190 protein-coding genes, 4 pseudogenes and 4 riboswitches are annotated in these 202,650 nt (G+C 46.4%); of the genes and pseudogenes, 64 read left to right on the top strand and 130 right to left on the bottom strand.

Annotated features, from left to right (window positions below; all coding sequences use genetic code 11):
* Positions 1 to 43: 43 nt before the first annotated feature.
* The 3 genes from nfsA to D5S11_RS11690 all read right to left on the bottom strand — a co-directional run bounded on the left by nfsA (position 44) and on the right by D5S11_RS11690 (position 2,743).
* The gene (gene nfsA / locus D5S11_RS11700; RefSeq protein ID WP_007407708.1) at positions 44 to 793 is read right to left on the bottom strand and encodes an oxygen-insensitive NADPH nitroreductase; all 750 of its coding nucleotides are present in this window, start codon (positions 791 to 793) and stop codon (positions 44 to 46) included.
* A 102-nt stretch (positions 794 to 895) separates the two neighbouring features.
* The gene (locus tag D5S11_RS11695; protein ID WP_007614568.1) at positions 896 to 2,083 is read right to left on the bottom strand and encodes an FtsW/RodA/SpoVE family cell cycle protein; all 1,188 of its coding nucleotides are present in this window, start codon (positions 2,081 to 2,083) and stop codon (positions 896 to 898) included.
* Positions 2,084 to 2,284: 201 nt separating this feature from the next.
* Positions 2,285 to 2,743 (bottom strand): GNAT family N-acetyltransferase, encoded by a 459-nt coding sequence (locus D5S11_RS11690; RefSeq protein WP_108725251.1) that lies wholly within the window; start codon positions 2,741 to 2,743, stop codon positions 2,285 to 2,287.
* A 292-nt stretch (positions 2,744 to 3,035) separates the two neighbouring features.
* Here D5S11_RS11690 and ywcE point away from each other — a divergent pair, with 292 nt between their 5' ends.
* Positions 3,036 to 3,296, top strand: coding sequence for a spore morphogenesis/germination protein YwcE (ywcE, locus tag D5S11_RS11685; RefSeq protein WP_003150937.1), 261 nt, complete (start codon positions 3,036 to 3,038; stop codon positions 3,294 to 3,296).
* A 43-nt stretch (positions 3,297 to 3,339) separates the two neighbouring features.
* On the opposite strand, the gene qoxD is transcribed toward ywcE, so the two are convergent.
* The 4 genes from qoxD to qoxA are packed head-to-tail and all read right to left on the bottom strand — an operon-like array spanning position 3,340 to position 7,281.
* Positions 3,340 to 3,708, bottom strand: coding sequence for a cytochrome aa3 quinol oxidase subunit IV (gene qoxD, locus D5S11_RS11680; RefSeq protein WP_007407711.1), 369 nt, complete (start codon positions 3,706 to 3,708; stop codon positions 3,340 to 3,342).
* Between the two features lies 1 nt (position 3,709).
* Positions 3,710 to 4,324 carry a cytochrome aa3 quinol oxidase subunit III gene (gene qoxC, locus D5S11_RS11675; RefSeq protein WP_003150930.1) on the bottom strand — a complete coding sequence of 205 codons (615 nt, stop codon included), beginning with the start codon at positions 4,322 to 4,324 and terminating at the stop codon, positions 3,710 to 3,712.
* Positions 4,325 to 4,338: 14 nt separating this feature from the next.
* On the bottom strand, positions 4,339 to 6,288 hold the full coding sequence (gene qoxB / locus D5S11_RS11670) for a cytochrome aa3 quinol oxidase subunit I (protein WP_012118743.1): 1,950 nt from the start codon (positions 6,286 to 6,288) through the stop codon (positions 4,339 to 4,341).
* Positions 6,289 to 6,315: 27 nt separating this feature from the next.
* Entirely contained in the window at positions 6,316 to 7,281 is a 966-nt protein-coding gene (qoxA, locus tag D5S11_RS11665) for a cytochrome aa3 quinol oxidase subunit II (protein WP_012118744.1), read from the bottom strand.
* A 502-nt stretch (positions 7,282 to 7,783) separates the two neighbouring features.
* Between qoxA and D5S11_RS11660 the strand changes: the two genes are divergently transcribed.
* A complete protein-coding gene (locus D5S11_RS11660; RefSeq protein ID WP_003150926.1) occupies positions 7,784 to 8,029 on the top strand; it encodes a GlsB/YeaQ/YmgE family stress response membrane protein in 246 nt (81 codons plus the stop codon).
* 17 nt (positions 8,030 to 8,046) lie between these two features.
* Here D5S11_RS11660 and galT read toward each other — a convergent pair whose 3' ends face one another.
* From galT to D5S11_RS11640, 4 genes are all read right to left on the bottom strand, one after another.
* The gene (galT, locus tag D5S11_RS11655) at positions 8,047 to 9,588 is read right to left on the bottom strand and encodes a UDP-glucose--hexose-1-phosphate uridylyltransferase (protein ID WP_094032586.1); all 1,542 of its coding nucleotides are present in this window, start codon (positions 9,586 to 9,588) and stop codon (positions 8,047 to 8,049) included.
* On the bottom strand, positions 9,578 to 10,762 hold the full coding sequence (locus D5S11_RS11650) for a galactokinase (protein ID WP_043020984.1): 1,185 nt from the start codon (positions 10,760 to 10,762) through the stop codon (positions 9,578 to 9,580). The genes galT and D5S11_RS11650 overlap by 11 nt, the downstream gene beginning before the upstream one ends.
* Positions 10,763 to 10,813: 51 nt before the next feature.
* Positions 10,814 to 11,200 carry a GtrA family protein gene (locus tag D5S11_RS11645; protein WP_032863219.1) on the bottom strand — a complete coding sequence of 129 codons (387 nt, stop codon included), beginning with the start codon at positions 11,198 to 11,200 and terminating at the stop codon, positions 10,814 to 10,816.
* A 79-nt stretch (positions 11,201 to 11,279) separates the two neighbouring features.
* Complete coding sequence (locus D5S11_RS11640) at positions 11,280 to 11,903, bottom strand: TetR/AcrR family transcriptional regulator (RefSeq protein WP_014419191.1); 624 nt, start codon at positions 11,901 to 11,903, stop codon at positions 11,280 to 11,282.
* Positions 11,904 to 12,238: 335 nt separating this feature from the next.
* On the opposite strand from D5S11_RS11640, the gene D5S11_RS11635 reads away from it, so the two are divergent.
* The 3 genes from D5S11_RS11635 (at position 12,239) to D5S11_RS11625 (ending at position 13,971) form a co-directional block, all read left to right on the top strand.
* Complete coding sequence (locus tag D5S11_RS11635; protein ID WP_003150917.1) at positions 12,239 to 12,400, top strand: anti-repressor SinI family protein; 162 nt, start codon at positions 12,239 to 12,241, stop codon at positions 12,398 to 12,400.
* A 216-nt stretch (positions 12,401 to 12,616) separates the two neighbouring features.
* Positions 12,617 to 13,297 carry a class I SAM-dependent methyltransferase gene (locus tag D5S11_RS11630; protein ID WP_025285465.1) on the top strand — a complete coding sequence of 227 codons (681 nt, stop codon included), beginning with the start codon at positions 12,617 to 12,619 and terminating at the stop codon, positions 13,295 to 13,297.
* Positions 13,297 to 13,971: a glycosyltransferase family protein gene (locus D5S11_RS11625; protein WP_032868296.1), complete on the top strand. Its 675-nt coding sequence runs from the start codon at positions 13,297 to 13,299 to the stop codon at positions 13,969 to 13,971. Before D5S11_RS11630 ends, D5S11_RS11625 begins: the two co-directional genes overlap by 1 nt.
* A gap of 20 nt (positions 13,972 to 13,991) precedes the next feature.
* On the opposite strand, the gene D5S11_RS11620 is transcribed toward D5S11_RS11625, so the two are convergent.
* The 6 genes and pseudogenes from D5S11_RS11620 to cidR all read right to left on the bottom strand — a co-directional run bounded on the left by D5S11_RS11620 (position 13,992) and on the right by cidR (position 18,751).
* The gene (locus D5S11_RS11620) at positions 13,992 to 14,594 is read right to left on the bottom strand and encodes a DsbA family oxidoreductase (RefSeq protein WP_032868295.1); all 603 of its coding nucleotides are present in this window, start codon (positions 14,592 to 14,594) and stop codon (positions 13,992 to 13,994) included.
* 86 nt (positions 14,595 to 14,680) lie between these two features.
* The gene (gene efeB, locus D5S11_RS11615; RefSeq protein WP_106080252.1) at positions 14,681 to 15,937 is read right to left on the bottom strand and encodes an iron uptake transporter deferrochelatase/peroxidase subunit; all 1,257 of its coding nucleotides are present in this window, start codon (positions 15,935 to 15,937) and stop codon (positions 14,681 to 14,683) included.
* A gap of 18 nt (positions 15,938 to 15,955) precedes the next feature.
* Positions 15,956 to 16,275 (bottom strand): annotated as a pseudogene (locus tag D5S11_RS11610) (Efem/EfeO family lipoprotein); the annotation flags it as partial.
* A gap of 75 nt (positions 16,276 to 16,350) precedes the next feature.
* Positions 16,351 to 17,025: a thiamine phosphate synthase gene (thiE, locus tag D5S11_RS11605; RefSeq protein ID WP_020958016.1), complete on the bottom strand. Its 675-nt coding sequence runs from the start codon at positions 17,023 to 17,025 to the stop codon at positions 16,351 to 16,353.
* Positions 17,022 to 17,840, bottom strand: a complete 819-nt coding sequence (gene thiM / locus D5S11_RS11600) for a hydroxyethylthiazole kinase (RefSeq protein WP_003150909.1) — start codon at positions 17,838 to 17,840, stop codon at positions 17,022 to 17,024. Before thiM ends, thiE begins: the two co-directional genes overlap by 4 nt.
* Before the next feature lie 2 nt (positions 17,841 to 17,842).
* Positions 17,843 to 18,751, bottom strand: coding sequence for a cidABC operon transcriptional activator CidR (gene cidR, locus D5S11_RS11595; protein ID WP_108725250.1), 909 nt, complete (start codon positions 18,749 to 18,751; stop codon positions 17,843 to 17,845).
* Between the two features lie 106 nt (positions 18,752 to 18,857).
* On the opposite strand from cidR, the gene D5S11_RS11590 reads away from it, so the two are divergent.
* From D5S11_RS11590 to D5S11_RS11570, 5 genes are all read left to right on the top strand, one after another.
* Positions 18,858 to 19,244 (top strand): CidA/LrgA family holin-like protein, encoded by a 387-nt coding sequence (locus D5S11_RS11590; RefSeq protein WP_007407725.1) that lies wholly within the window; start codon positions 18,858 to 18,860, stop codon positions 19,242 to 19,244.
* Positions 19,226 to 19,906 (top strand): CidB/LrgB family autolysis modulator, encoded by a 681-nt coding sequence (locus D5S11_RS11585; RefSeq protein WP_012118753.1) that lies wholly within the window; start codon positions 19,226 to 19,228, stop codon positions 19,904 to 19,906. Before D5S11_RS11590 ends, D5S11_RS11585 begins: the two co-directional genes overlap by 19 nt.
* Before the next feature lie 129 nt (positions 19,907 to 20,035).
* Positions 20,036 to 20,230 carry a YwbE family protein gene (locus tag D5S11_RS11580; protein WP_003150901.1) on the top strand — a complete coding sequence of 65 codons (195 nt, stop codon included), beginning with the start codon at positions 20,036 to 20,038 and terminating at the stop codon, positions 20,228 to 20,230.
* 155 nt (positions 20,231 to 20,385) lie between these two features.
* Entirely contained in the window at positions 20,386 to 21,147 is a 762-nt protein-coding gene (locus D5S11_RS11575) for a MerR family transcriptional regulator (protein WP_108725312.1), read from the top strand.
* Positions 21,134 to 22,036, top strand: a complete 903-nt coding sequence (locus D5S11_RS11570) for a DUF2268 domain-containing putative Zn-dependent protease (protein ID WP_108725249.1) — start codon at positions 21,134 to 21,136, stop codon at positions 22,034 to 22,036. The genes D5S11_RS11575 and D5S11_RS11570 overlap by 14 nt, the downstream gene beginning before the upstream one ends.
* An 82-nt stretch (positions 22,037 to 22,118) precedes the next feature.
* Here D5S11_RS11570 and D5S11_RS11565 read toward each other — a convergent pair whose 3' ends face one another.
* Entirely contained in the window at positions 22,119 to 23,306 is a 1,188-nt protein-coding gene (locus D5S11_RS11565) for a class I SAM-dependent rRNA methyltransferase (protein ID WP_108725248.1), read from the bottom strand.
* A 94-nt stretch (positions 23,307 to 23,400) separates the two neighbouring features.
* Here D5S11_RS11565 and D5S11_RS11560 point away from each other — a divergent pair, with 94 nt between their 5' ends.
* The gene (locus D5S11_RS11560) at positions 23,401 to 23,784 is read left to right on the top strand and encodes a glyoxalase GlxA (RefSeq protein WP_003150894.1); all 384 of its coding nucleotides are present in this window, start codon (positions 23,401 to 23,403) and stop codon (positions 23,782 to 23,784) included.
* A gap of 28 nt (positions 23,785 to 23,812) precedes the next feature.
* On the opposite strand, the gene celB (D5S11_RS11555) is transcribed toward D5S11_RS11560, so the two are convergent.
* Positions 23,813 to 25,147: a PTS cellobiose transporter subunit IIC gene (gene celB, locus D5S11_RS11555; protein WP_007407728.1), complete on the bottom strand. Its 1,335-nt coding sequence runs from the start codon at positions 25,145 to 25,147 to the stop codon at positions 23,813 to 23,815.
* Between the two features lie 161 nt (positions 25,148 to 25,308).
* Here celB (D5S11_RS11555) and D5S11_RS11550 point away from each other — a divergent pair, with 161 nt between their 5' ends.
* On the top strand, positions 25,309 to 27,054 hold the full coding sequence (locus D5S11_RS11550) for a S8 family peptidase (RefSeq protein ID WP_032869850.1): 1,746 nt from the start codon (positions 25,309 to 25,311) through the stop codon (positions 27,052 to 27,054).
* 54 nt (positions 27,055 to 27,108) lie between these two features.
* Here the strand turns inward: D5S11_RS11550 and D5S11_RS11545 are convergent, their stop codons facing one another.
* From D5S11_RS11545 to D5S11_RS11535, 3 genes are all read right to left on the bottom strand, one after another.
* On the bottom strand, positions 27,109 to 27,969 hold the full coding sequence (locus tag D5S11_RS11545; RefSeq protein ID WP_007407730.1) for a glycosyltransferase family 8 protein: 861 nt from the start codon (positions 27,967 to 27,969) through the stop codon (positions 27,109 to 27,111).
* A 259-nt stretch (positions 27,970 to 28,228) separates the two neighbouring features.
* Positions 28,229 to 28,861: a GTP pyrophosphokinase YwaC gene (ywaC, locus tag D5S11_RS11540; protein WP_007407732.1), complete on the bottom strand. Its 633-nt coding sequence runs from the start codon at positions 28,859 to 28,861 to the stop codon at positions 28,229 to 28,231.
* A 131-nt stretch (positions 28,862 to 28,992) separates the two neighbouring features.
* Entirely contained in the window at positions 28,993 to 29,928 is a 936-nt protein-coding gene (locus D5S11_RS11535; RefSeq protein WP_007407733.1) for a 1,4-dihydroxy-2-naphthoate polyprenyltransferase, read from the bottom strand.
* A 443-nt stretch (positions 29,929 to 30,371) separates the two neighbouring features.
* On the opposite strand from D5S11_RS11535, the gene D5S11_RS11520 reads away from it, so the two are divergent.
* From D5S11_RS11520 to D5S11_RS11495, 6 genes are all read left to right on the top strand, one after another.
* Positions 30,372 to 30,521, top strand: a complete 150-nt coding sequence (locus D5S11_RS11520) for a teichoic acid D-Ala incorporation-associated protein DltX (RefSeq protein WP_108725247.1) — start codon at positions 30,372 to 30,374, stop codon at positions 30,519 to 30,521.
* Between the two features lie 15 nt (positions 30,522 to 30,536).
* The gene (gene dltA, locus D5S11_RS11515) at positions 30,537 to 32,048 is read left to right on the top strand and encodes a D-alanine--poly(phosphoribitol) ligase subunit DltA (protein ID WP_032867834.1); all 1,512 of its coding nucleotides are present in this window, start codon (positions 30,537 to 30,539) and stop codon (positions 32,046 to 32,048) included.
* Positions 32,045 to 33,226: a D-alanyl-lipoteichoic acid biosynthesis protein DltB gene (dltB, locus tag D5S11_RS11510; protein ID WP_012118762.1), complete on the top strand. Its 1,182-nt coding sequence runs from the start codon at positions 32,045 to 32,047 to the stop codon at positions 33,224 to 33,226. Before dltA ends, dltB begins: the two co-directional genes overlap by 4 nt.
* A 16-nt stretch (positions 33,227 to 33,242) precedes the next feature.
* On the top strand, positions 33,243 to 33,479 hold the full coding sequence (gene dltC, locus D5S11_RS11505) for a D-alanine--poly(phosphoribitol) ligase subunit 2 (protein ID WP_003150875.1): 237 nt from the start codon (positions 33,243 to 33,245) through the stop codon (positions 33,477 to 33,479).
* Positions 33,480 to 34,658, top strand: a complete 1,179-nt coding sequence (gene dltD, locus D5S11_RS11500; protein WP_007407736.1) for a D-alanyl-lipoteichoic acid biosynthesis protein DltD — start codon at positions 33,480 to 33,482, stop codon at positions 34,656 to 34,658.
* A gap of 186 nt (positions 34,659 to 34,844) precedes the next feature.
* The gene (locus D5S11_RS11495; RefSeq protein WP_020958024.1) at positions 34,845 to 35,933 is read left to right on the top strand and encodes a branched-chain amino acid aminotransferase; all 1,089 of its coding nucleotides are present in this window, start codon (positions 34,845 to 34,847) and stop codon (positions 35,931 to 35,933) included.
* A gap of 40 nt (positions 35,934 to 35,973) precedes the next feature.
* Here D5S11_RS11495 and licH read toward each other — a convergent pair whose 3' ends face one another.
* The 7 genes from licH to D5S11_RS11465 form a co-directional block, all read right to left on the bottom strand.
* Entirely contained in the window at positions 35,974 to 37,302 is a 1,329-nt protein-coding gene (gene licH / locus D5S11_RS11490) for a 6-phospho-beta-glucosidase LicH (protein ID WP_014419213.1), read from the bottom strand.
* Positions 37,299 to 37,631 carry a PTS lichenan transporter subunit IIA gene (gene licA, locus D5S11_RS11485; protein ID WP_003150867.1) on the bottom strand — a complete coding sequence of 111 codons (333 nt, stop codon included), beginning with the start codon at positions 37,629 to 37,631 and terminating at the stop codon, positions 37,299 to 37,301. The genes licH and licA overlap by 4 nt, the downstream gene beginning before the upstream one ends.
* An 18-nt stretch (positions 37,632 to 37,649) precedes the next feature.
* Positions 37,650 to 39,008 (bottom strand): PTS cellobiose transporter subunit IIC, encoded by a 1,359-nt coding sequence (celB, locus tag D5S11_RS11480; RefSeq protein ID WP_015240833.1) that lies wholly within the window; start codon positions 39,006 to 39,008, stop codon positions 37,650 to 37,652.
* Between the two features lie 15 nt (positions 39,009 to 39,023).
* Positions 39,024 to 39,332 (bottom strand): PTS lichenan transporter subunit IIB, encoded by a 309-nt coding sequence (gene licB / locus D5S11_RS11475; RefSeq protein WP_003150863.1) that lies wholly within the window; start codon positions 39,330 to 39,332, stop codon positions 39,024 to 39,026.
* Positions 39,333 to 39,430: 98 nt separating this feature from the next.
* Complete coding sequence (licR, locus tag D5S11_RS11470) at positions 39,431 to 41,386, bottom strand: transcriptional regulator LicR (protein ID WP_032867838.1); 1,956 nt, start codon at positions 41,384 to 41,386, stop codon at positions 39,431 to 39,433.
* 146 nt (positions 41,387 to 41,532) lie between these two features.
* Entirely contained in the window at positions 41,533 to 41,667 is a 135-nt protein-coding gene (locus D5S11_RS20205; RefSeq protein WP_369719122.1) for a hypothetical protein, read from the bottom strand.
* A 51-nt stretch (positions 41,668 to 41,718) separates the two neighbouring features.
* Positions 41,719 to 42,309: a DNA-3-methyladenine glycosylase gene (locus tag D5S11_RS11465; RefSeq protein ID WP_043020988.1), complete on the bottom strand. Its 591-nt coding sequence runs from the start codon at positions 42,307 to 42,309 to the stop codon at positions 41,719 to 41,721.
* A gap of 242 nt (positions 42,310 to 42,551) precedes the next feature.
* Between D5S11_RS11465 and D5S11_RS11455 the strand changes: the two genes are divergently transcribed.
* The 13 genes and pseudogenes from D5S11_RS11455 to katX all read left to right on the top strand — a co-directional run bounded on the left by D5S11_RS11455 (position 42,552) and on the right by katX (position 55,443).
* Positions 42,552 to 43,550, top strand: a complete 999-nt coding sequence (locus tag D5S11_RS11455; RefSeq protein WP_042635747.1) for a FecCD family ABC transporter permease — start codon at positions 42,552 to 42,554, stop codon at positions 43,548 to 43,550.
* On the top strand, positions 43,551 to 44,564 hold the full coding sequence (locus tag D5S11_RS11450; protein ID WP_007407745.1) for a FecCD family ABC transporter permease: 1,014 nt from the start codon (positions 43,551 to 43,553) through the stop codon (positions 44,562 to 44,564).
* Between the two features lie 16 nt (positions 44,565 to 44,580).
* A complete protein-coding gene (locus D5S11_RS11445) occupies positions 44,581 to 45,477 on the top strand; it encodes an ABC transporter substrate-binding protein (RefSeq protein WP_007614657.1) in 897 nt (298 codons plus the stop codon).
* A gap of 102 nt (positions 45,478 to 45,579) precedes the next feature.
* Positions 45,580 to 45,930, top strand: a complete 351-nt coding sequence (locus tag D5S11_RS11440; RefSeq protein ID WP_108725246.1) for an ArsR/SmtB family transcription factor — start codon at positions 45,580 to 45,582, stop codon at positions 45,928 to 45,930.
* A gap of 13 nt (positions 45,931 to 45,943) precedes the next feature.
* Positions 45,944 to 47,242 (top strand): arsenical efflux pump membrane protein ArsB, encoded by a 1,299-nt coding sequence (locus tag D5S11_RS11435; protein ID WP_007407748.1) that lies wholly within the window; start codon positions 45,944 to 45,946, stop codon positions 47,240 to 47,242.
* Between the two features lie 152 nt (positions 47,243 to 47,394).
* A pseudogene (locus tag D5S11_RS11430) lies at positions 47,395 to 47,708 on the top strand (PTS sugar transporter subunit IIB).
* 14 nt (positions 47,709 to 47,722) lie between these two features.
* A complete protein-coding gene (locus D5S11_RS11425; RefSeq protein ID WP_007407750.1) occupies positions 47,723 to 48,040 on the top strand; it encodes a PTS lactose/cellobiose transporter subunit IIA in 318 nt (105 codons plus the stop codon).
* A gap of 18 nt (positions 48,041 to 48,058) precedes the next feature.
* Positions 48,059 to 49,378, top strand: coding sequence for a PTS cellobiose transporter subunit IIC (gene celB / locus D5S11_RS11420; protein ID WP_007407751.1), 1,320 nt, complete (start codon positions 48,059 to 48,061; stop codon positions 49,376 to 49,378).
* A 29-nt stretch (positions 49,379 to 49,407) separates the two neighbouring features.
* Entirely contained in the window at positions 49,408 to 50,808 is a 1,401-nt protein-coding gene (locus D5S11_RS11415; RefSeq protein WP_108725245.1) for a glycoside hydrolase family 1 protein, read from the top strand.
* A gap of 19 nt (positions 50,809 to 50,827) precedes the next feature.
* On the top strand, positions 50,828 to 51,709 hold the full coding sequence (locus tag D5S11_RS11410; RefSeq protein ID WP_108725244.1) for an ROK family protein: 882 nt from the start codon (positions 50,828 to 50,830) through the stop codon (positions 51,707 to 51,709).
* Positions 51,706 to 52,650 carry a mannose-6-phosphate isomerase, class I gene (gene manA / locus D5S11_RS11405; RefSeq protein WP_108725243.1) on the top strand — a complete coding sequence of 315 codons (945 nt, stop codon included), beginning with the start codon at positions 51,706 to 51,708 and terminating at the stop codon, positions 52,648 to 52,650. Before D5S11_RS11410 ends, manA begins: the two co-directional genes overlap by 4 nt.
* Positions 52,651 to 52,669: 19 nt before the next feature.
* Positions 52,670 to 53,752, top strand: coding sequence for a mannan endo-1,4-beta-mannosidase (locus D5S11_RS11400; protein WP_108725242.1), 1,083 nt, complete (start codon positions 52,670 to 52,672; stop codon positions 53,750 to 53,752).
* 77 nt (positions 53,753 to 53,829) lie between these two features.
* Positions 53,830 to 55,443 (top strand): catalase KatX, encoded by a 1,614-nt coding sequence (gene katX, locus D5S11_RS11395; RefSeq protein ID WP_020954366.1) that lies wholly within the window; start codon positions 53,830 to 53,832, stop codon positions 55,441 to 55,443.
* A gap of 39 nt (positions 55,444 to 55,482) precedes the next feature.
* Here katX and D5S11_RS11390 read toward each other — a convergent pair whose 3' ends face one another.
* Entirely contained in the window at positions 55,483 to 56,469 is a 987-nt protein-coding gene (locus D5S11_RS11390) for a penicillin V amidase (RefSeq protein WP_032869375.1), read from the bottom strand.
* 315 nt (positions 56,470 to 56,784) lie between these two features.
* On the opposite strand from D5S11_RS11390, the gene D5S11_RS11385 reads away from it, so the two are divergent.
* Positions 56,785 to 58,143, top strand: a complete 1,359-nt coding sequence (locus tag D5S11_RS11385; protein WP_015240847.1) for a purine-cytosine permease family protein — start codon at positions 56,785 to 56,787, stop codon at positions 58,141 to 58,143.
* 13 nt (positions 58,144 to 58,156) lie between these two features.
* Here the strand turns inward: D5S11_RS11385 and D5S11_RS11380 are convergent, their stop codons facing one another.
* From D5S11_RS11380 to D5S11_RS11360, 5 genes are all read right to left on the bottom strand, one after another.
* A complete protein-coding gene (locus D5S11_RS11380) occupies positions 58,157 to 58,987 on the bottom strand; it encodes an NAD(P)H-hydrate dehydratase (protein ID WP_032867853.1) in 831 nt (276 codons plus the stop codon).
* A 90-nt stretch (positions 58,988 to 59,077) separates the two neighbouring features.
* Positions 59,078 to 60,808: a thiol reductant ABC exporter subunit CydC gene (cydC, locus tag D5S11_RS11375; protein ID WP_108725241.1), complete on the bottom strand. Its 1,731-nt coding sequence runs from the start codon at positions 60,806 to 60,808 to the stop codon at positions 59,078 to 59,080.
* Positions 60,805 to 62,508, bottom strand: a complete 1,704-nt coding sequence (gene cydD / locus D5S11_RS11370) for a thiol reductant ABC exporter subunit CydD (RefSeq protein ID WP_020958037.1) — start codon at positions 62,506 to 62,508, stop codon at positions 60,805 to 60,807. Before cydD ends, cydC begins: the two co-directional genes overlap by 4 nt.
* Positions 62,508 to 63,524, bottom strand: coding sequence for a cytochrome d ubiquinol oxidase subunit II (gene cydB / locus D5S11_RS11365; RefSeq protein WP_095284521.1), 1,017 nt, complete (start codon positions 63,522 to 63,524; stop codon positions 62,508 to 62,510). Before cydB ends, cydD begins: the two co-directional genes overlap by 1 nt.
* Positions 63,508 to 64,914, bottom strand: coding sequence for a cytochrome ubiquinol oxidase subunit I (locus tag D5S11_RS11360; RefSeq protein WP_108725240.1), 1,407 nt, complete (start codon positions 64,912 to 64,914; stop codon positions 63,508 to 63,510). The genes cydB and D5S11_RS11360 overlap by 17 nt, the downstream gene beginning before the upstream one ends.
* Before the next feature lie 502 nt (positions 64,915 to 65,416).
* On the opposite strand from D5S11_RS11360, the gene cimH reads away from it, so the two are divergent.
* Positions 65,417 to 66,760, top strand: coding sequence for a citrate/malate transporter CimH (cimH, locus tag D5S11_RS11355; protein WP_061890893.1), 1,344 nt, complete (start codon positions 65,417 to 65,419; stop codon positions 66,758 to 66,760).
* Positions 66,761 to 66,794: 34 nt separating this feature from the next.
* Here the strand turns inward: cimH and D5S11_RS11350 are convergent, their stop codons facing one another.
* The 4 genes from D5S11_RS11350 to D5S11_RS11335 form a co-directional block, all read right to left on the bottom strand.
* Entirely contained in the window at positions 66,795 to 67,637 is an 843-nt protein-coding gene (locus tag D5S11_RS11350; RefSeq protein WP_012118785.1) for a polysaccharide deacetylase family protein, read from the bottom strand.
* A 99-nt stretch (positions 67,638 to 67,736) separates the two neighbouring features.
* Positions 67,737 to 68,837, bottom strand: coding sequence for an ABC transporter ATP-binding protein (locus D5S11_RS11345; protein ID WP_108725239.1), 1,101 nt, complete (start codon positions 68,835 to 68,837; stop codon positions 67,737 to 67,739).
* A gap of 116 nt (positions 68,838 to 68,953) precedes the next feature.
* Positions 68,954 to 69,847 carry a PucR family transcriptional regulator gene (locus D5S11_RS11340; RefSeq protein ID WP_108725238.1) on the bottom strand — a complete coding sequence of 298 codons (894 nt, stop codon included), beginning with the start codon at positions 69,845 to 69,847 and terminating at the stop codon, positions 68,954 to 68,956.
* A gap of 166 nt (positions 69,848 to 70,013) precedes the next feature.
* A complete protein-coding gene (locus tag D5S11_RS11335) occupies positions 70,014 to 70,850 on the bottom strand; it encodes a YitT family protein (protein WP_003150818.1) in 837 nt (278 codons plus the stop codon).
* Between the two features lie 65 nt (positions 70,851 to 70,915).
* Positions 70,916 to 71,017, bottom strand: a riboswitch (guanidine-I (ykkC/yxkD leader).
* A 346-nt stretch (positions 71,018 to 71,363) separates the two neighbouring features.
* Between D5S11_RS11335 and D5S11_RS11330 the strand changes: the two genes are divergently transcribed.
* Positions 71,364 to 71,903, top strand: coding sequence for a DUF4352 domain-containing protein (locus tag D5S11_RS11330; protein WP_119834765.1), 540 nt, complete (start codon positions 71,364 to 71,366; stop codon positions 71,901 to 71,903).
* Positions 71,904 to 71,949: 46 nt separating this feature from the next.
* Here D5S11_RS11330 and galE read toward each other — a convergent pair whose 3' ends face one another.
* Positions 71,950 to 72,966, bottom strand: a complete 1,017-nt coding sequence (gene galE / locus D5S11_RS11325; RefSeq protein WP_080130904.1) for a UDP-glucose 4-epimerase GalE — start codon at positions 72,964 to 72,966, stop codon at positions 71,950 to 71,952.
* Positions 72,967 to 73,176: 210 nt separating this feature from the next.
* Here galE and pepT point away from each other — a divergent pair, with 210 nt between their 5' ends.
* The 4 genes from pepT to D5S11_RS11310 all read left to right on the top strand — a co-directional run bounded on the left by pepT (position 73,177) and on the right by D5S11_RS11310 (position 77,119).
* On the top strand, positions 73,177 to 74,409 hold the full coding sequence (gene pepT / locus D5S11_RS11320; RefSeq protein ID WP_053285308.1) for a peptidase T: 1,233 nt from the start codon (positions 73,177 to 73,179) through the stop codon (positions 74,407 to 74,409).
* 576 nt (positions 74,410 to 74,985) lie between these two features.
* On the top strand, positions 74,986 to 75,153 hold the full coding sequence (locus D5S11_RS19895; protein WP_164833845.1) for a hypothetical protein: 168 nt from the start codon (positions 74,986 to 74,988) through the stop codon (positions 75,151 to 75,153).
* 103 nt (positions 75,154 to 75,256) lie between these two features.
* Entirely contained in the window at positions 75,257 to 75,733 is a 477-nt protein-coding gene (locus D5S11_RS11315; RefSeq protein ID WP_012118790.1) for an LURP-one-related/scramblase family protein, read from the top strand.
* 84 nt (positions 75,734 to 75,817) lie between these two features.
* A riboswitch (SAM riboswitch) is annotated at positions 75,818 to 75,904 on the top strand.
* A gap of 78 nt (positions 75,905 to 75,982) precedes the next feature.
* Positions 75,983 to 77,119: a 5-methyltetrahydropteroyltriglutamate--homocysteine S-methyltransferase gene (locus D5S11_RS11310; protein WP_029972954.1), complete on the top strand. Its 1,137-nt coding sequence runs from the start codon at positions 75,983 to 75,985 to the stop codon at positions 77,117 to 77,119.
* Between the two features lie 35 nt (positions 77,120 to 77,154).
* Here D5S11_RS11310 and D5S11_RS11305 read toward each other — a convergent pair whose 3' ends face one another.
* A complete protein-coding gene (locus D5S11_RS11305; protein ID WP_052941791.1) occupies positions 77,155 to 78,036 on the bottom strand; it encodes a methyltransferase domain-containing protein in 882 nt (293 codons plus the stop codon).
* Positions 78,037 to 78,397: 361 nt separating this feature from the next.
* Positions 78,398 to 78,498, top strand: a riboswitch (purine riboswitch).
* Between the two features lie 139 nt (positions 78,499 to 78,637).
* On the opposite strand from D5S11_RS11305, the gene D5S11_RS11300 reads away from it, so the two are divergent.
* The gene (locus tag D5S11_RS11300) at positions 78,638 to 79,831 is read left to right on the top strand and encodes a NupC/NupG family nucleoside CNT transporter (protein WP_007407776.1); all 1,194 of its coding nucleotides are present in this window, start codon (positions 78,638 to 78,640) and stop codon (positions 79,829 to 79,831) included.
* A gap of 47 nt (positions 79,832 to 79,878) precedes the next feature.
* On the opposite strand, the gene D5S11_RS11295 is transcribed toward D5S11_RS11300, so the two are convergent.
* The 3 genes from D5S11_RS11295 to D5S11_RS11285 form a co-directional block, all read right to left on the bottom strand.
* The gene (locus tag D5S11_RS11295; RefSeq protein ID WP_047936306.1) at positions 79,879 to 80,553 is read right to left on the bottom strand and encodes a DUF3298 and DUF4163 domain-containing protein; all 675 of its coding nucleotides are present in this window, start codon (positions 80,551 to 80,553) and stop codon (positions 79,879 to 79,881) included.
* 140 nt (positions 80,554 to 80,693) lie between these two features.
* A complete protein-coding gene (locus D5S11_RS11290; RefSeq protein WP_015418528.1) occupies positions 80,694 to 81,002 on the bottom strand; it encodes a hypothetical protein in 309 nt (102 codons plus the stop codon).
* Between the two features lie 247 nt (positions 81,003 to 81,249).
* Positions 81,250 to 83,301 (bottom strand): catalase, encoded by a 2,052-nt coding sequence (locus D5S11_RS11285; RefSeq protein ID WP_047936307.1) that lies wholly within the window; start codon positions 83,299 to 83,301, stop codon positions 81,250 to 81,252.
* A gap of 200 nt (positions 83,302 to 83,501) precedes the next feature.
* Between D5S11_RS11285 and citH the strand changes: the two genes are divergently transcribed.
* Positions 83,502 to 84,782, top strand: a complete 1,281-nt coding sequence (gene citH / locus D5S11_RS11280; RefSeq protein ID WP_108725237.1) for a citrate transporter CitH — start codon at positions 83,502 to 83,504, stop codon at positions 84,780 to 84,782.
* A gap of 41 nt (positions 84,783 to 84,823) precedes the next feature.
* On the opposite strand, the gene bglS is transcribed toward citH, so the two are convergent.
* On the bottom strand, positions 84,824 to 85,555 hold the full coding sequence (gene bglS / locus D5S11_RS11275) for a beta-glucanase (protein WP_047936309.1): 732 nt from the start codon (positions 85,553 to 85,555) through the stop codon (positions 84,824 to 84,826).
* A gap of 235 nt (positions 85,556 to 85,790) precedes the next feature.
* Positions 85,791 to 86,618, bottom strand: coding sequence for a BglG family transcription antiterminator LicT (gene licT / locus D5S11_RS11270; protein ID WP_047936310.1), 828 nt, complete (start codon positions 86,616 to 86,618; stop codon positions 85,791 to 85,793).
* A 171-nt stretch (positions 86,619 to 86,789) separates the two neighbouring features.
* Here licT and D5S11_RS11265 point away from each other — a divergent pair, with 171 nt between their 5' ends.
* Positions 86,790 to 88,040, top strand: coding sequence for an MFS transporter (locus tag D5S11_RS11265; protein WP_096335160.1), 1,251 nt, complete (start codon positions 86,790 to 86,792; stop codon positions 88,038 to 88,040).
* A 30-nt stretch (positions 88,041 to 88,070) separates the two neighbouring features.
* On the opposite strand, the gene D5S11_RS11260 is transcribed toward D5S11_RS11265, so the two are convergent.
* From D5S11_RS11260 to D5S11_RS11135, 26 genes and pseudogenes are all read right to left on the bottom strand, one after another.
* Complete coding sequence (locus D5S11_RS11260) at positions 88,071 to 89,510, bottom strand: DEAD/DEAH box helicase (protein WP_047936312.1); 1,440 nt, start codon at positions 89,508 to 89,510, stop codon at positions 88,071 to 88,073.
* Between the two features lie 54 nt (positions 89,511 to 89,564).
* Positions 89,565 to 89,939, bottom strand: a complete 375-nt coding sequence (locus D5S11_RS11255) for a hypothetical protein (protein WP_015240865.1) — start codon at positions 89,937 to 89,939, stop codon at positions 89,565 to 89,567.
* A complete protein-coding gene (locus tag D5S11_RS11250) occupies positions 89,920 to 90,255 on the bottom strand; it encodes a hypothetical protein (RefSeq protein WP_015240866.1) in 336 nt (111 codons plus the stop codon). The genes D5S11_RS11255 and D5S11_RS11250 overlap by 20 nt, the downstream gene beginning before the upstream one ends.
* Positions 90,242 to 90,607 (bottom strand): SMI1/KNR4 family protein, encoded by a 366-nt coding sequence (locus tag D5S11_RS11245; RefSeq protein ID WP_015240867.1) that lies wholly within the window; start codon positions 90,605 to 90,607, stop codon positions 90,242 to 90,244. Before D5S11_RS11245 ends, D5S11_RS11250 begins: the two co-directional genes overlap by 14 nt.
* Positions 90,608 to 90,657: 50 nt before the next feature.
* Entirely contained in the window at positions 90,658 to 91,119 is a 462-nt protein-coding gene (locus tag D5S11_RS11240; RefSeq protein ID WP_015240868.1) for a DUF2716 domain-containing protein, read from the bottom strand.
* A 63-nt stretch (positions 91,120 to 91,182) separates the two neighbouring features.
* A complete protein-coding gene (locus D5S11_RS11235; protein ID WP_227590173.1) occupies positions 91,183 to 91,950 on the bottom strand; it encodes a hypothetical protein in 768 nt (255 codons plus the stop codon).
* Positions 91,951 to 92,084: 134 nt separating this feature from the next.
* A pseudogene (locus D5S11_RS11230) lies at positions 92,085 to 92,326 on the bottom strand (DNA-binding protein).
* The gene (locus D5S11_RS11225) at positions 92,323 to 92,703 is read right to left on the bottom strand and encodes a YxiJ family protein (RefSeq protein WP_015240871.1); all 381 of its coding nucleotides are present in this window, start codon (positions 92,701 to 92,703) and stop codon (positions 92,323 to 92,325) included. The pseudogene D5S11_RS11230 and the gene D5S11_RS11225 overlap by 4 nt, the downstream one beginning before the upstream one ends.
* A 1-nt stretch (position 92,704) precedes the next feature.
* Positions 92,705 to 93,550: a hypothetical protein gene (locus D5S11_RS11220; RefSeq protein WP_015240872.1), complete on the bottom strand. Its 846-nt coding sequence runs from the start codon at positions 93,548 to 93,550 to the stop codon at positions 92,705 to 92,707.
* Position 93,551: 1 nt separating this feature from the next.
* Positions 93,552 to 94,157 carry a hypothetical protein gene (locus D5S11_RS11215; protein WP_047936313.1) on the bottom strand — a complete coding sequence of 202 codons (606 nt, stop codon included), beginning with the start codon at positions 94,155 to 94,157 and terminating at the stop codon, positions 93,552 to 93,554.
* On the bottom strand, positions 94,139 to 94,648 hold the full coding sequence (locus D5S11_RS11210; RefSeq protein WP_015240874.1) for a YxiF family protein: 510 nt from the start codon (positions 94,646 to 94,648) through the stop codon (positions 94,139 to 94,141). Before D5S11_RS11210 ends, D5S11_RS11215 begins: the two co-directional genes overlap by 19 nt.
* Positions 94,649 to 94,709: 61 nt before the next feature.
* Entirely contained in the window at positions 94,710 to 95,537 is an 828-nt protein-coding gene (locus D5S11_RS11205) for a hypothetical protein (RefSeq protein ID WP_047936314.1), read from the bottom strand.
* 42 nt (positions 95,538 to 95,579) lie between these two features.
* On the bottom strand, positions 95,580 to 96,059 hold the full coding sequence (locus D5S11_RS11200; RefSeq protein ID WP_015240876.1) for a hypothetical protein: 480 nt from the start codon (positions 96,057 to 96,059) through the stop codon (positions 95,580 to 95,582).
* Between the two features lie 67 nt (positions 96,060 to 96,126).
* Entirely contained in the window at positions 96,127 to 96,534 is a 408-nt protein-coding gene (locus tag D5S11_RS11195) for a YxiG family protein (RefSeq protein WP_025285511.1), read from the bottom strand.
* A gap of 3 nt (positions 96,535 to 96,537) precedes the next feature.
* The gene (locus D5S11_RS11190) at positions 96,538 to 96,948 is read right to left on the bottom strand and encodes a WapI family immunity protein (protein ID WP_032869335.1); all 411 of its coding nucleotides are present in this window, start codon (positions 96,946 to 96,948) and stop codon (positions 96,538 to 96,540) included.
* Between the two features lie 207 nt (positions 96,949 to 97,155).
* Entirely contained in the window at positions 97,156 to 97,602 is a 447-nt protein-coding gene (locus D5S11_RS11185) for a hypothetical protein (protein WP_032869333.1), read from the bottom strand.
* Between the two features lie 226 nt (positions 97,603 to 97,828).
* Positions 97,829 to 98,275 carry a hypothetical protein gene (locus D5S11_RS11180; RefSeq protein ID WP_047936315.1) on the bottom strand — a complete coding sequence of 149 codons (447 nt, stop codon included), beginning with the start codon at positions 98,273 to 98,275 and terminating at the stop codon, positions 97,829 to 97,831.
* A 98-nt stretch (positions 98,276 to 98,373) separates the two neighbouring features.
* Positions 98,374 to 99,132 carry an Imm26 family immunity protein gene (locus D5S11_RS11175; protein WP_108725236.1) on the bottom strand — a complete coding sequence of 253 codons (759 nt, stop codon included), beginning with the start codon at positions 99,130 to 99,132 and terminating at the stop codon, positions 98,374 to 98,376.
* 102 nt (positions 99,133 to 99,234) lie between these two features.
* Positions 99,235 to 99,909, bottom strand: a complete 675-nt coding sequence (locus D5S11_RS11170) for a DUF7003 family protein (protein WP_047476019.1) — start codon at positions 99,907 to 99,909, stop codon at positions 99,235 to 99,237.
* Positions 99,910 to 100,012: 103 nt separating this feature from the next.
* Entirely contained in the window at positions 100,013 to 100,708 is a 696-nt protein-coding gene (locus D5S11_RS11165) for a DUF7003 family protein (RefSeq protein WP_047936317.1), read from the bottom strand.
* Positions 100,709 to 100,710: 2 nt separating this feature from the next.
* The gene (locus D5S11_RS11160; protein WP_108725235.1) at positions 100,711 to 107,748 is read right to left on the bottom strand and encodes a DNRLRE domain-containing protein; all 7,038 of its coding nucleotides are present in this window, start codon (positions 107,746 to 107,748) and stop codon (positions 100,711 to 100,713) included.
* 161 nt (positions 107,749 to 107,909) lie between these two features.
* A complete protein-coding gene (locus tag D5S11_RS11155; RefSeq protein ID WP_032867891.1) occupies positions 107,910 to 108,974 on the bottom strand; it encodes a polysaccharide lyase family 1 protein in 1,065 nt (354 codons plus the stop codon).
* Positions 108,975 to 109,115: 141 nt separating this feature from the next.
* Complete coding sequence (locus D5S11_RS11150) at positions 109,116 to 110,027, bottom strand: DMT family transporter (protein WP_108725234.1); 912 nt, start codon at positions 110,025 to 110,027, stop codon at positions 109,116 to 109,118.
* A gap of 147 nt (positions 110,028 to 110,174) precedes the next feature.
* On the bottom strand, positions 110,175 to 110,621 hold the full coding sequence (locus D5S11_RS11145) for a universal stress protein (RefSeq protein ID WP_007407802.1): 447 nt from the start codon (positions 110,619 to 110,621) through the stop codon (positions 110,175 to 110,177).
* 81 nt (positions 110,622 to 110,702) lie between these two features.
* Entirely contained in the window at positions 110,703 to 112,100 is a 1,398-nt protein-coding gene (bglH, locus tag D5S11_RS11140; protein ID WP_020958057.1) for an aryl-phospho-beta-d-glucosidase, read from the bottom strand.
* A gap of 18 nt (positions 112,101 to 112,118) precedes the next feature.
* The gene (locus D5S11_RS11135) at positions 112,119 to 113,954 is read right to left on the bottom strand and encodes a beta-glucoside-specific PTS transporter subunit IIABC (RefSeq protein ID WP_108725233.1); all 1,836 of its coding nucleotides are present in this window, start codon (positions 113,952 to 113,954) and stop codon (positions 112,119 to 112,121) included.
* Positions 113,955 to 114,625: 671 nt separating this feature from the next.
* Here D5S11_RS11135 and D5S11_RS11125 point away from each other — a divergent pair.
* The gene (locus D5S11_RS11125) at positions 114,626 to 117,757 is read left to right on the top strand and encodes a DUF3427 domain-containing protein (protein WP_108725232.1); all 3,132 of its coding nucleotides are present in this window, start codon (positions 114,626 to 114,628) and stop codon (positions 117,755 to 117,757) included.
* Here D5S11_RS11125 and D5S11_RS11120 read toward each other — a convergent pair.
* Both D5S11_RS11120 and abnB read right to left on the bottom strand, forming a co-directional pair.
* Positions 117,746 to 118,135 (bottom strand): (deoxy)nucleoside triphosphate pyrophosphohydrolase, encoded by a 390-nt coding sequence (locus D5S11_RS11120; protein ID WP_032869321.1) that lies wholly within the window; start codon positions 118,133 to 118,135, stop codon positions 117,746 to 117,748. The two genes, D5S11_RS11125 and D5S11_RS11120, sit on opposite strands and share 12 nt — an antisense overlap.
* Positions 118,136 to 118,314: 179 nt before the next feature.
* Positions 118,315 to 119,721, bottom strand: a complete 1,407-nt coding sequence (gene abnB / locus D5S11_RS11115) for an arabinan endo-1,5-alpha-L-arabinosidase AbnB (RefSeq protein ID WP_108725231.1) — start codon at positions 119,719 to 119,721, stop codon at positions 118,315 to 118,317.
* A gap of 241 nt (positions 119,722 to 119,962) precedes the next feature.
* Between abnB and hutP the strand changes: the two genes are divergently transcribed.
* From hutP to D5S11_RS11085, 6 genes are all read left to right on the top strand, one after another.
* The gene (gene hutP, locus D5S11_RS11110) at positions 119,963 to 120,409 is read left to right on the top strand and encodes a histidine utilization transcription antiterminator HutP (RefSeq protein ID WP_007407810.1); all 447 of its coding nucleotides are present in this window, start codon (positions 119,963 to 119,965) and stop codon (positions 120,407 to 120,409) included.
* Positions 120,410 to 120,521: 112 nt separating this feature from the next.
* Positions 120,522 to 122,060 carry a histidine ammonia-lyase gene (gene hutH / locus D5S11_RS11105; protein WP_007407811.1) on the top strand — a complete coding sequence of 513 codons (1,539 nt, stop codon included), beginning with the start codon at positions 120,522 to 120,524 and terminating at the stop codon, positions 122,058 to 122,060.
* Positions 122,057 to 123,721 (top strand): urocanate hydratase, encoded by a 1,665-nt coding sequence (gene hutU / locus D5S11_RS11100; RefSeq protein WP_012118819.1) that lies wholly within the window; start codon positions 122,057 to 122,059, stop codon positions 123,719 to 123,721. Before hutH ends, hutU begins: the two co-directional genes overlap by 4 nt.
* 1 nt (position 123,722) lies before the next feature.
* A complete protein-coding gene (gene hutI / locus D5S11_RS11095; protein ID WP_108725230.1) occupies positions 123,723 to 124,988 on the top strand; it encodes an imidazolonepropionase in 1,266 nt (421 codons plus the stop codon).
* Positions 124,981 to 125,931: a formimidoylglutamase gene (hutG, locus tag D5S11_RS11090; RefSeq protein ID WP_017418560.1), complete on the top strand. Its 951-nt coding sequence runs from the start codon at positions 124,981 to 124,983 to the stop codon at positions 125,929 to 125,931. The genes hutI and hutG overlap by 8 nt, the downstream gene beginning before the upstream one ends.
* A gap of 70 nt (positions 125,932 to 126,001) precedes the next feature.
* A complete protein-coding gene (locus D5S11_RS11085) occupies positions 126,002 to 127,420 on the top strand; it encodes an amino acid permease (protein WP_007407815.1) in 1,419 nt (472 codons plus the stop codon).
* A gap of 39 nt (positions 127,421 to 127,459) precedes the next feature.
* Here the strand turns inward: D5S11_RS11085 and D5S11_RS11080 are convergent, their stop codons facing one another.
* The 7 genes from D5S11_RS11080 to D5S11_RS11050 form a co-directional block, all read right to left on the bottom strand.
* The gene (locus D5S11_RS11080) at positions 127,460 to 128,761 is read right to left on the bottom strand and encodes a pyrimidine-nucleoside phosphorylase (RefSeq protein WP_007614811.1); all 1,302 of its coding nucleotides are present in this window, start codon (positions 128,759 to 128,761) and stop codon (positions 127,460 to 127,462) included.
* Positions 128,762 to 128,788: 27 nt separating this feature from the next.
* Positions 128,789 to 129,970, bottom strand: a complete 1,182-nt coding sequence (locus D5S11_RS11075; protein ID WP_004393280.1) for a NupC/NupG family nucleoside CNT transporter — start codon at positions 129,968 to 129,970, stop codon at positions 128,789 to 128,791.
* A 92-nt stretch (positions 129,971 to 130,062) separates the two neighbouring features.
* Complete coding sequence (gene deoC, locus D5S11_RS11070) at positions 130,063 to 130,731, bottom strand: deoxyribose-phosphate aldolase (protein ID WP_007407817.1); 669 nt, start codon at positions 130,729 to 130,731, stop codon at positions 130,063 to 130,065.
* Positions 130,732 to 130,821: 90 nt separating this feature from the next.
* Complete coding sequence (locus D5S11_RS11065) at positions 130,822 to 131,763, bottom strand: DNA-binding transcriptional repressor DeoR (protein ID WP_007407818.1); 942 nt, start codon at positions 131,761 to 131,763, stop codon at positions 130,822 to 130,824.
* A gap of 70 nt (positions 131,764 to 131,833) precedes the next feature.
* Positions 131,834 to 132,646 (bottom strand): sugar-phosphatase, encoded by an 813-nt coding sequence (yidA, locus tag D5S11_RS11060; RefSeq protein WP_108725229.1) that lies wholly within the window; start codon positions 132,644 to 132,646, stop codon positions 131,834 to 131,836.
* Between the two features lie 68 nt (positions 132,647 to 132,714).
* Positions 132,715 to 133,239, bottom strand: coding sequence for a hypothetical protein (locus tag D5S11_RS11055; protein ID WP_025285527.1), 525 nt, complete (start codon positions 133,237 to 133,239; stop codon positions 132,715 to 132,717).
* The gene (locus D5S11_RS11050; RefSeq protein ID WP_025285528.1) at positions 133,229 to 133,648 is read right to left on the bottom strand and encodes a lipocalin family protein; all 420 of its coding nucleotides are present in this window, start codon (positions 133,646 to 133,648) and stop codon (positions 133,229 to 133,231) included. The genes D5S11_RS11055 and D5S11_RS11050 overlap by 11 nt, the downstream gene beginning before the upstream one ends.
* Positions 133,649 to 133,758: 110 nt before the next feature.
* On the opposite strand from D5S11_RS11050, the gene D5S11_RS11045 reads away from it, so the two are divergent.
* Together D5S11_RS11045 and D5S11_RS11040 are read left to right on the top strand one after the other, a co-directional pair.
* Positions 133,759 to 134,145 (top strand): hypothetical protein, encoded by a 387-nt coding sequence (locus D5S11_RS11045; RefSeq protein WP_007407822.1) that lies wholly within the window; start codon positions 133,759 to 133,761, stop codon positions 134,143 to 134,145.
* A 160-nt stretch (positions 134,146 to 134,305) separates the two neighbouring features.
* Positions 134,306 to 134,668 carry a hypothetical protein gene (locus D5S11_RS11040; protein WP_007407823.1) on the top strand — a complete coding sequence of 121 codons (363 nt, stop codon included), beginning with the start codon at positions 134,306 to 134,308 and terminating at the stop codon, positions 134,666 to 134,668.
* Between the two features lie 50 nt (positions 134,669 to 134,718).
* On the opposite strand, the gene D5S11_RS11035 is transcribed toward D5S11_RS11040, so the two are convergent.
* Positions 134,719 to 135,102, bottom strand: a complete 384-nt coding sequence (locus tag D5S11_RS11035; RefSeq protein ID WP_108725228.1) for a YrzE family protein — start codon at positions 135,100 to 135,102, stop codon at positions 134,719 to 134,721.
* A gap of 126 nt (positions 135,103 to 135,228) precedes the next feature.
* Between D5S11_RS11035 and D5S11_RS11030 the strand changes: the two genes are divergently transcribed.
* On the top strand, positions 135,229 to 136,191 hold the full coding sequence (locus D5S11_RS11030; RefSeq protein ID WP_007407825.1) for an iron-hydroxamate ABC transporter substrate-binding protein: 963 nt from the start codon (positions 135,229 to 135,231) through the stop codon (positions 136,189 to 136,191).
* A gap of 39 nt (positions 136,192 to 136,230) precedes the next feature.
* Here the strand turns inward: D5S11_RS11030 and D5S11_RS11025 are convergent, their stop codons facing one another.
* The 15 genes from D5S11_RS11025 to iolA form a co-directional block, all read right to left on the bottom strand.
* Positions 136,231 to 136,578, bottom strand: a complete 348-nt coding sequence (locus tag D5S11_RS11025) for a YxeA family protein (protein WP_004393256.1) — start codon at positions 136,576 to 136,578, stop codon at positions 136,231 to 136,233.
* 13 nt (positions 136,579 to 136,591) lie between these two features.
* Positions 136,592 to 138,460, bottom strand: a complete 1,869-nt coding sequence (gene yxdM, locus D5S11_RS11020; protein WP_108725227.1) for an ABC transporter permease YxdM — start codon at positions 138,458 to 138,460, stop codon at positions 136,592 to 136,594.
* The gene (gene yxdL, locus D5S11_RS11015; protein WP_007614823.1) at positions 138,435 to 139,208 is read right to left on the bottom strand and encodes an ABC transporter ATP-binding protein YxdL; all 774 of its coding nucleotides are present in this window, start codon (positions 139,206 to 139,208) and stop codon (positions 138,435 to 138,437) included. Before yxdL ends, yxdM begins: the two co-directional genes overlap by 26 nt.
* A gap of 143 nt (positions 139,209 to 139,351) precedes the next feature.
* Complete coding sequence (gene yxdK, locus D5S11_RS11010; protein WP_108725226.1) at positions 139,352 to 140,329, bottom strand: two-component system sensor histidine kinase YxdK; 978 nt, start codon at positions 140,327 to 140,329, stop codon at positions 139,352 to 139,354.
* Positions 140,326 to 141,015 carry a two-component system response regulator YxdJ gene (gene yxdJ / locus D5S11_RS11005; protein WP_004393241.1) on the bottom strand — a complete coding sequence of 230 codons (690 nt, stop codon included), beginning with the start codon at positions 141,013 to 141,015 and terminating at the stop codon, positions 140,326 to 140,328. The genes yxdK and yxdJ overlap by 4 nt, the downstream gene beginning before the upstream one ends.
* Positions 141,016 to 141,122: 107 nt before the next feature.
* A complete protein-coding gene (gene iolJ, locus D5S11_RS11000) occupies positions 141,123 to 141,995 on the bottom strand; it encodes a 6-phospho-5-dehydro-2-deoxy-D-gluconate aldolase (protein WP_039063847.1) in 873 nt (290 codons plus the stop codon).
* Between the two features lie 2 nt (positions 141,996 to 141,997).
* Positions 141,998 to 142,840 carry a 2-keto-myo-inositol isomerase gene (gene iolI, locus D5S11_RS10995; protein ID WP_007407832.1) on the bottom strand — a complete coding sequence of 281 codons (843 nt, stop codon included), beginning with the start codon at positions 142,838 to 142,840 and terminating at the stop codon, positions 141,998 to 142,000.
* 87 nt (positions 142,841 to 142,927) lie between these two features.
* Positions 142,928 to 143,797, bottom strand: coding sequence for a sugar phosphate isomerase/epimerase family protein (locus D5S11_RS10990; RefSeq protein WP_108725225.1), 870 nt, complete (start codon positions 143,795 to 143,797; stop codon positions 142,928 to 142,930).
* A gap of 19 nt (positions 143,798 to 143,816) precedes the next feature.
* Positions 143,817 to 144,851: a bifunctional inositol 2-dehydrogenase/D-chiro-inositol 1-dehydrogenase gene (gene iolG / locus D5S11_RS10985; RefSeq protein ID WP_108725224.1), complete on the bottom strand. Its 1,035-nt coding sequence runs from the start codon at positions 144,849 to 144,851 to the stop codon at positions 143,817 to 143,819.
* Positions 144,852 to 144,873: 22 nt separating this feature from the next.
* Positions 144,874 to 146,169, bottom strand: a complete 1,296-nt coding sequence (locus D5S11_RS10980; RefSeq protein ID WP_032867917.1) for an MFS transporter — start codon at positions 146,167 to 146,169, stop codon at positions 144,874 to 144,876.
* A gap of 12 nt (positions 146,170 to 146,181) precedes the next feature.
* Positions 146,182 to 147,078, bottom strand: coding sequence for a myo-inosose-2 dehydratase (gene iolE / locus D5S11_RS10975; RefSeq protein WP_108725223.1), 897 nt, complete (start codon positions 147,076 to 147,078; stop codon positions 146,182 to 146,184).
* 15 nt (positions 147,079 to 147,093) lie between these two features.
* Positions 147,094 to 149,007, bottom strand: a complete 1,914-nt coding sequence (iolD, locus tag D5S11_RS10970; protein ID WP_042635637.1) for a 3D-(3,5/4)-trihydroxycyclohexane-1,2-dione acylhydrolase (decyclizing) — start codon at positions 149,005 to 149,007, stop codon at positions 147,094 to 147,096.
* A gap of 24 nt (positions 149,008 to 149,031) precedes the next feature.
* The gene (gene iolC, locus D5S11_RS10965; protein ID WP_042635638.1) at positions 149,032 to 150,024 is read right to left on the bottom strand and encodes a 5-dehydro-2-deoxygluconokinase; all 993 of its coding nucleotides are present in this window, start codon (positions 150,022 to 150,024) and stop codon (positions 149,032 to 149,034) included.
* A gap of 23 nt (positions 150,025 to 150,047) precedes the next feature.
* Complete coding sequence (gene iolB / locus D5S11_RS10960; RefSeq protein WP_015240909.1) at positions 150,048 to 150,863, bottom strand: 5-deoxy-glucuronate isomerase; 816 nt, start codon at positions 150,861 to 150,863, stop codon at positions 150,048 to 150,050.
* Positions 150,864 to 150,936: 73 nt separating this feature from the next.
* Positions 150,937 to 152,400 carry a methylmalonate-semialdehyde dehydrogenase gene (gene iolA, locus D5S11_RS10955; RefSeq protein WP_032869303.1) on the bottom strand — a complete coding sequence of 488 codons (1,464 nt, stop codon included), beginning with the start codon at positions 152,398 to 152,400 and terminating at the stop codon, positions 150,937 to 150,939.
* Positions 152,401 to 152,844: 444 nt separating this feature from the next.
* Between iolA and D5S11_RS10950 the strand changes: the two genes are divergently transcribed.
* The 3 genes from D5S11_RS10950 to D5S11_RS10940 all read left to right on the top strand — a co-directional run bounded on the left by D5S11_RS10950 (position 152,845) and on the right by D5S11_RS10940 (position 156,121).
* A complete protein-coding gene (locus tag D5S11_RS10950) occupies positions 152,845 to 153,600 on the top strand; it encodes a DeoR/GlpR family DNA-binding transcription regulator (protein ID WP_004393223.1) in 756 nt (251 codons plus the stop codon).
* Between the two features lie 77 nt (positions 153,601 to 153,677).
* Positions 153,678 to 154,610 carry an aldo/keto reductase gene (locus D5S11_RS10945; RefSeq protein WP_015240911.1) on the top strand — a complete coding sequence of 311 codons (933 nt, stop codon included), beginning with the start codon at positions 153,678 to 153,680 and terminating at the stop codon, positions 154,608 to 154,610.
* 122 nt (positions 154,611 to 154,732) lie between these two features.
* Positions 154,733 to 156,121, top strand: a complete 1,389-nt coding sequence (locus tag D5S11_RS10940; protein ID WP_032869301.1) for a sugar porter family MFS transporter — start codon at positions 154,733 to 154,735, stop codon at positions 156,119 to 156,121.
* 42 nt (positions 156,122 to 156,163) lie between these two features.
* Here D5S11_RS10940 and htpG read toward each other — a convergent pair whose 3' ends face one another.
* Complete coding sequence (gene htpG / locus D5S11_RS10935; RefSeq protein WP_007407845.1) at positions 156,164 to 158,044, bottom strand: molecular chaperone HtpG; 1,881 nt, start codon at positions 158,042 to 158,044, stop codon at positions 156,164 to 156,166.
* A gap of 113 nt (positions 158,045 to 158,157) precedes the next feature.
* On the bottom strand, positions 158,158 to 158,454 hold the full coding sequence (locus D5S11_RS20200) for a hypothetical protein (protein WP_007407846.1): 297 nt from the start codon (positions 158,452 to 158,454) through the stop codon (positions 158,158 to 158,160).
* 128 nt (positions 158,455 to 158,582) lie between these two features.
* Here D5S11_RS20200 and D5S11_RS10925 point away from each other — a divergent pair, with 128 nt between their 5' ends.
* Positions 158,583 to 159,404 (top strand): SDR family oxidoreductase, encoded by an 822-nt coding sequence (locus D5S11_RS10925; RefSeq protein ID WP_007407847.1) that lies wholly within the window; start codon positions 158,583 to 158,585, stop codon positions 159,402 to 159,404.
* Positions 159,405 to 159,460: 56 nt separating this feature from the next.
* Here D5S11_RS10925 and D5S11_RS10920 read toward each other — a convergent pair whose 3' ends face one another.
* The 4 genes from D5S11_RS10920 to D5S11_RS10900 all read right to left on the bottom strand — a co-directional run bounded on the left by D5S11_RS10920 (position 159,461) and on the right by D5S11_RS10900 (position 163,766).
* Positions 159,461 to 160,060 (bottom strand): response regulator transcription factor, encoded by a 600-nt coding sequence (locus D5S11_RS10920; RefSeq protein WP_007407848.1) that lies wholly within the window; start codon positions 160,058 to 160,060, stop codon positions 159,461 to 159,463.
* Entirely contained in the window at positions 160,057 to 161,193 is a 1,137-nt protein-coding gene (locus tag D5S11_RS10915) for a sensor histidine kinase (protein ID WP_007407849.1), read from the bottom strand. Before D5S11_RS10915 ends, D5S11_RS10920 begins: the two co-directional genes overlap by 4 nt.
* Positions 161,194 to 161,311: 118 nt before the next feature.
* Entirely contained in the window at positions 161,312 to 162,361 is a 1,050-nt protein-coding gene (desA, locus tag D5S11_RS10910) for a Delta(5) desaturase DesA (RefSeq protein WP_012118854.1), read from the bottom strand.
* Between the two features lie 247 nt (positions 162,362 to 162,608).
* Positions 162,609 to 163,766: a TetR/AcrR family transcriptional regulator gene (locus D5S11_RS10900; RefSeq protein ID WP_038460482.1), complete on the bottom strand. Its 1,158-nt coding sequence runs from the start codon at positions 163,764 to 163,766 to the stop codon at positions 162,609 to 162,611.
* A gap of 141 nt (positions 163,767 to 163,907) precedes the next feature.
* Between D5S11_RS10900 and D5S11_RS10895 the strand changes: the two genes are divergently transcribed.
* Positions 163,908 to 165,245, top strand: coding sequence for an aldehyde dehydrogenase family protein (locus tag D5S11_RS10895; protein WP_108725222.1), 1,338 nt, complete (start codon positions 163,908 to 163,910; stop codon positions 165,243 to 165,245).
* Positions 165,246 to 165,282: 37 nt separating this feature from the next.
* Here D5S11_RS10895 and D5S11_RS10890 read toward each other — a convergent pair whose 3' ends face one another.
* Positions 165,283 to 166,503: an outer membrane protein assembly factor BamB family protein gene (locus tag D5S11_RS10890; RefSeq protein WP_089072494.1), complete on the bottom strand. Its 1,221-nt coding sequence runs from the start codon at positions 166,501 to 166,503 to the stop codon at positions 165,283 to 165,285.
* Positions 166,504 to 166,633: 130 nt separating this feature from the next.
* Positions 166,634 to 167,053 carry a DUF5391 family protein gene (locus tag D5S11_RS10885; RefSeq protein WP_038464489.1) on the bottom strand — a complete coding sequence of 140 codons (420 nt, stop codon included), beginning with the start codon at positions 167,051 to 167,053 and terminating at the stop codon, positions 166,634 to 166,636.
* Between the two features lie 142 nt (positions 167,054 to 167,195).
* Here D5S11_RS10885 and D5S11_RS10880 point away from each other — a divergent pair, with 142 nt between their 5' ends.
* The 3 genes from D5S11_RS10880 (at position 167,196) to D5S11_RS10870 (ending at position 169,277) form a co-directional block, all read left to right on the top strand.
* Complete coding sequence (locus D5S11_RS10880) at positions 167,196 to 167,507, top strand: ArsR/SmtB family transcription factor (protein ID WP_007407855.1); 312 nt, start codon at positions 167,196 to 167,198, stop codon at positions 167,505 to 167,507.
* A 78-nt stretch (positions 167,508 to 167,585) separates the two neighbouring features.
* A complete protein-coding gene (locus D5S11_RS10875; protein WP_108725221.1) occupies positions 167,586 to 168,752 on the top strand; it encodes an MFS transporter in 1,167 nt (388 codons plus the stop codon).
* A gap of 69 nt (positions 168,753 to 168,821) precedes the next feature.
* The gene (locus D5S11_RS10870) at positions 168,822 to 169,277 is read left to right on the top strand and encodes an RDD family protein (protein ID WP_014419310.1); all 456 of its coding nucleotides are present in this window, start codon (positions 168,822 to 168,824) and stop codon (positions 169,275 to 169,277) included.
* 36 nt (positions 169,278 to 169,313) lie between these two features.
* Here the strand turns inward: D5S11_RS10870 and D5S11_RS10865 are convergent, their stop codons facing one another.
* Complete coding sequence (locus tag D5S11_RS10865; RefSeq protein WP_108725220.1) at positions 169,314 to 170,000, bottom strand: VOC family protein; 687 nt, start codon at positions 169,998 to 170,000, stop codon at positions 169,314 to 169,316.
* A 298-nt stretch (positions 170,001 to 170,298) separates the two neighbouring features.
* Between D5S11_RS10865 and ahpC the strand changes: the two genes are divergently transcribed.
* Together ahpC and ahpF are read left to right on the top strand one after the other, a co-directional pair.
* Entirely contained in the window at positions 170,299 to 170,862 is a 564-nt protein-coding gene (ahpC, locus tag D5S11_RS10860; RefSeq protein WP_004393188.1) for an alkyl hydroperoxide reductase subunit C, read from the top strand.
* Positions 170,863 to 170,875: 13 nt separating this feature from the next.
* Complete coding sequence (ahpF, locus tag D5S11_RS10855; RefSeq protein ID WP_025650071.1) at positions 170,876 to 172,405, top strand: alkyl hydroperoxide reductase subunit F; 1,530 nt, start codon at positions 170,876 to 170,878, stop codon at positions 172,403 to 172,405.
* A gap of 44 nt (positions 172,406 to 172,449) precedes the next feature.
* Here the strand turns inward: ahpF and D5S11_RS10850 are convergent, their stop codons facing one another.
* Entirely contained in the window at positions 172,450 to 173,682 is a 1,233-nt protein-coding gene (locus tag D5S11_RS10850; RefSeq protein ID WP_108725219.1) for a Fic family protein, read from the bottom strand.
* A 139-nt stretch (positions 173,683 to 173,821) separates the two neighbouring features.
* A complete protein-coding gene (locus tag D5S11_RS10845) occupies positions 173,822 to 175,168 on the bottom strand; it encodes an amino acid permease (RefSeq protein ID WP_017418527.1) in 1,347 nt (448 codons plus the stop codon).
* Positions 175,169 to 175,313: 145 nt separating this feature from the next.
* Positions 175,314 to 175,394: riboswitch (glycine riboswitch) on the bottom strand.
* A gap of 298 nt (positions 175,395 to 175,692) precedes the next feature.
* Here D5S11_RS10845 and fbp point away from each other — a divergent pair.
* Positions 175,693 to 177,618, top strand: coding sequence for a fructose-1,6-bisphosphatase (fbp, locus tag D5S11_RS10840; RefSeq protein WP_108725218.1), 1,926 nt, complete (start codon positions 175,693 to 175,695; stop codon positions 177,616 to 177,618).
* 37 nt (positions 177,619 to 177,655) lie between these two features.
* Here the strand turns inward: fbp and D5S11_RS10835 are convergent, their stop codons facing one another.
* From D5S11_RS10835 to D5S11_RS10810, 6 genes are all read right to left on the bottom strand, one after another.
* Positions 177,656 to 178,114 (bottom strand): (2Fe-2S)-binding protein, encoded by a 459-nt coding sequence (locus tag D5S11_RS10835; RefSeq protein WP_015418586.1) that lies wholly within the window; start codon positions 178,112 to 178,114, stop codon positions 177,656 to 177,658.
* Complete coding sequence (locus D5S11_RS10830; RefSeq protein ID WP_108725217.1) at positions 178,107 to 178,949, bottom strand: FAD binding domain-containing protein; 843 nt, start codon at positions 178,947 to 178,949, stop codon at positions 178,107 to 178,109. The genes D5S11_RS10835 and D5S11_RS10830 overlap by 8 nt, the downstream gene beginning before the upstream one ends.
* On the bottom strand, positions 178,936 to 181,266 hold the full coding sequence (locus tag D5S11_RS10825) for a xanthine dehydrogenase family protein molybdopterin-binding subunit (RefSeq protein WP_007407865.1): 2,331 nt from the start codon (positions 181,264 to 181,266) through the stop codon (positions 178,936 to 178,938). The genes D5S11_RS10830 and D5S11_RS10825 overlap by 14 nt, the downstream gene beginning before the upstream one ends.
* Before the next feature lie 5 nt (positions 181,267 to 181,271).
* Entirely contained in the window at positions 181,272 to 181,892 is a 621-nt protein-coding gene (locus D5S11_RS10820; protein WP_108725216.1) for an NTP transferase domain-containing protein, read from the bottom strand.
* Positions 181,889 to 182,905: an XdhC family protein gene (locus D5S11_RS10815; RefSeq protein WP_108725215.1), complete on the bottom strand. Its 1,017-nt coding sequence runs from the start codon at positions 182,903 to 182,905 to the stop codon at positions 181,889 to 181,891. The genes D5S11_RS10820 and D5S11_RS10815 overlap by 4 nt, the downstream gene beginning before the upstream one ends.
* A 69-nt stretch (positions 182,906 to 182,974) precedes the next feature.
* Positions 182,975 to 183,991: an FUSC family protein gene (locus D5S11_RS10810; protein ID WP_128424621.1), complete on the bottom strand. Its 1,017-nt coding sequence runs from the start codon at positions 183,989 to 183,991 to the stop codon at positions 182,975 to 182,977.
* 215 nt (positions 183,992 to 184,206) lie between these two features.
* Between D5S11_RS10810 and D5S11_RS10805 the strand changes: the two are divergent.
* Positions 184,207 to 184,389: pseudogene (locus tag D5S11_RS10805) on the top strand (fructose-bisphosphatase class III); the annotation flags it as partial.
* 235 nt (positions 184,390 to 184,624) lie between these two features.
* Here the strand turns inward: D5S11_RS10805 and D5S11_RS10800 are convergent.
* From D5S11_RS10800 to D5S11_RS10765, 8 genes are all read right to left on the bottom strand, one after another.
* Positions 184,625 to 185,521: a restriction endonuclease gene (locus D5S11_RS10800; RefSeq protein ID WP_025285553.1), complete on the bottom strand. Its 897-nt coding sequence runs from the start codon at positions 185,519 to 185,521 to the stop codon at positions 184,625 to 184,627.
* Positions 185,522 to 185,588: 67 nt separating this feature from the next.
* Positions 185,589 to 187,544 carry an AAA family ATPase gene (locus D5S11_RS10795; RefSeq protein WP_038464515.1) on the bottom strand — a complete coding sequence of 652 codons (1,956 nt, stop codon included), beginning with the start codon at positions 187,542 to 187,544 and terminating at the stop codon, positions 185,589 to 185,591.
* Positions 187,545 to 187,922: 378 nt separating this feature from the next.
* Positions 187,923 to 191,030 (bottom strand): AAA domain-containing protein, encoded by a 3,108-nt coding sequence (locus tag D5S11_RS20195; RefSeq protein WP_038464518.1) that lies wholly within the window; start codon positions 191,028 to 191,030, stop codon positions 187,923 to 187,925.
* Between the two features lie 182 nt (positions 191,031 to 191,212).
* Positions 191,213 to 191,692 (bottom strand): 23S rRNA (pseudouridine(1915)-N(3))-methyltransferase RlmH, encoded by a 480-nt coding sequence (gene rlmH / locus D5S11_RS10785; RefSeq protein WP_013354196.1) that lies wholly within the window; start codon positions 191,690 to 191,692, stop codon positions 191,213 to 191,215.
* A gap of 80 nt (positions 191,693 to 191,772) precedes the next feature.
* Positions 191,773 to 191,943, bottom strand: coding sequence for a CxxH/CxxC protein (locus D5S11_RS10780; protein WP_004393147.1), 171 nt, complete (start codon positions 191,941 to 191,943; stop codon positions 191,773 to 191,775).
* A 153-nt stretch (positions 191,944 to 192,096) separates the two neighbouring features.
* A complete protein-coding gene (locus D5S11_RS19885) occupies positions 192,097 to 192,267 on the bottom strand; it encodes a hypothetical protein (RefSeq protein WP_007407875.1) in 171 nt (56 codons plus the stop codon).
* Between the two features lie 289 nt (positions 192,268 to 192,556).
* A complete protein-coding gene (locus D5S11_RS10770; protein ID WP_106080285.1) occupies positions 192,557 to 193,720 on the bottom strand; it encodes a hypothetical protein in 1,164 nt (387 codons plus the stop codon).
* A gap of 10 nt (positions 193,721 to 193,730) precedes the next feature.
* The gene (locus D5S11_RS10765) at positions 193,731 to 194,480 is read right to left on the bottom strand and encodes a YiiX/YebB-like N1pC/P60 family cysteine hydrolase (RefSeq protein ID WP_015240940.1); all 750 of its coding nucleotides are present in this window, start codon (positions 194,478 to 194,480) and stop codon (positions 193,731 to 193,733) included.
* A gap of 182 nt (positions 194,481 to 194,662) precedes the next feature.
* On the opposite strand from D5S11_RS10765, the gene D5S11_RS10760 reads away from it, so the two are divergent.
* Positions 194,663 to 195,643, top strand: coding sequence for an aldo/keto reductase (locus tag D5S11_RS10760; protein ID WP_015240941.1), 981 nt, complete (start codon positions 194,663 to 194,665; stop codon positions 195,641 to 195,643).
* 29 nt (positions 195,644 to 195,672) lie between these two features.
* On the opposite strand, the gene D5S11_RS10755 is transcribed toward D5S11_RS10760, so the two are convergent.
* The 8 genes from D5S11_RS10755 to D5S11_RS10725 all read right to left on the bottom strand — a co-directional run bounded on the left by D5S11_RS10755 (position 195,673) and on the right by D5S11_RS10725 (position 202,503).
* Positions 195,673 to 196,146, bottom strand: coding sequence for a GNAT family N-acetyltransferase (locus D5S11_RS10755; protein WP_108725214.1), 474 nt, complete (start codon positions 196,144 to 196,146; stop codon positions 195,673 to 195,675).
* Between the two features lie 47 nt (positions 196,147 to 196,193).
* Entirely contained in the window at positions 196,194 to 196,328 is a 135-nt protein-coding gene (locus D5S11_RS20355) for a hypothetical protein (RefSeq protein WP_007407881.1), read from the bottom strand.
* Positions 196,315 to 197,430 (bottom strand): response regulator aspartate phosphatase, encoded by a 1,116-nt coding sequence (locus D5S11_RS10750; protein ID WP_108725213.1) that lies wholly within the window; start codon positions 197,428 to 197,430, stop codon positions 196,315 to 196,317. The genes D5S11_RS20355 and D5S11_RS10750 overlap by 14 nt, the downstream gene beginning before the upstream one ends.
* A 130-nt stretch (positions 197,431 to 197,560) precedes the next feature.
* A complete protein-coding gene (gene rocF, locus D5S11_RS10745; protein WP_007407883.1) occupies positions 197,561 to 198,451 on the bottom strand; it encodes an arginase in 891 nt (296 codons plus the stop codon).
* A gap of 73 nt (positions 198,452 to 198,524) precedes the next feature.
* Positions 198,525 to 199,925, bottom strand: coding sequence for an amino acid permease (locus tag D5S11_RS10740; RefSeq protein WP_079891421.1), 1,401 nt, complete (start codon positions 199,923 to 199,925; stop codon positions 198,525 to 198,527).
* A 223-nt stretch (positions 199,926 to 200,148) separates the two neighbouring features.
* The gene (locus D5S11_RS10735; RefSeq protein WP_004393130.1) at positions 200,149 to 201,354 is read right to left on the bottom strand and encodes an ornithine--oxo-acid transaminase; all 1,206 of its coding nucleotides are present in this window, start codon (positions 201,352 to 201,354) and stop codon (positions 200,149 to 200,151) included.
* Positions 201,355 to 201,583: 229 nt separating this feature from the next.
* Complete coding sequence (locus D5S11_RS10730) at positions 201,584 to 202,219, bottom strand: SdpI family protein (RefSeq protein WP_032869257.1); 636 nt, start codon at positions 202,217 to 202,219, stop codon at positions 201,584 to 201,586.
* Entirely contained in the window at positions 202,216 to 202,503 is a 288-nt protein-coding gene (locus tag D5S11_RS10725; protein WP_015240946.1) for an autorepressor SdpR family transcription factor, read from the bottom strand. Before D5S11_RS10725 ends, D5S11_RS10730 begins: the two co-directional genes overlap by 4 nt.
* Positions 202,504 to 202,650: the final 147 nt, after the last annotated feature.

Below are 202,650 nucleotides of genomic sequence, written 5' to 3'. Positions count from 1 at the left end.
TGTCTCAAAAACGGGGGTCAGTCCCGTCAGGAGAGGTTTTTTCTTAATTCTTTTGAAAACCTTTATCTTTTACATATTGATTTAAATAGGTTCTCGGTTTTTGTTTCATGAACTGCAGGATTTGATCAGACCACGTTTCAACCCGCTTGCCGTTTGTCCGTTTATCATAATAAGCGGAAATGGTTTCATCATATTCCTTCATATAACTGCGGAAGTGTTCTTCATTCGTATCGTACGTGTTTTCATGATATACGGCTTGTTTCGGCAGGCGCGGCTTTTGACCGGACGGATGAGCGGGATGACCGACTACCAAGCCGAACAGCGGCAGCACATGGTCAGGCGTTCCAAGCACTTCCGTCACCTGATCAAGTTCATTTCGAATGCCTCCGATATAACAAATGCCAAGTCCCATTGATTCCGCGGCAACACTTACGTTTTGTGCGGCAAGTGCGGCATCAATGACGCTGACCATAAACATTTCCGTATTCTCAAGAAGCTCGGTAATGTTTTCGCCTTTTTCCTCAGCAAGTTTTTTATGGCGGTACAAATCAGCGCAAAACACAAACAAGTGCCCGTTATTTTCGACGTAAGGCTGGTTTCCGGCCAGTGCCGCCAGCTTCCGCTTTTTCTCCTTATCGGTTACGCCGATGATGGAGTAAGCCTGCACGTAACTGGACGTTGACGCCGCCTGGGCGCTTTTCACTAATGTATCTATCTCTTCTGCTGTCAGAAGCTCGTCAGTAAATGATCGGATCGACCGATGATTAAGTATGGTTTCAATGGTATTGTTCATATAAAAGCCTCCTTCTCTCTATATCATATCCGAAAGGGAATCATGTCAAAAGCGAAATGCTCTAAACAAAAAAAGACAGCCCGAAAAACGAGCCGTCTCACATTAAGAATTGAACAGGTAGCTTTTATATTTCGTCAGCTGCACACTTGCGTTATATACGATCCCGAAGCTGATTAATGTAGAAAGCACCGAGCTCCCCCCATAGCTGACAAACAGCAGCGGAATACCGGTAACCGGCATAATGCCGATATTCATCCCGATGTTCTGGAAGGTGTGAATCACGATAAGTGCAGTAAATCCTACGCAAAAAAACGCGCCAAATCGGTTAAACGCATGCAAGCGGTCAATCAGCACCACAAGTCTGTAAATTAAAAAGAAAAACATGACAACCGCAATGGCGCAGCCTAAAAATCCAAAACTTTCACCCAAAATCGCAAAGATAAAGTCGGTCTGTCCCTCAGGTACGTACACCTTCAGATTATGAACGCCGTTTCCGGTAATGCCGCCCGATCCGATCGCCATAACGGCCTGATCCACCTGCCAGCTTTTATCGCTCTCTGCCTGAGTCGTTGCCGCACTGGAGTCAGACATCCACGATGTAATCCGGTTAATTTGATAATCCGCAATGCCGATTGAATTCGCCACATGGGGAAATTCAATCACGAGAACTAAGAAAAGGCCAAGCACAAGCGCGGCCGAACCGCCGATAATGGTAATCAGCTTCCAGTTTACACCCGACATAAACACCATCACCATAACGATAAACAGACAGATCGCACCCGTTCCGGCATCCTGCAAAACGATCATCCCGATCGGAATAACCGTCCATGCCGCAATTTTCAAAAGCAGATTCACATCTTCCCTAAGTGACCTTTGATCCTTCGGGCCCGCCTTCGATATAATGGACGCGACCATCATCATAATTCCTATTTTCGTAAACTCAGAGGGCTGGAGGGTAAAGCTGCCGATTTTAAACCAGCTCTTCGCTCCGTTTTTAATCGGCGCGATGGATTCCGGCGCCACACGTAAAAGGAGCAGCGACAGCACGCCGGCAATTAACACGTACAGACTCAGTTTTTCAAGCTGCTCTAAATCAAAATACATGATACTGACCATGAGACCGGCTCCGATGACATAAAAGACGATCTGTCTCATCCAGGCATCACTTCCGTACTGCCCGAACTGTCCGGCCGCATAAATCGCCGCAACACTAATTATTAAAAACACACCAAATATAAAAATCAAATCCCCCTGATAATAGGGATTTTGCTGTTTCTTATATCGACTCATTCTATCCCGCCTTACATTTTCATCGGAAGTCACTATTGTTTATTATACATGAACACCGTTCAAGAAAACATGATGAGGTTGCTTCCTTTTTATTTTTTACGGTTTGGGGACTACACGACATATGACGTGTCAGAAAAGGAAATGTTTCGGTCATGATGAAACTTTTCCGATAAAAAACCCCTTCTCGTCAGAAAAGGGGTTTCAGCTTATGTTTAACGTCATAAACAAGCTGTTCGGGTCCTCTTTATAATGTGCAAACGGATCACAATATTGAAACCCGGCTTTTTCATACAGGCGTCTGGCGGGGAGAAAAGCCTCCATAGAACCGGTTTCCAAGCTGATCCGATGATAGCCCCGCCGCCTTGCTTCTTCAAGCATATGGCGGAGGATCCGGTTGGCAACGCCTTTTCTGACATGATGCGGAGAGGTTTTCATTGATTTGATCTCACCGTGCCGGCTGTTTAGCTCCTTTAAGGCACCGCAGCCGAGCAGGATGCCGTTTTCCCTCGCACTCCAAAACGTAACGTCAGGCTGACGCAGCCGGTCCGCATTGAGCGCATGTATACTTTCCGGAGGAGAATGCATGGTCATGCTCTTCAGATGATCCTGCAAAAGCGCAAAGACATCCGGCGCTGTGACATCTTCTTTCCTTACGTCCACTTCAAACCACCCTTGCTGTGCATATTTTCTTTGACCATAGCAAAGGTTCACAGCCTGCGCCATTCCATTGTCCGGAAATGTGACAGGGTATTTGGCCTTTCCGGTTTCTTGTACCTATCCAAAAATGAGGCAATAGTTGCAATACATTTCTCGAAAAAGCGGTATCAAAAATTGGAAAACATGGTATAATAATTGTAACAAAATGTTCAAAAAACGACCACAAAACAGACACATTTCATTCTCTGTATTTCATTTTGGAAACGCTCCCATAAAATGAAAGGAGACATGTAAGATGGACATGTTTTTTGCTTATTTACTGGTCGCGAGCGCAACACCCCTCTTTATCTGGCTGGATAACAAAAAAGTCGCTCTTTCGGCCATACCGCCAATTATTCTCATGTGGGTTTTCTTCTACTTTTACGCAACCAGCAGCCTATCCCCTCTCGGCCACACACTCATGATCATCCTGTTTGCCGTCAACGTCATCGTTGCCCATATCGCCGCCTTTATCATTTACGGCCTCCCGCGCCTGCGCCGGAGAAGAAGCCAATAAAGGCACCAAAAACCCTCTTCGCATAAACGAAGAGGGTTTCTTTTTATTCCTGATGTTCGGAATGATGCTTCGCACCGCCAGGAGGGTTTCCATCCATATGGTCACCGTGATGGTAGTGCGCCGCAAAGATCCAGATGGAACCAAGGATGATAACAATCGCTCCGAAAAATCCGAAGAGCGTGTTTCCGACTTGAATTCCGCCGTTTTCGCTTTCTGTCATGTGCATGAACATGAGAAGCTGAAGACCGGCTTGGATAAATGCGAATCCGAAAATGATCCAGAGTTTTGCTGATGGGCTTAATTCCGTATATACTGCAACCCAAAGGGCCAGCAGGGTCAGAATAATAGACAACGCAAAACCTACGATATGCTTCCACGGAAAGTGGCTGTGTTCAGCAGATTTGTTTGCCATATTATAGTCCCCCCAATCCGATGAGATAGACGCCTGTAAAGATGAAGATCCAAACAACGTCTAAGAAGTGCCAGTATAAACTTGAGATAAAGATTTTTGAAGACGTCTGCGGCGTTAATCCGCGTTTCTTCAATTGCAGTAAGATGCCGGCAATCCAGAAGATACCGATCGTTACGTGCGTTCCGTGCGTTCCCAGAAGGACGAAGAATCCAGACCAGAAAGCACTTGTACCGAGAGATGCTCCTTCATGTACATAGTGGATGAACTCGTTAAGCTCACATCCGACGAAGCCCGCGCCAAGAAGAAGCGTAATGATCGTCCAAATGACGACGCCTTTTAAACTTCCGCGACGCATTTCATGAACAGCGATCCCGCAGGTGAAACTGCTGATCAGAAGCAGGAATGTCATGATCATGACAAGCTTCACTTCAAATAATTCAGCCGGTAAGACTCCTCCTGCTGTTCTTCTTTGAAGAACGAAGAAGGTTGCAAATAGTGTTGAGAACAACACAATCTCTGCCCCTAAAAAGATCCAAAACCCGAGAATATTGAGTCTGCCGGTTTCAGATTGATATTCCATAGGCGCGTTAGAATTGCCGTGTTCTGCATGTTCCATAAATCACGCCTCCTTTATTCGGAAATCTTTCTTTCCGTCTCTTTTATTTCTTCAACAGGTATATAGTAGCCATTGTCATATTCAAATGAACGAAGCACCATGCAAAGCAGAATGCCGATCAAGCCGACAATGCCCATCCAGAACCATTCAAATACAAGTCCGAAGCCTGCAATACCGAACGCCACTGACATAATAAGCGGTCTTCCGGAGTTGTGCGGCATATGGATTTTCTTGAACTTGCTTTCCGGATGAATATCCGTTTTGTCTTCTTTCAATTGCAGGTACGCATCTTGAGATTTCACTTCAGGAAGCACCGCAAAGTTGTAATGCGGCGGAATCGCAGATGAAGTCGCCCACTCAAGCGTACGTCCCACGCCCCATGAATCTCCGCTGATCTCGCGAGTAGAGTAGCGGAAGCTGTAGTAGATGTTGTAGCAAAGGATTAAGAATCCGACACCCATCATGAAGGCTCCGACAGTTGAAATAAAGTTCAATGCAGTCCATCCGTCATTCGGTCCGTATGTGTAAATACGGCGAGGCATACCTTGCAGCCCCAAGAAGTATTGAGGGAAGAAACATACATTAAATCCGATCATAAAGATCCAGAAGAACCATTTTCCGATTCTTTCGTTCAGCTTGTGACCGAACATTTTCGGATACCAGAAAATAAATCCTGCGAAACATGCAAATACCGTACCCGCGATCAGCACATAGTGGAAGTGAGATACGAGGAAGTACGTATTATGGTATTGATAATCCGCTGCAGCCATCGCAAGCATAACCCCTGTTACCCCGCCGACAACGAAGTTCGGGATGAACGCGAGCGCCCACAGCATCGGTGTTGTAAAACTGATCCGGCCTTTATACATCGTAAAGAGCCAGTTAAAGATTTTAACCCCGGTCGGAACCGAAATCGCCATCGTTGTAATCGAGAAGAAAGAGTTAACAGACGCACTGTTCCCCATTGTGAAGAAGTGGTGAGTCCATACTAGGAAACTCAGGACGGAAATGGCGATAATTGAGCCGACCATCGCTTTGTAACCGAATAACTGCTTTCTTGCAAACGCTGAAATAATTTCAGAGAAAATACCGAATGCCGGTAAGATAACGATATATACTTCAGGGTGTCCCCAAATCCAGAACAAGTTAGCCCAAAGCATCGGCATACCGCCGGCTTCCAGCGTGAAAAAGTGAGCGCCGAACAAACGGTCAAATGATAACAGCGCCAATGCCACTGTCAAAACAGGGAAGGCGAATACGATAATAACCATTGTAATCAGCGTCGTCCATGTAAACATCGGCATACGCATCAGCGTCATGCCTTTCGTACGCATTTTCAGGATCGTCACCATAAAGTTGATACCCGTCATCAGCGTACCGATACCGGCAATCTGAAGACCGAGCAGGTAGAAGTTCTCACCAGGCCCGGGACTCATGTCGTTGCTTGCCAGCGGCATGTAACTCGTCCAGCCTGCGTTCGGAGAACCTCCGATAACGAAAGAAATATTGAAAAGCATCGCACCTACGAAGAACGTCCAGAAACTCAGGTTGTTCAAGTAAGGGAATGCTACGTCGCGCGCACCGATCTGCAAAGGTACGACAACGTTGATCAGACCGATTAAAAACGGCATCGCCATGAAGATAATCATGATCGTACCGTGAGTCGTAAAGATCTCATTATAGTGGTTTGAGTCTAAAAAACTGTTATTAGGAAGCGCTAACTGGGCGCGCATCATCAAGCCGTCGACCCCGCCGCGGAACAGCATGATAACAGCAGAGATAATGTACATGATTCCAAGTTTCTTATGGTCTACAGACGTCAGCCATTCAGACCAGAGCCATTTCCACTTTTTGAAGTATGTGAGTACAACGATGATAGCGATAGTGGAAAGCGCAATGGAAACTTGTGCGCCCAGAATTAATGGGTCACCTGTTACAAAAAATTCATCCCATCTCAATTTCATTCGGGCTTCCTCCTTTCTTGTTCAATTTCAATCTTGTTTATCGTCGGATACTTTAAATTCGTTTTTCTTTACATTTTCCCACGGATCTGTTTTAGAGTGCGGTGATACGGCTTTGTAGCCAAGGCGTTTGCGCGCCTCCATCGCATATTCGGCATCTTGGCCGTGGTCAACGTATTTTAAGTGTGTAGAAGAGAACGTTAATTTACCGACATTCTCCGGAAGCATCAGTTCGTCATACTTCTCTTTCGTCAGCTTTGGAGAATCGCTTTGGGCTTTTTTCACCCAGCTGTTAAAGTCTTTTTGCGTAACAGCTTTTACGTTGAATTTCTGGTCGGCAAAGTGTTCGCCGGTGAAGTTCGCGTTGCGGCCTTCATATGTTCCCACTTTGTCAGCCTGTAAGTATTGATCCATCAGCATTCCCGCCATCGCGTATTTTTGTCCCCCAAGCTGAGGAATCCATAGCGATGCCATTGAATCGGCTGAAGAAATTTTAAATAAAACCGGACGGTCTACAGGAATGTTCAGGTAGTTAACCGTCTCAATATCCTGCTCAGGGTAGCTGAATACCCATTTCCAGTCTACCGAAGTAGCATAAACAACAAGAGGCTCTTTATCCTTTGTCGCTTCAGGCGCTTTTTCTAACGAATATATCGTCTGTACGGTAGGCACAGAAAGTGCAATAACAATTAAAATTGGGATCACTGTCCAGACTACTTCTAAGAACGTGTTGCCGTGCATCTCGGGCTTGTAATTTCCGCTGTCTTTGCCTTTGCGGTCGCGGTATTTCACTAAAATGATTGTAAATAGTACGAAAACGACGCCGACAATGAACAGCATAAATCCGATTGACAAGAGAATCAGATCTTTCTGCTGGTCTGCTACAGGTCCTTTCGGATCTAAAACGGAAATGTCGCTGCATCCGCCCAGTACGAAAACAACAGCCAACATCGCTAATAAAAGTAACGGTTTAAATGCTCTGAACAAGAAGATCACCATCCTTCCTATTGATGTAGTGAATCTGAAATGTACTTTCTCAAAATCTTTTCTCTATCTACCTTGTTATGCTATCAAAATCTGCCCTTATTAGCTTTATTTTTTTCTAAAGTTCATCTTTTTTTCGACCTAATGTCACAAAATCGTCAAAAAATGCATGAACTTTTTCCACTTGCGCAAATCAAACATAAAAAGTTTTAGATCATTTAGCATATATAGAGAAAAAAGATAGTGAGAACGAATAATACCAAATAAAGGTTTACCATAATAAAAAACGCTGGTCAACAAAAAGTTTCATTTTGTTAAACATTCTACAAAAGAAATATTTTTTCCTTTGCTCACACCTTTTCACACGGTTTCCATTTTAACGCAATGCATTGTGAAAAAAAAGACCGGAACGCGCCTTGATATGTTCATTATAAAAAACACATTCATATGTTTAATATGGACAAAACGAAGGAAACATATAGGCATAAATAATAAAAAATAGGAAGTGATATTTATGGGTTTTATCGTATCTCTGATTGTCGCTATTATTATCGGCTGGATCGGAAGTTTATTTGTAAAAGGCAGTATGCCCGGGGGAATCATCGGGTCAATGATCGCCGGTCTGATCGGCGCATGGATCGGGCACGGACTGCTCGGCACATGGGGCCCTCACCTTGCCGGCTTTGCCATCATTCCGGCAATCATCGGAGCTGCGATCGTGGTGTTCTTATTCAGCCTGATCGCCAGAAGCAGAGGATAAAAAAAAAGCCTCGTCCCTTATGGGATGGGGCTTTTTTCCGGTAGAGCGCCCAAATGGCGGATAAACCGCCGGAAAGCCGCTCTGCCTTCTTCTGTTTGTTTAAAGACGCCGGCATGCTCCAGTATCCGCGCAAAGGCATGGCCGATTTCCTCTTTCAGAATCTGTTCCGCGTTTTCTTTCGTTACCTTCCGCTTATGCAGCACACTGAGCGCCCAATCTTTATGCGCTGCCGCAGAAGGGTCTGCCGTTAAGACCGCTTCCGGGTCCGGTGAGCACAGCGCTTCAGCCGTGTATTTCATTTCTTGTTCAAGGCGGCCCGGCAGAATCGCAAGCCCCATTACCTCAATCAGTCCGATATTTTCTTTTTTCAGGTGATGAACTTCCTGATGGGGATGAAAAATTCCCAGCGGATGCTCATCAGAGGTGCGGTTATTTCTGAGGACGAGATCTAATTCGAATAAACCGTTTCTCCGCCGGGCAATCGGCGTAATTGTATTGTGCGGTGTTTCTCCTGAATGGGCGAGGAGATCAGCCGCCTCATCGGAATAACCGCGCCACGCCCGCAGGATGGCATCCGCCGCGCCGGAAAGCTCAGACGCACTCTCGCTTTGCAGGCGGATGACCGACATCGGCCACTTCACAATTCCCAACACCGTTTTCGGATAGTCAGGCAGCCTGTACCGGCTTTCTGTCTCCGCCCGCGCCATCGGGAATTCATAATTGCCCCCCTGAAAATGGTCGTGGCTTAAAATACTGCCGCCGACAATCGGCAGATCAGCATTGGAACCGAGAAAATAATGAGGATACTGGCTGACGAACGACAGCAGCCGGTCAAACGTTTTTTTGCTGATCTTCATCGGTTCGTGCCGGTCTTTCAAAACGATGCAATGCTCCCGGTAATACACATACGGAGAAAATTGCAGAAACCACTGCTCATCGCCGAGAATTACCGGAATGACACGAAGGTTTTGACGCGCCGGGTGATCCGGTCTCCCCTCGTACCCGACATTTTCTTTACAAAGAACACATCTCGGATAATCGGATTGAGGCTGCTCTTTGGCAGCGGCAATTGCTTTCGGATCTTTTTCCGGTTTTGAAAGGTTGATCGTGATGTCCAGCTTTCCGTAAGCCGTCTCAGCCGTCCACCCGGCATTCCGCTTTATTCTGTCCGAACGGATATAATACACATCCTCTGAAAATCGGTAAAACGCCTTTGTCGCCTGCTCCGGTCCGTGCACCGCCTTTGTTTCTTCAAAACGACGGACAATCTCGGACGGCTGCGGGGCAAAGCAGCCCATGATCTTCGCGCTCAGCAGGTCGCGATAGGTGTCTGTATCGGCTGCAATCCGGCCCGTTTCTGCCGCCCATTCATAAATCGGGGCCAATATGTCCGGCAATGATGCCGCCGATACATTTTCTTTCTGTTCTGAAACCTCCGGATGGGTGATATGCAAAGCTTCATACAAACGGTTTCTCGTATATTCAATATCAAGAAATGAAATCAGCTCTTTTTGCAATCCGTACCGGATTAAACGTTCCACGTGCCGCTCAATTGCCATCGTCATCCCCCTTTAGTTCTCTCGCTCCGGCTCCGACATCCGCCGTGTAAAAGTCAGCTTTTCTCCCTGTCTTTTCCTCATAGCGGGCTCCTGCCGTTTCAATAAAATCCGAAACCGCATCATCCTTGACGATACTGACCGTACAGCCGCCGAAACCGGCTCCCGTCATCCTTGATCCGATCACCCCGCCGTGGCGCCAGGCCGCTTCAGCCAGTGTATCCAGCTCATGACTCGTCACCTCGTAGTCATCGCGTAAAGAGAGATGCGAATCCCTCATTAATTCACCGATATGATGAAGCTGATTGTTACTGAACATGTCGGCGGCCTCTATTGTGCGGTGATTTTCATAGACGGCGTGTTTCGCCCGGCGTCTGTTCACTTCATTCTGAATCAGCTCCGCATGAGCGTCAAAAGCGGAAGGGGTCAGCTCTCCCAGTGATTGAACGGAAAGATGCTTCTGAAGATCACATAGCGCTTCCCCGCACTCCTTGAGCCTCGTATTATAGCCTGAGTCTGCAAGCGTTCGTTTTTTATTGGTATTTGCAATAACGATCGACAGCCCCGACAGCCCGAGTTTTGTATATTCAAAGCTGAGCGTACCGCAATTCAGCAGAATCGCATGATGTTTCTTTCCCATTCCGATGGCGAATTGATCCATTATTCCGCAGCTGACGCCGATAAAGGAATGTTCCGCCGTCTGAGCGAGCTTCACCAAGTCGAGCATATCCGCCTCAAGCTCATGGCATTCCTTGAGAATGACCGCCGTAACAAGTTCAATCGAAGCCGAAGATGACAGCCCGGCGCCGTTCGGGATGTTTCCCCAGAACACAATATCGAGGCCGTGCGGAAGGGAAAAACCGCTGCCGAGACATTCCGCCATGACCCCTTTCGGATAGTTGGCCCACCCGTCCTCTTTTTGATAACGGATATTATCGAGACTGCATTCCTTTATGCCCGCATCTTTAAAATGATGAGAGTACATTCTGACGAGCCTGTCCCCTCTCTCCCGGACGGCTGCATATGTACCGATCGTCAGCGCGCAAGGAAAGACGTGGCCCCCGTTATAATCCGTATGCTCTCCGATGAGATTCACTCTGCCGGGCGCAAAGAAAATGCGCAGGTCCTCCGATTCCCCGAATACATCAGCAAACGCTTTCTTTATTGTGTGCTTCATACGCATCCCCTTTCACCATTACACTTTCCCCCGGGGCGCGGAAAGAAACCGTTATGACACGCCCTCTTCTTTCGCTTTTCTGAAGACAATCCACTTGCTGGCCGCATAGTTGACGACTACGATAATGACGTTATCGGCGATTTTCGCCAACGTTTCGTTCATATGAAATTGACTGACCAGAAGAATCATCATGGCGAGATCGATGGCGAGAGACAATACCCGCACGCTGAAAAAGGCCGTCAATTCTTTCATCAGACTCCGCATCCCCGCGGTCTTTTGCTGAAATACATACAGTTTATTCGTGACATATGCAAATAGAACGGACAGAATCCAAGCAGCGACGGTCGCCGCCTTGTAATCCATCTCAAATGCCGACGTCAGAAAGTAAAAACTGACGATATTCACGATGGTCGTGAATATCCCCATAATGATATACATCATAATTTCTCTGTAGCGCATGGCAGTTCCTCGCTTTCTGAAAGACTTTTCTAAACCTTTTGTCAAATCAAGAAGAACGTTACCCTGATTTTCTGCCGCTGACAAAAACATAGAGCGCGTCAAACATGCTGCGGAAAGTAACCGGCCTTCCCAGCACATTGGATTGCTTAATCATCCCGTCGATGAGCGCGCACATCATTTTAGCGGTATGCTCGGTATCTATATGGTCTTCTATTAAATTTCTCGATTTGAGCCAATTTATGTACATGGTGCTTTCTTCTATCCATAACTTATAAAGACGGATATAAGCTTCATATTCACTGACGACTTTGTAAGTAGGCATATGAACGGCAAAAGACACAACATTCCAGGCAGGCTTGCTGTTTACAAACCGCATCAACAGACTGGCCGCGCTTGCCGCAGCTTCACAAAGCGTCAACGGCCGCGCTGTTTGCTTTTCTAATTCATCGAGATAGCCGGTGATGATCCTTTTTTTAATCTGACGCCTGTCTAATAAATGCTTCAGAAAATCTTCCTTGCTTTCAAAATGAACGTAAAACGCGCCTTTGCTGAAACCCGCCGCTTTACTGATGTCATCGATTGAGACTGAATCGTAAGCTCTTTCAATCAGGAGATGAAGGCCTGCGTCAATAAAACTTTCAAATGTTTCTTCTCTCTTAATTTGAAATTTGTTTTTTTTCATTTTTTACCCCAGCTGTTTGATCATTCACTTTATCTTACACCGAATCATTCTTTTGCGGTATTTTTTATGCAAAAAGAATATGCTAGTCGACGCTTTGAGGGTAAATATTAATAGGTCATATGATTTATTTTTATTTGCATACTATCCAGTCAGTATTTATTTGTTTATTATTATACGTAAGAATTCTTGAAGGATTTTGGTTATTTCAGTCATTTTCTTAGGGAATAGGTAGGTGAATTCATCTTCAATTTGGGATTACCGGCCAACTATGTGTGATATTTGTTATACATTGGCTGCTGTAGCTGGGCAAATCAATTTTTCAATTGGAGGTTCTTATGAAAACTCATGTAATGAAAGATATAGATCAAGATTGGCAATTGTTAATTCAAGAGGCTAGAATCATGGGTTTGCACATTGACGATGTGAGGCGCTTCTTAAATACTGAAAAAGCGGTGAAGAAAAAAACACCAATGAAAAACACCATCCGCCAGCGGTAAGATTACAGGCGGATCCTTTTACTATATGACCTGCCACAGTCCGCCCGCACCCGAGTTTTCAAAGGAACAGCCGCAATAAGAGGGGAATCAGAGAACAAACCGTATACCGGACAACCATTCCCGTCCGCATTCCGCAATTGAACAGCCAAACATGGTGATATGAGATCCCCCCGCTGCATATCTTGTGTATATGCCCATTTATGAGGTGATACACAGATGGATACGAATCCCTATTATGATGAAAAACAACAGAACTACTACGAAGGCCTGAATCCTTATTTATTGAACAAAATAGACGAAAACTGGCGGACAGTGCTTGATGTCGGCTGCGGCACAGGCAATTTAGGAGCGGCGATCGAAGACCGCGGAATAACGGTTTACGGCATTGAAGCGTATCCCGAAGCCGCAAAAAAGGCGGAAAGCAAATTGAGCCACGTGCTTTGCGGCGACATTGAATCCGCCATTCTTCCGTACGAATCAGAACAATTCGACTGCATGCTGTTCGGAGACGTTCTTGAGCATCTTGTCGACCCGTGGTCCGTGCTGAAAAAGCTTCGTCCTTATGTAAAAAAAGACGGCACGGTGCTTGCATGCATACCGAATGTCGGCCACATCTCAGTGGTGCTGGAGCTTTTAGCCGGCAAATGGACTTACAGTGACGCCGGATTAATGGATCAGACCCACCTGCGTTTTTTTACCCGTGAAGAGACACTTTCATTATTTAAAGCTGCCGGCTATGAGGTGAAACGCATTGAGGCGATCCGCGTTGATCACCCCTCTTACCACAAAGCCATCGCAGCATTGCACGAAGTATGCGTACAGCTTGGCATAAGGCATGACTTTATGACAGAAGCATCGGCCTATCAATATGTGATTGAGGCCGAGAGGAGCATGTAATGGATTCACATTCATTTCTGTTTGTCGTCTGTGTGAATGACGAGTCGCTCTACTCCCGATGCAAAAGCCATATCATGCAGCTTACCGTCCCCCCTTCATACTCCGTTGATATCATGCCGATATACGATTCAGCAAGCATGGCCTCGTCCTACAACAAAGCGCTGAGACACCCCTCCAAATATAAAATTTATCTGCATCAGGATACCTTTATCATTCATCAGCATTTCCTACATGACATGCTTCATATCTTTCAAACTCATCAGGAGCTCGGCCTTCTCGGTGTCGCCGGCTGCAAAACCCTGCCGCCGAACGGCATTTGGTGGGAAAGCGGAGAGCGGATGGGAAAAGTGATTGAATACCGGGGGAATGCTTATCACCCGCTGGACTTTGAGCACGGCGATGAAGACGGCCTGTTTACGCCCGCTGACGCCATTGACGGCTTGTTAATGGCGGCTCAATATGACGTGGAGTGGCGGGAGGATTTGTTTCGCGGCTTTCATTTTTACGACACATCACAGTCGCTTGAATTTCAAAAACACGGCTATCAAGTCGGCGTCGCCTGCCAGAAAGACCCTTGGTGCCTTCATTTTTGCGGCGACTCATTTGACGCCGCGGCATATGAAGCGGACAGACAAACATTTGTCAAACACTATATGGCAAAGCCCTCTCGCTGATCGAGAGGGCTTTTTTCGGGTTAACGTTTATTCAGTTCCCGCTCAATGATTTGTTCAAAGGTTTCCTTTCCCGCCGCGCCAGGGATTCTCTCATCGCCGATGATAAACGTCGGCACTGCCGTAATGCCGGCTTCCTCATAAGCATGGCGGAGCGCTTCCCGCTGTACGTGTCTGTACGCTCTTGTCTCAAGCGCCTCTTTGAAGGTAGCGCCGTCAAGTCCGGCTTCTTCCGCAAGCTTTGTCAGCACGCCAACGTCACCGATATTTTGCTCTTCCTGAAAGAACGCCTGAAAAACGCGTGTATGGTATTCGCTTCCTTTCCCATGTTCCTTTGCGAAATGAAAGCCTTCAAATGCCAAATCCGTGTAAGGATGCGGTGACACGCGGGGGAACGTGATTTCAACGCCTAACGACTGCGCCATCGGCTCAATGGAGTTTTTCCACATCTGCCGCTTGGCGGGATCATTCACCGGATCAAGTTTCGGCGAGGGGCTCGGACGCAATTCAAACGGCATCCATTCCACCTGTACGTCCTTGTCCTTGATTGCTTCTTCAAACGCCGCTTTGCCGACAAAGCAAAACGGACATACATAATCAGAATATACTTTAATCTGCAGTGTCATTGTAAGTCTCCTTTCCTTTTTATTTTAAGTTGTAACATATGTAGTTACAAGTGTTTTTTTTAAAAACACCCTCCATATGGAAGGTGTCACGATTCCAGCAGCCTTTGGGCGATATATTCTCCTTTTTTACAGCCGCCGGGACAGGCGAATAAGGAAGAGCCGATCGTTTGTGTGTATTCATTCAGCGCATCCTTTGCCGCCAAAGCCTTCAGCATCGGGACAAATTGGCGGTCCGGGTCTTTTTGAAAGCAGATAAACAGCAGGCCTGCGTCAACATAGCCCGTCTGTGGATCAATTCCGTCCGTATAGGAAAATGCCCGGCGCAGAATCTGTCTGCCGGTTGATTTTGCCACGCTGACATGCGAGTCGGCGGGAATTTGATTCAGCTTCACGGGATCGGTTTCCTTTTTTTGTCCGAAAGGCGCGCCCGAGCTTTTCACCCGCCCGAACGTGTCCTCTTGTTCCTTCAAGGATGAACGGTCCCATATATCTAAAAACATCTTAATTTTCCTAAACGCCATGTACGTGCCGCCCGTCATCCAGTCAGGCTCTCCTGATTGAACCCAAACGATCGAATTCATCAGGTTTTCATCCTTTGTGCTTTGGTTGCCGGTGCCGTCTTTAAATCCGAAGAGGTTGCGCGGTGTTTCTCCGTTTTTCCCGCCGCTTAAGAAACCTTTATTGAGAAAGCGGACTTCGCACACCCCCGATGCCTGTTTCATCAGGTTGCGCACCGCGTGAAACGCCGTTTGTTCATTATCCGCGCAGACCTGTATGACGATATCACCGCCGCCTTGTTTCTTATCAAGCTTGTCGTTAGGCATCGGCGGAATATCGGCGAGGTGCTTCGGTTTTTTATCTTTCAGTCCGAAGCGGTCCTTCCCGTCTTTCTCGAAAAACCCGGGGCCGAAGCCGAAGGTAACGGTCAAATTCGCCGGTGCCAGATCCTGCGACTCCCCGGTATCCTGCGGAGGCATATATTTATTTTTCTGTTCGCCCGACGGGACGGCGCCTGAAGTCAGCAGCTGCGTCAGGCTTGTCCATTGTTTGAAAAGGGAGATGACATCGGCTTTGTCGCTTGACATGACATCAAGCGCCGCAAAATACACATACGTCTGATGCGCCGTTGTGATTCCCGCTTGGTGCTTTCCGTAAAAAGGAACGATTTGATCACGATCACGTTTTTCATCATTCTTCTTTGAAGCGGTGGCCGCCGGTTTGAAGAGCGGCGCGAGTCCTCCGAGGCCGCTCGCTCCGACAGCAACGGCGGCGCCCGCGACGGCGCCCCACTTCAGGACATCCCGTCTGTGGATCTGTTTTTCCTTGTTTTGTTCATCGCTCATGCTGCGTCTTAACTCCTTTTAAAGCACATCGGCAATCTTCGACATGGTTTCAGAAAGGGCCGTCAGCTTCGTGCTTATCTCTCTGATTTGATCTGTACTTAATGTATCACAAGACATATACGATTGATCGCACGTTTTGTATTTCGACATCAAACCTTCAAATTCGCTGAATTCCGCATCAAGTTTTTCCGTGACCTCGAAATGATCTCTCACTGCGCGCTTTTCACTGTTTCATAGAGGGCTTTTAAGCCTTCGGCGCCGGCAATGATTGGTTCAGGCATCACTTTGAGCGAAGCGATAGAGCCGTCAAACACTTCGGTCGATATTGCAAGCTGATTGCCCTGTTCTTGACATACGGCTTATATTCTCCAAGTCCGTCACTGCCTTTTTGCGCACACAGAAAAAGGGCCGTCCTATCGGGACAGCCCTGCTTTGGAGCGCTGAATTTCCTCTGAAAACTTCCGCGCCGCCGCTTTTGGATCTTCGGCTTGGCTGATGGCGCTGATCATGCTGACGCCGTCTGCACCCGCTTCAATGACGGGCGCCGCGTTGTCAGCCGTAATGCCGCCGATTCCTACAATCGGAATGGTGATGCCCTGACGCCGCACCTCTTCAATCAATGTAACGCCCTGCACGGCTTCAGCATCTTTTTTTGTTTCGGTCGGATAGACCGGGCCCATTCCGACGTAATCGGCTCCGGCTTCTTCCGCCCGCTTCACCTCGGAGACGTTATGTGCTGACACACCGAGTATCATATCGCCGATTGCCGCTCTCGTTTCTTCGGCGTCTGCGTCATCCTGCCCGATATGCACTCCGTCCGCCTCAAGGCGCAAGGCCAATTCGACATCATCATTAATGATGAAAGGAATCCCGGCCTGCCTGCAGACATCCTGTACCTGCTTCGCGAACAGGACACGTTCCTCCCCTGTTAAAGAACCGCTCCCCTTTTCCCGAAATTGAAAAAGCGTAGCGCCGCCCTCAATGGCTTTTTTCACCACGGAAACGGGGTCTGAGCTTGTATTGTTTGATCCCATAATAAAATAAACCGATAACATATCCTTCATCATTTCCCGAGAAATACGCGTCATTTTTCTGTCACCCTTTCAATTGCGGCAAGCTCGGCCGCTTCTTGTTCTGAGATGCTTGCCAGCTTGTTTAAAAGCTCAATCTGGAAGCTGCCCGGCCCCTTATGGGAGGTGTCCAGAGCGGCAAGCTGAGCGGCGCTTCCGTATACAGAAACGGCTGAAACGGCCGCTTGCAGAACGTCCTGCCCCGCTGCGCAGAAGGCTCCGATTACAGACGTCAGCAAGCATCCCGCCCCCGTCACCTTCGTCAGCAGTTTATCACCGTTATGTACGGCGTATGTGTCGGTGCCGTCGGAGATGACGTCGGTTTTTCCGGTAATCGCAATGACCGTCTTCAGCCCGCTTGCAGCCGTCTTAGCGAGCTGAACCACATCTCCTCCGGCTTCCCCCGCATCCACACCTTTTATCTTCCAATCAGGGGCGCCGGCAATATTGGCGATTTCCGCGGCATTTCCGCGAATGACGGACAAGCGGACCTCCTGTATGATCTTGCGGGCTGATGCCGTCCGAAACGGCGTGGCGCCGGCGCCTACCGGATCAAAAATGACCGGAACGCCGTTTTCATTGGCCGATTTTCCGGCTGCGATCATAGCTTCAACCGACGCCGAACTGAGGGTGCCTATATTCAGGACGAGCGCTCCTGCGATTTTCGCCATGTCGGCGGCCTCCTCAATTGCATAAGCCATAACGGGCGATGCGCCGAGCGCGAGCAGTCCGTTAGCGGTGAAGTTCGTGACGACATTATTGGTGATACTGTGAACGAGCGGGTTTTGATCCCGCACTTTACTCAAGTGTTGAGCTGCGGTTTGTGCGTCCATGCTTAATCATCCTTTTTTCTCTTTTTCGGATTCCATAAATACGATTTCGTATGCTCCAGCCAGGCTCTGGCGGCAAAGGACATATAGCGGTCTTTCCGCCAAATGATGGCTAAATGCCACGGAATGACCGGATGAACGAGCGGAATGGTTCTGACTTTGTCAGGATCAAGACCGCGGCAGATTCTTTCCGGCAGCAGGCCGATACCGAGGTTGGCCGATACCATTTCGCTGATAAAGTCCCACTGTGACGTTTCATAAATGACGTGAGGCCTGAATCCGGCTTTCACGCATTCCGTCATAATTCGATTATGAAGGACAAAATCCTCCCTGAAAAATATGAACGGCTCTTCTTTCAATTCGTGGAGACTGCATTCTTTCTCGTCAGCGAGCCGATGTGACGGATGGACGACGAGCATAAGGGTTTCCTTGACGATTGTGAACGTATGAAAAATCTCTTCATTCGCGGGAAGTACGACGACCCCGATATCAAGCGAGCCGTCCTCCACCCCTTGCTGCACTTTAATAGAGCCGTCCTCAACAAGCTGAAACGTCACATCGGGATATGTGACGCGGAAGTCACCGAGCACTCTCGGGAAAAAGCCGGACCCGATCATCGGCGGAAGACCGATGCGGACGTGCCCTTTCTTCACTTCCATAATATCGTTCAGCTCTGACGTCAGGTTTTGGAAGGACTTTGTGATTTCCTGCGCCTGCACATACATGCTCTGCCCGGCGTCAGTCAGTTCAACTTGCCGGCCATTGCGGTAAAACAGCTTAATGCCGAGCTCCGTCTCCATGTTTTTAATCATTTTTGAGATTGTCGGCTGTGAAACATACAGAGACTGTGAAGCCTTCGTAAAGCTTTTCAAACGGGCCACTTCCAAAAAATACGTTAAGTGCCGGATATCCATTACATTTCATCCTTTCTATAGACAAAAGGAATACACATTATTCTTTATATGTATTTTACCTATAGCAAAACCTTCTGTACAATATAAATATAAGGGAGGCATCATTATGAAAAAATTGCTGCTTACCGTTATTCAAATCGCTCTGCTGTTTATATTTGCGCGTCTGATCAATTGGGTCACGGCGGCTCTTCATATAAATATTCCCGGCAGTATAATCGGGATTGTGATTCTTTTCACATTATTGCATTTCAAGATTATCAAACTTGAATGGATTGAGCTTGGCGCAGCATGGCTCCTCGGTGAGCTGCTGCTGTTTTTCATCCCGTCTGCCGTCGGAGTGATTGAATACGGAGATATTATGTCTAAATTCGGCGTAAGCATTTTACTTGTCGTCGTCATCAGCACATTTGTCGTGATGGTTTCAACAGGTACGCTTACACAGCTGATAGCAAAAAGAAAGGAGAAAAAACAAACGTGTTCATCGGAATCATAAGTTTATTCTTAACTGTCTTAGTATATTTGGGCGCGAAAAAACTCTACATTCGTTTTCCGCGGGTGTATACGTCGCCGCTTCTGATTACGCCCGCTGTTTTGGTCGTACTGCTGCTTCTTGTCAATGTCCCGTATCAGACATACAATCTCGGCGGCGGACTGCTGACCGATATGCTTCAGCCGGCAACAGTGGCGTTCGCTATCCCGCTTTATAAATATTTCCCGATTTTAAAGAAATACGCCGTGGAAATTATTTTGAACGTAGCGGTCGGTTCATGTATCGCCATTCTGTCAACGGCCTTTATCGCGAAATGGTTCCATCTCGGCAGCAGCTTAGTCGACAGTCTCGTGCCGCGATCCGTGACGACGCCGATTGCCATGAACGTCTCAGAAATGATCGGCGGGATGCCGGCCGTTACAGCGGTTTTCGTCATTTTAACGGCTTTATTGGGAACGATCATCGGGCCGATGGTCATCCGCTATTTCCGCATTGATAACGAAATTGCCCGGGGCGTGCTGCTCGGAACTAGCGCGCACGGAGCGGGAACATCTAAAGCATTTGAGCTCAGCTCCGTATCAGGAACGATCTCAAGCGTGTCCATGATTCTCGCCGCAATTATGACGCTGTGCGCGGCCCCGATTTTGCTTTCGTTTATGTCATAAAAGACTGCTCCTTACAGAGCGGTCTTTTTTTATTTGCTATGAAGGATTGATTCGTCTGTCCTTCATAAAATGGGGAAAACACGATATGATAAGATATGAAGTGAAAAGACTGAAGAACGGATGTGTCATATGAACGGCCAGCAGCGAAGCAGCATCAGAAAAGGACTTGAAGTCGATATCGTCCTGAAAGCCGATCAGCGTTCAGGAAAGCTGACAAGAGGAATCGTGAAGGATATTTTGACGAACTCAAGCTTCCACCCGCGCGGCATTAAGGTCCGCCTTGAAGACGGACGAATCGGCCGGGTGCAGCACATTATTGAATAGAAAAAAGCCGGAGCTTCACGCCCGGCTTTTTTTCTTTAATTTCAGCAATGAAATCCTCATATGTTCTCCCTTTATATACAAAAAATCTTTAACTAACTATTGACTCTTACGTTGCGTAATACTTTAGAGTAGCCATTAAGGAGGCGGCAAACGTGATGGGTATGAAAGTAAAAGAAGTAGCTGAACTGATTGGAGTAAGCATACGTACTCTCCATCATTACGATCAAATTAGATTATTGACTCCTCAGGAAACGACAGATTCCGGTTATCGGCTTTATTCTGAAGAGAATCTTGAACAGCTGCAGCAGATACTATTTTTCAAGGAGCTCGATTTCTCCTTAAAAGAGATTAAAGAAATCATTAATAGTCCTTCATTTAACCGAAGGGAGGCATTAATTTTACAAAAGAAAATGTTGATTGAGAAACGGAATAGAGTTGATAAAATGATTGAAACCATCGATAAATCAATCAAACATATGATGGGAGAAATTTGCATGACGAACAAAGAGCGGTTTGAGGGAATGAACTTCAATCATAATCTTTATGAACAAGAAGCTCGCAAACGGTGGGGTGATCAACCTGTCGATACGGTAAATATTAGATTGAAAAACATGACTGATGGTGAGCAAAAAGATTTATCTGATAAGTGGACTGCAATGTTCAATAAATTTGCACTCCTTATTAACCAATCTCCCAAGTCCCCAGAAGTACAAACAGCTATCAAAGAGTGGTTTGATTTTCTCAATGAAAATTTTGGTGAATATTCTTTTGATGCCTTTTACGGATTAGGTCAACTCTATATTGAAGATAAACGCTTCACTAAGAACATCGATCAGTATGGTGAAGGGTTGGCGAAGCTCATGAGTGATGCCATTACAATTTATATAGATCATCAAAAAAAGGGTGGTACCCATTAAAATCATTATCGAGGATACAATTGGGCAATACGAAACGTTATTTTCAATGATTGAAAATAGAGAAGATTATTATCGGTATTCAATGATGAAACCTTTTGAAGATATGTGGAAAAAGATTAATGTTCCCTTAAAGGCAAAGCAACCTAACGGATATGATGTAATCATGGCTACAAATATGCTGGGCTATCTGAGCATATTTGATACGGACACCGGAAGAAAAGCATTAGAGAATCTAAAAGAAATTCAAGCTCTTCAAATTGCATATGGCACTTTAACTCATTGTGTAGAATTTATCAAACAAAACCGCTTAAAAATAAATGCTGATGAAATAAGGTTTGGGATGTATCTGGCCAATCAAAAAAAGCTTGAGTTACATAGAGGGTATTGTGGATTCGGAGGAATTCCGGGATTTATTCAAGTTTCAATATTCCCCAATTCATATAACATACCGAGACTGCCTGCTGTAATCGCACATGAATTTCATCATAATATTCGTTTTTCGTATTTCAATTGGGATTATGGGAACGTAACGGTTGGTGATTACTTAATTATAGAGGGGTTGGCAGAATCGTTTGCTAAAGAACTTTACGGAGAAGCTCTGTTAGGTCCCTGGGTTACTTCTTTTGAAAAAGAAGACTTAGAATACTCAAAAGAAATCATCAAAGACTCATTAAATATGAAAGGATTTGCTGAGGTCAGCAGTTACATGTTTGGCGACACCTTTGCAGCCGAACAAGGTTATCAGCCTGTCGGCTTATCACCGTTTGCAGGTTATGCGGTTGGCTACCAAGCGGTGCAATCCTTCATGAAAGCCAACAATGTGGGGATTAGTGAGGCCACTTTACTTAGCACAGATGAGATACTAAGTAATAGCGGGTTGTTTCTTTAAGATATGAAGATTATTTTATCCCGTATTAACGCGATGAAAGAGGGTTTTCTTTTCCCCTCTTTCCACGCTATAAATGGTCATTCTATTTTTTCCGCAAGAAAACAACCTTCAAATAGTTCCCTTCTTTAAACGCGGGAATCGTTTTGAAATCTTCCGGAAGCGTGTATTCTTCCAAAATGTCGTAACGCTCATTTGTTTCTTTAAAGGCGGTCTCTATAAAGCCTTTAAATTTCTTCATATTGAAGGCGCTGCTGTTTGTCGAAGCGACGATGATGCCGTTTTTTGCGGTGATGGCGATCGTTTCCTTCAGCAGATTTTTATAATCTTTCGCCGCGCTGAACGTCCGTTTTTTTGTGCGGGCGAAAGAAGGCGGATCAAGGATGATGAGGTCAAACTCCAGCCCTTTTTTTGCCGCATAGCCGAAGTATTTGAAAACATCCATGACTTTAATGTCATGCGCCTCATAATCAATTCCGTTGGCGCTGAACTGTTCAATCGTTTTTGCGAGACTGCGGTTGGCGACATCGACGCTGGTCGTTTTATCAGCTCCGCCAAGCGCCGCCGCAACGGAAAATGCCCCCGTATAAGAGAACGTATTCAGCACCCGTCTGCCGTTTGCATACTTGTCCCGAATCGCTTTGCGCACATGACGCTGGTCTAAGAAAATGCCCGTCATCGCCCCGTCGTTTAAATCCACCGCGTATCGGATGCCGTTTTCTTGAACAATGACCGGAAAATCTCCTCTTTCGCCTTTGACAAAATCGTCGTCTTCCACGTATTGTCCGGCAGTATCGAATCGTTTCTTTTCATAGATCGCTTTATAAGAAAGCTCCAGTCCGTCAATCGCCTCAATCATGCTGTCCTTATAAGCGTAAATGCCTTTACTGTACCATTGAATCAGCAGATAACCGTCATAAAAGTCAATCGTGACGCCGCCGATGCCGTCGCCCTCACCGTTGAAAAGCCGGAACGCCGTCGTGTCGGGCGCCTTAAACAGATGAGCTCTCGCTTCAGCCGCTTTTTTCAGCTTGTCCAGAAAGAAACGTCCGTCGATCCGTTCATCTCTCGCGCGGGACAGCACCCAGCCGACTCCTTTATTCTGCAAACCGTAATAGCCTTTTCCGATAAACTCACCCTTCTCGGATGTCACATCAAAAAGATCGCCCTCTGTTAGATGAGCCGAGCTTCCGGACAGAGCGTCTTTTTCAATCAGGGGGAATCCTTTTTTCAGCTTTCCGGCAAATGTATCTTTCACTGTAAGTAGCTTCATTGTGCATTCCTCTTTCGTTTTGCTTTCTCTTATCGTACCATAAAACATGATCAACACCGCATTGTCCCGAAAAATTCAAAACAGGGGGAAAACCATGACAGCCAAAAGAATCGACCATACAGGCATTATGGTCAAAGATATTGAAACATCCATCGCCTTTTATCAAGATGTTCTCGGTATGCAGTTAAAGGATCGTATCACTCATACGAACGGCATTATTGAACTTGCCTTTCTCGGCTTTCAAGAAGGGCCGGAGACAGAAATTGAACTGATCCAGGGCTACAGCAGCGAGCTTCCCGCAGAAGGAAAAGTCCATCATGTCGCTTTATTAACTGAAGATATCGCGGCGGAGTTCACGCATGCGAAGCGTCAGGGCGCCGTATTTATCGATGAAGAAATCACGACGCTTCCGAACGGGTACCGCTACTTTTACATTGAAGGACCTGACGGCGAATGGATCGAATTTTTCCAGCGTTAAAAAAAACGGGCGAAAGAGCCCGTTTTTTTTATGTTTCTTCAGTGACGTTTTGTTCCGCCGCCCGTTCCTCTCTCCATTTTTGAAGATCCCAAATTCGGAAAAACGGATAATAGATGATAAATGTAATCAGGAGATTGATCAGCTGCATGACCGAACCGGAGATTTTCCCGCCCGTCGCCAAATAACCGGAAATCAGCGGCGGCATCGTCCACGGCACGGCGATTCCCGCCGGTTTTGCCACCATCCCCGTGCTCATCCCGATGTACGTCGCCGTAATGGTCAAGAGCGGCGCAATGATAAAAGGCACGATTAACAGCGGATTCATGACGAGCGGCATCCCGAAAATAATCGGTTCGTTAATGTTAAAAATCGCGGGCCCGATTCCGAGACGGCCGAGCTGTTTCATCTGTTTGCTTCTGGAGCGCACAAGCATGGTCAGCACAAGGGCAAGCGTCGCTCCGCTTCCGCCGACATTAATCCATATTTGAAAGAACTGTGTCGTAAAAATGCTCGGCAGCGCTTCTCCCGCCTGAAAAGCCAAACGGTTGGCATCCATCGCCCCGTACCAGATCGGCGACATGACGCCGCCGATAATGGACGCGCCGTGTATGCCGCACGACCAAAGCAGCATTTGCACGAATTCGGCGATAAGACTTCCGCCGAGACTCCCGCCCAAAATAGACAGCGGGGTGCCCAGCAGATCGCCTACGACATTGTGGAGGCTTTTAAAAGGAGTTATTTCAATAAACAGACGGGCCAGCCATACAAGCGTAATAATAATGAAACCGGGGATGAGCGCAACGAACGATTTGCTGACCGCAGGCGGCACTCCGTCAGGCATTTTAATGACGATATTTCTTTGTATGATAAACCGGTACACTTCCGTAGACAGCATTGCAATGATCATCGCGACAAACAGACCTTTGCTTCCGAGCAGCGAAATCGGAATGCCGCCTCCCACCATAATCTCTGTTGCCGAGCCGTCAGGAATAAACGGAATCTGATACGGCGTCGCCAATAAAAAGGCGGCAAGGGCAATGGCTCCCGACGACAGGGCATCCACCTCATAGCTTTCCGCAAGCCGGTAGGCAATCCCAAAGGCGGCGACAAGCGCCATAATGTCAAAGGACGCATTCACGGGATACCCGAGCTTTTCAACCCAATTTTCACCGAAAAGACCAGCCATAAAATCGGCATAACCGGGAATCGGAAGACTCGTCAGAATCAGAAAAACCGATCCGATGATGATAAGCGGCATAGTCAAAATAATGCCGTCCCGCAAAGCTCTTAAGTGCCTTTGGCCGGCGACTTTTCCGGCGACAGGCATGATTTTTTCTTCCATGACCCGATTGAACGTACTCATTTATCAAAAACCCCCTTTTTGAGTTCATTGCGCAGATGTCTTAAAGCATTTTCTCCATCATATTTTGGAAACGCTTACATTTGCATACAGAAATTTTCCTTATCCCTCAGGAAAAAAAGAATTCCGCACTGCCGATATATAAAGAAAAAGGGGGAATTGCAATGTATCACACCCTGAAACCGATAATGGCCGCGGCCTTGTGCGCCGGCCTGTTCTCCGCCGCGGCGCCCGCGCACGCCGAGACGCACGACCGGGACGTTATCGTGGTGTACAAAAATCAAAACGGCAAGGAATCCGCCATAGACAGCGGAGCGGATGTGGAACAGACCTATCAGCATCTCCCGGCAGTCGCCGTGTCAGCCGATTCACAAACGGTGAAAGACCTGAAACAGGACCCTGACATCTTATATGTAGAAGACAATGTATCCTTTCAGGCAGCAGGCGGTTCTGATATCCGCCCGTTATCAGCGGCCCAAAGCAGCAGTTACGCGCTGCCGCAATGGGATATAGAACCGACTCAGGTCAAGCAGGCGTGGAAAGAAGGCTTGACGGGAAAAAAGGTGAAAGTGGCTGTCATTGACAGCGGCATTTACCCTCATGATGACCTTTCCATTGCCGGAGGCTATTCCGCAGTCAGCTATACTTCCTCATACAAAGATGACAACGGACACGGGACGCATGTCGCCGGAATCATTGCGGCCAAACATGACGGATACGGCATTGACGGCATCGCGCCGGATGTCCGGTTATATGCAGTTAAGGCATTAGACAGAAAGGGTGCAGGGGATCTTAAAAGCCTTCTTAAAGCGATCGACTGGTCGATCGCCAATAAAATGGACATCATCAATATGAGCCTCGGAACTAACGCAGACAGCAAAATTCTTCACGACGCCGTAGACAAAGCATACAAAAAAGGAATCGTGATCGTAGCCGCCGCAGGAAACGACGGCAACAAAAAACCCGTCAATTATCCGGGCGCCTACAGCAGCGTAACGGCAGTCTCAGCGTCAACTGAAAAAAACGGGCTCGCGGCTTTTTCCACGACCGGAAAACAAATTGAGTTTGCCGCACCCGGCACCAATATTACGAGCACGTATCTGAATCAAATGTACGCCACGGCTGACGGCACATCTCAAGCCGCGCCCCACGTCACCGGCATGTTCGCGCTGCTCAGGCAGAAATATCCCGAGGAAACAAATACACAGCTCCGGCAGCAGATGCAGCAAAACGTCAAAGATCTGGGCGCTCCCGGACGTGACAGCCGATTCGGGTACGGCCTGGTGCAATATCATGTAAAGCAAAAGAGCTATGCCGAACGGACCGTAATAAAAGCGGAAAAGACGAAAAAACAGGCAGATATCAATCAAGCAAAAACGGCCGTCAGCAAGCTGTCCAAGTCAAAGGGAAAAACCGCTCTCGAGTCCCGGATCAATAAAGTTCAGACGGCAAGAAATGTGACGGACGCAAGAGACAAAGTCCGGACTGCCGAAAAACAAAAGAAAAAAACCGCCGTCAATGCCGCACAAAGCGCCATTCGCAAATTACCGGCCGGTTCAGAGAAAAAAGGGCTGCAAAAGCGGCTGAACGCTGTCAACTCAAGCCTTTTGAAAACAGCTGAGGCCAGCGTCAAGCAGGCGGAAAAAAAGACCTCTGAGGCCAGCACCGCAAAAGCCCAAAAAGCAGTCAGCGAAATCCAGCCGGGAAAAGAAAAAACCGCTCTGGAAAAACGGCTTGACCGGATAAAAGATAAACTCAACCGGCAGCAGGCTAGAGACAAAGTAAAAACGGCTGAAAAAACAAAGACGAAAAAAGCAAAATCAGCGGCGCAAACGGCAGTCAGCCGATTGAAGCCGTCTGCCGAAAAGACCAGCCTGCAAAAACGCGTGCGTGCGATTCGGGTGAAATAGCAAAAAACGCTTATGAGCCGGATAACGGCTTCACAAGCGTTTCATCACACCTGCCTATTGGTTCATGGCCGGGCGGTCGATCGTGTTCCATTTCGTAAAGGACATATATCGGAAATAATGATCACGATACGGGTGCGAGGTGCCTGTATTCCAAGGCTTGTCGCTGCCGCAGAAATGGACGATGGCCGGTTCGGCACGTGTTTCTCTATAACGTATACGGTCGATCAGTTCAGGAGGCGTTTTCTCGTTCATGATAATATGCGTCTGCGCATTCCAGCGCGGATGCAGTTCATGCCATTGATCATATAAGATCGCGTTAAGCGCGTCCTGATCATGAAACACGAGAAAATCCTCCGAGCTGTTTTCGTTAATAAAATCAATCACCTTTTCGGAAATATTTTGTTTTCTCCAAGGTTCGAAATCTATAATCATAATACCGGAATTAAAATACTTGGCAGTGTCGCTGATATTCATTTTTTTCAGCCTTTCATGCTGTCCGGCGTCTTCTACCGCCGCAACTATTGCCGGGGAAATATCCAAGTCCCATAAAACCGAAATATCTTCCATCACAATTGCATCGCAATCAATGTAAATCATCCGCTTTACGGACTCATCCTTAATTAAATCAGGGATGGAAATGCGGTAATAAGCCGCTTTTGTAATGTGGCTGCTTTCGACTGCATGCTTGTATTGATCAGCGTCTACTTCTAAAAATTCAAGCGGCGTCCCGAATGACATCGCGGTCTGTTCAAGCTTGTCCTTGTTTTCGGCAGTAATTCCGCCGTCGATTACATATAATTTCGCATCCCTTGTTTTATCCATATTCATCAATAAAGAAGCGAACATCCCACCCAAATGACGAGCATAATGATCATCGGCACATGATACGATATGCATTGTTTCATTCTTTCCCACTGATATTCATCTCCCTTTTTGTTGTACAAATGTCTTTCCCTTTTTAAAAAAAGTAAACCTCGATCTTACACATTTTTTCTGCGGGAATGTGCTGTTTGCGATTTGATATCTTTTGCATTCTCTGTTCAAATTCAATCAGAATTTCAGCCTGAATCATCGTCAGAATAAATCGCGCGGGAAAGCGAAAACACGTAAACATAAAAACAACCAGCCGGACTGCACATAAAAGCGGTCCGGCTGGTTGTGATGGGTCAATCGTTTAATCGACTTCTTTCTTAATCCCAAGCATCTTTTCGTCTAAATAATGGGCGATGTCCGCCGCTTCCTTCAGCTCGTCGGTCAGATGCTTTGGGACTTCGTTATTTAATTTGTAATAAATTTTATGTTCAAGACTCGCCCAAAAATCCATGGCGATGGTGCGGATTTGAATTTCCGCCTTCACATATTCCACACGATTCGTCAAATAAACGGGAATTTCAATAATCAAATGCAGGCTGCGGTAGCCGTTCGGCTTCGGATGTTTGATATAATCCTTCACCTTTACGATCTTCAGGTCCTTATGCTGCTTCAAAACCTCAGCGACATTATAAATATCGGAAATAAAGGAACAGATAATCCTGACACCCGCAATATCATGAATATGCTCTTTCATTTCCTGCGTCGTCACATCGCAGCCTTTGCGCATCAGTTTATTGACGATACTCTCAAAACTTTTCACGCGTGATTTTGTATGCTCGATCGGGTTATGCCCGTGAATCAGATTATATTCCTGGCTGATGATAGAAAACTTCGTATCCAGCTCATCTAAAGCGAATTTATAAACTAATAATTCATTTTTCCAATCTTCCATGACCGTTTTCAAATCATCCATATGGGCTGTTGACAAGTCCATTTTTTTCATCTCCTTGCTTTGCTGTCCATATATGAGACGTGTCAGTCCGCGGTCAGGTTCTTTACAATATCGTGAAGATTATGTCATAAAAAAAAGCAAATGCCGGTTATGGCATTTGCCCTTTCATTTGATCAGCGGAAATAACTGATCAGGAGTCCGATGGAAAGCAGGAATCCGAAGAATGTATTGGTTTGCGCCGTTGATTTCATCGCAATAATCATGTTCATCGGCATTTCGTTTTTCACAAAGCCTTTCACGGCCTGAACGGGTTTCGGCACGCTCAGGAAGACCAGGAACAGCCACGGGCTTGTGTAACCCATGATGACAAGACCGATGATCCAGATGTAAGCGATGGCAAAAGATGCGGCCAGTATCATAACGGCCCCTCTATGCCCCATCAAAATGGCCAGGGTTTTACGTCCGCCCTTTTTATCTTCCTCAATATCACGGATATTGTTGGACAGATTAATGGCTCCGACCAAGATGGCGATCGGGATGGAAATCAAAATGCTTTGTTCATTAATTCTGCCTGTCTGAATGAAGAAAGAAATAAGGACAAATACAGAGCCCATGCAAATGCCGGAGAACAGTTCCCCGAACGGTGTATACGCAATCGGCAGCGGGCCGCCCGTATACAGATAGCCGATCAGCATGCCGGCAAGGCCGATAGCCGCAAGCCACCAGCTGCTGCTCATGCAGATATAAACACCGAGCACGAGGGCAATCGCATAAGAGCCGAGCGCCAGCTGCAGAATTGTTTTCGGCTTCATGCCGTGGCGGACGATCGCTCCGCCGATACCGACGGAATCCTCCGTATCTAAACCGCGTTTAAAATCGTAATATTCATTGAATAAGTTCGTGGCGATCTGGATCCAAAGGCAGGAAAACAGCATGGCCAAAAACAGCAGGAAATCAACCTTTACGTAAAACATCGCCAATACGGTGCCGAGAAGTACGGGCACAAACGATGCCGTCAATGTATGAGGGCGGGTTAGCTGCCACAAAATGCGGCCCATGCTTTCTTTCTCGGGCGTCTTTTGGCTGCCCCCCATATTGTTTTGATTCATTTTCCTCTTCCTTTCTATTAAAAGGCTTTCACAGTCAGCCGATAACAGTAGTGTTGAATTGGGGTTTTCACGTTTTCTGCTACCTTATCTATCATAATAATTTCTTCCTCATTTCACAAGATGCGGCGCTTTATCGGCTATCCTGCCGGAAACGGCTTTTCGCCCTTCTCCATTGGGGTTCGGCACAAGCCTGCTTAAGAAAAAGCCGCCAAAATTTTTTTACCTCGTTTATATTTACGATAAGTTAAAAATCCCGCCTGAACAGCGCCTTTTTAGTATGATCATTTGCCAATTTATACATGCGTGTTTTCCATCCTTTTGTTTCTCATTCATTTTTAAGGAAATTTTAAGCTTAGGATATTAGACATATTTTGAAACTTTTTGTTAATCTAATCGTCATATACTGGTGTAATTATTGAATACGCGGGGAAGGAATTTTGAATATGTTGCAAAAATTAAAACGTGCTTATGAAAATACATTGATCAAATGGACGTTTCATACGGGCTTTTATTTTCTGATATTAGTATTGCTCTTTTGGATGTATGGATTTCATACAGCGAATACCGGCACTTATATTTACAACGATTTCTAATCGGGGAGGATAACTATGAAACTACTTGATGCTATAAAAACATATGCAGACGCCAAGCCGCAGGCCGAAGCGTTTCGTTCCTTAGATCATTCCCTCACTTACGGGGAATTATGGGATTTGTCGGAGCGGGTTGCGTCCGGCATTCAAAAACATACAGCTGACGGTTCGAAAGCGCCTGTCCTGGTTTACGGACATATGGAGCCGAATATGATCGTTTCTTTCTTAGGAAGCGTCAAAGCGGGCCGCCCTTACATCCCTGTCGATGTTTCCATTCCGGCGGAGCGGATCGTCAAAATCATTGAAAGCTCAGGCGCAGAGCTGCTTATCAGCGTATCGGGCGATGCAGTCGATACGGGAAGCAATCTGATTAAAACCGTTACGCCCGAAGAGCTTGCAGCTGACGGAGATGCAGACCTCAGCCGTGAGAATTGGGTAAAAGAGCTGGACACGTTTTACATTATTTACACGTCCGGCAGCACGGGAAATCCGAAGGGCGTGCAGATATCGGCTGATAACCTGCAAAGCTTTACTGACTGGATCTGCAGGGATTTTCCTGTGGGCGGGGGTAAGACATTCTTAAACCAAGCTCCGTTTTCTTTTGATTTATCTGTCATGGACATTTTCCCGTCGCTTCAAACGGGAGGTACGCTGCATTGCGTAACGAAAGACAAAATCAATAAACCGAAAGTACTATTTGAAGAGCTGGAGAAATCCAAACTGAACGTCTGGACATCGACGCCGTCTTTCGTCCAAATGTGTCTGATGGACCCCGGCTTTACGCAGGAGCTCCTGCCTGAGGCAGAAGTATTTATGTTTTGCGGAGAAGCGCTTCCGGCTGCCGTGGCACAGGAGCTGTTAAACCGTTTTCCGAAGGCCCGCGTATTCAATACATACGGCCCGACTGAAACAACGGTTGCCGTCACCTCCGTTGAAATTACGCAGCAGATCATCGATGAAAATGAATCCCTGCCCGTCGGTTTTGCAAAACCCGATATGGATATCTTCATCATGGATGAAAACGGGAATAAGCTTCCGGACGGAGAAAAAGGGGAAATCATCATCGCGGGCCCGAGCGTAAGCAAAGGCTATCTCGGAGAACCTTCTCTGACGGAAAAAGCGTTTTTCCCGATCGACGGCCAGTGGGCATATCACACGGGTGATGCCGGTTATGTTCAGGATGGTCAGATTTTCTGCCAAGGACGCCTTGATTTCCAGATTAAGCTTCACGGCTACCGCATGGAGCTGGAGGAAATCGAAGTACATGTAAGGCAGTCTCAATATGTGCGCACGGCGGTTGTCATCCCGTATCAGCCTAACGGACCTGTCGAATATCTAATTGCCGCCATCGTGCCTGAAAAACATGATTTTGAAAAAGAATTCCAGCTGACAAGCGCCATTAAGAAAGAACTGGCCGCTTCGCTTCCGGCCTACATGATTCCGAGAAAATTCATTTATCAGGATCACATTCAAATGACTGCGAACGGAAAAATCGACCGTAAACGCATTGGCGAAGAGGTTCTTGTATGACGCCTTACAGCTCGTTTTTCTTCTTTATCTTACTTGGAATCCTTCTTTTGCCGACGATTATTTTAGGGCTGAACGGCAAGAGATTCCAAGGATACAACATGTTTATATCCATCATCGTATTGGCTTTGATTTTCGCGCATGATCTGCACGGCGTGATCGCACTATGTATCTTTACGCTGTGGCAGGTGCTTTTAATCAGGGGTTATCTCGCTTACAGACTGAAAGCCAACAGCGGCTTTGTCTTCAGTATGGCCGTGATCGCGTCCATTTTACCCCTGTTTTTATCTAAATTATGGCCGTTTTTCTTTCCGCCGGCGCCTCATCACCCGGTTCATAACCTGATCAGTTTCTTAGGAATTTCTTATTTGACATTTAAAGGCGTCCAGCTGATCATGGAAACGAGAGACGGACTGATTAAAGAAAAAATGCCGCTTCACCGCCTTTTGTACTTTATTATGTTTTTCCCGACCATTTCTTCCGGTCCGATCGACAGATACCGCAGATTTGCCAAGGACGAACAGAAAGTATGGACAAAGGGAGAATACGCTGATTTACTGTATACCGGCATTCATAAAATTTTTATCGGTTTCTTATACAAATTCATTATCGGATATGCGATTAACACGTATTTCATTATGAATCTGTCTCATATCACCCACAGCAAACTGTGGGGTAATGTGCTGTACATGTACGGATACAGCTTGTACCTGTTTTTTGATTTTGCGGGTTACACGATGTTTGCCGTCGGTGTAAGCTATATCATGGGTATCAAATCTCCGGAAAACTTTAATAAGCCGTTTATCAGCAAAAACATTAAAGACTTCTGGAACCGCTGGCACATGTCCTTATCCTTCTGGTTCAGAGACTACGTATTTATGCGCTTTGTTTTCTGGATGACAAAGAAAAAATGGATAAAGAACCGGATGGCCGTCTCGAACATCGGGTATTTCCTGCTGTTCATGCTGATGGGCGTCTGGCACGGACTCGCTCTGCAATATATTGTATACGGCCTGTACCACGCCGTATTAATGACCGGGTATAACTTTTTTGAGAAATGGAATAAGAAATACAAGTGGCTGCCCGCCAATCGTTTTACGGCCTTTTTAGCCATCGTCATCACATTCCATTTCGTATGTTTCGGATTTTATATTTTCTCAGGAAAACCATTTCATCACTAAAGGAGATTGAAAACACATGGAATTTAAACAGGAAGTATTAGACGTATTAGCTGAAGTTTGTCAGGAGGACGCTGTAAAAGAAAATCCTGATATTGAAATCTTTGAAGAAGGACTGCTTGATTCTTTCGGAACTGTAGAGCTGCTTGTCGCCATCGAAAACCGCTTCGGCATTACAGTGCCGATCACTGAATTTGACCGTGACGAGTGGAATACGCCAAACAACATTGTAAACAAACTGACTGAGTTGAAGTAAATGAAAAAGCGTTTCTTTGGACCAATTATTTTAGCGTTCGTCCTGTTTGTCGGAGCTATCGCAGTTCCGGCTTCATGGCTTACGCGCTTCATTCCTGAAAAACGTGTCGAAGAGTCGGCGGCAGCCTTAAATCCGAATATGTTCCAGGGGCTCTATCTTCAAAACAAAATGTTCGAAGACTCGAAGTATCTGCCGATTTTCGGTTCTTCCGAGCTTTCAAGACTGGATGAGTTTCACCCGTCCAACTATTTCCAAGTGAACAACCAAGGCTTTACGCCTTATCTAGTCGGAAAAGGCGGGGACCAATCCTTGATACACGCCGTGAACTTTGCGGCGCATTATCAGCAGCTGAAGGGCAAAAAACTGGTATTCATTGTTTCTCCGCAATGGTTTATCAAAAAAGGTTCTGATGAACAGCACTTTGCGCCGAATTTTTCATCACTTCAGGCATTGGATTTAGCATTTAATAACCAGATTGATCCCGCGGTCAAAAAGAACATGATGAAGCGCATGCTCCGTTTTAAAGTCGTTCAGCATGATGCCGTCCTTTCTGAATTGTACAAGGGAATGGTCAACGGACAATCATGGAAAGTGAAAGCGGTCATGCCGGCTGCCAAAGCTTATTATTCTCTGCTTGAGAAAAAAGATCTTTATTATTCAATGGGAGAAACCAAGGGCCCTGAACGGACGATCTCTGAAAACCTGAAAGGGAAATCGTGGTCAGAGTTAAAAACAGCCGCCGCTCAATTAGGAGAACGGAGCTCCAAGTCCAATCCTTTCTATATCGATGACGCTTCTTATAAAAAGATTAAGAAGAAAGTAAAGAGAGTGAAAGGAATCAACAAAGGAAGAACATACGCCAAATCAGTCGAATATCACGACTTTGAGGATATGCTGGACATTCTGAAAGATGCCGGCGCTGAACCGATGTTCGTGGTTATTCCGGTCAACGGAAAATGGTATGACTACACCGGCTTCCCGAAAAAAGGCCGGACTGATTACTACAAAAAAGTCACTAAGCAAATTAAAGCGAAGGGCTTTCAGGTTGCCGACTTATCCGGGCACGAATATGATCCGTACTTTATGAAAGACACCATCCATATCGCCTGGAAGGGCTGGGTGTACGTCGATAAAGCAATGGAGCAGTTTTACAAAACCGGCAAGGTGACGGTTCACTGAGCACGGTGATGACAGAATACGTAAAAACGAACACGCAGGGGGCATTCTCTCCCCTGCTTTTTATGTGATTTGATTTTTTCACAAATTTGAGGAAAACTATTGCGAATATTTGTTGAAGGTATACAATAGAATATAAATTATTTTCAAATAAGTTTGACAATAACACCAATAGGGAGACAGAACAATATGAAACAAGACATTCGTGTTGAATTGACTTCAGCCAAAAAACCGAAACCGGACCCCCATGACCTTGCGTTCGGCAGAATTTTCACCGACCATATGTTTGTTATGGATTACGACGCCGATCAAGGCTGGTATGATCCGAGAATTATCCCTTATCAGTCCATCTCAATGGATCCTGCGGCCATGGTTTATCATTACGGCCAAACCGTTTTTGAAGGGCTTAAAGCGTATGTAACGAAGGATCAGGAAGTGCTTCTGTTCAGACCGGAGAAAAATATGGAGCGCCTGAACCAGTCAAATGACCGCCTTTGCATCCCGCTCATTGATGAAGAGCTTGTTCTTGAAGGCCTGAAACAGCTCGTAGCCATCGACAAAGACTGGATTCCGAAAGCGGAAGGCACTTCCCTTTATATCCGTCCGTTTATCATTGCGACTGAGCCTTTCCTCGGTGTAGCGGCATCCCATACGTACAAGCTGTTTATCATTCTTTCCCCGGTCGGCTCTTATTACAAAGAAGGCATTAAACCGGTAAAAATCGCCGTGGAAAACGAATTCGTGCGCGCCGTCAAAGGCGGCACCGGAAACGCGAAAACCGCCGGCAACTATGCATCAAGCCTGAAGGCGCAGCAGGTTGCGGAAGAGAAGGGATTTTCCCAGGTTTTATGGCTTGACGGCATTGAGAAAAAATACATCGAAGAAGTCGGCAGCATGAACATCTTCTTCAAAATCAGCGGCGAAATCGTGACGCCGGAGCTGAACGGAAGCATTCTTGAAGGAATTACGAGAAATTCCGTCATCACCCTTCTCAAACATTGGGGACTGACTGTGTCTGAGCGGAAGATTTCGATCGATGAAATCATCCAGGCGCATCGTGACGGCCGATTGGAAGAAACATTCGGAACCGGTACGGCGGCGGTCATTTCTCCGGTCGGCGAACTGATCTGGAATGATGAAAGTCTTGTCATCGGCAGCGGTGAAACCGGAGAGATCTCGAAGAAATTGTATGATACCATTACAGGCATTCAAAAAGGCGCGGAAGCCGACGTGTTCGGCTGGACGACGGAAGTCGCCTCACTAAGCGAAACAAAATAAGCAAAAAACCCGGAAGCGAATCCGGGTTTTTTTACTGCTCTTATGCTTCAATCGACTTAAAGAAATGAGGCAGATGTTCTTTGTGGGCCTCAAGCATTTCATCCAGAATGGCCTTTGCCACGGAGTCTGACGGGACGAGAGGGTTGATCGTCATCGCAAGTAGCGCCGTTTGATAATCTCCCGTGACGGCTGCTTCAGCGGCGACACGCTCAAATGATTTGATTTGCTGGACGAGTCCGCGGACAGACACCGGCAGATCTCCGACGGCGATCGGTTTCGGACCGTCTTTCGTCATAACACAGTTCACTTCGACCGCTGAGTCATTCGGAATGCTGGCGATCGCGCCGTTGTTTATCGTATTGACGGGCTGGATATCATGTTTGTCGTTATAGATGGAGCTGATCAGGTTGCAGGCCGCGTCACTGTAGTACGCTCCGCCCCGTTTTTCAAGCTGCGGCGGTTTGATGGCGAGATTCGGATCTTTGTACAGTTCGAACAGTTCTTTCTCAACCTTCTGTACGACCTCGGCGCGTGTGCCCTCCGTCTGTGACGCTTCTATTTCATGCTCGAGCATTTCTTTCGTTTTGAAATAATAGCGGTGGTAGCCGCAAGGAATCAGATCGAGCGCCTTCAGGAATTCAGGCTCCCATTCCGCGCCTGAGATATTTTTCATCGTCATGGCGTTTTTCGGGTCTCCCATGGCTTCAATGACTTGATCTTTCACGCTGACGCCGTCTAAGAAAACATCTAATCCGAAGACCATGTGATTCAGCCCGGCAAATTGCACTTCGATCCGGCTGACATCCACGTCCAATGCTTTTGCGACGCCCATTTTAATGCCGATCGGCACATTGCAGAGGCCGACGACTTTTGTGAGATTCGAGTAGCGGAGCAAGGCCTCGGTAACCATGCCGGCAGGGTTTGTGAAATTCACGAGCCATGCATTCGGACAAAGCTCTTCGATGTCTTTCGCGATTTCCAGAATAACCGGGATGGTGCGCAGCCCTTTGAATAAACCGCCCGGACCGTTTGTCTCCTGGCCGATTACGCCGTATTTTAACGGAATCCGTTCATCTTTGGCGCGGGCCTCAAGAAGGCCGACGCGGAATTGAGTCGTTACGAAATCCGCATCCTTCAAGGCTTCTCTCCGGTCAAGCGTCAGGTGAATCTCTATCGGAACACCCGCTTTTTCGACCATGCGTTTTGCAAGCGTGCCGACGATATTGAGTTTTTTCTCGCCTTCGGGAATGTCGACGAGCCATAATTCTCTGACAGGCAGTTCCTCATAGCGTTTAATGATGCCTTCCACAAGCTCCGGTGTATAGCTTGAGCCTCCGCCGATCGTTACAATTTTAATTCCTTTTGTCATATTTTCGCTCCCCCTTGCAGACTCACTTTTTCGTAAATCTCAACTAACTCAGCGGCCAAGTCTTTCACGGTCATGGCATTCATTAAATGATCTTGCGCATGCACCATTAAAAGCGTCATGTCTGTTTTTTCTCCGCCGGCTTCATTTTGGATCAGTTCTGTCTGATAATGATGGGCTTCCGTCAGTTCCCTTGCGGCTTCCTGAAGCTTTTCTTCCGCCATGGCTCTGTCCCCCCGCTTTGCGGCGGCAATGGCTTCCATTGATGCGCTTCTGCCGTTGCCGCCATGCAGGATGATCTGAAAAATGGTCTGTTCCATTTTTTCATTCATGTGTTTCACTCCCTTTCTCTACAGCACGGCTTTTTCGTCTCCCTGTACGGCTGGCGCCTGCGATTGTTCAAGTTCGTTTTCTTCTTTCAGCTTTTGCGAATCCCACATTCTGAAGAACGGATAGTACACGATAAAGGCTGTGATGATGTTAATCGCCTGCATGACAGCCCCTGATATTTTTCCGCCCGTGGCAAGATAGCCGGAGAAAATCGGCGGCATCGTCCATGGGACGGCAATGCCGGCAGGTTTGGCGACGAGGCCAGTGCTCATGCCGATATAGGTAAGGACCAGTGTGACAAGCGGTGTGATAATGAACGGAATGAGAAGCATCGGGTTCATGACGATCGGCATTCCGAAAATAATCGGCTCATTAATATTAAAGACGGCCGGCCCGATGGCGAGTTTCCCAAGCTGCTTCATCTGCTTGCTTCGCGAACGGAGAAACATGGTGACCACGAGCGCCAGTGTCGCGCCGCTTCCGCCGATGTTGATCCAGATTTCAAAAAACTGCTGGGTGAAAATATTCGGAAGCGCATCGCCCGCCTGAAACGCAATCCGGTTGGCATCCATCGCTCCGAACCAGATCGGCGCCATGACGCCGCCGACTATGTTCGCCCCGTGTAATCCGCACGCCCACAAGAGCATTTGAACCGCTTCGGCTATCAGGCTTCCGCCGAGACTTCCCCCAAGAATCGAGAGCGGTGTACCCAGTACAACGCTTACAATGTTATGAAGGCTTTCAAACGGTGTCGCTTCGACAATTAAACGCGCGCCCCAGATCAGAAAGATGACGGCAAAGCCGGGAATTAAAGCGATAAACGATTTGCTGACCGCAGGAGGCACGCCGTCCGGCATTTTGAAGACGAAATTCCGCTGGATGATCAGGCGGTAAATTTCCGTCGACAGCATGGCGATGATCATCGCGACAAACAGCCCTTTGCTTCCCATGAGAGACAGCGGGATGCCGCCGCCGACCATGATTTCCTCTTTGGCGCCGGAAGGCAGAAACGGAACTTTGTACGGCGTTGCCAAGAGAAACGCCGCCAAAGATATCGCACCGGCCGATAATGCATCCACCCCGTATTTTTCGGCCAGGCGGTAGGCGATTCCGAAAGCGGCGACAAGACCCATGATTTCAAAGGTCGCATCAACCGGATATTGCAGTTTTTGAGACCAGGCGCTTCCGAACGTCTTTGCCATGAAATCCGCATATCCCGGAATCGGCAGGTTGCCGATGATCAGAAAAAATGAACCGATGATAATAAGCGGCATGGTGAGGATGATCCCGTCACGCAATGCTTGCAGATGCCGCTGGGAGGCAATTTTTCCGGCAATGGGCATGACTTTCTCTTCTAAAAACTGGTTCACCTTATTCACACGGCCCGCCCCTTTCTACGATGCGTTTCCGAGCTGTTCCGCTGATTTCAGAACCTCCGCTCCGTTGCATGTGCCGTAATGGACGGTATTGATGACTTCAACCGGCACTCCTTTTGATTCACCCAATTTTTTCAGCTGCGGAAGCAAATAACGGACTTGAGGCCCAAGCAGCAATACGTCCGCTTTATCAATATGCTGGTTGACTGAATCGCCTGACACCGCCCAGATTTTATATTCTTTTCCTTGTTCCTGCGCGCTTTTTTCCATCTTGGTGACGAGTAAGCTTGTTGACATCCCTGCTGCACAAACGAGTAATATATTCATGTAAAAGACCTCCTGAAAGTTTGATATTTTGTATGTCTCGATGTTAGTACCATCATATTATGAAATCGCTTTCATAACTACTCAGGCTTTTTCCGCTGTTAACGGAAAAAAGGTGTATCCCGGTCTTTCTCTGATCGTTTGTCTCTGAATACTCGTAAAACCTCCTGATAGGTTGTGCATTTTAAGAGACGGCTTACCGCGGCCGGATCATCTAACATGCCGCCGAGCCATTTGTACATATGCTGGAGGTCGGCTTTGCTTTCTTTCTCGACGCAGAGCAGGCAGACAAATTGGACACGCTTATCCGCCCAGTCAATCGGCTTCTTCAGCGTGCATACCGCCCAAAACGTCGTGTCTGTCTGCGGAACGAGCGGGTGCGGAATCGCCGTAAGATTGCCGAAACTCGTAGGAGAAATCGTTTCCCTTTCAAAAATAGAATCGGTCAGAGAATCAGAAGCGAGGCCGGCTTCTGCAACCTGCTGTCCGAGAAAACGGATGACGTCCTCCTTCGTCTCCAGATCCTGCTGCAAAAATACCAGCTCCGGTTTCAGAAAGTTCAATTGTTCCCGCTTTTCTTCCAGCATGGCGTCGATTTTTGTAAAATCCCCGCCGCCCAACAGCGTATGAACCTTTAATACGGGAACGGGCAGGTCTTTTTTGATCGGAACTGTGCTGACCACAAAATCAATCGACTCAAAGGAAAGCTGGTCAAGGCTGCAGTAATCAGCCGTTCCGACGATTTCAAGACGCTTTGCGAACCGGGAACGGAGCTTTTCTCTTAAAAGCTGTGCGCTGCCGGCGCCGGACGCACAGACAATCAAGCAGCGTTTAGGCGGCCGTTCCGTCTTTCTCCTTTCAATGGCGGCTCCGAAATGAAGCGCCAAATATCCGATCTCATTCTCATGAATATCAATGCCGGTTTGCTCCTTGATCACGATTCCCGCAATCACTCCCGCTTCAAATGCGAGCGGATAATTTTCCTTTATGGCGGAGAGCATCGGGTTTCTCAGGTTCATTCCGTACCGGTTTCGGTTAATCGCCGGCTTGATGTGGAGCGCAAGACCCGCTTTCAGCTCATTGTCGTCCGTGATTCCGAGCTTCAGCTCCCGCTCAATGGCTTCAATCATGGCCTCCGTCAAACGGCTGGTTTCCCCGTCTATCAGCCTTGTAAGCTCTTTTCCTTCCAGTTGTGACTGGGTCATGCGCTTTGTCCCGAGCAGGTGAATGGCGATATAGGCGGTTTCCTGTTCGGGAAAGGTGACCGAAAGCGCCGATTCAAGCTCTTTTACGATGGCTTCCGCTGACTGATATTCTGTTTCAAGCTTAATATCATGAAGATCTTCCGGAATGAGAGATACATAGTTTTCTGTCCGGATTCGTTTGCAGGCAATGGCGATATGGATGATGAGATTGTTCAGGCCGAAGAAAGAAAGCGGGATCTTATGGTTTCGAACCTGCTTCATAATGGCTGTGCGGATCACATGAATGTCGTCTTTCGGCAGAATACCGGCCTTTTCACTCAGGAGATCAGGCTCAGGCTCGCGGTCGTCCACTAAGTATTCCGCCATACAATAACGGAGGCGGAGCTCTTCGCCGCGCAGCTTAAAGCCGTAGTTCGGCCTTGTTTCCAAAATGATGTCATAGGGGCGGAGCCGTTTTTTGACTTCTTTTAAATCAGATTGAAGTGTGGATTTACTGATGAACAGTTCTTCCGCCAAGTCATCCAGCTTGAGGTAGCCGTCGGCCAGAAGCATTCTTTTCATAAGGTAATCTATCCGTTCATCGGGAAAAATCGGCACGGTGCTGTTCTGCTGGAAATTGTCCTGAAGCCAGTTTTTAAACGGCTGCTCATTCCGGATCAGCAGCTTATAGCCGCTCCCTCTGACAGATTGAATGGATGCGCCGTGTTTTTCTACAATGGTTTGCAGTTCCTTTATGTCATTGCGGACCGTCCGCGTCGTTACCTTTACATTTGCAGCGATGACTGAGCTTGTAACCGGTGTTTCAGCAGCTAAAAGCAAGCGCAGAAGTTCACGAAGCCGCCCATGAAGCATGAGAAAAACCTCCTATCAGATCAGATGCAGACGTGAAAAATGGGCAAAAAGAATGAGGAAGGGGTAAATGTATGTAAATTCTATAATGGGGAGGATTTCAAGTCAATGCGGCAATCCGATGCCAAGCCCGTAAAAAAACAGCCGGATCAGCCGGCTGTTCGGGATGCGGACATGCGGTTCCGCTTAGATGCCTTCCGTTCTTTTATGATTTTTCTGATGATCGGATAGATGACGGGCGCCCATTTGATAATCGTTTTGAAAAATTTTTTCAATGTCTGAATCCCCTTTCTTTTACCTTGTCTTTCCCCTGATATCAGCGTTTATAAACATGGTCAGCGTGAGACATACCGGTTCCCTGTCACCCAATAGCGCCACGGATAATCCCGGGCTTCTCCGCTGTTGTCAATCCCGATTCTCGGGCCTGTTGATATATGCTCAGGCGTAAAGCCCTCCGTAATATACAGCGGCGGTTCCGTGATCATGCCGCCGTAGTCGTTCATTGAAATGCCCATCGCCTTCGTCAGTTTTCCCGGGCCGTTTGTCCACTCTCTCGGGGGTCTGCCCGGTCTCCTGCTCTCCATCAGGAACTGTCCTTCATGAGGCTCCGCCGCCCTGATTAACACGGCCTGCGGAATGCCGATGTCCGCGGCGACGACGTTTATTAATGTATGAGTGTGCATGACGTATGTATAAATGCGGCCCGCCTCATGGAACATAATTTCCGTCCGTTTCGTGCGCCGGTTGCCGAAGCTGTGCGCCGCCCGGTCTTCCGCTCCCATATAAGCTTCCGTTTCCACGATAAAACCTGAAGCCGTTCCCTCATCCGTCTCTTTCACCAAAAGACAGCCGAGCAATAAAGGGGCAAGCTCCACTGACGGTCTCTGGTAAAATTCAATCGGCAAAGGCTTTCGTTCTCCCGCCATTTGCCTCCCTCCTTTCTGAATATAGCGATTTCCTCTTTCACGTTTTTCACTTCTTTTTTACAATATAAACATGAGAGAAAAAAAGGACATTATTGTTGAACGCTCTATTGCGTTTTGAAAATCGGCTCGGTATAATATGATGGTTCAAATGAAAATGATTCTCATGTTCAATAAATACCGGACAATGATCATAAAAGTAGGTGAATTGATTTTTGAGCGATTCTGTCAGGTCCGCAAACCGTCTGATCAGCATCTTAAAAAACGGGGTTTTCTTCCTGATCGCTGTGATCGGGCTGCTTGTATCTATTTTTTTCGCCGTCTCATTCGGTGCGAAAGACATTACTTTACATACGGTTTGGTCGGCTGTTGCTGATTACAATCCGAATATAACGGGCCAGCAGATCATTCATGAATTGCGTCTTCCGAGGGTGCTCGGGGCGGCCGTTACAGGAGCCGCTTTTGCCGCAGCCGGCGCCCTCATGCAGGGTGTCACGAGAAACCCGCTTGCCGATTCGGGTGTCTTAGGCGTAAACGCGGGCGCCATGTTTGTTGTTGCGCTCAGTTTTGCTTTTTTCCCTCATTTGTCATACGCCCTGCTGATGGTGATGTCATTTTTGGGAGCACTGGCAAGCACCGGCTTGATTTTCTTTATCAGTGCGGCGGGAAAAGGCAGCATGACACCTTTAAAAGTAACGCTTGCCGGGGCGGTCGTAGCCGCTCTTTTACATTCACTCAGTACCGGTGTGGCGATTTATTACGATTTAAGCCAGGATTTGGCCTTCTGGTACGCCGGCGGGGTGTCAGGGATCAAGTGGGCTCATTTACAAGTCCTTGTTCCCGTGATTGCGGTCTTCATCATTCTCGCGACATTCATGGGCCGGTCCGTCACCCTTCTCTCAATGGGAAATGACGTGGCGGCGAATTTAGGGGTGAACACGGCTCTGACGCGTGCCGCCGGATTAATGATCGCCGTCGTTCTTGCCGGTGTGTCTGTTTCCGCTGCCGGCGCGATCGGCTTCGTCGGGCTGGTCATTCCCCATATCGCGCGAAAGATCGTCGGCGTTACGTACAGGCTGATTATTCCGATGTCCGCGTTACTCGGCGCGATTCTATTGATTTTGGCTGACCTGGCCTCGCGCACGGTCAGTCCCCCGAGGGAATTGGCGATAGGCATTATGGTCGCACTTGTCGGTGTCCCTTTCTTTCTTTATATTGCCCGCAAGGAAGGGAGAGACTTATAAATGAAAGTGCAGAAAGAAACAAAAAAAGCGGCGGCGGCAGGACTCATTCTGCTGGTCATCGCCGTTTGCATTATTCTGATCGGGCTGCATACGGGCTCATTCCGGCTTTCTCCTCTCACGGTGGGAAAAACGCTGTTCGGATACGGCACGTTTCAAAGCACAACCGTTTTATTCGATTACCGGCTTCCCCGGATTCTGGTGACGATGCTGGCCGGCATCGGTTTAGGAGTGTCGGGCGCTATTTTGCAGGGTGTATCCCGAAATCCGCTTGCCGATCCGGGCATTCTCGGACTGCATGCCGGCGCTTCCTTCGGTTTGATGATGTATATCACGTTCTTTCATTCCCTGGAGGCGCAGGCATCGATGTTCATCCCGCTGTTTACGTTTGCGGGCGGAACACTCGCCGCCCTGCTGATCGTAGTGCTTACGTACGACAGGCTGAACGGTTTTTTAACGATCCGCATGCTGTTAGTCGGGATCGCCGTTTCCGCGGGCTTCAGCGCCGTTACATTGTTTATGTCGCTGCGACTGAATGAAGAAACTTATACATTCGCTTCCCGCTGGCTGGTGGGAAACGTCTGGGGCAGGGATTGGATTCACGTGTGGTCGCTATTGCCCTGGATCGGCATTCTCGCACCGCTTGCATGGCTTAACGCCCGCTCTTTGAATATTTTAATGCTCGGTGACCAGGCAGCCGCGGGGCTCGGCGCACACGTGCAGAGAAAAAGGATCATGCTGATCGCCATAGCGGTCGGCTTGTCCTGCGCGAGCGTCGCGATGGCCGGGGGAATCGGCTTTATCGGCTTTGCCGCCCCTCACTTGGCAAGACGGCTCGTCGGCACCATGCATCAGCATATTATCCCGATTGCGGGATTAATCGGACTTGTCATTCTTGTCGCGGCAGACACCATCGGCCGGTCATTGTTTCAGCCGAACGCCATTCCGGCCGGCGTGGTTGCGGCAGCCATCGGCGCGCCGTATTTTCTCTATCTCGTCATGAAAATCAAATCATAAAACAAGGAGTATTCCCATGAAAAAAATAATTGCGCTCATCAGTTTCATGTGTATTTTCTTATTGGCTGCCTGCCAATCCGATTCAACACAGCCGGAGTCAAAAAAGAAATCCGGCGATCATAAAATCGCTTCGATGTCCATTCACCTGACAAATGATCTGCTGGCTCTCGGCGTTACACCTGCCGGTTCCGTCGTGGGCGGAGAATTAAAAGATTTTCTCCCTCATGTGAAAAATCAGCTGAAAGACACGAAAAAACTCGGACCTGCCTCAGACCCGGATATGGAAGCTTTACTTGAGCTGAATCCAGACAACATTTATCTTGATAAAGAATTTGCGGGAAAAGATGTGTCAAAATACAAGAAAATCGGAAACACACACGTTTTCGACCTTGATAAAGGCACATGGCGCGATCATTTAAAAGACATCGGAAAAATCGTCAACCGTGAAAAAGAAGCGAAAACATTTATTCAAGATTACGAAGATGAAACAAAACAAGTCAGATCCATGATGAATAAGGAATTAGGGAAAAACGCCAAAGTCATGGCGATCCGCGTGAACGCAAAAGAGCTTCGCGTCTTCAGCACACGCCGTCCGATGGGACCGATTCTGTTTGACGATCTGAAGCTGAAACCGGCTGACGGCATTAAAGAAATGAACACCTCCCGCCCTTATGAAGTCATTTCTCAAGAAGTGCTGCCTGATTACAACGCAGATGCGATTTTCGTCGTCGTTAACAGAGACGACAAGTCACAGCAAGCCTATAAAGAATTGCAAAAAAGCGCTGTATGGAAAGGGCTGAAGGCCGTGAAAGCAAACCACGTCTATAAAATTGCCGATCAGCCTTGGCTTGATTATTCAGCACTGGGAAATAAATTAGCAATGGATGAAGCGAAAAAACTGTTCCAAAAATAAACACGAGCCGGTTTTGCAAAAAGTGCAAGGCCGGCTTTTTTATATTGTCATTTACTTATATAAACATCTGCTTATATAATAGTGTAAAAAAGGAGTGAGCGCATGGAACGGAGGCATCATGCTTTAAGTTCCGAAGGGATCAGCCAGTGCCTCAAACTTCTAAGCGACCCGACGAGGCTTTTGATGCTGAAGCTTCTGAAGGATAAGGAATATTGTGTCTGCGAGCTGACAGCTATTTTTCATATAAGTCAGCCCGGCATCAGCCAGCACTTGCGGAAATTAAAGAACGTCGGCCTTGTGCGGGAAAGACGCGAGGGTCAGTGGCGGTACTATGCCATTCATCCGTCCGGTCCGGAATACGCGCTGGTTTGCTCGATTCTGCAGCAGATAGATGAAAAGGACGAAGTTTTACAGACATTGCGGCAAAAAGAAGTCACTGTTACATGCCGGTAAGGGGGATATATTCTTGGGAGTTGCGGTTTTATCAGCGCTGATTTTTGTGCTGACACTTGTGTTTGTCATATGGCAGCCGAAACATGTATCAATCGGCTGGTCTGCCTGCGGCGGAGCGGTCCTCGCTTTGATCGCCGGAGCAGTCAGCCTGCACGATATCGCGGAAGTGACGGGAATCGTCTGGAATGCGACACTTGCCTTTATCGCCATTATTATCATTTCATTAATTCTTGACAGTATCGGTTTTTTTGAGTGGGCCGCGCTGCATATGGCCATGGCGGCCAAAGGCAGCGGGCTGCGGATGTTTCTCTATGTGTCGGTCTTAGGGGCTGTTGTCTCCGCCCTGTTTGCCAATGACGGAGCGGCGCTCATTTTGACCCCGATCGTACTGGCGATGGTGCGGGCTTTGAATTTACCTGAAAAGCTGGTTTTTCCTTTTATTATCGCCGGAGGATTCATCGCCGACACCACCTCGCTTCCGCTCGTTGTAAGCAATTTGGTCAATATTGTATCCGCCGATTACTTTCATATCGGATACATTGAATATGCATCACGCATGCTGGTGCCCAACCTTTTTTCTCTGGCGGCAAGCATTTTGGTGCTGTATCTCTATTTCAGAAAAAACATTCCGAAACGGTATGACACCGGTCTTGTGAAACATCCGGCATCCGCGATTAAGGATGAACGCCTTTTCCGGTTATCGTGGGCTGTGCTGGCCGTTTTATTGATCGGATATTTCGTCAGCGAACTGCTGTCGATACCCGTTTCCTTCGTTGCCGGCTCCATCGCGGTCATTTTTCTCATTCTGGCGCAGCGAAGCCCCGCCGTCCCTGCGAAACAAGTCATCAAGGACGCCCCGTGGGCCATCGTGTTTTTTTCTGTCGGCATGTATGTTGTCGTGTACGGCTTGCGGAATGCCGGACTGACGGATCTTCTTTCTCAGCTTATTCAGAAAGCGGCGGATCACGGATTGTTTGCGGGCACACTCGGAATGGGTTTTATCGCTGCGATCCTCTCCTCCGTTATGAATAACCTGCCGACGGTGATGATTGACGCCATAGCCATCAGCGGAACGGACACTCACGGGCTGATGAGAGAAGCATTGATTTACGCGAATGTTATCGGTTCTGACCTCGGGCCGAAGATCACGCCGATCGGGTCGCTGGCGACGTTGTTATGGCTCCACGTGCTGAGCCGGAAAAACGTGAAAATTTCCTGGGGAATGTATTTCAAGACAGGTCTGATATTAACCATTCCGACGTTATTCATCACCTTGATCGGACTTTATTTATGGCTGTTATGGCTCGCTTGAGATGAAAAACCTTTTAAGTTGAATCTTAAAAGGTTTTTTTGTGTCAAAAATCCGAAAAGTAAAACTTTATATTTTAAAAGTATAGACATTTAATTTCAAAAGATTATAATATTCATGAAAACGTTTTAACTTTATGAAAGAAGGGATTCCTCATGAAAAGAATTTTATTAGCCTGCAGCTCAGGCATGTTCACCAGCCTTCTTGTTACGAAAATGCAGAATTACGCCCGCTCCATCGGTGAGGAAGCCGAGATTTGGGCAGTCGGACAGGATAAAGCAAAAGAAGCGATGAAAGATGCAGACGTCGTACTGATCGGCCCGCAGATGAGTTTTTTAAAAGGTGAGCTTCAAAAAGAGGCGGACCCGCTTCACATCACCGTTGATGTGTGATTGACATGATGGCTTACGGCATGGGAGACGGCAAAAAAGCATACGAACAGGCCGTTGCCTTGATAGAGAACAAATAAAGGAGGCGATAAGCATGGAAACGTACACGGATGAACAGATCAGTTTTCAGCTGATTCTTCACAGCGGCAATGCCCGCAGCAATATTATTCAATCGATACGCGCTTATAAAGACGGCCGGACAGATGAGTCAGACACCTTTCTGACAAAGGCTGAAGAAGAACTGGGGAAAGCGCACGACATCCATTTTCAGATGATTCAAAAAGAAGCCGGCGGCGCCAAAACGGATGTCTCCCTGCTTTTTATGCATGCTGAAGACCACTTAATGTCAGCGCTCTCAATGAAAGAGCTCGTCAAAGAAATGCTCGACTTATTTCAATCAAAGAATTTATAAAAAGCCGGGGGTGAAGACGTGTTTGAGAAAATCAGCCAATTCCTTGTTCCGATCGCGGGCAAATTAAACAATAACCGCTACTTGCAAGTCTTACGGGATGCTTTTATGCTGGCGTTTCCGCTGACCATTTTCGGTTCGGTGTTCGTCGTGCTGACGAACCTGCCGTTTTTAAACAAAATCATGAGCAGCTCCGCCCTGTCTGTCTTTCAATCCGGATTTGGCGGCGCTTCGACGGCGACGATGGGGATTATGTCCATTTTTGTCGTCTTCGGGATCGGCTATTACCTTTCCAAAAGCTACGAAGTGGAGGCCGTATTCGGCGGAGCGATCGCATTGGTTTCTTTTCTGCTGCTCACCCCGTTCGTTTCAGAGCCGGAAACGGGCAAAGCGGTCGCAGGCGTCATTCCGGTTGACCGGCTTGGAGCAAAAGGGATGTTTCTCGGCATGATGACCGCATTTTTGTCAGGTGAAATCTACAGAAGAATCGTTCAGAGAAACTTAACGATTAAGATGCCTGCCGGTGTTCCTCCGGCTGTTGCTAAATCGTTCGCCGCATTGATTCCGGCTTTTATCACGCTTACCGTCTTCCTCTTGATCAATGCGGCTGTCACCCAGATCTTTCACACCAATCTGCATGATGTCATTTATCATACGGTTCAAGCCCCGCTTGTCGGACTTGGAAGCGGCATCATTCCTACATTAATCGCTGTTTTCTTTATTCAGATTTTATGGTTTTTCGGACTTCACGGACAAATCATTATCAATTCCGTGATGGACCCGATTTGGAATACATTACAGGTCGAAAATTTGGCAGCGTATACAGCGGGAAAAGAGATTCCCCATATTATTTCTAAGCCGTTTATGGAGATTTACACCGTCGGAATGGGCGGAACCGGAATGACATTGGCCATAGTGATCGCCATCTTGCTTTTTATGAAAAGCAAACAGATGAAACAGATATCCAAACTCGGTCTCGCGCCGGGCATTTTCAACGTCAATGAGCCGGTTATTTTCGGTTTGCCGATCGTGATGAACCCGATCATTATCATTCCGTGGGTGATCGCGCCGATGGTTGTCACCCTTGTCACCTACCTGGCCATGTCGGCGGGGATCGTGCCCCCTCCTACCGGCGTGACTGTGCCTTGGACCGTCCCCCTTTTCATTAACGGGATTATGGCGACCAATTCCGTCATGGGCGGCATTATGCAGCTGGTCAACCTCTGTATTGTGTTTGTCATCTGGTTCCCGTTTCTTAAAGCGCTGGACAAATTAAACATGGCAAAGGAAAAAGAAGCTGAGACCGAGCAGCATGCCCGGGATGACAGCATGAGTATGTAATCAAAATCGCAGTAAGGGAGAGAGATCAATTGACTGAATCAAATATTCAATATTGTTTTCCGGAAGGATTCTGGTGGGGGTCTTCCGCCTCCGCCACCCAAACAGAAGGCGCCGCTGACAGAGACGGAAAAAGCCAAAACATATGGGATTACTGGTATGAAAAAGAGCCGAGCCGTTTTTTTAACGGCGTCGGCCCCGGCGACACGTCACGTTTTTACGATCAATACAAGGAGGATATCCGGCTGATGAAAGAAATCGGCCATAACTCCTTCCGGCTGTCTATTTCCTGGTCAAGATTGATTCCGGACGGAACTGGCGAGGTCAATCAGAAAGCGGTCGCGTTTTATCAGGACGTCATCGATGAAATGCTTGCCCATCGCATTGAGCCGTTTGTCAATTTGTTTCACTTTGACATGCCGCTCGCCCTTCAGCGTAAGGGGGGCTGGGTCAGCCGGAACACCGTTGACGCGTTTGAACATTACGCCAAAACCTGCTTTTCGCTATTCGGTGACAAGGTGAAAAAATGGTTCACTCACAACGAGCCGATTGTGCCGATTGAAGGCGGCTACTTATACGACTTTCACTACCCGAATCACGTTAATTTTCAAGAAGCGGTGCAGGCCGGCTTCCATACCCTGCTGTCGAATGCAAGGGCTGTCAAAGCCTACAGAGAATTGAAACAGGATGGACAAATCGGAATCATTCTGAATCTGACGCCTTCTTATCCGAGAAGCTCACATCCTGAAGATATCAAAGCGTCCCGGATTGCCGACGCCTTTTTCAACCGTTCATTTTTAGATCCCGCCGTAAAGGGCGAATTTCCTGAGGAGCTTGTCGAGATTCTCAAGGCGGAAGGCTTTCTGCCGCATTATGAGAAAGAAGATCTCCGCCTCATTCAGGAGCATACGGTCGACCTGTTAGGCGTGAACTACTACCAGCCGAGGCGCGTCAAGGCAAAAGAACATGTTCCGAATCCGCATGCCCCTTTCCTGCCTGAGCGTTTCTTCGACCCGTATGTCATGCCCGGCCGGAAAATGAACCCTCACCGCGGGTGGGAAATTTATGAAAAAGGAATCTACGACATTCTCACCAATCTCAGAGAACATTACGGAAATATCGAGTGTTTTATTTCTGAGAACGGCATGGGGGTAGAAGGCGAGGAACGCTTCCGCGATGAAAACGGCATCATTCAGGATGATTACAGGATTGAATTTATCCAGGAACATCTCAAATGGGTGCATCGGGCCATCGGAGAAGGTTCAAATGTAAAAGGCTATCACCTGTGGACTTTCATGGACAACTGGTCTTGGACAAATGCTTATAAAAACCGCTACGGCTTTGTATCTGTCAATCTGGAAAACGGGGGCGAACGGACCGTCAAAAAAAGCGGCCGCTGGTTCAAATCCGTTTCCGATCAAAACGGATTTTAACAGATGAGGAGGGACGGCCATGCTTGGAGGTATTGAAGCCGGCGGCACGAAATTTGTCTGTGCCGCCGGACAAAGAGACGGCACCATTCTGGACAGAGTAGAGTTTCCGACGGGAGAACCGGATGACACACTCAGACAGGTGATCCGTTACTTTAAAGATTTCCCGATAGAAGCCATCGGCATCGGGTCGTTCGGACCGATTGATATCCGTCCTGACAGTCAAACATACGGGTGCATCACCGCGACGCCGAAGACAGCCTGGCGGAACTGCCCTATTCTTCAAACGATCAAAAGCGCTCTGGATATTCCCGCAGGCTTCACCACCGACGTTAATGCGGCGGCGCTTGGAGAAGCTTCTTTCGGCGCGGCCAAAAACGCGGACAGCTGCCTCTATTTGACGGTCGGCACAGGCATCGGCGCGGGCGCCATCATGAACGGCAGATTTGTTCAAGGGCTGTCTCATCCTGAAATGGGCCACATTTATGTCAGAAGACATCCGGACGACGGCTACAAAGGCAATTGCCCATACCATACAGATTGTCTGGAAGGCCTCGCGGCAGGCCCCGCCATTGAGAAACGCTGGGGGAAAAAAGCATTTTTGCTCACGGATCAGCAGGAAGTGTGGGAGCTTGAGGGCTATTATATTGCCGAAGCGCTTGTGCAGTATATTCTCATACTTTCGCCGGAAAAGATCATTCTCGGCGGGGGCGTCATGAAGCAGCGGCAGCTGTTCTCTTCTATCCGTCAGCACGTGAAAAAGCGGCTGAATCAATATATTGATCTGCCCGACATTGAACACTTCATCGTTCCCCCTCAATTAGGGATTCACTCCGGCGCGGCCGGTTCGCTCGTATTGGCGGAGCGCGCATTAAAGGCGGCAAACCGGGAAGCGGAAAAATGACGAAACTCTTATTTTTGGAACCGGTTTTTAAAGAAAGATTATGGGGCGGGACGAAGCTGCGCGATACATTCGGGTATGAGATTCCTTCTGAGCGGACGGGAGAGTGCTGGGCGATTTCAGCTCATCCGCACGGCACATCCATTGTGCGGAACGGGCCTTTTTCCGGAACATCATTACAGCGTCTCTGGAGTGAACACCCTGACCTGTTCGGACATCCGAAAGAAGAGGCTTTTCCCCTGCTCACAAAAATTCTTGACGCAAATATGGACTTATCCGTACAGGTTCATCCGGATGACGCATATGCACATCGGCATGAAAACGGAGAACTCGGAAAAACGGAATGCTGGTACGTGTTGGACTGCAAAAAAGACGCGGAGCTCATTTTAGGGCATCGCGCCCAAACGAGAGAAGGCTTCGTTCGGCTCATTGAACAAAACGAGTGGGATCACCTGCTCCGCCGCATCCCCATTAAGCCCGGCGATTTTTTCTATGTCCCGAGCGGCACACTGCACGCTTTATGTGAAGGTACGCTCGTTCTTGAAATCCAGCAAAGCTCTGATGCCACCTACCGGCTTTACGACTATGACCGGACGGATGGGAACGGGAATAAACGCGAGCTTCATCTTCAGAAAGCAATTGACGTAACAGACATTCCGCATACCGTTGAAAATGTAAAAAGCACTAAGCATCAGATCGGAGATGCTCTTATTACAACACTCGCAGAAACACCTTTCTTTTCAGTTTATCAATGGGATGTGAGCGGAAAAGCATCATTTCCCGCACCCGGCCGGTATTTACTCGCAAGCGTCATGAAAGGACGCGGAGAACTGGATGGATGCCCCATTCACAAAGGCGATCACTTTATCGTGCCGGCGGATTCCGGAGATTTTGTTATAGAAGGAGATTGTGAGGTTATCGTTTCACATCCTTCATCATCTTAAAAATCAGGAGGTCTTTTATATGCTCAAAAGGTTAGCAGTCTGCCTGTCTATCGTTTTATTACTCTTAGGAGCCGCCAGTCCGATATCAGCTCACACCGTTTATCCCGTCAACCCAAATGCCCAGCAGACGACAAAAGATATCATGAACTGGCTGGCGCACCTGCCCAACCGTTCAGAAAACAGGGTCATGTCCGGGGCGTTCGGCGGGTACAGCGATGTCACTTTTTCAATGACAGAGGAAAACCGCTTAAAAAACGCGACGGGACAGTCTCCCGCCATCTACGGCTGTGACTATGGGAGAGGATGGCTTGAAACAGCGGATATCACCGATTCTATCGATTACAGCTGCAACAGCAGCTTAATCTCATACTGGAAAAGCGGCGGCCTCCCTCAGGTCAGCCTGCATCTCGCAAATCCGGCTTTTCCATCCGGAAACTATAAAACGGCCATCTCAAACAGCCAGTACAAAAACATCCTGAACCCTTCAACTGTTGAAGGAAAACGGCTTGAGGCGCTGCTCAGCAAAATCGCCGACGGCCTTACTCAGCTGAAAAATCAAGGCGTCACCGTTCTGTTCAGGCCGCTGCATGAAATGAACGGCGAGTGGTTCTGGTGGGGGCTGACAGGCTACAACCAAAAAGACAATGAGAGAATCTCGCTGTACAAAGAGCTTTACAAGAAGATATACCGCTATATGACAGAGACAAGAGGGTTGGATAACCTTTTGTGGGTGTATTCGCCGGATGCCAACAGAGACTTTAAGACAGACTTTTACCCAGGCTCATCTTATGTGGATATTACCGGTCTGGACGCTTACTTCACTGATCCGTATGCGATATCAGGCTATGATGAAATGCTGTCTCTGAAAAAACCGTTTGCCTTTGCCGAAACCGGTCCGTCCGGTAATATCGGAAGCTTTGATTATGCTGCTTTTATCAATGCGATCAGGCAAAAGTATCCCGAGACAACGTACTTTTTGACATGGGATGAACAATTAAGTCCGGCGGCCAATCAAGGCGCGCAAAGCCTTTATCAAAACAGCTGGACGCTGAACAAGGGCGAAATATGGAACGGCGGGTCCTTGACGCCGATCACGGAATAACCGCTTCTTTTGAAAATCGGTTTTAAGAAACGGCTCTGCTGGGCATATTGTTACCGTTCAAAAAGGAGGGTTCAACAATGGAAAATAACAAAAACAGCGAAGAAACGCTTTCCAGTAAGACGACCGGTAAAGGCGAGTCAGAAGACACGCTGACAAACCGGCAGGGCCATCCGGTCACTGACAACCAGAATGTCAGGACAGTCGGCAATAGAGGACCGACGACATTGGAGAATTATGATTTTTTGGAGAAAATCAGCCACTTTGACCGCGAACGAATTCCCGAGCGCGTCGTTCACGCGCGCGGCGCCGGGGCACACGGATACTTTGAGGCGTACGGAAGTTTTGGAGACGAGGAGATTTCTACATACACAAGAGCGAAAGTGTTTCAAAAGAAAGGAATGAAAACTCCGGCGTTTGTGCGGTTTTCTACCGTCAACCACGGAAAGCATTCCCCGGAAACATTGCGTGATCCCCGGGGTTTTGCCGTTAAGCTTTATACCGAAGACGGCAACTGGGATCTTGTCGGCAACAACTTGAAAATCTTTTTTATCCGTGATCCGCTGAAGTTCCCGGATCTTGTGCACGCATTTCAGCCTGATCCCGTTACGAACATTCAGGACGGCGAGCGTATTTTCGACTTCATTTCCCAATCACCGGAAGCGACTCATATGATCACTTTCTTGTTTTCGCCGTGGGGCATCCCGGCCAACTACCGGCAGATGCAGGGCTCAGGCGTCCATGCCTACAAATGGGTCAATGAAGAAGGAAAAGCCGTGCTCGTTAAATATCACTTTGAACCGAAACAGGGCATCCGCAACCTGACACAGAAGGAAGCGGAAGAGATTCAGGGGAAAAACTTTAACCATGCGACACAGGATTTGTATGAAGCGATTGAAAAAGGCGATTACCCTGAATGGGAAGTGTATGCGCAAATCATGACTGATGACGAACACCCCGAGCTGGATTTTGATCCGCTTGATCCGACCAAGCTGTGGTATAAAGACGATTTCCCTTGGAAGCCGATCGGCAAATTGGTTCTGAACAAAAACCCGGAAAACTACCATGCCGAGGTGGAACAAGCCTCATTCGGAACGGGCGTGCTTGTGGACGGCCTTGATTTTTCGGATGACAAATTACTTCAGGGGCGGACATTCTCCTATTCAGATACCCAGCGGTACCGCGTCGGCGCAAACTATCTGCAGCTTCCGATCAACTCGCCGAAAAAGCATGTCGCCACCAACCAGGAAGGCGGGCAAATGCAGTATCGGGTCGATCGGGCAGAAGGACAAAACCCGCACGTCAACTATGAGCCGTCCATTATGGGAGGACTCAACGAAGCAAAGCAGGATGGGAAAGACCATACACCTCATGTCGAAGGCGATGTGAAGCGGGAAGCGATCGACCGGCCGAATAATTTCGGCCAGGCCGGAGAAACATACCGCCGATTTTCGGAATTTGAACGGAACGAATTGATCACAAACTTGGTCAATACGCTTTCTTCCTGCCGCAAAGACATTCAGGAACAAATGATTGAGAATTTCACAAAAGCAGATCCGGACTACGGAAAACGTGTGGCGGAAGGGCTGAAAAAAGCCGCCGAAAGCAACAGCGGCGGGCCGATCGGCACTACTGATACAGCACAAGCCGCAAAACAGGCTGAACAGGAAAGCCATCCGTCTGATCCGTATTAAATAAAAAAACAGGACAATCGCGTCCTGTTTTTTTTTGAGCTAATTCAGCTCCTGTATATTCTGCTCCGCCGCGGCCGCAAATACTTTCGGCTCCGGACAGTCAAGATCTTCATGGAATAAACTTACTTTGTGAATCTGCCGGTTGTCGTACAGATGAAAGTAGTAGTTCCCGGTGTCACAGCACATGACCGACGTATACTGCGTATAATCAATTTCATTCTCCTCTGTGATCACCGCGCCTTTTGGAATATTCACATTGGACAGCACGTGAAAAGCGGCCGTAACGCCATCCGTTTCATGAGCGGCAGGCTCTAAATGCTCTTTCAGATAAGCGGCTCTGATGAATCGGGATGGCGGCGTGTAATCACCGGGAAGCCCGATCGTTCCAGATCCTTGGCCGAAAGCGGTTAATGTCATTCCGCCCAATGTTTTGCTTTCTGACTGCTGCGGCCTGATTCCGATATAATGGCGCAGATTGGTCACATGCCAAGGAAATTCCGGACTGTTGGTCATCACTCCGGGTTTGTTGTCATATACTTTCATTCCCTCCGGTGTCGGCTCGATGACAATGCAGCCGCCCGTGCGGTCTGATAAAATCCAATGAAGAGGCAGCACCGTATCCAATAACATTAACTTCTTCTCTACAATCGTCAGCATTGAGAGCTTTTCCTTTATGTCTTCAAGAGATTCACAGTTTGATAAGGCCCAGGTGACAAACTCATGAGGAGCGATGTGACAGGTGCCCTCCCGTTCCGCTTTCTCGTATCCCGCAAAGCCCGGAAAATACAGCGTCGCACACGACAGCCCTTTTTCATTTACGCCGTCGGCAAACAGAACATTGCCGAGATTTCTCCCCATGCCGATAAATGCGTATTTCGTCTTATGCATCCTGCCGTCAGCTTCGCTTTTCCAGCTGTACTGACGAGGGTAAAGCACGACGTCCGTACCGAGCTGAAATGCAAAATCCATCGTTCGCGCCAATAGGTGATTACCGTCTGTCGTTTTCAATGTAAGACTTGTACACATATCATCAATCCCCTTTTCATTAATGAAATTTACACAAAGTAAACTATTCTTTCAGCTTAACGAATAATGGCTCCATTCGTCAAAAGATTGACACATTTCTCCTTAATACATATTAGTCCGTAAGCATATCCATGCCTTTTAAACCCTGGCAAATCGTTTTGGCGGCAGTGTTTGTTCCGTTTTTCAAAAAACCCTTTGACGGCTGTCAGCGAGGCTTTACAATGTTTTTCCTGCATGCTGGAATTTGTAAACGGCAGGTCAATCTGTTAAGCTATGTCTTTATGTTAAAGAAGAACATACGGAGGAGATTATCTATTGAAAGTAGAAAGGCGAACGATTGAACATATTCCGCATGACGAAAGACACGGAAAGGCTAAAGATTTATTCCCCGTCTGGTTCGGGGCGAATATGCATATTACGACGTTAGTCACAGGCACACTGCCCGTTACAATGGGACTCGATCTCTTTTGGAGTATCGCCGCCATTATTATCGGGACCTTTATCGGCGCAATCTTTATGGCGTCTCATTCCGCACAAGGACCTCAGCTCGGAATTCCGCAAATGATTCAAAGCCGCGCGCAATTCGGCGTGATCGGAGCGATTCTGCCCCTCTTTTTGGTCATGTTTATCTACCTGGGCTTCTTTGCGAGCAGTACGATTCTCGCAGCCGGTACACTGAGCAGCTTTGTACCGATTCCGGCTTCATGGTGTATTATCGGCTTAAGCGCCATCTGTTTTTTACTCACGATCTACGGTCATGATCTGATTCACAAAATGCAGAAAATCCTCTCTTGGACCTCCTTTGCCGTTTTTTTTGCTGCAACGATTCTTATTTTTCAACTGCCGATTCCTTCAGGAAGCTGGGTGCCCGGCTCATTAGATCTGCCTGTTTTTCTAGTGGCGGTCAGCGCGGTGGCCACATGGCAGCTGGCATACGCGCCATATGTCGCAGATTATTCCCGTTATCTGCCGGTCAAAACACCGGCATCGCATACTTTTTGGTACAGCTACGCAGGTACGTCAGTCAGTTCCATCTGGATGATGCTTCTCGGCGCCATTTTGACGACGGCGCTCCCGGAATTTACCGCTAATGCGGGAAATGAGATTGTCCGATTGTTCGGTCCGTTTTCCTTTATTATGCTGATCATCGTCCTGTTCGGGCAAATGGCGATCAACGTCTTTAATTTATACGGAGCCTTTATGTCAACGACGACTACCTTAGAGCCGTTTTTAAAACTGAAGGTGACGCCGAAAACGAGAGTGGTAATGATTCTTTGTGTGACGGCAGCAGGTACTGTATTAAGTCTCTTGGGCCAAAGCAATTTCATGGAACTGTTTTTAAATTTCATCTTTTTCATCAGTTATTTCTTAATTCCATGGACGGCGATCAACCTCGTGGATTACTATTTTATCCGCCGCGGAAAATACCACGTCAAATCGATGTTTGACGTCAACGGGCAATACGGCAGGGTCAATTGGATTACAGCGGCCGCCTTCGTTTTGTCGATTATATTAGAAATCCCGTTCATCAATACATCCTTTTACATCGGGCCGCTCGCTGAAATATTCGGCGGAGGCGACATTGCCTGGGTCATCGGCCTGGCCGTTCCGTCGCTGCTGTATTATGTCCTGATGAAATCAAGGGTAAAACAACAAGAGGCGCCTTCTCTATGAAGACGCCTTTTCTTTATTCATATTCCTTCCATACACGCGGCAGCAGTTCAGAAAGTTCGTGCGCCAATAAGGTATGGGCGGAGCGCTCTTTCGTCCATACCTCCGCACATTCACCGTGAAGGCGGACGGCGTTCAATACGGCATGCTTCGGGTCTTGATGACAGCACAGCATGCCGAGAATCATTCCCGTCAGCGTGTCGCCGGTCCCGCCTTTTGCAAGCGCGCCGTTTCCGGTTGTATTCCTGCGGCATTCCCCGTCGGGAAAAGCGATAATGGTTTCGTTTCCTTTCAAGACAATCGTGACGTGAAGCCGCTCCGCCCATTCTGCGGCATATCCCGCTCTGTTCTGCTGAATCTCTTGAATCGGAAGGCCTGTCATTCTGGAAAATTCGCCGGGATGAGGCGTCAAGATCACGGGGGCTTTCCTCTTTGGATAGGTTCTTTTCGTAATGGCGCCCGCGTCCAGTATGACGGGATAATCGGCAGAAAGCAGCTGATCAGCCGCCTGCTGCACTTCGTCTGTTTGAGGAAGGCCCGGCCCGATGGCAGCGGCCCGGATGGTTTCCCCGGGCTGGCCCGCCGCGGCTTTTTTCCAGCCGTCACGCCAGTACGTCGCTTCCGGCAGCACCGGGACGATAAGCGGGATGACGCCTGCCGATGTACCGATGACGAGCTTGCCGACACCGCTTCTCATCGCGCCCAATCCGGCCAGAAGGGCGGCTCCCGGCATGTCTTCGCTGCCGGCCAGCAATAACGCCGTCCCGAACGTCCCCTTATGGCTGTCTGCCTCCCGCTTCGGCAGCGTATCTTTCACATCCTGTTCCGTCCAATCCATTATATTCATCTCTGTACCTCCTCTTCTGTCTCCTATTTATATTCCAAACAAGAAGAGATTTTAAACCGCACAAAAAAACAGCCGCTCGTTTGCGGCTGTTTATGTTCTGACCGGAACATCAAGACGGTAAAGCTTCCGGTACCGTTCGTTTTCTGCAAGAAGCTCTTGATGGGTTCCTTCCATTTCTGCTTTTCCATTTTCTAAAAAGACGATTTTATCAGCTGTTTCCACACCCGCTAAATGGTGTGTAATCCAGAGGATCGTTTTCTCTTTAAAGACATCAAAAATCGTATCAAGCAATTCGCGTTCCGTGACCGCATCAAGGCCGACCGTCGGTTCATCAAGGATAATGACCGGCGTGTCTTGGAGCAGAATACGGGCAAGCGCGATCCGCTGCCGTTCCCCGCCTGAGAAACGAATCCCCGTCTCCTGCACGGACGTTTCATATCCGTCAGGCAGTGATTCAATATAATCATGCAGCTTCACTTGCCGAGCCGCACGCTTAACATCTTCATCACTCGCCTTGCCGTTTCCGAGCCGGATATTGTTCATAATGCTCGTGTTAAAGAGATGAGGTTTCTGATTCAAAACGGCCACCGCTGAGGAAATCTGCTCCTGCACGGCCGCAGTTTCCAGCCCGTTCAGCATCACTTTGCCCGAATCGGGAACTAAGGCGCCTTCAATTAAAGCGAGAGAGGTCGACTTACCGGAGCCGCTCCTGCCGAGCAGCGCCATTTTTTCACCTTGGCGGAGAGTGAAGGAAAAACGGTCAAGCACATGACAGTGCTGATCATAAGAAAACGTCACGTTATCAAATGTAAGTGTCACATCAGATACATCCAGTTTCTCATCTGTCTGCTTCACCTCACGACTTCTCAGCTCCGGAGCCGCCTGACTCATTCTATTGATGGAATCCTGATAAGAAGGCACTTCCGTCAGCGCATCCGAAAGGGGCAGAAACGCCTCCGTCAATGGAAATACGACAAGCACAAAGGCCGCGATCATCGTGTTGGCAATGCTGCCGTCCGCATACTGACCCGCCGTCCAGAACAGCATGATCAATATGAAGCCGCCGACAAGGCATTGCGCGGCGAGATCACGCCATCTCGTAAACCGCTGACGTTTGCTTTCAAGATCAAACCATGCCTTCTCTTTCTCTTCATAAGAGGAAATAAAGGCCGCCTGGCGTCCCGAGAACATCCAATCGCTCACGCCGAGCACGGCATCTGTAAGCCGGCTGTAGAGCGTATTCCGGCCGCTTTTCAGCCTCATGTTTTTCGCTCTCGTCACAAGAAGCGACACAACCGGAAACAATACAACCAATATAAACAGGTAAATCGCCGCAAAAGCGGCAAACGGCCAGGAAAAAAAGCCGAGTCTGATAACGGATGCCGCATACAGCAGCAAAGCGGAAACCGCAGGGAAAATCGTTTTTAAAAACGCATCCTGCAAATGCTCAATATCCTCAGCCAAAATGCCGAGCATGTCGCCCGTCCGAAAACGGGATGAAAGCATGAGCGAGGCCGGCTCCAGCATATTGTAAAGCCGCACCCTCATGTCGGACACGATTTTCAAAATGATATGGTGCCCCGTCAGACGCTCGGCGTACCGTGAGACTGAACGGGCAATCCCGAAGGTCCGCACGGCTACAATCGGAACGTAAACCAGCAGGATATTCTCAGGCCTAGCCGCCGACTTAGAGATCAAAAAACCGGAAGTGAACATGAGAAAGGCCGCCGAAAAAATCGTCACCGCGCCTAAAAAAATCACAAGAACAAACAAACGGGCATTTTGCTTCATATACGGCAGAATCCATTCTTCTTTTCTCATGTTCTTTCCCCCAGTTGCGCCTTTACAAGTTTGGCGTATACGCCTTGTTTCGCCATCAATTCGTCGTGGGTGCCGATTTCCGCCACCGCGCCGTCATCAAGCACGATAATTTCGTCCATCTCAAGCATCCAGTGAAGACGGTGAGTGGCCAGAAAAACAAGCTTATTTTCAAACAGGTCTTTCATCGTTTCTTTTATTTCATATTCTGTTTCAATATCAAGGTGAGCGGTCGGCTCATCCAACAGGAGAATCGGCCGGTTTCCTAAAAAGGCTCTGGCCAGCGCGACACGCTGAGCCTGCCCTCCGCTGAGCGCCCGTCCGCCCTCGCCGATCCGGCCGTCAAGACCGCCGGGCAGATCACGGATCAGTTCGGAAAGACCCGCCGATCTAGCGGCCTGCGCCGTGTCCTCACGCGAAGCATCAGGATGATAAAACCGGATATTATTCAAAAGCGTGTCATCAAAAATGTATGGGTGCTGCGGAATATAAAGCAGCTGCTTCTGCCAGCCGTCCGACTGCAGATGCGAGCGGGATTCACCGTTTACCTTGATCTCACCGGACGCAGGCTCTAAAAAGCCGCCCAGCACATCAATGAGTGTCGATTTTCCCGCACCGCTTTCCCCGATAATCCCGATTTTCTTCTTCCCTTTGAAGGACAGATGAAATTCAGACATCGATTCTCGGACGGACAAACGTGCAAGCTGTAATTCATCCCCGTCAGTCCACGTATCAAGTTCGAGCGGCTTTTCTTCTTTAAAACCGGGCTGCGCCAAAATCGCTTGAATGGTTTTCCCCGCCTCCTGCCCGTTTAACGTCGCGTGGTAATCATTTCCCACTTCGCGGACCGGGAGAAAATATTCAGGCGCGAGAATGAGCGCGGTCAATGCCGGCCCGAGCAGAATTTGTCCGTCTATCAGCCGCAAGCCGAGAAACACCGCCACTGTCGCCACCGACAGCATCGTAAAGAAATCCAGGGCGAATGATGATAAAAACGCGACCCGGAGCGTGCTCATCGTCGCCTTGCGGTATCTCTCACTGACATGAAAGATGTTTTCACTGTGTGATTTGCTTAATCCTAAAAACCGCAATGTCTCCAGTCCGCGGAGCGAATCCACGAAATGATTGGAAAGCGTCTGATAGGACTTCCATTGGCGATCGGCTTTTTTCTGTGCGACAAGTCCGAGCAGAATCATAAATACAATCAAAATCGGAAGCGCAAGAATCAGAATCAATGCCGATGTTTTATCCTGAAAAAACACGTAAATGACAACGGCCGCCGGCACAATCGCCATGCTGACCATTTTCGGCAGAAACAGCTCTAAATAACGGCGGAACTGGCTGATGCCTTCCATCGCCAGCGTCACCATCCGGCCTGTCCCCTCTTTTTTCGCAAAGCGGGGGCCGAGACGGAACAATTGCTCAAGAAATCTTTTTCTTACGTCTGCGCCGGTTTGCGCGGCATATTGGTACACGATTTTCTGCCGGACCGCTGTCACCGCATGCCGGACCAAAAACGCAAGCAGGAAAAAGCCGATAACCGGATAAAGAGAAGCAATCCGCTTCCCGTTAAATAATCCGGTTACCGCCTGGCTCAGCCATTCCGCCTGCAAGATGATGGCAGCCGTTTGTATAATCGTTAATCCCGTAATGATCGCAAGAATCCGCTTCATTCCTTTATAAAGAAACAGGTCTTTTCCCATTAATAAGTCATAGGCTCCTTATGGCTGACGCGTTTCCGGAAGACATAATAGCTCCAGATCTGACTGCCGATGACAAACGGCAGCAGAGTCAGTGCGGCAATTGTCATGACCTTAAGTGAATAATCACCGGAAGACGCATTAGCTACTGTTAAGTCATACGCGCTTTTCAGCGAGCTGACCATGACGCGCGGGAACAGAGAGATAAAAATCATCGCAACTGTCAAAGCAAGACCCGCGCCGGTCATACCGAATGCCCAGCCGTCTTTTTTCTTGCTCATGAACACAACAGCAAGAACGTTGCAGATGACAATCAGCACGAATACCGGAATCGTGATGTTTGCCCGGCGTGTAAACATATCCGTATCGTATGCAGACATCGCAAAGAAAGCAAGTACAACAAGAAAGATAACACCGATTACGCGTTTTGCCATTTTTCTCGCACGCTCTTGTAAATCACCGATCGTGCGCAGTGTGACAAACATTAAACCGTGCAGGAATGAAAGAAGGGTGACGGCTGCTCCGCCAAGAACGGAATACACGTTCACAATATCTGAAAAACCTGCGTGAATGTTCATATGGCCGTCAATCGGCATGCCGCGGAACAAGCTTGTGAAGATAAGGCCGAATACAAACGGCGGGATAAGGCTGCCGAAGAAAATCACCCAGTCCCATGTTTTGACCCATTTTAAATGATTCACTTTTCCGCGGAATTCAAACGCCACGCCGCGTCCCATTAAAGCAAGAAGGATGATGATAAACGGAATATAATATCCGCTCAGCATCGTCGCATACCAGTTCGGGAATGCCGCGAAGATCGCTCCCGTACCTGTCAGCAGCCATACCTCATTCGCATCCCAGAACGGGCCGATGGTGTTAATCAGCACTCTGCGTTCTAATTCATTATGGCCAAGAAATCGGGTCGAAATGCCGACACCGAAATCAAAACCTTCTAAAAAGAAAAATCCGACAAACAAAACTGAAACGAGTATAAACCAAAGATCATGAAGTGACCCCATGGTAGACCTCCTGACTGAACGGATCCGTTGATACAGGAACATCCTTGTGATCATCATGGTCCGCACCTTTTTTAATTTCACGAACGAATAGGAAGACAAGCAGCGCGCCTAAAATCAAGTACATGACGCCGAAGCCGATAATTGAAAACAGCAGAGATCCCGTCGTTACGTTAGGCGAAACGGATTGTGCGGTCGTCATTTGCCCCATGACCGTCCACGGCTGGCGGCCGATTTCAGTCATAATCCAACCGGCAGAGTTCGCAATGAACGGGAATGCGATCAGCGCGGTCATGCCCCGTAAATACCACTTGCTCGTATGAAGCTTTTTGCGGCGGTTCAGAATAAAGCCGGCAATCGCGGCAAAAATCATAAGCGCGCCCGCTCCCGCCATAATGCGGAAACTCCAGAACGTCGTTTTGACAGGCGGGATATAGTCGCCTTTTCCGTACGTTTTTTCATATTCTTTTTGAAGTGTTTTCATCCCTTTCACACTGCCGCTGAACTTCTGGTAAGCCAAGTAGCTGAGTGCGTAAGGAATTGAAATTTCTGATGTGTTTTTTTCTTTATTCGTATCAATGTTCGCAAAAGCCGTCCACGCGGCAGGATCACCGCTGTCATCCCAAAGCGCTTCACTGGCAGCCATTTTCATCGGCTGCGATTCCATTAAATGCTCAGCCTGCATATGTCCGCTGAACGCAACGCCGATACCGGCGATCAGACCGACAATCATCGAAAGCTTGAAAGATTTATGGAAGAAAGGCACTTCTTTTTTCTTCAATAATTTAAATGCGCTGACACCGGCGATAAAGAAAGCACCCGTCGCAAGCGCCCCGAAAATGACGTGAGGGAATTCAACCCAAAGCTGAGGGTTTGTCAAAAGCGCCCCGAAATCATTCATTTCCGCTCGGCCGTTTTTAATCGTAAAGCCGACCGGCTCCTGCATGAATGAGTTTGCCGTCAAAATCCAGAAAGATGACATAATCGTTCCGAAAGATACAAGCCAAATGCAAAGCAAATGCACTTTTTTAGATAAACGGTCCCAGCCGAAAATCCATAATCCGATAAAAATAGACTCCATAAAAAACGCCAAAAGCGCTTCAATCGCAAGCGGAGCCCCAAATACGTCTCCGACAAAACGGGAATAATCAGACCAGTTCAATCCGAACTGGAATTCCTGAAGAATCCCTGTGACGACGCCGACAGCGAAGTTAATTAAAAAGAGATGCCCCCAAAATTTAGCCATTTTGAGATAGGTCTCTTGTTTTTTGACAACATAAAGCGTCTCCATCAAAGCAACCATAAACACAAGCCCGATAGACAAAGGCACAAACAAGAAGTGAAACAATGTTGTAGATGCAAATTGAATGCGGGCTAATACCAACTCACTCATGATGTTTTTCCTCCAATCTGGTAAATTGCTCAACATTTCACAAACATAGCGAAATCATTGCTCGGTATTTCACAAAAAATGATATATTTGCTCAATGTTTCACAAATTCGTCAAAACTATTGAAATATCAGCCTGTACACCCTGGGGGACAGCGGCTGTCATAGAAATGATTCAATATCATTACTTTACAACGATTCAGCCTAAAAAAAAAGATCAATATACCTAAAATAAGGCTGAAATTGTGACCGATTATTGTCGGATTTGTAGAGATTTTATGTCAGCACCTAGGATATTTGTCCCTTTGATATCGTACCTCTTTTTTATTCGTGTGGCGAACAAAATGCTTTTCTCGGTGAAAAAGCCCGCCAAATCGCCATTTTGAGAAAGAAAATGTGAAGAAAGCATGCCCCCTAGTAAATTCATAATATATGAACAATTTAAATTTTTTAGTATACTTTAAATGGGGATATTTTTTCACTACATAACGACTGGGGGAACAAGCATGGGAGAACTTCAACCAAAATTGCAAACGGATTCAATCCAAAAACAGGAACGGACTGATAACTGGTTTGCCAGAGCAATGAATATAAGAATCGGCATTATTCCTCTTCCTATCTATATCCTGCTTTTCTTGCTTATTACGGTGTTTGTCATGAGCCGTGATGTTAAAAGCGACATTCTGACATCAATTGCCGTCATGAGTTTTTTCGGATTTACCTTCGGCCAGATCGGAAAATCCATTCCGATTGTGCGTTCCATCGGCGGCCCTGCGATTCTCGCAACCTTTATTCCATCCGCTGTCGTCTACTACCACCTGCTTCCGAAAGACATTATTACTTCAACAACAGAATTCACAGAAAGCTCCAACTTTCTCTATTTATTTATTGCCGGTATCGTCGTCGGCAGTATTCTTGGGATGAAAAGAGAGACGCTCGTCAAAGCTTTCGTCAAGATTTTTATTCCGCTGATCGCCGGCTCGATCGCGGCCGCCATCGTCGGCTTATGCGTCGGGACGCTTCTCGGGCTCGGCTTTCAGCACACACTGCTTTATATTGTCGTTCCGATTATGGCGGGGGGTGTCGGTGAAGGCGCGATTCCTTTATCCATCGGCTACTCCGATATTATGCCGATGTCCCAGGGAGACGCCTTTGCGCTTGTGCTGCCGTCCATCATGCTCGGCAGCCTGTGCGCCATTATGTTATCGGGTTTGCTGAATGTCATCGGGAAACGCAAACCGGAATGGACGGGCAACGGGAAGGTTGATAAGTCTGATCATTCCGCTCCCGCATTGGAACAGCCGGCCAATGATAAAACGTTTGATTTGTCCTTTTTCGCTTCGGGCGGTATTTTAGCGGTTTCCCTCTATTTAGTCGGCATGCTGGCGCATGATTTCTTTCAGCTTCCGGCTCCTGTCGTGATGCTCGTCCTTGCCGTTCTCATTAAGCTGTTCAGGCTGGCGCCGGCTTCGATTGAAAACGGAGCCTTCGGCGTCTCGCGCTTTTTCTCGACAGCCGTGACCTATCCGCTCTTATTTGCGATCGGCGTTTCAATGACACCGTGGGACAAGCTGATTGCGGCGTTTACGATCAGCAACATCATTACCATTTTATCTATCGTCGTCACGATGATGGCCGTCGGTTTTCTGATCGGAAAATGGCTGAATCTGTACCCGATTGAGACGGCGATTATTAATGCCTGCCATTCCGGCCAGGGCGGCACCGGCGACGTCGCGATCTTGAGCGCCGCTGAACGGCTTGAGCTTATGCCGTTCGCCCAAGTGTCGACCAGAATCGGCGGAGCGATTACCGTGAGTGTCACCCTTCTGCTGCTTCATCAATTCTATTAAACTGAAAAAAGCCTCCGCATATGCGGAGGCTCTGTTATTTCATCACATTTTGAATATAAGAGCCGAATGCCGCCCCGGACATGCCCGGCGATACACGGACGCGGTGAAGCCCGTAAAGCCCCTGATCTCTTGACGCCGCTCCCGGCTCCGTCGTAACCGCCATACGGTAGCCTGACGCGGCGGCGGCTTTTAATGTTTCCTTATTATATCGTCCGACAGGGTAGCTGATCATAGACGTCCGCTGCCCGAACATTTGATCAAATAAACGCTTAGAGTCCTTCATTTCACGTCGCTGCTGCTGCGGTGTGAGCCCGTTCAATTCGAGATGGTTCATCGTATGGCTCTGAATGGAAATGCCGTGGGCGGCCATCTCCTTCATCTGCTTCTCAGTCAGATGATTCTTATGCCCGATATAGTTTCCGATCATAAAGATTGTCGCTTTCATCTTGTATTTCTTTAAAATGGGATAGGCCGCTTTCACATTGTCGGTATAGCCGTCATCAAATGTGATCAGCACACATTTTTCACGCGGCTCCTTATCCTCCGTCAGCATCAGATAGGCCTCTTCAGGAGTCATCGTATAATAGCCGTGATCATGAAGCCACTTCATATGCTGCCGGAATTCTTCCTTCGGCACACGCAGGCTGTTTCCCTCAGAAATGCTGTGGTACATCAGAATCGGCAGTCTTGCCGTTCCTTTCGTTTGAACCCAGGCGGACGTATCCGGCTCTTTTTTGATTTGGCGCTTTACAGACTTTTTATCGTGGTGCGCTTCTGCCTTCGGAATGCTTTGTTCGGCGCTTGCCTCATGGCCCGAGCAGGCGGCAAGCGTAAACACGGCAGCCAAAAGGCACATGCACATGATCATGCGTTTCATCGTTTTCCTGCTTTCTGTCTTCTATTTACTTTTTATATCGGTTATGCGTCATAAATTGTTACATCAAAAAAGCCGGACATCCAGCTGTCCGGCTTTGCGTTATGAGCGGATTCTGATTTCTGTTTCACTGTCAAAAAAGTGAGCTTTATTCATGTCGAAAGCGACGGTCAATTCCTCACCGGCACGTATGTCATGGCGGGCGTCAATCCGGGCGATAAAATCCTGATCCCCGATCCGGGAATAAACCATAATTTCTGACCCGAGCAATTCCGCGACATTGATTTTAGCTGTGATGGATGACTTCTTATAGGATTCTACCACAATCAGCTCATCATGTATGTCTTCCGGGCGGATGCCGAAGATAACATCTTTGCCGGCATACCCTTTTTCCCGGAGCATTTTCATTTTCCCATCCGGCACGCTGAGAGCGGCTGAACCGATCTGAATGGCGCCGTCCGTCAGCTTTCCTTTGAAAAAGTTCATCGCTGGGGAGCCGATAAACCCGCCGACAAATACGTTTTCGGGATGTTCATACACGTCTTTCGGTGTGCCGATCTGCTGAATTTTTCCGTCCTTCATGACTACGATGCGTGTCGCCATCGTCAGTGCTTCTGTTTGGTCGTGCGTCACATAGATTGTGGTTGTTTGCAGCCTTTGGTGGAGCTTAATAATTTCTGCCCGCATCTGCACCCGAAGCTTTGCGTCCAGATTTGACAGCGGCTCATCCATTAAGAACACTTTGGCGTCCCTGACAATCGCCCGGCCTAATGCAACCCGCTGCCGCTGCCCGCCGGAGAGCGCCTTCGGTTTGCGGTGCAGATACTCTGTGAGCCCAAGCATTTTCGCCGCTTCTTCGACCCGTTTTTTTATCTCAGGTTTCGGCATCTTCCTCAGCTTCAGACCGAAAGCGATATTATCATAGACCGTCATGTGCGGATATAACGCATAGTTTTGAAACACCATGGCGATATCCCTGTCTTTAGGAGCGATATCATTCACTCTCGTGTCACCGATATAGAAATCGCCCTTCGTAATGTCTTCCAGCCCGGCAACCATCCGCAATGTTGTCGACTTGCCGCACCCCGACGGACCGACAAACACGATAAACTCTTTATCTTGAATATGAAGGTTAAAATCATCGACAGCCGCTTCTTTTTGATCGTAATACTTATAAATATGCTCCAGCCGAAGTTCCGCCATGTCATCTCCCCCTTTTTGTAAACGCTTTCTTTAATAGGATTGTAACAGCGTCAGACGGCGGCGGATATAGGCAATGTTCATAAAAAAAGTCCGCTGCCTTCGTGCACATTTCCCATTTAATGTGATTTTTCATACTGCAGACAAATGAAATAAGCCAGCAGGGCGCCCAGATATGTCTTAATATCAATACCCGAGCGTTCCGCAAATTTATCAATCCGATATTGAAGACTGTTACGGTGCAAATGCAGTCTTTTCGATGTGAGCGACATGTTCGAGTTATGTTCAATAAAAGTCTGAATCGTATGCTTCAGCTCCGGTTCTTTCTGAAACAGCAGCACCGCTTCTTCGTGAAGCAAGGCTGAGAGCTTTTCTCTGCTTTCTTCCATGAGCATAGCCGGAAATACCGTTTCCGCGGTCAGCGTGCTCAGCTGCGGGAGATGACGCCGGCCAATCTGACAATATTGCTGTTCTCTCCGATAATGAAGGCGCAGACGTTCTCCCGCGCCATAATACCTTCCGATGAAAAAACGGACACTGAAATAAAAATCGCCTTCGAGAATCTTCACAAAAGATGCGATGTCATCCGAATCTGGCGCTTCCAGCTTTTCTTCCTCCACAATCACGCCCTGATCCCTTCCCGTCCGGACAACTGTATATGAAACCGGCCAGAAATGGCGCAGCGCTTCCGTAAATGCCCCCCAGTCCCGTTCTCCCAATAAGTCATAATGGATAAAACGGACACGCGGCTCCTTGACATCAGGCACCGGGCCTTCTTCCAGCAGAAACCGCCGCCACCTCTTTGCTGCCGCCGTCTCCGGAAAAAAATCGCCTTTTTCTTCAGCGGGCGTCAAAAGTGATTCCAGAAGCAGTTTCTCCTTCGGGGTGATATCCTCCTTCGGAATGGCGACATAGATCCGCCTTTTCTCATCATAAAAGCAAAAGACATCCTCCGCCGTACAGCACGTATCAGACAACACAGCCCTCGGGTAAATTGCCAATAACGGGTTCATATGCGCTCCTCTCTATCGCTCTATCATATTGTCAGTATAAAACGTCCGGCCGATTGTATCCACTTCGTTTTAAGAAACAGCTTTCAGGCTATTTCCCGGGAAACGGATCATAACAGCTTCTGCCGGCATAAGAAAAAAACCCTCCGCGCCGGCAGAGGGATCCTTTTTATTTAGAGATATCGACGAAGCCTTCACCAAAGACGTCACGCACATCATGAACAATGACAAACGCTTTTGTATCACAGCTTTTAATAATTTTTTTGAGCATGGAAAGCTCTTGTTTCTGGATGACGATATATAAAATTTCCTTCGACTGCCCCGTGTAATTTCCTTTACCCGACAGCAGCGTAACCCCTCTGTCCATAAGCGTGTTGACCTGTTCGGCGATTTCGTGCTTATGCTCAGATATAATCGTCACCGCTTTTTTCGTATTCAGGCCTTCAATGATAAAGTCCATCACCTTCGTTCCGATGTACAGCATGACAATGGTAAACATCATTTTTTCTGCACCGATGATGAAATAAGAACTGAAGACGACAATCAGATCAAAGAACAAAAGCGCATAGCTGATATTCCAATCGAGATATTTGTTCGCAATCCTCGCCAAAATGGCAGAACCCGCAGTCGTGCCTCCGACTCGAATAATGATCCCGATTCCGACACCGGCAAACACACCCGCAAAAATAGTATTAATAATGAGTTCATGTGAAGGCGAGTGCCAATCATGCGTCAGATGCAGAAACAGTGAGTTGGCGACAACGGTAATGATCGTATAAAGCGTTGTTTTTCCGTCTAAAAATTTATATCCGATAATCAATAAGATCCCGTTCAAAATGATATTCGTCACCCCGGGCGACCATTCAAACACATAGTACAAAATCAGGGTGATTCCCGTTACCCCGCCCTCTCCAAGATCATTCGGAATGGCGAATAAATTAACGGCCAAAGCAAAGATAAAAGCCCCAATAATCAGCATCAGCACATCCAGCAATCTCTTTTTCATCCCAGACACTCCCTTTATATAAAATCAAAAAAGCCCGGGAGAGCACTCTTCATTAAAAGAGCAGAAACTCCCGGGCTTTTATCCCAACGTGTCACAGCAGGAACCTGCTGTGTGTTTTCTCTCGGTCCAGACCAATTCAGCATTGCGGAACCCTAGAAAACCACTGTTTTTTATGTTCAGTTTTTGTATATCTTTCAAGATTATACGGGAAATCACGAACATGTTCAACCACTCTTTTTTCAATAAACGTATAAAAAATTCGAACGATCTGCCGATACTAAAAAAGGTCCTTAAAATACATGACTAAAAAATCATTAAAATACTTTTTTTCTCAAAATATTATTGACTATAGGTTATTTTACAGGCATTATAGTATGTAGTTTTCAAGAAATAGTTTACATAGGAGGAAATATTATGGCAGGCAACCTGGTGTCTTGTAAGGCATGCGGCAAAGAAATCGCTAAAGGCGTTAAAAAATGCCCAAACTGCGGTAAAGATCAGAGAAACTTTTTTATGAGACATAAAATTATCACATTGCTTCTGGCAGTAGTGGTTATTATCATTCTCGTGAACATCGGCGGCGGAGGCGGATCTTCATCATCTAAAACCGCGTCTTCAAAAGCTGCGGAATCCAAGGAAAAACTGTATAACATCGGTGACACTGTTAAGACTGAGAAAACTGAAGTTACTGTTACGAAAGTCGAAAAAAGAGATTCAGTAGGCTCTCAATTTGTCGAGAAAAAAGCGTCTGACGGCGGCGTTATCGTAGCTGTTCAATACACAGTTAAAAATGTTTCAAACAAGCCGTTAAGCTCTTTCTCCATTCCAAGAGCGAAATTAGTAGATTCTAAAGGAACATCCTATGATTCAGATATTGATGCTTCTTCAAGCTATGCAACAGAAACAAAAGTAGACAACAGTAAAATTTTAAGTGACTTGAACCCGAACATTAAAGTTACTGACGTAAAAGCTTTTGAAGTTGATAAAAACGCATACTCTAAAGGCACTTGGAAATTAAAGTTCAGCAACGATGTTGAAGTGAAAATTAAATAATGACCGTAATAAAAGAGACCTTCACCATTTGAAGGTCTCTTTCTTTTTACACCTTTTGGTACCCGTTCACATTGGAGGACTGCCACTTCCAAGAGTCGGCGCACATTTCTTCAAGCCCGCGCTTTGCTTCCCAGCCTAATTCAGTCTTCGCTTTTGCCGGGTCTGCGAAGCATGCGGCGATGTCTCCCGGGCGCCGGGCGGCAAAACGGTACGGCACTTCTTTTCCCGATACTTTTTCAAACGCCTTGACCATCTCAAGAACGCTGTAGCCTCTTCCCGTGCCGAGATTATAGGCATCCGCGCCTGTTGTGTTCAGCACCTTTTCAAGCGCTCTGACGTGGCCCTCGGCAAGGTCAACGACATGGATGTAATCCCGCACGCCGGTGCCGTCCTTTGTCGGATAATCATTGCCGAACACCTGCAATTGCTCAAGCTTGCCGACAGCGACTTGTGCGACGTACGGCATTAAATTATTCGGGATGCCGTTCGGGTCTTCTCCGATCCGCCCGCTCGGGTGCGCGCCGAACGGATTAAAGTAGCGGAGCAGCGCAATGCTCCATTCAGAATCCGCTTTATGCAGATCGCGTAAAATCTGTTCCAGCATCAGCTTTGTCTGCCCGTAAGGATTGGTGGCGCTTAAAGGAAAATCCTCAGTGATCGGCGTTGTTTCCGGAACGCCGTAAACCGTCGCTGAAGAACTGAAGACGATTTTTTTCACACCGTGTGCCTGCATGGCTTCACATAAAATAAACGTCCCCGTCAGATTATTATGATAATAACGGAGCGGAACAGCTACAGACTCACCGACGGCTTTTAATCCCGCAAAATGAATGACGGCTTCAATCTCATTTTCAGCAAACACCCGGTGAACGGCGTCACGGTCAAGGAGATCCGCTTCATAAAATACAAGCCCTTTTCCGGTAATGTCTTTCACACGCTCCAATGCTTCCGGTGAACTATTTGACAGATTATCCAAAACCACGATGTCATAGCCGCCGTTTAACAGCTCGACACATGTGTGGCTTCCGATATAACCCGCTCCGCCTGTCACTAAAATCGCCATGAAGAAAGCCTCCCCTATTGAATGAATTGACCATATTATATCGGTTTTTTCTTCCTCAATCATCCATTTCCAAAAAGTTTAATCGTTTAGTCATCGTTTCTTCATAATTTGTTTTCATTCGCGTAATACACAGAGCCCTCGATTCAAACGGGTTGTGAAATAGAAATCCCTCCCCCGCGCATGGTAAGATAAGACAAAGGAGATGACGGTATGAAAAATGAAATCATTGAACGCTTTACCTCTTATGTAAAAGTCGATACACAGTCTGACGAAAACAATGAAAACTGCCCTTCAACCCCCGGCCAGCTGACATTGGCCAACATGCTGGCAGATGAATTAAAGTCGATCGGCATGACAGACATCACAGTCGATGACAATGGGTACGTCATGGCGACTCTGCCGGCAAATACGGATAAAGACGTGCCGACTGTCGGTTTTCTGGCTCACGTGGACACCGCGACCGATTTTACCGGGAAAAATGTGAATCCTCAGATTATTGAGAGCTACGACGGACATGATATCGTTCTGAATGACAAACTCAATGTCGTCCTGTCGCCTGAGCAATTCCCGGAGCTCTCCCGCTATAAAGGCCAGACGCTGATCACAACAGACGGCACGACGCTGCTCGGAGCCGACAACAAAGCGGGCATTGCCGAAATCATGACGGCAATGGCGTACTTGATCAAACATCCGGACATCAAACACGGAACGATCCGGGTCGCGTTTACGCCCGATGAAGAAATCGGCAGAGGCCCTCACAAATTCGATGTCGGCCGCTTCAACGCCGCATTCGCCTACACGATAGACGGAGGCCCCCTCGGCGAACTGCAATATGAAAGCTTTAACGCAGCCGCCGCAAAGCTTACTTGTTACGGAAAAAGCGTCCACCCGGGAACGGCGAAAAACAAAATGGTCAACGCTTCAAAAATCGCGATGGAATTTCATCACGCGCTGCCGAAAGAAGAAGCGCCGGAATATACGGAAGGGTATGAAGGCTTCTATCATTTACTTTCCATGAACGGAGACGTTTCTGAAGCCGCCCTGTCGTACATCATCAGAGACTTTGACAGAGACCGCTTTGCAGAACGAAAAGAATATATGCAGAAAACCGCCGATGCGCTGGCGGCCAAATACGGCAAGGAAAGCATCAAGCTTGAACTGCGTGATCAATATTACAACATGAGAGAAAAAATCGAACCGGTCAAAGAGATAGTCGATGTCGCCTATCAAGCCATGAAAAACCTCGATATCGAACCGATTATCGAACCGATCCGGGGCGGAACCGACGGATCACAGCTCTCTTACATGGGGCTGCCGACACCGAACATTTTTACGGGCGGCCAAAACTTCCACGGAAAATATGAATACATTTCCGTCGATCATATGGAAAAGGCGGTAAACGTCATTGTTGAAATCGCCAGGCTCTTTGAAGAGCGCGCTTAAAACCAAAGCCCCCTGCTTTGGTTTTTTTCTTTCACATGAAACCTTTCCTTCTTTCTTTCCGTATATAAGGTATGAATTGGAAAGAAGGAGTGAAGACTATGGCAAGAGGGACTGTAGCGAAAGAATTGAAAAAAACCTTAAAAGACCCGCGTATTCTGGAGACGAAATCAAACCCTTTTAAAAAACTGCGGAAAATGTTCAAACGATTTTTTTAAGATAACATCTCGTTTTCTTTAAAAAAATAAAGAAAGCGCTGTCATCCCGCAGTCATCTGTTAGAAGCAGTTATTTTGCATATGATAAGGTTTTTTAGGGTACTGAATAACACAAGGCAAACGAAAACACTGAAGTAGTTAATTAGACACTTACAAAAAATAGTGAAAAAGTTATATAAACGATCATCATTCATCAGCCGATACAATCTATAGAACCACAACAAGAGCAAAATCTCTTCAACCCATAGTCATTTTTACGGAAAATGACGTTATTTTTTAAAAAAGTGACAATTGTTTGAATACTTTTCGTTTGTTTTTTCGTACAATAATAATACCAAAACTTTTTTTGGGAGGTATGTAAAATGATGCTACTTATTTTTGCTGCTTTGACAGGGTATCTTGTTTTCTCTTTCAGTAAGGACAACCGCCGGAAAACGCCAAAGACAAGCCCGCTGGTGACAGCTGCCGACACGAATAACATCATTGATTTAAATGCGATCCGTCAAAAACGCCGGATGCCGATATCATAAAAACGACAGCTGCCGCAAAATCGGCAGCCTTTTTTTTATGCACCCGGCCGATATGAAACCAACCGCCTCCTTTTTTCGTACAACATAAGAAAGGAGTTTTTTTATGTACCATTTTTACATCAAAGAGCGAATGTTTACGTTTAAGAATCGTTTTCAAGTGTTTCTTGAAAGCGGAAAAGAAGTCTACAATGTTGAAGGAAAGCTGTTTTCATTCGGTGATGAACTGAAACTGACTGATTTGGACGGCCGCACGCTCGCCAGCGTCAACCAGAAACTGATGTCGCTCGTTCCCCGTTACGAGATTTCCGTCAGCGGCAAACCCGTCTGCCAAGTCATCAAGAAAGTCACGTTTTTCAAACCGAAATTTGAAATTTCCGGACTCGGCTGGGATCTTACCGGCGATGTGTGGGGCCGGAATTTTCAAGTGACAGACGGAAAATCAAACCGGATGACCGTCACCAAATCATGGATGAGCTGGGGCGATTCCTATCATTTGCAGATTGAAAAGGAAGAGGATATCGTTCTTTGTCTCGCGATCGCCATCGTGATAGATATGATTCTATTTGAGGGTGACAAATAAAAATATTTATCGAAATATATTGACAATATAAGATAATATACTAAGATTAAGAGTATTACAGTTTATTCTGAAAAATAGCATATTTCCTTATCAAGAGAGGTGGAGGGACTGGCCCTATGATACCCGGCAACCGCTGTTCAGCAGAATGGTGCTAAATCCTGAAGATAAGGTTGAGATTTGCGGACGCAAGCTCTTCCCTATCCGAGGGAAGAGTTTTTTTATATTTCATCAGGAAAGAAGGAATCGTTCATGTCACAGCAAAACACAGAACAACCATTGCATACGCTTCTAAGAAAAAACCCGCCGTTTCGCGCGGATCAGGTCGGAAGCCTGCTGCGGCCGGCGGCTGTGAAGCAAGCCCGCCTGCAAAGAGCGGCGGGTGAGATTTCGGCAGAACAGCTGCGCGAAATCGAAAACAGAGAAATCATCCGCAGCGTAGAAAAGCAGAAAGAAACCGGCCTCAATGTCGTGACTGACGGCGAATTCCGCCGTGCCTGGTGGCATTTTGATTTTCTCGAAAATTTAGACGGCGTCGAAGCGTTTACGCCTGAAAGCGGCATTCAGTTTCACAACGTACAGACGAAAGCGCGCGGCATTAAAGTAACGGGAGATATTGATTTTTCTCAGCATCCGATGCTCGAAGATTATAAATTCCTGCACAGCATTGCCGGCGATGCTGTTCCGAAAATGACCATCCCAAGTCCGAATATGCTGTTTTTCCGCGGAAAATTGGAAAAAGCGTCCTACCAGAATGATTACAAACAATTTCAGCACGATGTGTCAAAAGCGTATAAAAAAGCGATTCAAGCTTTCTATGACGCCGGGTGCCGCTACCTTCAGCTCGATGACACCGCATGGGCCGTTTTCTTATCAGAAGCGGGGCTTCGTCAGATTGAAGCTTTCGGCACGACGCCGGATGAGCTGCGCAAGCTGTTTGCCGCTTCCATTAATGACGCCATCAAGGATCGCCCTGACGATCTGAAGGTTACGATGCATATCTGCCGCGGCAACTTCCAATCCACATGGACGGCTGAAGGCGGCTATGATGCAGCGGCTGAAACGATTTTTGACGGGCTTGATCTTGACGGATTGTTTCTGGAATATGATGATTCCCGCTCCGGCGGCTTTGAACCGCTCCGTTATGTCAAACGCTCTGATCTTCAGCTTGTGCTTGGCTTGATTACGTCGAAACATGGCGAACTTGAAGACAAGGACGCGATTAAACGCCGCATTGAAGAGGCTTCACAATATGTCAGTCTGGATCAGCTTTGCCTCAGCCCGCAATGCGGATTCGCCTCCACTGAGGAAGGAAACCTGATCACAGAAGAACAGCAATGGGCGAAACTGCGCCATGTCGTCAACATTGCCGGTGAAGTCTGGAAATAAAAAAAAAGACACGCGATTAGCGTGTCTTTTCCGTTTTACAGCGGATCGGTTCCGATTAAAATATCGATATCTATCGTGACAGCAGCCTCTTTCCGGCTGATAAACCGCCGGATGCTGTCATCAGTACATTTCCATGTTAAGGGCGTCATTTTCACAAGCCGCTCGAGGTCAGGCTGCGCTAAAGTCTTTGTGTAACACAGCCGTTTGCGCTCAAAGGTTTGAAAGCCCGCTTGGAATCGTCCGGCCGCAGAATCGGCGGTGTCATTCCGCCGAGGGCTGTCTCCGAAGAAGAATTCCCTTACTTCCTTCAAATAATCACGCCGCGGCACCGCTTTAATGACTGTGCCGCCCTTTCGTAAAAGTCTGCTGCATTCCTTGTAATTCCAAGGCGATAAAACAGACATCACGACATCAAAACAGCTGTCGGCAAACGGCGCATCCGCCACATCAGCGACGGCAAAAACCATATGATTCCCGAAGGCCTTTGCGGCATGCAGCACACCTTCTTTCGAGAGATCAATGCCGATTCCCGTCACGGAAAAAGCAGGCTGAAGCCATTTGCATACGGCGGCTAAATGTGACCCTTCTCCGCATCCCGCATCCAATACCGCCGCTGATGTTTGCGGAGATTGAATATGGGTGATGATGGCGGCGATCTCCTTTTGAACCGGCCCAAAAAATTCCCGGCTGTCAAAAAGCTCGCGTCTCGCTTCGAACAGCTGCCTGTCATAGCGGGTTTTGACCGATTTATTGAGGAAATTCACATATCCTTGTTTTGATATATCAAATGTATGCCCCTGTCCGCAAATCAAGCTTTTGTATTGTGAGACCGCCATGGCCGACCGGCATAGCGGACACCTGAACACGGACTGGCATGATTGCAGTAATTCCGCGCGTTTTCTTTTTATAGACGTCAAAAAAACACCTCATTCATTCGTCATTCCGATGAAATGAAAAAGGCATAGACAAATAAACCTCGCCGAATTGGAAGGTTTAACCTATTCATCTATACCTCTCATTATCTGTAACGAATGAACTGGATGATCACGAAAATGACCCCTTTTCTGCCGTCTTTTGAAGGCTGTGCCCTCAGATCCATTTTATCAGCTGCATCCCGTCTTTACAATGAACCGGAACGGTTTTGGGGGTATTTTATACCTTTATTATCCAATTACTTATGCACATCCTTTATTTTCTTTATTTATAATATAAATTTATTATTTTGAAAATATCTAAAAAGGTTGATTTTCAAAAATTGAAACGATAAAATACTGCTATCTCATGTAATATCGTTATTCTTGTATATGATCAGTAATATGGTCTGATTGTTTCTACCTAGTGCCGTAAAAGACTAGACTACAAGAAAGTTTGCATAAATTTGAACGAGTGAAAAGCATATGATGCTGTCAGTCTATTCTTTTCTTTTGGCTCTTATTTATCACACTTTCTGGCTTTCAGGAATTTGTGACGAATAAGAGCTTTTTTTATTTCCATAATACCCTTATAGGAGTTGCTCACATGTACTTTTTATTGAACATTGTCGGTCTCATTGTTGTCATGGCTGTTGTTTTCTTATGCTCTCCCAACAAGAAGAAGATTAAATGGCGTCCGATTGTCATGCTCCTCGTCTTTGAGTTTCTGATTACTTGGTTTATGTTAGGGACAAAAGTCGGCGGCTTTGTCATCGGGAAGATCGGCGCGTTCTTTACATGGCTGATTTCCTGCGCCAGTCAAGGGATTGCGTTCGCTTTTCCGTCTGTCATGGCCAATCCGACGGTTGATTTTTTCTTCAGCGCATTGCTGCCGATTATCTTCGTCGTGACCTTCTTTGATATGCTGTCGTATTTCGGTATTCTGCCGTGGCTCATTGATAAAATCGGCTGGCTGATTTCTAAAATATCCCGTCTGCCGAAGCTGGAGAGCTTTTTCTCCATCCAGATGATGTTTTTAGGAAATACGGAAGCTTTAGCCGTCATCCGCCAGCAGCTTGCCGCCGTCAGCAACAATCGGCTTCTGACATTCGGGCTGATGAGCATGAGCAGCATCAGCGGCTCGATCATCGGATCATACTTGACGATGGTTCCGTCCACTTATGTGTTTACAGCCATCCCGCTGAATTGCTTAAACGCGCTTTTAATCGCCAATATGCTGAATCCCGTGGACGTTTCTAAAGAGGATGATATTATTTACGTGCCTTCAAAAGCGGAGAAAAAAGACTTCTTCTCCACGATTTCTAACAGTATGCTTGTCGGCATGAACATGGTCATTGTCATTTTAGCGATGGTGATCGGCTATGTGGCGTTAACGGCCGCGTTAAACGGCGTACTCGGGCTGTTCATGCACGGGTTGACCATTCAAAAGATTTTCTCATACATCTTCAGTCCGTTTGCCTTCCTCCTCGGATTAGGCGTACATGACGCGATGTATGTCGCACAGCTGATGGGCATCAAGCTCGCGACGAATGAATTTGTGGCAATGGCCGATCTGAAAGGGCAGCTGAATTCACTTCCGCCGCACACGATTGCCGTGGCTACGACATTCCTGACATCATTCGCAAACTTCAGCACCATCGGTATGATCTACGGATCTTATCAATCTCTGCTTGATGGTGAAAAATCAGCCATCATCGGAAAAAACGTCTGGAAGCTGCTTGTCAGCGGAATTGCCGTTTCCTTATTGAGCGCGGCGATTGTCGGATTGTTTGTCTGGTAAAAGAAAAAAAGCGATACCGCTCCGTTTTGGAGTGATATCGCTTTTTTTTATTGATAGACGGATGCAGGTACGAAAACGTCCCGGATTCCTGCCGCGTAAGGCCCGAGATCATATTGTCCGAACACAACGGCAATGCCGTTTTTCGTAAAGAAGAAAGGTCTTTCATTATTCAAAGTAATATCTTGTTTTTTGACGTCCCGGTCGAACAGATCGTCATGTTTTTTGATGTAGCCGTAAAGATAGTCTCTCGTTTTGTTAGCTTTCGTTTTTGTATTCAGCACATTATCGAGTGTGACCCGTTTTTTCGCGGCCAGGTCGTAATTAAAGGTCTGAACGGATGTCAGCCCGTGTGCGCCGCCTGTGTAACTGTAGTCTTCCGTCTCAATGCTGAGCTTGCCGTCTTGATTATACTTCACCTTAAAATCTGTTTGGTATTCCGCTTTGTAGCCTTGTTTTTCACCGTCTTTTTTGTTTTTCACATATTCTTTGTACGATTGTTCAATATAGCGCTTGAAGTCCTGATTGACTTTCTTTTCAAAAGATGCGTTTCCCGTATTTGTGACCTCGGGGTATGTCAGCTGCTTTACATGCTTATACGTATGGCTTTTGACAACAGGCTTTGCGGTTTGCGCGGCCTCGGCTGAAGGCGCGAAACCTCCGAACGGCGCGGCTGTCAGCACGGTTAAGAGCACGGCCGCCATCATTTTGAATGCCTTTTTCATCACAACTCCTCCTTTTCATTACCGTTCCCTTTTTGAAAACGGGTTACACTCTATAGACAGCGCAGATCAGTAAATTGTTTCTGGGCCTTCTTTCACATTTTCTCCATGAAAAAAAGAGACATGGAAAATCCACGCCTCTTTTACCGTGAAGGTCTTTGCGCAATGGCTTCATAAACGGCTTCCGCCAAATCGGAGTTGCCGAACATCTCCAAAACGCCGATAACGGTTTGATCAGGAATCGGTTCTGATTCCTCCTTCGGCACGACAAGCTCTTCAGCCGTTTTTCGCAGCTCTTCGTTTAAAGGCTGTCCGGGATAAGCCTTGCTGTAAATGGCCATCGGATCAAGGTCATGATTGACGCACCACTGGGCAAACACCAAAATCATCATGTTTTCGTCACGCCGGTAATATTCTTCGAGTTGTTTTTCGGTAAACGGCTTCACTATCATTCGCTCCTCCAGAAAATCTACCCCTAAGATACACAAACACAGAGCGGAAGTAAACCAAAGATCATTTCACCATCAGTCAGAACCCTTAAATAATGCAATGCCCTGACTCTCTAGAACTGTTGTCTGAATGTCCCGGACGGATTTGCACGGAAGCCATTTTCGTTTTCTCCCAATATTAATGCTTCGTTCAGATATTTCACTTTCACAAGAAAAAAGCGCCCCTCTCATAAAAGGCGCTTTTTCATTCTTATATGTTTCTGTCCCAATGCCGATGCTCAGCCACGGCCTTCAGAAATTGTTCATGGTTCCCGTCCGGAACAAGGCCGGGGCCGCTTTCGGTTCCGGCGGCGAGGGCGAGAAGTTCTTTTCCTTCACCGGAGGCGCCGATCGCTTTGTAATGGCTGAAAGCTTCGCTGACGAAGTCTCTGGCCGATTTTTGGGCTTTGAGGCTGTCTGTGCTTTGTTTTCCGCCCGGAATGAAAACAGCGTCGTACAGGACGGAATCCGCTGTCAGGAAAGTGGCTGACGCTTTCAGCTCCGTACCGTTTTCTCCCTTGACGGTTCCCAGCGCGGGGCTGATGATATCGGCTCTGACTCCCGCCTGTTTGCATGCGTCAAGCACTTGTTTGACTTTCTCATCAGAAAACCCGTGGTCGGTTAAAACCGCGACCTGCCTTGTCGCTGCCGTCTTCACCGTGTTTTCCTGGCTTAAGGCCGGGGAAGTGAACGTTTCATCAGATTCACGGTCCTTCGGCGGCGGGTTCACGCCGATTCCTTTCGCAACACGCTCGGCAAGCCCGGCGTCGACGTGACTGAAGACATCAACCACCTGCTGCTGCACGTCCTTGCTGTTCACTTTTCCGACTTCAAAACAGAACGCGGAGATGATATGTTCTTTCTCGGCGGGAGACATGCTGTTCCAGAACATCTTGGCCTGAGAAAAATAGTCATTGAAGCTCTCACTGCGCTGGCGGATTTTTCTGCCTTCTACTTTTTCCTCGTAATGAACGTATCCGCCTTCTTCTTCTGAGGCCGGCGACGGATCATTGTTCTGCAGGGAATTTTTATGATAGGCGACGGGGCCCTTATTAATCGTCATCCGGTGGTAGCCGTCGTATTGGTTGTTATGGAACGGGCAGACCGGCCGGTTGATCGGAATCTCGTGAAAATTCGGCCCGCCAAGACGGATGAGCTGTGTATCCGTATAAGAGAAAAGCCGGCCTTGAAGAAGCGGGTCATTGGTAAAATCGATGCCCGGCACGACATTGCCCGGGTGGAATGCGACTTGTTCAGTTTCCGCAAAGACATTGTCCTGATTGCGGTCAAGGGTCATTTTTCCGATCAGCTTGACGGGAACCAACTCCTCCGGCCACAGCTTCGTCGGATCAAGGATATCGAAATCAAATTTAAATTCATCTTCTTCGTCAATCATCTGAACACCGAGCTCATACTCGACTTTGCCGCCGTTTTCAATCGTTTCCCACAGGTCGCGGCGGTTGAAATCGGGATCTTTCCCGGCAATTTTCTGCGCTTCATCCCATACGAGGGAATGAACGCCGAGCACGGGTTTCCAGTGGAATTTTACAAAGCGCGCTTTTCCTTTCTCGTTGACGAAACGGAACGTATGCACGCCGAAGCCCTCCATCATCCGATAGCTCCGCGGGATGCCGCGGTCAGACATCGTCCACATGACCATGTGAGCCGACTCAGGGTTATTAGCGACAAAATCCCAGAACGTATCATGAGCCGTCGCAGCCTGCGGCATTTCATTGTGCGGTTCCGGTTTTATGGCGTGAACGAGATCCGGGAATTTGATCGCGTCCTGAATGAAGAACACCGGAATATTGTTTCCGACGAGGTCATAGTTCCCTTCTTCAGTATAAAACTTCGTCGCAAATCCCCTGGCGTCACGGACGGTGTCGGCTGACCCCTTGGAGCCCGCCACTGTTGAGAAACGGACGAAAACAGGCGTTTTGACGGACGGGTCCTGCAAAAATTTCGCCCGTGTATATTCCGTCATCGGTTCGTACACCTGAAAATGCCCATGAACGCCGTACCCGCGCGCATGAACGACCCGTTCCGGAATCCGCTCGTGGTCAAAGTGCGTCATTTTTTCACGAAAATGAAAATCCTCCATCAGCGTGGGGCCGCGGACGCCCGCTTTTAAAGAATGTTCATCCTCAGACACGCGAAGCCCCTGATTGGTCGTCATTTTTTTGCCGCTGTTATCAGACCGGTACTGCTCCAGCTGTTCGTCCTTTGAGTGTTCATTTACTCGTTTGTTTTGATCATCACTCATGTCAGTTCCCCCTTTTAAAACGAAACATTCTACAGCACATTTACCCGCGGCGTTCTTCATATAAACTGCTGATCGGCTCATTAGGATTTTAGGTCTGTATTTACATATGCGGTCATACACATTTTGAAATAAGCCATTTTCACAGAAATAAATTGTGAAAGCGCTTACCAATACAGCTATTGAACAGGGGAGGTCATATCGTGCTTGCCATACTCGGTTTTGTGATGATGATTGTCTTTATGTATCTTATTATGTCTAATCGGCTTTCCGCTCTTATTGCTTTGATTGTCGTTCCTGTTGTGTTTGCCCTGATCAGCGGATTTGGCAAAGATCTCGGCGAGATGATGATTCAAGGCGTTACAGACCTCGCTCCTACCGGGATCATGCTGTTATTCGCCATCCTGTATTTCGGCATTATGATTGACTCAGGTCTGTTTGATCCCCTCATTGCCAAAATTCTATCGCTTGTCAAAGGGGATCCGTTAAAAATCGCCGTCGGCACAGCGGTTCTGACGATGACCATTTCGCTGGACGGAGATGGGACAACAACGTATATGATTACGATTGCGGCAATGCTGCCCCTTTACAAACGGCTCGGCATGAACCGTTTGGTGCTGGCGGGGATCGCGATGCTCGGTTCGGGCGTCATGAATATTATTCCGTGGGGCGGGCCGACGGCGAGGGTTTTGGCTTCCTTGAAATTGGACACGTCGGAGGTCTTCACACCGCTGATTCCTGCTATGATTGCCGGCGTTCTCTGGGTGATCGCCGTTGCTTATCTCTTCGGAAAAAAAGAACGGAAGCGGCTCGGTGTCATTTCAATTGAACACGCGCCGTCTTCTGATCCGGAGGCGGCGCCGCTGAAGCGCCCCGCTCTCCAGTGGTTCAACCTGTTGCTGACTGTCGCTCTGATGGCCGCGCTGATCACCAGCCTGCTGCCAATCCCTGTTCTTTTTATGATCGCGTTCGCCATCGCCTTGATGATCAACTATCCAAATGTCAAAGAGCAGCAGAAACGGATTTCAGCGCATGCGGGTAATGCGTTAAACGTTGTCTCAATGGTGTTTGCGGCAGGCATATTCACAGGCATTCTCTCCGGCACAAAAATGGTGGATGCGATGGCGCATTCTCTCGTTTCCCTCATCCCTGATGCCATGGGCCCGCATCTGCCGTTGATCACTGCGATTGCCAGCATGCCTTTCACCTTTTTCATGTCAAATGACGCCTTTTACTTCGGTGTGCTTCCCATCATCGCCGAAGCCGCTTCCGCTTACGGAATAGACGCCGCTGAAATCGGAAGAGCCTCCTTGCTGGGCCAGCCGGTGCATCTGCTCAGCCCGCTTGTGCCATCCACCTATCTATTGGTCGGAATGGCGGGCGTCAGCTTTGGCGATCATCAAAAATTCACTATTAAATGGGCCGTGGGGACAACGATTGTGATGACGATTGCGGCGCTTTTGATTGGGATTATTTCGTTTTAATTAAAAAAGGATTTCCGCCAGCGGAAATCCTTTTCTGTACATTATTTTTTTGTATAGCGCACCCAGTCATAATGAGCGTATAGCGGATTTACACCATTGTAGGAACCGAGCCAGTCATCGACACCTATCCCATTCCACAAGTTCATCATGATCTTTCCCGGGTTTGTCGGGATTTGGCTTGTCGCAGTATGTTTTAATTGCCCATCGACATACCATTTAATAGAGTTTGGCTGCCAATCGAACGCATACGTATGATAGGCATTGGCCGCGTCAAATCCGAGATCCCCAACCTTCTCATGGTTTCCCGCGCCATTTGTATAATAGTTAAATTGAACCTTTGTCGTGTCTTTTCCTAAAAATTCGATATCAATCTCATCCCAAGGAGTGCCATCCGTTGGACCTGTATAAGTGAAGAACGATGAAACGATCCCTGTGTTTTTAGCCGGTTTCATTCTGACTTCATAAAGTCCGTAGCCATAGGTTTGAACGGAGCGGTTCTCCCCGCAGTCAAACTTGTTATAAGACGGGCTTGTCAGCGCCAAACGCATTTCACCTGATGACGTCATTGATACATTATTTGCACGCCACGTGCAGTTGAACATATCTCCATTGGAATAACCATTTGCTTTTTGCCATAATCCGGAGTTATAGCTGTTAAAAGGTTCAAAAAACGATCCGCCTGTTTGAGCTGATGCAGTAGAAGTGATCGCACACAAACTCAAAAACAATCCAGTGACAAGAAGCAGCAGCACTCGTTTCATACGATAAAACATGTCGGCATTCCCCTTTCTTTGAAAGCGATTTCTTTATTGATCATACATGATTCTGTTAAAAGGGGACATCGGTCAGAATAATGATAATAATGAATCTTAAAAAAACCTAAATTACCATCAGCACAAACAGAAATGATCAGTGCTCATTGTAATTTAGGTTTTGCCTGCTTATCAGTAACAATCCTAACAAGATCATACGTAAATGAAGAAAAAAATGCCAACGCTTTCATTATGCTTATTTGACTACCCTTTCTATGTGAATCGTTAAATACAGCAGCTCGTCACTGGTGAGCTTGTGTTCATACGTCCTCTCAATGCATGTTTGGATTTTCTTCGTGCATTCATACGCCCGATGGTACTTTTCTTTCACTGTCTCCAGCAAAAAATCGTCCTGGCTTTCCATATGTGTGCCGTTAAAAAGACGCTGCGCGAAAAACTTTAAGTGGGTGACAAACCGATAATAGTGAAGTGATTCCTCGTTGAAGTCAATCTTAAAATGGTATTTTACGATACTCAAAATCTCTTGCATGACTTTTGTAATGTTGATGATATTGGGCATCTCTTCATTCAGCTCGGCATTGACAATATGCAGCGCAATAAAGCCTGCTTCATCCTCCGGCAGAGACACGCCAGTCTTGTTTTTTACCATGGCCAACGCTTGTTTGCCGATTGCAAATTCGTCTTTGTACAGCCGTTTCGTTTCCCACAGTAAGGCGTTTTTGATATCCAGCCCTTTCTTATTGCGCTGGATCGCAAAGTTAATATGGTCGGTCAGCGACACATAGATGCTGTCATTGAGCTTTTTGCCGAGCTGTAATTTCGCATAGCTGATAATCTCTTCGGATACTTCCATACATTCGATCGGGATATCATACAAAAGGGTTTTGAACTTTTCGGATACATCTTTGTTATCGAGCGTGAACACTTTCTCAATGCGGGCTTCATCTACCGGGTCTCCCGTTTTCTTTTGAAAAGCAATGCCCCGGCCCATGATAACCAATTCCTGATTGTCTTCTTTGAGCACACTGACAACATTATTATTAATGACTTTCGCAATCTTCAATTCTGTCTCCCTCCCGCCTGACCATTTACCTGCTACACCTTGATTTTACATCCTTTTTGAACTAGGTCAATATCTCCAGGTCAATCAGAAAACGCCGTTCAGAAATCATTGTCCAACGATGAGGCAGCGGCGCATATAATGCAGAGAACCGGTTTTTGGGAAGGAGCGTGTGTGATGAAACGGTTTTCGAAAGAAGAAAGCAGCTGGATGCTGTATGATTGGGCCAATTCAGCTTATTCGGTCATTATTATGACGGCGGTATTCCCCTTGTTTTTTAAAGCCGCGGCGGCGGAAAACGGTGTCAGCGCGGCGGATTCTACCGCTTATTTGGGCTATACGATTGCCGCCGCGACTTTTATTTTGGCGATGCTCGGTCCCGTCTTAGGAACGATTGCCGACTACAAAGGATGCAAGAAACGGTTTTTTGCCTTCTTTCTTCTGATCGGTGTGGCGGGCACAGCCGCGCTGGCTTTGATTCCCGGCGAATCTTGGATGCTGTTATTAATTTGTTATACGATTTCCACGATCGGCTTTGCCGGGTCTAATGTGTTTTATGATGCGTTTCTCGTTGATGTGGCCGCAAAGGAGCGGATGAATATGGTGTCCGCCAGAGGGTTTGGGCTGGGCTATATCGGCAGTACGATCCCTTTTCTCCTCAGCATTGCCGTGATTCTTTCAGCACAAGCGGAGGTGATTCCGCTGTCCGCCCAGGCTGCCGGCCGCATTGCCTTTTTGATTACGGCGGCATGGTGGGGGCTGTTTTCGATCCCGCTCCTTCTCCGCGTCCGCCAGCGCTATTATATCGAGAGGGAGCCGCGGCTTGTAATCAGCAGTTTTAAACGGCTGGCCGGCACGCTGAGGCAGATCAGGAAGCACCGGGCGCTGTTTTTGTTTCTGCTCGCCTATTTCTTCTACATCGACGGGGTCGGCACCATCATTACGATGTCCACGTCATACGGGGCTGACCTCGGCATCAGCGCGGCAAATCTGCTGATTGTTTTATTTGTCACTCAGGTCGTCGCCGCGCCTTTTTCGATTTTGTATGGGCGGCTGGCCGAACGGTTTAAAGGAAAAACGATGCTTTATGCCGGAATCGGCGTGTATATGATTGTCTGCACGTATGCTTATTTTATGGATTCCGCTTTTGACTTCTGGATTTTGGCTATGCTTGTCGCCACTTCCCAAGGAGGTATTCAGGCGCTGAGCCGCTCTTACTTTGCAAAGCTTGTCCCCAAACAGAACGCCAATGAGTTTTTCGGATTTTATAATATCTTCGGCAAGTTCGCTTCGATTATCGGCCCGCTTTTGATTGCCGTCACCGCCCAGCTGACCGGGAATTCGTCAGCCGCCGTGTTCAGCCTGATTTTGTTATTTGTGATCGGCATTGCCATCCTTGCGTTCGTCCCCGAGGAGACGGCGTAAAAAAAGCCTGCGCGCGGCAGGCTTTCTTTTTTATTTCTTGGCTTTATGGACTTTCAGTTTTTTGCCTTTGACCGTCGTATTTTTCATGATGTCAAGAACGTGCGGGCCTTTGCCGTTCAGAATTTCGACGTACGATGCGTTGTCCAGAATCGTGATAATCCCGATATCATCGGCTGAAACGCCGTCGATTTTCGCAATCGTTCCGACAAAATCGACCGCTCTGAGTTTTTTCTTTTTCCCGCCGTTAAAGTACAGTTTCATGATGTCTTTGCTTAACTGTTCGCTTTTGTCTGTTTTGACGTCTGGGCGGGCGTTCAGTTTTTCCGCAAAAGCTGCTTTCCGTTCCGCTGTTTCTTTTTCTGACGGTGCTTCCCGCTTTTGGATGCGGAAACCGATATATGTCTCAATGTCATTCAGAAACCGCGCTTCAAACGGCGTCACAAACGTGATGGCCCGGCCGCGGTGTCCGGCGCGCCCCGTTCGGCCGGTGCGGTGCACATAGCTTTCTTTTTCAAGCGGAATATCATAATTGATGACGAGGCTGATGTTTTCGATATCAATTCCTCTGGCGGCAACATCGGTCGCAACGAGATAGCGGAACTCGCCGCGCTTGAACTCGTTCATAACGTCAAAGCGGTCTTCCTGCACCATGCCGCCGTGAATTTTATCGCAAGGATAGCCCAGCCTGTCCAGCTCATCGGTTAACTGGATGACTCTTTCTTTTGTCCGGCAGAATATAATGCAGCTGTCCGGGTTTTCGGTGATCAGGACATCACGCAGCAAAGATGTTTTGTCCTCTTCTTCTGTTCTGGTGACAAAATGCTCAATGTCTTTTGTCGTCAGGCCTTCCGCTTTTACTTCAATCAATTCAGGGTCTTTCATATATGTGCGGCTCAGCTTCTCGACGTCATCCGGCAGCGTCGCTGAAAACAGCATGGTGACTCTGTTTTTCGGCAGATGCTGAATGATGGCTTCCACCTGTTCAATAAATCCCATATTCAGCATTTCATCCGCTTCGTCAATCACCACATACGCCAGCCGTTCAAGCGGCAGCGTCCCTTTTTCTATATGATCAAGCACACGCCCCGGCGTTCCGGCAACGACGTGGCTTTTTTGCTTCAATTCGGTTTTCTGTTTGTCAAAAGAAGCTTTTCCGAAAACCGCCGTGGCTTTTATCCGTTTGAAACGGCCGATATTCGTGATATCTTCTTTAATCTGCGCCGCAAGCTCGCGGGTCGGCGTTAAAATCAGCGCCTGCGGTTTGTTTTCCTCCCATTCCGCAAGCTCGCAGATCGGAATGCCGAAAGCCGCGGTTTTGCCGCTGCCCGTCTGCGATTTGACGACGAGGTCTTTTTTTTGCAGCGCGGCGGGGATGACGCGCCGCTGCACTTCAGTCGGCTCGGTGTATTGCAAGCCATTCAGCGCCCGTCGGATTTCGGGGCTGATCGCATATTCATTAAACTCATTCATGACTAAACTCCTTCTCTGTCCGGCTCCCCTCATTATACGCGAAATGCCGCCGCTTTACCCTGACGTTTTGCCGGGCCATTCGGGGGACTGCTTTTTCTTCATGTCAAGCACGACCCACTTGGCGCAATAGAAGCTCATTCTTCCTTCCCCGTCATCGACATAATAGCGTATCGATTCCCAGCCGCCGTCGACCGGGCTGATATCCAGATGGATGTCGGTGATGCTCTCCAGATCATCCAGCCGGGCAGCACTCACACCTTCAAACCGCAGCACAGCATCATACTGTCCATCAGCCAGCTTCACCTCAAAAACCGGGATTTTATCATAATACTCGTTATACCCGTTATAGAACATAAACTCCGTCAATTCAAAACAACCCGGCGAATCCGGCCCCAGCAGAACTGCTTTCTCATGTTTGTGCCACTCCATTTTGTGCCTCCTTCTTTTCAGCTGTTTCATATTGACGGCAATAAAAGCGGAACGTTTGGTTCTCCCACTCCTCCACGAGAAAATGCTGTCCCTCATCTCCGTCAGCAGCAGGATCAATTGTTACAATGCCTGAACCAGCAGCATGACTCTCCATTTCTTTTATTTGAACGGAAGAAACGTCTTTGCATATGAGCCTCAAACAAATGAGCTGATGTTCATACTCGAAGGAAAACACCAACTCAATTACAGAAATCTCTCGTTCCCGGAAAAGGCGGAATTCTAAAAGCTCTTGAATCAGCCACTTATTCTTTTTCATTTTCTATAAATTCTCCTATAGAAGCGGCATACAACTCAACATCGGCAGTCTCATGATCCCACAAATAAACAGTCTCCTCCATTACACCGTCCTTCTTTTTCAAGCACAGCTTATCTCCGGTTCCGTTGTCAGCAATTACGATCATATCGTCGGGCATGCTCTCTTCTCTGCACACACTGTTTTGCCTGATCACATCATCCCAAGTTTTCTGTAAGCGGCTTTGTTCACGGATAGGAAAAAAAATCCATCCTCCGATTTCCGCAGGGTTCTTTTTATGAAGCAGCCGTTTATACGCTTTCGGAAAAGACGCTCTCAAGCTTTGTTCCGCAGCTCCGAACTCTTCTTCTGTCATCCTGTTATTCCTCCTCCCGTAAAAGCATGAGATTCATTCACAAGCTGTCTTCACTTTTGAAATAAGACAGGAGCGTTTCTTTCTATCGCCCTTATTAGCGGTGAGCCAAATATCGTAATGGTTTGCTGCCGCGGATCCCCCAACAGCCCCCACTGAAACTCCTGGTGAATAAAGAAACCATAGTCTCCGTTTGGAATAACGGGGACAAGCCATTCACCGAATTCATCTTTATCAATTGGCACATGAGGATTAAATAGATAACATTCATGCTGCCAGTCCAGCGCATACATAAACTCATGCTTTAACGTACAAGATTGAAATGCCTTTAGAATCTGCATCTCTGCATCTTCCAGAAAACCGATACCATTGAATCCTTGAGATACATTAAAGACTTGAAACGGCTTCGGAGGTTTTATTGAAGCAAATGTACTGTACGGTTTCCATTTCACTGCGCGATTCACCCTGCGCCACAACTGCTCTGTCTCCTCCTCACTCAAACCATGCCAATTCATGTATTCTGCCTCCCGCAGTTTCAAACGTTTCACCTCTGCCCTTCCTTTTTTAAAAGCCGCCTGTCAGCTCAGCAAGTAAAGCCTGTTGCTCTCATCAATCCCCGCAGCCTTATCTTGATAAGCAGCCACTTGCGTAAAACGGAGAGGTTTTCTTGAGATTTTATCAGTGAGCTGATATTCCCCAGCCTGTTTTGTCATGTTATGAAATTTTAGCGCTTTGTCAATTTGGCACGAAGCTTGATTCCGAATCAAAAAATAATATGATGAATCTTTCTTGAATTGTGCACTAAAGTCAAAGTCCGCCCTATGAAAGCTTAACGTTTCGCCTTGCAAATCGACCTTCCGAATATAATCTTCACCAAGCGTACGATAATGAAGATACATGGCATCTTTTTTTGCATACGCCCCGTAAAAATGATCAATAAGGTGCGGAGCCGTACGGAAAGTATCACTGCAAGATTTCCAAGTTCCGTCTTCAAAGGGAAAGCGGGCCACGCCTTTTGAACTGATATCGTCGTCCAGGCAAGAAAATATTCCCGCTTCATCGTAGCCCAGCCACAAATTATTCGCAGAATCGACTGTCATTGACCGGATATAACGTCCCCCGTAGAGCGAATGATAAAACCCTTTGAGCGGGTGCCATATATAAATATTCGGATCTTCCTGAATCACCCCATCTTCATAGTCCTTATGAATAAGAAACAAAAATAAATCCCCCGATTTTTGAACTCCGATTATATTCATTGATGTTTGAATTTGATAGCGATGACGTAAATGTCCATCACCGTTCCGGAATATGAAAATGTGATTGATATATTCTTCTTTCCGCACTTTTTCCTGAGCCAGTACGATGAGTTCCGCTGCATTCATGGACAGAATGATTGGGCCGCTTGTGTTTATTTTTGTATTGATTCTTGTAAAGACTAATTCCGACATGAACGCACCCTTTCTTCATGTATTCCCGGTTACCTATATCCCTGCATCCAATCTTTTAATTCTTCAATCGTATGCAGATACGAATCAGGCGAATCTTTCAGATCAAACCGCTCAAATACACGAGCATCTCCCAAACGTTTTCATCCTCAACCTCCGGATCATGTGCAGTCACGTACCCCCACGCCCAATCCGACACTTCTTCCCTTACCGCTTGACCGTTCAGGATCAGATCAGCCTTCTTCAGACATTCTGCTATTGTTGGTTCTTTCACGTCAGAAGCCTGCCTTTCTTGTTTAAAATGCTGACCAACAGCCCTCTCACCCGTTCATGCCGCCCGATTTCCCGGCTGAGCTCCGGATAATCCGTTAAAGCATTTTTCAGCTGCGCATATTGAGGATACAGCTCAAAAAAGGATTTATATAAAGCTTTACGCTGCCGCGCAGGCATTTGTTTATCTGCCAACACAAAATCTAAGCTGCCGCAGATAAGCGCGAAATACTCATAAAAATCCCCCGCGCAGTCAGCCCCCTCAAAGTCTTCTTCAAATCTCCCAGCATCTGAAGGCAGCGGACCCTCTAATTCTTTTTTGTGTAATTTCAGGTTTTGGATGACGTCATCATTTAAAGAATATCTGTTGGATTTCATCATCTCATTTTGACACTTTCCAATTACTGATATCCCGCTTATAAATCCCCGAATTCGAGACCGCGTAAATGGCATTGCCAGTCAGCTTTAGCTGATGCCCGGAAAGCTCATGACCATCCGCATCACAGCACATTACCTCTTGCATCGGCAGACTGACATCGGCCGGAATGAGAGACAGTGAATGATCATCTTTGCATACCCAAAACCCGTCATCAGAAATCGCTAGCTGGTCGTAAACCCCGGAATATGTTTTATCAGAAATAATCCAAACTCGTTTCACGTCGGTTTCATCAAACGCAGCAATGACTGTATAAGAGTAATACAGCATGTAGATCAGTCCGTCTTTTTCTGCAAGTGCATAGCAGTCATCTGCCGCGGGCGCATATATTTCTGAAAGCTGCTGATCAATGTGAGTTTTCTTTAGCTGCCCGTCTAAAGTGAAGCACAGCACACTGTGCCCTTCAGGATTTTCATCACTATAAATACCTTCATCACTTAAACCGATCCACAGGTTTTGTTTTTCATCCAAAAGACTGCATGAAACCCCTGAAGGCAGAGAAAATGCACTTTGTTCTGTTCCTTCTGCTGAAAATACTTTCACTTTATACTCATGCGATTCAAAGAAAATCAACACATACCAGTCAGCCGAACTCTGTTGAAACAGCATAATATCCTCATACGGGATTTGTTCATCGATATGAATCACTCGCGTATCGCCCGATTTGTCGATGATCGTAAACGAAAGCCCGTCATTCTGATGCCGTCCGAGATACAGATGCCCGCAGTTATCAAAATGACAAAAACATCCTTTTACTGATTCTTCGACTATCTTATTCATTTTTATTTTCATGTCATTTCCCCTTGTACTTATAATGCGCCGCGAGCTTTTTTTGAAATTCATCCGAAACAATCTGATCCGGGAATACAACAGATACCCAGTCTAAAACACGGTCGTCTAAGGGCCTCCATGATCCTAACGTTTTTCCCGCAATCTCCTGATCAATACCTAGAATACAGATTTCAAAATCTCTCTCTCCGTAAATCGCCCACTTTAAAGTCGGTGAAGCCCATACGACGCGGGATGCAATATTCATTATGCTGTCATTTTTACTGTGCTTTGGATAATCAGTTAAGATTGAAAGATATTCATCTTCGGTTATATTTAAAGGAATCTTTAACCAGTTAAAATATCCGAATTCCTCGTAAAACCGATTCATATCATCCGGTTGTGTCAGAACAGCCATTAAGATAAATTCATCGTGATGATGATGCGCCAAACTTTTGAGCATTTCCCAGCCTTCTTCAGACAAGACCCAGTGGAATTCTTCGAATAGATAATAATGTTTTCGTTGTTTAAAAACTTGTTCGGGCAACGCTTTGTCTTCATGAAATAAGGAATATATTCGAAATTGAAAGACTGCCGATTCCTTTGTGTTCTTTATAAAAAAGGGATGCATCTTGTACCTCTTTTCGGCGGTTTACACACAAGCTCACAGCCGTATTCTGTGTGAAATAAACAGACAGAAAATGAGAAGGACGGCTCCACTAAAATAAAGCTGTTAGAAAGCAGCCGGCCTTCAAAATCTATAAAATCCATGAGACAGTGCAGATGACTTGCACAATCCTTCAGCGCACATTTGATAGCACCGACTTCATTACTATACGGATGAAACAGATAAACAATATCATTCATCCGTTCAACCCCCGTATCCGCAATGTTTTCTAAAATAAGCGATATGGCTGTCTCCTTGTCGCTTATATCAACTTCACGCACTGCACTTGGGAAAGAATTCGATAATATAGTCTCAAATATCTGCCTGCTTTGTTCTGCCTCAGCTAATTGATAAACAAACCCTGATTCTTCACAAGATCTTAGCGAGGCACGCACCTGTTTCATTAAAAAATGCCTCTTGTTTTCCTCAAGCTTGTCAATTAACTTTTCTCTCATCACTGAACACTTCCTTACAGGATATTTTCATTCTGCCGGCATGTATGCTGCATAGAAGTAATCAATACTTCACCAGATATAAATCGTTATCATGAAAGATAAACATGCGGTCCTGTACGGCTCTGTACGTTGTTTCTCCTTTTCTATCAATACCGTGTATCATGACGTCAGTCTCTGATAAGCCTTTGTTCTCTTTATGAAATGCAAATAGGGTATCCTCGTGACTCTGAATCAGCAGCACCCTTTTTTTCGAAACGGATAGCTGATCACAATAGGAGTATTGATCGCCGTCCAGCACATATTCTGCAACAGTACGAATTCTGTCCCGTCCAATCTGATAATGCCCGATGATACAGCAATCCTCTCCCTCGAAACATACATACAAATCAGATTTGATCGATTGTACGGCATAGCACTCATGCATCATTTCTTTAAAATCGTCTTTAAAATAAAACGTTCTGTCTTCTGCATGAAAAGCAAATATCGCTTTCCCTTGAGGGTTTCTCTCATCATACATACCCTCGTCCGTTAATCCGATCCATAGTAATCCATCCTCACCCAGATGAAATACATTGGCGCTTAATAGAAAAGAACAAATCGGATTGATTTTATTACTGTTTACGCAGCATACGGCTAATTGACACGTATGATTTTCCAGGTAAACGATCACGATAGTGTCATCATACGAATCAACCAGATAGAAATGGGCATCTTCAGAAAATCCGTGTAACTCTTTTTTGATTAAAAGAGAGCTGCCTTTCATAACCTCCAATATTACTTTGTGATCATGCACCGACACAATAAACACTTGATCATCCCGACCCGCATTGAAATAGATGATGTGCTCTCTTTTATATGACCCAACCCGCTCCGCGGTAAGTTCTAACATCAGCAACACTCCGTTGATTAGGAATCTGGAATTTATATTAAATTAATCAATGATATATAAATCTGCTGCATCGTATTCAAACCAAATGATTTTTTCATTATTTTCAGTAGTTACATCAACCTTTTGAGTGTTCAGGTTCATGTAGGACTTATTTTTGGCAGGGTTTGCTATTATAACTACAAAGTCATTGATCGATGCTAAAAAATATAATTCATCCAATAAGTGATCTGCCATCAATTCTTCTTTGGTTAGGACACATTCAACATGAATGAACTTTTTCGATACAGTATTCATATTTATCATTTTCTTTTCAACCTTCTTCTTCCATCCTTCAATAAAAGAAGGTGATGCCATTACTTCTATCAGAACTGTTTCGAATTCTAAGTCATTCATTAATTGAGAAAAAGTATCTTTACTCACTAGATCACATGAATAAATCGAATTGTATTTAAGCGGATTAATCACATTCAGATTCCCTATAGCCCTCAATGATTCTTTTTGTAAATTTAAAGGAGTGTTCATGTTTACCTCCGTAAACGGTTTCGTTATGTAAGAAAAGAGAGGCTGGGAACCTCTCTTATTTGTTTATTTATGATTTCGGATGATACGCATAAAATGATTGGTCGTCAAAGCGAACTGTTTCAGCTTCTACAGCAATCAGCATGCTGTTCATATTTATAAGAAAATTAGCATTTGATTGATACTCCGGAATTACAGCATTTGATAGATTACCGATTCCTTCCGGGTGGTAACTCATCTCAAATACTTGCCAATTGTATTCTTCCGGATCTATTTTTTCTAATCTCATATCACCAATATCTGCACTAAAATAAACAGATGCTGCATTTTGAAAAAGAATGTTATGCGTACATTCGGCTTTATTTTCAACGACCTGAATCTTAAGTGAAAGCTCTTTTTTAAACACATGAAAGTCAAAATGAAGGACAGCGCACCCTCCGTCTATATAATCTACCCATTCATTAATTGTCTTGTACACCGTTTATCTCCCTAATAAAGTTTTGGAGTCTTTGAGATCTGATTTTAAAGTCTTCACGAAAATTTCTAGCTTTTCTTCATTACAGTTCAATTTATAGAAGGTTGTATTTGAATGATTCTCCATAAATCTAATGATAAATCTGTAATGTTCGTTTTCTTTATCAATACTTAGGATAAAAAATGGTTCAATTGTTTCTAAACGTATCCTGTCTTGATTGCCTGCTGATAATGCTTCAATATCTGATATCAGCATTTTATATTCACTTTCTAATAAAACGGCAGAGTAATCGCGGGCGATTGCTTTATTATGTTCCAACAGTTCAAACGTTGTTGAGATAAATGGATCATCCTTCGCCTCATGATACCTTCTCGGTGTTATTTCAAGTTCCAGACAACCGTCTCCGATTTTGGCCATGCTGTCTCCTCGTTCTCTACTTAATAGCTTTAATTTAGTAGTAAATGATTTGAATGACGCTCTGGAATTCAAGCTAAGTTTAAATCGATTGTCACCTTTTACTGTCTCAGTTCTAATCACCTACCCACTTATTATCTATAATTTTTTTTAAAAAGCCTGTTAACCAAAAGATGATCAACAGGCTCATCTATTTTTTATTTAATGCCATTATTTAATAATGTTTATAATATTTTCCTTATGTCTAGATCCTATTCTGATTGTCTCGGAATCTGTTATTTCTATATGATAAAGAACATAATCCAGTAAATCTTTAATAATTGTTTTCTCTGCTAAAGGGGCTCCATTTAATATATCTTTTAACTCAACATCTTTTTCCAATAAGATTATATTTTCATGCGCAATTATTGTATTTTTGTACTCTTCTGCTGAGGTTTTTATAAATGAGATTTTTTTATTAAACAAAGTATTTGTTTTTAAGCTCGCTGAGAATATACAAGTATCACTATCTTTATTTGAAACAGAGTAAGAATACATTGCGTATTGTTTATTTTCCATATTTTTTAATATAACAAATATTAAATCCTCTATTGTTTTATACTCTTTTTCAACCGAATCATAGTCATTGAGAGTTGATATTTCATAAAAATAGTACATTTAATTCTCTCCTTCTATCTTTTATACACTGTAAATCGTATGAGATAGAATAAGTTCCTTCGTCGTATTGGTAGCCTGTTAGCGGTAGCGCTTGTCTTTTACTTCGTCTCAGCGATATGTTATTCCCACGTGTTCCGTGTGTAGTTTGGTTTTTATCATATAAGATAAGAGAGGTTGGTAACCTCTCTAAATCTCTTCTCTAAAAATAACTAAAAGAAGCCATAAATTACTCTTTTAATATTTTTATTATATCTGTAGCTTCTAAAAACAATTGATTTATCTTATCTTGGATTTCTTTTGCTATTTCCTCTTCACTTTCTAAATCTGTTAAATATCCCACTTTCCCCGAAAACAACCTTCTTTCACAAATCCATATATCTAAATGGTCTATACAATAGCCATCTTCATTATCATGAAAGTCGGTACCATCCAAATAAGCTACAGAAAAAAATATTAATGAGTTATAACTATTCTCAAAACAATCTGAGGGCTGTACTTCGTTTCCTATTACTTTTTCGTCTCCGACTCTTCCAAAAGCAGCTTCAATTTTCAATCCCATTTTTCTAAACTTTTCTTGATTGTTTTCTATTTTGTTTAATGCGATTCGTTCAAATTGTTTTTCTATTTGTAAGATTTCTTTTTGTGTAATAGAGTTGAGATTGATTTTTTTCATATTATGTCTCGTTCAGCATTCAAAACATTTACTACTGTCAGTATCTGTACAGTAAGTATCCTTTAACATTAATTGCAAGAATGTAAGGAATCAGTCTTTTACAATTCATTCTTTATGATTTCTTCCATTGACATTCCTGCAAAATATTTATAGAGAATAGATTCTACAGATGAATGTCCAAATATACCTAATGGGTTAGGGATGTCCTTGCCTGTTTTCTCATCTGCCTCTGCTAATTCATCTTCTGATGCAAATGAATCGCCTTCACTTATGAGATATTTACCGTCTTCATATAAAACAAATTTCAATTGAGAATGACTGTTTTTCTCTATTATCTCTTGAGGCATCTTGGATATTACTTTCCAATCTCCTTGCAGAAAACCTGTGTGCCCGGTATTAGCCGCAAATATTTTCTTATTTTCTTCTTTCATTAGACGAATGATTTCTTCTCTGCTAAGTGTATTTTCAGTGAAAATATTATAATACTGAATAAGAATGTCATCGTCTTTATTTTTTGATAGATCACCTTCAATGACCCAAGCATAAGTATACTTCCCGATCTTATCCAAAGGTATTTGAATAACAGCTCCCGGTGTTACTTTAGCTATTGGTTTCACTTTCCTGGTCGTTGGCTTTATTTCTACTATTCGCTTATCAACTAACTCTGTGAAAGAAGAATCTCCATTTGTATTCATTACGGTAACTAAAGTTGCTAAGAATTCTTCTAATATCGGTTCTCTATCCAGCTCCCTCTTATATAATTCACAAAATTTCTCTACAGCATCAAAACATATATCTAAGCCTTCATCACTAAGTAAAACTTTCTTGTTTTTATATTCTTCTTCCCAATATCCCAATAGAACGGCCTTCTTTCTTTTCTATTTCATACCGCTCATTCCCTGAATAATATCGTGTCTGAATTCTGTACGCCCAGAGGTTAAAAAGGTTTCCTTCATCAACTACTCAATATCGTAATCCTCCCACTCCCTCCAGTTATTATTTACATCACCTACATCAACTGAACCTGCGCCTTTTTCAAGATATTGCGCAAATGATTGAAAAGAAATTAATTGGCTTGGATCTGTTAGGTAATCAGGATATTCCCAATCCTCTGTTTCGAATACTCCTTCTGCTTCGCTTTTTAGATCCAGTATATTTAATAGTTTTTTTGGCTTTATCCAAAGCGCCTCTCTAAAAGAAGCATCCTCAAACAAATTCCTGAAATAAGTTTTCCAAGCCCTTTCTTTTGTACTCTTTTGGAATTCATTTCTTTGGTGAATATTTACGCAATAACGAGACTCTTTAATTTCAATTTCCACTACTTCGCTTAATTGTTGAAAATCACTTTCACTATATGTTATTTTCTCACCTGCTTCAGTCTTTAAGGCGAAGTCATCAATTATTATCGATTTGTAGTTGTCTGAAAAACAGTTACTATAGGTATGAATAGCCAGAAAAGGTCCTTTAGAATCTACTTCGAAGCAATGAATTGCCAGTAACCAATTGTCATCATTTAATCTTAATAAGGTACATTTACTCCCAACATAATTAGATTCACGCCATTCAAAAATTGGTCGGTTTAATTCACTAAATTCATCATCTAATAGGCTAAGAATTTCTTTACTTTTAATCAAAATTCATTCTCCTTATTAAATTATTTTTATATTTTATCTTCCACATAATAATTTATTTAATATATAACGGATTATTTCCAATTACTGCATGTCTATAATATCTTCAAAAGTATTGAACAGAATCTGTGTGTGCCCATTTTGGCCACTCTGTGTTACCATCATCATGTTTTTGAATATATGCTATCTCTTGACGGGAAATTGCTTCGGCAATTGATTGAAAGAAAGGAGACAAACTAGGCAAATCTTTTTCTCCTTCTGGATGCATCCATAATTCTGTTGAATACAATTGTTCATACTCCGAAGAGAGACCCGCTATTTCCAGTTGTTCTTGTTTCGTCAGCCAAAGTGTGTCAAGAAATAATCTATTTTTGGTCATATGCCTCAAACATGTAATCCATTCATTCTTTGGGGAAATCTTATCTTTTATTTCCTGCTCAATAAAAAATTGAAATGTTTTCTCTCTAAGAGACACATTGATTTGTTTACTTGTAAAACCCGATTCTATATCTTCCAATTCCAGCAAATTTCCTTTTTCATCTGCAAATAAAAACGGTTCATCATCTAAAAAACTTACTTCATTATTTGTTAATTGATTACCCACCGCATAAAAATCAATAGCTGGTCCCAATCTCGACAATCCAAACAGCTGGAACGTTAAAAGCCAGTTATCTCTTTCAATAAAAATCGAAAGCTTCCCTTTTGCGAAGTCAAAATTCTCATTATCAAGAAACGGAAACTCTTCCTTATTGAATGAATCGTTAAGCAATGCGAGAATGGCTTCTTTTTTTCCACCCAACATCCTCACCTCCGTTGATGTCTTTTTCTCAGAATAGCACTAGTATATCCTCCTTGTTTTCGTGAACAAGTTTGACAATGAGGATATAGCCTTTGTCGCTGGCCTTTCTTCCTTAATTTTGATACTGGTTGGTGATCCGCAATCCAATTTCTGCTTTTAGTTCCAGGGTGCCTTCTACCACAAGTATGACAGCCATATTTATTCCCAATTTTGTTTAATACTCTTCTTTCCTTTTTATTTAACCTGCTACTTGTACTTCTTGCAGGAATTGACCTTCTAGCGTATTTACCAGGTTTTAAATACTTCTTGGCGGCCTTCGCAAATCCCAAAGCCTTCTTAGCACCTTTAAACACTTTCCCGGGCCCAAAGTTCGAAGCCGCTGCCCAGGCTGCACCTCTCCATCCTTTACCTGATTTATAGGCCTTATATCCATCATAGGCTGCAAATCCGGCATTTACTACAAGCCACACCCAATGCCCATCCGGATCGACGTTCATGACTGGGTTGTTGTTTCCGTATGCATACCCATTCTGATCCAGCGAATCGCCGTCACTGCCCGGGTCTGGGTCTAGTGATAAGAACACGCCGTTTCTTGGTTCGTAGTAGCGGGCCATGAGATAGTACAGGCCGGTTTCTTCGTCGTATTGGTAGCCTGCGTAGCGGTAGCGGTTGTCTTTTACTTCGTCGCTCGCTTCGGTTTTTGTCGGATTTCCCCATGCATCGTATTGATATTTGGCAACGGTTTTTCCGGTGCTGTCTGAGATGGCGATGACGTCGCCGTGTGCGTTGTAGTGATAGAAATATTTCTTGCCGTTCTTTGTATAGGATAACAGCTGGCCGCTGTCACCGTACGTGTATGATTTTGTGACGTTGTTGTCTGCGTCTGTTTCATACAGGACATTCAAGCTGTCTCCGTCGTAGAAGTAGTTCGTGACGTTTCCGTTGACGGTTTTTTGGATTCTGTTTCCTTTTTCATCGTATTTGTATGTTGCGAACGGCTTGTCTTCGCCTTTTTTCGTGACGGCGGTCAGGTTGTCTTCCGCGTCCCACGTATATGTGTATTTGCCGTCGGATGTGCGGTTGCCGTTTTTATCGTAGGACAGGTCTTCGTCATTCACCTTCGTCAGCTGGTTCATGATGTTGAAGGATGCGTTGACTGATTTGCTTGCGCCGTCCTTTGTGGTGGTAACATTTGTCCGGTTGCCGAAGCCGTCGTACGTATATTGAATGACGGTGCCGTCTTCATGAGTTTCTTTGACGAGCTGGTTGAGCTTGCCGTATTCGTACTGCACCTTTCCGCCCGCTGAGCTGTCGATGACCGTGCGGTTGCCGTTGGCGTCGTATTCATAGCTTTCCCGGAAGATGCTGCCGCCGTTTTTCGCTCCGATATGAAGAGAGCTGACGAGATTCCGCTCATCATATGAAAAACTCGTGCCGACTTCATTGCCGCTGATGAATGTCTGGACATTGCCGTTTTCATCGTAATCAAATGTATAGGCTGAAGTGCCGTCTTTCATTTCAATCATTTGATCAAGTTTGTTGTACGTAAAGCTGTTTGTTCCTTTTTGGCCGCCGTGGCTCCATGAGAAAGTTTTCAGCTTATCCGAATCAGCCGGATACGTCCAGCTTTGGCTGCCGCCGCGGTCGGTTAATTCGGTCAGGCGGTTTTTGTTGTCAAAGGTGCGTTTTTTCGTTGTATTTTGTTCTTTGTTTGTGACCGACGTTTCATTGCCGTTTTTGTCATAGGTAAAGTTGTATTTTTCAGTGCCGTTATACGCTTTTGACTTAACCCGGTCGGTGCCGTCATAGGTCAGCGACACTTCATTGCCGTTGGCGGAAACGGTTTTCGTCAAGTTGCTGTTGGCGTCATATTCACTCTTCAGTACATTGCCGAGCGGGTCGGTTGTTTTGACGAGCTTGCCCATGACGTCATATTCATATTGATAGGTCTGGTCTGCGCCGGCCCGAATCGTTTTTGTCAGCTCATTTCCTTCCTTGTCATAGCTGTGAAGGATGGATGTGCCGTTTGACAAGGTCAGCTTTGTCAGCTGGTCGGCCTGATCGTATTCGTAGGCGGTTGTTTCGCCTTTCGCGTCGGTTTCAGACATTTTCTTTCCAGTCTCGTCATATGAAGCAGTGCTTGCATACCCTAGTTCGTCTTCTTCTTTTGTGACGTAGTTTCCTTTTTCGTCATAGGTGTTTTTCGTCAGGATGCTTCCTTCGATTAAACGGATATCATCAAACCACGCCGTTCCTGTGGCGCTTTTTTGGAACAGAATGCTGAGTTCGATTTTATTGATCGGCTTTGTTTTCGGAATGACTGCCGCTGCCCGGTTCCATTCCTGTGTCCCCTGCGGGAATTTGGCGGTGTAGACGCCCGTCGTGCCGTCCGCATAAGTGACGTCAGCCTGAAGAGCGTAATCATTGTCATTCGTAAATTTTACGCCGTCAGCCTTGGACATCCCCGTCAGCGTGATATATACCGGCTTATCGTCCGCGCTTTGGCCTAATGTAACGGTTTGTTTTGCGGCCGCATTGGCTTGTGATGCATTTGTGCGGGACGCTTTTAATGAGCTGTCATCATCGAAGCCTTCATCAAGGTCAGCGGCGGCTCCGCTTGTGCTCCAGCCATCTGTTTTGGCCGTGAAACTGCTGTTTTGCACCGGGTTATAGCTTGAAGAGACTTCGCCTTTTTCCAGCTGAACCTGATCAAACCACGCTTTTCCTTTACCGTCCTTGTCGTTATGATCCACTTCCATATAGACGATGGCTTTTCCTGCATTGGCCGGTGTTGTAAAGGTGATCTGCCGTTTCGTCCAGTCATTCTTTCCGGCTAATGCGCCTGATTCATTGTGAATCCATTGAATGCGTTTTTGGTCTTTGTCACGCAGATCAATGTTGAAATACGCTCTCGCCTTCGTCAGATCCGTTTTGATCTGGCCGCTGAGTGTATACGTCGTATTCGGCTCAAGCTGCACTTCCTGCGTTGCGGACGTATGGCCGTGCTCTGTTCCGGCTGAAGCGGATTGTGACGAGATCTCCAATGCTTTTTGTCCGGACAGCGCGCCGCTTCTTGCTTTTACAGATGCGATGCTTCCGCTGTCTCTCGTAGCAGTGAGATTCCAGCCAAGCTTTGTTCCTTCAAAGCTGCCGTCTTTCAGCAGACTCGCCGAAGCTGCCAGCTCTTTGCTTGATTGAATGAGATTTCCGTACTTGTCATACACGGCGGCGGATGAGGATTTTCCGCTTTGATCCGTTTCAGAAACGGCATCAAGTCCGTCGTACGCAATGTCAGTGACGTTCCCCTCGGTGTCCTTCATTTTCGTTACGTCATTGTTTTTGTTGTACTGATACGTTTCGGTGCCGTAGTTGTCTTTTACGGCTGTGACGTTGCCGTCTTTATCATATTGATAGCTTTCTGTCGCTTTGCCCGCATCCGCGTCGTTCGGATCGGTGTCCTGAATGACGTTGTTGCCTTCGTATACAGTGTTGGTCGTGATTTTCAGCCCTTCGGCATCATCGATCATCTGAATCGGGTTGCCCGCCTCATTATAGCCGTACTGCACTTTGCGGCCGTTCGGCTGCGTCATGAGCAGCGTTTTTTTGTCCGCGTCATAGCTGTAGTCGTACGTTTCTTTTTTCGCATTGACGGCTTTGGCCAGACGGTGGCCGCTGTATTGGTATTCAGTGAACAGCGGTTTGTCATCCGTGCTGTTTGCGGAATACTGCTTGACGAGGCGCCCTTCGGCATCATAGTCGTAGCTTGTGACGCTGCCGTCAGTATCCGTCACCTTTTTGAGAAGGTCTTTGTCATATGAATATGAAATCTTTTTGTTTTTCGGCCCTGTAAGAGATGTGACATGGCCGTTTTCATCATAGGTAAATGTCAGCTTGCGCCCTGATGCGTCTGTTATGGCGGTCAGCTGATTGCTGTCGTTATATTCGTATACGGTTGTGTTGTTGTGTCCGTCAACGATTTTTTGGAGCTTGCCGCCTTTTTTGCTGAAATAAGCGTTCGTCTGATCTTTTGTTTTTAATACAAATTGGTCGCTTGTTTCCGTCAGTTCGAGATAAACGCCCGTCGGCGGCTGATACGTGCCGTCAGATTTTTTCGTGAAGACATGTGTTGTCGCGTCCTCATCAATATAAACGGCTCTGCCGTCTTCAGAAAGGATCGACGTTTCCGCATCGGCATACCAGCCTTGGCCGAACATATGGTCAGAGCTGTCAAGACTGTTGAATGTCCGGGAGAGCCCGAGCCCCGGCCCGCGTCCGTCGATTGACATATCTTCCTCATTGACGATGACATTTCCCGTCGCGCCGTTCAGCTGTCCGTCCGGAATGTCGATAATAGACCAGAATTCTTCCGTTCCGAGGAATTCCGCCCCTTCATGGAAAACAGGGTTAAAAGGTGCCGTCGGTATGCTGTCACCGTTTGCGTCATAGGCGGTCAGCGTGAAGGAATAGTTCTTCTTCCCTTTGTAATTGCCGTTTGCGTTTTCGTAAACAGGTGAAGGGTCAAGCGCCAGTTCGCCGCCCTTTCCGTCCGTGTGAAGCTGGAATCTTCCCGCTTTCACTTCATCGGCTGACGGCCAGATGCGTTTGTTTTGGGTCGTCCAATGATCGGTATCCCCGACATCGAATGATTGATAATCTTTTCCGTTGTAGATGTTGATTTTGTAGCCTTTGGCGTTTTTGACTTTATCCCATATGAGATTGACATAACCCGTTTGGCTGGATTTCGTGTTCGTATAGACATAGCCTGTCAGGTTTTTCGGCTTTGCGATATCAGGCAGCGCCGGACTCGCTTCCGGTGAGGCGATCGCTTCTCCGTCTTTGTTATAAGCAATGACTTTAAATCCGTAGGTTTTCCGGTTCGCATCTCCGCCGGCGTTTTTATAAACGGGGCCCGGGTTGATCGGCAATTCCGCACCTTTTTTGTCTTTCAGGTGAAGCGCATATTTTCCGGCGCTGATTTCCGCCTTTGTCGGCCAGATGTTTTGATCTTTTGTGGACCAGGATGTTTTATTTCCGAGGTCAAGCGTTTCAAAGCCTTTGCCGTTAAAGACTTGCATTTTATACCCGGCTGCGCCTGATACGGCTTTCCAGGAAAGATCAAACCAGCCTGTGGCGTTGTTGTTATTAAAGCCTTTCGTGCTCGGTTTCTGAACTCTTCCAATATTCGGAATGACGGGCTTGGCGGCCGCAGACATGGCGCCTTCTCCCTGGTCAAACACCGCGCTGACCGCGACCCAGTAATTTTTACTTGCCGGATAGCTGCCGCCGGAGTTTTTATAGACCGGCGAAGGATTAAGCGCTAATTCACTTCCGCCTTTTCCGTCTGTATGCAGCTTATATTTGCCGGAGTCGATTTCCGCTTTTGTCGGCCAGATGTTTTTTCCTTTTGTGCTCCAAGAGGTTGCATTGCCGACCGGAATGGCCTGATATTCTTTCCCGTTATAAAGCCAGACTTTATAGCTTTTGGCGCCTTCAGCTTTTTTCCAGCTGATATTGAAAAATCCTGTCGAATCTCCGTTATGATACGCTTTGACAGACGGCGTGTCCGCCTTCGGAATCGTGTATGTCACTTCAATGTATGGTTTTTTAGCAGAGTTTGCTGATGACATCAGCTTCTTCCAATACTCTTTTCCGTTTCCGTTTGTGTGAAGCTTAAAGCCGTAATTGGCGCCGCCGCTGTTCCACGACTTGACTGCGGAGGTGACATCGAAGCTTGCCCATTGGCCTTTATAGACCTCGGCTTTGCCGATGTTTTTGGAGCCCGGCTTGTTCTTCCACGTAATCTTGGCATTGTCGTAATTGCTGTTAACGGTGTCGAGCCAAAGCCCCGTCGCTTTTGATCCGTAATAGGAGTGGGCTGTGTACGCTTTGAGCGTCGCTTTCGTCACCGTCATGTTTTTGATCGGCTTTAGATTATCAAACTTCATAAAAGCGTAGTTCGTTCCGGTTGTGCCGTCATAATATCCAGTTTTCAGCACGTACGCTTTCAATCCGGCGTCCCATTTCTGCGAAGCGGCAGAGTAGTTTGTCGTCGGGTACGCGCTCATGACAAAGGTATCGGATGACACAGATACTGATGTTGAAGGGTCAATAGATACCGGATAAACCCGCTTGGGATCTTTCAGCCATTTTTCATCGGCCGTTACATGGAGCAAGTAGCCTTCGCTGTTTTTTTCAAGCTTGAAGCTGACATTTTCTGACCTGTTGACTTCACCTGACTTTTCGTCGAGATCTGAGTCGGTCATAAAGGGCTTCGGCACGGTGTAGACGACATTGTCTTTATCATCAGAAAACGCGATAGAGCCGTCTTCCTGTTCTTTAGCCTGAAGGTCGGTTTTGATTTGAAAGGTGAAGGAATTGTAGCCTTCATATTTGTGAAGCACAAGGTCTTCTTTTATGTTTTCGTTAAATGTGTAGGTTTGTAAATCAATTGCAGGAAACACTTGCTGATACGTAAGCTCGTTGCTGTCTTCCCTTACTTTTGCTGAGGCATCTGTCGGAGTAATTGCAGCCTGATCGGGGCCTTTTGCGCCGGTTAATGAGTATGTGAGCTTATGATCATTGTGTTCAAATGTAGCGTATAATCCGTTTTTCATTTGCTTCAGAAAATCGGAATTCAGCACTGTATTTTCCGTTCCGACTTCCTTTGAGCCGGTTTTCAATTCAGGAGAAACGTCTTCCCAGTCCGCATTGGCGGTTTCTTTCGTATGAATGGGGTCTGTGTAGATTTCCTGTTTGTACACACCCTCGCCTTCATAGTAAAGCTTTGAATTCTCAGTTCTTTCAGACGTGATCTCACCGTCTTGATTGATATCTTTTTGATTAAACGGCATCTGCTCGGGTGCTTTTTCCGCCGGAAGATCTTTTTCCGGGTCTGCGGCCGGAATGTCGGCGGTTTTCGCTTGATCTTGTTTTTCACGCGTTTCTGCCGCAAATACATCGGCAGGCGCAATGGAAATCATAAGCGTTGCCGCAAGAGTGCCGGCCAGCCATTTTTTCCACTTGTTCTTTTTTCCTATTTTCATAGGTTCTCCTCCTTCTTTTGTAATATAGGCTTAACAATAGTAATATTATTGAAATTGTTTATCAATATTTTCCTAGGTATTTAAGGTTATTTTAAGGATTATAGGGATTTTGAACCTTTTATTCATATAAAAAAACCGCCGGCTGCCGGCGGTTTTTCGTATTATGGATAGCGGAGATTTGTATTTTGCGCTCCCGCGTAGGATTGGGCGAAGTTTTTGGCGTCCTGGGCTGAAAGGGTGCCATAGCTGTAATTTGATCTCGGATTCCAGCCGGTGCGCGGTGATTTCGGGGCTTTGAGCGACGGGAATGAACCGGTGTCGGTGAATTGGGCCGTCCCGTAGTCGTCTATCATTCCGCCTTTTTCATTTCCGTTACCGAAGTAGTTGGCTTCTGAGAAAACAGTCGCGTTTGTATGAATGGTGAATCCTAAATTGAAATTGGTCACATAGTTGTTTTTCGCGTGAAAATAGCCGTATCTCATCAGGCCCGGTGAACGCACATAGACGTTATTAAAATAGTTGTTGGTGATCGTCATATGCGGATAGCCGATATAATTGCGTCCTTCGTTATCATCATTCGGATAACCGAGAATCAGGCCGTACAGATGGTCTGTGAATTTAGAGTTAGACAGCGTCACAAAATCCGCTTTGGCGCCGACATACAGAAGCTTTCCCAAATCACTGTGGCTGTTCGGATTGTAGCTGTGTCCTTCAAACCACACGTGGTCAATCCAGTAATTCTGTCCGTTCGCTATGTACATCGGAATGTCGTTGTTGCCTGTAATGGCGGCACTATGGCTGATAATGAGATTTTTGAAAATCACATTGTTTGAGCCGGAGCCGGTGGTCAGATAGATGTTGGTCAGCCTGTGGCTGGTATAAGAGCCGACGATGGTTTTATTGGCGCCGACTGTCACGACGGCTTTACCCGGGGAAGAAATATCACTTGTGATGACGATGGTTTTGCGATCCGTTCCGCCCGCATTGTTTTTCAAATCATTGAGATTGCTGACGTAGACGACGGGGCCGCCCTGGCCTCCCGATACGGCGGATTTTGCTTTACCGTTATGATCCTTCGCATTGCCCGCGAATCCGGTAAGTCCCTGCATCACATCCGGATAAGCCGCTGCCGCTTCTGCCTGCTTTGATGCGGAACATACGATGGCCAGACAAAGCGCAAATCCGAATGCAGCCAAGAAAGCGAGATGACGCGTCTTTTTTATCATGCCCTTCACTCCTTTAATTTCTTAAATTGTAAACACAAGAAGTATTATACAATTACTATCCTCTTTTTCCATGATCTGTTTGTCTGCTTTTTCGTTATGGCTGAAAAGCCCCAAAACAAAAAAAGCAGCCGATACGGCCGCCTATATACGGGTGCTGTCTGCCTGAGCTTCCGAAGGCACGGCTTTTTGCTTTCGAATCAGGGACAGCCCCATTCCCGCAAAAATCAATACAATCCCCAAAGATTGATAAAGGTCAGGGCGAAATCCCGTAAATACGGTGTCGAGCACAATCGCCACCGCCGGATCAAGAAATACGATGATTGAAATAAACCGGGTGGATAAAAACCGCAAGCTGTCAAAAAAGAGCAAATACACAATTCCCGTATGAATGATACCGGTCGACACAATCATGATCCAGTTCACATGCGACAAATCAGAAAAAGCGCCGAAACGGACGAACGGAAGAAGAATGATAACGCCCAATCCGGTCTGCAAACAGGTGACGGCGTATGGGCTGAGGCTGTTGATGCCTTTCCCGGCCAGTGTCGTAAAAGCATAAAAAAGGGCGGCCAGCACGGCCCAAATAATACCCGATCCCATCAGCTGAGAAAATGATGTACTTCCGTTGATGCCGGAAATCAGGGCGGTGCCCAGAAAACAAATCACGATGGAACTGACGGACACAATATGCAGTTTCTCCCGGTATATAAGGCTCCCTAGAAGAAGGACGAGAACCGGAGCCAAATGATAAACGGAAATCGCTATCGTCACTGATGTCTCCTCAAATGATTTAAATAAAAACACCCAGTTCAGCACGAGAAAAAATCCGCAGGCCAGTGTCTGCAGCACCTCCCGCCGGTTCCATTGTTCGGTGCGGTACCGTCCGGAACCAAACCAGCAGACGCCCAGAAACAATGAGGCGCACAGACATCTCACAAAGACCAGTTCAATTGAAGGCACATTCGTATGTTCTGAGAAAAAGCCGATTGATCCGAAAATGACCATGGAAATGACCATTTTGATGACGGCATTTGATGTTTGTTCAGCTTGCATTGATTTGCTTCCCCCATATCATTGACTGTTTATTCAGACAAATACTAACAGCCATTTTACTTGATTCAGAGGAAGATTTCACCCTATTTTTCGAAAGCCGGCGGTCTTTTCTCATGAAAAAAGCCCCGCATCAGCAGGGCCTTCTGTTTAATGAACGATCAGTACAGGACAAGGAGACAATTGTGAGACCTTATGGCTCACGCTTCCGAGCATCATTTCTTTAAATCCGCTGATTCCGCGGCTTCCGACGACAATCAGATTGAAATGCTGTTCTTTCGCTATGTTTAAAATTTGATGCGCAGGTTCGCCTTGGACGTACAGGCTTTCCGCGTTTACTCCGCTTTCTGCCGCTTTCTGCTTGGCATCTTCCAGAATGGCTGCTCCTTTTTGCTCGACTTCATGTTTGATGTCTTCAATGAAGTTTTCCGGAACATAGACAATCCCGGTTAAAGCTGATGTGGAGACAACGGCTTCACGTCCCGCATAGAGAATGGTGAGTTCAGCCTGCTGTTCTTTCGCCAGATGGATGGCTGCGTCCAGGGCTTTATTGCTCATGTCTGAACCGTCTACTGCTGCAAGAATTTTTTTAAACATATGAATCCCGCCTTTCTGCTTTTATTGTCCTCCTCTCTTTGCTGAATGTCAATTTTGCCGGCTTTCTCCGGAACATTGCGCTTACAGACTTTCTCCGTTTGTGGCGATGACGTCTTTAAACCAATAAAAACTTTTCTTTTTCTTTCTTTCAAACGTGCCTTTTCCGTCATTGCCGCGGTCGACATAGATATAGCCGTAGCGTTTTTTCATTTCTGCCGTTGAGGCGCTGACGAGGTCAATCGGCCCCCACGACGTGTAGCCGATCAGGTCGACGCCGTCTTCAATCGCCTCTCTTGCCTCTATTAAATGATCACGCAGATAATTGATGCGGTAGTCATCCTGAATGGTTCCGTCCTCCTCCGGCTGATCAACCGCGCCGAGTCCGTTTTCGACGATGAAGAGCGGTTTCTGATAACGGTCGTACAGCGTGTTTAAGGTGATGCGCAAGCCCTTCGGATCAATCTGCCAGCCCCATTCGGAAGATTTCAGGTACGGGTTTTTCACGCCGCCGAGAAGATTTCCCTTAGATTGCGCCAGATCCTCAGGCGCCGTGCTGGCCGTCATCGACATGTAGTAGCTGAAGCCGATGTAATCCACCGTATGTTCTTTCAGGAGCGCCTCGTCTCCTTCCTTCATCTCGATCGTAATTCCGTTTTCTTTAAAGAAGCGTTTCATATAGCCCGGATAGCTGCCCCTCGCCTGTACATCAGAAAAGAACAGCGTGCTCCGCTCTTTTTGCAAAGCCGCATATACATCCTCCGGCTTCGGCGTCATCGGATACGTCGTCGTCGCGGCGATCATGCAGCCGATCTGTGAATCCGGAATGATCTCATGACCGGCTTTTACCGCCAGCGCGCTCGCCACAAATTGATGGTGGGCCGCTTGGTACATCGTGTTTTGTTTATTTTCGCCTTCCCGGAATATAAGGCCGCCGCCTGTAAACGGAGCGTGAAGAACGACGTTGATCTCATTGAAGGTCATCCAATATTTCACCTTGTCTTTATAACGGGTGAAAACCGTGCGGGCGTACCGCTCATAGAAATCGACCGTTTGGCGGTTTCTCCAGCCGCCGTAGTTTTTCACAAGACCGAGCGGCATCTCATAGTGAGAAATCGTGACAACCGGTTCGATCTGATGTTTTCTCAATTCGTCAAACAAACGGTCGTAAAATTGCAGCCCTTCTTCATTCGGTTCTGTTTCATCGCCGTTCGGAAAGATTCTCGTCCACGCAATGGAGGTGCGGAACGCTTTAAAGCCCATCTCCGCAAACAGGGCGATATCCTCTTGATAGCGGTGATAAAAATCAATCGCGTCGTGATACAAATTCAGCGCATCGTCCGTCTCATGAAACGGAGACATAATGCCGTCCGGGGAGACATCCGCCGTAGAAAGTCCTTTGCCTCCTTCTTTATAAGCTCCTTCAATCTGATTGGCAGCCGTTGCGCCGCCCCATAAAAAACCTTCCGGAAATCTCTTCATGTTTTCTCCACCTCTTTTTCAGGATAACGCCAGAAGCGCTTCGTTCGGTTTGACCATTCCGCTTTTTTTCACGTCTGTAAATGAATATTGATCCGTATTCGTAATGATGACCGGCGTGATCACGTCAAAACCGGCAGCCTTTATCTCGTCGATATCAAAAGTAATCAGCAGATCTCCCGGCGCGACAGTATCGCCTTCTTTGACGTGCATCTCAAAATGCCTGCCATCCAGCCGGACGGTATCAAGCCCGATATGAATGAGAACCTCGGCTCCCCGGGTGCTCGTAATGCCGATGGCGTGCTTTGTTTTAAATACGGCTGTCACCCTCCCTTCTACGGGAGAAACCGCTGCGCCCTCTTCAGGCAGAATCGCAAAACCTTTTCCCATCATTCCACCGGAAAAGACGCTGTCGTTCACTTCGCTTAATGCTTTCACTTCGCCTTTAATCGGGCTGTGAATGATTTCTCCGCCTGCCGTCACACCCGGCGTTTCAGATGCTTTGTCCCGTTCAGACTGTACATCCTCAAACCCGATCAGAAGTGCCGCCGCCATACCCGCCGCAAACGAGATAAAAAGCCCGATCAGCGCGTAAAGAAACGTCGGCCCGATAAAGACCGGAATGCTCGGCAGACCGGCGTTTCCGCCGACAATGTAAGAAGCGACGCCCGTTACACCGTAAAAAGCTCCGCCTGCCGCGCCGCCGATTAATGCTGCCGCGAACGGTTTTTTCAATCTCATGTTAACGCCGTACATCGCGGGTTCGGTAATGCCCATCAATGCCGTAATGCCCGTCGTAAACGCCAGCGATTTGAAGGTTTTGTTTTTGGATTTTAAGAAAACCGCAAATGACGCGCCGGCCTGCCCCATATTCGCCAAAAACATCGCAGGCAGAATGTAATCATGTCCGTTTTGGGCGATGTTATTGATCATGATCGGCACAAGCGCATAATGCATCCCCGTCATAATGATGAGCGAAAATGTGCCTGCAAGCAGAATCATCGCGGCAATGCCCGCATGATTGAACAAATCATTAACGCCGACAGACAGGTAATTCCCGAGAATCGCGCCGAGCGGGCCGACTGTGATCAAGGTGACAGGCACGACGATCACAAGCGTAAGCATCGGAACGGCAATCAATTTCAAAGATGAAGGCGTGATTCGGTCAATTCCTTTCTCTACATAGGACATCAGCCATATCGCCAGCAAAATTGGGATAACTGTCGATGAATACGTGGCAGCGGTTACAGGAAGACCGATAAAGGAGATGCTTTTCCCTGCTCCAAGCAGGGCCGTTAAATCCGGATGCAGAATCGCACCCGCCACAGCGGCCGCCACGTACGGATTACATCTGAATTTTCTCGCCGCGCTTACCGCAAGCAAAAGCGGCAGAAAATAAAACGCACCGTCACCGAAAGCCGTGAGAATGCTGTGAGTCTCGCTCTTCTCCGACATCCAGCCGAATGTCACCGCTAGCGCGACAAGCCCTTTTATCATGCCGGCTCCGGCAATGGCCGGCAGAATCGGTGTAAACACGCCGGAAATCACATCAAACACGGCGCTCAGCACATTTTTCTTCTGCTTTGAAGTTTTGTTTGCGCTTTCATCACTGAGCCCGCTGCTTTCCATCAAAGCCTGATACACCTTCGGCACATGATTGCCGATAATGATCTGAAATTGCCCGCCGCTAATATTTGTCCCCATCACGCCTTCCGTCTGTTCCAGCCCGCTCCGATCTGCTTTCGCATTGTCATATAGATTAAAACGAAGCCGCGTCATGCAATGGATGACACTCTGAACATTCTCCTCCCCGCCGACAAGTTGTAAAATCTCTTTTGATATTTTATGATAGTCCATGAGTATACCTCCTTAAAAATGGGGGAACCGCCGGACGAAAGGTGCCCGCCTTTCTCCGGCTTTTTTTGTTATGAAATCAGCATCACCTCCGAAAAAAGGGTATAAAAAAAACCCAAACTGCACAGCACACGGGGGTCTTCCCCTGTCTGACGCAATTTAGGTTTTGCCTGCGATTTGCAGTAACAATCCTAGGTGAATGATATTGGGTTGATATGTATACTTTAGCACTGGATTTATTGGGTATCAACGCTTACATTTTTAAAAATATACTAGTCAAATATATAAAGGCATTAAAATATTGTTCCCATCTACTATATTAACTAAAAGAACCCTCATGTTAAGTACCTCTGATAAAGTAGCTTTAAGTTAAATTGCGCCCTAATTCCTCTTCTCTACTTTAATTTCACACTTCTCTAGTTTGTCCACAACGGTTAAAGTAGTACCTACTTCCAGTTGATAAGAGCAAATACTAGATCATGCAGTCAATTCAAGCCCATTACCTCAACAGTAACCCCATTTTCAATGTAAGAATACTCCATACTCCACCAAACTACCTCAGCGTTATTTTTTAAACGCTTAATAAATAGGACTTTATTCTCTTCTTTTTTAGTATTACCTATTGGTAAGAGTAGTGATAAAATGGAATTATTGATATAAAAAAGGAGATTATGATGAGAAATCATAGAGGCTTCCATGAGGAAATTCAGCAACAACAAAAACTTTATCCAACATCACATCGCATTCAACCGGTTGGCCCTAAAGAATATGCAGAGGTTTTGACTTTACATACGGCAAAACAACTGAGCGAGACATTTCAAACACTTGTGGATCAAGATCAATATGAACAAGCGATTCAGCTGAGCGAGAAAGTTGCCTCTCAGCTTGGACAACATACGAATTTTTCATTACCACTTTCCACAGTGCTTTATAGTTTAAACGAAATGGAACTTCCTATTTCAGAGGAATTCTCTCTACATCGTCTGAAACTGCTAGGAAATCATCAAACTCATGATAACTTTTTCAAAGCATTAAAACACGAGATGTTAACGGCGGATCGGGTAGACTTTATGGTTAGTTTTACAAGGTGGTCTGGTGTTCAGCTTTTGATCCCTCCGCTTCAGGAGCTTGCTAAAAGACATGTCCCTGTACGCATCATTACATCTACCTATATGGGTATTACAGAACCGAAAGCGTTAAGACATCTTCTTCAATTTGAAAATGTTGAGTTGAAAATTGTAAATGAATATAAAAAATCTTTCCATACGAAAGCATACTTATTTGAACGCTGTTCTGGACAGCATAGTGTCATTGTAGGATCTTCAAATCTATCACAAGCTGCACTTACGACCGGGTATGAGTTAAATGTTAGACTACCTGAAACCAGATATCTCCCCGTTTATCAACAAACAAAAGATTTGTTTGACACTGTTTGGAATGAAAAGACACAGCCTGTTGACGAACAATTTTTACAAGCCTATGAGGAATTCCAAGCAGGAAGCCAAAAGGTAAGTGCTTCCTTTGCTGCTCAAAACTCTCTTTACAAAACGAAAATGTCCCCGAATGCCATGCAAAAGGAAGCGTTACGAAACCTTAAAAAAACAAGAAACGAAGGGGAGACAAAAGCAGTCATCATCGCCGCCACTGGAACCGGAAAAACATTTTTAGCAGCATTTGATTTTGAGCAATTTAAACCAAATAAATATCTTTTTCTTGCCCACCGGGAAGAGTTACTTACAAAAGCAATCGAAACATTCCAGAAAGTCACCAATAATCATGAAGATTTTGGTTTATTGAGTGGAACGAAAAAAGAAAGAGATAAGCGTTTTTTATTTAGCACTGTACAAACGCTACATAAAAAAGAAACATTGGAATCCTTTTCAACAGATGAATTTGACTACATTGTGATTGATGAATTCCACCATGCAGAAGCATCTACCTATCAAGCTGTATTAAACTACTTTACACCAAAGTTTTTATTAGGTTTAACTGCAACACCAGAGCGTCTTGACGGTAAAGATGTGCTTCAGATTTGTGATCATAATGTTGTTTATGAAATTAGACTCCGCGATGCTCTAAAGGCAGAGCTACTTGCACCATTTCACTATTTTGGAATTTCAGATCATACTGTAGATTACGAAAAAGTAAAAGTGAAAAATGGACTGTACGAAGAGAAATCGCTAGTAGATCATTTAAAAACTCATAAACGAGTAGAATATATCATTAAGATGATCAACATGTATGGATTCCACGGCGAGAAAATGGTTGGCTTAGGTTTCTGTACAAACGTCGAACACGCAATATACATGAGTGATGAATTTAATAAATTGGGATTTTATACAACTTACTTAACAGGAAATGATTCTCCTGCAAAAAGACAAGAGGTCATTCGTCATTTGGAGGACCCGCACCACAGTTTAGAACTTATATTTACAGTAGATATTTTCAACGAAGGAATAGATATTCCAAAACTCAATCTACTATTGTTCCTTAGACCAACAGAATCACCAACGATTTTCATTCAGCAATTAGGACGGGGGCTTAGAAAAACAGACGACAAAGAGTTTGTAACGATACTGGATTTTATCGGAAACTATCAAAAGTCATTTGTTATTCCACTCGCACTATCTGGACAAACAAGCCAAAAATCGTTTGATAAAGATTCCCTCCGAGTGGCCGTGACGCATGAGTTTTCAGATTTACCTGGGGGATCTTATGTTGACCTTTCAGCCGTAACGAAGAAAGAAATTTTAAATAAGATCGATCATATTAAACTAAATTCAGATGCCATGCTGAAAACGTTATACAAGCAATTTAAACAAGAGCTAGGACGCTCTCCAGAATTAATTGATTTTCTATACTCTGAACAGGCACCTGGGCTTACCTTTTTTATAAAGAAATACAAATCGTGGGTACAGACCAAAAAGAAAATGGACGATTTGAATGTTACAGATGAAGGAATTCTCAATAACCCCTTGGTTGTAGGGATAGTAGCAAAATTAGAACAGCAATTACCTATTAAATGGCCTTATGAATGGTTAATTTTACAGAGCGGTTTTCACAAAAATATCATCACAATAGAAGATGTAAAAGAATCGTTAGAAAAACAGTTTCATATTCAAATCACAACAGATACACATGATGACCTCATTCAGCGAGCAATGGAGCGTTTAACGAAATCAGATCAAAAACAGAATTGGCGCTTTGGTACATTACAAGGTGATACATTCAAGTTAGATCCAGAAGTGAGCGAGATATTAAACGATCCATTATTCGGACCGTATATTAAGGAGCGCGTCCACTATGGAATGATTGAATTTAGACGTATGAACAATATAGACGCCCTTGCTTCAAAAGAGATTAAGCTTACAATGTATCAAACCTATACAAGAAATGAGCTCATTTATCTTTTTCAGTCAACTGATCAGGAAGGGACTTGGCGAGAGGGTGTACGTAGAGTTAAAAATCACTATTTAATCTTTATCAATTTGAATAAGTCAGAAAAAGTAGAAGATCATTTGCTATATAAAGATTATTTTATTGATCCTAGCCATTTTCACTGGCAAAGTCAAAACCAAACCTCACATACATCAAGCGTAGGGCAAAACTTTATTCACCATAAGGAAAAAGGATACCATATTCATTTATTTGTGAGGAAATTCACTGAAATGCACAACATCACTTTACCATTTATTTATGTAGGAGAAGCGGATTACGTATCAAGCCACGGAGACAAGCCAATGAATGTCAAATGGAAGCTCCATCAGCCTGTCCCAGAAAACTTGTATGTGGATTTAACGAATTAAGGCAGATACGGTCGGAAGATCAGCGGGTGCCCACTCTAGTGATTCTAGCTCACGTATAGGCACCCATCTGAATTCCGCATGCTCTTTTGCTACCGGCTCCCCTGATACAATCTTCGCTTTTATTGAAATTAAATTGACGATGACCTTCTCATATTCATGATGAATATCGGCTATTACATCGCCCGCAACAATTTTACAGTCAAGTTCCTCTTCAATTTCTCTTACAAGTGCTTCTCGTGCATTCTCCCCTTCTTCAAGCTTTCCACCAGGAAACTCCCACAGATTAGGCAGAGACATTGTTGGAGAACGTAGAGCACATAGAATTTCATTGTTTTCATTTTGTATGACTGCGGCGGCTACTTTTATTGTTTCTTTCAAAATTAAACTTCCTTTCGTTTTTTCTTAGGTATGTATTCAAATTTTTCAATTTTATACTGTTCACTGTAAACGATAGAGGTTGAATCCATCATAATTCAAATGGTTTATTAAAAGCAATAGAAGGTCATTCTCCTAATTAGCAAGAAAAAAGCACCCTCCAAAATGGAGTAGGTGCTAATTTACTTCACTCCCCAAACAGCCTCCCCATCACCGCTCAGCACACTAAACGTCACAACTTCTTTCTCTCTCGCTGAGTCCCATTCTTTCAGGAAGACGCCGTCATAATTTGTGCCGTTCAGGTTGATTCGGGCTTTGCTGCTGTCCGTTTTTGTCCAGGTTCCGGTCATTTCCCCGGAAATGGTGCCGTCGTTGTTAAGCCGGATATTTTTTGGGGTTTTGATCGTAGCTGTAATGTCTTTTCCGTGCTGGATGAGTTTGTAGGCTCCGGATGCGGCGGATGCCGATATCTGTGTATCCGGTTCTCCCGCGTAGCGGTATGGCGCTGCAACGGGCCATCCGTCTTTGTTCATGTACAGCCGATGTACTCTGACTTCGTGCTCTTCGCCTCTGTTCGGGAAACGGGTGTGGAAAATGAGGTATGATCGTTTCGTTTTCCCGTCGTAAAACACGGAGTTGTGTCCCGGCGATACGTAGCCCGTGCCTTTTTCAGATTGTGAGGCGAAGCTGTAGCCGCCCATGAGTTTGACCCCGTACGGTTCAATTGCTTTGTCGTCGAAGAAACTGCCGTCTTTTCCTTTGGCATCAAGCATGTTATGGCCTGCGGCGTCATAGTACGGACCGTCCGGATTTTTAGAGCGCGCCACACGCATATGATAACCGCCGGCTGCGTCAAGTCCGCCGAATGACAGATACAGATAGTAATATTTCGTTTCCGGATTGTAGCTGATGTACGGGCCTTCGATTCTGCTGTGATTTCCGCCGAGAAGTTTTTTTCCGTAGCCTTGGTTCGGGAGCGGGAAACCGGTTTTCGGATTCATTTCCAGTATGAAAATTCCGCCGGAGTAAGAGCCGTACACCATCCAGAGCTTGCCTTTATGGTCAAAAAACGTTTGCGGATCTACGACGTTCGGGTGAACGTTTGCATGATACGTCGTGCCGTCTTCGCTTTTTCCTTCCATGCCCGATTTCAAAAAGATGCCTTTGTTCTTGTAGGGTCCTTCGATTTTGTCACTCACGGCGACACCGAGAGCGGATCGCGGCGAGTCTCCTTTACAGGCGTTATAGTACATGTAATATTTCCCGTCAGCCAGCTGGGCGACATCCGGCGCCCACAACGTATCAGACTGGGCCCAGTCGAATGTCTCTTTTAATTCGGTGTAGACGTTCGGGATCAGGGGATTATTGGGATTGACGCTTGAAGACATCTGCTGCCACTGCATCAGGTTTTTCGACTTGGCGGAAGCCAAATGCGAGCCGAATACATAATATGTATCTCCTGTTTTGATGACGGACGGATCATGCACGCTGACCTCTGAAAAAACCGGATGCTGGGCTTTTGCCTGCGGCAGAGTGAATCCGATGACCGCTGCTGAGACCAGGCACACACGAAAGAAACTGGTTTTCATTTTCTGAAATCTCCTCGCTCTCTTCTTTTCTTAAAACGCTTTCAAGACAACGCTCCATTTTATGACGCGGATGGCGGAAATATGTGATCAACAGCGCCGGCTTCGCGATGTACCGCTTTACTTCGATAACAATCTGATTTGTGAAAGACTGGAAAAAAAGTTTTGACTTCTGATTCGCAAACACTTAATATAAAAAACAGTTACTAGTTATCAGAATATTTAAGAATTGAGTGAAGCATATATGACCTTACACAAAGACCGCCGCATCGGGCGCTTATCCGTCCTTCTTCTGCTTCATGAGACTGAAGAAAACCAGCAGATCAGACGGCTGGAACGGGACGGCTGGAAAGTCTGTCTCGGCAGGGTGGGTTCAATGGATGCGCATAAGGTGGTAGCTGCAATTGAAACCGCTTCCAAAAAGAGCGGCGTCATTCAATCTGAGGGTTATCGCGAATCACATGCGCTGTATCACGCTACAATGGAAGCTTTGCACGGAGTGACGAGGGGCGAAATGCTGCTTGGCTCGCTGCTTCGTACCGTGGGCCTGAAGTTTGCCGTCTTGCGGGGAAATCCGTATGAAAGCGAGGCGGAAGGCGATTGGATCGCCGTTTCACTTTACGGCACGATCGGAGCTCCGATTAAGGGGCTTGAGCACGAAACATTCGGAGTCGGAATTAATCACATATGAATCAGCCCATAGATTTCAGATGATAGGGGGCTATGCGTGAAATATCATTTTCATGGCATAGCTCCTTTTTGTATGGGCGCTTTATCAAAGTAAAGGAAAAGGGGTTGAAATGATGGTGACGTTAGACGGTTCCTCACTGACAACCGCAGATGCCCAGCGTGTGCTGTTTGATTTTGAAGAGGTTCAAGCATCTGCCGAAAGCATGGAACGTGTGAAAAAAAGCAGGGCGGCGGTTGAACGGATCGTTCAAGAGGAGAAGACCATTTACGGGATTACGACGGGATTCGGCAAGTTCAGCGATGTGCTGATTCAAAAAGAAGACGCCGCGGATCTGCAGCTGAATCTGATTCTTTCTCACGCGTGCGGCGTCGGTGATCCGTTTCCGGAATCTGTATCGCGGGCCATGCTGCTTTTGCGCGCCAATGCCCTGCTGAAAGGCTTTTCCGGCGTGCGGACTGAGCTGATTGATCAACTGCTCGCGTATCTCAATCATCGCATTCACCCGGTCATCCCGCAGCAAGGGTCACTGGGGGCGAGCGGGGATTTGGCGCCGCTTTCTCATCTCGCACTGGCGCTTATCGGTCAAGGCGAAGTCTTTTACGAAGGGGCCCGGATGCCGACAGCTCATGCTTTAGAACAGACAACCCTTCAGCCGGCCGTCCTGACCTCTAAGGAAGGACTCGCGCTGATCAACGGAACGCAGGCCATGACCGCGATGGGGCTGATCGCTTACCTCGAAGCCGAAAAGCTGGCCTATCAGTCGGAACGGATTGCGAGCTTAACGATCGAAGGCCTTCAGGGCATTATCGATGCGTTTGACGAGGACATTCATGCCGCCCGCGGTTATCAGGAACAGATGGATGTCGCAGAGCGAATCCGCTATTACTTGTCAGACAGCAAGCTGACGACCGTCCAAGGGGAGCTGCGTGTCCAGGACGCCTATTCGATCCGCTGTATTCCTCAAGTCCACGGCGCATCATGGCAGACATTAGCCTATGTAAAAGAAAAATTAGAAATTGAGATGAATGCCGCGACAGATAACCCGCTCATTTTCGAAGACGGCGCCAAAATCATCTCAGGCGGAAACTTTCACGGACAGCCGATCGCCTTTGCCATGGATTTTCTCAAAGTGGCGGCGGCCGAGCTTGCGAATATTTCTGAACGCCGGATCGAACGGCTTGTGAATCCGCAGCTGAATGACCTGCCGCCCTTTCTGAGCCCGCAGCCCGGCTTACAATCCGGAGCGATGATCATGCAATATGCGGCGGCCTCCCTCGTGTCAGAAAATAAAACCCTGGCCCATCCCGCCAGTGTCGATTCCATTCCTTCATCGGCAAACCAGGAGGATCACGTCAGCATGGGAACCATCGCCTCAAGGCACGCCTACCAGATCATTGCGAATACGAGACGGGTGCTTGCCGTTGAAGCCATTTGCGCGCTGCAGGCCGTGGAGTACCGGGGTGCGGAACATTGCGCCTCGTACACAAAACAGCTCTATCACGAAATGAGAAACATCGTGCCGTCCATACAAGAAGACCGCGTGTTTTCTTATGACATCGAGCATCTGAGTGACTGGCTGAAGAAGGAGTCTTTTCTGCCGAATGAGCATCACCAAAAACTGATGACCAATGAAGGGGGACTTACAAGATGACTGATGTAAAGAAATCAATCCGCGCCGGCCGCGGCACCGAACTTGAATGCTTAGGATGGGAGCAGGAAGCCGTGCTCCGCATGCTCCGAAACAACCTTGACCCGGAGGTTGCCGAAAAGCCGGAGGATTTGATCGTATACGGCGGCATAGGCAAGGCCGCACGAAACTGGGATGCTTTTCACGCGATTGAGCGTTCCCTCAAAATGTTAAAAGATGATGAAACACTGCTGATCCAATCCGGAAAACCTGTCGGATTGTTCCGCACGCACAGCCGCGCGCCCCGCGTCCTGCTGGCTAATTCGGTTCTCGTGCCGAAATGGGCGGATTGGGAGCATTTCCATGACCTTGAGAAAAAAGGGCTGATGATGTACGGGCAGATGACGGCTGGCAGCTGGATTTATATCGGCTCACAAGGTATTTTGCAAGGCACCTATGAAACCTTTGCGGAGCTTGCGAGACAGCATTTCGGCGGCAGTCTGAAAGGAACCCTTACGCTGACGGCCGGACTTGGCGGAATGGGAGGCGCCCAGCCGCTGTCCGTCACAATGAATGATGGCGTCGTCATCGCCGTTGAAGCGGATGAAACACGGATTGATAAACGCATTGAAACAAACTATTGCGACCGTAAAACAGCATCAATTGACGAAGCGCTGCGCTGGGCCGAAGCAGCCAGACAAGCCGGAGAGCCTTTATCGATCGGCCTTCTCGGCAATGCGGCTGAGGTGCATCATGAGCTTTTGAACCGCGGGGTCCATATTGACATCGTGACCGATCAGACTTCCGCTCACGACCCGCTGATCGGCTATATTCCGGCAGGATACTCACTTGAAGAGGCCGACCGCCTGCGCCGGGATCAGCCTGAATTATACGTAAGGCTTTCCAAGCAGAGTATGAAAAAGCATGTGGAAGCCATGCTCGCCTTCAAGAAAAAAGGTGCCGTCGTCTTTGATTACGGCAACAATATCCGCCAGGCTGCCAAAGATGAGGGTCTCGCCGATGCTTTTGATTTTCCGGGATTCGTTCCCGCCTACATCCGGCCTTTATTTTGTGAAGGAAAAGGGCCGTTCCGCTGGGCCGCGCTGTCGGGAGACCCTGAAGATATATACCGCACGGACGCTTTATTAAAAGAGCTGTTTCCAGAAAATCAAGCCCTTCACCGCTGGATTGACATGGCACAGAAAAAAGTCACATTCCAAGGCCTGCCGTCCCGTATTTGCTGGCTCGGCTACGGTGAACGGGAAAAGATGGGGCTCGCCATCAATGAATTGGTCAGAAACGGCGAGCTGAAAGCCCCGATCGTCATCGGAAGAGACCATTTAGACTGCGGATCTGTCGCCTCTCCGAATCGGGAAACAGAAGCGATGAAAGACGGAAGCGACGCGGTCGGCGATTGGGCGGTGCTGAACGCGCTGATCAACACGGCCTCAGGCGCAAGCTGGGTTTCTTTTCACCACGGCGGGGGCGTCGGCATGGGGTATTCCCTTCACGCGGGAATGGTCGCGGTCGCTGACGGCAGCATCCTTGCGGAACAGCGGCTTTCCCGCGTTCTGACAAGCGATCCGGGAATGGGCATCATCCGCCATGCGGACGCAGGTTATGAAAAAGCGGCTCAAGTCGCCGAGGAACAAGACATTATGATACCGATGAAAAAGGAGCGGTAACATGCCGAAACAAATAGATACCATACTCACCAACATCGGCCAGCTGCTGACGATGGAATCCGGCGGCCCCCGATCAGGCGGAAGCATGCAGGATCTTCATGTCACGGAAGATGCCGTCATCGGCATTCACGACGGGCGCATTGTTTTTGCCGGACATCAAGGAGCGGAGGAAGGATACGAGGCAAGAGACATCATCGACTGCGGGGGACGGCTCGTCACCCCCGGCCTCGTCGATCCCCATACCCATCTTGTATTCGGAGGGTCCCGGGAAAAAGAACTGAATTTAAAAATTCAGGGCATGTCCTATTTGGATATTTTGGCGCAAGGCGGCGGTATTTTGTCAACGGTCAAAGACACGAAAGCCGCTTCCGAAGAAGAACTGATTGAAAAAGGGCTTTTTCACCTCGGACGCATGCTGTTATACGGCATCACGACGGCAGAAGTAAAAAGCGGGTACGGACTCGACAAAGACACGGAACTGAAACAGCTGACCGCGGCGAAGAAACTGGGCGAACGCCAGCCGGTCGACCTTGTCACAACTTTTATGGGGGCACACGCCATTCCGCCTGAGTACCGGAACAGCCCTGACGAATTTCTGAATCGCATGCTGCAGCTTTTGCCTGAAATAAAAGAAAAAGGCCTCGCGCAATTTGCCGATATATTCACAGAAACAGGCGTCTTTACCGTCAGCCAGTCACGGGACTACCTGAAAAAGGCGTCTGAAGCTGGTTTCGGCCTGAAAATCCATGCTGATGAGATTGACCCGCTCGGCGGCGCGGAATTGGCGGCAGAGCTGCATGCTGTTTCTGCCGATCATTTGGTGGGGGCGTCTGACGAAGGCATCGAAAAGCTAGCGGCGTCCGGAACGATCGCCGTCCTGCTGCCGGGCACGACTTTCTATCTCGGCAAACACACTTATGCGAGAGCCCGGGAGATGATTGATGCGGGCGTACGGGTCAGTTTGGCGACTGACTTCAACCCGGGCAGCTCACCGACGGAAAATCTCCAGCTCATTATGTCGATTGCCGCGCTTCATTTAAAAATGACCGCGGAAGAAATCTGGCACGCTGTCACCGTTAATGCCGCGTATGCGATCGGAAAAGGCGAAGAGGCCGGACAAATTAAAGCCGGACGGGCGGCTGACATTGTCATTTGGGAAGCGCCGAATTACATGTATATCCCGTATCATTACGGCGTCAATCATGTCCGCCGTGTCATCAAGAATGGAAAGACGGTTGTCTCAAGGGAGGGAGCCGCTCTTGGATAAGTATCCGTTTCTGCAAAAAGCCGGCTCCCTCTTCAACGACCGCCATGTGACAAGGATCGGCGATGTGACGGAAGCGTGGGCGGGACAAACGATCAAAGGGCCGGCTTTGATCGGCGTTCCGCTTTCTAAGTCGTCAATCAGCCATTCCGGCGCCTGCTTTGCACCCGGTGCGATCCGCCGGGCGCTCGGCGGGATTTCCGCTTATTCCGCGGAGCTGCGGGAGCATGTCATTGACCATCTTTACGATATCGGCGATATTCAGATTCACGTCACGGATGTCGTCACATCTCACGAACACATTTATCGGACCATTCATGACATTCTGACGGACCAGCCTGACTGGGTGCCCGTCATTCTCGGCGGCGACAACTCCATTAGTTATTCCACCATTAAAGCCATTGCGGAAACGAAAGGAACAACAGCCGTCTTTCAATTCGACGCCCACCACGACGTCCGCAACACAGAAGACGGAGGACCGACAAACGGCACGCCATTCCGCCGGCTGTTAGATGAAAATATCATAAGCGGACAAAACCTGATTCAGCTTGGGATCAGGGAGTTCAGCAACAGCTTGGCATACGAACAATATGTAAAAGAACGGCAGGCAGACGTGCATACAATGGAGATGATCCGGGAGAAAGGGCTCCTCCGAACGATACAAGAGGTCTTGCCGGCCGTTCAAAAAAGAGCCGACGCCATTTTTATTTCGGTTGATATGGATGTGCTGGATCAAGCTCATGCGCCCGGCTGTCCCGCGATCGGCCCCGGAGGTCTGTATACCGAGGAACTGCTTCAGGCGGTCAGGTTTTTAGCCCAGGAGGCTGACATCTCGGGTATTGAGATCGTTGAGGTTGATCCGACACTTGATTTTCGCGATATGACAAGCCGGGCAGCCGCACACGTCATTTTACATGCATTAAAGGGATTTAAATTGTCACGTTAAAATCAAATCCGGCACGCGTGCTCTCGGCTGCCGGAAGATTCTCACGCCACGCAAAAAGGGGGAGATCACGATGGATGTTGATCAAGGCGGCAATCAGCTAAAGCGCACGATGAAAAGCAGGCACTTATTTATGATTTCATTGGGAGGGGTCATCGGCACGGGGCTGTTTTTGAGCACAGGGTATACATTGAGCCAGGCCGGGCCGGGCGGGACGATCGCCGCTTACCTGATCGGCGGCTTGATGATGTATCTTGTCATGCAGTGTCTCGGAGAATTGTCAGTAGCCATGCCTGTGACCGGTTCATTTCAAACGTATGCGACAACGTTTATCGGGCCGTCCACGGGCTTTATGGTCGGTATCATGTATTGGGTGAATTGGGTGGTGACGGTAGGATCGGAGTTTACAGCTTCCGGTATCCTCATGCAGCGCTGGTTTCCCCACAGCAGCGTCTGGATGTGGAGCGCGATTTTCGCGGCTCTCCTTTTTGCCGCCAATGCATTCTCCGTTAAATTGTTTGCAGAAACGGAGTTTTGGTTTTCAAGCGTCAAAATCGTTACCATCCTTTTATTTATCATCTTAGGCGGCGCCGCGATGTTCGGTTTGATTTCATTGCACGGTTCGGGTGAAGCTCCGATGCTGTCGAATTTCACCTCACACGGCGGGCTGTTTCCGAACGGCTTTCTTGCGGTTTTCATCGCAATGATTTCCGTAAGCTTCGCCTTTTCAGGGACGGAGCTGATCGGAATTACCGCGGGTGAAACCGCCAATCCGGCAAAAGATATTCCGCGTTCGATCCGAAATGTCGCCTGGAGAACGGTCATCTTTTTTATCGGCGCCATTTTTGTGCTGTCCGGACTGATCTCCTGGAAGGAAGCCGGTGTGATTGAAAGTCCGTTTGTCGCGGTCTTTTCCCAAATCGGTATCCCATACGCCGCAGATATCATGAACTTCGTGATTTTAACGGCTTTGCTTTCGGTCGCCAACTCCGGACTGTATGCTTCCACCCGGATGCTGTGGTCTCTTGCGAATGAAAACATGATCAGCGCCCGGTTCAAAAAAGTCACGCCGAAAGGCATTCCGCTGAATGCTCTGCTCGCCAGCATGGCCGTTTCCTGCATATCCTTGATCTCAAGCATCGCCGCCCCGGGCACGGTCTACGTGGTGCTCGTGGCAATAGCCGGATTTGCCGGCGTCGTGGTGTGGATGAGCATCGCCCTGTCTCAGCTGTTATTTCGAAAACATTATGTGAAAAACGGCGGACGCGTCTCGGATCTGACCTTCCGCACACCGTTATACCCTCTCGTTCCGATCGCCGCTGTGATCTTATGTTTCGCTTCATGCGTAGGCCTTGCATTTGATCCCAATCAAAGAATCGCCCTCTTCTGCGGAATTCCTTGTATGATCCTGTGCTATCTCATTCGTTTTTTGAGAAAGAAACAGCCGAAACAATCCGTCCGTGACATTCATTTGGATAAAACCATGCCATAAAAAAAGGCACATACTGATGAGGTATGTGCCTTTCTTCTCTTATTCCGTAATCAGCGTATGAATCAGTTTCGGCGCTTCCGCTTTTTCTGAGATGCGGATGTTGTCATAGACTTTGGCGGTCACGTCGTCAACGTTTTCGCGGTTGGCGTAAAGGGTGACGAGCGGCTCGCCTTTTTCGACGTTGTCACCGACTTTTTTGCGGAGCATAATGCCGACGGCAAGATCGATTTCGTCCTCTTTTGTCGCACGTCCCGCGCCCAACAGCATCGCTGCGACGCCGATTTCGTCAGCGACGATTTCTGAAACGACACCCGCTTCTTTTGCCGGAACGTCAATTTTGTACGCCGCCTGCGGAAGTTTGGACGGATCGTCAACGACAGAAGCGTCTCCTCCCTGATTGCTTAGGAACTCTTTGAACTTTTCAAGCGCTTTGCCGTTTTTCATGACTTCCTGCAGCTTCGTTCTCGCTTCTTCCAATGTCTCAGCTTTTTTCGCCAATACGACCATTTGGCTGCCGAGCGTGAGAACGAGTTCGTTTAAGTCTTCAGGGCCTTCCCCTCTTAATGTATCAATGGCTTCTTGTACTTCCAGGGCATTCCCGATCGCAAAACCGAGCGGCTGCGACATGTCAGAAATCACGGCCATCGTCTGGCGGCCGACGTTGTTTCCGATGCGGACCATTGCTTTGGCGAGGTTCACGGCGTCTTCATCCGTTTTCATAAACGCGCCCGCGCCCGTTTTGACGTCAAGCACGATGGCATCTGCTCCGGCGGCAATTTTTTTACTCATAATTGAGCTTGCGATCAGCGGGATGGAGTTCACCGTACCCGTTACATCACGCAGCGCATACAGCTTTTTATCGGCAGGCGTCAAATTGCCGCTTTGTCCGATGACGGCTACCTTGTCGCGGTTCACAAGCTTGATGAATTCATCTTTTGATAATTCCACGTGGAAGCCTTCGATCGCTTCCAGCTTATCAATGGTTCCCCCCGTATGGCCGAGACCGCGGCCGGACATTTTAGCAACGGGAACGCCGAGCGCCGCGACGAGCGGTGCGAGTACGAGAGTTGTCGTGTCGCCGACCCCGCCCGTAGAGTGCTTGTCGACCTTAATGCCTTCAATGGCGGAGAGATCAATCGTTTCTCCTGAATTCACCATCGCCATTGTCAGATCGGCGCGCTCCTGATCCGTCATATCCTGAAAGTAAATCGCCATAGCCAGCGCGCTTGCCTGATAATCAGGGATGCTTCCGTCCGTGTATCCTTTTACGAAAAATTGAATTTCTTCTGTTGTAAGTTCTTTTCCATTTTGTTTTTTTACAATAAGATCTACCATTCTCATGATCTATCACCTGTCCTTCATTTATGTTCAGTGAATCAATCCGACGATCGCCGCTGTCAGGAAGCTGACGAGCGTTGCGCCGTACAGCAGCTTCAGCCCGAACCGCGCGACGACGTTTCCTTGTTTTTCATGCAGCCCTTTCACCGCACCGGTAATGATTCCGATAGAGGAGAAATTCGCGAATGAGACAAGGAATACAGATACCACTGCCTGTGTATGCGCACTGAAATGGAAATCGCCGGATGAGAGTGTCTGCATCGCCACAAATTCATTCGATACCATTTTCGTCGCCATAATGCTTCCGGCGCTCACCGCTTCATTCCACGGAATACCGGTTAAAAACGCAAACGGCGCGAATACATATCCGAGCAGCGCCTGGAATGTAATGCCGAAGACCGCATTAAAAACGCCGTTGACCAGGGCAATGAGTGCGACAAATCCGATCAGCATCGCCGCTACGACGACGGCGACTCTGAATCCATCCATTATATACTCACCGAGCACTTCAAAAAAGGATTGCTTTTCTTCTTCAGGAACGACGATCAAATCCTCTTCTTTGCTGACAGTGTACGGGTTGATGATAGAAGCGATGATAAATCCGCCGAATAAGTTCAGCACAAGCGCCGTCACGACGTATTCGGGCTTCAGCATCATCATGTAAGAACCGACGATCGACATTGAGACCGTCGACATTGCGGACGCGCAAAGCGTATATAAGCGCTGTTCAGTAAGATAACCGAGCTGTTTTTTCAAACTGATAAAGACTTCTGATTGCCCTAAAATCGCGGATGCGACAGCGTTGTAAGATTCGATTTTCCCCATTCCGTTCACCTTGCTTAACGCAAGACCGATATACTTCGTGATGAAGGGGAGGACCTTCCAATGCTGCAGAATTCCGATTAAAGCGGATATAAAGACGATCGGCAGAAGCACGCTCATGAAGAACGTCGTCTGTTTCGCATTCACAAGCCCGCCGAATACAAAGTTAATCCCTTCTGATGCATATTCCAGCAAGTAGTTAAATCCTTTTGCAAAACCGCCGACAAGAAAATTCCCGATACCGGTGTTGAGGAGAATATAACCGAGAATCAGCTGCAGCACGAGCATGACGGCGATCGGCCGGATTCTGATTCTTTTTTTGCCGTTGCTGGCAAGCCAGGCAAGACCTAAAAACACAATGATTCCGATAATTCCGATGAGATACTTCATATGTGTTCTCCTTTTATTTGTATTCGCTTACAATTTTTTATGCATCAACAAAGAAAGAGGATGGCGGAAGCTTTCGGCTTCCGCACTGCTGATTAATAGTCGCTGCTGCCGCTGTCTCCGCCGCTCACGATAGAGACGCCCGCACTTGCGCCGATCCGGCTCGCGCCCGCAGCGATCATGCTGTCAACATCAGCTTTTGTTCTGATGCCGCCTGATGCTTTGACCCCGATGTCCGGTCCGACTGTTTTTCTCATAAGAGCGATATCTTCAGCCGTTGCCCCGCCTGTAGAAAAACCGGTAGACGTTTTGACGAAATCTGCGCCTGCGGATACCGCCAAGCGGCACGCGCGCTCTTTTTCTTCATCTGTTAAAAGGCATGTTTCGATGATCACTTTGACGAGCGCTTTTTTATCAGATGCTTCAACTACCGCGCGGATATCAGCTTCAACCGCTTCATCATCGCCGTCTTTTAATGCACCGATATTGATGACCATGTCAACCTCAGTTGCCCCTTTTGAGATGGCATCCTTCGTTTCAAATGCTTTTGTTTCCGATGTCGTGGCGCCGAGAGGAAATCCGATAACGGTGCAAACGTCAACTCCAGTGCCTTTCAGTTCCTCCGCTGCGAGTTTGACCCAAGTCGGGTTTACACAAACGGAAGCGAATTTATATTCTTTTGCTTCTTTTATCAGTTGTAAAATATCCGCTTTTTGTGTATGCGGTTTCAAAGCAGTATGGTCTATTTGACTTGCAATTGACATTGTATGCACTTCCTTTTTCCTAGGATACGTTTAGAATAACCGAATTTTGAACATATGTAAATTGGTAATTGAAATTATGTTCATGAATTGTCACAATTCTTGAATGAGTTTTTTGGCCGTATGCTGATCGGTAATCAAAACGTTGGCGTACTTTCCTTTCAGGGCACCGTGAATGGCCTTGCATTTTCTGCTGCCGCCCGCCACCAGAATCGAACGCTCTTTCATTTTCAAGTCGCTGAGCTCGACTCCGATCGTCCTGCCGTTAATGCTGCTGCTGCAAATCCTGCCTTCCTCGTCAAAAAAGCGCGAACAAATATCGCCGACTCCGCGTGCTTTCAGCAATTGTTTCTCTTCTTCCCGGAAATAGCCGAGTCTGAAAAGCAGCGCCTCATCCCGGACGGTTCCGACCGTAAACAGGGCGATATTGGCTTGTCTGCCCATTTCAATGATCCGCTTAATATGTCTGTCCCGCTCGACCATCTGTTTCACATCGGCGCTGTCAAATATAACCGGCAGCGGCAAATACCTCGGCATCGTCTGAAATGCTTCGGCGAACAGCTGAATCGTTTCTGACGAGTACGTATTAACATTGGAATGACTGATGCCGCCTTTCAGCTGCACGACTTCAACGCTCTTTACCTGCTTCGGCTCCATGCGGCTTGCGATCTGGTACATCGTCGTCCCCCAGCTTACGCCGAGTATATCGCCGTCCTTTACGGTTTTATGCATATAGTCTGCGCCATAGCGGCTTAAGTAATGTGTAATGGCCTGGTAATCGTCGCTTGGAGAAAAGACGACGTGCGCCTCAAGCAGCCCGTATTTTTCTTCCAGCTTCGCGCCGAGTTCGTCCAGATCCTCAAACGGGTCCATGACGCGAATTTGAACATACCCTTTTTCCTTTGCGTACTGAAGCAGCCTTGAAACGGTGGGGCGTGACAGATCAAGCCGTTCGGCGATCTGCTGCTGGCTGTAATCTGATTGATAATATAGTTTTGCCGCTTCTATGCTGAGCTGCTGTTTTTCACGATCCATGTCGCGCCTCCCCTCTCCGCTTATCATATCACCAAAACACGCGGTAAAAAAGCACCCTCTGATGGGGTGCCTATTTTTTCAGCACAAGCTCCTGAATCGCATGCGCCACGCCGTGTTCGTTATTTGATTTCGTTTCATAATCAGCAATCTCCCTTACTTCCGGGATGGCATTGGCCATTGCCACACCGCAGCCGGCCCACTGAATCATGGACATGTCGTTGCCGTTATCGCCGATTGCCATGACGTCTTTCTGTTCAATGCCGAGTTTTTCGGCCAGCAGCTTGACTGCGTTTCCTTTACTGACTTTCGGGTGAAGAATCTCATAGAAGAATGGCGCGCTTTTGACCATTGTGTATGTTTCCTTGAATGATTCCGGAATGGAAGCGATCGCTTTCTCCAGCTTGTCCGGATCGTCAATGAACATGACTTTCGGAATCAGAATATCCTTCAGCACTTCATCGATCGTGCGGAAATGAAGCGGCACTTTCGTAATATATGATTCGTATACCGTGTATTCACTGATATCCCGGTTCGGCGTGTACAGATTGGCTGTGTCAAAGTAATGCATCGGAGTATCCAGCTGTAAGCTCAGCTCGTAAAGCGACTTCAAATCCTCATAACCTAATGACTGCTCGGCCACGACACCGTTTGTATACGTATTTTGGACGAGTGCGCCGTTATAGGCAATCACAAAGTCGCCTTCCTCCTGTAAGTTCAGCTCTTCCAAATACCGACGCACGCCGCCGATCGGCCGGCCCGTGCACAGGACGATATTGACCCCTTCCGCTTTGGCGGCATCAAGCGCCCCGCGGACTTCAGCCGTCACTTCATGATGATCGTTTAGTAGTGTTCCGTCCATATCTATTGCGATTAACTTGTACATCCTGCATCTCCTTTGTATCCTTTTCTTCTTATGCTTTCATCATATCGTTTTTTCGTTTCAATGAAAAATCAAACGGACAAGTTTCTCCGCCTTCTCTTCGTAAACCGGGCCTGCCTCCGGATGCGGGGCCGTCTTTTCCCCTTGTCAGCTTGTTCGCCGCCGTCATCTGTTTTCTGCTTCAAGAGCATCAGCCCCGCCGCAAAGAAAGGGACGGCCGCTATGTCCAGAAGGGCAAGCTTTATTCCCATCGCTGCGGGAAAGTATGCCCATAATGAACGGCTGTTCCGCCTGATCATGATATAAGAAACGATTTCCAGCAGGATAAACAGAGCGTTCACCCACATGTAAATGAGCAGCGCCGCAAACAGAAACAGCAGGAGCGTATTCCGCAGCGTGCCGGAAAACAGAAGAGCGCGCATCATATCAAAGAATGAAAAAGACTGCATGCTTCCGTTTACGACATTGGGATTGTAAATGGTAAAACGCCCGAACTGATCAAAAAGCATAAAAAATAACCATAACAGTGAAAACCATTGAATGATATGTACGATGACACCCGTCAAAACGAGTCTGTCGGCAGCCTTATTTCTCATGTGCATCCTCCCCGCCGGTTTTTATTCTTGTCATTGTTTTTGTTTCTCCGTATATCTTCCAAATGAGCGTATCGTTTTTTCCTCTTTTCAACGTGCTTTTGACGGGGTGCGGATGTCCGAGGTATTCAATCTCGATCGTCCCGTCCGTGTTTTGTGAGATCACCTTGTACACATCTGAGGGCATGGCAACCTCGCCGCGGCCTTGAATGACCTGCTTTGTCAGCACGCTGTCTTTCGTAAACGTGACGGTTTCAGATCTGACCCCGTCCATCGGGCCCGGTTTCAGCCCCGCATCCCATGTCCCGTAATAAAAAGGGGGTTCGTCTGCTTTCTTTTGCGAGCAGCCTGTTATCATGACGCATCCGAAAACAAGAACCGTCATGATGAAAATCCGTATGTTCCGCAACATGATCACCTTCCTTTGAAGCTTTTTTACGCCTGTAACTTAGGCGGATGCCGTGGCACTGTGCAATTGACTACATAGTGTATAAAGACTTCACTAGATAAGGAGAATGATGAATGAACCCATATCAGTACTACACCCCGCCTGCCTATTTCCCTCAGCAGCAGGAATACGAAGTGAACCGCGTTGAGTATGAGCCGTATCAGCAGCAGGAAAGCTATTATTATGCGCCCCCTCAGTCCGAAGAGCGGCAGCCGACAGGTTTAGAACGGAGAGTCGCCCAGCTTGAAAGACAAAACGCCGAGCAAACGAGAGAGCTCACCCGCCTCTCACAAGAAGACCAGCGCCAAAACCGAGAAATCACGCGTATGAATGAGCAGATCAGACGGCTGAGCCAGTCCATTGAAATCCATACCCGCCGCTTAAACCGTTTGAATCAGCGCCTGCGCGCAGTCGAAAACAGACTCAATATTCCTTTTCACGCTACAGAAGGCGGCTTCTGAGAAAAAGGGCCGGAATACAAAGCTCGACAGGCCATCCCGAGCCTTGTATTCCGCTCTGTACATAACAGGTAAATATTTGAATCCTTTTCTTCCATGAATGCCTCTCCTATTCTTTCACATGATAAATGTGTAAAATCAATCACTCCAGGAGGTCTTCATGATGTATCAAAACCAATACAGCGGAAATCAGCTGCAGCAATGCCGCCAAACAGCACAGCAGCTTATTCAGCAGACACAGCAAAGCAGTCAGCAGTACAAGCAAATGCTCCAGCAGGAACAGCAAAACATTCAAATGCTTCAGCAAATGCTTAACCATGAACAGCATGCCGTTCATACCATTCAGCAAGCGCTGCAGGGGCATGAAGCGGCCATTCAGAAATGCCAGCAAATCGTGAATGTGTGCAATCAGCTTCAGCAGGAAGTAAGCGGACACATGCCTGCACCGATGGCAAACGCTAATGTTTCTTCATTCCCGCAAACACAGCATCACACACCGTTTCAGCAGCATTCATACCAGCAATAGGCCGGTCATGCAAATGACAAAGCGCGAGATACCGGCTTTGTCATTTGTTTTTATCTCTGTTTTGTCAGATCAATGCGATGAGCGGGTTTTCCGCCGAATTTTGCTTCCGCCTCATGCCTTACCGCTTCAAACGCTCTTGCTTCGACGTTTTGTTTAAACACATCAAGCTGTATCAAATAAGCCGCCCGCACTTTCAGCCCGTGGATGATGGAGATGACCCATAAAGGCAGCACGATATACACGCCCGGCGTGCTCGGCAGCACAAAAGCAATTGCTAAAATAATAAAATAGATAAGTCCGTATTTCAGCCATTTTTTGTTCTTAGCCCGGTAGCCGATATAGAAAAAGGCCAAGAAAGCGGTCAGCGCAAAAGTCAGCAGCAGCCACCAGCTGTGCAGCACTTCCCACCAAGTCCCTCTTTTCGTAATCAACATTCATTCCTCCTTTACTACTATAACATGGATAATCAAGGAAGGTTTTCTATAAAAAACATAGACGGAATGACGTCTTCCTGCTATATTAATAATGATAATCATTATCACTTAAATAGGGGGATCATTATGAAGAAACAATCATGGCTGATCGGCCTGGCACTTCTGCTTGTTTTCGCATTAAGCGCTTGCAGCGGCGCGAAGGAAAACAACGGATCGGCATCAGGCAAAGGAAAGACAGACATGCGTACATATGAATCAACAAAAGGAAATATTGACATACCCGCACATCCGAAACGGATCGTCACTGACTTTTATGCGGGTGAGCTGCTGTCCGTTGACGCAAATGTCGTCGGGGCGGGCTCATGGACTTTCAAAAATCCGTTTATCAAAAAACAGCTGAAAAACATTACTGACATCGGCAATCCCGTCAATGTGGAGAAAGTGATGCAGCTGAAGCCTGATTTAATCGTGCTGATGAAGGAAGACCAATACGAGAAACTATCGAAAATCGCACCGACGATTGTCATTCCTTTTAACACCGCAAAGAATACGAAAGATACGGTCAGCCTATTCGGCGACATTGCCGGGGCGAAGGATAAAGCCAAAAGCTTTATGGCAGACTTCAACAAAAAAGCCGAAGCGAATCAAAAGCGCCTCAAAAACGTGATCGGCAAAGACGAGACAGTCGGCCTTTATGAAACGACGGATAAAGGCGAGATCTGGGTTTTCAATGACAATTCCGGCCGCGGCGGCCAAGCCGTTTATAACGCGCTCGGATTGAAAGCGCCGGCCAAAATTGAAAAAAACATCATGAAAACAGGCGCCATGAAACAGGTTTCCCAAGAGGTCATCCCTCAATATGCGGCTGATTATATGTTCATTACTGATTACAATCCGAATGGAGAAAGCAAAACATTTGAGCGTCTGAAAGATTCATCCGTTTGGAAAAATCTCGATGCCGTAAAACACAATCGTGTCTTTATCAACGATTTCAACACCTTCTATCCGTATGACCCGATTGCCGTCAGCAAACAGATGGATATCATCACCGACATGCTGATCAAACGGGCTGAAGAAAATAAAAAATAAAAAAACGGCACAGTCATGACACTGTGCCGCTTTTCATGTTCACTTTAACTTTGACTGTACGGAGCCCGGCATATCTTCAAATCTGACTTCTTCCCAGGTCTCGACATACTTTCCTTTCGCCTTCACCTTCAAATACGCGTTCTTCCGAAGGTCTTTCCCGGCGAAAAAGGTCACTTCTTCTTTTTTCCCGGATGCGTTATATCCGTCTAATGTATACTCAGTACCGCCCGGGCTAAGATGTTTGCCATCTCGATCAATCTGTACATAAACATCTTGCTGGTGAATAAACGGATTAAATCTGTCTGTAACATCATTATGAAAAAAGAGAAGTCCGTATATGACGGCAGCGGCCGCCAAGACGGCCAGGATTGCCAATGCTTTTTTCATCTTTGCACTCCCCTTACTTATTCATTTTTTTCAAATAGCTTGACCGCACTGTGAGGAAGAACAGAAGCTGAAAAATGAAAAACCCTCCGATAGTGAAACTGAGCGGCCCCGCTACATCGGAATAGCCTTCCACGGCCAATGTTCTCAAGGCAAACAGCGTATGCATGACGGCAATGACAAATGGGAAGAAGAACAAAATCGCCAATTGTATCGTCACGCTTTGTGCCATTTCACGCTCACTCAGGCCGATTTTGGCCAATGAACGGTAGCGCTCCCTGTCTTCATCTAAATCGGTGAACAGCCTGAAATATAAGAAACTTGCTGCCGCGACAAAGAAGACGATCGCGATAAACAGGCCGATGAATAAACTCAGGCTCGGCAGCTGCACCGTATCATAGTAGGTGCCGGCTTTTGCCATAAAATCAGAATGGACGTCGATATAGTTGCCGTAAATCTCATTTTTCAAGGATTGGCTGATCCCAAGACTGTCTTTCCAATGATCATAGCTGTAGCCGTATAATGACGCTTTCTCACCGAGTGATTTCAGCTGATCAAAGGTTTGATCGTTCACCGCGATGATGGCATTCAATGAGATCAGCGGTTTTTTGACTTCTTTTACCGACAGTTTTTGGTCAGACGGCTTGCCTTTTTGGTTCAGCAGCTTCAGCTGATCCGGCGCTTCGTTTTTGAAATTCCGGTCATACGTGCCCGGGAAATAGACGGCCTCGCCATGTTTCAGGCCGTTTAGATTAACATGGAAGTACTTCGCCGCCTCCGATTCGCTGATCATGTAAACAGGCGGAACAGTATCTCCTTCCTGATAGCGAATATAGGAAACATTTATTTTGTCTTTCTTATACGTAAAGCCGTGTGTTTTCAGTTCATGGTCAATATCTTTCAAATGAGTCTGTTCTTTTGGGTTGCCGCTGTAAGATAAATACTCCATCTCATAAGCGGACTCTTCCGCCCCGACGGTCGATTTGTACATCGCGAGCACGCCTGTCGCCGTAAACGCTACCGCGGAAATAATGCTGACAATAAAGAACAGGCGGGCGTTGTCTTTTAAACGATAAACAAGATCAGAAACCCAAATGACATTTTTCCCGCGCAGATAAAAGGTTTTCCACTTCTTCAGCGCGCGCAGAATCCAGATGCTGCTTTGGCTGAAAAAGAAATACGTACCGATGACGGTAAGCAGTAAAATGATGAACGGTTGAGTCCCGTGGACATTGCCTTTCAGAACCATGCCGTACCCGCCGCACAGGCAGGCGATGCCGAATATAGACAGAAGCACGGACGGCTTCGGCTCCGGCTTGATCTTGTCAGTGCCCTTTATTAATTTGATCACCGTATTTGATCTGACAAAAAGGATCGTGAACTGCGATAAAAGGAAAAATAAGAGCAGAAATCCGCCGGCCGTAATGCCGAGCGCTTTCCAAGGCATGTACAGAGGCAGCGCGTCCATTTCTAAAATATAAGCGCCGACCGTAAAGAACGTTTTCGAAAAAATGAAGCCTCCGATAATCCCCGCTGCGATCGACATGACGCCGATGATCATGTTTTCCGCCGTAATGAGCTTTCTCAGCTGCACCGGCGTAATACCCTGCATCAGCAGGATGCCGAATTCTTTATTTCTCGATTTCAAAAATGCGTTAACCGAATACAGAACAAATAAGAAAGAAAAAACAAAGATCATCCATTCCGCAGCGGTTAAGCCTTTTCTGGCGATGTTATTCAGGTAGCCTTCCTTTAGTGCCGGATGAAACAGGAACATCGCAAAGGTAAAGAAAATCAAAACGGAAAAAGCGCTGCTTAAAAAGAAAGCAAGATAGGCCCTTTTGTTTCTCGTGACGTTTTTATAAGCGAACTGAAGAAAGGTCATTTGCGTTTCCCCCCAGCATAGACAGCACATCAAGAATCTGCTCATAAAAGACTTGGCGGTTTTCCCCGCGGTAAATCTCATTAAACAGTTCGCCGTCTTTTATAAAGATGACGCGGCGGCAGTAGCTTGCCGCAACCGGATCGTGGGTCACCATCAAAGCCGTGATATGATCATCCTGATTCAGGCTCTGCATCGTTTCCATGACGTCTTTTGACGCTTTGGAATCAAGGTTTCCCGTCGGTTCATCGGCCAGAATGAGTGACGGCTTATGAATGACCGCTCTTGCGATGGCGGCCCGCTGGCGCTGTCCGCCGGATACTTCAAACGTCCGTTTGTTGAGCAGGTCTTCAATTCCGAGCTTTGCCGCGATGCCGTGCAGTTTTTCTTCCATGACAGACGGCGCTTCTTTTTCAAGCGTTAACGGCAGCATGATATTTTCACCGATTGTCAGTGTGTCCAGAAGGTTGAAATCCTGAAACACAAATCCGAGCTGCTTGCGGCGGAAATGAGCGAGCTTTGTCCGCTTCAGCCGGTGCGGGTTTTCTCCGTGAATCAGGATATCGCCTGAATCCGGCCGGTCGATCGTTGAAATGATATTCAAAAGCGTTGTTTTTCCGGAGCCGGACGGTCCCATCACCGCCGTGAACCCGCCTTCTTCTATTGAAAACGAAATTTGTTTTAAAGCTTGATAGGACACTTGTCCTTTATAGGTTTTATTTATATGTTTGACTTCAAGCATATTCGCCATGAAAATCCTCCTTATGGTTTTATTCTTGTTGGTCTGGGCTGCTTTCATGTAGTGCCGGGGCATTTAACATAAAAATCCCCTTGACATAAATCCATGTTATCAAGGGGAAACAAAACGAGCTATGTTGTTTTCTTAACGCAGCCTTACATTTTTGTAAGAAATGAAAATCGGACCGATGTCCCTTCACCGGAGGACGAAGTGATGTCCACCGTATGATTAAGCTTGCCCGTAATTTCTTTGACGAGATGAAGGCCGATTCCCGTAGATTCTTGGAAACGCCGTCCGTTTTCGCCGGTGTAATAAGGGTCAAACACCCGCTTGATATCTTGCGAGGGAATGCCGACACCGTAATCTTTGACTTCAAGCACCGTCCTGTCTTCATCGCGGAAGACATTCAGCTCAAGTCTGTCACTCTTGCCTGCCGAATACTTGACCGCATTTGTGACCACTTGGCCGATCGCAAATTTGAGCCATTTCGCATCGGTGTAAATCTGATGATCATCGCGAATATCCATTTTCGGATAGACGCGGTATTGAATAAAAAATCGTTTATAGCTTTGAATGACCGATTGGAGAAGCTCTGATAAGGAAACCGCTTCAACTTTAAAATCCCGCTCAAACAGGTCGAGCCTTGAAGAATAAAGAAGCGTCTCCAGCCCGAATTCAATCTGCCGGACCTCTTTTTTGATTTGTTCAAAGACGGGCTCATCCTCTTCCTGAATGATTAAATTAATGACCGACAGCGGCGTTTTTACTTGGTGCACCCATTGGTTCATATACGTCACCCGCGCGTCAAGCTTGGCTTCGGTCTCATGGAGCTTCTGGTGCTGCATCCGGGTCAGCTCCATCTGCTTTTCATACAGCTCTGAACAAAACACTGAAGAACCGAGATACGGGATGTCCGTCCCTTCCTGCTCCGAGCTGAGCCAATGATACACGCCGCGGTCTTTGTACCAGCGATAGGCAAGATATCCCGCCAAAGTAAGAAGCTGCACGCCCAATATGTAAAACAGGTGGGAAAAAGAATGAAGACCCGCAAACCAGTAATAAAAGAAAACAAACAGCCCTTGAAGGAGAAAAAGCAGAATCAGCACGGCATGAGACCGGAGAAACAGCTTCATGACAGCGCCCTCAGCTGGTAGCCTTCGCCCCGCACCGATTCAATGGAAACAGGCGCGTTCAGCTCCCGCAATTTTTTTCTGAGCCGCGTGATATACACGTTAAGCGTATTATCATCGACGAAAATATCGGTGTCCCACGTTTTTTCCATGAGCCGGTCTCTTCCCGTCACCTTTTCTCCCCGCTCCAGCAGCACTTCCAAAAGCTTGCTTTCTTTTTTAGAAAGCTCGCTTTTTTCGTCCTGAAAGCGCAGTTCAAACCGTTCCACAAAGAGCTGCACACCGGCATATTCAACCACTTTCTCTCCCTGCTTGGCGGCGTACTCTCCGTACGCCCTCCGGATCTGGCTTTTGATTTTCGCCAGCACAATATCGTAGGAAAATGGTTTTTCGATATAATCATCTCCGCCGTTTTCAATCGCCATCACCTGATCCATTTCCCCGCTTCTGGCAGAGATGAAAATGATCGGGCTTGTAGAATGCTGGCGGATCTGGCGGCACCAATAATAGCCGTCATAAGACGGCAGATTGATATCAAGCAGCACCACATCAGGCTTTTCCCGCAAAAAAACATCAAGAACAGCCGTGAAATCCGCGGCGGCCACGGTTTGATATCCGTATTTTTCAAGGTAATTCTGCAATAGTCCGCGAATGTCTTCACTATCTTCCACAATCATGATTTTATTCAAACTGAACCACTCCCGTTTCTTACACTGCTGCCATCATCATAATCGTTTCGGGCGTACGGGCGCAACACCGCACAAAAAAACCGCCATCTTGGCGGTTTCCGTTCTCATCAGCCGACCTGCTGTTTTACGGCTTTACCGGCTGATCCGAACTCTCTCATTTTGCTTCGCACCGTCTCTTCCACGGCCTCAATGCCGGGTGTCATGTAGCCGCGCGGTTCGTACAGATCTCCGTTTTCCTGAAACATGCGGCGTGTTTCGTCTGTCCAGGCGACCATACATTCCGTGTTGATATTGATTTTCGCGTGGCCGAGCGTGATGGCTTTTTTGATCTGATCCTGCGGAATCCCGGATGCTCCGTGGAGAACGAGGGGAATATCAGTCATGCGGGAGATAGCCTCCATTTCTTTAAATCCGAGATTCGGTTCACCTTGATATTTGCCGTGGACGGAGCCGAGGGCGGCGGCCAGCGCGTCGATATTGGTTTCTTTGACGATCCGCTCACATTCGGCGACATCGGCATAGCGGACCCCGCCGACCAGCCCGTCTTCCATACCGCCGACCGTGCCGACTTCTGCTTCTACTGAGGCGCCGTGCTTAGCCGCATAATCGGCGACTTCTTTTGTCATCGCGATGTTCTCATCAATCGGATGATGGGAGCCGTCAATCATCACTGAGCTGAATCCGGCGTCAATGGCCTGTCTGCAGCGTTCCGCACTGCTTCCGTGATCAAGATGGAGCACGACGGGAACGGTAATCGCCATTTCTTCCATTAACGCGCCGACCATGGCGGAAATCGTTTTAAAGCCGCCTAAATAGTCGACCAGACGATCGGAAGCCGCGGCGATGACCGGCGATTGCTCCTTTTGTGCCGCTTGCAGAATCGCCTTTGTCCATTGGAGGCCGTTGATATTAAATTGGCCGACTGCATAATGCTCCCGTTTCGCTTCTGCAAGAAGATGTTTCATGGTGACAAAAGCCATGTTCACGCCTCCTTCATGAAGTATTTTGATACGACGGCTTCCGTTGTTTCCTTTGCCGTTTTGATCGTTTCCTCCGCAGTCAGCTTATAATATTCAGGTCTGAACAGCTCTACGGAGACAACATCATTGAATCCGATTTCTTTTAACGCTGACAGATGGGCGTCTAAGTCAATCGCACCCTGTCCAGGCCAGACGCGGTCTTCATCTGTTAAAAAGCCGATCGGAAAGTCTTCTGTATCGTCGATATGATAGATGAAAATTTTCTTTCCGTCCGCCTGCTTCAAGCTCTCAATATTGGAGCCCATCGCGTGGAAATGGAAGCTGTCAAACACCAGTCCGACATTATCGCGGCCGACAGCGTTCACGATGTCATACGCCTGTTCAAATGTATTGACCGTACATTGCGGGTGGCCGACAAATTCAAGGGCAATGTTTACGCCGTACGGCTCCGCGATGTCCGAAAGCTCAGTCAGCACCTCTATGCTGCTCTTTTTGATCTCTTCTTTCAAGATTTTCCGCTCTGTCACAAGCGGCACGGCCACCACATATTTCACGCCGAGCGTCCTGCAGGTTTCCATCATGCTTTTGAATTCCGAAATGATCTCCCTATAGCCCTTCTCATCACGGTTGTTGAAGAAAACCAGTGCGTTCAGGGCAAGCGGTTTAATGTGATGGGTGCGAAAATATTCCGCCAGATCGGCCAGTGAATGGTCTTTTAAGTATTCCGGCAGCTTATCCATTGTGCGGATTTCAATATAATCATAGCCGTGCTTTTCGCACAGTTCTAAATCCTGTTTCAGGTTTGAATTCTCCAGCGTAGTCGCTTCATTAAAGCAAAGTTTCATGTCAGCCTCTCCCATCCGCGTTTTCGATATGAAGGGAGTCCGGCTGGAGGGCTTGTTTGCCCCGCTCCGCCGAACTCCGTACTCAGCTTATGCCATACCTAATTCTTCCTTTAATTTCTTAAGCGTGGTCCGGCTTGATTCATCCGCTCTTTCGCCGACCCAAGCAAAAACGGCGTTCGTCGCAATTCCGTCGAATTTCATCTCTCTCATCTTTCTGAAAATCGTTTCAAAATCAACCTCGCCTTGCCCGATGTCCAAATGCTGGTGAACCGTTACTTTCGCGTCAGGCGGGTTGACGATGTAGCGCAGGCCATGCGCCGCTTTATGATTAAAAGTATCTGCAAATAAAACATGTGTGAGGCGGTCGCCGGCTTCATCAAACATGGTCGCAATATCGCCTTTTCCGTCATCATAGAAGAACGTATGCGCAGTCGAGTAGACAAGATTGATCCAATCCTTGTCAAGCGCGCGGATCATATCCATCGCCCCTTTGTGCGTTTCGATAAAATCGTACGGGTGAGCCTGCAGATTGAGTTTAACGCCTTCTTTTTCAAAGACGGGCAGCAGTTCATCCATGGATTTGATAAATTTTTCTTCACTTGTCAACGGATCATATTTTGAACCGCTGAATTCACTGTTCATCAAATCCACTTCAAGTTCAACCGCAATTTCGATCGCCCGTTTCCAGTTGCGCACGGCGGCCTGACGACGGTCTTCATCAGGACCCGCCCAGTGGTAAAGCGGAAGAAGAGAGGACAGCTTCACACCTGTATCTTTTAAAAGGCGCTTCAATTGTTTGATTTTTGCTGAATCGACTTTCGGATATTTATAGAAAGGACACAAATCCTCGCGCGGAGACAGTTCGATATATTCGTATCCGAGTTCCGCCGTTTTATAGACCATTTCTTCTAACGTTAAATCATCGCGGTACATGGATGGATCTAAGGCCAGTTTCATTTCTTTCACTCCCGATCTATTATTTGTTCACAGTCGTAAATGATTGGTAGAATGCCGGTTTCTCTTGCAGCGCCACAGGCTCTTTCTGTCCGGATTCCTGAGCTTTTACGCACGCGTCAGTTGTTACCGCGGCAATATAACCGTCCCATGCCGTCGGACCGCTGACTTCGCCTTTATTCCGGATCGAATCAATGAAGTCTTGAATTTCCACATCATACGCAGCCACAAATCGGCGCTGCCAGTCCATCAGAATATCGGTGCTGAATTTCCCTTCTTTTCTCAAGCTGATGCTTGACGGTTCCGGAAGCTTGATAATGCCGTCTTCCCCGACGATTTCACATTGAATGTCGTAGCCGTATTTACAGTTCACGTAGATTTCGGCATTGATGACGATGCCGCCTTTTGTTTCGATGATGACCATCTGCGGATCTTTCAGATGCGGCAGCGAATTTTTTGATTTCTTCGGATAGATCACCTGTACGGATTCATAGTCGTCATTGACGAGCCAGTGGAGGACATCAATTTCATGAACGAGCGTATCGACGACTGCCATGTCCGTTGAATAATTGGATGCGACTGTCGGGTTGCGGTGCGCACAGTGAATCATCAGCGGCTCGCCGACCACGCGGTTGTCAATCGCTTCTTTCAGCTGAACGTAACCGCTGTCATACCTGCGCATGAAACCTACCTGCACCAATCGTTTTCCCGTCTTCATTTCTTCCTCGACAATGCGCATACAGCCTTCTGCCGTTGTCGCAAGCGGCTTTTCACAAAACACGTGCTTGCCGTGTTGAATCGCTTTCAAAACGCTGGACTCGTGAGCCGGGCCCCAGCTTGTCACTAAGACGGCATCCACGTTTTCAGCAGCGAGGAGGCTGTCGTCATCAGGATAAACGGAGGCGTTCAAATTGAAATCCTGAACGGTCTGCTGCGCGGCCTCCTGATTCACATCTGTGACAGCGGTAATTTCCGCTCCGGACAGCTTATTTGTGATGCGGTTGATGTGCTCTTTTCCGATAGCACCGGTTCCGATAACACCTATACGTAAATTCATTGATCGCCACTCCTTCTGATAATCAAATAATGGTTCTCGTCTTTCTTTTCTCGCTGCCGTCCTGAGGAGCACCGTACAGTTCCTCCTGTATTTGTTCAAGCGACTTGCCGGACGTATTCGGCGCGAAGACAAGTCCGATGATCATACTGGCCGTCACACATATGAGCAGAATACCGGCCATAAAACCGATGCCGAATTGTGACATGATGACCGGCACAAATAAACTCCAAATTCCGATTGAAATACGGACGAGAAAGAACATGAGCCCTTGTGCTGACGCTCTGTGTTCTGTCGGGAACAGCTCGCTTGCCCACAGCTGGTAGTTCGCCTGCTGGCCGGCTCCGTTATTGATGCCGATCGCTAAGACAAACAAAAGCAGCATCGGGAGCCCCTGAAACGGCAGTAAAAACAGCGACCAGCCGACAACGGCCATACATGCGCAGATTCCGAACACCGTTTTCCGATATTTATCTGCAAAAGGCATGAAGATACAGGCGACGCCGAGCCCGGTGAAGATAAACAGGGCCATCTGCAGAATGTTGGCCGTATTTGCGGATACGCCGCCGACCTGCTGGTAGATGTACGGCATGAAGAATCCCATGACGCCCGCTGCGAGATTCCATACGAGAAACACACCCATTAAAAACAAAATGTTCTTGAAAAATTTCGGCTGAAGCAGGTCAAAATAAGATGTTTTTTTCACGGCGGCAGGCCGCTCTTCACTGTTTTTCCAGGCATCCGACTCAGGTAAACGCTTTCTTATCACATATGTGATCAGGGCAATCACCAATAGATGCGCAAAGACAATTTTATTTCCTAAAAGCCCGAGGTCACCGACCAAAACGGATAACAGCAGAACCACAACGGCTCCTGCGGCCCACGCCACCTGCGCCACTCCGCAATGCCTCGCCCGGTTTTTCTCAGGGGCGTTTTCCGCGATAATGGTCCATGAAGCTGTAATATCCGCGCCTACAGAAATCCCGATAATCATGTATCCGCATAACAGCATGGGAAAGTTGAATCCAAACAAAACCAAACAAATTCCTAAGGCGTAGACGAGCATACTGTTTGTGTATACAGCTTTTCGTCCGACCTTATCAGCCAAATACCCGCCGAGCAGCGCTCCGATGGCCGCTGATATCGCATTTGCGCTGAAGGCGCCGAGCAATCCGATCTGGCTGTCGGACAGCTTTAAATAGCTGACCCACATAGATAAACCCGCTGATCCTGCCACGATGGAACCCGCATCAATGTAATTTGCTAATGCTGCGGCGATGGTCCTTTTGCTGAAAGCTGATTCCGCCTTGGCACTATTCATATAAGTCCCCCTCTAATTTGCAGGATCAAGCAGTTCACTGTCGATGTACTTTCTTGCAATCAGCGCGTACTCAAGCGGATTGGCGACTGCCGGGTCTTGTTCGGCTTCAATGACGATCCAGCCTGAATAATCATGACGGACGAGCGTTCGGTATACTTCGGTAAAATCGATGCATCCGTCTCCGGGAACCGTAAAAATGCCCTGTAAAAACGACTGCCTGAATGACTTGCCTTCCTGTCTGCACCGCTCCATAATGTCAAACCGCGCGTCCTTGAAATGAACGTGTCTGATCCGATCCATATGCTTGTTGAGAATCTTCATATAGTCACCGTCCGAGATATAGGCATGGCCGGTATCATAAAGTAAATGGACATACCGCGGGTCCGTTCCATCCATCAGCCGGTCAACTTCTTCCGCCGTCTGGACGCCTGTGCCGAGATGATGATGAAACGTGAGATCCAGCCCGTATTCGCCAGCGATTTTCCCGAGACGGTTCAAGCCTTGGCACAGCATATCCCATTCTTCATCTGAAAAGTGCGGTTTTTTCTTAAATACATCAATATCCAAACCCTGAACGCTGTACGTCTGTTCAGAAACGATGGCGACATCCGCTCCGACTTTCTGCAAATAATCACAGTGTTCTGTAAATTGTTCAGCCGTTTTTTCAATACCGTCATGTATGATAAAGCTGCTGAACCATTTCCCCGCAATCCGTAAATTTCGGAGAGCCAGCTCCTTATTGAGGACGGAGGGTTCAGGGAAAAACCCTCCCACTTCCGTACCTTGAAAGCCGGCGACAACAATATCGCTTAACAAATGCTGCAGCGTATTCCCGGCTCCGATTTCCGGCATATCGTCATTGCGCCACCCAATGGGAGCGATGCCCCACAGAATATCTTGTTTGCCCATCGTGATGCCTCCCCTCTAGTACTGCTTTGCAGACTTCAGCTTCGTCTCTTTCGCTTCGTATGCCCGCTGAACGCTTTCCTGCTCCGACACTTCCGCCACGCCGACATGCCACCAGCTGTCATAGCCGTCCGTCATCGTTTTCGGCAGAACCTTCATTTCAATTAAAGTGGATACGTCTTGCGTTTTCGCATCTTCAAGCGCCGCTTTCAGTTCTTCAACCGTATTGGCTCTGTATGTTTTAGCGCCGTAGCCCTCTGCCACCTTCGCGTAATCAACGTTTAAAATCTGATTGTCCTCTGTGCGGAACTCGCAGAAATAACTGCCGCTCCCGTGATCCATCTGCAGATTGTTGATACAGCCGAATCCGGAGTTGTCAAAAAGCAGGACATTGATTTTTTTGTTATATTGAAGCGCGGTAATCAGCTCTGAGTGCAGCATCAAAAAGCTTCCGTCGCCGACGAGTGAATAGACTTCTTTGTCGGGATGAGCCAGCTTGAGGCCGAGCGTGCCTGATACTTCATACCCCATGCAGGAATAGCCGTACTCGAGGTGGTACGTATTCGGGACATTGGAATGCCACAGCCGCTGCAGATCCCCCGGAAGAGATCCCGCCGAACTGATGACGACGCTGTCTTCAGGAATCGTGTCATTGATGGTCAACAGCGCCGTTGTCTGCGGCAGCTCAGTCCCGAGCGCGTCGGCATACTCGTTTAACACATCCTGTGAGAAATGGTTTTTAATTTCCGGTTCGAACGCGTCACGTGTAAAAGTGACCTTGCCGAGCCGGTCCCGTTCAGCCAGCCATTCATCTTTCCAATCTTTAATCGCCGTGCCGAATGCACTTTTATATCCGTCTAATAAGCCGTGCAGCCTGCCGAGCGTCACTTTCGCATCGGCTACGACCTGAAACGCGTCAAGCTTGTAAGCCTGCATGCGGCTGACGTTGATATTCAAAAATTTTGCTTTGTCAAAATCAAACGCCGTTTTCGAGGATGTCGCAAAGTCCGTGTACCGTGTGCCGACACCGATGATCAGATCAGCCTGGCGGGCGGCTTTGTTTGCAGCGAGGGTGCCCGTGATGCCCATGCCGCCCAGATTGTTGGCGAAATCGGCTTCAACCGTTGACTTGCCGGCCTGCGTTTCGACAAGCGGAATGCCGTATGTTTCAGAAAGCGCGATTAATTCCTCACGCGCGCCGGAGTACTTCGCGCCTCCGCCCACTAAAATGACGGGACGGCTGCTCTCCTTAATTCTCTCCGCGGCGCCTTTCAGTTCACGCTCGCTCGGCTGCATCCGGTCAATGTAATGAACGCGTTTTTCAAAGAAGCTTTCATCAAAATCAAATGCTTCTCCCTCTACATCCTGAGAAATGCAGATGGTCGCCGGACCCGCTTTTGCCGGATCTGTCATCACTTCAAACGCCCGGATTAAGCTGCTCATCAGCTGCTCGGGGCGGGTGATGCGGTCCCAATAGCGGGACACGGGCTTTAACGCATCGTTTGTTGTGACGGCGGCACTGTATTCCTGCTCCACCTGCTGAAGCACCGGGTCAGGCTGCCTCGTCGCAAAGGTATCGGCCGGAAGCAGCAGCACCGGGATATGATTGGCCAGCGCCGTACCCGCGGCAGCCGTCAAGTTAGCGGCACCCGGACCGACCGATGTCGATACCGCGTAAATTTTTCTTCTCAGCATCTGCTTGCTGTATGCCATCGCGGCATGCGCCATGCCTTGTTCGTTTTTGCCTTGATAGACTTTCAGGTGCCCGGCGTCCTGCTCAAGCGCCTGCCCGATCCCCAACACATTTCCGTGGCCGAAAATCGTGAAGATGCCCTCAACGAACGGCTCTTCTTTTCCGTCAACATGAATGTACTGCCGGTTCAAGAATTGAATCAGCGCTTGTGCTGTCGTTAAGCGAATTGTCTTACCCACAAACGATCCCACCTTTTATACGTTCTATTTACCGTTAAGACTGTGCTGCGCTTCAATCAGTTCGATGATTTCACCGGCAGCCGGCATTGCTTCTGAGGAGCTGTGTTTGCTGACGACGATGGAAGCGGAAGCGCTCCCGTATTTTAAAGCCGTTTCAATATCCCGGCCGCTGACAAGTCCGTAGATGAAGGCTGACGCATAGGAATCACCCGCTCCGAAGGTCTTCAGCACCTTTGTTTTATAGGCATGCGCCCGGAAAACTTCTCCCGATCTGCTGTATGCGTATGATCCGTCAACGCCGTGCTTAATGACGACAAGGTCAGCGGAGTGCGCAAACAAATGGCGGACGGTTTCATCGTTATCTCCGCCGCTGCGGTTTTCCATTACGTCAAATTCGTCACGCGTACCGATGACGATATCGGATTGTTCCGCCACCAGCGTGTAGTACACGGCTGTTTCTTCTGCCGATTGCCATGTATACGGACGGTAGTCGAGCTCAAACACGACTTTTACGTCATGTTTTTTTGCGATATGCACCGCTTTTAAGACGGCTTCGCGCGACGGGCTTTTCGCAAGCGCCGTACCTGATACGAGCAGCATTTTCGCGTTTGCGATGTAGCCTTCATTGACTTCGGACGGCTCAAGATACAAATCCGCCACGTCATCCCGGTACATCAGGATGCTGCACTCTTCGGGACTGAGAATTTCCGTAAAAGCGAGCCCGGCTTTGCGTCCTTCTCTGTCAACGGTCATTTGTGACGTATCAACGCCCTTTTCCTGCATATAGGAAACGATGAATCTGCCGTGCTGGTCATCCGGGATTTTGCCGATAAAACCGGCTTTTAATCCGAGCTTGGCGCTGCCGATCGCAATATTTGCCGGGGAGCCGCCGACATATTTAGAAAACGTCATCGTTTCTTCCATCGGCCGGTTGTATTCCGCAGCGTTCAAATCAATACACGCGCGTCCGATCGCGACAATATCAAACTCTTTTTCTTCATTAAATGTATATTTCATCGTTATCTGCCACTCCTCACTTGTTAGCGTTCCAGGATCCATTCATGGGCCGGATCATTATGAAACTTCCATTTTCGTGTCGGTCCCGCCATTACATTCAGGTAGTAAGAGGTATACCCGTCCGGAACACCAACCGGGTGATAGCCCGCCGGCACGATGACAACGTTTTCATTTTCTGCGGTCATCGTCTCGTCAATCGAGCGGTCGTCCGTGTACACACGCTGGAAGACAAAACCCTGCGGCGGGTCCGTTTCATGGTAATAGGTTTCTTCTAAAAAGGATTCAGCCGGCAGATTGTCTTGGTCATGTTTATGAGGCGGATAGCTCGACCAGTTGCCGCTGTCCGTGTAAACTTCAACAACGAGAAGGCTGTTTGCCGATGGATCTGAATCGGGGAGAATATTATGAACGGTTCGTTTGTTTGCCAGCTTGCCGCGATGTTCCACACCGTTGTCTTCCGCTTTAATCAGCTTTGTCGGAAGCTGGTGTTCGGACGGAGAATAGCACAGCGCGACCCTCGCCCCGCTGACCGCTGTGATTTCAAAAGAGCGGTCATTGGACACATAAACGCTGTCCGTCGGTTTTCTTTCAAATACGCTTTCACGGGTGCCGATGCTTTCAAATGTCTGATCATAATCAGTGACGGTGATTTTTCCCGTTACCGCAACGATGCAGCACTCCGTCTTTTTCAAATCCTCTGTATATGTGGAACCGGGAGTGAGGTCAACGACTTTAAATCCGACGTATTTGAGGTCTGAATTGGCTGAAGTGACGTCATGTATGATGTTCACGCCTTGAGAAATCTCATCGGCCTGCGGTTTGCGCAGCAAATGACTCATGTTTATTCCTCCTTAATGGATGGTAAAAGAAAACCCGGACGGAATCACAAAGCCGTCCGGGCCGGCTGTCAGATCAATTGAAGTCAGGAGACGGGTATCGTGCCGTCACGACTTTTTTACGTGTATAGAAGTCGACGCTGTCTTTTCCGTTTGCGTGCAATGTGCCGAAGAAAGAAGACTTCCAGCCAGAGAACGGGAAGAATGCCATCGGCGCCGGGACGCCAAGGTTGATGCCGAGCATTCCCGCGTCAATATTCTCACGGAAGTAGCGGATCGCGTTCGCATTTGAAGTGAACAGACACGCGCCGTTCGCAAATTCAGACTGGTTGGCGATGTCCACCGCTTCTTTTAAGTTTTTCACGCGGATGACCGACAGAACGGGCGCAAAGATTTCATCTTTCCAGATCGTCATATCCGTCGTCACGTTGTCAAAAATCGTCGGTCCGACGAAATAGCCGTCTTCCGTTGCGTTTTCACGCCCGTCACAAAGAAGTCTCGCTCCTTCTTCGATGCCTTTTTCAATATAGCTGTGCGTGCGTTTTTTGTTGTCCTCGCGGATGACCGGGCCTAAGAACACGCCGTCATCCAGTCCGTTTCCGATCTTGATGTCCGCTGCTTTTTCCTGTAATTTCGAAATAAACTCATCGGCGATTCCTTCTTCAACCGTCACAACCGCGCATGCCATGCAGCGCTCTCCTGCCGAACCGAATGCCGCGCCGATAATGTTTGCGACCGTATCTTCAAGGTGGGCGTCATTCAGCACGATCGTATGGTTTTTCGCGCCCGTTAACGCCTGCACGCGTTTCAAATGTTCGCTGCCTTTTTTGAAAACATACTCGCCGACAGGTTTTGAACCGACGAATGAGATGGCTTTAATATCCGGATGTTCAAGAACGCCGTTTACGACGTCATGCGCGCCGTGCACGACATTGAAGACGCCCTTCGGCAGACCGGCCTGTTCAAACAGCTCTGCCAGTTTTTCCGTTAACAGCGGCGTGCGCTCAGATGGCTTCAGAATGAACGTATTTCCTAACGAAATTGCCATCGGGAACATCCAGCACGGGACCATCATCGGGAAGTTGAACGGTGCGATACCGCCGACCACCCCGATCGGATAGCGGTAGTTCGCCGCCTCTACATCCGTCGCGATGGAGGCGAGTGAATCGCCCATCATGAGTGACGGCGCGCCCGCTGCGAATTCGACGTTTTCAATTCCGCGTCCCACTTCACCGAGTGCTTCCGTCGTGTTTTTACCGTTTTCCAAAGTGATCAGACGGGCAAGCTCTTCTTTGTTCTGCTGGAGAAGCTGCTGATAGTTAAATAGAATTCTTGCACGGCGCGGCACTGCCGTCTTTGACCATGTTTGAAACGCCTCTGACGCTGAGCGGACGGCGTATTCCACATCCTCCCGCGTAGAAATCGGAACCTGGCACATCACTTCTTTTGTAGCCGGATTGACAACGTCTTCATATTGATCTGTCTTACTTTCAACCCATTCACCATTGATGTAGTTTTTCAGTTTTCTGATCTCTGCCATTCTCATTGCCTCCTTAAATAGTAAACATCCTGTTCAGCTGGATAATAACGGATGAATATATTCATCTTTTACATATAAAAGACATGAATTAAACGCTTACAAATGCTAAAATGATGGTGACTCCCAATCTTTCCATGTAAAAGTTGGTCATGTGCCGGAAAAAGCAAACGGTTACATCTTTCAATTTTGATTTTACAGGTTATATTTTGGTCATTTCTTGGTTACATTGTAATCCCAACACACCTTCAAGTCAATCTAAAAAATCAAAATTTTTTCATTATTTTTACCATACTTTTTTTGAGCGGGAAAACAGGAACTTGGAGAACCGTGTCGAATCGTACGGCGTGAACCCTCTTTTTTATCATTTGTTAAGTAACTATTGATTAACTCTTGGTGTTTATTATATATTTTAATTACTTTAAGAATTCTAGAAGGAGTTTTTTTATGAAACTGATGCGGATTCAGGAGATGGAAGAATACATTCTCAAACACGGAGCCACTTCGCTGGATGAGCTGTGCGAGGTATTCAATGTCTCTAAAAACACGGTCAGACGCGATATTAATAAGCTTGCGGAAAAAGGGGTTATCAAAAAGGTGTACGGCGGCGTGACATCAGCCGAAAAATCTGTGCTCGTCCCTTTTGAGAACCGCACCATTCAACATCAGGACGAAAAAATCAAAATCGCCCGCTATGCGTCACGGTTTATCGAGGATCACGATCTTGTATTTATTGATTCCGGCACGACGACCAAATCGATGCTGGAGACGCTTGATCCCGATAAGAATGTAACGGTTTTGACGAACAGCCTTGATATTATTAACGCCGCTTCATCCATGAAAAATATCGACCTGATCATCATCGGCAATAACTACAAGCGGAAGACAAGGTCGTTTGTCGGCATTGATGATCCGAGCACACTCAATAAATACAACATTAACAAGGCGTTCATGTCCGCTACCGGGACAACGATCACCCACGGCCTGACGAATTCCGACTTACTGGAATACGAGGTGAAAAAGAAAATTTCCGAAAAGGCGAACGAAGTGTATCTGCTCGCGGATCATTCCAAATTCGGCAAATCCACGCTTTTGACATACGCGCCTTTCGACCGGCTTCACAGCATTGTCACTTCTCAGCAGCTCGATGAGGAATATACGAAGTATTGCCAAGAGCATCAAATCGACATTCACTTGGCATAGCGTTATAGTTAATAGAGAACGCTGCCGTATTTTTCCGGCAGCCGCTATGATATCCAATTTTTTCAGGGGGCGAAAACATGAGCAAAGTAACAATCGGCAAAACTGACCTAAAGGTATTTCCGATCGGTTTGGGAACAAATGCGGTCGGCGGACACAATCTCTACCCGAATCTGAATGAAGAGACGGGAAAAGAATTGGTCCGGGAAGCGATTAAAAGCGGCGTTACCATGTTAGATACTGCCTATATTTACGGTGTGGGCCGTTCTGAAGAATTAATCGGCGAGGTGCTGAAAGAATGCAAACGCGAGGATGTCTTCATCGCCACAAAAGCCGCTCACAGAAAAGAAGGCGATGACTTTGTTTTCGACAACTCACCGGCCTTTTTGAAACAATCGGTCGAAGACAGCCTGAAACGCCTGCAGACTGATTACATCGATTTATTCTACATCCATTTCCCGGATGAGCACACGCCGAAGGACGAAGCCGTTCAAGCGTTGAATGAGCTGAAAAAAGAAGGAAAAATCCGTTCCATCGGCGTATCCAATTTCTCTTTGGAACAGCTGAAAGAAGCCAATAAAGACGGCTTAGTCGACGTGATTCAAGGAGAATACAATCTGCTGAACCGTGAGGCGGAAAAGACTTTCTTCCCTTATACGACAGAACACGGCATCTCATTCATTCCGTACTTCCCGCTCGTATCCGGACTGCTGGCCGGCAAATACGACGAGAACACCACCTTCCCTGAAGGCGACCTGCGCAATGACCAGGCGCATTTCCAAGGGGAGCAGTTTAAAGAAAACATCAAAAAAGTCAACCAGCTCAAACCGATTGCCGAAAAGCACAATGCCGATACGGCGCATATCGTGCTTGCCTGGTACTTGGCGAGACCTGAAATCGATATCCTGATTCCGGGCGCCAAACGCGCGGATCAATTAAAAGACAACATGAAAGCAGCCTCCATTACGCTATCTGCTGAAGAAATCGCGTTTATCGACAAGCTGTTTTCCTAAGAAAAAAAAACACGCCTTTTAAAAGGGGCGTGTTTTTTTTATGTTTATATTTTTCTCTTCGGGGAATGAAATAGTTATCTAAATAAACTATTATGCGTTCCAAAAGATGAGGAGGATCATCTGTGAAGAAAAACACCAAAAAATACCTGATTTACTTTTTCGGAGCATTAGGCGGGCTGCTTTACGGCTATGACACCGGTGTGATTTCAGGGGCTTTGTTATTTATTAACAATGATATTCCTTTAAACACGCTGACCGAGGGATTGGTCGTCAGCATGCTGCTGCTCGGTGCGATTTTCGGGTCCGCATTAAGCGGGACATGCTCTGACCGATGGGGCCGGAGAAAAGTGGTTTTCGTCCTTTCACTCATTTTTATTATCGGCGCGCTTGCCTGTGCGGCTTCGCAAACCGTCACTATGCTGATTATCTCCCGTGTCATTCTCGGGTTAGCCGTCGGGGGCTCAACGGCGCTGGTTCCCGTTTATCTATCTGAGATGGCGCCGACGAAAATACGCGGAACGCTCGGCACATTGAATAACTTAATGATTGTAACCGGAATTTTACTCGCATATATTGTGAATTACATATTCACCCCATTTGAAGCTTGGCGCTGGATGGTCGGTCTCGCCGCAGTACCGGCGGCGCTTTTATTAATCGGAATCGCGTTTATGCCGGAATCTCCGAGATGGCTCGTCAAACGCGGCCGTGAGAAGGAAGCCAGACAAGTCATGGAAATGACCCACGACAAAGAGGATATCGCCGTTGAATTGGCGGAAATGAAACAAGGTGAAGCCGAGAAAAAAGAATCTACACTCGGCTTGCTGAAAGCCAAATGGATCCGCCCTATGCTGCTGATCGGGATCGGACTCGCCATCTTCCAGCAGGCGGTCGGTATCAACACGGTGATTTACTATGCGCCGACCATCTTTACAAAGGCCGGACTCGGCACTTCGGCGTCCGTTCTCGGCACGATGGGCATCGGTGTCTTAAACGTCATCATGTGTATCACCGCCATGATCTTAATCGACCGGATCGGCCGGAAAAAACTGCTGATGTGGGGAAGCGTCGGCATTACCTTGAGCCTGGCGTCACTATCAGCCATTCTCCTTCTGGCCGGCCTGTCAGCTTCAACAGCATGGCTGACCGTGCTGTTTCTCGGCATCTATATCGTCTTCTACCAGGCGACATGGGGTCCCGTCGTATGGGTTCTGATGCCGGAGCTGTTCCCGTCAAACGCACGCGGAGCCGCAACCGGATTTACGACATTGATCCTGTCGGCAACCAACCTGATCGTTTCACTGGTATTCCCGCTTATGCTGAGCGCTATGGGCATCGGCTGGGTATTCGGAATATTCTCAGTCATTTGCCTCTCATCCTTCTTCTTCGCCGCTTACATCGTTCCTGAAACGAAGGGCAGAAGTTTAGAAGAAATCGAAACGCACTTGAAAAAACGGTTCTCCTTAAAGAAGCGCAGCAAACAAAATCAAATTCTTAAACAGCGCACACTGTAATAAAAAAAGGAATCGCCCCCGCTGGGCGATTCCTTTTTGGCGTCATACCATAACTTTGCAAATGTCATTCGTAAATTCGACCGGATCATGGATCGGCAGCCCTTCAATCAGAAGCGCCTGATTGTAGAGAAGATTTGTGTATAATGCAAGCTTTTCCCGATCTTGTCCGTGCGCGTTCTTTAACGTCTCAAACACTTCGTGATTCGGGTTGATTTCCAGCACTTTTTCCGCTTTGACCTGCTGGCTGTCAGGCATAGCATTCAACACTTTTTCCATTTCGATCGTCACTTCGCCGTCTGTCGCAAAACAGACCGGATGAGATTTTAAACGTTTCGACGCTCTGACGTTCTTTACTTTATCCGCAAGAATCTCTTTCATGCTTTCGAACAGGTCTTTATATTCGTTCTCTTCGGCTTCAGTCTGCTTTTCATCCTCATCACTGTCGATGCCTAAGTCGGCGCTTGATACGGATTTGAACTCTTTTTCCTCATAGCTTGTCAGCATTTTGATCGCGAATTCATCAATATCTTCCGTGAAATATAAAATTTCGTAGCCTTTGTCCGCCACCATTTCAGTTTGCGGCAGCTTTTCAATCCGCTCATATGAATCGCCGGACGCGTAATAGATATATTTTTGATCCTCAGGCATTCTGGACACATATTCGTCCAGAGTGACGAGCTTTTTCTCCTTAGATGAATAGAAGAGAAGCAGATCTTTTAATACGTCTTTATTCGCGCCGAAATCATTATAGACGCCGAATTTCAGCTGTCTGCCGAAAGATTCATAGAAAGATTCGTATTTTTCTCTTTTGTTCTTCAGCAGGCTCTTCAGCTCGGCTTTGATTTTTTTATTGATGTTTTTCGCAATCAGCTTCAGCTGGCGGTCGTGCTGCAGCATCTCTCTGGAAATGTTCAGCGACAGATCCTCAGAATCCACCATGCCTTTTACAAAGCTGAAATGGTCCGGAAGCAGGTCGGCGCATTTGTTCATGATCAGCACGCCGTTGGAATACAGCTCCAATCCTTTTTCGAATTCCTTCGTATAATAGTCAAACGGCATGTTTTCCGGAATAAACAAAATCGAATTGTAGCGCACCGCTCCATCGACGCTGATATGCACATGGGTCAGCGGTTTATCAAAGCCGTAATGCTTCTCGGCGTAAAAAGCCTCGTAATCCTCATCTGTCAGCTCGCTTTTGTTTTTTCTCCAGATCGGCACCATGCTGTTGACCGTCTGTTCTTCCTGAACTTCTTCAAATTCGTTCTCGCTGCCCTCTTTCGGCTTGTTGACCGTCTCTTCCATTTTGATCGGGTAGCGGATAAAATCAGAGTACTTTTTCACGATCGCTTTGATGCGGTAGTTTTCTAAAAACTCATCATAGCTTTCATCTTCCGTGTTTTCTTTTATTTGTAGGGTGATTTCCGTACCGACGGTTTCCTTGTCACACGGCGCGATCGTGTAGCCGGCGGCCCCTTCCGACTCCCATACATACGCCTCGTCACTGCCGAGCGCCTTACTTTTCACCGTGACTTTATCAGCCACCATAAACGCCGCATAAAATCCGACGCCGAACTGGCCGATAATGTCATGGCCGTCTTTCGAGTCATTTTCTTGCTTGAAAGCGAGTGAACCGCTTTTCGCAATTGTGCCGAGATGCTGTTCAAGCTCGTCTTTTGTCATCCCGATACCGGTGTCTGTGACGGTGAGCGTTCTCGCTTCTTTGTCCGCCGTCACTTTTATGTAGTAATTGTCTTGATCAAACGTTAATGAATCATCGGTTAACGCCTTGTAATAGATTTTGTCAATCGCATCGCTCGCGTTGGAAATTAACTCGCGGAGAAAAATTTCCTTCTGCGTGTAAATGGAGTTAATCATCATGTCCAGCAATCGCTTGGATTCTGCTTTAAACTTTTTTTTCCGCACTTCAGATCTCTCCTTTAATTATGCTTTGATGTTATGTAAAATCTTTTCAGCATCTATTTATCATATACAGTGACAATTGTCAACTAGGATTAGCAGATGCATATATTGTAAATTTAACATGTTAATGGATTCATTTCACCCATTTTATCAATAAAAAAGAGAGAATGTCTCCTCTCTGCTTCTTTCCGGCGGCCGAATTCCTTCTTCATCCATATGTATGACGGGTAGAAAAACAAACTAAATAAGATAAGAGATCCCAAGTTTCGCAAAGACTCATGCAGAACATTTCTTACAGTGAGAGGAAATGTGATGTCCTGAAATAGAATAGAGATAACGGTGTAAATCACAAATCCCATAGGAACAATGGCATAACAATAAAACGCTATCTCCTTCTTATGCTGTATCTCCAAAATATGTAAACCTCCCAATGATGTATATACATAATATTAACATATTTAATAGGTATTTAGAAACAGACCTCCGTATGTTTATCCCCCTATTCAGCGGGAACAGATATAAAAAAAGGAGGAATCGCAATATGGGAAGATTAACAGACAAAACCGCAATCATCACAGGGGCCGCGACAGGCATCGGACAAGCGACGGCACGGGTTTTCGCCGATGAAGGCGCCCGCGTGATCTGCGGTGACATCAATGAAAGCGAACTGAATGAAACCGTCAGCGCTATCAGAAAAAACGGCGGAGAAGCAGAAGCCTTTCACCTTGATGTATCAGACGAAGAAAACGTAAAGTCTTTTGCGGATGGCATTCAGCAAAAGTACGGAACAATTGATATTCTGTTTAACAATGCTGGTGTTGACCAAGAGGGCGGAAAAGTCCATGAATACCCGGTCGACCTGTTTGACCGGATCATCGCCGTCGATCTGCGCGGCACATTTCTTTGCAGCAAATACCTGATTCCGCTCATGCTCGAAAAAGGAGGCTCCATCATCAACACCTCCTCCATGTCCGGCCGGGCCGCAGACCTTGACCGCTCAGGCTATAACGCCGCAAAAGGCGGAATCACGAACCTGACGAGAGCGATGGCCATTGATTACGCCAGAAGCGGAATCCGCGTCAATTCCTTATCGCCGGGGACGATTGAAACGCCGCTCATTGATAAATTGGCAGGCACGACAGAAGACGAAATGGGCGAAGCGTTCCGTGAAGCCAACAAATGGATCACGCCGCTCGGCCGGCTCGGAAAACCGGAAGAAATGGCAGCCGTCGCGCTCTTCCTCGCTTCAGACGACAGTTCTTACGTCACGGGAGAAGACATCACCGCAGACGGCGGCATCATGGCATACACTTGGCCGGGAAAAATGCTGATTGATAAGAAGTGGAAGGAAGAGACGGAGTGACGGCGAAAAAGAAACAAGCCAGTGCAAAAACACTGGCTGAACAAGCTGAGGGCGGGTTACTTAAACCAGCCCTTTTCCTTTGATCGGGTAATGGCTTCAATTCGATTTTTCACTTCTAATTTATCCAGGATCATCGAAACGTAATTGCGGACTGTGCCGCTTTTGATGCTGAGGGCGTTTGCGATTTCTTTCGTGTTTTTCCCGTCTGCGACAAGCTCGAGCACCTCTTTTTCCCGTTCGGTCAGCGGGTTTTCTTCACTATAGATGTCCTCCATTAATTCAGGTGCGTAGACGCGTCTTCCTTTCATGACGCTGCGGATGGCGCTGACGAGCTCATCGCTCGGGCTGTCCTTGAGCATGTACCCGCTGACGCCTGCTTTTAGCGCCCGCTGAAAATAGCCGGAGCGGGCAAAGGTCGTCAAAATGATGATTTTCACACCGCTGTCCTTGAGTTCTTCTGCCGCTTCAAGACCTGATTTCCCGGGCATTTCGATATCCATCAGACAGATGTCGGGCGCATGTTTTTCCACGAAATCGATGGCATCCTGGCCGCTTGTGCCTTTACCGACAACCGTCATATCCTCTTCTAAATTCAACAGCGAACCGAGTGCGCCGAGCAGCATTTGCTGATCCTCGGCAATGAAGATGTTGATCATCTGCTACCATCCTTTTCTTTTGATTTTGAATCATTCGGGATTCTCATGGTCAGCTTTGTTCCGGCGGCTGTATCGATGGCTAAACTGCCGTTTGCGAATTCAAGACGTTCCCTCATTCCAAGCAGGCCGTGCCCCTTTGAAAAAAAGCGGTCTTCTTTGCATTGAAAGCTGCCGTCATCTTCTACCGTAATGACAACCTCTTTCCAAAGCTGCTGAATGGTGATGCGGCATACTTTGGCGCCGCTGTGTTTCACGACATTGGTGACGGCTTCTTTAATGCACATGCTGACGATGTTTTCGTTCAGCAAAGAGATATGTTTGGGCGCTTCTTTTTCTTCATACACAAAATCAATTCCTGCCGCTTCAAGAATTTGCCGAACATTGCCGAGCTCATCCTTCAATCGGATGCCTTTCATCGACGAGACAATTTGTCTGACCTCATTTAAGGAGGTGCGGGCCGTCTGCTGCACGCTTTTCAGCTCAGTGCGGGCCTGTTCAGGGTCCTTGTATATCAGCTTTCGGGCGAGGTCGCTTTTCAATCCGATTAAGGAGAGCTTTTGTCCAAGTGTATCGTGAAGGTCCCGGGCAATGCGCTGCCTTTCTTCCAGCTTCACAAGATCGGCGATTCGCTCATTTGCATATTCTAATTTCTCCTCAAGGCGCTCCCGTGCCTTTCTGCTTCGAATGCTGAGCGGGAGCAGGATGGCACTGATCAGAGTGATGACGATAAACGGAATTTGTGTCAAAAACCACCCTTTTTTCAGAACAAGGCTGAAGTTGACGGCAACCGCCGCACTGATGATATGAATGTAATATAAGATGTAAAAAGGAACTTTGTCTCGGATATGGCCGATGAAGTAGGCGATAAAGAAGGCGAAGTAAATATAGCTGAACAGCATAACTGAGCCGGTCGAAATGCCGATCAGAAGAAGCGCCCATAAGTAAAGCGGCCAGCCTTTTGCAACAAATGCGAAGCGGTATGCGCCAAAGAAAACAAGTGTGAAAATGATGCCGGCCACGATGACAAAGGTAGAAGAGCTTTTAAAAATAAAATAAAAAGGCAAGATGAAAAAAATCATCCATATATAAGGAGAAATCCCGTTCAGTTTTTGAAATTTAAAATATTTCTTCATCCTTATTCCACCTTCTGCTGCTTGTGTCTACCATCACTTTATCAAAACACCGCCTTCATTGCATCCTCACGCATGAAGAGAAGGCCCTTTCTGATAAGAGAAAGAGCCGCGCGCCATATCAGGCATTTTTCTTCAAAGGTTCTTTCGGCACCGGATGGGGCGCCGGTTTTTTCCGCGCCTCCCGAAAGGTGACAAATTGCTTTTCGTCCTCATCCCACAGACGGAATTTCATGGATTCAAGACTTGTTTTAAGCGTAATGGTCGGCACGTTTTTTAAAGGCTCGTGCCCCTCATGAGCGGCTTCCAGCTTGTAGTTCGGCACTTTCGGGCTTAAGTGGTGGACATGATGGTAGCCGATATTGCCTGTCAGCCATTGCAAAAGCTTCGGAAGCTTGTAAAAGGAGCTTCCTTCTACCGCGGCCTGCACATAGTCCCAATGCTCATCGGCTTCAAAATAAGAATCCTCAAACGTGTGCTGAACATAAAAGAGCCAGACGCCGATTGACCCCGAAATAAGGAAAATCGGACCTTGAACAAGCAAAAAGTTTTCCCAGCCGACAAGCAGGCACGTCGCAGCAGCCAATAAGACAATCGCCGCGTTCGTGAAATAGGTGTTCCAGCGCTCCTTGCGGCGGGCGCCTTTTACATTGAAACGGTTTTGAATCAGAAATACGTAAATCGGGCCGAGAATAAACATAATAAACGGATTGCGATAAAGTCTGTAGCGTACTTTTGTCCAAGCTGACGCTTCGTTGTATTCCTTGACGGTCATCATCCAAATATCGCCGGTGCCCCGTTTATCTAAGTTGCTGCTTGTCGCATGATGAATGGAGTGGCTACGCTGCCATTGAAGGAACGGAAACAGTGTCAGCACACCTGAAATAAACCCGAACAGCCGGTTCAGTTTCTTTTGTTTGAAAAAGGATTGGTGGCAGCAGTCGTGGAAAATAATAAAGATTCTTGTCAAAAATCCCGCTGCTATAACAGTAAAGGCGAGGGTCAGAAGATAGGAGACATTGAGGCTGAAGTAAGCAAGAAACCAAAGGGCAAAAAACGGCACAAACGTGTTGAAAAGCTGATTGACACTATGCTTTGTATCGGCACCGGAAAATGCAGCAACCTGCTTTTTTAAAGATGCTTGTTTTTGAGTTGCGGCGTGATTGGTCATGAATGTCATATCCCCTTTTTTTTATTATGATTCCAAGTATACCGAGGCGCTCGCGGCGGTTGTAGTAGCAGCCATCATGCCCCGAATATGACATTTGTCATGTTTGGCGGCAGAATGCTGATCAGGCGGCATATGGAAGGTATCTTTTTTATGAGGGATAAAGCCGGACACTTCATATCGGCACTTCTCAATGAAAACAGCAAAAAAGAACCCGGCCTGTTTTCGGCTGAGTTCTTTTTCATCATCCTCACAGCAAAATCACCCGATACTTCTTTACATCCAAAAACTGCAGAAACTCCCGGGCCAGCATGTCCGGCGCGTGGTCTTTTCCTTCATGAAGACGATATTGAATCAAGCCGGCGAGCATGGACGCGACATAATATGCATAGAGTTTTTTGCCCGCCTGAATGTGCAGAGGCTGATGAAGATAAAACGATTGCAGCGCTCTGAACATTTCCGGAATGACGTCAGGCACTCCGGAGCCCTCTCTCAGAAAATGGACGAGCGGCAGGCCTTCCGACAGTGCCGAAAAGAGACGGACGAGCGCGGCTTCCGCTTCTTCCATGGAGCAATCGGCAGGCTCTCCTTTTACCGTCAATAATCCGATCAGATCCCGGCATGATTGATGGATGATCGTTTTCAGCAATGCTTCTTTGTTGGCGTAATGGTCATAAAAAGTGGCACGGCGGAGGTTGCTTTGACGGGCAATATCGGAAATCGTAATCGCCGCGTATTCTTTTTTTTCCGCCATTAAGCCGATCATGGCTTCTTGCAAGGCCTGCCTCGTCCTTGTCACCCGGCGGTCGGCGGGCTTTTTTTCTTCTTGTTCCGGCACCCGGCGGCCGAACAGCCAGTAAAACCGTTTTTGAGAAATCAAATCCCACACCTGTCCGCTGATCGCTTCCGGGGATGCCCCGGGCTCCTCATTCAGCCAGTACAACACAATGGCATACGTGTATAAAGCGCGGTAATGAATGTACATATCCTGTTCAGTCGGTGAGAAATCCGCATTGACCGGTGACAGCAGCACATCATGCCGGAACACATCTTTTAAAAAAGCATGAAAGTGAAAATAGGGCATTTTATTGCGATCCATCATCGTTTGGAAAAACACCCGATGCCGGTCAACAAAAGACAGGGTCGGATGCACTTTTTGCCATCCGCCATGTAAATGAAGCACATCTTTATTCTTCAGTGAATCATACAGCGCTTCGCTCAGCCCGTCTTTCATTTCTTCCTCTATATCCTCTAAAATCGCATATTTATCTTCGTAATAAAGGTACAGTGTCCCCCGGCTCACACGCGCCCGTTCGGCGATGTCCTTCATGGTCACACGGCGGATATCCCGCTCTCCAAGCATGGCCAAAAGCGCTTGTTTGATGTCAGTTGTCACAGAATCCGGCATAAGAGACACTCCTTTCATTAGACAGATCACCGCAATTTGTACGGTAACGTATAGATGTGTTTACGCTGTCTTTGCCGCAAAAACACACCACATTATAATAGGCCCTGAAGAAACAAAAAAGCAACCAGAGGAGGAAGACCGATGGATCAGCATATAAAAGCAGACATCAAACGCGTCTTTGAGCTTCAGAAAAAAAATCAAAAAACGCTGCGTGCTTCAACAGCCGGGCAGCGCAGAGAAAAGCTTCAGCGCTTTTTAGATGCCGTCACCGCACATGAAGAAGAAATCATTGAGGCAATCAGACGGGACGTCCGCAAGCCTTATCAGGAGGTGAAAAGAGCGGAAACGCAGGGAACGATCAAGGCGATTAAAGATAATATGAACAATCTCGACACCTGGATGGCGCCGAAACGCGTCGGCTCATCCGTCAGCCCCGACGCTGACGGCGTATTAATGTATGAGCCAAAAGGCGTCACCTTAATTCTCGGCCCATGGAATTATCCGTTTATGCTGACGATGGCTCCGCTTGCGGCTGCCATTGCGGCCGGCAACAGTGCGATTGTGAAGCTGTCCGATTTTACGATGGAGACGAGCCATATCGCCGCGACAGTTATTCGCGAGGCATTTCACGAAGAAGAAGTCGCCATTTTTGAAGGTGAGGTCGATGTCGCCACAGAACTGCTCGACCAGCCGTTTGACCACATTTTCTTCACCGGAAGCACGAATGTCGGTAAAATCGTCATGACGGCAGCGGCGAAGCACTTGTCGTCCGTCACGCTTGAGCTTGGCGGAAAAAGCCCGACGATCATCGACAGCGACTATGATTTAATGGACGCGGCGAAAAAAATCGCCGTCGGCAAATTTGTCAATGCGGGGCAAACATGTATCGCACCTGACTATCTCCTTATGAAGAAAGAAGTGCAGAACACCTTTACAGATCTCCTGCAAACCATTGTCAATGCAGGTTTTATGGAGGATGATCATACGGTTGACCGCAACAAATTCACGCAGATTGTCAACGACCGCAACTTTAACCGTGTCAAAGCCCTGTATGATGACGCCATTGAAAAAGGGGCGAAGACGGCGTTCGGCGGCGTATTCGATGCGCATGACCGCACGATTTCTCCGACCGTGCTGACAAACGTCACGCCTGATATGAAGATCATGCAGGAAGAAATCTTCGCACCGATTCTGCCGATTATGAATTACGAAGATATCAGTGAAGCCGTTGATTACATCACTGAACGGGACAAGCCGCTTGCCTTGTATGTATTCAGCCATAATCAGGAGCAGATCGATTATGTGCTGCAGCATACGACATCCGGCAATGCTTCTGTCAATGATGTCGTCGTTCATTTCACTGACGTCAACCTTCCGTTCGGCGGTGTCAATACGAGCGGGATCGGTTCATATCACGGTGTGTACGGCTTTAAAGAATTTTCTCATGAAAAAGGCGTATTTATTCAAGCCTCTAAATAAAAAAAGAATCCGCGCAGATGACGCGGATTCTTTTTTATTATTTTTTTGCCCCGAATGCGAGCAGTTTCGTATAAGTGCCGACGTAAAGCGTGCCGTCTTCAGCCAGAACCGGGGAGGAAATGACATTGCTGTCTGTTTGATAGCGCCATTTTTCATTACCGTCAGCGTCAACCGCATAGACATTTTTATCGTCAGAACCGAAGTACACATTGCCGTCCGCATCAATCAGCGGCGCCGTTCTCACAGGCCCGTCCGTATAGAAAGACCAGTTCATATTGCCGGTTTTGCTGATGGAAAACAGCTCGCCGCTTCCGGAACCGATATACACATTGCCGTTATGGTCGATCGCTAATGAAGAGCTGGAGAAACCGTTTAACGGGAACGTCCACTTTACAGCACCCGTTGATGTATAGGCGTATAAGTTGCCGTCCTGGTTTCCGGCGTAAACGGTGCCGTCTCTATCAATAACCGGATAGCCTTTAAACCCGTTGGACGTCGTTTTTGACCATTTCACTTGGCCCGTTCCGGAATTAATTGCGTAAAAGATATTATTGTACGTTGCCGTATATAGCGTGCCGTTTGACGCTAACACGGGAGCGGAGCCGACCACGCCGTTTGTTTTAAACTTCCACTTTTGCGTCCATGTCGAAGGCGACGTCGGTTTAATCGCATAGATATAGTTATCCAGCGTCGACACATACAGCGTGCCGTCAGAGCCGATAGCCGCATCGGAACTAGGCGCTCCGCTCAGCGGAACCGATGTTAAAATGTTTCCGGTTTCTTTGTCGATGAAATATAGTTTTTTATCGTGAGAAGGAAGATAAATGACACCGTTTGTTCCGAGCACCGGAGTCAGCGTATAGGTCGTCCCGAGGTTTTCCGTCACCCATTTCACAGTACCGTCCGGATGATACGCCGTCAGCTTCCCGTCTTTTGATTGAATAAATACGGTGCCGTCCCCGTCAACCGCGGCGCCCGCACCGTTTTGAGGATTGGCCGGAACATTCTTTTCCCATTTTAACGCGCCATCGGCAGTGCTTGTAAACCGGCTTTCTCTTGACCAGTTGAACATCGTCGGAGACATCGCCTGCGCGTCATACCGTCCCGCCAAGAAACCGGATGCCGCATGATTTTGTTTAAATACCGTTTCCGCAGCTTGAGCAGCCGCCGGATGCAGCCATTTTGCCCCCGGCAGATCAGAAACCGCTCCCACAGATAAAGCCGCAGCAACCGCAGCGCCGGCCGCCAATGTTTTCATTCGCAATGAAGCTGTCTTTTTTTTCAATGTTAGTTCCTCCCGTTTCTATTAAAAGCTGCTATATCACTTCGATCATACCATAATTAACCTATGAAATATTTGTATTTTCGGCAGATTTATAGAACAAATGTCACATAGCCTGCTGATGCTTCGGGGATGATCGAAACGCGGCAATATACCACACCACATTGACGATAAAAGCCGCGCCTGACCAAACGAGAAGGCCGTAATAAAGAGACAGCTCCTGTTCCGAAGAAGTTACGACCAATAACGTTACCAAAAAGACAGCCGCGCAAATGAGAAGCCCGATTCCGCAAAAAACGGCCATGATGATTTTCATGACACGAACACCGAGAATATACATAATGAGCGGGACCGCATATATAAAAAGGATCTGACCGACGGCGGCCCACATGCCCGCGGAATTAAAACGATTCGCGTTCGGCCCCGTTTCTGCAAACGGAGAAAGCGAGCCGATGACCGGCAATAAACAAAACAGCAGAGCGGAAAGCAAGGTCATCGCAACCGCACCTTTTTTCTTTTGATTCATGTGAATATCCTCCTGACAATAACCCGGCTTTTTTACCGGTAATCTGATAATATGTTATATTTTAGCACGATATTTAGTTACTTTGAGAATGTTTTGTTAAAAACGAATTTACAAATCCAGAAAAATAGATATAATAAACGTTATGGAACCGATATTGATTCATAAAGCGCTATCTAACAAAACACGAAGTGATATTATGACGTGGCTTAAACACCCGGAAGACCATTTTGATGAAAGACCTTATCTTGATCAGGGACTCAGTTTCCGCACCGGAATTTGCGTCGGTGATATTCAGGCAAAGTCGGGGCTTGCGCAGTCCGTCATCTCCAGCTACCTGCTGACCATGCAAAAAGCCGGCCTGCTGGAATCTGAACGAATCGGGAAGTGGACCTATTACAGAAGGAATGAAAAACAAATTAAAGCCTTTGCTGACTATGTTCAGCACCAGCTATAACCATGAAAGGAGGGCTTTTTTTGTTCTAACATATCTATTTTTCTGTATATGTAGTTATAAAAGGAGGTATACATAACAATGAAAAAAAGCAGTTCCATCTTCATTCTATTTTTGGCCCTAGGGGTTTTCGGGATTATTACGACCGAGATGGGCATCATCGGGGTTCTTCCGCAAGTGGCGGACAGATTTCAAATTACCGCTTCAAAAGCGGGGTGGCTTGTCAGTATTTTCGCATTCATCGTCGCTGTGTCGGGGCCGTTTTTGACCTTGCTTGCTTCAGGCATAAACCGGAAAGTCATTCTGCTTTTGGCGGTGCTGATGTTTGCCGTTTCAAATGCGGTCTACGCGTATACGGCGCATTTCAGTGTCATGCTGGCGTTTCGGATCATTCCGGCTTTATGCCACCCGGTGTTCTTTTCTGTAGGGCTTGCGGCCGCGGCCCGGCTTGTCCCCGCCGGCCAATCCGGAAAAGCCGTAACGAAAGTCTTTTCAGGCATCACCGCCGGCTTTGCGTTCGGCGTGCCTTTCACGTCTTATCTGGCGGAGCGTCTCTCCCTTGAAGCCGCCTTCTTATTCGGCGCTATCATCAGTCTCATCGCATTCACGGGCATTCTTCTCTTTTTGCCATCCATGCCGGTCACAGAAAAAATGTCTTTCAGAAGTCAGCTCGGCATCCTTCGCAAACTGGCTTTGTGGCTCAATATCGCTGCCGTCACCTGTCTCTTTGCGGCCATGTTTTCTGTCTACAGCTATTTTGCGGAGTACCTCGGACGGGTGTCCCATATGAACGGCACATGGGTCAGCTTCATGCTGATGAGCTTCGGAGTGATTATGATAGCCGGGAATTTCGTCTTCGGCGCTTTGTTATATAAAAATATGAAAAAGACCGTCATCCTGTTTCCGCTTCTTTATACAGCCGCCTACTTGCTCATATACGGGTTTGGGACGTCTTTCGCGCCGATGGCCGTCCTCGTCTTCGTATGGGGCGCCGTTCATTCCGGCGGTCTCATTGTCAGCCAGACATGGCTTACTGCGGAAGCAAAGGAGGCGCCCGAATTCGGCAACAGCCTGTTTGTCTCTTTTTCCAACCTCGGCATCACCATCGGAACGGCGGCGGGCGGCTGGTTTATTTCACATTTGGGAATCCATCAGCTGATGTGGTGCGGCATCATGTTTGCCCTTCTGGCTTTCGGGCTGATCATGGGACGCTTGGCATGGGGAAAGAGGCTGCTCGCAGAAGCTTAAGCTCCGTTGCAAAATCCGGAATGATTACGTATAATATTCCAGATTAAAACAAGGGAGAGAAAAAGATACATGGAAAGACCGGCAGGATTTTGGATTCGGTTTCTGGCTTACGTCATTGATCAAATCATCATAGGAATTCCGATTTTTATCATTCAATTTATGGTCTCTTTTTTATTTGCGGCAGGCGTTGCGGCGGCTGACCCCTTCATGACCGAAAATCAGTTTAACATCTCTTTTCTGGTGTTCGGCGTCATCCCGATTCTTGCGAGCTCTTTTGTGATCAGTATCTTATATTTCAGCCTGCTCACGGCCTCAAAGATGCAGGGGACACTGGGAAAAGCATTGCTCGGCCTTAAGGTCGTCAATGAGGATGGCGGACGGATATCCATCGGCCAGGCCTTCGGACGCGCTTTCGCATATATCATATCTAAGCTCATTCTTTATATCGGTTTCATCATGGGCGCCTTCGGAGAGAAAAAAACGCTGCACGACATCATGTGCAGCACCCGTGTTGTCTATAAATAATGTCCCCAAGTCCGGGCCTTTTGAGCCCGGGCTTTTTTATGACGGCTGTGCCCGCCTGATGTCAATGCCGCCCTTTCCGTCAGCCTCAATGCGGATCGTCCCGTTCACAATAACAGACAGCGGATGGAACTCCGCATGCTGATCAGAAAAAATCCAGCGGCGGCCGCTCGGCCCTAAAAGCAAAAACGCCCCATCATTGTAATCACCCATAAAATGAAACCCGTTTTCCCTAAGAGGCGCATGCTTTCTCACCGGAATGCCGAAACGCTGCAGCTTTCTCCCGGTTGATACGACTTCGGCAGCCGTCAGATTCACCTCGCCGATATTCAGAACGGACTCAATCGAAAAATGTTCCGCGCTTGGCGGCGATGTTTCTCTCGCGATGAATTCCGCCAGATTGTTGGACGGATCTTTAAAATAAAAGGAACGCGCATGAATATGAGAGAAATACACCTCATCCTCCCCATCTTCCGTTTGAAAAACGACTTTATCCTTTATCCACGCCTTCGCCTCATCAAAACGATTATTCGGAATGTTAAACGCGAAATGATACGTCGGATGAGAGTGAGAATCGGCGCGCCTGAATTCCAACTCACTTTCTCCCGCCTTGATGGTAAACGAATCACCGGACTCATCAATTAAAGGAAAACCTAACACCCGTTCATAGAAGTGTTTCGTCTCCTCCAACGCACAACTGTACAAAGTAATGTGATTTATTTGCATGATCATACCCCCTTTGGTTTATACTGCCATATAGAAGGGTTGATTCCTACTGTTTCGATTCACCAATTGAGAATCCCCCTTTCGCCCGGCGCTACACATGACAAACAGCGCCAAACCGCTTATACCAGGCGTTTTTAAACATCTAAAGCAAAAAAAGCAGAAAATAATACCCCATATAGCTTGACAAAAAATAAATGTTATTTAATAATCTATATATAATTAGAATTATTATTGAAAGATAAAGTGAATGCTTTGTCTTTTTAATATATTTCAAATCACATTTCAGGAGGAAGATATTATGTCTTTAATCGGAAAAGAAGTACTGCCATTCGAAGCAAAAGCTTTCAAAAACGGTGAATTCATCGATGTAACAAACGAAGATTTGAAAGGTCAATGGAGCGTTTTCTGCTTCTACCCAGCGGATTTCTCTTTCGTTTGCCCGACTGAACTTGAAGATCTTCAAGGACAATACGCTGCACTGAAAGAATTAGGTGTTGAAGTATACTCTGTTTCTACAGATACTCACTTCGTACACAAAGGCTGGCATGACAGCTCTGAAAAAATCGGCAAAATCACTTACGCAATGATCGGTGACCCATCTCAAACGATCTCCCGCAACTTCGACGTTCTTGACGAAGAAACTGGTCTTGCTGACCGCGGAACATTCATCATCGATCCTGATGGCGTTATCCAAACAGTTGAAATCAATGCAGGCGGTATCGGCCGTGACGCAAGCAACCTTGTAAACAAAGTAAAAGCAGCTCAATACGTTCGTCAAAACCCAGGTGAAGTCTGCCCGGCTAAATGGGAAGAAGGCGGCGAAACACTTACACCTAGCCTTGATTTGGTAGGTAAAATCTAAGGAGTGCATTCCATTGGTACTTGATGCAAATATCAAAGCACAATTAAATCAATACATGCAGCTAATTGAGAACGACATTGTTCTCAAAGTAAGCGCCGGTGACGATGACACTTCTAAGGACATGCTGGCTCTCGTTAACGAGCTGGCTTCCATGTCATCTAAAATTTCAGTTGAAAAAACTGAATTAAACAGAACACCGAGCTTCAGCGTTAATCGTACCGGAGAAGACACAGGCGTTACATTCGCCGGTGTTCCTCTCGGCCACGAATTTACATCATTAGTGCTGGCATTGCTTCAAGTCAGCGGCAGAGCGCCTAAGGCTGATCAAAAGGTCATTGACCAGATTAAGAACATCAGCGGAGAATACCGCTTTGAATCTTATATCAGCCTGACGTGCCACAACTGCCCTGATGTCGTCCAAGCATTAAACATGATGAGCGTGCTCAACCCGAATATCACTCATACAATGATTGACGGCGCGGCATTCAAAGAAGAAGTAGAAAGCAAAAACATCATGGCTGTTCCGACTGTTTTCTTAAACGGTGAATCTTTCGGAAGCGGCCGTATGACCATCGAAGAGATTCTCGCAAAAATGGGCAGCGGCGCAGATGCGTCTGAGTTTGCCGACAAAGAGCCGTTTGACGTTCTTGTTGTCGGCGGCGGACCTGCCGGCGCAAGCGCGGCCATCTACACGGCGCGTAAAGGCATCCGCACCGGTGTCGTCGCTGAACGCTTCGGCGGCCAGGTACTCGACACCATGAGCATCGAAAACTTCATCAGCGTCAAAGCGACTGAAGGACCGAAGCTCGCTGCAAGCCTTGAAGAGCACGTGAAAGATTATGATATTGACGTCATGAACCTTCAGCGCGCGAAACGCCTTGAGAAAAAAGACCTCTTCGAACTTGAACTCGAAAACGGCGCTGTACTGAAAAGTAAAACAGTGATCCTTTCAACAGGTGCCCGCTGGCGCAATGTCAACGTACCTGGTGAGCAAGAGTTCAAAAACAAAGGTGTTGCATACTGCCCGCACTGTGACGGACCATTGTTCGAAGGCAAAGACGTAGCCGTTATCGGCGGCGGAAACTCCGGAATCGAAGCGGCGATTGACCTTGCAGGTATCGTCAATCACGTGACTGTGCTGGAATTCGCGCCTGAACTGAAAGCAGACGAAGTCCTGCAAAAACGTCTTTACAGCCTGCCAAACGTCACTGTGCACAAAAATGCACAAACGAAAGAAATCACAGGCGACCAAAACGTAAACGGTATTACGTTCGTTGACCGTGAAACAGGCGAAGAAAAACACGTTGAACTCCAAGGTGTATTCGTCCAAATCGGCCTCGTGCCTAATACAGAATGGTTAGACGAAACGGTCGAACGCAACCGCATCGGCGAAATCATCGTTGATAAGAGCGGCGCGACAAGCGTTCCCGGCCTATTTGCCGCAGGGGACTGCACAGACGGCCCGTACAACCAAATCATTATCTCCATGGGATCAGGTGCAACTGCCGCTTTAGGCGCATTTGATTATTTGATCCGGAATTAATGTGAAAGCCGCCATATGAATGGCGGCTTTTTTAAATATACTAATTAAGAAGGCAGTATTTCCTCTAAACAATCCTCGCTGATTTTATAAGATTTTGGCCTTCTGCTTACCAGCTCAACAAATCCTTGCTGTTCTAAATAATCCATTACTCTGTTAATTTTATGTCTCGATTTATTTGAGAGCTCCATTAAATCTTGCACCGACAGCGTAACCTGATCATTTACAAATACATTAATCGTGATAATGATATTAAAAATATCACGTTCATCTTTATAATCAGCCCATTGATCGCTATCAATATAGTTCCTAATTCGTTTCAGTTTCATTAAATTAAATTCAAGATCCTCAATAATTCCTTTTTGTCCTGACAGAAGCAATTCCAGCATATCCATTAAATAAAAAGTCAACTCTCCCCGGTTTAAAGGTGCGGGAATTTCCTCTAATGCCTTATAATACTTATCTTTATTCTTATTAACTGCGTAAGAAAAAGTGATGGCTGAATATTTTTCTAAGTATCGGGACAAATAACTCCCAACGATAAGGCGTGCTGTTCTTCCATTGCCGTCATAAAAAGGATGAATGTATTCATAGTAGTAATGAGCTGTCATGTAACGATACAGCTGGGGATGTGTTTCATCGTGAAGATAAGCAATTAAAGCCTCAAGCGCTTCTGTTATCTTCTGTTCAGAATTAACGCCGATATGGGTGGTCATGTTCCCATCGTTCACTTCAACATAGCCTTTTCTGAATAGCTCACCATCCGGCGCATCTTCTGCTCCGATTTCATCTGCGACCAGCTCGTCATATAATTCCCTAAAGTCATGAATGCTTGTAAACGACGGAATTCGGTCTATAAATTGATATGTTTTCATCAATCCGACAAACCGCTTATGTGAGGGCTCGGATTGTTCTAACGCTTTAAGAGCCTCTTTCAATTCTTTTTTTGTACTGCGGATTCCTTCAATTTCATTATTACTCTGTGCTTCATTAATAATTAATTTATCAAAATAAGGTTTGACGGCAAATTCGGGGAGCTGACTGATAAGGGATGAAATTTTGGAACTGTTTAACAACACTTCATTATTCAGCTTCATGAGTTTATGTGTATTCACATAAAATAGCTCAAATGAATCGTCCGTGGGTCGGCCTTTTCGGAACCCCCGTATGTTTAATGATGTTGAATAACTGCCATAGCTGCTTGTTCTCTTTTTAAATTCTTTCTCATATGAATCAGCATCCATTTTATAAAAAAGCTTAGATAACTTCTCATACTTCATATCATCACCTCGCTTAATTTAAAATTATACACTTTTTTAAATTATACAATCATTATAGCCTGATTTCTAACAAATATTCTCGCTTTCCAATCAAAACAAAAAACGGCATACTGCATGGCAGTACACCGTCTGAAGCAATTCAATCTGTCTTTCTCCCTCTCGCCCGATAGATAAGAAATAATCCAATAAACCACAGCGGCGTCAGCAGCAAAGCCGGGCGCGTTACATCCGCAAACAGCATAATCACCAGAATGACGGCAAACAGCGCCAGCACGGCGTAATTGATAAACGGCGCAAACGGCGCCTTGAAAGACGAGCTTGCATGTAAGTCCGGACGGGTTTTCCTGTATCTGATATGACAGACAAGAATCACGCCCCACACCCAAATGAAACAAATCGCGCTGATGGTGGTCACGATGCCAAAAGCCGCTTCCGGTATCAATTTGCTTAAAAGAGCGCCAGCTGACAGCACAATAACCGATATCCATAATGCGCGGCTCGGCACATGATTTTTATTCAGCTTCGCAAAACTTGCAGGCGCTTGTTTCGTTTTGCTTAAGTTATACAAAATCCGGCTTGTTGAAAACATCCCGCTGTTACAAGCAGAAGCGGCAGACGTTAATACGACAAAATTAATGATTCCCGCGGCTAACGGGATGCCGACCAGGCTGAAGGTCTTTACAAAAGGACTTTCCGCCGCATTCAGCTGCATCCACGGATTAATACATAAAAGAATGAGCAATGCCCCGACGTAGAAAAATAAAATCCGCAATGGAATTTTATTGATAGCGGACGGAATATTTTTTTTCGGATTTGACGTTTCCGCCGCCGACACACCCACTAATTCCACACCGACATAGGCGAAGATCACCATCTGGAACGAAAGCAAAAAGCCTGAAAATCCGTTCGGAAACAAGCCGCCGTGCTCCCACAGATTCGCCGCTGAAACCGTTCCGGTATGCGTTTTGAACCCAATCACCAGCAGAACCACCCCGATGACAATTAACGCGAGAATCGTGACTACCTTAATTAAGGCGAACCAAAACTCCAATTCTCCAAAAATCTTAACCGTTAACAGATTAAGCCCTAATAAAATGAGCAAACAGATAAGTGCCGGAATCCACTGCGGAATATCAAACCAATATTTCACATACACACCGACGGCGATCACATCCGCCATAGCCGTCATAATCCAGCAAAACCAGTAGGTCCAGCCGGTGACAAACGCTGCACGCGGCCCTAAATACGCCTCGGCAATATCCGTTAATGATTGGTAGCCCGCTTTAGATAACAGCAGTTCTCCCAGCGCCCGCATGACGAAAAAAAGCGCAATACCTACAATAAAATACGCAAAGATGATAGAAGGACCCGCCAGCTGAATCGCCTTACCAGACCCTAAAAACAATCCGGTGCCGATCGTGCCGCCAATGGCGATCAGCTGCACGTGCCGATTCGATAAGTCCCTCTTTAGCTCTCGCTGCTCCACATCTGACTCCTCCTTACCTCTCTAGTGAACGACGAGCAAAAAAAGCCAATAAAAAAAGAGATTGGATGCCCTCCAATCTCATGGTCATAAGAATATCAAATTATATCTGCGCCGCTGACAATCAACAGCATGACAAATACATATTCGGTACTCTTCTGTCCTTTTGCCTGAGATTGTGAACCCTTCGGCGCCGCGGAAAACCCGCGGTCTCTCCAGAAGCCGCTCCTGCTGTAGTTCGACCCACAGCAATCATAGCCTGCTACGTATTGAGTTTCTGATAGAAACACCTATCAGCTAACTTTTTATTTTAATGGAAGTTGAATGCATTGTCAATAGAGGGATGAGCTGCACGGCGTTATCCCGGTCCAATTTTTGATGCCTGAAGCGCGTATTTTCCGTTTTCATTGTATCAAAAAGGCGTTATGCGGTACTATCATATAAGGTCTAATCATTTAAACATTATGTCATACTTTAAATTCACTTTATCATACAATTGCTCGTAAATAAAAAGGGGATGGACGAGATTGGAAACGAAATATTTAGATCTGCTCGCACAAAAATACGATTGTGAAGAAAAAGTGGTCACGGAAATCATTAATCTGAAAGCGATACTGAACCTGCCGAAAGGAACCGAGCATTTCGTCAGTGATCTGCACGGGGAGTATCAGGCATTCCAGCACGTGCTGCGGAACGGTTCAGGAAGGGTAAAAGAGAAGATCCGCGATATTTTCAGCGGCGTCATTTACGATAGAGAAATTGATGAACTGGCGGCTTTGGTCTATTATCCTGAGGACAAACTGAAGCTGATCAAACATGACTTTGATACGAAAGAGGCATTAAACGAGTGGTATAAAGAAACGATTCACCGGATGATTAAGCTCGTTTCTTATTGTTCTTCCAAGTACACCCGCTCCAAATTGCGCAAAGCGCTGCCCGCCCAATTTGCTTATATTTCTGAAGAGCTGCTGTACAAAACAGAACAAGCCGCCAACAAAGAACAATACTATTCCGAAATCATAGAACAGATCATTGCGCTCGGCCAGGCCGATAAGCTGATCACCGGCCTTGCCTACAGCACGCAGCGTTTGGTGGTCGACCATCTGCATGTTGTCGGCGATATTTATGACCGCGGACCGCAGCCGGATAAGATCATGGAAGAACTGATCAACTATCATTCAGTGGATATTCAATGGGGGAATCATGATGTTCTCTGGATAGGCGCTTATTCCGGCTCAAAAGTATGCCTGGCAAACATTATCCGCATCTGTGCCCGCTATGACAATCTGGATATTATTGAAGACGTTTACGGCATCAATCTGAGACCGCTATTGAACCTTGCCGAAAAATATTACGATGATAACCCGTCTTTCCGCCCGAAAGCGGACGAAAACAGACCGGAAGATGAGATTAAACAAATCACAAAAATTCATCAGGCGATCGCGATGATCCAATTCAAGCTTGAGAGCCCGATTATTAAGAGACGGCCGAACTTTAATATGGAGGAACGGCTGTTACTGGAAAAGATCGATTATGACCGCAATGAAATCACGCTGAACGGAAAAACATATCAACTGGAAAACACCTGCTTTGCGACGGTGAATCCTAAACAGCCTGACGAGCTGTTAGAAGAAGAAGCAGAAGTCATGGACAAGCTGCTGTTCTCTGTTCAGAACTCCGAAAAGCTGGGCCGCCATATGAATTTTATGATGAAAAAAGGCAGCCTTTATTTAAAATATAACGGCAACCTGCTGATTCACGGCTGTATTCCCGTCGATGAAAACGGCAGCATGGAAACGATGATGATAGAGGATAAAGCTTATGCGGGCCGAGAGCTGCTCGATGTATTTGAACGGTTCTTACGGGAAGCGTTTGCCCATCCGGAAGAAACCGAAGATCTGGCGACAGATATGACTTGGTACTTATGGACAGGCGAATACTCTTCCCTCTTCGGAAAACGCGCCATGACAACCTTTGAGCGGTATTTCATTAAAGAGAAGGAAACGCATAAAGAAAAGAAAAACCCGTATTACTATTTGCGCGAAGACGAAGCAGCCTGCCGAAACATCCTGAAGGAATTCGGCCTTAATCCAGATCACGGCCATATCATCAACGGCCATACACCGGTAAAAGAAATCGAAGGCGAAGATCCGATCAAGGCAAACGGAAAAATGATCGTCATCGACGGCGGCTTCTCCAAAGCCTACCAATCCACAACAGGCATCGCCGGCTACACGCTCTTATACAACTCTTACGGCATGCAGCTCGTCGCCCATAAACACTTTAACTCCAAGGCCGAAGTGCTGAGCACCGGAACCGACGTCTTAACAGTGAAACGATTAGTCGACAAAGAGCTGGAGCGGAAGAAAGTGAAAGAAACAAACGTCGGTGAAGAACTGATGAAAGAAGTGGCGATTTTGGAGAAACTGCGAGAGTATCGGTATATGAAATGAAGAATGGAGTTCAGAGATGATTCTCTGGGCTCTTTTTTTACGGTTTCCCTGTATGTAAAACGGATTTAACCGCTTCTTCAATCTCCCTATAACCCGTACATCTGCAAATATTGGACTCCAGCCAATTTTTTATCGTGTCATCACTTGCATTCGGCTCAGTATTCACCAAAGCATGACAATTCATGAGAAAACCCGGTGTGCAATAACCGCATTGAAACGCGAACTTTTCAATAAAAGCCTTTTGAATCGGTGTATTGATCAGTCCTTCAATTGTCGTAATGTCCTTTCCTTCCCCTTCTGCCGCAAGCATTAAGCAAGATTTCATCGGCACCCCGTCCGTTAATACCGTACAGGCGCCGCAATCCCCATTTAAGCAGCCCGGTTTTGCACCAGTTAATCCGAGACGAAGACGAAGAGCAAATAACAAAGTATCAGCCGGCCTGACCGTAATCTGTCTTTCCTCGCCATTTACTTTCAACGTAATAGGATCAGACATTTGGACCTCCTTCTAATTCCCGTAAGGCATCTAAAATTGTATTTTGCAAGACAAACATTCGGTATTCACTTGAGCCTTCTGCATCATCAAGAACGGGTTTGGGTACATACTGTAAAGACCTGCGCACTCTTTCTTCTGCTGATCGGTTTTTATCGTTAAGCACAGCCTCCATTTCAGCAGAACGAAACGGAAATGGACATACGCCGCTGAAGGCCATTCTGATCTCATCATCTTTTTTCAGCGCACAGACTGTCACCAATGGATATCCGACATTCCACTGCTGTCTTCTTTTGATACTGACAAATGGCAGGTCAACGTACGCTCGATCGACAACGACATGAAATAAAAAATCACCTTTTTGCAACTGTATTTCCTTGTTAAATACTTTATTTATGGGACGGTAATGAATCCCCGCTCTCCCTGCAATCCCTATCAAACTATCAGAAATCAGCAACGGCAGCACGGCCTCACGGTAATAGATGCCCCCGCAAATGTTTCCGCCCAGGCTGATCTTATTTCGAGTCGTCCGATCGGCTATTTCACTTACTGTTTTACTTAATAGCGGAAATGGATTTTCTTCCTCCAGTTTCGTTAATGACACGCCCGCTCCGATCACCAAATCATTTTCATAAAAGCGGATGGTTTGAAATTCCGGAAGCGCGTTCAGATCTATCACCGCATCCGTATAGATGATATTCAGCCTTCCTAACGTGATAATTTCCGTGCCGCCGGAATAATACATTGGTGTTTTCTTTTCGGCCGCAAGCGAGTGAAATAGATTGATTGTTTCTTGAATGGTCTTCGGTTTAAAATAATCAAAATCAAACGGTATCATCTTTCCACCCCTCTTGCGTCCTCCATAATCGTTCGGGAATGAGAGGAAGTTGATTCAATTGGACACCTAAAGCGGCGGAAAGGCAATTTCCCAATGCTGCCGGCATCCCCAACAGTCCGTGTTCCCCGCCGCCGCGCGCCCCATAAGGCGCAATCACATGCGGGGTTTCAACAAATTCAATGATATATTCAGGCTGCTCTCCATAGTGAAGGGGGCGGTATGTTCTAAGCTGAGGATTTAATACTCTGCCATATGAATCAAATACAAAGGTTTCTCTTCCTCCAAATGCGATTCCCATACTCATCCCCCCCATCACTTGACCCCTAGCAGCTTTTTCATTCAGTACAGTTCCTATATCCACAACAGAATAGGCTTTTGTAATTCGATACGTATAATCCCGTTTATCCAACTCAACTTCAATTCCCTGAGCACCGACAGCCCACTCGGGTCCCGGCTTCCCTCTTCCCGTTTCCCGGTCTAAATTCGTCATCCGGGTTAATGTGTAATTGCCGCTCGCAATGATTTGGCCGCCAATGGTATTTCCATTTGGAAAGGTATATCCGTAAGCAATGTCTTTTATTTCAACATGTACAGAAGGATGATCTATAAAATAAACCTTTCCGTCGGCCACTTCCAATTCCTCGACAGGAACCCGCAATACACATGATGCCACGTCTTTCAGCTTTCGAATGGCTTCCTCCGCTGCATTCAGTACGGCTCTTCCGGCCATTAACGTCCCTCTGCTCCCCACGGTTTTCCAATGCTCGGGTGTTGTTTGTGTATCTATAAGCATTTTTACGTGAATTTTGCTTATATCCATTTTCATTCGTTCCGCTAAGATTTGGGCTAGCACTGTTTTTGTCCCTGTTCCAATTTCCACTACCCCTGACATCAAATTAATGCTTCCATCGGGATTAAAGGTTAGAATCACCCCGGACGTTGCATTTGTATCAAATGTTGAGGTTTTCCAAATGCAGCTGATTCCCTTCGCCCGTATCTTCCGGCCATCGATTTCAATTCGCTGTCCCTCGTCCCAATTCATTAATTCCTTCAATCTTTCAATGCACTTCGGCACATTTCCGACCGTGCTTGAATTGAGAAGAACTTGAGTCGGTGTGGTGTCACCGGGGCGAATGGCATTTTTATAGCGGAGTTCTAATGGGTCCATGTTCAGCTTTTCCGCCAATACATCCATCGTCCGCTCAAAGGCAAATAACACTTCAGCATGGCTGTAGCCCCTGAATGCACTTGGATATGGATGATTCGTATACATACAATATGAATCACACCGTATATGATCGATCGCGTACGGACCCGTACAATCAACCACCGCAGCCCGGCTGATGTCCACTCCTTTATCAGAATACGCTCCGCCATCAAATAAAAGCTGAATGTCCGCCGCCTTTAAGATTCCATCCTTTGTAGCCCCTAATTTGACAATGGCATCCAACCCGATATGAACGGGAGATGTGATCAGATCCTCTTCTCTCGTATTAAACAATTTGACGGGCCGGCCTCCGACTGCTTTTGATGCCAAATAGGCAATCACCTCTAACTGAACGGCTGCTTTTCCCCCGTACGCTCCTCCTACTAAAGGCGTTTTGACGATCACCTTTCCGGGTTCAATTCCAAAATACCACTCCATTAATTTTTTAATGGCAAAAGGAGCTTGAGAGGATGTGGTAATGATAATCTCCTCATCCGCCCGAATTTCAACAATCGAGCATCTTGTTTCCATCGCAGCGTGATCAGAAGGGTTAAAGGAAATTTGGAATTCTGCTGTCACATCACTTTCCCTAAACCCATCTTCAATATTTCCTTTTCTAACCTTATCCAGGTTTGCGATATTTGTCTTCGGAACCGGGAATACACCTTTTGTCTTCTCATAGCGGTCCGCATTTTCATGGACGAGCGGCGCATCCTTTTGAAAGGCCTCACGGGGGGAATTGACGACGGGAAGAGGTTTATAGGATACTTTGATGGCATCCGCTGCCTTTTTAGCTGTAATTGGATTTTCCGCTACAACAACAGCAACCGGCTCACCATGGTATCTGACCCTTTTATAGGCAATCGGCGATCTGTCTTTAATTTCTTCACCTGCAAGCGGAAAAGGTTCATCACCCAATATCGCTCTCACGCCGGGAATCTTCCAAGCTTCTGAAAAGTCCATAGACACAATATCGGCATGCGCATATGGACTGACCAGCATTTTTGCGTGTAATATGCCTGTTTCTTGAAAATCATCCGTATATTTCGCTTTACCCGTCACTTTTTCAAGGGCCTCTTTTCGAATGACACTCTTCCCGATATACTCCAACTCATTCACTCCCCGAATTTATTCAGCAGCAGCGTATAATCTTCAACTGTATCGACGTCATAAAAAAGCAAAGGGTCTTGAAAGCTGATCATTTTTCCCATATTGATCATACTTTCACGGATGACATGCCGGGCGCCCTGATCTCCCTTTAACTGAAGCAATACTGGAAAACATTGATTTGAGAATAAAATGGGGGGCATAGGAAGATATTGATTTTCAGCGGCGATAAATAAATAACGGTGCTCCTTCTGATAGGAATCAATTAACGTATTGATGATATCTGCGGTGACAAACGGCTGATCTGCAAGGAGAATGATAACGGCGTCAGCCTCGTACTCTGCCGCTTTTTGTAAACCGCATTGTATGGAATGGCCTTGGCCCTTATCCGCTTGCTCACATTCTGCCTGACTCCACTTATTTGATATGGGATCTAAAAAGAAAAAATCCGAAAGCCAATGCAGTGGATCTCCCTTTCCCGTTATAACGAAAATATGATCTAATTCAGATAACAAGGCATTTTTAAGAGCCATACTTCCGAGGGAGACTCCATTCAGAAATAAACTTCGCTTATCCGTCCCCATGCGTCTGCTTGTACCGGCTGCCAGGTAAATGGCTGCTGTTTTCATAAGCGAGACCTTTGTGTTCGCATTTCTTTAATCATCTCGCCGACAATACTTACAGCAATCTCTTCAGGGCCTTGTGCCCCGATGGGAAGGCCGATAGGGGAATGAATATCTGCCGGAATCTCTGCCCCGCCTAACAGCCGCTCCGTGCGCCTTCTGGGGCCTAAAACGCCTTTATAAAACACATTCTCGTTTTTTATTGTATGTAAAATGATCTGATCTTTTTGAAAGCTGTGCGTCATAATGACAACAAAATCCCTTTTTGTCATGCTCAGGCCTTCCATGACTTCTTCCGGTGCCCCTGTTATCAAATGGCCGGCTTCAGGAAAATGGCCGTGATGACATAAAGCGGGACGCCAGTCAATCACCGTCACATGAAAGCCCGCATGAGCTGCCAACGAAACTAACGGCTTCGCATCTTCCCCTGCTCCGAAGACATATAAACAAGGTTTTGGCACCATCTGATGGATAAAAAATAAATCAGAGGTATGTTCATCCCTCTTGATTCCCTTTTCCGTCTGTCTCAGTTTTTGAATACGGCCTTGTTCCATAACATCCCCGGTTCCAAACACGCTGCCGTCTTCCACTATGTACAGATCTTCCTTCAGCTCTAACGTTTTAGTGAATCGTTTCATTTGGGTCACAGACTTTTTTTCATCTAAGCATGTCTTGACTGTCATCAGATGTCTTTCCAATTCTCCTTTTACAGGCTCAAGTAAAACCGTCAAAACACCATTACAGCCAATGCCCTGTCCCCAGGATAAATCGTCCTCCGCACTCATATCAAAGCGGACAATCAACGGCTCTCCTGCAACCCAGACCTGTTCCGACCGTTCAACGAGATCTTCTTCCAGACAACCGGCGGATAACATTCCAACTCTTGTTTTATCCCCTAAAATCAACATCGAAGCCCCTTCTTTCTTATAAGCGGACCCCTCTGCTTTAATGATGGTAGCCAGTACCTTAGCTTTTTTAGAATTGGCGATGACATCCAAAATCCGGTGTATATCATCCATTTCATGTCCCCCGCTTTTACCTGATCATATCTGCATCTGTATATCCGTATTCTTTTTTTCCAGAAAACATTACAAACGTTTCAGCAATTTTTTCGTTTCTAAAAAAAAAGAGTCTTTATAGACCTTATGACCGGGCGGCGCGTGCGACAGCATGTCGGAACGGAGAGATTCCAATAACATGTCCTGTTCCTTCTGTTTCCAATTGTCTGTTTCACCCTGTTGTATGCCTTTAAAGCCCGCAAAGTATTCACTTAACACTTGTAAATCATTCCCCAGCTCCCTTTTGTCACTTGAAGATAAAGCTCCTTCTTTTTCCCATTCTTTTAACGTTTTCACTATATTTGATAGATACTCAAATCCGGCGTTCAACTTTTGCATCTCAATTTGATAGCTTGAAATGATATTTTTATGTTTTTTTCTGACGGGGTTGAATTTTAAGCTGTCAGAGGCTGTTTGCAGCATCTCTTTTGTCATATGCAGCTCTTGCAGAAGATTGTTCATTCTATACGCCATAAGGTTCCCTTTTCCTTGCCCCCACTCTGATTGCACCCATTTGGAAAGGTCTGAAAGTGTGCCGGAAAGCTGACGAGCCAATGTTTGAAAAGAGTCCGCTGCCTTTTTTGTGTAGTCCGGCGGAAAAAGGAACATGTGAACCAGTATGGCAATGATGACGCCGATCACCGTATCGATGATTCGGTCGAATGCATAATCTTTAGCGTTTCGTTCAAACGTAAAGACCAACAAAATGGTGAGCGCTACCTGATGTAGAACCGTTACATCTATTCGTAACCACTTCGCAATGTAAGTACCGCCTAATAGGAACAGCCCCAGCATCCAGCCATTCATTGGCAAGTGACTGACAAGATAGGACGTTAGCATGATCCCAATCGCAGTTCCCGCAATACGATGAAAAGAAAAGCGAATTGACTGATCTATCGTTGGCTGCAAACATAAGATAACAGAAAGAGGCGCTAAATAGGGGTGATCAGAGCCAACTAGTTTTGCCGCTTCCCACGAAACAGCAGATGCAATCGCCATCTTCCAAACCAAAGATGTTTTGTTTTGAATTTTTTCACTTTTCATCATACGCCCCCTCCTTTCAGAGACCTTTTCCACTAGGTTTCCGTGACGCAAAGGGATTTATACTGACATATGGGAAATGCGGAAGAAGCTGTTGTTTGAAGGGGGATTCTTGAATGATGGCTTCTTTTTGGGGTTGGGGAAACCGTTAGCCTTCAGAAACATGAGGCGTAAGATTTGGCTAGAGGAGAATCCTATTCCATTAAAAGAAAGCGAAGTAAGATCCGATCAAGGCGAATGGAAAAATGATCGTCATCGTCGGCTACACGCTCTTATACAACTCCTACGGCATGCAGCTCGTCGCCGATAAACACTTTAAATCAAAGGCCGAAGTGTTGAGCACCGAGATCGACAACCAGAATTATAAATATCTCATAACTCAAAGTCTTTTTGACAAAAGTATGATTGGGTAGGCGAAAGCGTTTTAAAAAGTGATCCTTTCACTTTTACACAAGTTACATGCTGAAACGAATAACAGATTTTCATAACCATTACTCCGTTCCAGGCAATACACCTTTTATAATGCGACTCACTGTTATGTATATATTTTATATATAAATCAATTGAACACACACAAATGAACACTTTGATTACTAGTTAATTCACTCAAAATATTATGACCATTCTTTAATAACAGATTTACACAGAATAAAGGGGTAAAAACGTTTCTCCATATTGCACAGCTTTCTCTATTTTTAAATTCATTGCATCCTTTAAATTAATTCGTCCTTCGAGAATTAAAGCTAAATCTTGACCGTCCATAAATATTATTTTAGATCTCTTACCACTAAATTCTTTAATTACCTCGTTTCTAAACCCATTTACTGAAACAAATAAACCTCTTGTACTTTCAAGCTTAGACTCAATTTTGTGGTTAAAACTAGCTATTTCACTAACGCTGGGAAAACCACTTATCCATTTAGTTTCAACAAGATAATCAAAACCATCGAATTTAAAAAAACCATCTATCTGCTGAGTATTTTCTGAATTTCTATACGACTTTTTATATTGAATATCATTAAGTTCAAAGAGTTTTTTTATCAACTCTTCTAAATTAAAACCTGCTTTCTGTCGATTGAGAGCATTCAAATTATTGTTATATTCTCTTCTTAGCTCTTCTAGCTTTTCAGCTCGTTTTTTGACTATTACCTTTTTTTCCTCAGCCAACTTTCTTTGGATATTTATTGTGTCTTTTTGTTTTTTTACAAATAAATCATTTTCAAACGCTATTTTTTTTAATTTTTTCAAAGCATCAATTCCTGAGTTTCTATCGGTAACTTGTTTATCAGGTAAATCTTTCAGATTACATAGATTAGTTAAAACCTTTCTTTGAATAATTAACCCCTCTTCAGTATATGATAGTTCTTCTAAAACTCTCCTTGACCAAACGAATTTTGGATTATCTTTATATTTATTTATTAATTTTACAGGTACATCTGACGAACGCATAAATGCTGCAACTGGATCCTTATAGTGAAAGCATTTACCAAAACATTGTATCATTTGTTCAACAATTTCGTAGGGTAGTTGTTTCATAATCAACCTCCAAAACAAATGTATTTTCCAATAGTGTATAGAAAATTACAATTATCAACCTTTACCCTCAGCCTTCAAAAAAAGTTTTAATGGCTTTAAAAAGATCTGGCAACTCCAAAAGTTCTTTAGCTGTATAATTTTTAGCAATTAAGAATTTATTGTGGTGATTGTCTAAAAAATTATATATTCTTTTCTTTTCCTCAGAAGTAACTAATTCTAGTGGTTCAAGAATAGAAGATTGTTCACCTTTAACTCTCGACAAAATTGAATCCTCTTTGAATTTAAATTTATTAAAAATCTTTATTAATTCTTCATCAGTTGTCTTTAAAATTTCATCCTTTATTGTTTCATAATATTTTTTGGGATTCAAACAATCCTCCATTTCTGTAGGGTGATAATAGCCAGCTTTGGATACAGACTGAAGTTTTACATTATCTTTTCTATCTGGTTGTATTCTTGCTAATTTTAATTTTCCTTTTATATCGCTACTTATTTCTAAATCATGTACTATATCATCAGTATCGATTAAGCATAACACTTTACTTTCCATTGCTTTTTGTTCATATTTTTCAAACAACGGAGTGAATAAATACCTGTATACTTTTACTACATTTCCACAACCTCCGACACTTAATAATTTTAAATTTGGTATATCTCTTAAATAATGTGATAAATAAAGTTTATCATCACTACCTTCACAAATTATCCAATGTATTTTGTCTGCTCTTATAGAACTAATTATTGAAGACGTTAAATCAAAGTAACTCTTCATTTGAATATCTTCAGGTAGAGAACCTCTTTTTTCAAAGTAATTATTAAAATCATATGTACTAATATAGACTTTATTGTCTGATTGTAATTCTACATGTTGGACATTACCAAGGTTTGTTATAGGAAGTGAACCATACCAATGTGTGGTTAAAATTAATTGATTTTCTCCCACTAAGTTATGTAACCTTTCGAATTGACCAAAAGCCTTTGATATATGAAGTGAATTTTCTGGTTCATCGATAGCTAACACTATTTTCTTTCTATTTCCTTTCACATTATTTTGAAGAAAAGCAGTTGCGATATCAATCAAAGAAATCCTTTGTTCACCTGAACTTAACTCATGAATTTCTTTTTTTTCTTTTTTTAACGTTCTTATTGAAAAATAAGCCTCTAATATTCTATTTCTTACATCTAATGGTGTAAGATTTTTCTTATATCCCTGCTCAACCTTATATGCGTAATTTGAATCTATTTTTTCAATAGTTTCGTTTATTTTATTCATATAATTATCTAACTTGCTATTTAAGTAATCAATCAGGCTTAACTGTCTTGCTCTACCACTTCTATTGCTATTAAAACTTTTTTCATTTAAGATATGATCTATCTCGTCTAAAATATCTGTACTCATTAAATCTTGCATTTCTCTGTTTTCTATCTTGATTACGTCACTTGTTATTGATTCAACAGGTATATAGATATAGGAGTAGTACGCCTTGATACAATTAATCAATGATATATCTCTAACGTCAATTCCACTTGATCCTAATTTCTTTTGGATATCATTAGTGAAAGTACTATAATAAACTTTTGACTTTTCTAGTAAGTTGATTCCTAACAAAAAAAACAAAAACTCTTCTTTCCCGTATTTATACTTTAACTCATCCCTGAATTCAAAGAATTTCTTGAAGTCACCGTTATTCTTCATATTATTATTTGCATCTTCAGTAACATTCCAGAAATAGTCGCTTATTAATTTAATTAACTGGAGTTGACAAGCTTCAATACTATCTTCAATATCAGAAATCTTTATCAAAAATATAGGTGCAATAAATGCCTCATCTACTTTTGTGTTCTTTGTTTGATTCCAATATGCATTATTAAAAAAGGTATTCAAACTTTCTAAAACTGAACTTTTTCCAACAGCATTATTACCAATAAATAAAGTAAAGGGATTTTCATAATCATTACCAATAGGAATAAAATTTATTCCTTGATAGATTTTATAATGTCTACATAGCATTCCAACTATCATATCAGATCATCCTTACTCTGTTTGTATACATAATCATAAAATTTCAACATTATTATATTTATAGATAGTTTCACTTATGGTGCAGTTATGTATCTAAATGACCTTATTAATTTATAGTTATTCTTCATATCTTCATAGTTAATATCATCAGATTGTCCTAGTATACTTGTAAGTTTTAGTTGTTTTTCACCCTACAAGTATATATTTAAATTTTTGACAAAATGTTATCAGTTTCAACAAAACTTGATCCCTCTATTAAACTTACCGTAAAAAAAGATAGGTATACAGAATTCAATTCAGAAACAACTACCTTTTCTAACTCCATATGTTTAAGAAAAAATTAATTCTACTCCAGTGTTGATTTGCGAAATTCATACATTATAAATTCCCTTTGATTGCATTGTAATTGTCAATAATCGAAATTGTTTTATTTGCCACTTCACTTCCAAGTGAGGCATACAATTTCTTATCGCCAATAACATAAAATTCTTCTTTAGCTCGTGTAGCTGCAACATTCATCATATTTGGATCAGAAACAGCCCATCTTGCTGCCCCACTGCTATTAGTGTCCGCTCCAAGAACAAAATAGACAATTTTTGCTTCTTTTCCTTGAAAAGTATGGACAGTTCCGATGTTTGTTTTTTTCCCATTTTCGCGTTTCGTAAAGTTAATTTCATCTAAAACTTGTGCAAGTTTATAAGCCACATTTCTAAATGGAGATATAACATAGATTTCTTCAGCTAAGTCTGGATTTTCCTGCAAACGATTATCAATCAGACTTTTCAGTAAGTCAGCTTGTTCTTTAACAAATTTGTCATTTGCTTTTCCGGTTGAATCATACCATTGTGATTTTCCCTGTGACTCATCTTCTGATTTACCTTGTACCATCAACCCATCATACGAGATTTCATTTGAAATCGTAAACATAGGGTAATTTGAACGTCTGTGCACCCAAAGTGGTATGCCGATCCATTCATCCTCATTTTTTTGGAAACCATACTGACTTGCGGCATCCACAATCGTTTGAGTAGAAGCATCAGCAGAGACAAATTTTTCATCAACTTCATAATATCTTCCAATCAATGTCAGGACATTTGAATCTAACGTCAATACTGGTTTTATTTGTGATGGATCCCCAACCACCATAACCTTTTTACTTCTAAAAATTGCGCCAACACTTGCCTGGGGCAGTGCTTGACCTGCCTCATCTATGAATAGGTTACCTATTGAGTTTTCATTAAGGTTTTTAAACATCCTGCCAAAGCTGGCAAAAGTAGTACTGACAACAGGGATAGCGAAATTCAACCATTGCCATGATTCTGAAATTAACTGATGTCCATTCTCTTTTCCAATGTATTCAGACTGTTTATTCCAAATAATTCTTGCCGCTCTCAAATTCTTTCTGTTTTCATACAGGAATTGCTTTCTAACCTTTAAGGCTGAAATAAATAATTCTGATTGTAAAATACGAAAGCGCTTGGTAAACCATGGATTAGACTTTTGAAGTTCATCATATGTTAGTGAGAAATCTAGTTCTTCTATTCCACTTTGAAATTTGAGTTTTTCCAATAACGCAATTTCTTGTTCCAATTTCTTAAAATTATTTTGTTGAGTAGTCATCCATTGTTCGAAATCAGCTTTTGTGTCCTGAATTTGTTGCCGAGTATTTTTGATTTTAACAGCATTTACCTTTAGTGCATTTTCTAATTTCATGCGCTCATTTAACAATTTAGTCTTTTGTTGAGAAAGATGATTTAAATGGGCATTCGTATTATTGAGATTTTTGAAATACTGCTCAACTTTTGATTTATTAAATATTTTCTGGAGCCATAAAAAACTTGGCTTTTGTGAAGTAACTACATCATAATTCCGTTCAGCTTGAGCTTGTAAATTATTCAAATTTTTGATTTCAATGGAACAATCCGATAACTTTTTTTGGAGATTTACGCTTTCTTGTCTAAGCCTTTCAAGTTCACGCTGCGCTTCTTCCTCCTGTGAAATCAAATTTGCTCGTTTCTCTGTTACTTCTTGTTCAAAAGCAATGGTTTGCTCCTTATGCTTGGTTTTAAATTTTTGAAGAGAATACATTTTCTCGCTATATTCTTGAATTTTTTCTCTTTCAGTTTTTAATTCATCATAGAGACGTGAGAATTCTTGATATACACTTATATCTGTATTCGCTTCATAATTTTCTTCTAAATTCTTTTCAATTACTTCAATGGTTAAAAGTAACTTGTTAATGTTTGTTGACGCTCCGCCTTCTAACGAAAATGTACCCCAATTATCCTCATTTAAAAGCTCACTTTTTATCTTGCGATTCTTTCCGAAACCTTCACCAGTTAATTTAGAATTAGAAACATCTTTAAAATAATTTGCTTCCTCTAGTTGCTTTTGAAAATCGTCAGCAATCTTTTCTTTCTTTGGTAACTCCTTAACAATATTTTGGACTGCCCCATTGTTTGAACTTGCTACAATAATATTCTTATCTGAAATGGAATCCGGTAAAACACCAAGTTTAGCACTCTGCCAATAAACTAGACTACCTTGAATATTTTTATCAGACAGCTGTAAAATTTCCGCTGCCTGTTGCACTACTAAATCAGCGAAAATATCTTTTAACAGTGTTGTTTTCCCTGTTCCTGGCGGTCCATTGACACTACGAATATCATTTTCATCATGTAAAGCAAGATTTACCGCAACCTGTTGCATGAATGAAAGCGCAAAATCGGGATTACTTGGGAAACGTCCCAAAGGATAAAATTTAGGTTGCAAAATCATCTCGAAAATATGTGAATTAAAATGAGTTGATTCTTTTTTACCATCTAAATTTTTTCTGTATCCAGAAAAGCCATTAAAATATCTTTCCAAATTTTTATTAGTGATAGTCTTTGCTTTGTTCAGATCTCCAATAAAGAACGAATGTAGATTCACATCTCCATTATCCAAGTTTTTCACAAATGCATAGCGGAAATTTTCTGTAGTCACATTATAATTTTGTAAGAGTTCAGAAATTGCGGTATTAAAATCCTCATCAAATTTCCTGTTCAAGTTTTCTCTAAATGAGTTTTCAACTTTTAAAATATCTTTCGGTAAATCGCCATGTCGGCGGATATAACCACTCATCGTATAGAACAATTTGTCTGCTATAAAATTTAACTGGTTATCAAAATATACAGAGAAGGTGAATTTGTCAGAGTTACTAACTTCTTCGTGGGTCTTAGCGATCTTATATTTCTCCCTCAATATGTCAACAATCTCTTGAAAATTGAATATATCAAAATATAATACTAAGCCCGACTTTTTGAAGAACTTATCTGATACCTTTTGCTGTTCTTTTTGTTTAGTTAAAAAGTCTAAAAAAAACTTATTCCAGTCCTTCTCCACCGTATGTAAAGGCTTTAGCGCTTTATCTTTTTTATTAATAGAACCTTCTGATAGTTGCTCTATCGTAATCCAAGCATTTAAAATGTCTTTCCTTCCGTTCATACTATCCCCCGTCATCATCCATATATAGAAAACTTGAATTATATGTTGCATTTGTGTATTTCATTTTAAAAATGCAAAGCTTTTCATGGACAAAATTAGATTTCAACTAGATATCTGCTTAGTTTGTATCAAAAGGCACGACTTATAATTTGTTTTTTCTTTAATCAATTATAAAACCACACTCACTTATGATAAGGCTCCCCACGATTAATCCGAAACGCCCGGTAAATCTGCTCCACCAAAATCAGTCGCATGAGCTGATGAGGAAATGTCATTTTCGAAAATGACAGTTTGTCGTCTGCCCGTTTCATGACGGCGTCGCTTAGTCCGAGTGAGCCGCCGATGACGAAGGTGATTTTGCTTTTTCCATAAGTCGCCAGCTTATCTATTGTATCGGCTAGTTCTTCGGATGTTTTCATTTTTCCTTCGATGGCGAGGGCGATGACGTGGGTGTCCGGGCTGATTTTGGCCAGGATGCGTTCGCCTTCTTTGTCTTTGACGATTTTCATGTCTTGGTCGCTCAGGTTTTCCGGGGCTTTTTCGTCCGGGAGTTCGATGATGTCGATTTTTGCGTAGGCTGAAAGTCGTTTTTTGTATTCTTCAATGCCTTGCTTGAGGTATTTTTCTTTTAGTTTTCCAATTGTCACGATATTGATATTCACAGGTCATCCCCACTTTAGAAACAAGTTATTCATATATATTGTCCACAATTGTGGATATCTTTTCTGTATTTTGTGTAGGATCATTCGTTCCCTACTAGATATGTTGCAGTGTCCCCACATAATTCACAGGCTGTGGATAAACTGTTAGTATGTTCGATTTTTCTGATTTCGGGCGGAAGCTCATGATCATCTATGTACATGTCCAGCACGGTTTCGATATGTTCTTCACAAGAATAATAAGCGGTTTTCATTGTTACGTCCTCCGGTTTTCTTTTGCACGCGGCAATTGTTCTCTTTTCAATATAACCTATTTATACACATGTTAGTAGTGCTTCGGGCTGAGTTTTATCCACAATTCGGCAAATCACGCGCAAAAAGAGCCGGTGTTTTCAGCATCCGGCTCTTTACGTGTTTTCTCTTTTTTCTAAGCGAAGGACGAACAGAATTCCTAATAGACACGCCAGCAGTGTAGAGCAAACATCAATCCAGTCCGGCTTTCCGCCGTTTAAAAAAGAGTTGGTTATTACGGAAACCAGGAGAATGGTTACGGTCACCGCGGCAAGCTTTTTCTTCATCGGCTCCCTCCTAAATTCCTCTATCTCTATGTTCGGTCGGCTTTTCTCTTGTTATATAGCCTTATCATAAGGGTCACAACGATATATACAATCATAATCAATGCCCCGTTGCTCATATCAGGGTATCCAATCAACATATTCATTATGACAAAAACAATGGTTATACAAATGACGGACAACAATAAGAAGATACTGAATGATTTCAAATGAACACCTTCTTTCTTGCAGTAACATTTCATTATAAAAAGCTTACCAAAAGCGGCAAGCTCTTCCGATATGTTTATACTCTTCAAAACCCACCCATCACCTGCACATCATACAGCTTGAGATGGCTTTTCGGCGTGACGATGTTTTTTAAATTTGGGATGGTCAGGCCGTTCAGCTTTTTGCCCGTTTTCAGGTCGAAGGATTCGATTTTGGCAGGCTTTTTGTAGCTGTACGTGAACAGATACAGCTTTCCGTTTTGATGGGTCAGCTCCTTGAAGTCGGCTTTCATTCGTGATGCGGGGAGCTTGAAGGCTTTTTTGCTTTTTCCGGTCTCAGAGTTGATACGGTACACGTTTCCGAAGCCGTCAACGAAATAGAAGCTGCGCCGCTCCATGAAAAAGCTTTTTTTGAAGCTGAACGGCATGGAGTCATAGATAGTCTGTTCGTCATTTTTATAAGCGGCGATATCATACGTTTTGATGGCGCCGCTCTTTCTCATAACTTTCACCATTTGATAGATGTGATCTGCTTTTTCCCCTCTGGTGACAAAGCAGACGGCGCTGTCGTCCGCGGCGAGCTGGGATTCGACAGACGTGCCTTCTTTATACGTCCACGCCGCGATTGATTTTGTATGGAGCTTCTCTTTATCAGCCTGAATGTCTTGGACGTGATAGCCTTTTTCGTCATCTGTCGGCGTGAGCGCGAAAAGATGATCTTTAAAAAAGCCTGAAGCGCGGATATAGTGCGGAATGACGTCTTGCTTCCACCTGCCGTCCATCTGGCGGTACAGCTCTGAGCGATAGCTGCCGCCGCTCTTGTCGTAGCCCGAATTATACAGCGTGTAAAAGCCTTTCGCCCGTTCGATATATCCCGCGCTGTCTCCCGTATGCTGGTACGCTCTTTTATATGTGTGAAGGCCATTTTGAACGGTGTAGATTCCTTTTTTGTCCTCCAGCAGCACGCTGCCGTCATGCACTTTGGCCGATCCGAGCTCAAGCCCCTTCATGTGATAAGAAGAAAGCCGTCCTTTGTCATCGGCGAAGAGGGCGTAGCTTTTTCCGCCGCCGAACGTGTCTTGATCAGCCGCCGTGGAGAAATACAGCAGCGCCTCTTTATCTTTCAGAAAATCAGGGTCATTTAATGTGTCTCTCGCAACCTCCGCAGGATCTTCCGTGCGGAAATAGAAGAAGCATAAGACCGCTGCGGCGGCGATGATCACTAAAGGTATCCAAATGATTTTTTTCACGTTGTTCTCCTTAGTGAATGGTCAGAATCGTGGTTGTGTAGGACGAGCTTGTGATGTCGCGCGGGTATACGCCTAAGCCGCCGTTAGAGTCGATATCAATCCCGGCTTTTAAGAGGAATGCCGACCACAGCAGTTTTGAGCAGTTTTTGGCGCCTTCATGGCCCGTATTTCTGTTATTGACGAAGTTGAAGGAGTACTCATCACCCACTCTTGATACAGCCCAGTCAGCGGCGGCTTGTTTTTGGGCATCGGTAACTTTCACGGTCTGAACGATTGAATTGTCTTCGACTTCTCTGCCGTTATAAGCAATCTGGCGGACGCCGTCTCCCGGCACGGATTCCACAATTTTATCAGCGGATGAATACATGCCGACATGCCCGTGGTTGTAATAAGCGGTGTATGAGTTCGTGTAATAAATATTGCCTTTTGTGCTTTTCGGAAGTTTTTTGGTTCCTGACGATCCGCCCATCGCAGAGAGCCCTTCTTTGGAAGCGATTACATTTCCCTGCACCTTGTCTGCCGTGATTTCTTGATGAAACTGCTTGAGAATTGCTTCTGTTGAAACGTGCTTCTGTTTGGCAAGCTCTTTTGCGGATTGGAGAACGTCTTGAGGGGTCGTGCCCTGCTGAAGGTCTGCGATTTCTTTTGCGTAGCGGGCTGTTTCTGTTTCTTTCGCTTTTACATTCAAACCGGAGAACGACAGAACCATGGTGAATGACAGGGCAAACGGGAGGACGGCTTTGAACAGCTTTTTACACATATTACTTCGCCTCTTTTCTTTGAGTATAATTTTTCCACATTTGTATTATATGACGGAATTGCGATAAAAAAATAGATAATTTACAGATTTTTAAAAATTTTATAACAATATGTAAATCATATGCATAAACCATTTTCAAATATCAGGAAATCCGGTTATCATACAAGAAAGGGGGAGGACATATGAAGGACAGAACGATCGGTTCGATGCGGGTTTCCGCAATGGGGTTAGGGTGCATGGGCATGTCGGAATACTACGGCAGCCAGAGTGAGGTTGAGTCGATTTCCACCCTGCATCATGCCGTTCATCTCGGCGTGAATTTGTTTGATACGGCTGATCAATATGGATTGGGTGCAAATGAAGAGCTTGTCGGCAGAGCACTCGCCCCATTCAGAAAGGAGCTGTGCCTCGCGACGAAATTCGGTTATGTCCGAAGCGAAAAGGGTGAGTTTATCGAAATTAACGGACGGCCCGATTATGTGAAAAAAGCGTGTGACGCCAGTCTGAAACGCCTTGGGACGGATTATATCGACCTTTATTATCTGCACCGGGTTGATCCGCGGGTGCCGATTGAAGAAACCGTCGGCGCCATGAAGGAGCTGATAGACGAAGGAAAGGTGAGATATATCGGATTGTCAGAGGCTTCCGCAGAAACGATCAGGCGCGCCGTCCGCATTCACCCGATTGCCGCGCTTCAATCGGAATATTCTTTATGGAGCAGGGAAGCAGAGGAGCATGTGCTGCCCGCCTGCCGTGAGCTCGGCATTTCATTTGTGCCTTACAGTCCGCTCGGCAGAGGTTTTCTTTCCGGAAAGATGACGTCGACCGAGCAGCTGGATGCCGATGATTACAGAAGAAGAACGCCGAGATTCCAGGGAGACAATTTGGCGGTGAATATAGGGCTCGTCCAAAAACTTAACGCCATTGCCCGGGAAATGAATATCACCGCGCCTCAGCTTGCGCTCGCATGGGTTCTTGCAAACGGCGATGACCTTATTCCGATTCCGGGTACAAAAAAGAAACACTACTTGGAAGAGAACCTCGCCGCTCTCGACATTGTGCTTCCCGAGGATGTGAAGGCGCGGTTGGATGAGATGTTTCCGATCGGCACGGCGGCCGGCGAGCGTTATCCGGAACACATGATGACATTGTTAGATGAATAACAAAAGAGGCCCATCGTGCGGGCCTCTTTTCATGACAGCTTTTTGCTCATGATGACATCCGTCTCCAGAAATCCGGTCTTCTCATACAGCTTCCGCGCCGTTTCGTTATGAGCGAACACATGGAGAGAAATCTTGCGGACACTCAGGTCTTTGGCTTTGTCCTCCAGCCTTGCGAGCGCCTCTTTTGCATAGCCTTTGCCGCGGAAAGGCGGATGAAGGCCGAAATCATAAATAAATGCGTCCTGCTGCGGGTGGTCCGGATCGGCGTGCAGCCACAGCCAGCCGGCATTTTCCTTTCCGTCCAATGTCAGCGTCCATAAATAGTGATCGGCCGTCTCCAAGCCGTCAGGAAGCAGGTCTTCAAACGCCAGCTCCGCTAACTCCGGCGCTTCGTCAGGCAGCCACGTTCCCGCTTTTACCTTTTCTTCAGCGTAATGCTTGGCTGAATGGGCGAGATAGGACTGAAATTCTTGTCCTGTCATCGGCTGCAGCGTGATAGCCATTGAATCACTCCTTACAAAACACAGACTGAAAGCGGTATCATGAAGTATTATCCGAAGGCTCCGTTTTCCGCCGGTTTTATGATTTGTTCGGCTTGTGCCGTTGAACCAGTTTGCGCAAATAATCCAATCGAAATGAGACTTGCCAAGGCTGCTGAGAGTACAATGAATTTACATGTTTTCATTACGAATCCCCTCCGTTAATCTCAAAATTTGGTCATTGGCATCAATTGATTCTTGAAAATACTTCGCCGCCAGTTTGTAATTCTCCTGTTTTTTAAAATGCGCCGCGGCCTGATACGACAAGTCGGAAACGTCACTCCACAGCTCTTTCCTTCTTAACTCGGCGAAAGCTGATTCAAGCGCTTCTTCATTGCGGTCAATAAAGACATGCTGTAAGATGCGCAGCTTTTGGGTGTATACGGGCTCGTTTTTTTCTTCAGCGGCATTCAGCGCTTTATGCAGCCAAAACCGGCCCTCATCCGCCTGTTCCTGTTTCAATAACACTCTGGCCAGCATGTACAGACTCCGCACCGAATACGCTGATTGCAAATGCTCCTTTTGATCGAGAGCCGTTTCAAACTCGACCCGCGCCTCCTCAAGCTTTTCCTGTCTTTCATAGCAAATACCTGCGTTAAAGTGGGCGAGCGCCTTAATATGCGGATCGCCCGCTTTGGCAGCTTGATGAACCGCCGTCTGCAGGAGCTCTTCGGCTTTCTGATAGTGAAACAAGTCCATTCTGTTACAGCCGATCACCATTAAACACTGTGCTTCTCTGACCGCGTACATTTCATTGGCTTTGTAGATCTCTAATGCTTTTTCCGCATGGTTCATCGCAAAGTAGTTTTGGCGGATTTCATAGTAGGCAATCGCCACTTGATAATTAAACTCGGCTCTTTCAATCTCATTCGGTATGTGCCGGAGCCTGCTTTCAGCAATCCGGTAAAAATTAATGGCGTTCATAAACCGTTTACGGTAAAACTCGTGCATTCCGGAAAAGAAATAATAATAGTATTGAATCATCTGGTCTGTTTTTTCTTTATCGGCGTTCAGCTGGATCGTTTTTAAAATGCCGTCTGTTTTCTCATACTCTTCCATCAAAAGTTTGTAGCGGGAATCAATTAAATTAAAATAAAGGAGCACCGTTTGATTTTGTGTCATATTTTGCAGATCCGTAAGCAGTTGTTCTCTTAACGCCTCAGCCGATTCGGTGTTGTGCTTTTTGATTTCCTCATACCAGTCACTGATTTTTTTCGCAACTGTTTCGTGGGCCATCACCTCAGCCATCTGTCAGGACACCTCCCTTTCCCATTTTGTGTAATAAATATATCATATTTACAGGTTCAAAAAGAGGGTGGCAGCCCGCTAGTTTCCTCGTGGCAACAAAAAAACCTCCGCAGGTGCGGAGGCGCATATTTTATAGTAGTTTTTTTCCTAACAAAGATTCCACCAGCTCGACCGCTGTTTTGCCGGTTTTGTTTTTGTGATCGAGGATCGGGTTGACTTCGACAAATTCAGCTGAAGTGATGATGTCGGCATCATACAGCATCTCCATTGCCAAGTGGCTTTCACGGTAGCTGATGCCGCCGACGACAGGTGTGCCTACGCCGGGCGCGTCGCTCGGATCAAGGCCGTCGAGGTCAAGGCTGAGGTGAACGCCGTCACAGTCTGACAAGTAGTCAATGGTTTCTTCAATGACCTTTGTCATGCCGAGGCGGTCAATCTCATGCATCGTATAGACCTTCATGCCTGTTTCCTTAATGTACTCACGCTCGCCTTCATCAAGCGATCTCGCGCCGATGATGACGACGTTCTCCGGCTTGATTTTCGGGGCATACCCGCCCAGATTCACCAGCGTGTCGTGCCCGACGCCGAGGCTGACGGCCAGCGGCATTCCGTGAATATTGCCTGACGGCGATGTTTCCAGGGTGTTTAAGTCGCCGTGCGCGTCGTACCAGATGACGCCGAGCTGTTTATAGTGCTTTGCCGTTCCTGTCAGCGTTCCGATCGCGATGCTGTGATCGCCGCCCAAGACGAGAGGGAACCGCTCATTCTCAATGACGCTGTCCACCTTTTGGGCGAGCTGCTCGTTCCCCGAGAGCACAGAGTTCAGATTTTTCAGCTCTTCATCATTTTTGAGTTTTTCACGATTGACGGGGATGTCGCCTAAGTCTTCCACCGCATACCCCATGTCAGATAACCGTTCAATGAGATGCGCGTAGCGGATGGCGCTCGGGCCCATGTCCACTCCGCGTCGTGCTTGTCCTAAATCCATCGGCATTCCAATAACTGAGATATTCTTGTTCATCCGTTTTTCCACCTCAACATGTTGTATGTTGTCCTGTGCGGGTTTCTCAAAGATGACTTGGACACGAAAAGATTTAAAGCTCTATCTGTTTTTCTGACTGCTTATGCTTTTTTACATACAGATGATAGACGATAACGCACACCGCCATGAACGGGATGCCGCAATAAAGGGCGAGCCGCTGTTCTGAATCAAATGCGAGGCTGATCAGAACAACCGTATTTAACGTCAGCCCGATAATAGGCAGCACCGGGTACAGCGGTGTTTTAAACTTCAGGTCTTCCACTTTGCCGCCTTCGCGGATGTATCTCCGTCTGAACATCAGCTGTGACAGGGAAATCGTAATCCAGCCGACCTGCGCGCTTAGTCCGGCTAATGATAAGAGAAACATATAAACGGTTTCCGGCGCTGCCACTTTAGACAGCAGTGACAGGCAGGCGACGGCCAGCGTCACGATCAGAGCGTTCATCGGCACGCCGCGTTTATTTATTTTGCCGAGCGATTTAAAGGCTTGTCCTTCGTTCGCCATAGCATATAAGATACGCGTCGATGCAAACAGGCCTGAGTTGGCCACTGAGAGCAGCGCAATTAAGATAACAAAGTTCATAATATCGGCGGCATATGGAATACCGATTTGTTCAAACACCACGACAAACGGGCTTTCGACCACTCCTGCCTGCCTCCACGGAATCATCCCGGCAATGACGATGATGGAGAGAACGAAAAAGACAAGCGTTCTCCATACCGTCTGCCGGATAGAGCGCGGAATCGTTTTCTCGGGATTTTCACTTTCTCCCGCGGCAACCCCGATCAGCTCCGTTCCCTGGAACGCGAAGTTTACGGTAATCATCGTAATAAGCATAGCCTTAATGCCGTTCGGAAACAATCCATCCTCATAAAAATGAGAGAAGAAAGGAGCCTGCTCGCCGTGTTTCATGTCAATCAGGCCGAACATGGCGGCGCCGCCCAAAATAATAAACAGCAGAATGACTAAAATTTTAATACCGGAAAACCAAAATTCCGACTCAGCGAACGCTTTTGTGGTAATAGCGTTCAAAAGAAACATCAGTCCGACAAACACGAGGCACCACACCCATACGGGAACATGCGGAAACCAGCGGAGCATCAATTGTCCCGCAGATAAAAACTCAATGGCGCATGTCACCGCCCAGCCGAGCCAGTACAGCCAGCCGAATGCGAAACCGAAAGCGGGGCTGATGAATTTGGTTGCGTACGTCTGAAACGACCCTGATACGGGAAGGGCAACCGCAAGCTCGCCTAAGCAGAGCATTGTCAAAAACATTATAAAACCGCCGACCAGATAAGACAGAACCGCGCCCAGCGGTCCCGCCTGGTTAATTGTAAATCCGGTACTCAGGAAAAACCCGGTGCCGATCACTCCGCCCAAAGAAATCATAAACAAATGGCGTGATTTCATTGTGCGCTGAAGCTGATTCTCTTTTTGATTTGTATTCACTATTCTGCACCCCTTCAGCAACTTGTATTGGAACCAAGCCGGTGCTTTGAAACCGATTTGCTGTCCAAAGAGCCTCTATTTGTATATGAATGTTATATTAAATTCATTTTCGTACATAAAGATACATTATACTAAAATACTGTCGCCGCGCAAATAGAGTGTGCTGAATTTTTTATTTGTAAATTCCATACAAGCCGAGGGAAAGCATTGCCGCATCAAAGTTTTACGCGTTTTGAAGCACGTTTGTGATCTTTTGGATCGCCCAGTCCAAGTCTTCCTTGGAAATCATTAACGGCGGTGCAAAACGGATCACGGTATCATGTGTTTCTTTGCATAAAAGCCCTTCGCCTTTCAGCTTTTCACAGTACGGGCGGGCCGCTTCTGTCAGTTCAACGCCGATAAACAGGCCGCGTCCGCGCACGTCTTTTATGATCGGGTTATCGATTTTCTCAAGCTCTTCTTTAAAATAACGGCCAAGCTGAAGGGAACGCTCTGCCAGCCCTTCTTCCTCAAGGACTTCAAGAGATGCGAGCGATACCGCGCAAGCGAGCGGGTTTCCGCCGAATGTCGAGCCGTGGGAACCCGGGTTAAACACGCCGAGAATGTCACGGTTCGCCGCGATGCAAGAAATCGGGAAGACGCCCCCGCCGAGCGCTTTGCCTAAGATGAACATATCCGGTACGATATTTTCCCAGTCAACCGCGAATGTTTTCCCTGTGCGGCCGAGTCCCGTCTGAATTTCATCAGCGATCAGAAGCACATTTTCTTCCTTACAAATGGCGGCCGCTTCTTGTAAAAATCCTTCCGGCGGAATGACGATGCCCGCTTCTCCCTGAATCGGTTCGAATAAGAAAGCGGCTGTGTTCGGCGTGATCGCCCGGCGCAGCGCTTCTGCGTCTCCGTATGGAATTAATTTTATACCCGGAAGCATAGGTCCGAAACCGCGTTTATACTCATCTTCTGAAGAAAGGGATACCGCAAGCATCGTTCTGCCGTGGAAGTTGCCGATACACGCAATGATTTCCGCCTGATTATCCGCTACTCCTTTGACCTCATATGCCCAGCGTCTCGCCGCTTTGACAGCGGATTCAACGGCTTCCGCCCCCGTATTCATCGGCAGAATCATATCTTTTCCGGTCAGCTTGGCTGTTTTCTCATAAAACGGACCGAGCTGATCATTATGGAACGCGCGTGACGTCAGAGTGATTTTATCCGCCTGATCCTTCAGCGCCTGAATGATCTTCGGATGTCTGTGCCCCTGGTTCACCGCAGAATAAGCACTCAGCATATCCATATATTGATTGCCTTCAGGGTCTTTTACCCAAACACCCTGCGCTTCAGAAATAACAATCGGCAGAGGATGATAGTTGTTCGCGCCGTAATGTGAAGTTTGGCTGATAATTTCTTGAGATTTTGTGAAAGCTGACATAATCTGATTCCCCCTTGTTTTGTAATCATTCAACATTAGATCTTGCTTTCCCTTTTTATAAAGCAAGTTCCGTGCCAATCCGAAAAAACGGGATGTTTCGCCAACATTCTTTCTTTTCCCGCAAAATTTTCCGGCAGTTTGTGTGCAAACTTCAGCCAAGCGCAAAATTTTTTTGCGTTTCCCGCTGACAAAATAGGAGCAATCCAATTAGATTGCTCCTACTCAACAGTTATTTATTCAATTGTCTCTGATATACAATGTAAGAATATAGTAAAGATAATATGATACAGCCGATTGCAGCCATGAAAATGACTGACACTCTATACACCGGCGGCAAAAAAGCTGCAAGCATCATGAGCATGCCCGCTAAGACAAAAAGTTTCGAACTAACCCTGTGTGTATCCTTCCAAACGCTTTCACTGCTCAGCGTCCAAGGTGTTCTTATCCCTAAAAAGAAATTAGGCTTAACGATCTGAATGAAGTTTCCAAACACCATGAAAATGACTCCCACTATAAAGTTTCCTAAATAAGATATAGGGAGATCATATCCCAGACCGGTCAAGATGGTAATCAGATTAATGACAAACAGAACCGCAAACATTGTATTAAATATAGCCATATATGGCCGGATAAATGTTTTGTAGTTATTTTTAGGATCAATCTTAGGGATGATAACCATTAAAATATATAGAATAATCATGATGCCAATAAGCATCATCATCGCATTAGCTTTCGTTTGGTAATCATTTGCACTTCCGTTTAATCCCCAGTGTGTCGCCAAATTGTCCGGTAAAGATGAATATGTGCAAACCCATGTGAAAACAGTTAAAACTATGATTCCTGCCGAAAAGAGATATTTTTTCATGATTCCCCGCCTTTCTTATTATCATGTTCTGAATCAGTCAGAGAAAAGAACCAGCCTATAAGATCCTGTAATACAGTGGTATTTAATGAATACATAATAAATTGGCCTTTCCTCTCATCGTGAACCAAATCAGTATTTTTCAATATGGTAAGGTGATGAGAAATACTGGGTTTTGACATGTCGAAGTGTTCCGCAATTTCACCAGCCGTCATGTCTTGTTTCTTTAATAAATCCAAAATTCTTCTCCTTGTAGGATCGGCCAGTGCTTTAAAAGCTTTATTCAAAAACTTTCCCCCTCTCATACATACATAATTTAGATATTTAAGTATATATCTAAATATCAACCATTTCCTTAAAAAAGTCAATGGTTTTATTACCTTAATTTCCATTTATTTTTAAACATCGTCCAAGCGCAAAATTTTTTTGCGTTT

It is taken from the genome of Bacillus sp. L75 (genome assembly GCF_003676355.1).
In the GTDB taxonomy this organism is placed as follows: Bacteria; Bacillota; Bacilli; order Bacillales; family Bacillaceae; genus Bacillus; species Bacillus velezensis.
The sequence above is the reverse complement of the archived record's forward strand: the minus strand, read 5'-3'. Positions and strand labels throughout refer to the sequence as shown.

Bases quoted from the DNA above. Each gene is read 5' to 3' on its own strand.
- nfsA (WP_007407708.1), bottom strand. From the start codon at position 793: ATGAACAATACCATTGAAACCATACTTAATCATCGGTCGATCCGATCA.
- D5S11_RS11695 (WP_007614568.1), bottom strand. From the start codon at position 2,083: ATGAGTCGATATAAGAAACAGCAAAATCCCTATTATCAGGGGGATTTG.
- ywcE (WP_003150937.1), top strand. From the start codon at position 3,036: ATGGACATGTTTTTTGCTTATTTACTGGTCGCGAGCGCAACACCCCTC.
- qoxD (WP_007407711.1), bottom strand. From the start codon at position 3,708: ATGGCAAACAAATCTGCTGAACACAGCCACTTTCCGTGGAAGCATATC.
- qoxC (WP_003150930.1), bottom strand. From the start codon at position 4,324: ATGGAACATGCAGAACACGGCAATTCTAACGCGCCTATGGAATATCAA.
- qoxB (WP_012118743.1), bottom strand. From the start codon at position 6,288: ATGAAATTGAGATGGGATGAATTTTTTGTAACAGGTGACCCATTAATT.
- D5S11_RS11660 (WP_003150926.1), top strand. From the start codon at position 7,784: ATGGGTTTTATCGTATCTCTGATTGTCGCTATTATTATCGGCTGGATC.
- galT (WP_094032586.1), bottom strand. From the start codon at position 9,588: ATGGCAATTGAGCGGCACGTGGAACGTTTAATCCGGTACGGATTGCAA.
- D5S11_RS11650 (WP_043020984.1), bottom strand. From the start codon at position 10,762: ATGAAGCACACAATAAAGAAAGCGTTTGCTGATGTATTCGGGGAATCG.
- D5S11_RS11645 (WP_032863219.1), bottom strand. From the start codon at position 11,200: ATGTATATCATTATGGGGATATTCACGACCATCGTGAATATCGTCAGT.
- D5S11_RS11640 (WP_014419191.1), bottom strand. From the start codon at position 11,903: ATGAAAAAAAACAAATTTCAAATTAAGAGAGAAGAAACATTTGAAAGT.
- D5S11_RS11635 (WP_003150917.1), top strand. From the start codon at position 12,239: ATGAAAACTCATGTAATGAAAGATATAGATCAAGATTGGCAATTGTTA.
- D5S11_RS11630 (WP_025285465.1), top strand. From the start codon at position 12,617: ATGGATACGAATCCCTATTATGATGAAAAACAACAGAACTACTACGAA.
- D5S11_RS11625 (WP_032868296.1), top strand. From the start codon at position 13,297: ATGGATTCACATTCATTTCTGTTTGTCGTCTGTGTGAATGACGAGTCG.
- D5S11_RS11620 (WP_032868295.1), bottom strand. From the start codon at position 14,594: ATGACACTGCAGATTAAAGTATATTCTGATTATGTATGTCCGTTTTGC.
- efeB (WP_106080252.1), bottom strand. From the start codon at position 15,937: ATGAGCGATGAACAAAACAAGGAAAAACAGATCCACAGACGGGATGTC.
- thiE (WP_020958016.1), bottom strand. From the start codon at position 17,025: ATGACGCGTATTTCTCGGGAAATGATGAAGGATATGTTATCGGTTTAT.
- thiM (WP_003150909.1), bottom strand. From the start codon at position 17,840: ATGGACGCACAAACCGCAGCTCAACACTTGAGTAAAGTGCGGGATCAA.
- cidR (WP_108725250.1), bottom strand. From the start codon at position 18,751: ATGGATATCCGGCACTTAACGTATTTTTTGGAAGTGGCCCGTTTGAAA.
- D5S11_RS11590 (WP_007407725.1), top strand. From the start codon at position 18,858: ATGAAAAAATTGCTGCTTACCGTTATTCAAATCGCTCTGCTGTTTATA.
- D5S11_RS11580 (WP_003150901.1), top strand. From the start codon at position 20,036: ATGAACGGCCAGCAGCGAAGCAGCATCAGAAAAGGACTTGAAGTCGAT.
- D5S11_RS11575 (WP_108725312.1), top strand. From the start codon at position 20,386: ATGGGTATGAAAGTAAAAGAAGTAGCTGAACTGATTGGAGTAAGCATA.
- D5S11_RS11565 (WP_108725248.1), bottom strand. From the start codon at position 23,306: ATGAAGCTACTTACAGTGAAAGATACATTTGCCGGAAAGCTGAAAAAA.
- D5S11_RS11560 (WP_003150894.1), top strand. From the start codon at position 23,401: ATGACAGCCAAAAGAATCGACCATACAGGCATTATGGTCAAAGATATT.
- celB (WP_007407728.1), bottom strand. From the start codon at position 25,147: ATGAGTACGTTCAATCGGGTCATGGAAGAAAAAATCATGCCTGTCGCC.
- D5S11_RS11550 (WP_032869850.1), top strand. From the start codon at position 25,309: ATGTATCACACCCTGAAACCGATAATGGCCGCGGCCTTGTGCGCCGGC.
- ywaC (WP_007407732.1), bottom strand. From the start codon at position 28,861: ATGGACTTGTCAACAGCCCATATGGATGATTTGAAAACGGTCATGGAA.
- D5S11_RS11535 (WP_007407733.1), bottom strand. From the start codon at position 29,928: ATGAATCAAAACAATATGGGGGGCAGCCAAAAGACGCCCGAGAAAGAA.
- D5S11_RS11520 (WP_108725247.1), top strand. From the start codon at position 30,372: ATGTTGCAAAAATTAAAACGTGCTTATGAAAATACATTGATCAAATGG.
- dltA (WP_032867834.1), top strand. From the start codon at position 30,537: ATGAAACTACTTGATGCTATAAAAACATATGCAGACGCCAAGCCGCAG.
- dltB (WP_012118762.1), top strand. From the start codon at position 32,045: ATGACGCCTTACAGCTCGTTTTTCTTCTTTATCTTACTTGGAATCCTT.
- dltC (WP_003150875.1), top strand. From the start codon at position 33,243: ATGGAATTTAAACAGGAAGTATTAGACGTATTAGCTGAAGTTTGTCAG.
- dltD (WP_007407736.1), top strand. From the start codon at position 33,480: ATGAAAAAGCGTTTCTTTGGACCAATTATTTTAGCGTTCGTCCTGTTT.
- D5S11_RS11495 (WP_020958024.1), top strand. From the start codon at position 34,845: ATGAAACAAGACATTCGTGTTGAATTGACTTCAGCCAAAAAACCGAAA.
- licH (WP_014419213.1), bottom strand. From the start codon at position 37,302: ATGACAAAAGGAATTAAAATTGTAACGATCGGCGGAGGCTCAAGCTAT.
- licA (WP_003150867.1), bottom strand. From the start codon at position 37,631: ATGAATGAAAAAATGGAACAGACCATTTTTCAGATCATCCTGCATGGC.
- licB (WP_003150863.1), bottom strand. From the start codon at position 39,332: ATGAATATATTACTCGTTTGTGCAGCAGGGATGTCAACAAGCTTACTC.
- licR (WP_032867838.1), bottom strand. From the start codon at position 41,386: ATGCTTCATGGGCGGCTTCGTGAACTTCTGCGCTTGCTTTTAGCTGCT.
- D5S11_RS11465 (WP_043020988.1), bottom strand. From the start codon at position 42,309: ATGGCGGGAGAACGAAAGCCTTTGCCGATTGAATTTTACCAGAGACCG.
- D5S11_RS11450 (WP_007407745.1), top strand. From the start codon at position 43,551: ATGAAAGTGCAGAAAGAAACAAAAAAAGCGGCGGCGGCAGGACTCATT.
- D5S11_RS11445 (WP_007614657.1), top strand. From the start codon at position 44,581: ATGAAAAAAATAATTGCGCTCATCAGTTTCATGTGTATTTTCTTATTG.
- D5S11_RS11440 (WP_108725246.1), top strand. From the start codon at position 45,580: ATGGAACGGAGGCATCATGCTTTAAGTTCCGAAGGGATCAGCCAGTGC.
- D5S11_RS11425 (WP_007407750.1), top strand. From the start codon at position 47,723: ATGGAAACGTACACGGATGAACAGATCAGTTTTCAGCTGATTCTTCAC.
- D5S11_RS11410 (WP_108725244.1), top strand. From the start codon at position 50,828: ATGCTTGGAGGTATTGAAGCCGGCGGCACGAAATTTGTCTGTGCCGCC.
- manA (WP_108725243.1), top strand. From the start codon at position 51,706: ATGACGAAACTCTTATTTTTGGAACCGGTTTTTAAAGAAAGATTATGG.
- D5S11_RS11400 (WP_108725242.1), top strand. From the start codon at position 52,670: ATGCTCAAAAGGTTAGCAGTCTGCCTGTCTATCGTTTTATTACTCTTA.
- katX (WP_020954366.1), top strand. From the start codon at position 53,830: ATGGAAAATAACAAAAACAGCGAAGAAACGCTTTCCAGTAAGACGACC.
- D5S11_RS11390 (WP_032869375.1), bottom strand. From the start codon at position 56,469: ATGTGTACAAGTCTTACATTGAAAACGACAGACGGTAATCACCTATTG.
- D5S11_RS11380 (WP_032867853.1), bottom strand. From the start codon at position 58,987: ATGAATATAATGGATTGGACGGAACAGGATGTGAAAGATACGCTGCCG.
- cydC (WP_108725241.1), bottom strand. From the start codon at position 60,808: ATGAGAAAAGAAGAATGGATTCTGCCGTATATGAAGCAAAATGCCCGT.
- cydD (WP_020958037.1), bottom strand. From the start codon at position 62,508: ATGGGAAAAGACCTGTTTCTTTATAAAGGAATGAAGCGGATTCTTGCG.
- cydB (WP_095284521.1), bottom strand. From the start codon at position 63,524: ATGGGGTCACTTCATGATCTTTGGTTTATACTCGTTTCAGTTTTGTTT.
- D5S11_RS11360 (WP_108725240.1), bottom strand. From the start codon at position 64,914: ATGAGTGAGTTGGTATTAGCCCGCATTCAATTTGCATCTACAACATTG.
- cimH (WP_061890893.1), top strand. From the start codon at position 65,417: ATGGGAGAACTTCAACCAAAATTGCAAACGGATTCAATCCAAAAACAG.
- D5S11_RS11350 (WP_012118785.1), bottom strand. From the start codon at position 67,637: ATGAAACGCATGATCATGTGCATGTGCCTTTTGGCTGCCGTGTTTACG.
- D5S11_RS11345 (WP_108725239.1), bottom strand. From the start codon at position 68,837: ATGGCGGAACTTCGGCTGGAGCATATTTATAAGTATTACGATCAAAAA.
- D5S11_RS11340 (WP_108725238.1), bottom strand. From the start codon at position 69,847: ATGAACCCGTTATTGGCAATTTACCCGAGGGCTGTGTTGTCTGATACG.
- D5S11_RS11335 (WP_003150818.1), bottom strand. From the start codon at position 70,850: ATGAAAAAGAGATTGCTGGATGTGCTGATGCTGATTATTGGGGCTTTT.
- D5S11_RS11330 (WP_119834765.1), top strand. From the start codon at position 71,364: ATGAGACATAAAATTATCACATTGCTTCTGGCAGTAGTGGTTATTATC.
- galE (WP_080130904.1), bottom strand. From the start codon at position 72,966: ATGGCGATTTTAGTGACAGGCGGAGCGGGTTATATCGGAAGCCACACA.
- pepT (WP_053285308.1), top strand. From the start codon at position 73,177: ATGAAAAATGAAATCATTGAACGCTTTACCTCTTATGTAAAAGTCGAT.
- D5S11_RS19895 (WP_164833845.1), top strand. From the start codon at position 74,986: ATGATGCTACTTATTTTTGCTGCTTTGACAGGGTATCTTGTTTTCTCT.
- D5S11_RS11315 (WP_012118790.1), top strand. From the start codon at position 75,257: ATGTACCATTTTTACATCAAAGAGCGAATGTTTACGTTTAAGAATCGT.
- D5S11_RS11310 (WP_029972954.1), top strand. From the start codon at position 75,983: ATGTCACAGCAAAACACAGAACAACCATTGCATACGCTTCTAAGAAAA.
- D5S11_RS11300 (WP_007407776.1), top strand. From the start codon at position 78,638: ATGTACTTTTTATTGAACATTGTCGGTCTCATTGTTGTCATGGCTGTT.
- D5S11_RS11295 (WP_047936306.1), bottom strand. From the start codon at position 80,553: ATGAAAAAGGCATTCAAAATGATGGCGGCCGTGCTCTTAACCGTGCTG.
- D5S11_RS11290 (WP_015418528.1), bottom strand. From the start codon at position 81,002: ATGATAGTGAAGCCGTTTACCGAAAAACAACTCGAAGAATATTACCGG.
- D5S11_RS11285 (WP_047936307.1), bottom strand. From the start codon at position 83,301: ATGAGTGATGATCAAAACAAACGAGTAAATGAACACTCAAAGGACGAA.
- bglS (WP_047936309.1), bottom strand. From the start codon at position 85,555: ATGTTTTATCGTATGAAACGAGTGCTGCTGCTTCTTGTCACTGGATTG.
- D5S11_RS11260 (WP_047936312.1), bottom strand. From the start codon at position 89,510: ATGAATGAGTTTAATGAATATGCGATCAGCCCCGAAATCCGACGGGCG.
- D5S11_RS11255 (WP_015240865.1), bottom strand. From the start codon at position 89,939: ATGGAGTGGCACAAACATGAGAAAGCAGTTCTGCTGGGGCCGGATTCG.
- D5S11_RS11250 (WP_015240866.1), bottom strand. From the start codon at position 90,255: ATGAAAAAGAATAAGTGGCTGATTCAAGAGCTTTTAGAATTCCGCCTT.
- D5S11_RS11245 (WP_015240867.1), bottom strand. From the start codon at position 90,607: ATGACAGAAGAAGAGTTCGGAGCTGCGGAACAAAGCTTGAGAGCGTCT.
- D5S11_RS11240 (WP_015240868.1), bottom strand. From the start codon at position 91,119: ATGAATTGGCATGGTTTGAGTGAGGAGGAGACAGAGCAGTTGTGGCGC.
- D5S11_RS11225 (WP_015240871.1), bottom strand. From the start codon at position 92,703: ATGATGAAATCCAACAGATATTCTTTAAATGATGACGTCATCCAAAAC.
- D5S11_RS11220 (WP_015240872.1), bottom strand. From the start codon at position 93,550: ATGAAAATAAAAATGAATAAGATAGTCGAAGAATCAGTAAAAGGATGT.
- D5S11_RS11215 (WP_047936313.1), bottom strand. From the start codon at position 94,157: ATGCATCCCTTTTTTATAAAGAACACAAAGGAATCGGCAGTCTTTCAA.
- D5S11_RS11210 (WP_015240874.1), bottom strand. From the start codon at position 94,648: ATGAGAGAAAAGTTAATTGACAAGCTTGAGGAAAACAAGAGGCATTTT.
- D5S11_RS11205 (WP_047936314.1), bottom strand. From the start codon at position 95,537: ATGTTAGAACTTACCGCGGAGCGGGTTGGGTCATATAAAAGAGAGCAC.
- D5S11_RS11200 (WP_015240876.1), bottom strand. From the start codon at position 96,059: ATGAACACTCCTTTAAATTTACAAAAAGAATCATTGAGGGCTATAGGG.
- D5S11_RS11190 (WP_032869335.1), bottom strand. From the start codon at position 96,948: ATGGCCAAAATCGGAGACGGTTGTCTGGAACTTGAAATAACACCGAGA.
- D5S11_RS11185 (WP_032869333.1), bottom strand. From the start codon at position 97,602: ATGTACTATTTTTATGAAATATCAACTCTCAATGACTATGATTCGGTT.
- D5S11_RS11180 (WP_047936315.1), bottom strand. From the start codon at position 98,275: ATGAAAAAAATCAATCTCAACTCTATTACACAAAAAGAAATCTTACAA.
- D5S11_RS11165 (WP_047936317.1), bottom strand. From the start codon at position 100,708: ATGTTGGGTGGAAAAAAAGAAGCCATTCTCGCATTGCTTAACGATTCA.
- D5S11_RS11160 (WP_108725235.1), bottom strand. From the start codon at position 107,748: ATGAAAATAGGAAAAAAGAACAAGTGGAAAAAATGGCTGGCCGGCACT.
- D5S11_RS11155 (WP_032867891.1), bottom strand. From the start codon at position 108,974: ATGATAAAAAAGACGCGTCATCTCGCTTTCTTGGCTGCATTCGGATTT.
- D5S11_RS11150 (WP_108725234.1), bottom strand. From the start codon at position 110,027: ATGCAAGCTGAACAAACATCAAATGCCGTCATCAAAATGGTCATTTCC.
- D5S11_RS11145 (WP_007407802.1), bottom strand. From the start codon at position 110,621: ATGTTTAAAAAAATTCTTGCAGCAGTAGACGGTTCAGACATGAGCAAT.
- bglH (WP_020958057.1), bottom strand. From the start codon at position 112,100: ATGAAGAGATTTCCGGAAGGTTTTTTATGGGGCGGCGCAACGGCTGCC.
- D5S11_RS11135 (WP_108725233.1), bottom strand. From the start codon at position 113,954: ATGGACTATCATAAAATATCAAAAGAGATTTTACAACTTGTCGGCGGG.
- D5S11_RS11125 (WP_108725232.1), top strand. From the start codon at position 114,626: ATGAGAAATCATAGAGGCTTCCATGAGGAAATTCAGCAACAACAAAAA.
- abnB (WP_108725231.1), bottom strand. From the start codon at position 119,721: ATGAAAACCAGTTTCTTTCGTGTGTGCCTGGTCTCAGCAGCGGTCATC.
- hutP (WP_007407810.1), top strand. From the start codon at position 119,963: ATGACCTTACACAAAGACCGCCGCATCGGGCGCTTATCCGTCCTTCTT.
- hutH (WP_007407811.1), top strand. From the start codon at position 120,522: ATGGTGACGTTAGACGGTTCCTCACTGACAACCGCAGATGCCCAGCGT.
- hutU (WP_012118819.1), top strand. From the start codon at position 122,057: ATGACTGATGTAAAGAAATCAATCCGCGCCGGCCGCGGCACCGAACTT.
- hutI (WP_108725230.1), top strand. From the start codon at position 123,723: ATGCCGAAACAAATAGATACCATACTCACCAACATCGGCCAGCTGCTG.
- D5S11_RS11085 (WP_007407815.1), top strand. From the start codon at position 126,002: ATGGATGTTGATCAAGGCGGCAATCAGCTAAAGCGCACGATGAAAAGC.
- D5S11_RS11080 (WP_007614811.1), bottom strand. From the start codon at position 128,761: ATGAGAATGGTAGATCTTATTGTAAAAAAACAAAATGGAAAAGAACTT.
- D5S11_RS11075 (WP_004393280.1), bottom strand. From the start codon at position 129,970: ATGAAGTATCTCATCGGAATTATCGGAATCATTGTGTTTTTAGGTCTT.
- deoC (WP_007407817.1), bottom strand. From the start codon at position 130,731: ATGTCAATTGCAAGTCAAATAGACCATACTGCTTTGAAACCGCATACA.
- D5S11_RS11065 (WP_007407818.1), bottom strand. From the start codon at position 131,763: ATGGATCGTGAAAAACAGCAGCTCAGCATAGAAGCGGCAAAACTATAT.
- yidA (WP_108725229.1), bottom strand. From the start codon at position 132,646: ATGTACAAGTTAATCGCAATAGATATGGACGGAACACTACTAAACGAT.
- D5S11_RS11055 (WP_025285527.1), bottom strand. From the start codon at position 133,239: ATGAGAAATAAGGCTGCCGACAGACTCGTTTTGACGGGTGTCATCGTA.
- D5S11_RS11050 (WP_025285528.1), bottom strand. From the start codon at position 133,648: ATGTTGCGGAACATACGGATTTTCATCATGACGGTTCTTGTTTTCGGA.
- D5S11_RS11045 (WP_007407822.1), top strand. From the start codon at position 133,759: ATGAACCCATATCAGTACTACACCCCGCCTGCCTATTTCCCTCAGCAG.
- D5S11_RS11040 (WP_007407823.1), top strand. From the start codon at position 134,306: ATGTATCAAAACCAATACAGCGGAAATCAGCTGCAGCAATGCCGCCAA.
- D5S11_RS11035 (WP_108725228.1), bottom strand. From the start codon at position 135,102: ATGTTGATTACGAAAAGAGGGACTTGGTGGGAAGTGCTGCACAGCTGG.
- D5S11_RS11030 (WP_007407825.1), top strand. From the start codon at position 135,229: ATGAAGAAACAATCATGGCTGATCGGCCTGGCACTTCTGCTTGTTTTC.
- D5S11_RS11025 (WP_004393256.1), bottom strand. From the start codon at position 136,578: ATGAAAAAAGCATTGGCAATCCTGGCCGTCTTGGCGGCCGCTGCCGTC.
- yxdM (WP_108725227.1), bottom strand. From the start codon at position 138,460: ATGACCTTTCTTCAGTTCGCTTATAAAAACGTCACGAGAAACAAAAGG.
- yxdL (WP_007614823.1), bottom strand. From the start codon at position 139,208: ATGGCGAATATGCTTGAAGTCAAACATATAAATAAAACCTATAAAGGA.
- yxdK (WP_108725226.1), bottom strand. From the start codon at position 140,329: ATGAAGCTGTTTCTCCGGTCTCATGCCGTGCTGATTCTGCTTTTTCTC.
- iolJ (WP_039063847.1), bottom strand. From the start codon at position 141,995: ATGGCTTTTGTCACCATGAAACATCTTCTTGCAGAAGCGAAACGGGAG.
- iolI (WP_007407832.1), bottom strand. From the start codon at position 142,840: ATGAAACTTTGCTTTAATGAAGCGACTACGCTGGAGAATTCAAACCTG.
- D5S11_RS10990 (WP_108725225.1), bottom strand. From the start codon at position 143,797: ATGAAACTGGCCTTAGATCCATCCATGTACCGCGATGATTTAACGTTA.
- iolG (WP_108725224.1), bottom strand. From the start codon at position 144,851: ATGAATTTACGTATAGGTGTTATCGGAACCGGTGCTATCGGAAAAGAG.
- D5S11_RS10980 (WP_032867917.1), bottom strand. From the start codon at position 146,169: ATGAATAGTGCCAAGGCGGAATCAGCTTTCAGCAAAAGGACCATCGCC.
- iolE (WP_108725223.1), bottom strand. From the start codon at position 147,078: ATGGGCAAACAAGATATTCTGTGGGGCATCGCTCCCATTGGGTGGCGC.
- iolC (WP_042635638.1), bottom strand. From the start codon at position 150,024: ATGAAATATACATTTAATGAAGAAAAAGAGTTTGATATTGTCGCGATC.
- iolB (WP_015240909.1), bottom strand. From the start codon at position 150,863: ATGAGTCATTTGCTGCGCAAACCGCAGGCCGATGAGATTTCTCAAGGC.
- iolA (WP_032869303.1), bottom strand. From the start codon at position 152,400: ATGGCAGAGATCAGAAAACTGAAAAACTACATCAATGGTGAATGGGTT.
- D5S11_RS10950 (WP_004393223.1), top strand. From the start codon at position 152,845: ATGAAACTGATGCGGATTCAGGAGATGGAAGAATACATTCTCAAACAC.
- D5S11_RS10945 (WP_015240911.1), top strand. From the start codon at position 153,678: ATGAGCAAAGTAACAATCGGCAAAACTGACCTAAAGGTATTTCCGATC.
- D5S11_RS10925 (WP_007407847.1), top strand. From the start codon at position 158,583: ATGGGAAGATTAACAGACAAAACCGCAATCATCACAGGGGCCGCGACA.
- D5S11_RS10920 (WP_007407848.1), bottom strand. From the start codon at position 160,060: ATGATCAACATCTTCATTGCCGAGGATCAGCAAATGCTGCTCGGCGCA.
- D5S11_RS10915 (WP_007407849.1), bottom strand. From the start codon at position 161,193: ATGAAGAAATATTTTAAATTTCAAAAACTGAACGGGATTTCTCCTTAT.
- desA (WP_012118854.1), bottom strand. From the start codon at position 162,361: ATGACCAATCACGCCGCAACTCAAAAACAAGCATCTTTAAAAAAGCAG.
- D5S11_RS10900 (WP_038460482.1), bottom strand. From the start codon at position 163,766: ATGCCGGATTCTGTGACAACTGACATCAAACAAGCGCTTTTGGCCATG.
- D5S11_RS10895 (WP_108725222.1), top strand. From the start codon at position 163,908: ATGGATCAGCATATAAAAGCAGACATCAAACGCGTCTTTGAGCTTCAG.
- D5S11_RS10890 (WP_089072494.1), bottom strand. From the start codon at position 166,503: ATGAAAACATTGGCGGCCGGCGCTGCGGTTGCTGCGGCTTTATCTGTG.
- D5S11_RS10885 (WP_038464489.1), bottom strand. From the start codon at position 167,053: ATGAATCAAAAGAAAAAAGGTGCGGTTGCGATGACCTTGCTTTCCGCT.
- D5S11_RS10880 (WP_007407855.1), top strand. From the start codon at position 167,196: ATGGAACCGATATTGATTCATAAAGCGCTATCTAACAAAACACGAAGT.
- D5S11_RS10875 (WP_108725221.1), top strand. From the start codon at position 167,586: ATGAAAAAAAGCAGTTCCATCTTCATTCTATTTTTGGCCCTAGGGGTT.
- D5S11_RS10870 (WP_014419310.1), top strand. From the start codon at position 168,822: ATGGAAAGACCGGCAGGATTTTGGATTCGGTTTCTGGCTTACGTCATT.
- D5S11_RS10865 (WP_108725220.1), bottom strand. From the start codon at position 170,000: ATGCAAATAAATCACATTACTTTGTACAGTTGTGCGTTGGAGGAGACG.
- ahpC (WP_004393188.1), top strand. From the start codon at position 170,299: ATGTCTTTAATCGGAAAAGAAGTACTGCCATTCGAAGCAAAAGCTTTC.
- D5S11_RS10850 (WP_108725219.1), bottom strand. From the start codon at position 173,682: ATGAAGTATGAGAAGTTATCTAAGCTTTTTTATAAAATGGATGCTGAT.
- D5S11_RS10835 (WP_015418586.1), bottom strand. From the start codon at position 178,114: ATGTCTGATCCTATTACGTTGAAAGTAAATGGCGAGGAAAGACAGATT.
- D5S11_RS10830 (WP_108725217.1), bottom strand. From the start codon at position 178,949: ATGATACCGTTTGATTTTGATTATTTTAAACCGAAGACCATTCAAGAA.
- D5S11_RS10820 (WP_108725216.1), bottom strand. From the start codon at position 181,892: ATGAAAACAGCAGCCATTTACCTGGCAGCCGGTACAAGCAGACGCATG.
- D5S11_RS10815 (WP_108725215.1), bottom strand. From the start codon at position 182,905: ATGGATGATATACACCGGATTTTGGATGTCATCGCCAATTCTAAAAAA.
- D5S11_RS10810 (WP_128424621.1), bottom strand. From the start codon at position 183,991: ATGATGAAAAGTGAAAAAATTCAAAACAAAACATCTTTGGTTTGGAAG.
- D5S11_RS10800 (WP_025285553.1), bottom strand. From the start codon at position 185,521: ATGAAACAACTACCCTACGAAATTGTTGAACAAATGATACAATGTTTT.
- D5S11_RS10795 (WP_038464515.1), bottom strand. From the start codon at position 187,544: ATGATAGTTGGAATGCTATGTAGACATTATAAAATCTATCAAGGAATA.
- D5S11_RS20195 (WP_038464518.1), bottom strand. From the start codon at position 191,030: ATGAACGGAAGGAAAGACATTTTAAATGCTTGGATTACGATAGAGCAA.
- D5S11_RS10780 (WP_004393147.1), bottom strand. From the start codon at position 191,943: ATGAAAACCGCTTATTATTCTTGTGAAGAACATATCGAAACCGTGCTG.
- D5S11_RS19885 (WP_007407875.1), bottom strand. From the start codon at position 192,267: ATGAAGAAAAAGCTTGCCGCGGTGACCGTAACCATTCTCCTGGTTTCC.
- D5S11_RS10765 (WP_015240940.1), bottom strand. From the start codon at position 194,480: ATGTGTAAAAAGCTGTTCAAAGCCGTCCTCCCGTTTGCCCTGTCATTC.
- D5S11_RS10760 (WP_015240941.1), top strand. From the start codon at position 194,663: ATGAAGGACAGAACGATCGGTTCGATGCGGGTTTCCGCAATGGGGTTA.
- D5S11_RS10755 (WP_108725214.1), bottom strand. From the start codon at position 196,146: ATGGCTATCACGCTGCAGCCGATGACAGGACAAGAATTTCAGTCCTAT.
- D5S11_RS20355 (WP_007407881.1), bottom strand. From the start codon at position 196,328: ATGAAAACATGTAAATTCATTGTACTCTCAGCAGCCTTGGCAAGTCTC.
- D5S11_RS10750 (WP_108725213.1), bottom strand. From the start codon at position 197,430: ATGGCTGAGGTGATGGCCCACGAAACAGTTGCGAAAAAAATCAGTGAC.
- rocF (WP_007407883.1), bottom strand. From the start codon at position 198,451: ATGAACAAGAATATCTCAGTTATTGGAATGCCGATGGATTTAGGACAA.
- D5S11_RS10735 (WP_004393130.1), bottom strand. From the start codon at position 201,354: ATGTCAGCTTTCACAAAATCTCAAGAAATTATCAGCCAAACTTCACAT.
- D5S11_RS10730 (WP_032869257.1), bottom strand. From the start codon at position 202,219: ATGAAAAAATATCTCTTTTCGGCAGGAATCATAGTTTTAACTGTTTTC.